Annotated in this window: 151 protein-coding genes, 1 tRNA gene and 2 pseudogenes; 76 read left to right on the top strand and 78 right to left on the bottom strand. The window is 59.6% G+C overall.

The features are described from left to right. Window positions 1-70: 70 nt before the first annotated feature. From betA to betI, 3 genes are all read right to left on the bottom strand, one after another. A complete protein-coding gene (gene betA, locus GNF76_RS18450; protein ID WP_155584554.1) occupies window positions 71-1,774 on the bottom strand; it encodes a choline dehydrogenase in 1,704 nt (567 codons plus the stop codon). Window positions 1,775-1,937: 163 nt separating this feature from the next. Next, window positions 1,938-3,410, bottom strand: coding sequence for a betaine-aldehyde dehydrogenase (betB, locus tag GNF76_RS18445; RefSeq protein ID WP_155584553.1), 1,473 nt, complete (start codon window positions 3,408-3,410; stop codon window positions 1,938-1,940). Between the two features lie 111 nt (window positions 3,411-3,521). Beyond that, on the bottom strand, window positions 3,522-4,115 hold the full coding sequence (gene betI, locus GNF76_RS18440) for a transcriptional regulator BetI (protein ID WP_155584552.1): 594 nt from the start codon (window positions 4,113-4,115) through the stop codon (window positions 3,522-3,524). A gap of 320 nt (window positions 4,116-4,435) precedes the next feature. On the opposite strand from betI, the gene GNF76_RS18435 reads away from it, so the two are divergent. After that, on the top strand, window positions 4,436-6,433 hold the full coding sequence (locus GNF76_RS18435; RefSeq protein ID WP_155584551.1) for a BCCT family transporter: 1,998 nt from the start codon (window positions 4,436-4,438) through the stop codon (window positions 6,431-6,433). Window positions 6,434-6,559: 126 nt separating this feature from the next. On the opposite strand, the gene choV is transcribed toward GNF76_RS18435, so the two are convergent. From choV to GNF76_RS18420, 3 genes are all read right to left on the bottom strand, one after another. Beyond that, window positions 6,560-7,738, bottom strand: coding sequence for a choline ABC transporter ATP-binding protein (choV, locus tag GNF76_RS18430; protein ID WP_155584550.1), 1,179 nt, complete (start codon window positions 7,736-7,738; stop codon window positions 6,560-6,562). Beyond that, window positions 7,735-8,580 (bottom strand): choline ABC transporter permease subunit, encoded by an 846-nt coding sequence (choW, locus tag GNF76_RS18425; RefSeq protein WP_150295675.1) that lies wholly within the window; start codon window positions 8,578-8,580, stop codon window positions 7,735-7,737. Before choW ends, choV begins: the two co-directional genes overlap by 4 nt. Before the next feature lie 67 nt (window positions 8,581-8,647). Further along, entirely contained in the window at window positions 8,648-9,595 is a 948-nt protein-coding gene (locus tag GNF76_RS18420; protein WP_155584549.1) for a choline ABC transporter substrate-binding protein, read from the bottom strand. A gap of 415 nt (window positions 9,596-10,010) precedes the next feature. Between GNF76_RS18420 and GNF76_RS18415 the strand changes: the two genes are divergently transcribed. Then, window positions 10,011-11,387 carry an L-serine ammonia-lyase gene (locus GNF76_RS18415; protein WP_155584548.1) on the top strand — a complete coding sequence of 459 codons (1,377 nt, stop codon included), beginning with the start codon at window positions 10,011-10,013 and terminating at the stop codon, window positions 11,385-11,387. A gap of 500 nt (window positions 11,388-11,887) precedes the next feature. After that, the gene (gbdR, locus tag GNF76_RS18410) at window positions 11,888-12,991 is read left to right on the top strand and encodes a choline metabolism transcriptional regulator GbdR (RefSeq protein ID WP_155584547.1); all 1,104 of its coding nucleotides are present in this window, start codon (window positions 11,888-11,890) and stop codon (window positions 12,989-12,991) included. A gap of 110 nt (window positions 12,992-13,101) precedes the next feature. Here gbdR and GNF76_RS18405 read toward each other — a convergent pair whose 3' ends face one another. The 6 genes from GNF76_RS18405 to GNF76_RS18380 form a co-directional block, all read right to left on the bottom strand. Beyond that, window positions 13,102-13,365, bottom strand: a complete 264-nt coding sequence (locus tag GNF76_RS18405) for a hypothetical protein (protein ID WP_155584546.1) — start codon at window positions 13,363-13,365, stop codon at window positions 13,102-13,104. A gap of 364 nt (window positions 13,366-13,729) precedes the next feature. Beyond that, window positions 13,730-14,890, bottom strand: coding sequence for a gamma-butyrobetaine dioxygenase (locus tag GNF76_RS18400; RefSeq protein ID WP_155584545.1), 1,161 nt, complete (start codon window positions 14,888-14,890; stop codon window positions 13,730-13,732). 9 nt (window positions 14,891-14,899) lie between these two features. Beyond that, window positions 14,900-15,376, bottom strand: a complete 477-nt coding sequence (locus tag GNF76_RS18395; RefSeq protein WP_155584544.1) for a thioesterase family protein — start codon at window positions 15,374-15,376, stop codon at window positions 14,900-14,902. Window positions 15,377-15,452: 76 nt separating this feature from the next. After that, the gene (locus GNF76_RS18390) at window positions 15,453-16,418 is read right to left on the bottom strand and encodes an L-carnitine dehydrogenase (RefSeq protein ID WP_155584543.1); all 966 of its coding nucleotides are present in this window, start codon (window positions 16,416-16,418) and stop codon (window positions 15,453-15,455) included. Window positions 16,419-16,562: 144 nt separating this feature from the next. Next, complete coding sequence (gene cdhC, locus GNF76_RS18385; RefSeq protein ID WP_155584542.1) at window positions 16,563-17,450, bottom strand: 3-dehydrocarnitine:acetyl-CoA trimethylamine transferase CdhC; 888 nt, start codon at window positions 17,448-17,450, stop codon at window positions 16,563-16,565. A 76-nt stretch (window positions 17,451-17,526) separates the two neighbouring features. Continuing rightward, window positions 17,527-18,471, bottom strand: a complete 945-nt coding sequence (locus GNF76_RS18380; RefSeq protein ID WP_155584541.1) for a choline ABC transporter substrate-binding protein — start codon at window positions 18,469-18,471, stop codon at window positions 17,527-17,529. Window positions 18,472-18,664: 193 nt separating this feature from the next. Between GNF76_RS18380 and GNF76_RS18375 the strand changes: the two genes are divergently transcribed. Next, window positions 18,665-19,609 (top strand): GlxA family transcriptional regulator, encoded by a 945-nt coding sequence (locus tag GNF76_RS18375; protein ID WP_155584540.1) that lies wholly within the window; start codon window positions 18,665-18,667, stop codon window positions 19,607-19,609. 68 nt (window positions 19,610-19,677) lie between these two features. Beyond that, window positions 19,678-20,862: an AAA family ATPase gene (locus GNF76_RS18370; protein ID WP_155584539.1), complete on the top strand. Its 1,185-nt coding sequence runs from the start codon at window positions 19,678-19,680 to the stop codon at window positions 20,860-20,862. Between the two features lie 160 nt (window positions 20,863-21,022). Here GNF76_RS18370 and GNF76_RS18365 read toward each other — a convergent pair whose 3' ends face one another. Continuing rightward, window positions 21,023-23,185: a flavin monoamine oxidase family protein gene (locus GNF76_RS18365; protein WP_155584538.1), complete on the bottom strand. Its 2,163-nt coding sequence runs from the start codon at window positions 23,183-23,185 to the stop codon at window positions 21,023-21,025. Between the two features lie 609 nt (window positions 23,186-23,794). Here GNF76_RS18365 and GNF76_RS18355 point away from each other — a divergent pair. After that, window positions 23,795-24,223 (top strand): hypothetical protein, encoded by a 429-nt coding sequence (locus GNF76_RS18355; RefSeq protein WP_155584536.1) that lies wholly within the window; start codon window positions 23,795-23,797, stop codon window positions 24,221-24,223. Window positions 24,224-24,230: 7 nt separating this feature from the next. Here the strand turns inward: GNF76_RS18355 and GNF76_RS18350 are convergent, their stop codons facing one another. Together GNF76_RS18350 and GNF76_RS18345 are read right to left on the bottom strand one after the other, a co-directional pair. Next, window positions 24,231-24,647, bottom strand: a complete 417-nt coding sequence (locus GNF76_RS18350; RefSeq protein WP_155584535.1) for a DUF3010 family protein — start codon at window positions 24,645-24,647, stop codon at window positions 24,231-24,233. 43 nt (window positions 24,648-24,690) lie between these two features. Continuing rightward, window positions 24,691-25,092 (bottom strand): lysozyme inhibitor LprI family protein, encoded by a 402-nt coding sequence (locus GNF76_RS18345; RefSeq protein ID WP_155584534.1) that lies wholly within the window; start codon window positions 25,090-25,092, stop codon window positions 24,691-24,693. A gap of 220 nt (window positions 25,093-25,312) precedes the next feature. On the opposite strand from GNF76_RS18345, the gene GNF76_RS18340 reads away from it, so the two are divergent. From GNF76_RS18340 to etfB, 6 genes are all read left to right on the top strand, one after another. Continuing rightward, complete coding sequence (locus GNF76_RS18340) at window positions 25,313-26,290, top strand: dipeptidase (RefSeq protein ID WP_155584533.1); 978 nt, start codon at window positions 25,313-25,315, stop codon at window positions 26,288-26,290. 138 nt (window positions 26,291-26,428) lie between these two features. Further along, window positions 26,429-26,959, top strand: a complete 531-nt coding sequence (locus GNF76_RS18335) for a DUF5943 domain-containing protein (RefSeq protein WP_155584532.1) — start codon at window positions 26,429-26,431, stop codon at window positions 26,957-26,959. Window positions 26,960-26,974: 15 nt separating this feature from the next. Then, window positions 26,975-29,035 (top strand): dimethylglycine demethylation protein DgcA, encoded by a 2,061-nt coding sequence (dgcA, locus tag GNF76_RS18330; RefSeq protein WP_155584531.1) that lies wholly within the window; start codon window positions 26,975-26,977, stop codon window positions 29,033-29,035. 168 nt (window positions 29,036-29,203) lie between these two features. Next, window positions 29,204-31,147, top strand: coding sequence for a dimethylglycine demethylation protein DgcB (gene dgcB, locus GNF76_RS18325; protein ID WP_155584530.1), 1,944 nt, complete (start codon window positions 29,204-29,206; stop codon window positions 31,145-31,147). Next, window positions 31,147-32,367, top strand: coding sequence for an electron transfer flavoprotein subunit alpha (etfA, locus tag GNF76_RS18320; protein ID WP_155584529.1), 1,221 nt, complete (start codon window positions 31,147-31,149; stop codon window positions 32,365-32,367). Before dgcB ends, etfA begins: the two co-directional genes overlap by 1 nt. Window positions 32,368-32,377: 10 nt before the next feature. Then, on the top strand, window positions 32,378-33,148 hold the full coding sequence (gene etfB / locus GNF76_RS18315) for an electron transfer flavoprotein subunit beta (protein WP_155584528.1): 771 nt from the start codon (window positions 32,378-32,380) through the stop codon (window positions 33,146-33,148). Between the two features lie 779 nt (window positions 33,149-33,927). On the opposite strand, the gene gbcA is transcribed toward etfB, so the two are convergent. Next, the gene (gene gbcA / locus GNF76_RS18310; protein ID WP_155584527.1) at window positions 33,928-35,223 is read right to left on the bottom strand and encodes a glycine-betaine demethylase subunit GbcA; all 1,296 of its coding nucleotides are present in this window, start codon (window positions 35,221-35,223) and stop codon (window positions 33,928-33,930) included. A gap of 284 nt (window positions 35,224-35,507) precedes the next feature. Here gbcA and gbcB point away from each other — a divergent pair, with 284 nt between their 5' ends. After that, complete coding sequence (gene gbcB / locus GNF76_RS18305; protein ID WP_155584526.1) at window positions 35,508-36,608, top strand: glycine-betaine demethylase subunit GbcB; 1,101 nt, start codon at window positions 35,508-35,510, stop codon at window positions 36,606-36,608. Window positions 36,609-36,664: 56 nt separating this feature from the next. On the opposite strand, the gene GNF76_RS18300 is transcribed toward gbcB, so the two are convergent. From GNF76_RS18300 to GNF76_RS18290, 3 genes are all read right to left on the bottom strand, one after another. Next, a complete protein-coding gene (locus tag GNF76_RS18300; RefSeq protein WP_155584525.1) occupies window positions 36,665-36,865 on the bottom strand; it encodes a hypothetical protein in 201 nt (66 codons plus the stop codon). 186 nt (window positions 36,866-37,051) lie between these two features. Continuing rightward, window positions 37,052-37,867: a nitrilase-related carbon-nitrogen hydrolase gene (locus tag GNF76_RS18295; protein WP_155584524.1), complete on the bottom strand. Its 816-nt coding sequence runs from the start codon at window positions 37,865-37,867 to the stop codon at window positions 37,052-37,054. Beyond that, window positions 37,864-39,309, bottom strand: coding sequence for a purine-cytosine permease family protein (locus GNF76_RS18290; protein ID WP_155584523.1), 1,446 nt, complete (start codon window positions 39,307-39,309; stop codon window positions 37,864-37,866). The genes GNF76_RS18295 and GNF76_RS18290 overlap by 4 nt, the downstream gene beginning before the upstream one ends. 253 nt (window positions 39,310-39,562) lie before the next feature. Between GNF76_RS18290 and GNF76_RS18285 the strand changes: the two genes are divergently transcribed. Continuing rightward, complete coding sequence (locus tag GNF76_RS18285) at window positions 39,563-41,380, top strand: flavin monoamine oxidase family protein (RefSeq protein ID WP_155584522.1); 1,818 nt, start codon at window positions 39,563-39,565, stop codon at window positions 41,378-41,380. A 57-nt stretch (window positions 41,381-41,437) separates the two neighbouring features. Here the strand turns inward: GNF76_RS18285 and GNF76_RS18280 are convergent, their stop codons facing one another. After that, complete coding sequence (locus GNF76_RS18280) at window positions 41,438-42,478, bottom strand: threonine aldolase family protein (RefSeq protein ID WP_155584521.1); 1,041 nt, start codon at window positions 42,476-42,478, stop codon at window positions 41,438-41,440. Window positions 42,479-42,568: 90 nt separating this feature from the next. On the opposite strand from GNF76_RS18280, the gene GNF76_RS18275 reads away from it, so the two are divergent. The 8 genes from GNF76_RS18275 to fdhA all read left to right on the top strand — a co-directional run bounded on the left by GNF76_RS18275 (window position 42,569) and on the right by fdhA (window position 52,433). Beyond that, entirely contained in the window at window positions 42,569-43,297 is a 729-nt protein-coding gene (locus GNF76_RS18275) for a TraX family protein (protein WP_155584520.1), read from the top strand. A 244-nt stretch (window positions 43,298-43,541) separates the two neighbouring features. Continuing rightward, window positions 43,542-44,795 carry a serine hydroxymethyltransferase gene (gene glyA / locus GNF76_RS18270; protein ID WP_155584519.1) on the top strand — a complete coding sequence of 418 codons (1,254 nt, stop codon included), beginning with the start codon at window positions 43,542-43,544 and terminating at the stop codon, window positions 44,793-44,795. Window positions 44,796-44,817: 22 nt separating this feature from the next. Next, window positions 44,818-46,068, top strand: coding sequence for a sarcosine oxidase subunit beta family protein (locus tag GNF76_RS18265; protein WP_155584518.1), 1,251 nt, complete (start codon window positions 44,818-44,820; stop codon window positions 46,066-46,068). A gap of 15 nt (window positions 46,069-46,083) precedes the next feature. Beyond that, window positions 46,084-46,386 (top strand): sarcosine oxidase subunit delta, encoded by a 303-nt coding sequence (locus tag GNF76_RS18260; RefSeq protein WP_088423301.1) that lies wholly within the window; start codon window positions 46,084-46,086, stop codon window positions 46,384-46,386. Next, a complete protein-coding gene (locus GNF76_RS18255) occupies window positions 46,383-49,400 on the top strand; it encodes a sarcosine oxidase subunit alpha (RefSeq protein ID WP_155584517.1) in 3,018 nt (1,005 codons plus the stop codon). Before GNF76_RS18260 ends, GNF76_RS18255 begins: the two co-directional genes overlap by 4 nt. Before the next feature lie 133 nt (window positions 49,401-49,533). Next, window positions 49,534-50,166 carry a sarcosine oxidase subunit gamma gene (locus GNF76_RS18250; RefSeq protein ID WP_155584516.1) on the top strand — a complete coding sequence of 211 codons (633 nt, stop codon included), beginning with the start codon at window positions 49,534-49,536 and terminating at the stop codon, window positions 50,164-50,166. Between the two features lie 12 nt (window positions 50,167-50,178). Continuing rightward, entirely contained in the window at window positions 50,179-51,036 is an 858-nt protein-coding gene (gene purU / locus GNF76_RS18245; protein WP_155584515.1) for a formyltetrahydrofolate deformylase, read from the top strand. Between the two features lie 197 nt (window positions 51,037-51,233). Beyond that, entirely contained in the window at window positions 51,234-52,433 is a 1,200-nt protein-coding gene (fdhA, locus tag GNF76_RS18240; protein WP_088423304.1) for a formaldehyde dehydrogenase, glutathione-independent, read from the top strand. 63 nt (window positions 52,434-52,496) lie between these two features. Here fdhA and GNF76_RS18235 read toward each other — a convergent pair whose 3' ends face one another. Then, window positions 52,497-52,955, bottom strand: a complete 459-nt coding sequence (locus tag GNF76_RS18235) for an anti-sigma factor domain-containing protein (RefSeq protein ID WP_155584514.1) — start codon at window positions 52,953-52,955, stop codon at window positions 52,497-52,499. A 313-nt stretch (window positions 52,956-53,268) separates the two neighbouring features. Here GNF76_RS18235 and GNF76_RS18230 point away from each other — a divergent pair, with 313 nt between their 5' ends. Next, complete coding sequence (locus GNF76_RS18230) at window positions 53,269-53,838, top strand: DUF2780 domain-containing protein (protein ID WP_155584513.1); 570 nt, start codon at window positions 53,269-53,271, stop codon at window positions 53,836-53,838. Here the strand turns inward: GNF76_RS18230 and GNF76_RS18225 are convergent. Beyond that, the gene (locus GNF76_RS18225; protein ID WP_155584512.1) at window positions 53,835-54,734 is read right to left on the bottom strand and encodes an acyltransferase; all 900 of its coding nucleotides are present in this window, start codon (window positions 54,732-54,734) and stop codon (window positions 53,835-53,837) included. The two genes, GNF76_RS18230 and GNF76_RS18225, sit on opposite strands and share 4 nt — an antisense overlap. A gap of 173 nt (window positions 54,735-54,907) precedes the next feature. On the opposite strand from GNF76_RS18225, the gene rloA2 reads away from it, so the two are divergent. From rloA2 to creD, 4 genes are read left to right on the top strand one after another with little or no spacing between them, the layout of a single operon-like run. Further along, window positions 54,908-55,408: a retropepsin-like aspartic peptidase RloA2 gene (gene rloA2, locus GNF76_RS18220; protein WP_178123400.1), complete on the top strand. Its 501-nt coding sequence runs from the start codon at window positions 54,908-54,910 to the stop codon at window positions 55,406-55,408. A 59-nt stretch (window positions 55,409-55,467) separates the two neighbouring features. Beyond that, window positions 55,468-56,136, top strand: a complete 669-nt coding sequence (gene creB, locus GNF76_RS18215; protein ID WP_155584511.1) for a two-component system response regulator CreB — start codon at window positions 55,468-55,470, stop codon at window positions 56,134-56,136. Further along, complete coding sequence (gene creC, locus GNF76_RS18210; protein WP_155584510.1) at window positions 56,136-57,575, top strand: two-component system sensor histidine kinase CreC; 1,440 nt, start codon at window positions 56,136-56,138, stop codon at window positions 57,573-57,575. Before creB ends, creC begins: the two co-directional genes overlap by 1 nt. 52 nt (window positions 57,576-57,627) lie before the next feature. After that, a complete protein-coding gene (gene creD / locus GNF76_RS18205) occupies window positions 57,628-59,004 on the top strand; it encodes a cell envelope integrity protein CreD (RefSeq protein WP_155584509.1) in 1,377 nt (458 codons plus the stop codon). A gap of 89 nt (window positions 59,005-59,093) precedes the next feature. Here creD and GNF76_RS18200 read toward each other — a convergent pair whose 3' ends face one another. The 8 genes from GNF76_RS18200 to GNF76_RS18165 all read right to left on the bottom strand — a co-directional run bounded on the left by GNF76_RS18200 (window position 59,094) and on the right by GNF76_RS18165 (window position 68,044). Further along, window positions 59,094-59,723, bottom strand: a complete 630-nt coding sequence (locus GNF76_RS18200; protein WP_155584508.1) for a glutathione S-transferase — start codon at window positions 59,721-59,723, stop codon at window positions 59,094-59,096. A 185-nt stretch (window positions 59,724-59,908) separates the two neighbouring features. Continuing rightward, complete coding sequence (locus GNF76_RS18195) at window positions 59,909-60,091, bottom strand: hypothetical protein (protein WP_155584507.1); 183 nt, start codon at window positions 60,089-60,091, stop codon at window positions 59,909-59,911. Then, window positions 60,088-61,191 (bottom strand): PepSY-associated TM helix domain-containing protein, encoded by a 1,104-nt coding sequence (locus GNF76_RS18190; RefSeq protein WP_155584506.1) that lies wholly within the window; start codon window positions 61,189-61,191, stop codon window positions 60,088-60,090. The genes GNF76_RS18195 and GNF76_RS18190 overlap by 4 nt, the downstream gene beginning before the upstream one ends. A 63-nt stretch (window positions 61,192-61,254) precedes the next feature. Further along, on the bottom strand, window positions 61,255-63,684 hold the full coding sequence (locus tag GNF76_RS18185; protein WP_155584505.1) for a TonB-dependent siderophore receptor: 2,430 nt from the start codon (window positions 63,682-63,684) through the stop codon (window positions 61,255-61,257). Between the two features lie 94 nt (window positions 63,685-63,778). Beyond that, entirely contained in the window at window positions 63,779-64,762 is a 984-nt protein-coding gene (locus tag GNF76_RS18180; protein ID WP_178123399.1) for a FecR domain-containing protein, read from the bottom strand. Beyond that, window positions 64,759-65,277 carry an RNA polymerase sigma factor gene (locus tag GNF76_RS18175; RefSeq protein WP_155584504.1) on the bottom strand — a complete coding sequence of 173 codons (519 nt, stop codon included), beginning with the start codon at window positions 65,275-65,277 and terminating at the stop codon, window positions 64,759-64,761. The genes GNF76_RS18180 and GNF76_RS18175 overlap by 4 nt, the downstream gene beginning before the upstream one ends. A gap of 140 nt (window positions 65,278-65,417) precedes the next feature. Then, window positions 65,418-66,125, bottom strand: a complete 708-nt coding sequence (locus GNF76_RS18170) for an exonuclease domain-containing protein (protein WP_178123398.1) — start codon at window positions 66,123-66,125, stop codon at window positions 65,418-65,420. Continuing rightward, entirely contained in the window at window positions 66,122-68,044 is a 1,923-nt protein-coding gene (locus tag GNF76_RS18165) for a putative nucleotidyltransferase substrate binding domain-containing protein (RefSeq protein WP_321210588.1), read from the bottom strand. The genes GNF76_RS18170 and GNF76_RS18165 overlap by 4 nt, the downstream gene beginning before the upstream one ends. A 247-nt stretch (window positions 68,045-68,291) precedes the next feature. On the opposite strand from GNF76_RS18165, the gene GNF76_RS18160 reads away from it, so the two are divergent. Further along, window positions 68,292-68,738 carry a response regulator gene (locus GNF76_RS18160; protein WP_155584503.1) on the top strand — a complete coding sequence of 149 codons (447 nt, stop codon included), beginning with the start codon at window positions 68,292-68,294 and terminating at the stop codon, window positions 68,736-68,738. 131 nt (window positions 68,739-68,869) lie between these two features. Continuing rightward, entirely contained in the window at window positions 68,870-69,283 is a 414-nt protein-coding gene (locus GNF76_RS18155; RefSeq protein WP_155584502.1) for a hypothetical protein, read from the top strand. Between the two features lie 65 nt (window positions 69,284-69,348). On the opposite strand, the pseudogene GNF76_RS18150 reads toward GNF76_RS18155, so the two are convergent. Beyond that, window positions 69,349-69,578 (bottom strand): annotated as a pseudogene (locus tag GNF76_RS18150) (malate synthase G); the annotation flags it as partial. Window positions 69,579-69,699: 121 nt separating this feature from the next. Here GNF76_RS18150 and GNF76_RS18145 point away from each other — a divergent pair. After that, on the top strand, window positions 69,700-70,101 hold the full coding sequence (locus tag GNF76_RS18145) for a hypothetical protein (RefSeq protein ID WP_155584501.1): 402 nt from the start codon (window positions 69,700-69,702) through the stop codon (window positions 70,099-70,101). Window positions 70,102-70,173: 72 nt separating this feature from the next. Here the strand turns inward: GNF76_RS18145 and GNF76_RS18140 are convergent, their stop codons facing one another. Beyond that, window positions 70,174-72,351, bottom strand: coding sequence for a malate synthase G (locus GNF76_RS18140; protein WP_155584500.1), 2,178 nt, complete (start codon window positions 72,349-72,351; stop codon window positions 70,174-70,176). Window positions 72,352-72,785: 434 nt separating this feature from the next. Here GNF76_RS18140 and GNF76_RS18135 point away from each other — a divergent pair, with 434 nt between their 5' ends. Continuing rightward, on the top strand, window positions 72,786-73,304 hold the full coding sequence (locus GNF76_RS18135; RefSeq protein WP_155584499.1) for a glycine cleavage system transcriptional repressor: 519 nt from the start codon (window positions 72,786-72,788) through the stop codon (window positions 73,302-73,304). Window positions 73,305-73,527: 223 nt separating this feature from the next. Here GNF76_RS18135 and rarD read toward each other — a convergent pair whose 3' ends face one another. From rarD to GNF76_RS18110, 5 genes are all read right to left on the bottom strand, one after another. Next, on the bottom strand, window positions 73,528-74,412 hold the full coding sequence (gene rarD, locus GNF76_RS18130; protein ID WP_155584498.1) for an EamA family transporter RarD: 885 nt from the start codon (window positions 74,410-74,412) through the stop codon (window positions 73,528-73,530). Window positions 74,413-74,529: 117 nt separating this feature from the next. Continuing rightward, on the bottom strand, window positions 74,530-75,504 hold the full coding sequence (locus GNF76_RS18125) for a serine/threonine protein kinase (RefSeq protein ID WP_155584497.1): 975 nt from the start codon (window positions 75,502-75,504) through the stop codon (window positions 74,530-74,532). Window positions 75,505-75,667: 163 nt separating this feature from the next. Beyond that, window positions 75,668-77,572, bottom strand: coding sequence for a PhoX family protein (locus GNF76_RS18120; RefSeq protein ID WP_155584496.1), 1,905 nt, complete (start codon window positions 77,570-77,572; stop codon window positions 75,668-75,670). Window positions 77,573-77,641: 69 nt separating this feature from the next. Further along, window positions 77,642-78,406: a TOBE domain-containing protein gene (locus GNF76_RS18115; RefSeq protein ID WP_155584495.1), complete on the bottom strand. Its 765-nt coding sequence runs from the start codon at window positions 78,404-78,406 to the stop codon at window positions 77,642-77,644. A 65-nt stretch (window positions 78,407-78,471) separates the two neighbouring features. Then, a complete protein-coding gene (locus GNF76_RS18110) occupies window positions 78,472-79,209 on the bottom strand; it encodes a ComFC family protein (protein WP_155584494.1) in 738 nt (245 codons plus the stop codon). A gap of 90 nt (window positions 79,210-79,299) precedes the next feature. On the opposite strand from GNF76_RS18110, the gene bioB reads away from it, so the two are divergent. The 10 genes from bioB to GNF76_RS18060 all read left to right on the top strand — a co-directional run bounded on the left by bioB (window position 79,300) and on the right by GNF76_RS18060 (window position 91,651). Then, window positions 79,300-80,358 (top strand): biotin synthase BioB, encoded by a 1,059-nt coding sequence (gene bioB, locus GNF76_RS18105; RefSeq protein WP_155584493.1) that lies wholly within the window; start codon window positions 79,300-79,302, stop codon window positions 80,356-80,358. A gap of 155 nt (window positions 80,359-80,513) precedes the next feature. Beyond that, entirely contained in the window at window positions 80,514-81,692 is a 1,179-nt protein-coding gene (gene bioF / locus GNF76_RS18100) for an 8-amino-7-oxononanoate synthase (RefSeq protein WP_155584492.1), read from the top strand. Next, on the top strand, window positions 81,685-82,416 hold the full coding sequence (locus GNF76_RS18095; RefSeq protein ID WP_155584491.1) for an alpha/beta fold hydrolase: 732 nt from the start codon (window positions 81,685-81,687) through the stop codon (window positions 82,414-82,416). Before bioF ends, GNF76_RS18095 begins: the two co-directional genes overlap by 8 nt. Beyond that, complete coding sequence (bioC, locus tag GNF76_RS18090; RefSeq protein WP_155584490.1) at window positions 82,409-83,221, top strand: malonyl-ACP O-methyltransferase BioC; 813 nt, start codon at window positions 82,409-82,411, stop codon at window positions 83,219-83,221. Before GNF76_RS18095 ends, bioC begins: the two co-directional genes overlap by 8 nt. Continuing rightward, window positions 83,218-83,898, top strand: coding sequence for a dethiobiotin synthase (gene bioD, locus GNF76_RS18085; protein ID WP_155584489.1), 681 nt, complete (start codon window positions 83,218-83,220; stop codon window positions 83,896-83,898). The genes bioC and bioD overlap by 4 nt, the downstream gene beginning before the upstream one ends. Window positions 83,899-84,004: 106 nt before the next feature. Further along, window positions 84,005-84,286 carry a pyrroloquinoline quinone biosynthesis protein PqqE gene (locus GNF76_RS18080; protein ID WP_155584488.1) on the top strand — a complete coding sequence of 94 codons (282 nt, stop codon included), beginning with the start codon at window positions 84,005-84,007 and terminating at the stop codon, window positions 84,284-84,286. Window positions 84,287-84,574: 288 nt separating this feature from the next. Next, window positions 84,575-86,380 (top strand): phenylacyl-CoA dehydrogenase, encoded by a 1,806-nt coding sequence (locus tag GNF76_RS18075; RefSeq protein WP_155584487.1) that lies wholly within the window; start codon window positions 84,575-84,577, stop codon window positions 86,378-86,380. A 204-nt stretch (window positions 86,381-86,584) separates the two neighbouring features. Beyond that, complete coding sequence (locus GNF76_RS18070; RefSeq protein ID WP_155584486.1) at window positions 86,585-87,877, top strand: GGDEF domain-containing protein; 1,293 nt, start codon at window positions 86,585-86,587, stop codon at window positions 87,875-87,877. 90 nt (window positions 87,878-87,967) lie between these two features. Then, window positions 87,968-89,752 carry an acyl-CoA dehydrogenase C-terminal domain-containing protein gene (locus GNF76_RS18065; RefSeq protein ID WP_155584485.1) on the top strand — a complete coding sequence of 595 codons (1,785 nt, stop codon included), beginning with the start codon at window positions 87,968-87,970 and terminating at the stop codon, window positions 89,750-89,752. 120 nt (window positions 89,753-89,872) lie between these two features. Further along, on the top strand, window positions 89,873-91,651 hold the full coding sequence (locus GNF76_RS18060) for an acyl-CoA dehydrogenase C-terminal domain-containing protein (protein WP_155584484.1): 1,779 nt from the start codon (window positions 89,873-89,875) through the stop codon (window positions 91,649-91,651). A 227-nt stretch (window positions 91,652-91,878) separates the two neighbouring features. Here the strand turns inward: GNF76_RS18060 and GNF76_RS18055 are convergent, their stop codons facing one another. Further along, window positions 91,879-92,778: a LysR family transcriptional regulator gene (locus tag GNF76_RS18055; protein WP_155584483.1), complete on the bottom strand. Its 900-nt coding sequence runs from the start codon at window positions 92,776-92,778 to the stop codon at window positions 91,879-91,881. Between the two features lie 209 nt (window positions 92,779-92,987). On the opposite strand from GNF76_RS18055, the gene GNF76_RS18045 reads away from it, so the two are divergent. From GNF76_RS18045 to GNF76_RS18035, 3 genes and pseudogenes are all read left to right on the top strand, one after another. Then, on the top strand, window positions 92,988-94,268 hold the full coding sequence (locus GNF76_RS18045) for an aspartate aminotransferase family protein (protein ID WP_155584482.1): 1,281 nt from the start codon (window positions 92,988-92,990) through the stop codon (window positions 94,266-94,268). A 255-nt stretch (window positions 94,269-94,523) separates the two neighbouring features. After that, window positions 94,524-94,661, top strand: a pseudogene (locus GNF76_RS18040) (type II toxin-antitoxin system RelE/ParE family toxin); the annotation flags it as partial. Next, a complete protein-coding gene (locus GNF76_RS18035; RefSeq protein ID WP_155584480.1) occupies window positions 94,645-94,965 on the top strand; it encodes a helix-turn-helix domain-containing protein in 321 nt (106 codons plus the stop codon). The pseudogene GNF76_RS18040 and the gene GNF76_RS18035, both read left to right, overlap by 17 nt. Before the next feature lie 139 nt (window positions 94,966-95,104). Here GNF76_RS18035 and pqqE read toward each other — a convergent pair whose 3' ends face one another. The 10 genes from pqqE to GNF76_RS17985 form a co-directional block, all read right to left on the bottom strand. Beyond that, a complete protein-coding gene (gene pqqE, locus GNF76_RS18030) occupies window positions 95,105-96,235 on the bottom strand; it encodes a pyrroloquinoline quinone biosynthesis protein PqqE (RefSeq protein WP_155584479.1) in 1,131 nt (376 codons plus the stop codon). Then, window positions 96,228-96,503 (bottom strand): pyrroloquinoline quinone biosynthesis peptide chaperone PqqD, encoded by a 276-nt coding sequence (pqqD, locus tag GNF76_RS18025; protein ID WP_155584478.1) that lies wholly within the window; start codon window positions 96,501-96,503, stop codon window positions 96,228-96,230. The genes pqqE and pqqD overlap by 8 nt, the downstream gene beginning before the upstream one ends. Further along, window positions 96,500-97,252, bottom strand: coding sequence for a pyrroloquinoline-quinone synthase PqqC (gene pqqC, locus GNF76_RS18020; RefSeq protein WP_155584477.1), 753 nt, complete (start codon window positions 97,250-97,252; stop codon window positions 96,500-96,502). The genes pqqD and pqqC overlap by 4 nt, the downstream gene beginning before the upstream one ends. 11 nt (window positions 97,253-97,263) lie before the next feature. Further along, window positions 97,264-98,175, bottom strand: coding sequence for a pyrroloquinoline quinone biosynthesis protein PqqB (gene pqqB / locus GNF76_RS18015; protein ID WP_155584476.1), 912 nt, complete (start codon window positions 98,173-98,175; stop codon window positions 97,264-97,266). 74 nt (window positions 98,176-98,249) lie between these two features. Then, a complete protein-coding gene (pqqA, locus tag GNF76_RS18010; protein ID WP_003194766.1) occupies window positions 98,250-98,324 on the bottom strand; it encodes a pyrroloquinoline quinone precursor peptide PqqA in 75 nt (24 codons plus the stop codon). Window positions 98,325-98,483: 159 nt separating this feature from the next. Then, window positions 98,484-100,910 (bottom strand): pyrroloquinoline quinone biosynthesis protein PqqF, encoded by a 2,427-nt coding sequence (gene pqqF, locus GNF76_RS18005; RefSeq protein ID WP_155584475.1) that lies wholly within the window; start codon window positions 100,908-100,910, stop codon window positions 98,484-98,486. Window positions 100,911-100,960: 50 nt separating this feature from the next. Continuing rightward, window positions 100,961-101,755, bottom strand: a complete 795-nt coding sequence (locus tag GNF76_RS18000; RefSeq protein WP_155584474.1) for a carbon-nitrogen hydrolase family protein — start codon at window positions 101,753-101,755, stop codon at window positions 100,961-100,963. A gap of 11 nt (window positions 101,756-101,766) precedes the next feature. Beyond that, the gene (locus GNF76_RS17995) at window positions 101,767-103,458 is read right to left on the bottom strand and encodes a flavin monoamine oxidase family protein (RefSeq protein ID WP_155584473.1); all 1,692 of its coding nucleotides are present in this window, start codon (window positions 103,456-103,458) and stop codon (window positions 101,767-101,769) included. 146 nt (window positions 103,459-103,604) lie between these two features. Next, window positions 103,605-104,087: an Lrp/AsnC family transcriptional regulator gene (locus GNF76_RS17990; RefSeq protein WP_155584472.1), complete on the bottom strand. Its 483-nt coding sequence runs from the start codon at window positions 104,085-104,087 to the stop codon at window positions 103,605-103,607. A gap of 49 nt (window positions 104,088-104,136) precedes the next feature. Continuing rightward, a complete protein-coding gene (locus GNF76_RS17985) occupies window positions 104,137-105,048 on the bottom strand; it encodes a sugar ABC transporter substrate-binding protein (RefSeq protein WP_155584471.1) in 912 nt (303 codons plus the stop codon). 196 nt (window positions 105,049-105,244) lie between these two features. On the opposite strand from GNF76_RS17985, the gene GNF76_RS17980 reads away from it, so the two are divergent. The 3 genes from GNF76_RS17980 (at window position 105,245) to GNF76_RS17970 (ending at window position 108,483) form a co-directional block, all read left to right on the top strand. Next, the gene (locus GNF76_RS17980) at window positions 105,245-107,605 is read left to right on the top strand and encodes a glucose/quinate/shikimate family membrane-bound PQQ-dependent dehydrogenase (RefSeq protein ID WP_155584470.1); all 2,361 of its coding nucleotides are present in this window, start codon (window positions 105,245-105,247) and stop codon (window positions 107,603-107,605) included. Window positions 107,606-107,842: 237 nt separating this feature from the next. Then, window positions 107,843-108,025 carry a type II toxin-antitoxin system HicA family toxin gene (locus tag GNF76_RS17975; protein WP_155584469.1) on the top strand — a complete coding sequence of 61 codons (183 nt, stop codon included), beginning with the start codon at window positions 107,843-107,845 and terminating at the stop codon, window positions 108,023-108,025. Between the two features lie 56 nt (window positions 108,026-108,081). After that, the gene (locus GNF76_RS17970) at window positions 108,082-108,483 is read left to right on the top strand and encodes a type II toxin-antitoxin system HicB family antitoxin (protein ID WP_155584468.1); all 402 of its coding nucleotides are present in this window, start codon (window positions 108,082-108,084) and stop codon (window positions 108,481-108,483) included. Window positions 108,484-108,561: 78 nt separating this feature from the next. Here GNF76_RS17970 and GNF76_RS17965 read toward each other — a convergent pair whose 3' ends face one another. Further along, window positions 108,562-109,434, bottom strand: coding sequence for a LysR family transcriptional regulator (locus GNF76_RS17965; RefSeq protein ID WP_155584467.1), 873 nt, complete (start codon window positions 109,432-109,434; stop codon window positions 108,562-108,564). A gap of 113 nt (window positions 109,435-109,547) precedes the next feature. On the opposite strand from GNF76_RS17965, the gene GNF76_RS17960 reads away from it, so the two are divergent. The 3 genes from GNF76_RS17960 to GNF76_RS17950 all read left to right on the top strand — a co-directional run bounded on the left by GNF76_RS17960 (window position 109,548) and on the right by GNF76_RS17950 (window position 113,043). Beyond that, window positions 109,548-109,973 (top strand): VOC family protein, encoded by a 426-nt coding sequence (locus GNF76_RS17960; RefSeq protein WP_155584466.1) that lies wholly within the window; start codon window positions 109,548-109,550, stop codon window positions 109,971-109,973. 10 nt (window positions 109,974-109,983) lie between these two features. Further along, window positions 109,984-111,288 carry an amidase gene (locus tag GNF76_RS17955; protein WP_155584465.1) on the top strand — a complete coding sequence of 435 codons (1,305 nt, stop codon included), beginning with the start codon at window positions 109,984-109,986 and terminating at the stop codon, window positions 111,286-111,288. Window positions 111,289-111,399: 111 nt separating this feature from the next. Beyond that, the gene (locus GNF76_RS17950; protein ID WP_155584464.1) at window positions 111,400-113,043 is read left to right on the top strand and encodes an ABC1 kinase family protein; all 1,644 of its coding nucleotides are present in this window, start codon (window positions 111,400-111,402) and stop codon (window positions 113,041-113,043) included. A gap of 140 nt (window positions 113,044-113,183) precedes the next feature. On the opposite strand, the gene GNF76_RS17945 is transcribed toward GNF76_RS17950, so the two are convergent. Continuing rightward, the gene (locus GNF76_RS17945; protein WP_155584463.1) at window positions 113,184-113,651 is read right to left on the bottom strand and encodes a hypothetical protein; all 468 of its coding nucleotides are present in this window, start codon (window positions 113,649-113,651) and stop codon (window positions 113,184-113,186) included. Window positions 113,652-113,779: 128 nt separating this feature from the next. On the opposite strand from GNF76_RS17945, the gene GNF76_RS17940 reads away from it, so the two are divergent. Both GNF76_RS17940 and GNF76_RS17935 read left to right on the top strand, forming a co-directional pair. After that, window positions 113,780-114,361 carry a LemA family protein gene (locus GNF76_RS17940; RefSeq protein WP_155584462.1) on the top strand — a complete coding sequence of 194 codons (582 nt, stop codon included), beginning with the start codon at window positions 113,780-113,782 and terminating at the stop codon, window positions 114,359-114,361. Further along, entirely contained in the window at window positions 114,358-115,524 is a 1,167-nt protein-coding gene (locus tag GNF76_RS17935) for a hypothetical protein (RefSeq protein WP_155584461.1), read from the top strand. Before GNF76_RS17940 ends, GNF76_RS17935 begins: the two co-directional genes overlap by 4 nt. 53 nt (window positions 115,525-115,577) lie before the next feature. On the opposite strand, the gene GNF76_RS17930 is transcribed toward GNF76_RS17935, so the two are convergent. The 5 genes from GNF76_RS17930 to rpsU all read right to left on the bottom strand — a co-directional run bounded on the left by GNF76_RS17930 (window position 115,578) and on the right by rpsU (window position 123,720). Next, window positions 115,578-115,654: transfer RNA gene (locus GNF76_RS17930), tRNA-Ile, on the bottom strand. A gap of 15 nt (window positions 115,655-115,669) precedes the next feature. Further along, entirely contained in the window at window positions 115,670-119,041 is a 3,372-nt protein-coding gene (locus GNF76_RS17925; RefSeq protein ID WP_155584460.1) for a bifunctional diguanylate cyclase/phosphodiesterase, read from the bottom strand. Window positions 119,042-119,163: 122 nt separating this feature from the next. After that, window positions 119,164-121,014 carry an RNA polymerase sigma factor RpoD gene (gene rpoD / locus GNF76_RS17920; RefSeq protein WP_155584459.1) on the bottom strand — a complete coding sequence of 617 codons (1,851 nt, stop codon included), beginning with the start codon at window positions 121,012-121,014 and terminating at the stop codon, window positions 119,164-119,166. 67 nt (window positions 121,015-121,081) lie between these two features. Further along, window positions 121,082-123,043 carry a DNA primase gene (gene dnaG / locus GNF76_RS17915; RefSeq protein WP_155584458.1) on the bottom strand — a complete coding sequence of 654 codons (1,962 nt, stop codon included), beginning with the start codon at window positions 123,041-123,043 and terminating at the stop codon, window positions 121,082-121,084. 461 nt (window positions 123,044-123,504) lie between these two features. After that, a complete protein-coding gene (gene rpsU / locus GNF76_RS17910; protein WP_002551877.1) occupies window positions 123,505-123,720 on the bottom strand; it encodes a 30S ribosomal protein S21 in 216 nt (71 codons plus the stop codon). 203 nt (window positions 123,721-123,923) lie between these two features. Between rpsU and tsaD the strand changes: the two genes are divergently transcribed. Next, complete coding sequence (tsaD, locus tag GNF76_RS17905) at window positions 123,924-124,949, top strand: tRNA (adenosine(37)-N6)-threonylcarbamoyltransferase complex transferase subunit TsaD (protein ID WP_155584457.1); 1,026 nt, start codon at window positions 123,924-123,926, stop codon at window positions 124,947-124,949. Between the two features lie 33 nt (window positions 124,950-124,982). On the opposite strand, the gene plsY is transcribed toward tsaD, so the two are convergent. Further along, a complete protein-coding gene (gene plsY, locus GNF76_RS17900; protein WP_155584456.1) occupies window positions 124,983-125,552 on the bottom strand; it encodes a glycerol-3-phosphate 1-O-acyltransferase PlsY in 570 nt (189 codons plus the stop codon). 74 nt (window positions 125,553-125,626) lie between these two features. Between plsY and folB the strand changes: the two genes are divergently transcribed. Further along, on the top strand, window positions 125,627-125,980 hold the full coding sequence (gene folB, locus GNF76_RS17895; protein WP_003211007.1) for a dihydroneopterin aldolase: 354 nt from the start codon (window positions 125,627-125,629) through the stop codon (window positions 125,978-125,980). Next, complete coding sequence (folK, locus tag GNF76_RS17890; RefSeq protein WP_155584455.1) at window positions 125,971-126,489, top strand: 2-amino-4-hydroxy-6-hydroxymethyldihydropteridine diphosphokinase; 519 nt, start codon at window positions 125,971-125,973, stop codon at window positions 126,487-126,489. The genes folB and folK overlap by 10 nt, the downstream gene beginning before the upstream one ends. 9 nt (window positions 126,490-126,498) lie before the next feature. Here folK and GNF76_RS17885 read toward each other — a convergent pair whose 3' ends face one another. The 11 genes from GNF76_RS17885 to GNF76_RS17835 form a co-directional block, all read right to left on the bottom strand. After that, window positions 126,499-127,728, bottom strand: coding sequence for a multifunctional CCA addition/repair protein (locus tag GNF76_RS17885; RefSeq protein WP_155584454.1), 1,230 nt, complete (start codon window positions 127,726-127,728; stop codon window positions 126,499-126,501). 63 nt (window positions 127,729-127,791) lie between these two features. Then, on the bottom strand, window positions 127,792-129,354 hold the full coding sequence (locus tag GNF76_RS17880; RefSeq protein WP_155584453.1) for a SpoVR family protein: 1,563 nt from the start codon (window positions 129,352-129,354) through the stop codon (window positions 127,792-127,794). Further along, window positions 129,351-130,622 carry a YeaH/YhbH family protein gene (locus GNF76_RS17875; RefSeq protein WP_155584452.1) on the bottom strand — a complete coding sequence of 424 codons (1,272 nt, stop codon included), beginning with the start codon at window positions 130,620-130,622 and terminating at the stop codon, window positions 129,351-129,353. The genes GNF76_RS17880 and GNF76_RS17875 overlap by 4 nt, the downstream gene beginning before the upstream one ends. Before the next feature lie 137 nt (window positions 130,623-130,759). After that, entirely contained in the window at window positions 130,760-132,682 is a 1,923-nt protein-coding gene (locus GNF76_RS17870; protein ID WP_155584451.1) for a PrkA family serine protein kinase, read from the bottom strand. Window positions 132,683-132,967: 285 nt separating this feature from the next. Then, window positions 132,968-133,297 carry a thiosulfate sulfurtransferase GlpE gene (gene glpE, locus GNF76_RS17865; protein ID WP_155584450.1) on the bottom strand — a complete coding sequence of 110 codons (330 nt, stop codon included), beginning with the start codon at window positions 133,295-133,297 and terminating at the stop codon, window positions 132,968-132,970. Between the two features lie 33 nt (window positions 133,298-133,330). Then, on the bottom strand, window positions 133,331-134,182 hold the full coding sequence (locus GNF76_RS17860; RefSeq protein ID WP_155584449.1) for a symmetrical bis(5'-nucleosyl)-tetraphosphatase: 852 nt from the start codon (window positions 134,180-134,182) through the stop codon (window positions 133,331-133,333). A gap of 1 nt (window position 134,183) precedes the next feature. Further along, window positions 134,184-134,564 (bottom strand): Co2+/Mg2+ efflux protein ApaG, encoded by a 381-nt coding sequence (gene apaG / locus GNF76_RS17855; protein WP_155584448.1) that lies wholly within the window; start codon window positions 134,562-134,564, stop codon window positions 134,184-134,186. Between the two features lie 106 nt (window positions 134,565-134,670). Continuing rightward, a complete protein-coding gene (gene rsmA / locus GNF76_RS17850; RefSeq protein ID WP_155584447.1) occupies window positions 134,671-135,483 on the bottom strand; it encodes a 16S rRNA (adenine(1518)-N(6)/adenine(1519)-N(6))-dimethyltransferase RsmA in 813 nt (270 codons plus the stop codon). After that, the gene (gene pdxA / locus GNF76_RS17845; RefSeq protein WP_178123397.1) at window positions 135,480-136,469 is read right to left on the bottom strand and encodes a 4-hydroxythreonine-4-phosphate dehydrogenase PdxA; all 990 of its coding nucleotides are present in this window, start codon (window positions 136,467-136,469) and stop codon (window positions 135,480-135,482) included. Before pdxA ends, rsmA begins: the two co-directional genes overlap by 4 nt. Continuing rightward, window positions 136,466-137,800 (bottom strand): peptidylprolyl isomerase, encoded by a 1,335-nt coding sequence (locus GNF76_RS17840; protein WP_379652554.1) that lies wholly within the window; start codon window positions 137,798-137,800, stop codon window positions 136,466-136,468. The genes pdxA and GNF76_RS17840 overlap by 4 nt, the downstream gene beginning before the upstream one ends. Then, window positions 137,781-140,588, bottom strand: a complete 2,808-nt coding sequence (locus GNF76_RS17835; protein WP_155584446.1) for an LPS-assembly protein LptD — start codon at window positions 140,586-140,588, stop codon at window positions 137,781-137,783. Before GNF76_RS17835 ends, GNF76_RS17840 begins: the two co-directional genes overlap by 20 nt. Before the next feature lie 130 nt (window positions 140,589-140,718). Between GNF76_RS17835 and GNF76_RS17830 the strand changes: the two genes are divergently transcribed. From GNF76_RS17830 to GNF76_RS17820, 3 genes are read left to right on the top strand one after another with little or no spacing between them, the layout of a single operon-like run. After that, window positions 140,719-141,744 carry an aminoglycoside phosphotransferase family protein gene (locus GNF76_RS17830; RefSeq protein ID WP_155584445.1) on the top strand — a complete coding sequence of 342 codons (1,026 nt, stop codon included), beginning with the start codon at window positions 140,719-140,721 and terminating at the stop codon, window positions 141,742-141,744. Beyond that, complete coding sequence (gene murU, locus GNF76_RS17825; RefSeq protein WP_155584444.1) at window positions 141,741-142,415, top strand: N-acetylmuramate alpha-1-phosphate uridylyltransferase MurU; 675 nt, start codon at window positions 141,741-141,743, stop codon at window positions 142,413-142,415. The genes GNF76_RS17830 and murU overlap by 4 nt, the downstream gene beginning before the upstream one ends. A 1-nt stretch (window position 142,416) precedes the next feature. Continuing rightward, on the top strand, window positions 142,417-143,184 hold the full coding sequence (locus GNF76_RS17820) for a TerB family tellurite resistance protein (protein ID WP_155584443.1): 768 nt from the start codon (window positions 142,417-142,419) through the stop codon (window positions 143,182-143,184). 10 nt (window positions 143,185-143,194) lie between these two features. Here the strand turns inward: GNF76_RS17820 and GNF76_RS17815 are convergent, their stop codons facing one another. Continuing rightward, complete coding sequence (locus GNF76_RS17815; RefSeq protein WP_155584442.1) at window positions 143,195-144,181, bottom strand: alpha/beta hydrolase family protein; 987 nt, start codon at window positions 144,179-144,181, stop codon at window positions 143,195-143,197. Between the two features lie 77 nt (window positions 144,182-144,258). Here GNF76_RS17815 and GNF76_RS17810 point away from each other — a divergent pair, with 77 nt between their 5' ends. From GNF76_RS17810 to trpE, 10 genes are all read left to right on the top strand, one after another. Continuing rightward, a complete protein-coding gene (locus GNF76_RS17810; protein ID WP_155584441.1) occupies window positions 144,259-146,646 on the top strand; it encodes a PAS domain-containing sensor histidine kinase in 2,388 nt (795 codons plus the stop codon). Window positions 146,647-146,670: 24 nt separating this feature from the next. Continuing rightward, entirely contained in the window at window positions 146,671-147,300 is a 630-nt protein-coding gene (locus GNF76_RS17805; protein WP_178123396.1) for a response regulator, read from the top strand. A gap of 155 nt (window positions 147,301-147,455) precedes the next feature. Then, complete coding sequence (locus GNF76_RS17800) at window positions 147,456-148,568, top strand: ABC transporter ATP-binding protein (protein ID WP_155584440.1); 1,113 nt, start codon at window positions 147,456-147,458, stop codon at window positions 148,566-148,568. A gap of 43 nt (window positions 148,569-148,611) precedes the next feature. After that, window positions 148,612-149,652 carry an ABC transporter substrate-binding protein gene (locus GNF76_RS17795; RefSeq protein WP_155584439.1) on the top strand — a complete coding sequence of 347 codons (1,041 nt, stop codon included), beginning with the start codon at window positions 148,612-148,614 and terminating at the stop codon, window positions 149,650-149,652. Between the two features lie 119 nt (window positions 149,653-149,771). Further along, entirely contained in the window at window positions 149,772-151,004 is a 1,233-nt protein-coding gene (locus GNF76_RS17790) for an ABC transporter permease (RefSeq protein ID WP_155584438.1), read from the top strand. Between the two features lie 13 nt (window positions 151,005-151,017). Beyond that, window positions 151,018-151,842, top strand: a complete 825-nt coding sequence (locus GNF76_RS17785; RefSeq protein ID WP_155584437.1) for an ABC transporter permease — start codon at window positions 151,018-151,020, stop codon at window positions 151,840-151,842. A 200-nt stretch (window positions 151,843-152,042) separates the two neighbouring features. Continuing rightward, complete coding sequence (locus tag GNF76_RS17780) at window positions 152,043-153,191, top strand: iron-containing alcohol dehydrogenase (RefSeq protein ID WP_155584436.1); 1,149 nt, start codon at window positions 152,043-152,045, stop codon at window positions 153,189-153,191. Between the two features lie 83 nt (window positions 153,192-153,274). Continuing rightward, window positions 153,275-153,949: a ribulose-phosphate 3-epimerase gene (gene rpe / locus GNF76_RS17775; RefSeq protein ID WP_155584435.1), complete on the top strand. Its 675-nt coding sequence runs from the start codon at window positions 153,275-153,277 to the stop codon at window positions 153,947-153,949. Then, complete coding sequence (locus GNF76_RS17770; RefSeq protein ID WP_155584434.1) at window positions 153,946-154,764, top strand: phosphoglycolate phosphatase; 819 nt, start codon at window positions 153,946-153,948, stop codon at window positions 154,762-154,764. Before rpe ends, GNF76_RS17770 begins: the two co-directional genes overlap by 4 nt. 68 nt (window positions 154,765-154,832) lie before the next feature. After that, on the top strand, window positions 154,833-156,314 hold the full coding sequence (gene trpE, locus GNF76_RS17765) for an anthranilate synthase component I (protein WP_155584433.1): 1,482 nt from the start codon (window positions 154,833-154,835) through the stop codon (window positions 156,312-156,314). Between the two features lie 153 nt (window positions 156,315-156,467). Here trpE and estP read toward each other — a convergent pair whose 3' ends face one another. Further along, complete coding sequence (gene estP / locus GNF76_RS17760) at window positions 156,468-158,408, bottom strand: esterase EstP (protein ID WP_155584432.1); 1,941 nt, start codon at window positions 158,406-158,408, stop codon at window positions 156,468-156,470. A gap of 424 nt (window positions 158,409-158,832) precedes the next feature. Here estP and GNF76_RS17755 point away from each other — a divergent pair, with 424 nt between their 5' ends. Genes GNF76_RS17755 through GNF76_RS17740 form a run of 4 tightly spaced genes read left to right on the top strand, consistent with a single transcriptional unit; the run spans window position 158,833 to window position 162,016 of the window. Then, complete coding sequence (locus tag GNF76_RS17755; protein ID WP_155584431.1) at window positions 158,833-159,426, top strand: aminodeoxychorismate/anthranilate synthase component II; 594 nt, start codon at window positions 158,833-158,835, stop codon at window positions 159,424-159,426. A 9-nt stretch (window positions 159,427-159,435) separates the two neighbouring features. Beyond that, window positions 159,436-160,485: an anthranilate phosphoribosyltransferase gene (trpD, locus tag GNF76_RS17750; protein ID WP_155584430.1), complete on the top strand. Its 1,050-nt coding sequence runs from the start codon at window positions 159,436-159,438 to the stop codon at window positions 160,483-160,485. Next, the gene (gene trpC, locus GNF76_RS17745; RefSeq protein ID WP_155584429.1) at window positions 160,482-161,318 is read left to right on the top strand and encodes an indole-3-glycerol phosphate synthase TrpC; all 837 of its coding nucleotides are present in this window, start codon (window positions 160,482-160,484) and stop codon (window positions 161,316-161,318) included. Before trpD ends, trpC begins: the two co-directional genes overlap by 4 nt. Before the next feature lie 2 nt (window positions 161,319-161,320). Continuing rightward, entirely contained in the window at window positions 161,321-162,016 is a 696-nt protein-coding gene (locus GNF76_RS17740; RefSeq protein ID WP_155584428.1) for a lipoate--protein ligase family protein, read from the top strand. Here the strand turns inward: GNF76_RS17740 and crp are convergent. After that, window positions 162,013-162,657: a cAMP-activated global transcriptional regulator CRP gene (gene crp, locus GNF76_RS17735; RefSeq protein ID WP_155584427.1), complete on the bottom strand. Its 645-nt coding sequence runs from the start codon at window positions 162,655-162,657 to the stop codon at window positions 162,013-162,015. The two genes, GNF76_RS17740 and crp, sit on opposite strands and share 4 nt — an antisense overlap. 250 nt (window positions 162,658-162,907) lie before the next feature. Here crp and GNF76_RS17730 point away from each other — a divergent pair, with 250 nt between their 5' ends. Next, a complete protein-coding gene (locus tag GNF76_RS17730) occupies window positions 162,908-163,330 on the top strand; it encodes an OsmC family protein (protein ID WP_155584426.1) in 423 nt (140 codons plus the stop codon). A gap of 71 nt (window positions 163,331-163,401) precedes the next feature. On the opposite strand, the gene coq7 is transcribed toward GNF76_RS17730, so the two are convergent. From coq7 to hemJ, 6 genes are all read right to left on the bottom strand, one after another. Then, complete coding sequence (gene coq7 / locus GNF76_RS17725) at window positions 163,402-164,049, bottom strand: 2-polyprenyl-3-methyl-6-methoxy-1,4-benzoquinone monooxygenase (protein ID WP_155584425.1); 648 nt, start codon at window positions 164,047-164,049, stop codon at window positions 163,402-163,404. A gap of 116 nt (window positions 164,050-164,165) precedes the next feature. Continuing rightward, window positions 164,166-164,504: a histidine triad nucleotide-binding protein gene (locus tag GNF76_RS17720; protein WP_003194682.1), complete on the bottom strand. Its 339-nt coding sequence runs from the start codon at window positions 164,502-164,504 to the stop codon at window positions 164,166-164,168. Between the two features lie 84 nt (window positions 164,505-164,588). After that, window positions 164,589-165,377, bottom strand: a complete 789-nt coding sequence (locus tag GNF76_RS17715) for an SDR family NAD(P)-dependent oxidoreductase (RefSeq protein ID WP_155584423.1) — start codon at window positions 165,375-165,377, stop codon at window positions 164,589-164,591. A 63-nt stretch (window positions 165,378-165,440) separates the two neighbouring features. After that, complete coding sequence (locus GNF76_RS17710; RefSeq protein WP_155584422.1) at window positions 165,441-166,406, bottom strand: DUF805 domain-containing protein; 966 nt, start codon at window positions 166,404-166,406, stop codon at window positions 165,441-165,443. 84 nt (window positions 166,407-166,490) lie between these two features. Further along, on the bottom strand, window positions 166,491-167,459 hold the full coding sequence (locus GNF76_RS17705) for an NAD(P)H-dependent flavin oxidoreductase (RefSeq protein WP_155584421.1): 969 nt from the start codon (window positions 167,457-167,459) through the stop codon (window positions 166,491-166,493). Window positions 167,460-167,483: 24 nt separating this feature from the next. After that, window positions 167,484-167,912: a protoporphyrinogen oxidase HemJ gene (gene hemJ, locus GNF76_RS17700; protein WP_155584420.1), complete on the bottom strand. Its 429-nt coding sequence runs from the start codon at window positions 167,910-167,912 to the stop codon at window positions 167,484-167,486. Window positions 167,913-168,048: 136 nt separating this feature from the next. Here hemJ and argC point away from each other — a divergent pair, with 136 nt between their 5' ends. Both argC and erpA read left to right on the top strand, forming a co-directional pair. Next, window positions 168,049-169,083, top strand: a complete 1,035-nt coding sequence (argC, locus tag GNF76_RS17695) for an N-acetyl-gamma-glutamyl-phosphate reductase (RefSeq protein ID WP_155584419.1) — start codon at window positions 168,049-168,051, stop codon at window positions 169,081-169,083. A gap of 164 nt (window positions 169,084-169,247) precedes the next feature. After that, window positions 169,248-169,598, top strand: coding sequence for an iron-sulfur cluster insertion protein ErpA (gene erpA, locus GNF76_RS17690; RefSeq protein WP_003176443.1), 351 nt, complete (start codon window positions 169,248-169,250; stop codon window positions 169,596-169,598). 67 nt (window positions 169,599-169,665) lie between these two features. Here erpA and GNF76_RS17685 read toward each other — a convergent pair whose 3' ends face one another. After that, complete coding sequence (locus GNF76_RS17685; protein ID WP_155584418.1) at window positions 169,666-170,757, bottom strand: anhydro-N-acetylmuramic acid kinase; 1,092 nt, start codon at window positions 170,755-170,757, stop codon at window positions 169,666-169,668. 3 nt (window positions 170,758-170,760) lie between these two features. Then, window positions 170,761-172,179 (bottom strand): peptidoglycan DD-metalloendopeptidase family protein, encoded by a 1,419-nt coding sequence (locus tag GNF76_RS17680; RefSeq protein ID WP_155584417.1) that lies wholly within the window; start codon window positions 172,177-172,179, stop codon window positions 170,761-170,763. Between the two features lie 211 nt (window positions 172,180-172,390). On the opposite strand from GNF76_RS17680, the gene tyrS reads away from it, so the two are divergent. Further along, window positions 172,391-173,590, top strand: a complete 1,200-nt coding sequence (tyrS, locus tag GNF76_RS17670; protein WP_155584416.1) for a tyrosine--tRNA ligase — start codon at window positions 172,391-172,393, stop codon at window positions 173,588-173,590. Window positions 173,591-173,624: the final 34 nt, after the last annotated feature.

Below are 173,624 nucleotides of genomic sequence, written 5' to 3'. Positions count from 1 at the left end.
AGTTGTTCTGGCGAACGTGGTCAAAGGTGGGAGCTGGCTTGCCTGCGATACAGGCGATGCGGTCTATCCGTTACTGCGCAGTACGGCTCACTTCACGCAGCGGCTTGCCACGTACCGGCGCTTCACCTGCGACGTAGTAGTCGGCAGTGCTGCGCGGCAATGGCTTGCGGTGACGGATCTTGTCGGCGATTTTCTCGGCGATCATGATCGTCGGTGCGTTCAGGTTACCGGTGGTGATGATCGGCATGATCGAGGCATCGACCACACGCAGACCCTGCATGCCATGCACGCGACCTTCGGCGTCAACCACGGCCATCTCGTCGGTGCCCATCTTGCACGAGCAGGACGGGTGGAACGCGGTTTCGGCGTGCTCGCGGACAAACTTGTCCAGTTGCTCGTCGGTCTGTACGTCGATGCCCGGGCTGATTTCGCGGCCACGGAAAGCGTCCAGTGCCGGCTGCTGCATGATTTCACGGGTCAGGCGGATGCCGTCGCGGAATTCCTGCCAGTCCTGTTCGGTGGCCATGTAGTTGAAGAGGATGCTCGGGTAGTCCCGTGGGTTCTTCGATTTCAACTGGATACGGCCACGGCTAGGCGAGCGCATGGAACCCATGTGCGCCTGGAAACCGTGCTCTTTCACACCATTGCTGCCGTTGTAGTTAATCGCGACCGGCAGGAAGTGGTACTGGATGTTCGGCCACTCGAACTCTGCACGGGTACGGATAAAACCGCCCGCTTCGAACTGGTTGCTGGCGCCGATCCCGGTGCCGTTGAACAGCCACTCGGCCCCGATGGCCGGCTGGTTGTACCAGAGCAGCGATGGGTACAAGGACACGGGCTGGGTGCACGCGTATTGCAGGTACAGTTCCAGGTGGTCCTGCAGGTTTTCACCGACGCCTGGCAGGTCGTGGACCACCGGGATGTCGAGGCTTTCGAGCAGTTTCGCCGGGCCTACACCCGAACGTTGCAGCAGTTGCGGCGAGGCGATAGCGCCGCTGCACACCAGGACTTCCTTGCGGGCACGGGCTTCAACACGCTCTTCGGCAGCACCGATCAGGTAACGCACGCCAACGGCACGCTTGCCTTCGAACAGTACTTTATCGGTCAGGGCGTGAGTGACGATGGTCAGCGTCGAACGCTTCTTGGCCGTGTCCAGGTAACCGCGAGCGGTGCTGGCGCGACGGCCGTTTGGCGTCACGGTACGGTCCATCGGGCCGAAGCCTTCTTGCTGGTAACCGTTCAAGTCTTCGGTACGCGGGTAACCGGCTTGCACGCCTGCTTCAACCATCGCGTGGAACAGCGGGTTGTTGCCGGCTTTTGGCGTGGTCACGCTGACCGGGCCTTCGCCACCGTGGTAGTCGTTCGGGCCGATGTCGCGGGTTTCGGCCTTGCGGAAATACGGCAGGCAATCCAGGTAGGTCCAGTCTTCCAGGCCAGGCAGCTTCGACCAGTTGTCGTAGTCCATGGCGTTGCCGCGGATGTAGCACATGCCGTTGATCAGCGAAGAACCGCCCAGGCCCTTGCCGCGACCGCATTCCATCCGGCGGCCGTCCATGTGTGGCTCTGGATCGGTTTCGTAGGCCCAGTTGTAGCGACGGCCTTGCAGCGGGAAGGCCAGGGCAGCTGGCATCTGGGTACGGAAGTCCAGACGGTAGTCCGGGCCGCCGGCTTCCAGCAGCAGGACGGTGACGCCTTCGTCTTCGGTAAGACGGGTCGCCAGGGTGTTACCGGCGGAGCCGGCACCCACGATGATGTAGTCGTATTCTTGGGACATTAAATGCACCCTCTTTGGTGTTGTGTCAGGTCTGGCCTTGGCGAGTGCTGCGCACTCGATCGCAGGCAAGCCAGCTCCCACATTTGATTGGGTTCACGCATTCAAAAGGTGGGAGCGGGCTTGCCCGCGATGACGGCCATGCGGGCAATACAAGGCTCGGTTCTTAGAACACCGAGGCGTAGTCGCCCAGCTCAACCTGTACCGATTTGATGCGGGTGAAGTTGTTCAGCGAGCTGATGCCGTTCTCACGGCCAACACCCGACTGCTTGTAGCCGCCGACTGGCATCTTGGCGTCGGACTCGCCCCAGGCGTTGATCCAGCAGATACCGGCTTCCAGTTGATGAATCACGCGGTGGGCGCGGTTCAGGTCCTTGGTGACCAGGCCGGCAGCCAGGCCGAAGTCGGTGTCGTTGGCACGGCGGATCACTTCTTCTTCGGTTTCGTAGGTGAGGATGCTCATCACCGGGCCGAAGATTTCTTCACGGACGATGGTCATCTCGTCGGTGCAGTCAGTGAACACGGTCGGTGCCACGAAGGCGCCTTTGGCGAAATCACCATCGGTCAGACGGTCGCCGCCGCACAGCAGGCGAGCACCTTCTTCTTTACCTTTGGCGATGTAGCCGAGCACGCTTTCCATGTGGGCGAAGCTGACCAGCGGGCCGAAGTTGGTGTTCTCGTCTTCCGGGTTGCCGACGCGGATGCGCGCAACACGTTCAACGATCTTGGCTTCGAAGGCGGCTTGCAGGTGCTTTGGAACGAACACGCGAGTGCCGTTGGTGCAGACCTGGCCGGAGCTGTAGAAGTTGGCCATCATTGCAGTGTCGGCGGCGCGATCGAGATCGGCGTCGTCGAAAATGATCAGCGGGGATTTGCCGCCCAGTTCCATGGTTACGTCTTTGAGCGAAGAGCCGGAAGCACTGGCCATGACCTTCTTGCCGGTGTCGGTGCCGCCGGTGAAGGAGATTTTCTCGATGCGCGGGTGCTCGGTCAGCCAGGTGCCGACTTCACGGCCGCTGCCGGTCAGGACGTTGAACACGCCGTCCGGAACGCCGGCTGCGGTGTAGATCTCAGCCAGTTTCAGGGTGGTCAGCGAGGTGACTTCGCTCGGCTTGAAGATCATCGCGTTACCAGCCGCCAGGGCTGGAGCGGATTTCCACAGGGCGATCTGGATCGGGTAGTTCCACGCGCCGATACCGGCCACGACGCCCAGCGGCTCGCGACGGGTGTAGACGAAAGAAGTGGTGCGCAGCGGGATCTGCTCGCCTTCGATGGCGGGCACCAGGCCTGCGTAGTATTCCAGCACGTCAGCACCGGTGACGATGTCGACATACTTGGTTTCGGAGAACGCTTTACCGGTGTCCAGGGTTTCCAGGGCGGCCAGTTCGTCGTTGCGCTCGCGCAGGATCTCCACGGCACGACGCAGGATGCGCGAACGCTCCATGGCGGTCATGGCAGCCCAGACTTTCTGGCCTTTTTCGGCGCTGACGACGGCGCGTTCAACGTCTTCTTTTGTCGCGCGTTGCACTTTGGCGAGAACTTCACCGTTAGCCGGGTTGATGGCTTCGAAGGTGGCATCGCTGCCAGCGTCGCTGTAGCCGCCGTCAATGTAGAGTTTTTGCAGTTCGAAACGGGCCATAAAGTCCTCGCAAGTGCATAAGTGGTTGGCGTTAACCGCCAAAGGGTGGGCCATAAGGTTCTGGCAACACCGATCAGCAGCCGTTCAGGGGGTTGAGCGTTTATGTGTGCTCTAACTCACCTGCTTGGCCAATTGAAAATCCATGTATTCGTAAGCGATCCGTTGCGCCTGCTCCGTGTCGAAAGCGTCTCCCGACAGGGCGCCGCGCAACCACAAACCGTCGATCAGGGCCGCCAGCCCGCGGGCTGCGCTGCGTGCCTCTGGCAGTGGCATCGCACGGCGGAACTGGCAGCACAGGTTGGAATACAGACGGTGATCGTTGATCCGCTGCAACCTGTGCAATGACGGGTGATGCATGCTGGTGGCCCAGAAGGCCAGCCAGGTTTTCATCGCCGGGCCGTTGACTTGGCTGGCGTCGAAGTTGCCTTCGATGATTACCTGGAGGTGCGCCCGTGGGCTGTCATCCTCCAACGCGTGCCGACGTGCATGTACGTTCTCGATCAGGACGTTCATCAGGTACCGCATCGTCGCGGCAATCAGGCCATTCTTGTCCTGAAAGTAGTGACTGATGATGCCGTTCGAAACACCGGCCAAACGGGCGATCAGCGCAATGCTGGCGTCTCCCATTCCGACCTGATCAATGGCCGTCAACGTGGCTTCGATCAACTGCTGGCGGCGTATGGGTTGCATACCGACCTTGGGCATGTAGCACCTCTCCTTTGGCCTGCCGACGAGCGATAAACGTCCGTCGGTTTGATGGCCAGTCTATTTTGTTTTGATTGAACGTTCAATCAACAAAGAATAAGATCTGCGACAAATGGTCGCTGCCTACAGGTATTTCCTACGTGCATGTGGCGACATCTGACCTCTGCAAAAACCCTTGAAACAGCCCAAGCCACGGCTTCGGTGGGGTCCAGGACTTTTCGGGGTGTCTTTATAACACCCGTCCGTCGACTGCCGAAAAATCGATGGCACGGGTCAAGCGCTGCCTTGCGTTTCTCTGCACTGCCCGGAGCATCTGTGCCATGAGTTCTGCCTCTCTTATAAAGACCCCGCCGGAAAAGGTGCGGGTCAACGGTTGGGTGTTCTACACCTCCACCGCGCTGATTCTGTTGTTGACCGCGATTCTGATTATCGCCCCGCAGGAAGCTGGCAGGATGCTCGGCGTGGCCCAGGCCTGGTTGTCGAAAAGCTTTGGCTGGTACTACATGGTGGTCATCGCTGCCTACCTGGTGTTTGTGGTGGGCCTGGCGTTTTCGTCCTACGGTAAACTGAAACTGGGCAGCAAGGACGACACCCCGGACTTCAGCTACGGCGCCTGGGCCGGCATGCTGTTCTCGTCGGGCATCGGCATTTCGCTGCTGTACTTCGGTGCATCCGAGCCGCTGGACCACTACTTCAACCCGCCTGAAGGCGCAGCCGCCAGCAATGGCGCCGCCCGCCAGGCGTTGCAGTTGACCTTCCTGCACTGGGGCCTGCATGGCTGGGCGATCTACGCGCTGGTCGGCCTGGCCGTGGCGTACTTTGCCTACCGCCATAACCAGCCGCTGGCCTTGCGTTCGGCGCTGTACCCGCTGGTGGGCGAGCGTTGGGTCAAGGGCGCGGCCGGTCATGCGGTGGACGGCTTCGGTATGTTCGTGACGCTGTTGGGCCTGGTGACGAACCTGGGGATTGGTTCGATGCAGGTATCGTCCGGGTTGGAAAACCTGTTCGGCATGGAGCACAGCAACACCAACCTGCTGATCGTGATCATCGTGATGAGCACCGTGGCGACCATTGCTGCCGTATCGGGTGTGGAAAACGGCATTCGCCGCCTGTCCAACCTGAACATCGTGCTGTTCAGCGGCTTGCTGATTTTCGTGCTGTTGTTCGGCCCGACCCTGCACTTGCTTAACGGTCTGGTGCAAAACACCGGTGACTACCTGAACGGCATCGTGCTGAAAACCTTCGACCTCTATGTGTACGAAGGCGACGCCGACAAGACCGAACGCTGGATGGGCCTGTGGACCTTGTTCTACTGGGCCTGGTGGATTTCCTGGGCGCCATTCGTAGGCATGTTCATCGCGCGTATTTCCCGTGGTCGCACCGTGCGTGAACTGGTGGCCGGCGTGCTGCTGATCCCGTTGGGCTTCACCCTGGCGTGGCTGTCGATCTTCGGCAACTCGGCGTTGGACCTGGTGCTTAACCATGGTGCGGTGGAACTGGGCAAAACTGCCCTGGAACAACCGTCCATGGCGATCTACCAACTGCTTGAGCATTACCCGGCGTCGAAGATTGTTATTGGCGTGTCGATCTTTGTCGGCTTCGTGTTGTTCCTGACCCCGGCGGACTCCGGCGCGGTGATGATGGCTAACCTGTCCTGCAAGGGCGGCAACGTTGACGAAGATGCGCCGCACTGGTTGCGGATTTTCTGGTCGGTGGTGATCACGCTGGTGACCATCGGTCTGCTGTTCGCCGGTAACTTCGAAGCCATGCAAACCATGGTGGTGTTGGCCGGTCTGCCGTTCTCGGTGGTGCTGATTCTGTTCATGTTCGGTCTGCACAAGGCCATGCGCCAGGATGTGGCGATCGAGCAGGAGCAAGCGCAGCTGGCTGAACGTGGGCGTCGTGGTTTCAGCGAGCGTCTGACCGCGCAGGACCTGCAACCGACTCAGGCGGTTGTGCAACGCTTTATGGACAAGAAGGTGACGCCGGCGCTGGAAGAAGCGGCAGTGGCGTTGCGGGCCCAAGGGCTGGATGTGCAGACCTTGCTCGGTAAATCCAAGCGCTGCATGGGCCTGCGGATCGAGATGGAAGAGGGTAACCCGTTTGTCTACGAGGTGAGCCTGGACGGTTACCTGGCGGCGCCGAGTGAGTCCGCCGAGGCTGAAGAAGAGCGCGCGCGTTACTACCGCGCCGAGGTTTACCTGCATAACGGGAGCCAGGAATACGACCTGATGGGCTTCACCCAGGAGCAGATTACCCGGGACGTGCTCGATCAGTTTGAAAGCCATCGGCAGCTCCTTGGCCGTGTCTATAGCTGAGTGTTGATGTGAGCGGTGCCCTCAAGGGCACCGCTTGCTCACTGTTGGAATAGAGATCAAATGTGGGAGCAGGCAAGCCAGCTCCCACATTGACCGAGTTCCTGCAGTTGATGTTGCGGTTTGGGATTACCCCAGATTCTTACCCAACAACGCGTGATACAACTCGCTATCCCCGAGTATCCCCACCACCTTGTTGTTGTCATGCAACACCAGCTTGTTCCCCGTCTGGTAGCGAATCTGCAGCGCATCACGCATGCCGATATTGGAGTCCACCAGCGTCGGTACCCGGCCCAAGCCTTCCACCGCCTGCCCAGGCATCCAGTTCTGCAAGTTCAGCGATGAGCCGTTCTGCCGTGCGCCTTTGATCGTGTTGCCTTCCGCCAGGTCCAGCCACGAGTCGCCGCCCGGATCCAGGCACACCGAACCGTTAACGCGTGTGCAATTGTCCAGCGTGCGCATCAGGCTGCGCCCGCACAGCACATTCAGCGGATTGGTATGGGCCACGAAGGTGCGCACATAATCATCGGCAGGGTTCAGCACGATCTCTTCCGGCACGCTGTACTGGATGATCCGGCCATCTTTCATGATTGCGATACGGCTGCCGAGTTTCAGTGCTTCATCCAGGTCGTGGCTGACGAACACGATGGTCTTGCTCAGCTTGTTTTGCAGCTCCAGCAACTCGTCCTGCAAACCCTGGCGGATCAGCGGGTCGAGTGCGGAGAAGGGTTCGTCCATCAGCAGAATATCGGCGTCCATCGCCAGGGCGCGGGCCAGGCCCACACGCTGCTGCATGCCGCCGGACAATTCGTCGGGCTTCTTGTTGCGCCACTGGGCCAGGCCCACCAGCTCCAGCTTGTCGTCCACCAGCTTGCGCCGCTCTTTCTCCGGCCGGCCCTGCATTTCCAGGCCAAAGCTGATGTTCTCGCGCACCGTCAGCCAAGGCATCAGGGCAAACTTCTGGAAGACCATGGCGATGCGCTTGGTGCGCATCATTTTCAGCTCGGCTGGGGAGCAAGAAGCGATGTCGATCTGCTTGCCTTCGTGTTCGACGAACAGTTGCCCGCGGCTGACGGTGTTCAAGCCGTTGATGCAGCGCAGCAAGCTCGACTTGCCGGAGCCGGACAGGCCCATCAGCACGCAGATCTCGCCTTTCTCGATATCCAGGCTGGCCTTTTCAACGCCGACAATCTGGCCGGTTTTTTTCAGGATCTGGTCACGGGTCATGCCTTGGTCGAGCAGTTTCAGGGCTTCACGCGGGTCTTTTGAGAACACCACGTCGACCTGATCGAAGCGAATGATGCTCATGCGTCACCCCCTACTTTGGCGTCGGGTTGTTTGCAGATGCGGTCGAGCATGATGGCCAGCAACACGATCGCCAGGCCGGCTTCAAAGCCCAGGGCGATGTCGGCGGTGTTCAGTGCGTTGACCACCGGCTTGCCGAGGCCATCGGCGCCCACCAGGGCGGCGATCACTACCATCGACAACGACAGCATGATGCATTGGGTAATGCCGGCGGCGATGCTCGGCATGGCGTGGGGCAGTTCAATCCTAGAGAGCAACTGACGGCGCGAGCAGCCAAAGGCCTTGCCGGCGTCCATCAACTCTTGCGGCACATCACGGATACCCAGGTAGGTCAGGCGGATCGGCGCGGCAATCGCGAACACCACCGTGGAAATCAGACCGGGCACCACACCCAGCCCGAAGAGGGTCAGGGTAGGGATGAGGTAGACGAAGGTCGGTACGGTCTGCATCAGATCGAGCACCGGCCGCATCAGGGTGTAGAACATCGGTTTGTGCGCGGCAACAATGCCCAGCGGCACGCCGATGACCACGCAGACCAGGGTGGCGAACAGCACCTGTGCCAGGGTCTCCATGGTTTCCTGCCAGTAACCCAGGTTGAGGATCAGCAGGAAGGAGGCAATGACAAAAACAGTCAGTCCCCATTTACGTTGAATAAAGTGAGCCAGCAGCGCAATCAGACCGATCAATGCCAGTGGATTGAACCAGGTCAGCGCGAACGTCACGCCGTGGATCATCGTTTCCAGGGTCGATGCAATTGCGTCGAAGTAGTTGGCACCGTGTTTGGTCAACCATTCGACGAAGGCAGCGATGTACTGGCCTAGTGGGATTTTCTGTTCAGTCAGCATGGTAGTGAATGTCCACATGCGAAGAGGAAAAACATCCCGGGCCAGCGAGCCGGCCCGGGGTCAGCATTTACTTGGCGAGGTAAGCTTTCACGGCCTCCAACCCTGGTTTGCCATCAATGGTGGTGACACCGGCCAGCCAGGTGTCGAGTACTTGCGGGTTCTTCTTCAGCCAGGCCTTGGCTGCAGCGTCAGGCTTCATCTTGTCGTCAAGGACGTTACCCATCAGGGTGCTTTCCATGTTCAAGGTGAACGACAGGTTCTTCAGCAACTGGCCGACGTTGCTGCATTCCTGGACGTAGCCTTTGCGGGTGTTGGTATAGATGGTGGCCTGGCCGTAGTTGGGGCCGAATGAATCGTCACCCCCGGTCAGGTACTTCATCTTGAAGCGGGTGTTCATCGGATGCGGTTCCCAGCCCAGGAACACGATCGCCTGGCCACGTTTGGTGGCGCGTTCCACCTGCGAGAGCATTCCGGCTTCGCTTGATTCGACCACCTTGAAGCCGGCGTCTTTCAAGCCGAACTGGTTCTTGTCGATCACGCTCTGGATGGTGCGGTTGCCGTCGTTGCCCGGCTCGATGCCATAGATCTTGCCGCCCAGCTCTTCCTTGAATTTGACGATATCGGCAAAGTCTTTCAGGCCTTTGTCGTACAGCGCTTCGGGCACCGCCAGGGTGTATTTGGCGTTCTCGAGATTGGCGCGCACGGTTTCCACGGTGCCGGCATCACGGTACTGCTTGATGTCGTTTTCCATGGTCGGCATCCAGTTGCCGAGGAAGATGTCCATGTTCTTGCCGTCGGCCAGTGACTTGTAGGTCACCGGAACGGAAATCATCGTGGTGCGAGGCTTGTAGCCGAGAGCCTTGAGGACTTCACTGGTGGTGGCGGTGGTAACGGTAATGTCTGTCCAGCCGACATCAGAGAAGTTGACGGTACTGCATTGAGCCGGTTCTGCAGCTTGAGCCAGGACTGGCAGACTCAGCATGGCGGCCAACAACAACGTGGGGGAACCTTTCATGTGGGGAGACTCCTGATGTTTTTCTGGCGGCGGTTGACCGCGCTTTATAGGTGTTGCGGTTGGGGCGTGCGATGACAGCTCTGCCATGGTGTTTTGCAAACGAGTCGTGACTGATCATGTACCAGTGAAAATCTGACGCCTACAGGGGGCGTCGTATCCAGTACAGGGATGGTCGTATCCAGTGTCGGTGAAGTCGCTTACAGATTTTTTCCAGGGCAAAACCGTGGGTTTTTCCGATCTGAGCCGTAAAAAACGCCCAGAACGGGTGATCGCACGGGGGCGGCGCTGGTGAGCATGGGTACGTCGGTGTGAGACGCCGTGCGGGGCAACAAAAGCTTGATGATGCCGCCATCCGGGCGACTTGAGCGTAGCAGCTCTTGCGTCTGGCCTGTGCTCATCGAGGAGTTTCACGGTAATGGCTATCAGCGTTTTCGACCTGTTCAAGATCGGCATCGGTCCCTCCAGTTCTCACACCGTCGGGCCCATGCGCGCGGCCGCGTTGTTCGTCCAGGGGTTGCGTGAACGGGGCCTGCTGGAACAGGTGCGACGGGTTGAAGTCCAGCTCTATGGCTCTTTATCCGCCACCGGTATCGGTCATGGCAGCGACAACGCGACGATCATGGGCCTGATGGGTGAATGGCCGGATGCGATAGACCCGTCGCAGATCGGTATCCGCATCGAGACCCTGCGCGAAACCAATACCTTATTGCTGGACGGGCGTTTGCCGGTGCCGTTTCTCTGGTCACGGGACATGCGCCTGATCGATGAAAACCTGCCGTTTCATCCCAACGCCATGACCCTGGTGGTGTTCGGTGACAACGGTGAGTTGCACCGCGATACTTACTATTCAGTCGGTGGCGGTTTTGTAGTGGATCAAGCCCAGGCCAACAGCGGCGTGGCGGATATGGATCGCACCGAGCTGCCTTACGATTTTTCCAGTGCGGTAGAGCTGCTGAACCTGTGCCAGACCCACAACCTGCGGGTGGCCGAACTGATGCTCGCCAATGAGAAAGTCTGGCGTTCTGAAGAGGAAATCCGCAACGGCCTGATGAAGCTCTGGCGTGCCATGCAAGATTGCGTCGAGCAAGGCCTCAAGCACGAAGGCATTCTGCCGGGTGGTCTTAATGTGCGGCGGCGTGCAGCCAAGTTGCACCGCAGCTTGCAGGAGCTGGGCAAACCGAATGTGATCGGCTCGACCTTGAGCGCTATGGAGTGGGTCAACTTGTTCGCCCTGGCGGTGAATGAGGAAAACGCCGCTGGTGGACGCATGGTCACGGCGCCCACCAATGGCGCGGCGGGGATTATCCCGGCGGTGCTGCACTACTTTATGAAGTTCAGTGAAGTGGTGACCGAAGCCAACGTCGTCGACTATTTCCTGAGTGCCGCAGCGGTGGGCATCCTCTGTAAAAAGAACGCCTCGATCTCTGGCGCTGAAGTGGGTTGCCAGGGTGAAGTCGGTTCGGCATGCGCGATGGCGGCGGCCGGGTTGGCGGAAATTCTGGGGGCTACGCCAGAGCAGTTGTGCAACGCGGCGGAAATTGGCCTGGAACACAACCTTGGCCTGACATGCGACCCGGTGGGCGGGCTGGTGCAAGTGCCGTGCATTGAGCGCAATGCGATTGCGGCGGTGAAAGCGATCAACGCGGCGCAGATGGCGCTGCGCGGCGATGGCCAGCACTTTATCTCCCTGGACCGGGTGATCCGCACCATGCGCGATACCGGGGCGGACATGCATGACAAGTACAAGGAGACATCGCGGGGTGGGTTGGCGGTGAGTGCGGTGGAGTGTTGAGTCAGTGATACCGCTATCGCAGGCAAGCCAGCTCCCACAGGGGGACGCGTTTCAAAGGTGGGAGCTGGCTTGCCTGCGATAGCCGTGGTTCAGACGACGCTGCTCATAAAGTGAACACCCTGACCCCATCACGCCACCTTTTAGCGCGTCGCAAATAGATAAGTAGCTTGCGAACGGTTTGTCTCTCTACCACCCATCGCCTGTGCTTTGGGTGACAGTCTTTTCCCACGTCGTTTCTCCTGCTTCCCACAAGTGCTACCGAACTGCTCACACACCTTGGGCCTGCCTGCCCGTGCGTCTTTTTCGACTGATATCCCGTACTCCGTGCGCGGGCTTATATAGACGCGTCATGAGGTCGTTTTCAGGAGTTATTGAATGCGCATTCAACTTTAGGCATGGCATTTGCTCTATCAATCAAAAGCCTCTCTCTTTAGAAGATGAGCGCAATAACAAGAGCCTCGCCTGAGGCCATCACCCGCTTTGTGTGAGGAGATACCGCGATGACGTCGTTCAACTCCGGGGCCCAACCCCAGAACCGTGCGCCTCAATCCATCGGCTTTTTGCTGCTGGACAATTTCACGCTGATTTCCCTGGCCTCCGCAGTCGAACCACTGCGCATGGCCAACCAGTTGTCCGGCCGCGAGCTGTATCGCTGGACGACCTTGAGTGTCGACGGAAACCAGGTGTGGGCCAGCGACGGTCTGCAGATCACTCCCGATTGCTCCATGCACAAAGCCCCGGCCCTGGACACCGTGATTGTCTGCGGCGGCGTGGGCATTCAGCGCACCGTCACCCGTGAACACGTGTCCTGGTTGCAAAGCCAGGCGCGTCAGTCCCGTCGCCTTGGTGCGGTGTGCACTGGCAGTTGGGCCTTGGCCTGTGCCGGCTTGCTCGACGGTTTTGATTGCAGCGTGCATTGGGAATGCCTGGCATCGATGCAGGAAGCCTTCCCGCGCGTGGCCATGAGCACTCGCCTGTTCACCCTCGACCGCAACCGCTTCACCAGTTCGGGCGGCACTGCGCCATTGGACATGATGCTGCACCTGATCAGCCGCGACCACGGCCGTGAATTGTCGGCGGCCATCTCCGAGATGTTTGTCTACGAACGCATCCGCAATGAGCAGGATCACCAGCGCGTACCGCTCAAGCACATGCTCGGCACCAACCAGCCGAAGTTGCAGGAAATCGTCGCGTTGATGGAAGCCAATCTGGAAGAGCCCATCGACCTCGATGAACTGGCAGTGTACGTCGCCGTTTCCCGGCGTCAGCTGGAGCGGCTGTTCCAGAAGTACCTGCACTGCTCGCCGTCGCGCTACTACCTCAAGTTGCGCCTGATCCGCGCGCGGCAATTGCTCAAGCAAACGCCGATGTCGATCATCGAAGTGGCGTCGGTGTGCGGGTTTGTTTCTACGCCGCACTTCTCCAAGTGCTACCGCGAATACTTCGGGATTCCGCCGCGAGATGAGCGCGTAGGTTCCAACACCGCCCAGCAAGTGGCGATGATGCCGATCCCGCAGGCGCTGGTGTTGTCACCGTTGTCCGGGCCGTTGTCGGCGTTGAGCCAGGCGCGTAATGAGTCGACTTTTGCCAGTGTAAGGCTCTAGACCGAGTCGACTTCATCGCAGGCAAGCCAGCTCCCACATTTGAATGTATTCACAAATCAAAATGTGGGAGCTGCGGTGCGACGATTCGACTTGCCTGCGATAGCGATCTATCAGGCGCCAGAGTTTTGCCGAAACTGCACAAGGGCCGGCAGCAACTGCTTATCAATGGCCTGCCTGACCGCCGGCAAAATCGTCGCGCTGCCGGTGTACATCTGCTCGACCATGCCTTTAAGTGCCTTGGCCCGTGACTCACTCAAACCACGCACCGCACACTCACAAGCCTGCTCGGCGGTGGCGCCGCTGGACACTTCGAAACCCAATGACCGCAGTTGGCCAAGCAGGTCGTCCTGGTCAATCAAATCCGCGTGCATCATGACGTTTATCCTTGTTAGGGGAGCGGTGATGGGGTCGATTCTGGTAGGCCGTCACCGTGTCGGCAAGCATTGAATACATGAATGTCCGGGACACCTATGAACAGGTCGTTTTCGGCTAACTCGTTTGGGGAAGGAGTGGGCACACTGAACTCAAGCAAGCAGCTTGAAGGTTTGGTCACCCTCGGGATGCGCAGCTCACACAAAGCACTCTGCCCCGATCCAGTCACGGCTGGATCGGGGCTTTTTTTGTGTGGGATGTGTGGCGCCGGTACGGGCCTCATCGCAGGCAAGCCAGCTCCCACTTTGATGGTATTCACAAATCAAAATGTGGGAGCGGGCTTGCTCGCGAAGGGCGCGACGCGGTCTACCTTTGCAATACCAATATCCTGGACAACAACTCATCCCGATCGATATAGCACCCCTGGAAATGCCGCGCGCCGGATGCCGGGTCAAACGCGTTACGGGCATGCAGGGTGCGGCGGTTATCGAAGCACCACAGTTCGCCAGGATTCAAGCGTTTGACCAGGCGAAAGCGCTCTTCCCGGGTCATCGCAATAAACCGGCGATAGGCGCGATACAACAACGGCATGTGTTCCACACTTGCCTCGAACGGCCCGCGCAGAAAGTTGGCCATGCGAATCTCGGCGACCTCACCCAAGGCATCCAGCGCAATGATCGGCGCCAGCCGGCGATAATCGCTGTGACGGTCCTTGTTGCGGAACTCTACCGGGATTTCACACAACGCACGAAACGCTTCGGGGTCCTCATCGCGCAAGGCTCGGGCAATGGCGAAGCCGTCGACAAAAATACTCTCGCCACCGTCGGCGTCATTCACCAGGCAATGTAAAAACTGCAGCCCCGGTTGCAGCTCTCGCGTCGGTAAATCGCTGTGCAGTGGCAGGTTGAACGCGGTGTAGGCGTTGCTGTCGGCGTCGGCCTTGGATTGCACGTTGAACAGCACGCCGAAGTTGCTCTCGCGGATAAACGAAATACGCTTGGCGATCAGTGCCAGGGAGCCAGGCTCGGTGGGTACGCCGCGTACTTGCGTGAGGCCGCTGTCGCGTAATGCCAACAGCCATTGCAGCAGTGCCTTCGGGTCTTCCATCAAGGCTGTGTATTCAAAAATGGGCAGCTCGAATGAGCGGTCCCAGAGTTTGGATTTCGGTTTGGCAGCCCGACGCTCGGCGCGGGATTCATCGTCATAGGCATGGGCTCGCAGCCAACCGGGATCGTATTGGCTGTGATGACCGCCGCTCCATTGCACGCTCAGAAAACCCTGGTCGATACGGGCACTGATGGCTGTGAGGTTCTCGTCGACATCGACGATTTCCAACACCTGCTCACGGGTCACGCTGTAGACACACGACGGGCAGGGGCAGTTGTCCCGCAGCCATTGGTGATGGAACGGGCTGACCCGGCCATCGGCCCATTGCACTTGGAGGTGATCGCTGTGCACCTGCACGTCGGCCAGGTCGCTGATCAATGGGTAAGTACGGAAGTCGGCAACAGCGGCGGCAGTTTGCATGGCGATTCCTTATTTTTGGGGGGGCAGTCCAATCACTCGGCCGAGGAGGGCCGGTTTCGGCAGGTCGATCTGCTCGGCGCTGATGGCCGTCAACGTGCCCAGCACCGCGTCACTGAATGGCGCCGAATGCGGCCCGGCGAGATCGACGTGCAGCAGCATCTGTTCGTTGCCGGCCAACTCGGGTGCTTCGCCCACCAGGTGCAGGCTGTGATAGAGGTGCAGGCGTTTGCGGTCGTGGGCGATGAGTTGGGTGTGGACCTCGACTTCGGCGCCCAGCTTCACTTCGTGCAGGTAGTTGAGGTGCAGCTCCAGGGTGAACAGCGAGTGGCCGCTGGTTTCGCGGTTTTCGCTGGTAAGGCCCAGGGTGTCCATCAACGCGTCGGTGGCGTAGCTGAAGATCAGCAGGTAGAACGCGTCCCGCAGGTGGCCGTTGTAGTCGACCCAGTCGGGGAGGATTTTGGTGGTGTAGGTGGTTAGAGCGGGCATGGTTACAGTTCCAAATGTGTACTCGGTCAAAAATGTGGGAGCGGGCAAGCCCGCTCCCACATTGGATCTTCAGCGTCTACTCGGCAAATGCCATTCCATGTTTTTCCTTGGTCGTCCTCACCGCCTCCAGCACCGCCAGCAGGCAATCATCACGATAGCGCTCCAGCGCCGAAATGCTGTGCGTCCCCAACTGTTCAGTGGTGCCGTCCACCACGTCATCAATCAACTTATCGGTCAGCTCCGGCGCTGGCAAATAGGTCCACGGTAACTGCAGCGCTGGCCCAAACTGCGCCATGAAATGCCGCATTCCCGCATCGCCACCCGCCAAGGTGTAGGTCAGGAAAGTCCCCATGAACGACCACCGCAAACCGGCACCAAAGCGGATTGCATCATCAATCTCGCCAGTGGTTGCCACGCCATCGTTGACCAGGTGCAGCGCCTCACGCCACAGCGCTTCCAGCAGACGGTCAGCGATAAAACCAGGCACCTCTTTACGCACATGCAGCGGGCGCATGCCGAGGGATTCATACACCTTGATTGCTGCCTGAATCGCTTCCGGTGCGGTGTGCTTGCCACCCACCACTTCTACCAGTGGCAGCAGGTACACCGGGTTGAATGGGTGACCCACTACGCAACGTTCCGGGTGAGTCGAGCCTTCATAAAACTCGCTGGGCAACAGCCCTGAGGTGCTTGAGCCTATCAACGCATTCGGCTTGGCTGCCGCGCTGATCTTGCTGTGCAGTTCCAGCTTCAGCTCCAGGCGTTCCGGGGCGCTTTCCTGGATGAAGTCGGCATCTTTCACGCACTCTTCAATGGTGGCGACAAAACGCAGGCGGTCCTGGGACGCACCTGGCGCCAGGCCTTGTTTTTCCAGGGCGCCCCACGCGTTGGCGACGCGTTTGCGCAAGGCGGCTTCAGCGCCCGGCGCCGGGTCCCAGGCCACTACATCGAGGCCGTGGGCGAGGGCGCGGGACACCCAACCGCTGCCGATAACACCGCTGCCCAGCGCGGCGAAGGTTTTGATTTCGGTGATAAAGCTCATGGCTATGTCCTAAAGAGTTTGGTGATTCCCTGTGGGAGCCGGGCTTGCCCGCGATGAGGCCGGCACATCCGGCACATCGATGGCGGACAGAATGCCGTCATCGCGGGCAAGCCCGGCTCCCACAGGGTGAGGTGTCAGTCAGCTTCAGCCGCGCTTGGTCAAACCCATCTTCACGCGGCCTTCGGCCGGGGTCATGACCCGCGCACCGAGGCGGCTGAGGATCTCGCTGGCGCGTTCCACCAACTGCCCGTTGGTTGCCAGCACACCCTTGTCCAGCCACAAATTGTCTTCCAGGCCGACCCGCACGTTGCCGCCCAGCAGCACCGCTTGCGCCGCCATTGGCATTTGCATGCGGCCGATGCCGAAGCCGGCCCACACGGCGTCCGCCGGCAGGTTGTCGACCATGGCTTTCATGGTGGTGGTGTCAGCCGGTGCGCCCCACGGGATACCCAGGCACAGTTGGAACAGCGGGTTATCGAGCAAGCCTTCCTTGATCATCTGTTTGGCGAACCACAGGTGACCGGTGTCGAAAATCTCCAGCTCGGCCTTCACCCCCAGCTCTTGAATGCGTTTGGCGCCAGCCCGCAGTTGGGCTGGGGTGGAGACGTAAATGGTGTCGCCGTCGCCAAAGTTCAGGGTGCCGCAGTCCAGGGTGCAGATTTCCGGCAGCAAGGCTTCAACGTGGGCCAGGCGGGTCAGCGGGCCGACGAGGTCGGTGTTGGGACCGAACTCCATCGGGTTCTCGCCGCCGCCGATTTCCAGGTCGCCACCCATGCCGGCGGTGAGGTTGACGATGATGTCGACGTCCGCCTCGCGGATGCGCTCCATCACTTCGCGGTACAGCGCGACGTCGCGGCTGAACTTGCCGGTTTTGGGGTCACGTACGTGGCAATGCACGACCGTGGCGCCAGCCTTGGCGGCTTCCACCGCCGCGGCGGCGATTTGTTTCGGGGTGACCGGCACGTGTGGGCTTCTGGCGGTCGTGTCGCCAGCACCGGTGAGTGCGCAGGTGATGATGACGTCGTGGTTCATGGGGCAGGTTCCTTACAGGCGAGCGTAGTGATGCCGTTCGCAGCCAACATCGGCTGCGAAACGGTGATTCGGAAAATTATTTGCTGGTCAATTGCAGGTTGGTCGCGGCCGGCTTGCCGTCAAAGGTGGTCACACCTTCCAGCCAGCGCTGCTGGTCTTGCGGGTGGTCCTTGAGCCATTGCTTGGCGGACTCGAAAGCGTCCTTGTGATCCAGCAACGGCTGCATCATCCGGCTCTCGTCGGCGGCGGTGAAGGTCAGGTTGCTCAACAGGCGGCTGACGTTAGGGCATTGCTGGGCGTAGGTTGGCGCGGTGACGGTCCAGACCGTGGCCATGCCTTCATTCGGGCCCAGGGCGTCATCGCTGCCGGTGAGGTAGGTCATGGCCACGTTGACGTTCATCGGGTGCGGCGCCCAGCCGAAGAACACCACGGCTTCCTTGCGCCGCACGGCGCGGTCCACGGCGGCGAGCATGCCGGCCTCGCTGGATTCCACCAGTTGGAATTTGCCGAGGCCGAACTGGTTCTTGGTGATCATTGCCTTGATCTGGGTGTTGGCGCCCGAGCCGGGTTCGATACCGTAGATCTTGCCGCCCAGCTCTTTTTCGAACTTGGCAATATCGGCGAAGGTTTTCAGGCCTTTGTCTGCCAGGTAGGTCGGGACCGCCAGGGTGGCGCGGGCGTCCTTGAGGCTGGGCGCGTCGAGGACCTTGACCTGCTTGGCGTCGACAAACGGCGTGATGGTCTGGGTCATCAGCGGGTTCCAGTAGCCGAGGAACAGGTCCAGGCGCTGGTCGCGGATCCCGGCGAAGATGATTTGCTGGGACGCGCTGGTTTGTTTGGTCTTGTAGCCGAGGCCATCGAGCAACACTTGGGTCATGGCGCTGGTGGCGATCACGTCGGTCCAGTTCACCACGCCCATGCGCACGTTCTGGCAGGACGCGGCGTCGGCGGCCATTACGTGGGTACTCAAAATGGCGCTGGCGCTGAGTGCAAGCACACAACGGCTGATCAGTCGGTTCATGGTGGATCCCTCGGCAGGTCGTTATTGTGGGTTCCGGCGTCTTTGTGCGCCGTGCAGCCAAGTTACTTAGCTTGGTGCCCGACAAAACGCACGGCGGCGACCCGCTCTTGCACTGCAGCGACCTGTGCTCTTGAATCACCGATTGAACTGGCGTATCACAGTGGCCACGCTACCCGTCCCACGAGTGCGCTCCATGTCCCAGGATTTCTACTTTCTGTTGATGCCGGGGTTCTCCGCCATCGGCTTTATCTCCGCCATCGAACCGTTGCGCGTGGCCAACCGCTTTCGTGGCGAGTTGTACCGTTGGCATGTATTGAGCGCCGATGGTGGAGCGGTACTGGCGAGCAATGGCATGTCGGTCAACGCTGACGCGGCGCTGGAACCGCTGAAAAAGGGTGCGACGCTGTTGGTGGTGGCCGGTTTCGAGCCGTTGAAGTTCGCCACGCCTGCACTTGAGCATTGGCTGCGCCGCCTCGACAGCGAGGGTGTGACCCTCGGCGCTATCGACACCGGCAGCTTTGTCCTTGCCGAGGCGGGCCTGCTGGACGACCACCGCCTGACCCTGCACTGGGAAGCCATCGACGCCTTCAAGGAGTCTTATCCACAGCTGACGGTGACCCAGGAACTGTTCGAGATCGACCGTCGGCGTATCACCTGCGCCGGTGGTACCGCGTCTATCGACCTTATGCTCGACCTGATCAGCCAGGCCCATGGTCCGGAACTGGCGATCCAGGTCTCCGAACAGTTCGTGCTCGGTCGCATTCGTCCACGCAAAGACCACCAGCGCATGCAAATCGCCACGCGCTACGGCATCAACAACAAAAAACTGGTGCACGTGATCGGCGAGATGGAGCAGCACACCGAACCGCCGTTGAGCACGCTGGCGCTGGCAGAGGCGATCAAGGTCACACGGCGGCAGTTGGAGCGGCTGTTTCGGCTGTACCTGAACGATACACCGAGCAATTTCTACCTCGGCCTGCGCCTGGAAAAGGCTCGGCAATTGCTGCGCCAGACCGACATGAGCGTGCTGGAAGTGAGCATTGCCTGCGGGTTTGAGTCGCCGTCGTATTTCACCCGTAGCTACCGGGCGCGGTTTGCCAAGTGCCCGAGGGAAGACCGGCGACGGGAGGTGGTTTGACAGCCGATTATAGTCAATTATACTCGTAACTATAATTTATAGTCGTTTCCATAATTGGGTATAAAACCATGTCGAAGAACAGTGGCTTCGTGTTTCGCCGGCCCGCTCTGGCCGTCAGCATTGCCGATGGCCTGGTGGGTGCCGGGATCCAGGATTTCACCTCCGGCCTGTTCCTGGCGGCGCCGCGTCGCACGGGCAAAAGTACCTTTTTACGCGAAGACTTGATCCCGGAGTGCCAGGCTCGGGGCTGGCTGGCGGTGTATGTCGACCTCTGGGCCAACAAGGAACAAGACCCGGCAGACCTGATCGCCGGAGCCATTGCCGGCGCTTTGGTGCCCTATGAAAACGGCATTCGCAAGCTGGCCAAATCCATCGGCGTCGAAAAACTCAGCTTCCTGCGCACCTTGTCCTGGGATTTCACCAAACCTCAACTACCGGCCGGGGCCACGCTGACCCAAGCCTTGGAATTGCTCCACAGCGCGGCGCAGAAGACCGTGGTGCTGGTGATTGACGAGGCGCAGCACGCACTGACCACCGAAGCCGGCATCAACGCGATGTTCGCCCTCAAGGCTGCGCGGGATCAGCTCAACCAGGGCCGTGAAGGCGAGGGCAGCGGCTTACGCCTGGTATTTACCGGTTCCAACCGCGACAAACTCGCCCATCTGGTCCTTGGTAAAAGCCAGCCGTTTTTCGGCTCCAGCATTACCCCGTTTCCGTTGCTCGGCAAAGAGTTCACCCAAGCCTACACCGTGCACCTCAATGCCCAACTGGCCGAGACCAATCAGTTCAGCGCTGCCGACATCGATGAAGCCTTCGAACTGGTTGGCCGTCGCCCCGAGATGTTGCGCACCATCATCAGCGAAGTCGCACTGGACCTTGGCGATGCGAGCAACCTGAGCCAACTGCTGCATAACCGCGCCGAATTCCTGCGTGCGGGCGTGTGGACTGAGTTCGAAAGCGCCTGGAATGCCCTGACCGTGCCGCAACGAGCGGTGCTGGAAGTGATGGTTGAGCGTTCGCAGAACAACGAGCCCTTTGCGCCATTTACCGATTCAACGTTGCTGGCGGTAGGCAAGGTGCTGGAGGCCATGGGTAGCGACGTCGTACCGGGCACCCAGACGGTTCAATCTTGTATTGATGCTCTGCGCGAAAAGGAGTTGGTCTGGAAATCAAGTCGCGGTGCCTATGCGCTGGAAGACAAGTCTTTTGGCGATTGGCTTCGGCACGACAAGCGAGGAAAAACGCGCGAATGATGTGCAAGTACTGAGACGAGTGGGAGGAGGGCTTAGAAGCGAAACCAGCCTGAAGACCGGTTTCGCTACTCGATACTGCATTGGGAAAGGCTAGCGAGGAGGATGTTGCTACAAACTTCAGCGACGACCTTCATGACGTTAATCCCATTCGATGAGTGGACTACGGCTGTCTAACGTAAGGCTTGAGCGGTATCAGCCGATTCACGGTCGCCAGTGGATTACCCTGCAGCAGCTGTGCAGGCTCGGGTTTGAGTTTGTTCTGATTGATATTGGCCAATACGCCGATGGCGGCATTCATGCCCGACATAAAGGCGCCTTCACACCAGCCTGGGTAGTTGCTGGCACTGTCCGAGGACAGGAATATTTTCTGATAGGTTCGATCCCTGGCGCTGATGTTGAATCCGGGGTCCTGGGTGAACAAGTGCAGATTGCACAAGGCGTTGGAGGTGGCAAAATCTCCAGCGGCATCAAGCTTGAATGCCCCTGTAGCTCCCGGCTGGTCCTGCCAGTCAATGCCGACCGCATTAGGATCGCTCTGCGCATTACCCAGTATCGAGTTGAAGTACTCCGTTGTTCTGACCTGGTGTGGGGTGATCTGAATGTAGGGGAGTACGGCAGCGCTTGCGCGGTAGCTTCTCCACCACTCTCGGGAATATCCCGGTCCGAACCAGGCAGGCTTTTCAGTGAACATCGGAATGTCCGCCGTGCCGTTTTCCCGAGAGGGAGCAACATCAAGCACGCTACGGGCCTTGTTCGAGTCCAGGCCCCAGGTATAGGAAAGCAGAGCGGCCACCGGGCCATTCTGGTTTTCTGCGAGGGCTGGGATGTAGTAGCTGGCGCGTGTCCAGCCCTCACTCAGCACGCAACGTACGGGTCTGTTGTCGATGTGCTGCCAGCTGTCGGCCAGCACGGAGCCAACTGCCCAGGGAGCCTGTGGTGTGACATAAAAGGACTTGCCGGCGTTCATCATATTGAGGCGGGCAATGGCGTTTTTCAGTGGGGCAATACGACTGTCGTAGTTCTCTGACCACGACTTTTCAAAATAACTGTAGAACCCATAGCGTTTGCCATCGAACGAGATTTCTACCCGTGTGCCGTTACGCGGATAGCTCAGTTCGCTTGCCAGCGACATCATAGTCAACATGCTGGTATGGGGAACGGCCACAACGACATAGTCGGCATGAACCGGTACCAGCGTAGCCCCTTCGATGCCCTGCCCGTTGAGATCGCGCACCAGTACTCCCGGTTTTGCCGACAGTTCGTCGGGTGTCAAGAACAGCCCCAATTCCTGGACTTCATGGCGTTCATGCAAGGTGAAGGTATTCTTGCCGTTCGCTCCGAACTCAGTCTTGAGTTTGCTCAGAAGGGCATGGGCAACTGTGCCGACACCTACTCCTGGCGGTAGCGCATATTCATCCAGATAGTCCCAGAGCCATATCCGCAGCATTTCGAGAAAACCCATGGGGAACATGCTGCCCATGCCGCCGGTTCCGAAGCCGAGATTGACGAAGATCGACATCTGTTCAGGCGTCCAGCCCTTGGGATCTGAGACATATTCCTGGATCCAGTCACCGAGACTCAACTTGTCAAAGCGTTGGATCATCGATATCCAGAAGTCCTGTATGTGCTTCTCCTCTTCGGAGGACAATTGCGGCCGTTCCAGCAAGGCCAGGATTTCCAGGATGGTGGAGCCTCCCCCTTCGATAGCGTTGATGGCGTTGCGCACGTCAAGGGAAACGGTCATGAACTGCGCAGGCAAGTCAGGAGCCTGGTTGCTGCCAGCCATCCAGGGATAGGTGACGCCATCCTTGCACAGGATCGTGGGCACAATACCCGGGTTGGGAAACAGATCCAGCAGCGTGTCCTCGCCTAGTACGTCCCCGAACATTTCCCAGGTGACTTTGGCTTTTGCCGGAAAACGCATGGCGCCCAGTTCACATACGGTATCGGGTTGTAGCTTGCGTACGAAACTGCGGGCTCGACCGTAGCTATAGCGGTGCCAGTCGGCATCGGCGTCTTCCAGCTGATTACGCTCATACAGGACCACGTTCAAGCCTGCTCGCAGCAACTCTCTTGCCGTCAACAGCCCCGACATTCCTGCCCCGATGACAATCACCCGGGCGTCCTTCTCCGCACCCGTCAGGGGTTGAGCCAGCCAGCCCGACTCAGGGCTGGAGGCCCGAAGGATGTTGGCGTAGTCATAGGGGTATGCATCTACCAGGCGTGAAGTGCCTGACTTGAGTTGGCCGATCGTTTGCGGCCCGGCCTGGATACGTGCGCCACTGCTGCCTCCCAAGGCGCCTAACGATGGAAACCATGACATGGTGATTCTCCTTGAATTGATCGCATCTCGTGGGTTTTTACTGCTCGGGTGAGCAGCAAAACTCAGTGTAGTTGAGTGCGAAAAACAACAAGGTTTCTGGCTTTTTTGGAGTAAATCTATGCAATTAGCGGATTTTTGTAGAAGTTTTTATTAGTTCAGAACACACCGCCTTGTACGCCTCATGCTGATACTTGTTCAGCGTCGCCGGCAGGGCAAAATCGTGCTTCTTGTTCTGCGCATTGATGGGCTGCGTAGCGGCCCCTAGGGCGGTCCTGCGGACCGCATCGCAGCCTCGTGCCTCGGCAGCGGCTACAAAAATCAGGCTCCTGCGCAATTGTGTAGATACCTATGCCTTGGAAGACAAGTCGTTCGGCGACTGGCTACGGCATAAAAGCCGTACACCACACTAAGAAAAATCAGATGTGGCGTGGCACGCGCTGGTAAGGGGTATCACAGAAGGTGTAGGAAATGTCTTGTTTTCTGTCGGTAACTATGACCTGTGGAAAGGGGCTGCTAACGTCCAATGGTCTCCATATTGTTCTTGGTCATGTGCTCTGGAAATGAAAGCGCATACGCCAGGAGCGCCACTAGAAGCCATAAGAGGTTGGCATGCTGAAAAAACTAGTTGCTGTGATTGCGCTCGTTTCCACCCCGGTTTGGGCTGCGCCGGCGCCTGCACCCTTTACCGGAGCCGATTACAGCGGGCGTTATGAATGTAACGGCCAGGATAAACATATCGGCAACTTCAAGGGCGTTGTCGACATGAAGCTCGATGCCAAGCAAAGCACTGGCAAGTACGCCGCCTACACCTTCACCCTGACCCTGGAAGACAAGTCCCGCTATGACGGCATGGCCGCCGGGACTGCGGATACGCTGGGCATCTACTTTGCCCACACGGACCCCGCCTTGAAAGATTTTGGCGTGGGCGTCGCACAAGTGACGCCAACGCCTGACGGTAAAGTGTCCTTCGTCAAGTATTACTACGGCCCTGAATACGAAGGCGGTGGGCACGGCCTGGAACACTGCGTCAAAAGCTGATGTGTGGTTATTTCTTCATCAGGCATGAACAGGCTGTTTTATAAGCCTCGTGTTGATACTTGTTGAGCGTCGCGGGCAGATCAAAGGTGTGCTTCTTGTTTTGCGCATTGATGGTCTGCGGCGACAGTAGTGTCACTTCAACCCCATCCAGTAATTGAAACACTCCTTCAATCTTGAACGTCGTCGGACCACCGGCGAATTCACCTTTCTTGCTGCGCTTCTTGATGGCGATACGCTCGATGGCGTTGTCCTGCACAAACGCCTTCACCTGGGCGGCGAAGGCCTTGACGTTGGCGGCCTCATCGTCGTCATCGAGGGCGATTTTCTTGATGGCCAGGGCGACGTGGCCCAGCGCCTGGTTGTCCAGGGATGCGACGGCGATGATCGCTTCGCTGCCTTTGATCTCGATGCCGCAGATAGTCATGAGTGGCCTTGTTTCTAGAGGGGAGGATGCAGGGGATTGTCGCTTATTCCTGCCCGATCGACTCCAGAAACTCCGACCGCTCATCACTCATCCGCGCCAGGCAATCATTCTGCGCAATCGCGTACGCCTTGCTCCCTGCCACGGCCGGGAAGGTATCCACGGCGCAATCGGCGTCACGCAGTTTTTCCCACTTTTGCTGGGCATCCTTCAGACGAGCGGTAATGTCTGCCAGCTGCGCCTTGTTGCTGGCATAGGTGCTACCCATGCGTTCCAGCAGGCCCTGGTAGTTATCCTTGAGCAATTGCTCGGCAGTGGTTTTGTTGTAGGTGGCGCATTCCAGGGTTTGCTTGTCGTTTTCGATGCCGTCGCACGGGGTGCTATCGGTGTCTTCTGCCGCGTGTACGCCGGTTGCGATGAGTGCCAAAGCCAGGAGAATCGATTTCATTGCGCCGTCTCATATCAGGTGATGGGCCAAATTCTGGCTCAAGCGTAGGACAAAGAACAGACACCAGTCAGAGATGTCATGTTGGCCTTTGTCGCGGATTGACGCTTTCGGCAATTCCCCTGTCGTTTTTGCACCCGGCTCGGTCAGCCCCTGGGCATATGCTGGCCCCAAAGCGCCGGCAGACGATTCGGCGCATGAATCGCCAATAAGGGGACGCCTGATGAGCCCAGCGCAATTGCACGCCGACAGCATCGTTATCGACGGGCTGATCATTGCCAAGTGGAACCGCGACCTGTTTGAAGACATGCGCAAAGGCGGCCTGACGGCTGCCAACTGCACCGTGTCGGTGTGGGAAGGTTTCCAGGCCACCATTAACAACATCGCCGCCAGCCAGAAACTGATCCGTGAGAACAGCGACCTGGTGATCCCGGTGAAAACCACCGCTGACATCCGTCGCGCCAAGGAGCAAGGCAAGACCGGGATCATCTTCGGCTTCCAGAACGCGCATGCTTTTGAAGACCAGCTCGGCTATGTCGAGATCTTCAAGCAACTGGGCGTTGGCGTGGTGCAGATGTGCTACAACACCCAGAACCTCGTCGGCACCGGTTGCTACGAGCGCGACGGCGGCCTGTCGGGCTTTGGTCGCGAGATCGTCGCCGAGATGAACCGTGTCGGCATCATGTGCGACCTGTCCCACGTCGGTTCCAAGACCAGCGAAGAAGTCATCCTCGAATCGAAAAAACCGGTGTGCTACTCCCACTGCCTGCCGTCGGGCCTTAAAGAGCACCCGCGCAACAAATCCGATGAAGAACTCAAGTTCATTGCCGACCACGGCGGCTTTGTCGGCGTGACCATGTTTGCGCCGTTCCTGGCCAAGGGCATTGATTCGACCATCGACGACTACGCCGAAGCCATCGAATACACCATGAACATCGTCGGCGAAGACGCCATCGGTATCGGCACCGACTTCACCCAGGGCCATGGCCAGGATTTCTTTGAAATGCTGACCCATGACAAGGGCTACGCCCGCCGCCTGACCAGCTTCGGCAAGATCATCAACCCGCTGGGCATCCGCACCGTGGGCGAGTTCCCCAACCTCACCGAGACCCTGCTCAAGCGCGGCCATCCTGAGCGTGTGGTGCGCAAGATCATGGGCGAGAACTGGGTCAACGTCCTGAAAGACGTCTGGGGCGAATAAGCACCGATCTCAACACAATTCCTGTAGCCGCTGCCGAGGTACGAGGCTGCGACAAGGCGGCGGTCCTGCAGACACGCATCGCAGCCTCGTGCCTCGTGCCTCGGCTACATCACATACTGAATTCTGGAGCTTTACCCCATGGCCAAGATCGCCCCTCAATTGCCTATCGAAGTCGACAGCGAAACCGGTGTCTGGACCTCCGACGCCCTGCCAATGCTCTACGTACCGCGCCACTTTTTCGTCAACAACCACATGGGCATCGAAGAAGTCCTGGGCGCTGACGCCTACGCCGAGATCCTTTACAAGGCCGGCTACAAATCCGCCTGGCACTGGTGCGAGAAAGAAGCTGAATGCCATGGCCTGGAAGGCGTCGCGGTGTTCGAACACTACATGAAGCGCCTGTCGCAACGCGGCTGGGGCCTGTTCAAGATCCAGGATATCGACCTCGACAAAGGCACCGCCAGCGTCAAGTTGGAACACTCGGCGTTTGTCTACGTGTACGGCAAGGTCGGGCGCAAGGTCGACTACATGTTCACCGGCTGGTTTGCCGGGGCCATGGACCAGATTCTGCAAGCCCGTGGCAGCCAGGTCCGCACTGTTGCGCAGCAGGTCTACGGCGGCTCCGAAGAGGGCCACGACGACGGCCTGTTCACCGTCAAGCCGTTGTAAGTCGAGGACCCTGCCATGGCTTTCGAAGCAATGTTTGCGCCGATCCAGATCGGCAAACTGACCATCCGCAACCGCGTGCTCAGCACTGCCCACGCCGAGGTGTATGCCACCGACGGCGGCATGACCACCGACCGCTATGTGAAGTACTACGAGGAGAAAGCCAAGGGCGGGATCGGCCTGGCCATCTGCGGCGGTTCTTCCAGTGTGGCCATCGACAGCCCGCAAGGCTGGTGGAAATCGGTGAACCTGGCCGATGACCGGATCATCCCGCACTTCCAGAACCTGGCCGATGCCATGCACAAGCATGGCGCCAAGATCATGATCCAGATTACTCACATGGGCCGTCGCTCGCGCTGGGACGGCGAGCATTGGCCCACGCTGCTGTCGCCGTCGGGCATCCGTGAACCGGTGCACCGTGCGACCTGCAAAACCATCGAGCCGGAAGAAATCTGGCGGGTGATCGGCAACTACGCCAGCGCTGCGGCACGGGCCAAGGCCGGTGGCCTGGACGGCGTGGAACTGTCGGCGGTGCACCAGCACATGATCGACCAGTTCTGGAGCCCGCGGGTCAACAAGCGCACCGATGAATGGGGCGGCAGCTTCGAAAATCGCATGCGTTTTGGGCTTGAAGTGTTGAAGGCCGTGCGTGCCGAAGTGGGCCCGGACTTCTGCGTCGGCATCCGTTTGTGCGGTGATGAATTCCACCCGGACGGCCTGTCCCACGAGGACATGAAACAGATCGCCAAGTACTACGACGACACCGGCATGCTCGACTTTATCGGTGTGGTCGGCTCAGGTTGCGACACCCACAACACCCTGGCCAACGTTATCCCGAACATGAGTTATCCACCGGAGCCATTCCTGCACTTGGCGGCCGGGATCAAGGAAGTGGTCAAGGCCCCGGTGCTGCACGCGCAGAACATCAAGGACCCGAACCAGGCCACGCGCATCCTTGAAGGCGGTTATGTGGACATGGTCGGCATGACCCGCGCCCACATCGCCGACCCGCACCTGATCGCCAAGATCAAGATGGGTCAGATCGACCAGATCAAACAGTGTGTCGGCGCCAACTACTGCATTGACCGTCAGTACCAGGGGCTGGATGTGCTGTGCATCCAGAACGCCGCGACTTCCCGTGAATACATGGGTGTGCCGCACATCATCGAAAAATCCACCGGGCCGAAGCGCAAAGTGGTTGTGGTGGGTGCCGGTCCTGCCGGGATGGAAGCCGCACGTGTGGCCGCCGAGCGTGGGCATGACGTGACCCTGTTCGAGAAGAAAGAATTTATCGGTGGGCAAATCACCACCGCTTCCAAAGCCCCGCAGCGGGACCAGATTGCCGGGATCACCCGCTGGTTCCAGCTGGAGCTGGCGCGGCTGAATGTCGACGTGCGCCTGGGCGTAGCGGCGGATGCGGCGACCATTCTGGACCTGCGTCCCGATGTCGTAGTACTGGCGGTGGGCGGTCATCCGTTCCTGGAACAGAACGAGCATTGGGGCGCGGCTGAAGGCCTGGTGGTCAGCAGTTGGGACGTGCTCGACGGCAAGGTGGCACCGGGCAAGAACGTGCTGGTCTACGACACCATCTGCGAGTTCACCGGCATGTCGGTGGCGGACTTCCTGGCGGACAAGGGCAGCCAGGTGGAGATCGTCACCGACGACATCAAGCCCGGCGTGGCCGTCGGCGGTACGTCGTTCCCGACCTACTACCGGAGCATGTACCCGAAAGAAGTGATCATGACCGGCGACATGATGCTGGAAAAGGTCTATCGCGAGGGCGACAAGCTGGTGGCGGTGCTGGAGAACGAATACACCGGCGCCAAGGAGGAGCGTGTAGTCGATCAAGTGGTGGTCGAGAACGGCGTGCGTCCGGATGAAGAGATCTACTACGGGCTCAAGGAAGGTTCGCGCAACAAGGGCCAGATGGACATCGAAGCCTTGTTCGCGATCAAGCCGCAACCGTGCCTGAGCGAGGCGGGTGAAGGGTACTTGTTGTTCCGCATCGGTGACTGTGTGGCGCAACGTAATACCCACGCCGCGATCTACGACGCCCTGCGCCTGTGCAAGGATTTCTGACCCGATACTGAACCACTGTGGAAACCGGCTCAATGTGGGAGCCGGGCTTGCCCGCGATGCAGGCGACTCGGTCTTGAGTGAAACCGAGTTGATGCCATCGCAGGCAAGCCAGCTCCCACATTGAGCCGGTTCCCATGCAAGACCTGTGTGGTCTTTGGGAGCTTCACCATGTTGAACACCCTTCTTCCCATCCTGCTCTTCGCAGCCGTCGGCCTTGCGGTCCTCGGCGCGTTGCGTCGGGTGAACATGTGGCGCCGTGGCCGCTCGTCCAGGGTCGACTTGATCGGCGGCCTGCTGGCCATGCCCAAGCGCTACATGGTCGACTTGCACCACGTGGTGGCCCGCGATAAATACATCGCCAACACCCACGTCGCCACCGCTCTGGGCTTTGTGCTGTCGGCGCTGCTGGCGATTCTGGTGCATGGTTTCGGCCTGCATAACCGCATCCTCGGCTACGCCTTGCTGCTGGCTTCGGTGCTGATGTTTGTCGGCGCTACCTTCGTCTATTTGCGCCGTCGCAACCCGCCGTCGCGCCTGTCGAAAGGCCCGTGGATGCGCTTGCCAAAAAGCCTGATGGCGTTCTCCGTCAGCTTCTTCCTGGTGACCTTGCCCGTGGCCGGAATTCTGCCGGCGGACTTCGGCGGCTGGTTGCTGGCAGCGTTGCTGGGTGTGGGTGTGCTGTGGGGCGTGTCGGAAATGTTCTTCGGCATGACCTGGGGCGGCCCGATGAAACACGCCTTCGCCGGAGCCTTGCACCTGGCCTGGCACCGCCGCGCCGAACGTTTTGGCGGTGGCCGCTCCACCGGTTTGAAACCGCTGGATCTTGCCGACAAAACCGCGCCCTTGGGTGTGGAAAAGCCCGCGGATTTCACCTGGAACCAACTGCTGGGTTTCGATGCCTGCGTGCAGTGCGGCAAATGCGAAGCGGCCTGCCCGGCGTTCGCCGCCGGCCAACCGCTGAACCCGAAAAAGCTGATTCAAGACATGGTGGTCGGCCTGGCCGGCGGCACCGATGCCAAGTTCGCCGGCAGCCCGTATCCGGGTAAGGCCATCGGCGAACACGGCGGTAACCCTCATCAGCCGATCGTCAACGGCCTAGTGGACGCCGAGACCTTGTGGTCCTGCACCACTTGCCGCGCCTGCGTGGAAGAGTGCCCGATGATGATCGAGCACGTGGACGCCATCGTCGACATGCGCCGCCACCTTACTCTGGAAAAAGGCGCGACCCCGAACAAGGGCGCCGAAGTCCTGGAGAACCTGATCGCCACCGACAACCCGGGCGGCTTTGCACCGGGCGGGCGGATGAACTGGGCGGCGGATTTGAACCTGCCATTGCTCAGCGACAAGAAAAGCGTCGACGTGCTGTTTTGGGTCGGCGACGGTGCCTTCGACATGCGCAACCAGCGTACCTTGCGCGCCTTCGTCAAAGTGCTGAAGGCGGCCCAGGTCGACTTTGCCGTGCTCGGCCTTGAAGAGCGCGACAGCGGTGATGTTGCCCGACGCCTTGGCGATGAAGCGACCTTTCAACTGTTGGCCTCGCGCAATATCCAGACCCTGGCCAAGTACAACTTCAAGCGCATCGTCACCTGTGACCCCCACAGTTTCCACGTGCTGAAAAACGAATACGGCGCCTTCGACGGCAACTACCTCGTGCAGCACCACAGTACCTACATGGCCGAGCTGATCGATGCCGGCGCCCTTAACCTGGGCCAGCACAAAGGCAACAGCGTGACCTATCACGACCCGTGCTACCTGGGGCGCTACAACGGTGAATACGAGGCACCGCGCCAAGTGCTGCGCGCGCTGGGGATCGAGGTCAAGGAAATGCAACGTTCCGGCTTCCGTTCCCGCTGCTGCGGTGGCGGTGGCGGTGCGCCGATCACCGACATTCCCGGCAAGCAGCGGATTCCCGATATGCGCATGGAGGACATCCGCGAAACCGGCGCCGAACTGGTGGCCGTGGGTTGTCCACAGTGCACGGCGATGCTCGAAGGTGTGGTCGAACCGCGCCCCCTGATCAAAGACATTGCCGAATTGGTGGCTGACGCCTTGCTCGAAGACGCTGCTCCGGCCAAAACCCCGATCAAGCGCGAACCTGCGGAGGTGCACTGATGAGCGACATTATTCGCCGCGACCCGCGGGCTGAATGGATCGCCCGTAACCGGCTGCATCCGCTGCACGCAGCGATGCAGCCGGTGCAACAGTCCTGGATGGGGCCAAACGGCATCATCCGCAAGAACGTGCATGGTGTCGGTTTTATCGGCCCCAACGGTATCAAGCGTATCGATCGCAGTGGTGCCCAGCAGGGCGGCGCGGCCAAGCGCTCGGCAGCGGTGGACGTGCAATTGCCGCTGCATCAGGTCGCTGCGCCGGCGTTCTACATTAACGTGGTGCCGGACATGGTCGGCGGCCGCTTGAGCAGCCACGATCGTGATTTGTTGGGCCTGGCCCGGCAGTTGGCCGGCGACGACGGTGCGGTACTGGCCGTGGTGTTCGGTGAACACAAGGAAAGCGCCTTTTCCACGGCCGGTGTGGACCGTCTGCTGGTGTTGGACGGCCATGAGTTCGACGGTTATTCACCGGAGCAACGAGTCCAGGGGCTGCGGGCTGTGGATAACCAGTTCAACCCCCGCCATTGGTTGCTGCCGGATAGCCGCAGCGGCGGTGGTGAACTGGGTCGGCGCTTTGCTGCAAGCCTCAAGGAACGCCCCGCAACGCGTGTCTGGCAGATCAAGGAACACGAGTGCATTGGCCGCGCAGGTGCGGGCCAGGAAGACCTTGTCCGCCCATTGCCACGGATGATTCTGGCGGCGGCGGAATGCGCCGATCCCGTCAGTGATACCCGCCATGAAGTGTTGCCGGTGGAGTTATCCACAAACCTGGCCCGCAGCCTGCCGCGTATCGAAGACCTCGGCGCAGTGGCGGTGGACCCGGCAGCGATTCCCATGGCCGAGGCCGAGTTTATTTTCTCTGGCGGCAACGGGGTCAAGGACTGGGCGCTGTTCCACCAGGCCGCCGCCGCACTGGGCGCCACCGAGGGCGCCTCGCGGGTGGCGGTGGACGATGGTTTTATGGCCCGTGATCGCCAGGTCGGCGCCAGCGGCACCTGGGTCACCGCACGGGTTTACGTGGCGGTGGGGATTTCCGGGGCGATCCAGCACCTGCAAGGCATTGGTGCCTGCGACAAGGTGGTGGCGATCAACCTTGATCCGGGTTGCGACATGATCAAGCGCGCTGATTTGTCGGTGATTGGCGAAAGCGCCGGGATTCTGCAAGCCTTGATCGCTGCGGTTGAGGCCTACCGAAACGGCGCCAAACGCGATGCGGCTTAAGGAAATGACCATGACAACTCATGTAATCAGTTTGGTGTCTATCGGCGCCCATCCGACTTCGGGCCGCCCACGTCGCGCCGAGCAAGATGCCCGCGCCGTGGAACTGGGTTTGCAACTGGCGGGGAATAACCTGCAAGTGCTGCATGCCGGTGATATTGCTGAGCCAACCCTACGTGCCTATCTGGGGATGGGGCTGGAACAGCTGCACGTGCTGGAACAACCGGCTGGCGCCGATGCCTTGCCGGTGCTCGGTGACTATCTGCGGGATGCGGGTGCCCAGGTGGTGCTCACCGGCAGCCAGGCGGAAACCGGTGAAGGTTCGGGCATGTTGCCGTTCCTGTTGGCCGAGCAGTTGGGCTGGCCGCTGATTGTTGGCCTGGCTCAGGTGGAGTCCATCGAGAGCGGCGTGGCCCATGTGCTGCAAGCCTTGCCCCGTGGCCAGCGGCGACGCCTGAAGGTGCGCCTGCCGTTTCTTGCCACTGTGGATAACGCTGCACCCAAGCCTCGTCAAAGCGCTTACGGCCCTGCGCAGCGTGGGGAGCTGGCGGCCCATGAGGTGCAGGTGCTGGAGGACGAGTTATTCACAGGCGCGGTGCTGCAACCCGCCAAGCCCCGACCCAAGCGCCTCAAGGTGATCAAGGCCAAGAGCGGTGCTGACCGGATGAAGGCCGCCACGGCCAAGGCCAGCGGGGGTGGTGGGCAAGTGCTCAAGGGGGTTAGCGCCGAAGAGGGTGCCCAAGCGATCCTCAAGTTGCTGCTGGAAGAAGGCGTGGTGCGCTGATCCAATGTGGGAGCGGGCTTGCTCCCATAGGGTTTACCCACAATCCCTGTTGGCCCGCCTGTGGATAACCTGTTTGCGGCTGTCCACACCCCATGCAAATCAAGCCCTGCAGCTCTCTGTACGAAAAATAACCAGCCTAACTAACGGTTTTCCCTTGGGTTTTTCTGTGGATAAGGAAAATGCCCGGCCCAGACTTGCCCCCAAAGTCTGTTGGCGCTTCTGTGGATAAGATGTTTGCTATCCGCTACAGGCCATATAAACAAAGGCTTTAACTGTCTTGATCAAAATATGATCAATATTGCTGTTTCGGTGTAAAACGCCTCTCAAAGCCTCGATTTTCCTAAGCCTCAGTCGGTTTTCCACAGAACCGCCAAAGTTGCCCCCAAAGTCTGTTGGTGCTTCTGTGAATAAGGTGTTCGCGTTCCTCTGTAGGTCATACAAACCGTGGCTTACAGAGTTTAGGTCAAAAAATGATCAATGATGGGTAAAACCCTGAACTTTGAATAAGTCACGGATTTTCTTGATTTTATTTCGAGAGGAAAGCGCAGTTGCCCACAATTGCTGTGGGTGGCTTTGTGGATAAGTTGTTGGGTAATGGCTGGAGGGCAAGGTGGGAGTGGTCTGCCAAGGTGTTGGACGAATTTTGTACAGCCACAAACCAGTGTGGGAGCCGGGCTTGCCCGCGATGACGGAGTAACAGCCAACACAAGGGTTGAATATTAAATCGCTATCGCGGGCAAGCCCGGCTCCCACATTTTGATCGGCAGCGTGTCAGCCTGTTACTCGTGTGCTGCTACGCCTTTGAGGTACGGCGCTGGCGCCGCCCCTAGGTTGCTCAGCATCCGCTCGCTGTACCAATCCACAAAGTTCACCACACCAAACTCATAGGTCTTGGAATAAGGCCCAGGCTGGTAAGCCGTGGAGTTGATCCCGCGCTGGTTCTCTTCCGCCAGGCGGCGGTCCTGGTTGTTGGTGGCATCCCACACCTGGCGCATGCGATCGACGTCGTAGTCCACACCTTCCACGGCGTCCTTGTGGACGATCCACTTGGTGGTGACCATGGTTTCCTGGGCGCTGATCGGCCACACCGTGAAGACGATGATGTGATCGCCCATGCAGTGGTTCCACGAGTGGGGCAGGTGCAGGATGCGCATCGAGCCCAGGTCCGGGTTCTGGATGCGGCCCATCAGTTTCTTGCAGCCTTGCTTGCCATCCAGCGTCATAGACACCGTGCCCTTGAGCAGCGGCATGCGCACGATGCGGTTACGCAGGCCAAAGCTGGCGTGGGCGTAAGGGATTTTCTCGGCGTCCCAGGCCGCCGCAGACGCGGCGACATGGTCCTTGAAGGCCTGGTCGGCCCGCGGGTCGGTGACGTCGTCCCACTCCAGCAGGGTTTTCAGCAGCTCCGGGTGCGAGGCGTTGCAGTGGTAACACTCGCGGTTGTTTTCCAGTACCAGCTTCCAGTTGGCTTTTTCGAACAAGGTGGTCTGAATCGCCACCTTGGTGTTCTCCATGTCGTAGGGTTCCATGTAGTGGCTCAGGGTCGACAGGAAGTCGTCGATGGCCGGTGGATTCTGCGACAGGCTGATAAAGATGTAGCCACCCGCGGTCTTCACGTTCACCGGCTTGAGGCCGTACTGCTTCATGTCGAAGTCGGCGCCCATCTCGGTGCCGGCGAACAGCAGGCGCCCGTCCAGCTCGTAGGTCCACTGGTGGTAGTGGCAGACCAGCTTGGCCACCTTGCCTTTGTCGCTGGTGCACAAGCGCGAACCGCGGTGGCGGCAGACGTTGTGGAACGCGTGAACTACACCGTCAGCGCCACGAATCACGATGATTGGGTTCTTGCCCACTTGCAGGGTGATGTAGTTGCCCTTGGCGGGGATCTCGCAGGTCATGCCGGCGATCAGCCACTCTTTCTGGAAGATCTCCTGCATGTCGATATCAAACAGCCGTTCATCAGAGTAAAACGGCTGCGGCAGCGAATAGGTACGCTCGCGCTCTTGCAGCATTTGCGCGGTGGCCTTGCGTGCGGGTTCCAGCGGATCGCCCAAGCTTAAGGTTGCGGTGACGTCCATCGTGTGTGTCCTCATGGCCATTCTGTGTGGCCGGCGAATAGTGGCTGATCAGGTTTTGCAGCAAGGCGTAAAGAAAGCGTCTTTGTTGGGAGCGAGTGTGGGCCCGGCAAAGGCCAGAACCTTATCCATGAGCGACATGGCCCACTCTGTTCCCGACGCGCAACCCCCGTGGTATGGGGGCTGGTCGCGATAAGTATGTGAATGTCGCAGATAGGTAAATGGGGGATTCGCGCGTTACGCAGAATCGCCATCATAAGGCCGAGCACACGGCTATGGAGAACAGCATGTCCAACAGCTTCCTGAATCCGGTAACCACCCAGACCTGGGCCAATGGTCGGCACATCGTCCGTTGCGTCAAAGTCATCCAGGAAACCTGGGACGTGCGCACCTTCTGCTTCATGGCCGACCAACCGATTTTGTTCTTTTTCAAGCCGGGGCAGTTCGTCACCCTGGAGCTGGAAATCGACGGCCAGCCGATCATGCGTTCGTACACCATTTCCAGTTCGCCATCGGTGCCGTACAGCTTCTCGGTGACCATCAAACGCGTACCGGGCGGCAAGGTTTCCAACTGGCTGCACGACACGCTGCATGAAGGACAAGAGTTGGCGGTGCACGGGCCGGTCGGGTTATTCAACGCCATCGACTACACCAACCCGAAAGTGCTGTACCTGAGCGGCGGCGTGGGTATCACCCCGGTGATGTCCATGGCGCGCTGGTTTTACGACACTAACGCCAATGTCGATATGGTCTTTGTCCACAGCGCCCGCTCGCCGAAAGACATCATTTATCACCGCGAGCTGGAACACATGGCCTCGCGGATCGACAACTTCAGCCTGCACCTGATCTGTGAGAAGCACGGCCTGGGTGAACCGTGGGCCGGTTATCGCGGTTACCTCAACCAGAAAATGCTCGAGTTGATGGTGCCCGATTTCCTGGAGCGCGAAGTCTTCTGCTGCGGCCCTACGCCGTACATGAACGCGGTCAAGCGCCTGCTGGAGGCCAACGGCTTCGACATGAGCCGCTACCACGAGGAATCCTTCGGTGCGACGCCGCCGGAAGCCCGTGCCGATGCCGTGGAGCAAGCCGAACAAGCGGCGGAAGCCCCGGAAATCGACCTCGCGGATCTGCATCAGGTGGAATTCATCTCGTCGGGCAAAAGCATCCGCGTGGCACCCGGTGAGACCGTCCATGCGGCTGCGGCCAAGCTTGGGCTGTTGATTCCCAAGGCGTGCGGCATGGGGATTTGCGGGACCTGCAAGGTGATGAAACTGGGGGGGGAAGTCGAGATGGACCACAACGGCGGGATCACCGAAGAGGACGAAGCCGAGGGTTACATCCTGTCCTGCTGCAGCGTGCCGAAGGGGGATGTGCGGATTGAGTTTTGAATCCGGTTCCGCGTCGAAGGTCATGAACCCTCGACGCGGGCCTTAGGCACTAACGGTTATTGGGCGTAGATATGGACGACGAAATGTTGGCCTGATGTTGTCAGTTCGTAGACTTTGTCGGTGACCTTCAATGTCCTCGTTGGCTCGCTGATGGTGTCGCCGACTTTCACAGATTTTCTGAACTCATCCCAGTCTATGACCGTGGTGCTGATAGTGCCTTCGCTTTGCAGGTTGTTACCGTAGCGTTGATCTTCCATGGTATTGCCCTCTGCTGGATTTCCGTTTCCGGCCGATCGTTCGGCAGGCGGTTATTCCCGAAAGGTGGCAGATGTATCTGCCATTTCCTTCCGGGTTCCAAGAGGCTAGTCAATGAACGTGGGAGGCGATGCTGTCGGAAATACCAAAAAACAGTCTCGGCACTCCGCCAGTATCCGTTGCAGGGCTCAGTACAACCCTGGCCGACGGTCCTGATGTACGTGGTTGTGCGCGCTGATGGTTTTGTCCCTCGCCTGCATCAGAGACAAGTCGGCCACCAGTACTTGTTTCTGCTGATGAGAAACCGCGCCGGCCTGTGGATAACCATCTGCGTCGACAATCACCGAGCCGCCCACCCAGTCGACGCCCCGTTCTTTGCCGTGGCGGTCGCAGGCCGCGATGAACATCCGGTTCACCGCTGCGTTGGCCTGCACCCGCACAATCTCCCCGGGCCGTTCGCCGGCCGGGCGTGGGGCGTCTGGCCAGTTCACCGGAGCGCATAGCAGGTCGGCGCCGGCCAGCGCGGGCAAACGCACCCATTCGGGCAATTCCAAGTCATAACAGATCATTACGGCGATGCGTCCAACGGCCGTTTCGACTACTGGCGGTGGCTCGGTCCCTGGGGTGAAGATCAGTTTTTCGCGGTCCCACAGGTGCGCCTTGCGGTACACCGTCAAGCGGCCTTCGGGCTCGATCAGTGCGGCGCTGTTGGCCACCTGCCCATCCTCCAGCCGTTCGCAAAAACCCGCCACGACGATGATGTTCAGTTCACTCGCCAGAGTTTTCCACAGGCTGAGCGTGGGACCGTCCAGCGCCTCTGACACGTCAAACGCTTCCTGACGATCATTGAACACGTAGCCGCTTTGCATCAGTTCCGGCAGTACGACTACCTGCGCGCCCAGCGTTGCTGCGCCACGGATGGCCTCGCCGCTGAGGTGGCGGTTATGTTCAGCATTGCCAAGACATGGCGCCAGTTGCTGGCATACAACCCTTACGGTGCTCATCGGTTGCTGCCTTCCAGCATGGCTTCGCTGGCGACGATGGCGCGGCGTTCGGCATCCCGGTCGAGGTTGTGGCTCATCACGCAATAGATGATCGCGGAAACCGCCAGGCCGATGACGAACGCGATATCGGCCCCGCCCAGCGCCGCAGCGACCGGTCCTTCATAGAAGCTCAGCGACATGAACGGGATCATCGACATCACGCCCAGGCAATAGGCTACCAGGCCGGCCTTGCCCCATTGGCCATAGATTCCGGCTGCATTGAAGATGTCGCTGATGGCGTATTGGCCTTTGCGCACCACGTAGAAGTCCGCGAGGTTGACGGCCGTCCACGGCACCAGGAAGTACAGCATCAGCAAGACGAAGGTGTTGAAGCTGGCCAGGTAGCTGTCGGGAATACTCAAGGTGATCAGGAAGATGATCACTGCCACCAGGCCGATGCCGATGACCCGGCTCTTGAGGCGCGGCTGGATCTTCACGAAACCGTCGATGGCACTGATGCCGGTCAGCATCGCGCCGTAGCAATTGACCGCCATGATGCCAATCAGCGCAGGCACTGCGATCAGCACGGTAAAGGTGCCGAAACCAGGAATCACTTGGTTGCCCACGGCGCGCACGCTGCCGATGGCATCGGGCGAGGGCAGGGCGGAGGCGAGGAACGCGCCCAGGGACATCAGCCACAAAGCCGAGCCGGCGGCGCCCAGGTAAGTCCAGAAAATCACGCTGCGCGATGGGGTTTTATGGGGCAGGTAGCGCGAGTAGTCGGATACGTAAACGGCGTAGCTGATTTGATAACCGGCAGCGGCAGAGAGCTGAATCAGAAACGCCGACCAGGAGAAATGAGCATTGGCTACCGCCGCATCGGCCTTGAGGCTCATCAGCGCCGCGACGGTCAGCACCGCGAACACGCTGATCATCACGTAAGTCAGCCAGCGTTGCACGGTGTGCAGCAGGTCGTGGCCGATCACCGCTATCACCACCGCGAGGATGATCATCAAGGCGTACCACGGCGCCCGGCTCCCCGGCAGGACCGTGTTGATGGCATCGGTGGCGAGAATCACGTTGAACACATTGAAGCCGATATACACGAAGATCACCGCGATGAACGGCACAATTGCTCCGCGCAGGCCGAATTGGGCGCGGGACTGAATCATCTGCGGCAAGCCCATGCGCGGGCCCTGGTTGGCATGAAACGCCATGGCGAAGGTGCCCAGGCATACGCCGATGACAATCGCCAGGATCGCATACGCCAGACCCAAGCCCAGGGCCGCGCCGGTGAATCCGGTCACCATGGTGGTCAGTACGAAGTTGCCCGTGAACCAGAAGGGGCCTTGATGCCAGACCTTGCCGTGCCGTTCATTGCGTGGGACATAGTCAATGGAGCGGGTTTCGATTTTCAGGCCGGGGGCGACGGGGGGAGTCGTCTTGTCGGAAAGGGCGTTCATAGGTTCACGGTCTGTTTTTATAGTGATTGAGTGCCGGAGCATCGGGTAACGGGAGGGGCAATTGAATCGTGATCTGTAAATAATTACTTTAGACTTTCCTTAAGTAATGAATTGTAGTCAGTGGCGATGGAACCGCCGCGATCTTATTTCGAAGCGATATAACCGCAAGTGACACGTCTTCTACGCTGACCCTTAGTCCCGTCGTAGTCGCCTTTAGCCTTGTAGTAATTCCCCTGTCTGCAAGGATGCCATCATGTCTGCGATTCCCTCCCGCTCCCAAGGTGCCCAACGGCTTTTGAGCAACAACGTCACGGCGCTGATTCCTGATTTTCCCTTCCATTACGCCAATTACCTGCAGATCGCGCGCGATTCGCTTTCCACCCTGGCCCATATTCCCACCGCCGCCTGTGGCAAAAAAGTCCTGATTGTCGGGGCGGGTGTCGCGGGGATGGTGGCGGCTTACGAGGCGATGCGCATGGGCTTGCACCCGGTGCTGGTCGAGGCTTCGGACCGCATAGGTGGGCGTCTCTATTCGCATGTGGTTGGCGATCCCGACGATCCGGCGAACAGTGTGATTTGTGAGTTGGGGGCCATGCGCTTTCCCAAGTCGGGCAAGGCTCTGATGCACTATTTCGACAAGGTGGGCATGACCGCCAACTCGGCTGACTTTCCCAACCCGGGTTCACCGGCGACGGCCAGCACGGTGGTCGATTACAACGATGAGCAAACCTACTACGAAGGGCGGGACTTACCCCCCGAGTACAAGGAGATCGAGCGGCTGTTTTTCGATGTGTTCCTCACAATCGATCCGATCAAATTCACTGACATGGTACGGGCCATGTCCGAAGGCACGATCGACCAGACGCTGATCAAGTCGATCTGGAACACTATTCTGGAGGCCGGCTGGGACAATTTGAGTTTCTTTTCCGCGATGGTCGAGAAGGCTGGCTGGAGCCGTGCGGACATCGATCTTTTCGGGCAGATAGGGTTCGGGACCGGTGGATGGAATACCGATTATCCCAATTGCTTTCTGGAGGTGTTGCGGGTGCTGTACACCGGCCTGGATGCCAACCATACATTAATGTACGACGGCTCCTCGCAGTTGCCCACACGGTTGTGGAACCAGTCACCGCAAGCGTTGGGTGATGTGATGGCCTACTGGCCCGCCACGACCACGGTGCAGATGCTCACTGAGCAAGTCATCGCCAACCCCTTCAATCAGGAGGTGCGCCAGGTCGAGCGCCAGGCCGATGGCAGTTTTGCAGTGTTTATCCACGATACCCGGCTAGATCAGCCCACTCGTCACTCCTTTGAGAGCGTGGTTTATACGCCCCACGTACGCATTCTCGACAAGTTTCGCTATATGGGTGGCAAGGACCGTCTGGCAGCGATGGACAGCTTGTTGCCCAGGGATACCTGGGAGGCCGTGATGTATACCCACTATATGCAGTCGGCGAAGATATTCGCGGCCACCCGGGAGCCCTTCTGGAAAGAGGCCGGTCCGGATGGGCATTACAAAATGAGTGTCACGTTGTCCGACCGGATTACTCGCGGAACCTACTTGTTGGATTACTCGCAAAGCAAGGGTGCCTACCAAGGCAGCGGTATTTTCCTGTCCTACACCTGGAATGACGACAGCCTGAAGTTCCTCGGTGACCGTTCGGCGCCGTTACCGACGCATGTCGAACTCTGTACGTCTTTACTGGATGAGGTTTATCGAGGTTCGGACCTGAACCTGGCATCGCATTTTGGCGCCAGGGATCCGTTTGTCGAAATCAATTGGGAAGAGCAGCCGTTCTTTCTCTGCGCCTTCAAGATGAATTTGCCGGGGCAATACGAGTATCAGCGCCGGCTGTTTTCCCAGTTCATGAGCGGGGTCGAACAGGGCAGCCCTGATGGCTTCATTCTGGCCGGAGATGATGTGTCGTGGACGGGAGGCTGGGCCGAAGGTGCTGTTACCACCGCGCTCAATGCGGTCAATAAGCTGGCGGTCAAGTTTGGGGGTGGGGCCTACCCCCACAACCAAGGGCCCATTGACCAATGGGCGGAACTCAAGCCGATGCCGCTTTGAGAGGGTAGCGCCAACAGAATGCCTGCCAGGCGCAGGCATTCTGCTCAAGCGGGTGTGTCAGCCCGCCATCACTTCGCGAATATCCGCCGCCAGTTCCCGCACTCGCGCTTCCTCGGTATCCCACGAGCACATGAAGCGTGCGCCGCCGTTGCCGATGAACGTATAGAAGCGCCAGCCCTTGGCGGTCAGTGCGGCAACGGCCGGCTCCGACAGTTGCAGGAACACGCCGTTGGCCTGTACCGGGAACATCAACTCCACGCCAGGAATGTCGGTCACCAGGCTGCTGAGCAGTTGTGCACAGTGGTTGGCGTGGCGGGCGTGCTTGAGCCAGGCATCGTTTTCCAGCAGGCCGACCCACGGGGCGGAGAGGAAGCGCATCTTTGACGCAAGCTGCCCAGCCTGTTTGCAGCGGTAATCGAAGTCTTCGGCCAGCTTGTGGTTGAAGAACAGAATCGCCTCACCCACCGCCATACCGTTCTTGGTACCGCCAAAGCACAGCACGTCGACGCCGGCTTTCCAGGTCAGGTCGGCCGGCGAGCAGCCAAGGAATGCACAGGCGTTGGAGAAACGTGCGCCGTCCATGTGCAGGTTCAGCCCCAGCTCCTTGCAGGTGACGCTGATGGCGCGGATTTCTTCCGGGGTGTAGACGCTGCCGACTTCAGTGGCCTGGGTCAGGGTCACCACGCGTGGCTTGGGATAGTGGATGTCCTGGCGTTTGAGGGCGATCTCGCGGATCGATTCCGGGGTCAGCTTGCCGTTTTCGGTGCGAGCGGTGAGCAGCTTGGAGCCGTTGGAGAAAAACTCCGGTGCGCCGCATTCGTCGGTTTCGACGTGGGCGGTTTCCGAGCAAATCACGCTATGGTAGCTCTGGCACAACGATGACAGGGCCAGGGAGTTGGCCGCCGTGCCGTTGAACGCGAAGAACACTTCGCAGTCGGTTTCAAACAGGTTGCGGAAACCGTCGGCGGCGCGGTGGGTCCATTCATCGTCCCCGTAGGCGCGTTGATGGCCCTGGTTGGCCAGTTCCATGGCGGCCCAGGCTTCCGGGCAGATGCCGGAATAGTTGTCGCTGGCGAATTGTTGGCTCTTGTCGGTCATGGCCCGTTCCTGTGGTCGATGTTGGTGCGCACTTTAACCAAGATTGTCGGGCGCACGCACGCTCTGTTAATGCAAAGTCACTGGGGAATTATGCACGGTACTGAAACGATTCCTGTAAGCCGCGTCCGTGATGGCGCCCTCGACCTGCTCAAATGGTTGGCGCTGTTGAGTATGGTGCTGGATCACCTGCGTTATGTCGGTTTGAACCTGGATGGGCTGTATGTGCCCGGGCGCCTGGCCTTCCCTTGGTTTTGCCTGGCAATTGCGGCGAATCTGTATCGGGTCAAGGATGCGCCTGCGACCTTTCAATGGCGTTACCTGGGTTGGCTGTTGCTGTTCAGTGTGATCAGTGAGGTGCCGTATCGGCTGTTTATCGACGATGCGGACACCCTCAATGTGCTGCCGACCCTCGCACTGGGCATGCTGATTGCCCGAGGATGGCAGCAGAAGACGCTTTTTGATCGAGGATTGGCGCTGATTGCCCTGATATTGGCGGCGGTGTTCTCGTCGCAATTGATGTTTGGGTTGTTTGGCGTATTGCTGCCGTTGGCAATGTTGTGGGTGTTTCGTCGGCCGTGGTACTTCAGCCTGTTGCCGGGGTTGGTGTGCCTGGCCGCCAATCAGTGGCAGGTTTTGCTGGATAACGGCAACGTCGTTGCCCTCTCGGGATTGGCGACATGCCTGATTGCGCCACTGGCGGGATTGGTCTTGTTGCGACATGCCAGACATGTGTCGCCACCAGCCATGCGGCGCTGGGCGTATGCCCTCTATCCGCTGCATTTCTTACTGCTGCTACTCGTTCGCAAGATCATCGCCTAAGCCCTGTGGGAGCTGGCTTGCCTGCGATGCAGACGCCTCGGAGTATCTGTCACCCCGGGTAGATGCCATCGCAGGCAAGCCAGCTCCCACACAAGCCCTCCCAGAATGTTTCGGCAATGTCGTAAACGCACCTTTGCGTGGCGTCCGTAGGCATTTGATCTCCCAGCACCAGCCCTACCATCGCATCAAAGGGCTCTGCCGCCGTGCGCGAGCCTCAACAAGACGAAAGGCTGGGAGAGACGCGATGTTCAGCAAGCAAGACCAGATCCAGGGTTATGACGATGCACTGCTGGCGGCCATGAATGCCGAGGAGCAGCGTCAGGAAGATCATATCGAGCTGATCGCGTCAGAGAACTACACCAGCAAACGCGTCATGCAAGCCCAAGGCAGTGGCCTGACCAACAAATACGCCGAAGGCTATCCGGGCAAGCGCTACTACGGTGGCTGCGAGCACGTCGACAAAGTTGAAGCCCTGGCCATCGAGCGCGCCAAGCAGTTGTTCGGTGCTGATTATGCCAACGTGCAACCGCACTCCGGCAGCCAGGCCAACGCTGCGGTGTTTCTCGCGCTGCTGCAAGCCGGCGACACCGTGCTGGGCATGAGCCTGGCCCACGGCGGTCACCTGACTCACGGCGCCAAGGTCAGCTTCTCCGGCAAGCTCTACAACGCCGTGCAGTACGGCATCGACACCGACACGGGCCTGATCAACTACGACGAAGTCGAGCGCCTGGCCGTTGAACACCAGCCGAAAATGATCATCGCCGGCTTCTCCGCTTACTCGAAGACCCTGGACTTCCCGCGCTTCCGTCAGATCGCTGACAAAGTGGGTGCCTACCTGTTCGTCGACATGGCCCACGTCGCCGGCCTGGTCGCCGCCGGCCTGTACCCGAACCCGCTGCCGTACGCCGACGTGGTCACCACCACCACCCACAAGACCCTGCGCGGTCCGCGTGGCGGCCTGATTTTGGCCCGCGCCAACGAAGCGCTGGAAAAGAAATTCAACGCGGCCGTGTTCCCCGGCGGCCAGGGCGGCCCGTTGATGCATGTCATCGCCGGCAAGGCTGTGTGCTTCAAGGAAGCGCTGGAGCCAGGCTTCAAGACGTATCAACAGCAAGTGATCGACAACGCCCAGGCCATGGCCGGCGTGTTTATCAAACGCGGCTACGATGTAGTGTCCGGCGGCACCGATAACCACTTGTTCCTGGTCAGCCTGATCCGTCAGGGCCTCACCGGCAAAGAGGCGGACGCCGCCCTCGGTCGTGCCCACATCACCGTCAACAAGAACGCTGTGCCTAACGATCCACAATCGCCGTTCGTGACCTCGGGCCTGCGCATCGGCACCCCGGCGGTGACCACGCGTGGTTTCAAAGTACCCCAATGCCTGGAGCTGGCCGGCTGGATCTGCGACATCCTCGACAACCTCGGCGACGCCGATGTCGAGGCTAACGTAGCCAAGCACGTGTCTGCCCTGTGCGCTGATTTCCCGGTTTATCGCTGAGCGCGGTTTTGGAGTAATGACTATGCAACGCTACTCGGGCTTCGGCCTCTTCAAGCACTCACTCAGCCATCACGAAAACTGGCAGAAAATGTGGCGCACGCCGACCCCGAAAAAGGTCTACGACGTGGTCATCGTCGGCGGCGGCGGGCATGGTCTGGCGACCGCCTACTACTTGGCCAAAGAGCACGGCATCACCAACGTGGCCGTGGTCGAGAAAGGCTGGCTGGGCGGCGGTAACACCGCGCGCAACACCACGATCGTGCGTTCCAACTACCTGTGGGACGAGTCGGCGCACCTGTACGAACACGCGATGAAGCTGTGGGAAGGCCTGTCTCAGGACCTCAACTACAACGTGATGTTCTCCCAGCGTGGTGTCTACAACCTGTGCCACACCCTGCAGGACATCCGTGATTCCGAGCGTCGTGTCAGCGCCAACCGTCTCAATGGCGTGGACGGCGAACTGCTCGACGCCAAGCAAGTGGCCGACGAGATTCCGTACCTCGACTGCTCGAAAAACACCCGCTACCCGGTCATGGGCGCCACCGTGCAACGTCGCGGCGGCGTGGCCCGTCACGATGCCGTGGCCTGGGGCTTTGCCCGTGCCGCTGACGCACTGGGCGTGGACTTGATCCAGCAGACTGAAGTGATCGGCTTCCGCAAGGAAAACGGCGTGTGCATCGGCGTCGAAACCAACAAGGGCTTTATCGGCGCCAAACGCGTCGGTGTGGTCACTGCCGGTAACTCCGGGCACATGGCAGGCCTTGCGGGCTTTCGCCTGCCGATCGAATCCCACCCGCTGCAAGCGCTGGTGTCGGAGCCGATCAAGCCGATCATCGACAGCGTGATCATGTCCAACGCCGTGCACGGTTACATCAGCCAGTCCGACAAGGGCGACCTGGTGATCGGCGCCGGTATCGACGGCTACAACGGCTACGGCCAGCGCGGCTCGTACCCGGTGATCGAACACACTATCCAGGCCATCGTCGAAATGTTTCCGGTGTTGTCCCGCGTACGCATGAACCGTCAGTGGGGCGGCATCGTCGACACCACGCCGGACGCTTGCCCGATCATCTCCAAGACGCCAGTACCGAACATGTTCTTCAACTGCGGTTGGGGCACCGGCGGCTTCAAGGCCACGCCAGGCTCAGGCAACGTGTTTGCCGCCAGCCTCGCCAAGGGTGAAATGCACCCATTGGCCGCTCCATTCTCCATCGACCGTTTCCACAACGGTGCGCTGATCGACGAACACGGCGCTGCGGCCGTCGCCCACTAACAGGAGAAATTCCCTATGTTGCATATCTTCTGTCCTCACTGTGGCGAACTGCGCTCCGAAGAGGAATTCCACGCCTCCGGCCAAGCGCACATCCCGCGCCCGCTGGACCCGAACACCTGCACCGACGAGCAGTGGGGCGACTACATGTTCTTCCGCGATAACCCCCGCGGCCTGCACCACGAACTGTGGATTCACGCCGCCGGTTGCCGCCAGTACTTCAACGCGACCCGCGACACTGTGACCTACGAAATTCTTGAAACCTACAAGATAGGCACCAAGCCGCAATTCACCGCCAAGGCTTCTGGAGAGAAGGTATGAGCCAGATCAATCGCCTGTCCAACGGTGGCCGGATCGACCGCAACAAAGTCCTGAGCTTCACCTTCAATGGCCAGAGCTACAAAGGCTTTGAAGGCGACACCTTGGCCGCAGCGCTGCTGGCCAACGGCGTCGACATCATTGGTCGCAGCTTCAAGTATTCGCGCCCGCGCGGCATCTTCGCGGCCGGTGCTGAAGAGCCAAACGCGGTGCTGCAGATTGGCGCTACCGAAGCCACGCAAATCCCCAACGTGCGTGCCACGCAACAGGCGCTGTACCAGGGGTTGGTTGCCACCAGCACCAACGGCTGGCCGAGCGTGAACAACGACATGATGGGCATTCTCGGCAAGGTCGGCGGCAAGCTGATGCCGCCAGGCTTCTACTACAAAACCTTCATGTACCCGCAATCGTTCTGGATGACCTACGAGAAGTACATCCGCAAGGCCGCAGGCCTGGGTCGCTCGCCGACCGAGAACGATCCGGACACCTACGACTACATGAATCGTCATTGCGACGTGCTGATTGTCGGCGCCGGCCCTGCGGGTCTGTCCGCTGCCTTGGCCGCTGCGCGCAGTGGTGCTCGGGTGATCCTCGCCGATGAGCAGGAAGAGTTTGGCGGATCCTTGCTCGATTCGCGCGAAAGCCTCGACGGCAAGCCGGCATCCGAGTGGGTAGCCAGCGTCATCGCCGAACTGAAATCCCTGCCGGACGTGGTGCTGCTGCCCCGCGCTACCGTCAACGGCTACCACGACCATAACTTCCTGACCATTCACGAGCGCCTCACCGATCACCTCGGCGACCGTGCGCCGATTGGCCAGGTGCGTCAGCGCATTCACCGTATTCGCGCCAAGCGCGTGGTGCTGGCGACCGGTGCGTGCGAGCGTCCGCTGGTGTACGGCAACAACGACGTGCCGGGTAACATGCTGGCCGGTGCGGTCTCGACTTACGTGCGCCGTTACGGCGTGGCGCCGGGCAAAAAACTGGTGCTGTCGACTAACAACGATCACGCCTACCGCGTGGCGCTGGACTGGTTCGACGCTGGCCTCACCGTTGTGGCTGTGGCCGATGCTCGCCATAACCCGCGCGGCGCTCTGGTTGAAGAAGCGCGGGCCAAAGGTATTCGCATCCTCACCGGCAGCGCCGTGATCGAAGCCCGTGGCAGCAAGCACGTCACCGGCGCCCGCGTCGCAGCCATCGACGTCAAGGCGCATAAAGTCACCAGCCCAGGTGAGTGGCTGGAGTGCGATCTGGTGGCCAGCTCCGGTGGCTACAGCCCGGTGGTTCACCTGGCCTCGCACCTGGGCGGCAAGCCGACCTGGCGTGAAGACATCCTCGGTTTTGTGCCGGGCGAAGCACCGCAGAAACGTGTGTGTGTCGGCGGTATCAATGGTGTCTATGGCCTCGGTGATTCCCTGGCGGACGGTTTTGAAGGCGGCGTGCGCGCGGCCAGCGAAGCTGGTTTTGCGCCGGTGGAAGGCGTGTTGCCCAAAGCCCTGAGCCGCCTGGAAGAATCGACCCTGGCGCTGTTCCAGGTGCCGCATGAAAAAGCCACTGCACGGGCGCCGAAGCAATTTGTCGACCTGCAAAACGACGTCACCGCCGCTGCCATTGAGCTGGCTACCCGCGAAGGTTTCGAGTCGGTAGAACACGTCAAACGTTATACCGCGCTGGGCTTCGGCACCGACCAGGGCAAGCTCGGCAACGTCAACGGGCTGGCCATCGCCGCCCGTTCGCTGAACGTGACCATCCCGCAGATGGGCACCACCATGTTCCGCCCCAACTACACGCCGGTGACCTTCGGCGCGGTAGCCGGCCGGCACTGTGGGCACATCTTTGAGCCGGTACGCTACACCGCGCTGCAAGCCTGGCACGTGAAAAACGGTGCCGAGTTTGAAGACGTTGGCCAGTGGAAACGCCCATGGTACTTCCCGCGCAACGGCGAAGACCTGCACGCTGCCGTCAAACGCGAATGCCTGGCGGTGCGCGACAGCGTTGGCCTGCTGGATGCGTCGACCCTCGGCAAGATCGACATTCAAGGCCCGGATGCGCGCGAGTTCCTCAACCGCATCTACAGCAACGCCTGGACCAAGCTCGACGTGGGCAAGGCGCGCTATGGCCTGATGTGCAAGGAAGACGGGATGGTCTTCGACGACGGCGTAACTGCCTGCCTCGCCGACAACCACTTCCTGATGACCACCACCACCGGCGGCGCAGCGCGCGTGTTGCAGTGGCTGGAAATCTACCAACAGACCGAATGGCCAGACCTCAAGGTGTACTTCACCTCGGTCACTGACCACTGGGCGACCATGACCTTGTCCGGCCCCAACAGCCGCAAGTTGCTGGCTGAAGTCACCGACATCGACCTGGACAAGGACGGCTTCCCGTTCATGACCTGGAAAGAAGGGTTGGTCGGTGGTGTGCCAGCGCGGGTGTTCCGGATCTCGTTTACCGGTGAGCTGTCGTACGAAGTCAACGTGCAGGCCGACTACGCCATGGGCGTGCTGGAGCAGATCGTCGAGGCGGGCAAGAAGTACAACCTGACCCCTTACGGCACCGAGACCATGCACGTGCTGCGGGCGGAGAAGGGTTTCATCATCGTTGGGCAAGACACCGACGGCTCGATGACCCCCGACGACCTGAACATGGGCTGGTGCGTAGGCCGTACCAAACCGTTCTCGTGGATTGGCTGGCGCGGGATGAATCGCGAAGACTGCGTGCGTGAAGACCGCAAGCAACTGGTGGGCTTGAAGCCGATCGATCCGAACGTGTGGCTGCCGGAAGGTGCTCAGTTGGTGTTCGATCCGAAGCAGACGATCCCGATGAAGATGGTCGGTCACGTCACCTCAAGTTATGCCCATAACTCCCTTGGCTATTCGTTTGCCATGGGTGTGGTCAAGGGTGGCTTGAAGCGTATCGGCGAGCGGGTGTTTGCACCGCTGGCGGATGGCAGCGTGATCGAGGCGGAGATTGTTTCTTCGGTGTTCTTTGACCCTAAAGGCGACCGCCAGAACATCTGACGGACCGAGTCGCCTGCATCGCAGGCAAGCCAGCTCCCACATTTGGAATGCATTCCCCTGTGGGAGCTGGGCTTGCCCGCGATGGGGCCAGGCCAGTCACCGCAAGACCTACAGAATTCAACACAGGTGCTTTATGACAGCAGCCAATGTTTACCAACAACGTCCCACCTCCGGAGCCAAGGCCGAGTCGTCGCTGCATCATGCCGACCTCGCCAGCCTTGCAGGCAAGGGTCGCAAGAATGCCGGCGTGACCGTGCGTGAAAAGAAACTCCTCGGCCACCTGACCCTTCGTGGCGATGGCCATGACGCGGCCTTCGCCGCAGGTGTACACAAGGCCCTGGGCATCGAACTGCCTGGTGCCCTGGCGGTCATCGTCAAAGGTGAAACCAGCCTGCAATGGCTTGGCCCGGATGAGTGGTTGCTGGTGGTGCCGAGCGGTGAAGAATTCGCCGCCGAGAAACGCTTGCGTGAGGCGTTGGGCGACCTGCATATCCAGATCGTCAACGTCAGCGGTGGCCAGCAGATCCTGGAACTCAGCGGCCCGAACGTGCGCGATGTGCTGATGAAGTCCACCAGCTACGACGTGCATCCCGACAACTTCCCTGTGGGCAAGGCAATTGGCACGGTGTTCGCCAAGTCACAGTTGGTGATTCGTCATACTGCTGAAGACACCTGGGAGCTGGTGATTCGTCGCAGCTTCTCGGACTACTGGTGGCTGTGGTTGCAGGATGCGGCGGCTGAGTATGGTTTAAGCGTCCAGGCCTAAGGGAGTCAAATGATGAGCCGCGCACCCGATACATGGATTTTGACTGCCGATTGCCCCAGCGTGCTCGGCACGGTGGACGCGGTGACCCGCTATCTGTTCGAGCAGGGCTGCTACGTCACCGAACATCACTCCTTCGATGACCGGCTCTCGGGCCGGTTCTTCATCCGTGTGGAGTTCCGTCAGCCCGATGGCTTCGACGAACAAGGTTTCCGTGAAGGCTTGGCCGCACGTGGTGAAACCTTCGGCATGATCTTTGAGCTGACTGCGCCGAACTACCGACCCAAAGTGGTGATCATGGTCTCCAAGGCCGATCACTGCCTCAACGATTTGCTCTATCGCCAGCGCATCGGCCAACTGTCCATGGACGTGGTCGCTGTGGTCTCCAACCACCCCGACCTCAAGCCCCTGGCCGACTGGCACCAGATTCCTTACCACCACTTCCCCCTGGACCCTAACGACAAACCGTCGCAGGAGCGTCAGGTGTGGCAGGTGATCGAAGCGTCCGGCGCTGAACTGGTGATCCTTGCCCGCTACATGCAAGTGCTGTCACCGGAACTGTGTCGCAAGCTCGATGGCAAGGCCATCAATATCCATCACTCCCTGTTGCCCGGTTTCAAGGGTGCCAAGCCTTATCACCAGGCGTACAACAAGGGCGTGAAGCTGGTAGGCGCCACGGCGCATTACATCAATAACGACCTGGACGAAGGCCCGATCATCGCCCAGGGCGTGGAGGTGGTGGACCACAGTCACTACCCGGAAGACTTGGTCGCCAAGGGGCGGGATATCGAAGGCCTGACGTTGGCCCGGGCGGTGGGGTATCACATTGAGCGGAGGGTGTTTTTGAACGCCAATCGCACGGTTGTTCTTTAGATCGCCATCGCAGGCAAGTCGAATCGTCGCACCGCAGCTCCCACATGTTGATTTGTGAATGCATTCAAATGTGGGAGCGGGCTTGCCTGCGATGAGGCCCGAACAAGCAACACAAGAAACAGCATCTGTACCCGAGCATTTAACGCGCTGCCTGCCTGGGCGACGCGGTTCCATAAAAACAACAGCGAGGTGAAAGCATGTCTGGTAATCGTGGTGTCGTGTATCTCGGCAACGGCAAGGTCGAAGTACAGAAAATCGACTATCCCAAAATGCAGGACCCCCGTGGCAGGAAGATTGAGCACGGCGTCATCCTGCGCGTGGTGTCCACCAACATCTGCGGCTCCGACCAACACATGGTGCGCGGCCGTACCACGGCTCAGACCGGCCTGGTGCTGGGTCACGAGATCACCGGCGAAGTGATCGAGAAGGGCAGCGACGTCGAGAACCTGAAAATCGGTGACCTGGTCTCCGTACCCTTCAACGTTGCGTGCGGGCGTTGCCGCTCCTGTAAGGAAATGCACACTGGCGTCTGCCTGAGCGTCAACCCGGCGCGTCCGGGCGGTGCTTATGGCTACGTCGACATGGGCGACTGGACCGGTGGCCAAGCTGAATACGCGCTGGTGCCTTACGCGGACTTCAACCTGCTGAAACTGCCGGACCGCGACCGCGCCATGGAGAAAATCCGTGACCTGACGTGCCTGTCCGACATCCTGCCGACCGGCTACCACGGCGCAGTGACCGCTGGGGTTGGGCCAGGCAGCACTGTTTATGTGGCGGGTGCCGGGCCTGTCGGTCTGGCGGCGGCAGCCTCTGCTCGCCTGTTGGGCGCAGCGGTGGTGATCATCGGCGACGTGAACCCGATCCGCCTGGCTCACGCCAAGGCCCAGGGTTTCGAAATTGCCGACCTGTCCAAGGACACACCGCTGCACGAGCAAATCGCGGCGCTGCTGGGCGAGCCGGAAGTCGATTGCGCAGTCGATGCGGTGGGCTTCGAAGCCCGTGGTCACGGGCATGATGGCGTCAAACATGAAGCCCCGGCTACGGTGCTCAACTCGCTGATGGGCGTGGTTCGGGTGGCCGGTAAGATCGGTATTCCCGGTCTGTACGTCACCGAAGACCCAGGTGCTGTCGACGCCGCCGCGAAAATGGGCAGCCTGAGCATTCGCTTCGGCCTGGGCTGGGCCAAGTCTCACAGTTTCCACACCGGGCAAACGCCGGTGATGAAGTACAACCGCCAGTTGATGCAGGCAATCATGTGGGACCGCATCAAGATTGCCGACATCGTGGGCGTGGAGGTCATCAGCCTGGATGACGCACCGCGTGGTTACGGCGAGTTCGATGCAGGCGTGCCGAAGAAGTTTGTGATTGATCCGCACAAGTTGTTCAGCGCGGCGTAAGCGTCAGGCAAACAAAAGGGCGACCCGAAGGTCGCCCTTTTTGCGTCTGCTGGCTGCAAGCGCTTAGCGAACCGCCAATGCACCTTGATACACCGTAGGGCCGGTTGGTTGCTTGCTCACCGATCCACCCTTGGTTTCTGAACTCACCAGCAGTTCAACCGGCTTGCTGATGGTTTCCTGCTGGCGTGGGTTCAGGCCAATGATGCCTTTGCCGTCTTCGGGCAGCAGGCCCAGCGAGACGGGAGCACCGTCGGCGGGAATGGCCCACAGCTCAAGGCTGCGATCAGGCTCCGGCGCTGTTGAAGCAATCGGTTTTACTTCCAGGTAATCCTTGTGAGCCATGATCTGGGCGGCTGGTTGCTGCGTGGTGCTGACCAGGGTGGCGGCAGACTTGACGTTATCTTGGGTGTAGATCGCCCCACCGATACCGGCGGCGACAACGAGGCAGGCACCGACGAATAGGCGAGGGCGGTTCCAGAATGAAGGTTTGTGTTCAATCACATGGGAGTCGGTCGCAGTCATTAGGCTATTCCTGACAGGGGGTGAGTTCGGCGCACTGGCGGCAAAAAGAAGGCAGATGAGGCCGCTGCCGAAGGTCGTTAGTGGCTCTTTGCTCGTAGGCTAGTCGAGTTTTGCAGTACTGCCATTGACCTTGAGATAGGCAATGGGTTCCTGACTCGACCGGTCAGTCCGTCGCCTGCGATACCGTCAGTAGCGAATACAGGTTCCTGAACTAATCTGTCTGCGGGAACAATCCCTGGTAAACCCCAGTCCAACAGCTGCTTTGTCCCACCCGGTGTAGACCGGTGGGTTCATGAATCAAGAGGTTGTCTCGATGAAGATTTCACGCGGTTTTGCCCTGTCCTGCCTGTTGACCGTGGCGGCCAGCCCGGTGTTTGCGGCAGGTTTTAGCCTCGATGACGTATCCAAGGCCGTGTCTGCGGCTCAAGGTGGCGACAAGGCGGCTGCCGCTGCGCCGACGTCACAAACGGCGGGTTTGCTGGGCGCCCTGACTTCGCAATTGAACGTGACGCCAGAGCAGGCCGTTGGCGGCACCGGCGCGATGCTGGGCCTGGCCAAGAATAAGCTGGGCGGCGGTGATTACTCACAACTGACCAAGAGCGTGCCGGGCCTGGACAAACTGTCTGGCAGCAACTCGCTGGGCAGCCTGGGCGCCCTGAGCGGCATGCTCGGCCAGAGCGGTGGCAGCAAGACTTCGGGCCTGGACGGTGTGTTGGGTAACGTGAAGGACACCAGCGACCTGAACACCGCCTTCAGCGCGCTGGGCATGGACGACAGCATGGTCGGCAAGTTTGCCCCGGTGATCCTCCAGTACCTGGGCGGTCAGGGCGCCAGTACTTCAGTGCTGGGCAAGCTGGGCAGCCTGTGGGGCGTCGGCGGTTAACGGCCCTCTGCGCGTAACGCTTCGATACGCGCATCCTTCTCCATCCAGAGCTGGTTGACCCAGTTCTGGACGGTCTGGCGAAACGCCGGATCGTTCTCGTAATCCCCCTGCCACAACGCTGGATCCAGCTCGCGGGTGCGGATATCAATAATGACTTTCGGCACCGCGCCACTGATCAAATCCCAGAATCCTGGAATCTTCTCTTGCTGCGTTTGTGATGGATAGACCACGGTCACGTCGAGGATCGCGTCCAGCTGTTCGCCCATGGCGGCCAGCACAAACGCCACGCCGCCGGCCTTGGGCTTGAGCAGGCGTTTGAAGGGTGAAGCCTGCTGTTGGCGCTTGGCCTCACTGAACCGCGTACCTTCCAGGTAGTTGACCACCGTCACCGGCTGGCGCTTGAACAGCTCGCAGGCTTCCTTGGTGATCTTCAGGTCCTGGCCCGCCAGTTCCGGGTGCTTGGCCAGGAATGCCTTGCTGTAGCGCTTCATGAACGGGTAATCCAGCGCCCACCAGGCCAGGCCCAGGAAGGGCACCCAGATCAGTTCCTTTTTCAGGAAGAACTTGAAGAACGGCGTGCGGCGATTGAGGCTCTGGATCAGCGCCGGGATATCGACCCACGACTGGTGGTTGCTGATCACCAGATAGGAGGTATCGCCCCGCAGGTTGTCACCGCCGCGAATGTCCCATTGAGTGGGGGTGCACAGGGTGAAGATCAGTTTGTCGATCTCGGCCCAGGTTTCAGCGATCCACATCACCGCCTTTGATGCATAGTCGCGAAAGCGACCGGGAGCCACCAGTTTGAGCAGGGCAAACACCATCAGCGGCCCGAACAAGACCAGGGTGTTGAGCAATAACAGCAATGTGACGAAACAGCCGGTGAGCAGGCGGCGCATAAGTAACTCTTGGAATCATTTTGGCGCAACATCATAAGCAGCTTCTGCCATGAGGCCAAATCGCAAATAAGCAGATGAATGTTTCACAATGTGCTGAGTATGCTGGAGGCCTCTAACTAAGGCCTGTTTTTGCGGTCTAGAATTTGCCTACCTATTTCAAGGAAACCACCTACGTGAAATCCATCCTTGCCTTGCTAGCCCTTGTCGCGCTCCCGGTCATGGCCGCCGAGCCAACCCTGTACGGGCGTTACGAATACATCCAACTGCCGGAAATCGGTGAAACCTTCAAGGCCAAGATGGATACCGGCGCGCTGACGGCCTCGCTGTCGGCCCAGAATATCGAGACCTTTACCCGTGACGGTGAGGACTGGGTGCGTTTTCGCGTGAGCGGCAAGGACACCAGCAACAAGGTCTACGAGCATAAAGTCGCGCGGATCAGCAAGATCAAGAGCCGCGCCGACGAAGACGAAGACAAGGACGAAGCCACCGTCGCCAAGCGTCCGGTGATTGACCTGGAAATGTGCCTGGGCAACGTCAAGCGTACCGTCGAGGTCAACCTGACCGACCGCAGCAGCTTCAACTACCCGCTGCTGATCGGCGCCAAGGCCCTGCGCGAGTTTGGCGCAGCGGTGAACCCGGCCCGGCGTTACACCGCCGACAAACCTGACTGCTGATTGACGCCCGTGCAGGCTTGGGGCACCGTCTCAGCTTTGCTCTCCAGTGCTCGGACGCCATGCCTCATATCCTGATTGTCGAAGACGAAGCGGCGATAGCCGATACGCTGATTTTCGCCCTGCAAGGCGAAGGCTTCACCACCACCTGGCTGAGCCTCGGCGCGTCTGCGCTTGAGCATCAGCGCCAGACCCCGGCGGACCTGATCATCCTCGACATTGGCTTGCCGGACATCAGCGGTTTTGAGACCTGCAAGCAACTGCGTCGTTTCAGCGAAGTACCGGTGATCTTCCTCAGCGCCCGGGACGCGGAGATTGATCGGGTGGTGGGCCTGGAGATTGGCGCCGATGACTACGTGGTCAAACCCTTCAGCCCTCGGGAGGTCGCGGCGCGGGTGCGGGCGATCCTCAAGCGGGTTACACCGGGTGCCGCGCCAGCCGTGTTCCAGGTGGACCTGGAACGCGTGCAGATCAGCTATCGGGGGCAACCGTTGAGCCTGACCCGCCATGAATTCCGTCTCTTGAACTGCTTGCTGGAGCAGCCCGAGCGCGTCTTCAGTCGCGAACAACTGCTGGACGCGGTGGGCGTCGCCGCCGATGCCGGCTACGAGCGCAATATCGACAGCCACATCAAAAGCCTGCGCAGCAAGTTACGCAGCGTGGCGCCCGACGCCGAACCGATCCAGACCCATCGCGGCCTGGGCTACAGCTTCAGTCCGGGCCATAGCTGATGCGCCTGGGCATTCGGTTTTTCCTGGTCTATGCGCTGTTTATCGGCCTGACCGGCTACTTCGTGCTCAACACGGTGATGAAGGAAATCCGCCCTGGCGTGCGTCAATCCACCGAAGAAACCCTGGTAGACACCGCTAACCTGCTGGCCGAGGTCCTGCGCAAAGACGTCAAGGACGGCACTCTCGGCCAGAGCCACTGGCCAGAGCTGCTCAAGGCCTACGGCAGTCGTCAGCCCGGCGCCACGATCTGGGGCTTGCCGAAGAATCAGGTTAACCATCGCATCTATGTCACCGACGCCAAGGGCATGGTGCTGCTGGACTCCACGGGCGAAGCGGTGGGGCAGGACTATTCGAAGTGGAACGATGTGTACCTGACGTTGCGCGGCGAATACGGTGCCCGCTCAACCCGCAGCGAGCTCGATGACCCGGCGTCGTCAGTGATGCACGTTGGTGCGCCGATCCGCGATAACGGGCAGATCATCGGCGTGGTCACCGTGGCCAAACCCAATAGCTCGTTGCAACCCTATGTGGATCGTACCGAGAACCGCCTGCTGTGGTACGGCGCCGGGCTGGTGGGCCTGGGCCTGCTGTTTGGCGCGCTGCTGTCGTGGTGGTTGAGTGTTGCGTTGCGCAGGCTTACGGCCTACGCCCAGGCCGTGAGTGAAGGTCGTCGCGCCGAGTTGCCGCATTATCGCGGTGGCGAGTTGGAGCAGTTGTCCACTGCCGTCGAACACATGCGCACCCAGCTGGAGGGCAAGGCCTACGTCGAGCGTTATGTGCACACCCTGACCCACGAGCTGAAAAGCCCGCTGGCGGCGATTCGCGGGGCGGCAGAGCTGTTGCAGGGTGATATGTCCCACGCTCAGCAGCAGCGCTTCGTCAGCAATATCGACAGTGAAAGTGCACGCTTGCAGCAGTTGATCGAGCGGCTGTTGAACCTGGCCCAGGTCGAGCAACGCCAAGGCCTGGAAGACCAGACCCGCGTACCGTTGGCGACGCTGGTGGACGAAGTGCTGCAGGCCCAGTGCGCGCGGATCGAAAGCGCAGGTTTGCAGGTTGAACAGTCGATTACGGAGGAGGTGAGGGTGTTCGGCGAGCCCTTCCTGCTGCGCCAGGCGCTGGGTAATCTGCTGGAGAATGCCCTGGATTTCACTCCACCCGGTGGCGCTCTGCGTTTCAGTGCCCAGGTGTGTGACGGGGGCGTGGTGTTCAGCTTGTTCAACCAGGCCGAACCGATTCCCGAGTACGCCTTGCCGCGCCTCAGTGAACGTTTCTATTCCCTGCCGCGGCCGTCCAGCGGCCGTAAAAGCACGGGCCTGGGCCTCAACTTTGTCGAGGAAGTCATGAAGCTGCACGGCGGCTCATTACAGATAGGCAACGTGCCGGGCGGCGTGCAGGTGGTGCTGCATCTCCACACAGTCTCCACACTCCCTACATAAATCCCCCACACGCTCCTCCCAGACTCTCCCTCATTCAAACAGGGAGAGATCCATGAACCGCAGCCTGCTATTCAAACTTGGCGCCATTGCGCTGCTGATCTTGTTGTTGCTGATTCCGTTGCTGATGATCAACGGCATCATCAGTGACCGTCAGCAGTTGCGCGACGGCGTGTTGATGGACATTGCCCGCAGCTCCAGCTACAGCCAGCGCCTCAGCGGGCCGGTGATGGTGGTGCCTTATCGCAAGACCGTTCGTGAGTGGAAGCTCAATGAAAAGCTCAATAAGCGCTACGAAGAGACCCGGGAAGTGCGCGGTCGTCTGTATTTCCTGCCGGAGCACTTTGAGCTCGACGGCCAGGTGCAAACCGAACTGCGGTCCCGGGGCATCTACCAGGCACGGCTGTTCCATGCCGACAACCGCATCAGCGGGCGCTTTGTGTTGCCGGCGCAGTTGGGCATCAGTGAAAACTTTGCCGATTACCAGTTTGATCAGGCGTTTCTGGCGGTGGGCATCAGCGATATTCGCGGCATCGAAAATGCGTTGAAACTGGAGGTGGGCACCCAACGGCTGGAGTTTTCACCGGGGACCCAAGTGGGTTGGCTGGGAGAGGGCGTGCACGTGATGCTGCCCGAGCAGGACAGCAAGAAACCTGCGCCCCTGGACTTCGCCTTTGACCTTCGCCTGCAAGGCACCGAGCAGTTGCAAGTGGTGCCCGTGGGCAAGACCAGTCAGGTGAAGCTGACATCCAACTGGCCGCATCCGAGCTTTATCGGCAACTTCCTGCCGGCCCAGCGAGAGGTCACCGACAAAGGCTTCACCGCCAACTGGCAGACCTCGTTTTTCTCCACCAACCTGGAAGAAGCCTTGCGCGGTTGCCTGTCGGAACGAGGTTGTGAGGACTTCAACGACCGCAGCTTCGGCGTGAACTTTATCGACCCGGTGGATCAGTACCTCAAGAGCGACCGGGCGATCAAATATGCGCTGCTGTTTATCGCCCTGACCTTTGCCGGCTTCTTCCTGTTCGAGGTGCTCAAGAGCCTGGCGGTGCACCCGATCCAGTACGCGTTGGTGGGGGTGGCCCTGGCGTTTTTCTACCTGCTGCTGTTGTCATTGTCCGAACATATCGGCTTCGCTCTGGCGTACCTGTTATCGGCCAGTGCGTGTGTATTGCTGATCGGCTTTTACGTCTGCCATGTACTGCGCAGCCTGGCCCATGGCCTGGGGTTTTCGGCAGGGTTGGCGGCGTTGTATGGCTTGCTGTATGGGTTGTTGAGTGCCGAGGATTACGCGCTGTTGATGGGGTCACTGCTGCTGTTCGGCCTGCTGGGCACGGTGATGGTGCTGACGCGCAAACTGGATTGGTATGGCGTGGGCAAGCGCAAGAGTGCCGAACCGCTGGTGTTTGACCTGGAGGCGGCCCATGAGTAGGTCATTGGGGTTACGCGAGGATCATCAGGTGAGGGAGCGGCTGGTGGCAAGGATTGCTGCGTTGTTCCCCCCGCCACACAAACCTGTGGTCAAGCCGGCGGCTGGGTTGCCAGCATCGACGGCCGCAGGCATACCTCGGCATACCAGGCCGCGAGCTTCGGATGGCTGGACCGCCATTCCAGATCCGGGTGGCGGTAATCCAGGTAACCCAGGGCACACGCGACACTAATAGCGGCGACGTCAAAATGGCTGGCCAGTTCAGCGATGGCGTCCTGTTCCAGCATGCCGAGGGCACGACGGATCTTGTTGCGTTGTTCCTCCAGCCATTGCTCCCAATGCTTTTCAACCGGGCGCAGGGCGGTTTCATAACGCACCACTACGGACGCATCCATGATCCCGTCGGCCGTCGAGGCCAGGGTCAGGCGCCGCCAGCGGGCGGAGCCGTCACGGGGGATCAGCGGGTTGCCGACGTGCTGGTAGTCGAAGTAGTCGAAGATCACTCGGCTGTCGTGTATCACGCTGCCATCGGCCAGACGCAGGGCCGGAATCTTGCCCAGCGGGTTGCCGTCGTTCAACTGCTCGATCGGGTTGATCGGCGTGACCAGCACGGTCTGCAGGGCTACGCGCTCCTGCTGGCCGGTCTCGTGGAGCAGCACCAGGACTTTACGCACGAAAGGTGAGGCAGGGTTGTGGAACAACGTCATGCTGGGAGCGGACATGGAGATTCCTCGGAGAAGGGCAGCCTTAGCCTAGACAGTTGTAGGGCGGCTGACGAGGTGCTCGCTGGAATATTTTCGGTGCTTCTGAGGACCCCATCGCGGGCAAGCCCGGCTCCCACAGTTGACCTCACTCTACCTGACCCACACGGTCACTGTGGGAGTCGGGCTTGCCCGCGATGGGCCCCTCAGCCGCGCCGCCTCACCAACCCCCAAACGCCAATGACGGCCGGTATCCCCAGCCCGACCCAGCTCAACGAATCCCAAAGCCCATCGCCCAACAGCGCGGCAAACAATCCCGCCGCGCTGAGCAGGCCGATCCCCAGGGGAATACCAAATACTTTCCAGAAATTCGACTGCCTCGGCCTCATGATTTAGCCGCCTTGCGCCGTACCAGCCACAGGTACACACCACTGCCCAACACGATGATGGTCAGTACATCCAGCACCGCCCAAAGGATCTTCATTGGCATGCCGCCGTAGTCACCAAAGTGCAGCGGCTGGGACATGCCCATCGCGTCCATGTACCACGGTCGTTCGGCAGTGGCGGTGACCGACAGGTTGCTGGCGTCGATCAACACGGGTGTGAGCAGGTGCGAGGTCAGGTGGGTGCTGCCCTTCATGAACACTGCGTAATGGTGCTCGCTGGAAAAGCGCGTGCCGGGGAAGGCAATAAAGTCAGGCTGCATGCCGGGGGCGGCCTTTTCGGCGATCTTCAGCAGGTCGGTGGCCGGTGCGCGCAACGTCAGCGGCGGAGCATTTTTATACGGTTCGATCATCGCGCTCAGGCTGTCCGTACGCCACGCGGCGATGATCAGGTCGGCGCACGCACTGATCACGCCGGTCACGCCCACCACCAAGGCCCAGGTCAGGGTGACCACGCCGATCAGGTTATGCAGGTCGAGCCAGCGCAGACGAGTGGATTTGTCCTGGCGCACCGTGGCGAACTTCAAGCGGCGCATGAACGGCAGGTACAGCACCGTGCCCGAGACAATCGCCAGCACAAACAGAATGCCCATGAACGCCAGCAGCAACTTGCCCGGCAGCCCGGCGAACATGTCCACATGCAGGCGCAGCAGGAACATCGTCAGCCCGCCGTTGGCCGACGGCGTTTCCACCGCTTCGCCGGTACGCGCATCGAGCATGAACGTATGGGACGAATTGGGTTCGGTGCCGGCCGTGGCGGCCATGATCGCGATCACACCGTTCTTGTCGTCCTCGTCCCAGGCCAGGTACTGCATGGCCTCGCCCGGACGATGGGCTTGGGCCTTATCCACAAGCTGTTCGAGATTGAGCTGCGGTGTATCGACCGGCATCTGCTTGAGCTCGGGTTCGTTGCCCAGCAGGTGATCGATCTCGTGGTGAAAGATCAGCGGCAGGCCGGTCAGCGCGAGCATCAGCAGGAATACGGTGCAGATGAGGCTGGTCCAGGTGTGGATGAAGGACCAGCGGCGGATGGTTTTGCTTTTCATTTCATTGCCTTCAGACACACCAAAGCCGCCCTCTTGGGGCGGCCGGGTTGTTAAATCAGCCGATTACCACTGATAGGTGGCACTGGCGACCACGCTGCGTTGATCACCGTAGTAGCAGTAGGAACCATCACAGGTGGAGATGTAGTCCTTGTTGAACAGGTTGGTGGCGTTCAACTTCAACGAGGCACCTTTGAGGCTGTTGTCCAGGCGGCCGAGGTCGTAATGCACGGCGGCATCGAACACCGTGTAGGCGTTGGCCTTGCCCAGCCAGGTGTTGCCCTGGTCACCATAGGTGTTGCCGGTGTAACGGGCACCGGCGCCAATGCCAAAACCGTCGAGCACACCGGTGTGCCAGGTGTAGTCAGTCCACAGGGAGGCTTGCTGGTTTGGCATCAGTTGCAGGCGGTTGCCTTTGAAATCGCCTTTTTGCACTTCGGATTTGGCCAGGGTGTAGGCGGCGATGACCTTGAGGTTCTCGGTCAGGTCAGACACCGCTTCCAGTTCCAGGCCTTTGACCTTTACTTCGCCGGTCTGGTTGGTGATCGAGACTCCACCGGCCCCGGTGCTGGTAGCCAGGACGTTTTTCTGGGTCAGGTCGTAGACTGCGGCACTCAGCAGCGTGTTTGAACCAGGTGGCTGGTACTTGATCCCCAGTTCCCATTGCTTGCCTTCGGTGGGTTTATACGACTCGGTAGGCGAGACGCTGGCGTTGCTCGCTGGTTGGAATGATTCGGCGTAGGAGATATACGGCACAAAGCCTGAGTCGAACACATAGCTCAGCGCTGCGTTGCCACTGAAGTTCTTGCTGCGGTCGGTGTTGGTCGCATCGTTTTTGTTGAAGTACGTGGTGCCTTGATGCACCCAGTCTTCACGACCGCCCAGCGTCACACGCCATTTGTCGAGGGCCATCTGGTCTTGCACGTAGAGACCGGTCTGCACGGTTTTCTGGTTGTAGTCGTAGTACGCACCGGAGCGCGCTGGACGAACGATCGGCTGGCCATAGATCGGGTTATAGACATTGGTTTTCAGCCCGTCACCGTAAATCGACAGGTAAGAGGTGTTGGTGCGTTGATGATCCAGGCCGATCAGCAGGGTGTGGGTGATGTCGCCGGTGGCGAAGTCGGCCTGAAAGTTGTTGTCGACCGCAAACTGACCGATGTTCTCGTCAACATTGGTCGAGGTGCGGCTGACGTTGCCCTCAGCGTCAACCGGGGAGTAGGCATATGCACCCACGGTAAGCTGTTGGAAGGCCAGTTCCGATTTGGTGTAGCGCAAATTTTGCTTGAACTGCCAGACATCGTTGAAGCGATGCTCGAAGGCGTAGCCCAGCGCGTAGTAGGTACGGTCGTAGAACTCGTAGTCAGGGTCGCCCAGGTTCTTGTGATGGGAGATATCGCCGAGCGGTGATTTGATCTTGGTGCCCTGGATCGGCAGGAACTGGCTGGTGGCGCCGGTATCGTCGCGGGTGAACTGCGAGAGCAAGGTCAGCTTGGTATCGGTATCGATGTTCCAGGTCAGGCTGGGGGCGATGTTGTAACGCTTGTTGTCGATATGATCGACCTGGGTGCCGGCATCGCGCACTACACCGCTGATGCCGTAGAGGAACTGACCCTCATCATCGATCTTGCCTGTGCTGGCGAAGTTGATCTGGCGGTAGTTGTCACTGCCGTACTGCACCTGGATGGCATTGCTCGATTCAGCGCTGGGACGCCGGCTGACCATGTCCAGCAGGCCTCCCGGTGGGGTCTGGCCGTAGACCGATGAAGCTGGGCCACGTAGCAGCGCAAGACGATCAAGGTTCCAGGTTTCTGCCTTTGGGTTGGCATACACGCCCCGAGGCAGTGGCAGGCCGTCGAGGAACTGCGTGGGTTCGAAGCCGCGCACACGCATCCAGTCGTAGCGGGTGTCGCTGCCGTAGCTGGCGGACACAATGCCAGGCATGTATTTGACGGCATCATCAAGGTTCTGGACGTTGCGGTCCTGCATCTGCTGACGCGTGGCGACGGAAATCGAGCGAGGGGCTTCGACCAGCGCGGTATCGGTTTTGGTGCCCGCAGCGGTGCGGGTCGCCAGATACCCTTCGACAGGTCCCCATGCACTTTCAAGATCACCTTGGCCCGTAATATTGGTCTCCGGCAACGACACCACACCCTCCGGAATTACCACCAGACTGAACGTCCCCGCACTGCTCTGCTCAAGCTGCAACCCAGTACCCCGCAAGGCTTCGCGCAGCGCGCCCGGGGCATCGAACTGGCCCTTGACCGGCGCCGAGGTTTTACCCGAGGCCAGCGCTGGATTCAGCGTCAGCGCCAATCCCGCCTGGCTCGCAATCTGGTTCAAAGTGCTGGCCAACGGTGCCGCCGGCAAGTTGTAGGCGCGTACGCTGGACGCTTGTTCGGCGGCGATCAGCTGGGTGCTGGCCAGCGGAGCGCTAAGGGCAATGGCCACGGCCAACAGGCTGGGGCGCAACAAGGTGTCTAGCGAGCGGGACATGGGGCGGCTCCTGAATGGAAATATTTCTCAATTGCCTATGTGCCGAGCGAGATTCAAAAAGTGATAGGGCCAGATGAAAATAATTTCGATTTGGCTATTTCGAGAGTGTTGGAGCCTTTGCCACCACGCTCACCCACCATGGCGTGCGCTGTTCGATCTGCACCGGCAAGGTCGGTAACAGCGCATTCAACGCCAGGTCGGTGTCGTGCAGCGGGAAGCTGCCGGTGATCCTCAGGTCGGCTACCTGTTTGTCCACGCCCAAGTGGCCTTTGCGATAGCGCCCCAATTCTTCGATCACATCCCCCAGCCGGCCGTTGTCCACCACCAGCATGCCGCGAGTCCAGGCATCGCTACCGGGGGTGACGGCCAGCATCGGGCCAAGGCCGTCGCTGCGCATCAGTACTTGCTGGCCTTCCTTGAAGATTTGTTCCTGGTGCAGGGCCTGCGGCTGGGCGGCGACGGCAGATTGCAACACGCTGAGCCGCGTGCCGTCGTCCTCGCGCTTGACGATGAACCGCGTGCCCAATGCCCGCAGGCTGCCTTCGCGGGTTTCGACGAAAAACGGGCGAGCATCGTTGTGGCCGGTTTCGACGAGGATTTCGCCTTCCTGCAATACGATCAGCCGACGCTTTTCGTCAAAGCGCACGTCGATGGCGCTGTGGGTGTTGAGGTTGATCACCGTGCCGTCTGCCAGTTTCAGTGTGCGTTGCTCGCCGGTTGCGGTGCGTTGGTCGGCCAGCCAATAGTTGATCGGCACGTAGCGTTGGCCGGCGAACAACACCAGGCCGACCACCAACACCATGCTGGCCAGGCCGCTGCCGAGCTTGCGCATGCGCCGGCGAATGCCTTCGCGCGACTGCAACAACGCGGTACGTGCCGGGCCTGAGGCGACACTGAAGCGCTGGTCGAGCATGCCCAACTGACGCCAGGCGCGGGCGTGCTCCTCATCACTGGCCAGCCATTTGGTGAATTCTTCGCGCGCCACGGCGTTGCCGTCACCTGAATCCAGGGACAGTTGCCACGCAATGGCTGCATCCAGAACGCGCGCCGACACCGGTTTGGAACTGACCTGACTCACAGCGGCTCGCCATACAGTGCGATGTAGCACTGGCGAATCCCCTGGGCCAGGTACTGCCGCACCCGAGGCACGGACACACCCAGGCGCTGGGCGATTTCGGCATGGCCCAGGCCATCGAGGCGGTTATAGAGGAAGGCGGCGCGGGCCTTGCTGGAGAGTTTGCCCAGCAGGCGGTCGATGGCCTTGAGGTCTTCGAGGATCAGTTGCTGTTCTTCCGGGGACGGTTGCTCGCTTTCCGGGATCAGCATCAGCTCGGTGAGGTAGGCCTGTTCCAGGGCTGCGCGGCGAAAATAGTCGAACAGCAGGCCCTTGGCGATGGCCACGAGGAACGCCCGCGGTTCGCGAGGTTCGCGCAATTCTTCACGGCCCAGCAGGCGCATGAAGGTGTCCTGGCTCAGGTCTTCGGCCCGGCTGGGGCAGGCCACGTTGCGTCGCAGCCACGCCAACAGCCAGCCACGATGGTCGCGGTACAACGCGCCAACAAGCTCACTGTGGGGACTTTGGGCTGACGACAAGGCATCACCGATCGAGAAGTTTAAACTAACGAGAATTATTCGCGATTGTGTCAGAGGCGGGGAGTGGTGGCAATTGGCGTTGGTCGGGTAAGGATGACATGTAGCCGCTGGCGCAGCCTGCGGCTACAGAGGAGTGGAGGTCAGAATGAGGGGGCTTGCTTGCGACGCTTCCATTGGCTCAACCGCTGCTGCAACGCCAACGGACTGTCCAATTGCTGCTGCCGTGCCCGACTGAACAAAATCAACATCAACTCCGCCGTCGCCAGCGCATCGGCACTGGCGTGATGACGCTCTCCTACTTGCAGCTTGAAATACTCGATCCAGTCATCCAGCCCAGCTTCACGAATAGTGGCCTCGGGGCACAGCAGCGGAGCGATGTCAGCCACATCGAGAAACGGGTGGGACAGGCGATAACCCAGACTGTCCTTGAGTGCCCGCCCCAGCATGTGCTGATCGAATGGCGCATGAAACGCCAGCAGTGGGCTGTCACCGACAAACTCCATGAAATCCATCAGCGCTTGCGCAGGGTCGCAACCGGCGGCGATGGCGCTGGGCCCCAGGCCGTGGATCAACACGCTGGGGTTGAGCTTGGTCTCGGCTCGATGCAGGGTGCGCTCGAACAGTTGAGAGAAGTCGACGGCGCCGTCCTCGATTACCACGGCGCCGATGGACAGCACCTGGTCACGGTTAAGGTTCAGGCCGCTGGTTTCCAGGTCAACCACCACCCAACGCTGGTCCCGCAGCGAGCATTCGCCCAGTTCCCGTGGCGGGGGCAATTGCTCGACACGCTGTTGTTGTGCCAAGTCCAGGCCGGGCTTGGGCTTGCGCAGCCAACTGAACAGACTCACAGCTGATACCGAAAGGTCAGGCTGCTTTGCAGGCGTTGAGCCTGACGCAGGGATTCACGCAGGATGCGCCGGTCCAGGTGATTGAGGCTGTCGGGGTCGACGCGGTTGGAGTAGGGCTGATTCTCGCGGGTTTGCAGTTGGTGCTGCTGCATGCGGGTTTGCTGGATAAAGTGATAGGCCTCTTCATAGGCCGCGCCGTCCAGTCGCTCGATGACCTCCTTGGCCACCAGTTGGCGCAAGCGCTCCAGGGTGTTGTTGGCGCTGATGCCGTTGGCCAGCGCCAACAGACGGGCGCCGTCAACGAAGGGCGTGAGGCCCTGGACCTTGAGGTCGAGGGTGGCTTTTTCCGAGCCTTTGCGTGCCAGCACAAAATCGCGGAAGCGCCCTACCGGCGGGCGCTGGCGCAAAGCGTTCTCGGCCATCATGCGCTGGAACACACGGTTGTCCGCCACCTGGTCGAGAATCCCGTGGCGCAATTGTTCGCATCCTTGCTCATCGCCCCAGACCACGCGCAAATCGAAGTAGATGCTTGAGCCCAGCAAGTTCTGCGGGGTTGCCTCGCGAATAAACCCGGCAAACCGCCGTGCCCATTCAGCGCGGGACAGGCACAGATCCGGGTTGCCAGCCATGATGTTGCCTTTGCACAGGGTAAAGCCGCACAACGCCAGGCTCTGGTTGATGTGCTGCGCCAACGGCAACAGGTGGGCGCGAATCTCGGCGGCTTCGGCAGCATCTTTGGCCTCGAACAGGATGCCGTTGTCCTGGTCGGTGTACAGCGTCTGCTCGCGACGGCCTTCGCTGCCGAAACACAGCCAACTGAACGGCACGCCGGGGTCGCCCTTGTCCGCCAGGGTCAGCTCGATGACGCGGCACACCGTGTGATCGTTGAGCAGGGTGATGATGTGGGTGATCTGGGTCGACGATGCACCGTGGGCCAGCATGCGCTCCACCAGTTGGCCGATTTCGCCACGGATTGCCACCAGGTTTTCCACCCGTGGGGCGTTGCGAATGGTCCGGGCCAGGTGCACCAGGTCCACCCGTTGCAGGGAAAACAGGTCGCGCTCGGAGACCACGCCACACAGGCGCTGGTCCTTGACCAGGCAGACGTGGGCGATATGCCGCTCGGTCATGGCAATCGCCGCATCGAACGCGCTGTGATCCGGCGTCAGGGAGAAGGGCGCCAGGGTCATATGGTGCTCGATGCTCTGGTTGAAATCACGGGTGCCGTCGGCCACTACCTGACGCAGGTCCCGCAGAGTGAAAATCCCCAAGGGTGCCTTGTGTTCGTCCACCACCACGATGCTGCCCACTTGCTGCTCATGCATCAGCGTCACGGCTTCGCGCAGAGGTGTCAGCGGGCTGCAGGTCACTGGGTGCCGCATGGCCAGATCGCCCAGGCGGGAGTTCAGTGAATACTGGGTGCCAAGGGTTTCCACCGCCTTTTGCTGGACTTGCTGGTTGACCTGATCCAACAGGCTGCTGACCCCGCGCAGGGCGAAGTCACGGAACGGGCTGGAGAGCGCAAACAGCTTGATAAAGGCCGGCTTGTTCAATTGCAGACAGAAAGTGTCTTCGGCGGCCTTGTGCTCGGTGCGGGTCGCCCGCTCCCCTAGCAGCGCGGCCAGTGGGAAACATTCACCGGTGGTGATTTCGAAGGTGGTCTCGGCTGAGTCCGCTCGCTCGCCGACCACGCGCCCCTGTTTGACGATGTAGAAGTGTTCCACCGGCCCACCCGACGGTTTGAGAATGCTCTCGCCGGGGCTGTAGAAGCGCAATTGGCACTGTTCAACCAGAAACGCCAGGTGGGCATTTTCCATTTGGTTGAACGGCGGGAAGCGTTGCAGGAATTGCAGGGTGCCGTGGATGTTCTGCAGCACTGCGGTTTTTCCCGCTTGTGCGAAAGCATCAGCTTTACTCATAACCATGACCGCAGTGTTTTTGTCGTTATCGTCCTGCATGGTCGACTCCCGCGCGACGGGTGCCCATTGGACGTAAGTCTAGGTAGCGATTACGCCATTCACGACTAGGGAAAAACCTTACATGAATATCGTCCAAACCCCGTAGAACGCCCACTAGGCAAACTTTCCGACGAAGTGCACATTGAGCGCCCTTCTGGTGATGTCTGACGAGTGTGCTGGGAGATTGACTGGAACTGCCGAGAAACGTATGTCCGACCACGATATTTTGAGTGATGCCGAACGTGAGGCCCTGAGTGCCGTCATGCAGGAGCCTGATTTACCGCCACAACGTGTTTTGATCGTGGACGACGATAAGGACGCACGCGAACTATTGGCGGAGATTCTTGGTTTGGACGGAATTCGTTGCATGACTGCCGACAGTGGCGAGGCGGCGTGGGATTTGTTGAAGTCCACCAGTTCCATCGGTTTGCTGATCACCGACTTGCGCATGGCCCCCAGCAACGGGCTGCAATTGATACGCCAGGTACGCGAATCCACCCGTGCGGCGTTGCCGATCATCATTATGTCCGGGGATGCGGAGGCGCCCGACGTCATCGACGCCATGCACCTGAGCGTGGTGGACTTTCTGCTCAAGCCGATTGATAGCGTGAAGCTGGCGAAGATGGTGAAGCGGGAGTTGGGGATGGCGCCGTAGGCGGACCGTTGGTCGCTTTCTTTTCGGAACTGTCAATTCTGACAGTAGGCGTAAAGGCGTGAAACTTGTGTACTGGTTCGGAGAGTTCTGGCCTATAGGCAGGGCTCTTATAACCCCTACAGGAGTTCATCATGGACACTGAAAAAACGGTTGACCAAGCAGATAGTGGAGTCGCTCATATTCTGTTTCTTAAGAACGGGAAGGCTCACTTTGTAGAATCTACTAATGTTTCAGCTAGTTTGAGACATTTTGCGGTATATACCGCCGACGCCGGGTCGGTGACGGCTGAGTACGGACAAACACTGTTCCCGCGGGCTGAGCCCTATGTTTTCGATCTTCCAGGCGCCCCCTATAACATCGACTATAGAGATGAAGAGGGTGTTTACTTTATAAGGCCGCTGTCCGGGCAGATTATTGTCCATTCCGAAAACGCGGGCCCTCCGAATACTTACATCAATAAGATTGCGTTCATAAATATAAGGTTTGAGAGTGAAGGGCGGGAAATCACGATTAACGGTACCGGCAAGGCTACTTTCATTTTTTAATGAGTTCCTCCTCAGTACGCAAAAAGCTCTGATCTCACGACCAGGGCTTTTTTCTTTTCGTTTACTTACAGACCATTCCTGGCCTTGAACTCCCGACGCCGACGATGTAACACCGGCTCGGTGTACCCATTCGGTTGCTTGGTCCCTTCAATCACCAACTCCACCGTCGCTTGAAACGCGATGTTGCTTCGAAATCCGGAGCCAGCGGACGGTAAAGCGCATCACCGGCATTCTGCCGATCCACCACTGGCGTCATGCGCCTTTGACGCAACCAGTTGGCGATCCTACCGCTGGTCTGGAACTCAAGCGACCTGTTAATTCTGACAGTATCCAGATTTCGATCATTGATTGTTTAATCGTTGCGAGAGTGCTGGTCTGGGACCCGCGCCTCTAAACGAAGCGAACAGGAGTTCATCATGAGTACTGGAAAAACAATCATCGGCAAAGAGCAGGCTGAAAAGTATCATGCCACAGGGACATCCGATATCAGCATTTTTGTAAATGGAAGAACACATTCTTTTGTTGCGACGAGGTTCTCTGCAAGCCGGGCTTTTGTTGAGATGGAGTCGCACGATGAAAGTATCTTCATCGATTATGGTGGCGACCTGGGGCCTGGTGAACACGAGTTGACGGCCAAGGATCTGCATGTGATTTATCGCGATCCTCCTGGTCACACTTTCAATCGTGTAACAGATGGAACGTTAAAAGTAGTTGTTGTAGGGAATACCTTTAAAGCTACGCTTCAGAACCTAAGGTTGTTAGAGCTGGATGGTGAGACGACTGCCCGGCTCAGTGGGACGTATACAATTAATCTTTAATTCTTTAATTCCCTTACGCAATAACAAAGCCCTGATCATTTGATCAGGGCTTTGTTGTTTTTCAGCGTTTACTCACAGACCATTCCTGGCCTTGAACTCCCGACGCCGACGATGCAACACCGGCTCGGTGTACCCATTCGGCTGCTTGGTTCCTTCAATCACTAACTCCACCGCCGCCTGAAACGCGATGTTGCTGTCGAAATCCGGAGCCAGCGGACGGTACAGGGCGTCACCGGCGTTTTGCCGATCCACCACAGGCGCCATGCGCTTGAGGCTTTCCAGCACCTGGGCTTCATTGACGATGCCGTGGCGCAACCAGTTGGCGATCAACTGGCTGGAGATTCGCAGGGTGGCACGGTCTTCCATCAGGCCGACGTCGTTGATGTCCGGTACTTTCGAACAACCCACGCCCTGGTCGATCCAGCGCACCACGTAGCCGAGGATGCCCTGGGCGTTGTTGTCCAGTTCGTTGCGGATTTCTTCGTCGGACCAATCGGTGTTTTTGGCCAGAGGAATGGTCAGGATGTCGTCCACCGAAGCGCGCTCGCGCTTGGCCAACTCGGCCTGGCGGGCGAACACGTCGACCTTGTGGTAATGCAACGCGTGCAGCGCCGCAGCGGTCGGCGATGGGACCCAAGCGGTGTTGGCGCCAGCCAGCGGGTGAGCAATCTTCTGCTCCAGCATCGCGGCCATCAGGTCGGGCATGGCCCACATGCCTTTACCGATCTGTGCGCGACCTTGCAGGCCGGTGCTCAAACCGATATCAACGTTCCAGTTCTCGTAGGCGCCGATCCATTTTTCTGCCTTCATCGCCGCCTTGCGCACCATCGCGCCTGCTTCCATGGAGGTGTGGATTTCATCGCCGGTACGGTCGAGGAAGCCGGTGTTGATGAACACCACGCGCTCGCTGGCCGCCTGGATGCAGGCCTTGAGGTTGACCGTGGTGCGGCGCTCTTCGTCCATGATCCCGACCTTGAGCGTATTGCGCGGCAGGCTCAGTACTTCTTCAATACGGCCGAACAGTTCGTTGGTGAACGCGGCTTCTTCCGGGCCGTGCATCTTCGGTTTAACGATATAGACCGAACCGGTGCGGCTGTTCTTGCGGCTGTTGTTGCCGTTGAGGCTGTGGATCGCTGCGAGGCTGGTCAGCAGGCCGTCGAGGATGCCTTCCGGCACTTCGTTACCATCTTTGTCGAGGATCGCGTCGATGGTCATCAGGTGACCAACGTTGCGCACGAACAACAGCGAACGGCCGTGCAGGGTGACGTCCTTGCCATCGACACCGCTGTAGGTGCGGTCGGCGTTCATGGTCCGGGTGAAGGTCTTGCCACCCTTGGCCACGTCTTCGGCCAGGTTGCCTTTCATCAGGCCGAGCCAGTTGCGGTAGATCACCACTTTGTCATCGGCATCGACGGCGGCGACGGAGTCTTCGCAGTCCATGATGGTGGTCAGTGCGGCTTCCATCAGGATGTCTTTGACGCCGGCGGCGTCGGTCTGGCCGACCGGGGTGCTGGCGTCGATCTGGATTTCGAAATGCAGGCCGTGGTTCTTCAGCAAAATGGCGGTTGGCTTGGCGGCGTCGCCCAGGAAGCCGATCAACTGGGCATCGTTGCGCAGGCCGCTGTTGCTGCCCCCCTTGAGGCTGACAACCAGTTTGCCGTCGACGATTTTATAGGCAGTGGAGTCAACGTGGCTGCCGGCCGTCAGCGGTGCAGCTTCATCGAGGAAAGCGCGGGCGAAGGCGATGACCTTGTCGCCACGGACCTTGTTGTAGCCCTGGCCTTTCTCGGCGCCATTGGCGTCGCTGATGGCATCGGTACCGTACAGCGCGTCATACAGCGAGCCCCAGCGCGCATTGGAGGCGTTGAGGGCGAAACGCGCGTTCATCACCGGCACGACCAGCTGCGGGCCGGCCATGCGGGCAATTTCGTCATCGACGTTTTGAGTCGTGGCCTGGAAATCGGCGGCTTCTGGCAGCAGGTATCCAATGTCTTGCAGGAAGGCCTTATAGGCCACCGGATCATGCGCCTGGCCGGAGTGGGTCTGGTGCCAGGTGTCGATCCGCGCCTGGAAATCGTCGCGTTTGGCGAGTAGGGCTTTGTTCTTCGGCGCCAGGTCGTGGATGACCTTGTCGGCACCGGCCCAGAACTGGTCGGCGGTGAGGCCGGTACCGGGAATGGCTTCGTTGTTCACGAAGTCGAACAGGACTTTGGCGACCTGCAGGCCACCGACTTGAACGTGTTCAGTCATTGCTTGCCTCACTCTGCGGAGCTTAATTCGCTTTTCAGCTTTCCCAATTTACCAATGAAGCCTCTGACCATTTAAACCACAAACCCTGGGCACCAGTACATGCCATAGATGGCGGCTGGGTGGTTCCGATCAACGGCACAGGCCTTGCTGACGGGGTGTTTGAGGTTACTACGGCGTCTTGGCAGACATCGACCTAACGTTATGTAGTGCGCGCTGCGGCATACTACATGATGAGTTGCGGTTGTGAAAATTAGACTAAATACGTCGTTTAGCGACCCACTTTGGCTGTCCGGTCACAGTGGGGTATTGGATGTTCTCAAAAAACTATTGGATTGTTCCAGATAAATATAAAAATGGTACACGATTTGTTTTAAAGGTCAGCCGTTGGCAGGGGCCTATACTCGCTGATCAACCACAAAAAGAGGGCTGACACCATGGACCATCTCGTACTCACCGTCATCGCTGCGGACAAACCGGGCGTGGTCGAACGCATCGCTCAATGCATTGCCTCCTTTGGTGGCAACTGGTTGGAAAGTCGGATGGCCCACATGGCGGGGCAGTTTGCGGGGATCTTGCGCGTGAGCGTGCCCGTTGAAAATCGTAAGGAACTGATCGCGGCGCTGGAGGATTTATCGACCCATGGCATTCGCGTCCTGCTGGGCGAAAGCAGTGCCGCCGCGGGCAGTGAGTGGCAACCCATTGCCATGGAGCTGGTGGGCAATGATCGTCCGGGGATTGTCCGCGATATCACGGCGCTGCTAAGCAAGCAGGGCGTCAACCTGGAACGCTTGATTACCGATGTCCGTCCGGCCCCGATGAGCAGCGACCTGTTGTTCCACGCAGAAGCCTTGCTGGCGGTGCCGCTGACCTTGCCGCTGGAAACCTTGCAGGCGTCCCTGGAAACCCTGGCAGATGACTTGATGGTGGAGTTGGAGCTGCGCAGCGAGGAGTAACGGTCCACAGAGGTTATGCATGGAAATCTTGCATGGGCCTGTGGATAACCTGTAGAGACCTGGCGCCAGGCCACGCCGGCCGTGGCTTTGCTTCGGTTGAGTAAAAAACGAGCAGTTTCAAGGGCTTGTGCACAAACGCCGGGGACCAGCCTGTGGATAACCTTGGGGTGGATGCCTGCAAGCCACGCGGGCTATGGCTTGCAGGTGTTTGTACGTTATTTGATCAGCGTTTGCGTATCGTCAGCCAGGCGTCGATGCTGTAGACCACCAGGCCGGCCCAGATAAACAGGAAGGCGATCAGCGTACTCGGCGCCAGGTGTTCATTGAACAGCAGCACCGCTTCCAACAGCACCAGAGTCGGCGCCACGTATTGCAGGAAGCCCAGGGCGGTGTAGGGCAAATGCCGGGCGGCGGCGTTGAAACACACCAGCGGGATCAGCGTCACCGGGCCTGCGGCGACCAGCCACCAGGCTTCGGACGTGCCCCAGAACTCCATTTGCGCACTGTGGGCTGTCGGGTTGAACAATAACCAGGCGACGGCAATGGGTACCAGCATCCAGGTTTCCACCACCAGCCCTGGCAACGCCTTGACCGGTGCCTGCTTGCGGATCAAGCCGTAGAAGCCAAAGGTCAACGCCAACACCAGTGATACCCACGGCAGGCTGCCCACCTGCCATACCTGTTGCGCGACACCCAAGGCGGCCAGCACAACGGCCAGCCATTGCAGACGGCGCAGGCGCTCGCCCAGGATCACCATGCCCAGCAGCACATTGACCAGCGGGTTGATGTAGTACCCCAGGCTCGCTTCGAGCATGCGCCCGTCGTTCACCGCCCACACATAGGTCAGCCAGTTGGCCGCGATCAAGGTACCGCTCAGCGCCAGAATCGCCAGGCGCTTTGGGTTGTCCCGCAGTTCACGGAACCACCCCGGGTGTTTCCAGACCATCAGCAGCAAACCGCCGAACAGCGCCGACCACAGCACGCGATGGACAATGATTTCTGCGGCGGGGACGCTGGCAATGGCTTTGAAGTAGATGGGGAACAGGCCCCAGATGATGTAGGCGCTCAGGCCCAATATGTACCCGCGGCGGGGGTTGGCGGCTTGCATGCAAAATCCTTGCTTAGGCAGCTAACAAAGCCGCGATTGTAAGGATATTTGTCAGGAAAGAGGCACGCATTTTTGTTGATTGTTCCCACGCGGAGCGTAGGAACGAGCGAGCCACAATCAGAAAAGCTTCAGTGGTTCTTCATTCAGCGCCGACAACTGCTCGCGCAACGCCAGTACCTGATCGCCCCAATACCGCTCGCTGCCGAACCACGGGAAGCTGTGGGGGAACGCCGGGTCATCCCAGCGCCGGGCCAGCCAGGCACTGTAATGCATCAGGCGCAAGGCGCGCAGGGGTTCGATCAGTGCCAGTTCGCGCGGGTCGAAGTCGTGGAATTCCTGATAACCGTCCATCAACTCCGACAACTGCCCCAGGCATTCCTGACGATCGCCGGCGAGCATCATCCACAGGTCCTGCACCGCCGGGCCCATGCGGCAGTCGTCGAGGTCGACGATGTGGAACATCTCATCACGGCACATCATGTTGCCGGGGTGGCAGTCGCCGTGCATGCGGATGTTCTTGTGGGGTGTGGTCTTGTAGACCTCTTCCACGCGCTTGAGCAGGTCGCGGGCCACGGACTCGTAGGCCGGCAGCAGGCTCTTGGGGATGAAGTTACCTTCCAGCAAAGTGTTCAGAGAGTCGTGGCCGAAGTTCTTCACGCCCAGCGCTTCGCGGTGTTCGAAAGGCCGTGTGGAGCCGACCGCGTGCAAGCGGCCCAGCAGTTGCCCAAGGCGATACAGTTGATCGAGATTGCCCGGCTCTGGGGCACGGCCGCCACGGCGGGGGAACAGGGTGAAGCGGAAACCGGCGTGTTCGAACAGGCTTTCACCGTTGTGAATCATCGGTGCTACCACCGGAACGTCGCATTCGGCCAGTTCGAAGGTGAAGCGGTGTTCTTCCAGGATTGCGTCATTGGTCCAGCGCTGGGGCCGGTAGAACTTGGCAATCAACGGCTCGGAGTCTTCGATGCCAACCTGGTAGACACGGTTTTCGTAGCTGTTGAGCGCGAGCACGCGGGCGTCACTGAGAAAACCGATGCTCTCGACAGCGTCGAGCACGAGGTCTGGGGTAAGTGTTTCAAACGGGTGAGCCATGCGAACTCCTGCGCGCAGCAGGGCGCCGCGTCCGGCCCGGTATGGTAACGCACACGGCTGTAGATAGGTGGTGACTGTTCGTCCGCCATCGCGGGCAAGCCCGGCTCCCACCGAGGTACTCGATCAACTGTGGGAGCCGGGCTTGCCCGCGATGAGGGGGGTATCAGGCGCCGACGATCCCGCCATCTTCCCGTCGAATCACCATCACCGACGACCGTGGCTTGCCATTGGGCAAATGCTCAGGCCAGGTCGAACCACCGGTTTCCCCCGGATGCTGAATCCCTACGAACAGGGTTTTCTGGTCAGGCGAGAAACTGATCCCCGTCACCTCGCACGACACCGGCCCCACCATGAACCGGCGAATCTCACCCGTGTTCGGGTCGGCGCAGAGCATCTGGTTATTGCCCATGCCGGCAAAATCACCCTTGTTGCTGTAGTCGCCATCGGTAAGGATCCACAACCGCCCGGCCTTGTCGAAGCCCAGGCCATCGGGGCTGTTGAACATGTTCTGCGGGTTGATGTTGGATGAGCCAGCCTTCGGCGTCCCAGCGTGCACGCCCGGGTTGCCGGCCACCACAAACAGGTCCCAGGAGAAGTCCATGGCGCCATGGTCATCGGCGTTGGCCTTCCAGCGCAGGATCTGGCCGTAGACGTTTTTCTCCCGTGGGTTCGGCCCGCCCACCGGTTGGCCTTCTTCGCCGCGCTTGGCGTTGTTGGTCAGGGTGCAATAGACCTGGCCGTCGGCGGGACTGACCACGATCCATTCCGGACGGTCCATGCGTGTGGCCTTCACCACGCTGGCGGCCAGGCGAGCATGGATCAGTACTTCGGCCTGGCTGGCAAAACCGCTGTTGGCATCAATACCGTTTTTGCCGAAGGTCAGCTCAACCCACTGGCCCTTGCCTTTGGGGTGATCGGCATTGCCGTCGCCCGCATCGAAGATCGCCACGTACAAGGTGCCGTGGTCCAGCAGGTCTTTATTGGCCTTGGGGTGCTTGTGATTGATCTTGTCGCGGCTGATGAACTTGTAGATGAACTCACCGCGTTCATCGTCGCCCATGTACACCACGGCACGGCCGTCGCGGGTTTCGGCGAGGGCGGCGTTTTCGTGTTTGAAGCGGCCCAGAGCGGTGCGTTTTACCGGGGTGGATTGCGGGTCGAACGGATCGATTTCCACCACCCAGCCATGGCGGTTGAGTTCATTCGGGTTCTTGGCCATGTCGAAGCGCGGGTCGTGGGGGTGCCAGTTGATCTCCCGGCTGGCCGCCGCCACGCCGTAACGTTTTTGCCCGGCGTCGAAGGTCTGCTGCGGGTTGCTGCTGCCGAAGCAGTCGGTGAAGTTTTCTTCGCAGGTCAGGTAAGTGCCCCACGGCGTCTTGCCGTTGGCGCAGTTCTGGAAGGTGCCCAGGACTTTTTTGCCGCTCTTGTCGGCACGGGTTTTCAGCCAGGCATGACCGGCCGCCGGACCACTCAGGCGCAGCGGCGAGTTGCCGTGGATGCGCCGGTTGTAGCGCGAGTCCTGGACGAACTGCCAACTGTCGCCCTGGCGTTTGATTTCGATCACCGACACACCTTCACTGGCCAGGGCCTTGCGCACGTCTTCGGCCGATTGCGGCGCGCCGCCGTGGGCGAACAGGTAGCGGTAGTTGGTGTATTCGTTGTTGATCGCCATCAGCGCCCGGTTGTTGTCGCCGGGGAACGGGAACAGGCTCATGCCATCGTTGTTATCGCCGAACTGCTGTTCCTGGGCCTTGGCCGTACCGTTGCCGCTGGGATCGAAAGCCGGCGCGTTCTTGTGCAGGGGCTGGCCCCAACTGATCAGCACCGATGAGGTATAACCCGGCGGCAGGGTGATGGTGTCGCTGGTGGCCGCGGCGATGCTGGTAAAGCCCAGCAACGGACTGCCGGACGCGGCGCTGACACCGGCGGCGAGGGCGCTGCGGGTCAGCAGGTTACCGCCGAGGAACATCGCGGCACCGCACAGGGCACCGGCGCCGATAAAGCGACGGCGGCTGAGGCCGACCATCTGTTCGAGGTCGGTGGCTTGGTTTTCTTCTAATAGGCTCATATCAGGCTCCCTGCGGGTTTTTGCAGACACCTTAAGGAGCGCTCGTGACCAAATTGTTGCAGTTTCAAGCTATACCGGCGTGCCCAGCAGGACGTTGCTGGGGGCGAACTGCACCTGAATAGGTTTTCCTTGCCTGGCGCCGATCGCCTTGAGCTCGGCGGGCTGCGCCAGGGCGCATAAAACCTGGCCGTTGGGCAGCACGATTCTGACCTCGCTGGGGCCATCGTCGGCGTCGAGAATCGCCTCGATGTTACCGCTCAGGCAATTGTGTCCAAGTGTTGCGGCATGTTCGATCGCCAGGACGTCCAACCAACCCGCCTTGATCAACGCCACCACTTCTGTACCGACCTCCAGTTCCAGGTGCAGGGTGCTGTCGTGGGTAATCTGTGCATTAAGGGTCAGCCCGGCGGCCAGTTCCAGACGGACCAGGTCATTGCGGCCATGGCTGTCGATGGCGGTGACCTTGCCATGCAGCTGGTTACGGGCGCTGGTGCGCAACATCAAGCGGCCGAGCAGGTCGAGGTCGCTGGCGTCTTCGGCGGCGTCCAGTACTTGGGCTTGCAGCACTTGCAGGCGTTGATAGAGGCGCAATACCCGTTCGCCTTCAGCCGATAACCGCGCACCACCACCACCTTTGCCGCCGACGCTGCGTTCAACCAGCGGCTTTTGTGCCAGGTTGTTCAACTCATCGATGGCGTCCCAAGCGGCCTTGTAACTCAAGCCGGCGCTTTTTGCTGCGCGAGTGATGGAGCCCTGCTCGGCGATATGTTGCAACAAGGCAATGCGTTGGGGGCGACGGACGATGTGTTGGCTCAACAGGGTCGGTAAAGGCATGGCGAACGGTTACACGCTGGTATGGAGTGGACGGGACGTTGCGGCCAGGGGACGCTGGAGTCAAGTCATGTGCCGGGTTTCGGCGTACGGGCCAGGCAGTACACGTCGACCTGCCGCGCGCCAGCCTTCAGCAGCAGGTGGGCCAGACTATCAGCGGTGGCACCGGTGGTCAGAACGTCATCCACCAGGGCCAGGTGGCGGCCCTCGACCTGATCACCGTGGTTCAAGGCAAAGGCCCGGAGCAGGTTGCGTTTGCGGGCCTTGGCGTCCAGGTCTTGTTGCGCCACGGTCTCATGGGGGCGTAACAACAGGTGCTCCTCAACGGGAATCTCCAGGTTTTTGCCCAGCCAGCGCGCGAGCATCGATGCCTGGTTATAGCCGCGCTCCTGCAGGCGTTTACGAGCCATGGGCACCGGCAGCAGGCTGTCAGGGCGTGTCAGTTCGGCGTTTTCATAGCGGTCTTGCAGGAACTGGCCCAGCAGGTGTGCCAGCAAATGCCCCAGTGGCCATTTGGCCTGATGCTTGAAACGGCTGATCAGGCTGTCGATGGGGAAGCTGTAGGTCCACGGTGCGGCCACCTGTTTAAACGCCGGTGGCTGCTGTTGGCATTGGCCGCAGATCAAACCTTCCATGGGCAAGGGCAGCGCGCACACCTTGCACTGATCCATCAGCCATGGCAGTTCGGTTTCGCAGGCGTTGCAGATCGAATGGGCGGTTTCAGTGTGTTCATCGCAGACTAAACAGGTTTGGTTGCTTTTTAACCAGATGTAAACTTCGTGTTTGTAGCTGGGTTGACAGTGCATGAATCTTCCTTAAATATGCCGAGCATCCGTGTCGTGCCTGTGGGTATTACCTCCCACAGCGCTTGCCAAAGCATAATCAAGGAATCGCCCATGAGCGCCAGCACCACTGCCAACCTGCGTCACGATTGGTCTCTCGCCGAAGTCAAAGCGCTGTTCGTTCAGCCCTTCAATGACCTGTTGTTCCAGGCGCAGACCGTGCACCGCGCGCATTTCGATGCCAATCGGGTCCAGGTTTCCACCTTGCTGTCGATCAAGACGGGTGCCTGCCCGGAAGATTGCAAATATTGTCCGCAGTCGGGCCACTACAACACGGGCCTGGAAAAAGAGAAGCTGATGGAAGTGCAGAAGGTCCTCGACGAGGCTGCACGCGCCAAAGCTATCGGCTCGACGCGTTTCTGCATGGGCGCTGCCTGGAAACACCCGTCGGCCAAAGACATGCCCTACGTGCTGCAGATGGTCAAAGGCGTGAAGGCCATGGGCCTGGAAACCTGCATGACCCTCGGCCGCCTCGATCAGGACCAGACCGAAGCCCTGGCCCAGGCTGGCCTGGATTACTACAACCACAACCTCGACACCTCGCCTGAGTTCTACGGCTCCATCATCACCACCCGCACCTACGGCGAACGCTTGCAAACCCTGGCCTATGTGCGTGATTCGGGGATGAAAATCTGCTCCGGCGGCATTCTAGGCATGGGCGAATCCCTCGACGACCGTGCCAATCTGCTGATCCAACTGGCCAACCTGCCGGAGCATCCGGAGTCGGTGCCGATCAACATGCTGGTGAAAGTCGCCGGTACGCCGCTGGAAAATGCCGAAGATATCGACCCGTTCGACTTCATCCGCATGCTGGCCGTGGCGCGCATCCTGATGCCGCTATCTCACGTTCGCCTGTCCGCCGGCCGTGAAGCCATGAACGAGCAGATGCAGGCCCTGGCGTTCTTCGCTGGCGCCAACTCGATTTTCTATGGCGACAAACTGCTGACCACCGCCAACCCGCAGGCCGACAAGGACATGCAACTGTTCTCGCGTTTGGGGATCTTGCCGGAAGCGCGTGAAGAGCACGCCGATGAAGTGCATCAGGCGGCGATCGAGCAGGCACTGGTGGAGCAATCGATCAGCGAGCAGTTCTATAACGCGGCGGTTCAATAACTCTACTTGGAACGTGATCCAAATGTGGGAGCTGGCTTGCCTGCGATAGCATCACTGCGGTGTGACTGAAACACCCAGGTGCCTGCATCGCAGGCAAGCCAGCTCCCACATTTGATTGCATCCAGTCTCACGTTCTTCGACCTACCGAGGCCTGCATGTCTTTCGATCTCGCCGCGCGTCTCGCTGCCCGTCGTGCTGAACACCTTTATCGCCAACGCCCGTTGCTGGAAAGCCCTCAAGGTCCGGAAGTGGTGGTGGACGGCCAGCCGTTGCTGGCGTTCTGCAACAATGATTACCTGGGCCTGGCCAATCACCCGCAAGTGATCGAAGCCTGGCGCGCTGGCGCGACCCGTTGGGGTGTCGGTGGCGGCGCTTCGCACCTGGTGATCGGCCACAGCACACCCCACCATGAACTGGAAGAAGCCTTGGCCGACCTGACCGGCCGCCCACGTGCGCTGCTGTTCACTACCGGCTACATGGCCAACCTCGGCGCGGTCACGGCGTTAGTGGGGCAGGGCGATACGGTGCTGGAAGACCGTCTTAACCACGCCTCGCTGCTGGACGCGGGCCTGTTGTCGGGTGCCCGCTTCAATCGTTATCTGCACAACGATGCCGCCAGCCTGGCCAAGCGCCTGGAGAAAGCCACCGGTAATACGCTGGTGGTCACCGACGGTGTGTTCAGCATGGACGGCGATCTTGCCGACTTGCCGGCCCTGGCCCGTGAAGCCCGGGCCAAGGGCGCCTGGCTGATGGTCGACGACGCCCACGGCTTTGGCCCTCTGGGTGCCAACGGTGGCGGGATCGTCGAGCATTTTGGCTTGAGCCAGGAGGACGTGCCGGTACTGGTGGGCACCTTGGGCAAGGCGTTCGGAACCGCTGGGGCGTTCGTCGCAGGCAGCGAAGCGCTGATCGAAAGCCTGATCCAGTTCGCCCGTCCTTACATCTACACCACCAGCCAGCCGCCGGCGCTGGCCTGCGCGACGCTCAAAAGCCTGGAATTGCTGCGTACCGAGCACTGGCGCCGCGAACACCTCAATGGCTTGATTCGTCAATTCCGCCAAGGTGCGCAGCAGATCGGCCTGGAATTGATGGACAGCTTCACGCCGATCCAGCCGATCATGATTGGCGACAGCGCCCGGGCGATTCGTTTGTCGCAGATGCTGCGCGAGCGCGGGCTGATGGTGACGGCGATTCGACCGCCCACTGTGCCTGCCGGCAGTGCCCGTCTGCGGGTGACCTTGTCGGCGGCCCACAGTGAAGCCCAGGTCCAGCTATTGTTAAGCGCATTGGAAGCGTGTTTGCGCTTGTTAGGCCAGGAGCCCGACCATGCGTGATCGACTGATACTGCTACCCGGCTGGGGCCTTGGTGTGTCGCCGATGGAACCACTGGCCGCGGCGTTGCAAGGGTTGGACGAGCACCTGCGCGTGCAGATCGAACCGCTACCGGAGCCGGGTTCCAGCGACCTTGATGAATGGCTCGATGAGCTGGACGCCACGCTACCGGACAATGCCTGGCTCGGTGGCTGGTCTCTGGGCGGCATGCTCGCCTCCGAACTGGCGGCACGCCGGGGAGATCGTTGCTGCGGCTTGCTGACCCTGGCCAGTAACCCGTGTTTTGTCGCCTACGACGGCTGGCCGAGTGCAATGCCGGCCGAAACCTTCGATGCGTTCCTCGCCGGCTGCCATGCGGACTCCCAAGTCACCCTCAAACGCTTTGGCCTGCTGTGTGCCAAGGGCGCCGAAGATCCTCGGGGGCTGGCGCGCTTGTTGGTCAGCAGTGCACCGAATACACCGTCTTCGGTACTGATGGCGGGCCTTGAGCTGCTCGCCCAGATGGACACGCGTGATGCGTTGCAGGCGTTTCGTGGCCCGCAGTTGCATCTGTTCGCGGGGATGGACGGCTTGGTGCCGGCCGAGGCTGCCGGCGAGCTGCTGAAGTTACTGCCGGATGTTGAAATCGGTCTGATTGAACAGGCCGGTCACGCTTTTCTTCTGGAAGATCCCCACGGTGTGGCGGGGGCGATCCAGGCTTTTTTGCATGAGTGCGGTGATGACTGATTTGTCCCATCCTCCCCTGCCGGGCGCCTTGCCGGACAAGCGCCAGGTGGCGGCGTCCTTTTCCCGGGCTGCGGCCAGTTATGACAGTGTTGCCGAGTTGCAACGTGTGGTCGGCGGTGAGTTGTTGCAGCGTTTGCCTCAAGGGTTTACACCGCGGCGCTGGCTGGACCTGGGCTGCGGCACCGGGTATTTCAGCCGTGCCATGGGCCAGGCGTTTCCAGCGAGCCAAGGCCTGGCGCTGGATATCGCCGAAGGCATGCTCAACCACGCCCGACCCTTGGGCGGCGCCGAGCACTTTATTGCCGGTGATGCCGAGCGGTTGCCGCTACAGGACGACAGTTGCGGGTTGATCTTCTCCAGCCTGGCGGTGCAGTGGTGTTCCGATTTTGCCGCCGTGCTGAGTGAGGCATACCGGGTGTTGCAGCCCGGTGGTGTGCTGGCGTTTGCCAGCCTGTGCGTCGGGACGCTGGATGAGCTGCGGGAAAGCTGGCGGGCAGCGGATGGCATGGTTCACGTCAATCGCTTCCGGCCGTTCAGCACGTATCAACAGCTGTGTGATAGCAGTGGTTTGCGGGTGCTGAGCCTGGAGCGATCTCCCCATGTGCTGCATTACCCGGACGTGCGCAGCCTGACCCATGAATTGAAAGCGTTGGGTGCACACAATCTGAATCCAGGGCGCCCGGGTGGCTTGACTGGCCGGGCGCGAATTGTTGCACTGGTTGAAGCCTATGAGCAGTTCCGTCAGTCTCAAGGACTGCCGGCGACCTACCAGGTGGTGTATGCCGTATTGGAGAAACCACTATGAATGCTGCTTACTTCATCGCTGGCACTGATACCGATGTCGGCAAAACCACCATCGCCGCAGGCCTGCTGCATGCCGCCCGGCAGATGGGCAAGACCACAGCGGCCGGCAAACCGGTGGCCTCGGGCTGTGAAGTAACGCCCAAGGGCCTGCGCAACGCCGATGCCCTGGCCTTGCTGGCCGAGTGTTCGTTGCCGCTGAGTTATACCGAGGTCAATCCGGTGGCGTTCGAACCCGCCATTGCGCCGCATCTGGCGGCCCGTGAAGCCGGTGTCTCGCTGACGGTTCAATCCTTGCTCAAACCCATGCAACACCTGCTCGCCAAGCAGGCGGATTTCACCTTGATTGAAGGCGCGGGCGGCTGGCGTGTGCCGTTGGCGGATCAGGACAATCTGTCGGACCTGGCCAAGGCGTTGCAACTGCCGGTGATTCTGGTGGTGGGCGTACGCCTGGGCTGCATCAGCCATGCCTTGCTGACCGCTGAAGCCATCGCCCGGGATGGTCTGGTGCTGGCGGGATGGGTGGCCAACATCATCGATCCCAAGACCTCTCGTCTGGAAGAAAACCTCGCCACCCTGGCTGAGCGACTGCCTGCACCCTGTTTGGGAAGGGTGCCGAAACTCAAGCTGCCAGGCGCTGCAACGGTCGCCGAGTACCTGCAACTGGACCTGCTTGACTAGTTTTGTCTATGAGTAAGGCACTATGCCATTAGTGTTTTTGACGGGTTTTTTCCCGGGATGTCTGCTTCAATGACAGTTCACGATTCTCTAACGGCAGGTTCAAGCCATGGAAGTTTCTGGAAGCAGCGCGTTTTATTCGGGGCTGAGCAGTATTCAGTCCGGGCAGAACCGTGTGGACGCTGCCGCCGGCAAAATCGCCAGCGCCGCCACCAGCCAACCCTCGGATGCCCTGAACGATCGCTTGCGGGCGGCAGAGGGTAACCAGCAATCGAATTCGGCCAGCAATATGGTCGAGATGGCCCAAGGCAAGTTTCAGGTGGAGTTGGGGGCAAAAGTCGCCAAGGCCTCCAATGAAATGCTGGGTACATTGATCGATACCTACGCTTGATCTCCCGCTCTCTGTAGGAGCGAGCTTGCTCGCGATGTAAGCCTGGGCGCCGCAAGGCGTCTGATTCCCCGCGTTATCCTTCTCGGCCCTTCTTCAATCTTTGAAATTTCATGCGGCATTTCGCTGCAGGCCTTGCTGTGCCTGGCGTTGATCCACGTCATGACAAACGGCATCTGACGGATGCTTGACAAGGATAGGTCGTAAACGTATGTTTCAAACAACTGTTTGACCGCTACAACAAATCCACGCGGTTGTTCATTCCAGATACATCAGCAGAGGTTTATCGCTATGCCTGACTACAAGGCCCCCTTGCGTGATATTCGCTTCGTTCGTGACGAACTGCTCGGCTACGAAGCGCACTATCAGAGCCTGCCGGCTTGCCAGGACGCTACTCCGGACATGGTTGACGCCATTCTCGAAGAAGGCGCCAAGTTTTGTGAGCAGGTGCTGGCACCGCTGAACCGCGTGGGTGACATCGAAGGGTGCACCTGGAGCGAGTCAGGCGTTAAAACCCCTACTGGTTTCAAAGAAGCCTACAAGCAGTTCGTCGAAGGTGGCTGGCCAAGCCTGGCCCATGACGTGGCGCACGGTGGCCAAGGCCTGCCGGAGTCCCTCGGCCTGGCGGTGAGCGAGATGGTCGGCGAAGCCAACTGGTCGTGGGGCATGTACCCAGGCCTGTCCCATGGCGCGATGAACACCATTTCCGAACACGGCACCCCAGCACAGCAAGAGGCTTACCTGACCAAACTGGTGTCGGGCGAGTGGACCGGCACCATGTGCCTGACCGAGCCACACTGCGGTACCGACCTGGGCATGCTGCGCACCAAGGCTGAGCCTCAGGCTGACGGCTCCTACAAAGTCTCCGGCACCAAGATCTTCATCTCGGCCGGTGAACACGACATGGCCGACAACATCGTCCACATCGTGCTGGCTCGCCTGCCGGACGCACCGGCTGGCACCAAAGGTATTTCGCTGTTCATCGTGCCAAAATTCGTACCGAATGCCGACGGTTCGGTGGGTGAGCGCAACGCCGTTTCCTGTGGCTCCCTGGAACACAAGATGGGCATCCACGGTAACTCCACCTGCGTGATGAACTTCGACGCGGCCACTGGTTTCCTGCTCGGGCCGCCGAACAAAGGTCTGAACTGCATGTTCACCTTTATGAACACCGCTCGCCTGGGCACCGCCCTGCAAGGCTTGTCCCACGCTGAAATCGGCTTCCAGGGCGGCCTGAAATATGCCCGTGACCGTCTGCAAATGCGCTCCCTGACTGGCCCGAAAGCGCCGGACAAGGCCGCTGACCCGATCATCGTGCACCCCGACGTACGCCGCATGCTGTTGACCATGAAGGCCTTCGCCGAAGGCAACCGCGCGATGGTGTACTTCACGGCCAAACAGGTCGATATCGTCAAGTACGGTACCGACGACGAAGCCAAGAAACAGGCTGACGCGCTGCTGGCTTTCATGACCCCGATCGCCAAGGCGTTCATGACCGAAGTCGGTTTTGAAGCGGCTAACCACGGTGTGCAAGTCTACGGCGGCCACGGTTTCATCGCCGAGTGGGGCATGGAGCAGAACGTCCGCGACAGCCGTATCTCGATGCTGTACGAAGGCACCACCGGCATCCAGGCCCTGGACCTGCTGGGCCGTAAAGTGTTGATGACCCAAGGCGAAGCGCTCAAGGGCTTCACCAAGATCGTTCACAAGTTCTGCCAGGCCAACGAAGGCAACGAAGCGGTCAAAGAGTTCGTTACACCGCTGGCCGCACTGAACAAGGAATGGGGCGAGTTGACCATGAAGGTCGGCATGGCTGCCATGAAGGACCGTGAAGAAGTCGGCGCGGCATCGGTGGACTACCTGATGTACTCCGGTTACGCCTGCCTGGCCTACTTCTGGGCCGACATTGCCCGCCTGGCTGCCGAGAAACTGGCTGCCGGCACCAGCGAAGAGGCGTTCTACACCGCCAAGCTGCAGACCGCGCGCTTCTACTTCCAGCGCATCCTGCCACGTACTCGTACTCACGTTGCAACCATGCTGTCGGGCGCCAACAACCTGATGGACATGAAAGAAGAAGACTTCGGCCTGGGCTACTAAGCCTTAACGGATTCTTCTGAAGCCGCCGCTCTTTCGGGAGCGGCGGTTTTTTTATGAGCGATAAAAAACCCTAGTGCAACGCTCAGGGATTGGCGCAGGCTGCCGTTAAAATGATGGCAATGTGATACAGGTCACATTGAGTATGCTTAACTGTGCTGATTGAAGGCACAGTGCCATCTTTTAGGTCGTCCCGGAGCTTTACCTTTGTCACGCGTGTCTGCCGTACGTTTCAGCCATTTTCTCCCTTCACTGCTGTTATTGCTGGCGGGGTTATCGGCTGCGTACGTCAAGGACCTCAGCGTCTTCTTCACCTCATTGTTCAATGTCCTGCCAACGCTGGTGCTGTTGTTGGGCGGTGCGTATTGCGCAGTTTACCGTCGCCAGCGTGAGCTGTTTCTGATGATCACGGTGTACGTCGCTTATTTCCTGCTGGATACCCAGACCGATTACTACCGCGACAACGGCCGTGTCCGAGAAGACGCTGCGGTGATATTCCACCTGTGCTCTTTGCTGTTGCCGCTGCTGTTCAGCATCTATGCGCTGTGGCAGGAGCGTACCCACCTGTTTCGTGACTTCGTTGCCCGGTGTGCGGTGCTGTTGGCAATTGGTGGCGTGGCGCTGGCGCTGGAACAAAGTTATCCCCAGACAGTATTGAACTGGTTGGCGCAGATCCGTTGGCCGGCCTTGCATGGCAACTGGATGAGTTTGATCCAGCTGTCGTACCCGATGTTTTTCCTGGGGTTTATCGCGCTGGCCGTGCAGTACTGGCGCCAGCCACGGCCCTTGCACGCCGCGCAACTGGTGGGGTTGCTGGGGCTTTTCTGGATGCTGCCCCAAACCTTCATCCTGCCGTTTACCCTGAATATCATGTGCAGCCAGGTGATGCTGATGATCGCTGCCGGTGTTGCCCATGAGGCCTATCAAATGGCCTTTCGCGATGAGCTGACGGGTTTGCCGGGGCGTCGCGCCCTCAATGAACGCATGCAACGGCTGGGGCGCAACTATGTGCTGGCCATGAGTGACGTTGACCATTTCAAACGCTTTAACGACACCCACGGTCACGATGTCGGGGACCAGGTGCTGCGCCTGGTGGCCAGCAAACTGTCGAAGATCAGCGGAGGTGGTCGTGCCTATCGTTATGGCGGCGAAGAGTTCGCCGTGGTGTTTGCCGGCAAGACCCTGGACGAGTGCCTGCCGCACCTCGAAGAGATTCGCGAGATCATCGCCAATTACGACATCAAATTGCGCAACCCGGACAACCGTCCCCATGACGACCATCAAGGTCGCCAGCGCCGGATCGGCAGTGGCGCCTCCAGTGTCTCGGTGACGGTGAGTATCGGAGTCGCCGAGCGCCAGGCCGAGCAGCGCAGCCCGGAAGAAGTGCTCAAGTCTGCCGATCAGGCGTTGTACAACGCCAAGGGTGCCGGGCGTAACTGCGTGGTGGCATCGGGGCAGAATCGCCGGGGCGCGGTGCGCATGAACACCGCTGCCGGTTGAGTGATGGCGCAGTATTCAGCGGCTCTACAGTGATTGTCCGAGGCCTCGCGCAGCAGTAGCTTGAAGCCATCTGCTGCCGGAGAAATCATCATGCCTGACTATAAAGCTCCCCTGCGTGACATGCGCTTTCTGATCGATCACGTCTTTGACTTTCATGGTCATTACGCCGCATTGGGGGCTACCGATGCCAGCCCGGACATGGTCAGCGCGATCCTCGAAGAAGGCGCTAAATTCTGCGAAAACGTCCTCGCACCGCTGAATCGTTCGGGTGATGAAGAAGGCTGCCATTTCGACAATGGCGTGGTGACCACGCCCAAGGGTTTCAAGGAAGCCTTTGCGCAGTACGTGGAAGGCGGCTGGCACGGCTTGGCGGCGGACCCGGCGTATGGCGGGCAAGGCTTGCCGTCGTCCCTGGGGTTGGTGCTCAGCGAGATGATCGCCTCCAGCAACACCTCGTGGGGCATGTACCCGGGCTTGACCCACGGCGCCATGTCGGCGATCCACGCTCACGGCACCGAGGAGCAGAAAGACACTTACCTGAACAAACTCACCGCTGGCCAATGGACCGGCACCATGTGCCTGACCGAAGCCCATTGCGGCACTGACCTGGGGATCATCAAGACCCGCGCCGTGCCTGAGGCCGATGGCAGCTATGCAGTCACCGGCAGCAAGATTTTCATCTCGGCCGGTGAGCACGACATGAGTGAAAACATCATCCATCTGGTACTGGCCAAGCTGCCGGACGCGCCCGCCGGTACCAAGGGTATTTCGCTGTTTATCGTGCCCAAGTTCCTGCCCGATTCAGGTGAGCGCAATGGCGTCAGCTGTGGCTCCATTGAACACAAGATGGGGATCAAGGCCTCGGCCACCTGTGTGCTGAACTTCGACGGTGCCAAGGGTTTCCTGATTGGCGAGGCCAACAAGGGCCTCAACTGCATGTTCACCATGATGAACCATGCGCGGCTGGGTACCGGGATGCAGGGCTTGTGTCTGGGGGAAGCGAGTTTCCAGGGCGCGGTCAAATACGCCAACGACCGCTTGCAGATGCGCTCCCTGACCGGTCCCAAGGCCCCGGATAAGGTCGCCGATCCAATCATCGTGCACCCCGATGTACGACGGATGCTGTTGACCATGAAGGCGTTCAACGAAGGCAATCGGGCACTGACCTATTTCACTGCGCAATTGCTCGACACCGCGCACTTGAGCGGCGATGCAGGCCAGCGCCAGGAAGCCGAGGACCTGCTGGCGTTCCTGACGCCAATCTGCAAGGCCTTCATGACCGAAACCGGTCTGGAAGTGACCAACCACGGCATGCAGGTATTTGGCGGCCACGGGTTTATTCGCGAATGGGGCATGGAACAGTTGGTGCGTGATTGCCGGATTGCGCCGATCTATGAAGGCACCAATGGCATTCAGGCTCTGGACTTGTTGGGGCGCAAGGTGCTCGGCAGCCAGGGCAAGCTGCTGCGGGGCTTTACCAAAATCGTCCATAAGTTCTGCGCTGCCAATGCCGATCACCCGCAACTCAAGGCCCATGTGGCGCAGCTCAATGAGTTGAACCAGCAGTGGGGTGAATTGACGGTGAAGGTTGGCATGGCTGCCATGAAGAACCCCGATGAAGTCGGCGCGGCGGCCCTGGATTACTTGATGTACAGCGGTTACATCATCCTGGCCTACCTGTGGTTGCGCATGGCGCTGGTGGCGCAGGCTCAACTGGACTCTGGCAGCGGCGATGGCGACTACGCCCGGGGCAAGCTGGCGACCTGTGAGTTCTACTTCAAGCGCCTGTTGCCGCGTACTGCCGCGCATCGAGCGGCGGTGGAGGCGGGGAGTGAATGTTTGATGAGTCTACCTGCGGAGTTATTTGCGCTTTAGTGACTTAAAAATACCTTGTAGTCACAAGTGGACTCTATGTGTCTCAAAAGTTGTTCGGGTACACTCGGGGTCTGTAAAACCGATCCTACCGAATCACTTTAAAGTCTCACGAGGTTTGCCATGGCTGACTACAAAGCGCCGCTGCGCGATATGCGCTTCGTCCTCAACGAAGTTTTCGAGGTCGCCAAACTTTGGGCCCAACTGCCGGCATTGGCGGACACCGTCGATGCCGAGACTGTTGAGGCGATCCTTGAGGAAGCCGGCAAAGTTACGGCCAAAACCATTGCCCCGCTGAGCCGTGGCGGCGACGAAGAAGGCTGCCGCTGGGAGAATGGCGCGGTCAGCACCCCGGCCGGTTTCCAGGAAGCCTACAAAACCTACGCTGAAGGCGGTTGGGTCGGTGTGGGCGGCGACCCGGCCTATGGCGGCATGGGCATGCCCAAGGCGGTATCGGCCCAGGTTGAAGAGATGATCAACTCCTCGGGCCTGGCCTTCGGTTTGTACCCGATGCTGACCTCCGGTGCGTGCGTGTCGATCAACACCCATGCCAGCGAAGAGCTCAAAGCGACTTACCTGCCGAATATGTACTCCGGCGTATGGGCCGGTTCCATGTGCCTGACTGAACCGCATGCCGGGACCGACCTGGGGATTATTCGCACCAAGGCCGAACCTCAGGCGGATGGGTCGTACAAAGTCAGCGGCACCAAGATCTTTATCACCGGTGGCGAACACGATCTCACCGACAACATCATCCACCTGGTACTGGCCAAGCTGCCGGACGCACCGGCAGGGCCCAAGGGCATCTCGCTGTTCCTGGTGCCCAAGTTCATGGTCAATGCCGACGGCAGCCTGGGCGCGCGCAATCCGGTGACCTGCGGCTCCATCGAACACAAAATGGGCATCCAGGCATCCGCCACCTGCGTGATGAACTTCGACGAAGCCGTGGGTTATCTGGTGGGCGAGCCAAACCGTGGTCTGGCGGCGATGTTCACCATGATGAACTACGAGCGTCTGGGCGTCGGCATCCAAGGCCTGGCGTCCGGCGAGCGCTCCTATCAGAACGCTATTGAATACGCCCGCGACCGTCTGCAAAGCCGTTCGCCGACAGGTCCAAAAGCCAAGGACAAAGTAGCTGACCCGATCATCGTCCACCCGGACGTGCGGCGCATGTTGCTGACCATGAAAGCCTCGAACGAGGGTGGCCGTGCGTTCTCGACCTACGTGGCGATGCAACTGGACACCGCCAAGTTCAGCGAAGACGCGGCGACCCGCAAACGTGCCGATGATTTGGTGGCGTTGCTGACACCGGTGTCCAAGGCGTTCCTGACCGACCTGGGCCTGGAAACCACCGTTCACGGCCAGCAGATCTTCGGCGGCCACGGTTACATTCGCGAGTGGGGCCAGGAGCAACTGGTGCGTGATGTGCGCATCACCCAGATCTACGAAGGCACCAACGGTATCCAGGCCCTGGACTTGGTGGGACGCAAGATCGTTGGCAGCGGCGGGGCGTTCTACACCTTGTTCGCTGACGAGATTCGCCATTTCACCGCCACCGCCGGTACCGAGCTGGCCGAGTTCACCCAGCCGCTGAACGCCGCGGTGGATGACCTTGATGAGCTGACCGCCTGGGTACTGGATCGCGCCAAGTCCAACCCCAATGAAATTGGTGCGGCCTCGGTGGAGTATTTGCATGCATTCGGTTACATGGCCTACGCCTACATGTGGGCGCTGATGGCCAAGGCTGCGTTGGGCAAAGAGCAGCAGGAAGACTTCTACGCCAGCAAACTGGGGACGGCGCGTTTCTATTTTGCCCGTCTATTGCCGCGGATTCAGTCCCTCAGCGCTTCGGTCAAGGCCGGCAGTGAGTCGCTGTATTTGCTGGATGAAGCGCAGTTCTGACCGCAGAGGTGTCTTGTAAGCATTCTCTTACATGACGTGCTGCTAATCGTCCTCTATCGCTGGATTGGATCCATGGATAATCTACTTCACATGGACGTCGCGCAGGAAGCGCAAAGCAACAACAGGGACACGTAGGATTCTGCCAGGACGGCGGAGTGAAATGGATGTCAGGGAAACAGTCTGCAAAGCCCCGCTTCGGCGGGGTTTTCTTTTGCCTGCGAAAAAGTTCAGGCCTGCACACCCGGGGCATTCATCACGTCTTCCAGCAGCGTGCGCAGCAACTCAAGTGTTGCCTGCTGACGCTGTACATCCCGACACACCAAGCCCACTTTCAACGGGACCCGTGGTTCGCTCAAGGGTTTCCACAGCAGCGCCTTGCTGTTGTGCTCGTCTTGGGAGCGCCCGGGCAGCACCGTTGCCAGCTTGGTATGAGGCAGGCTGTCGAGAATCCCTGCCATCGTATTCAGCTCCGCTTGTACCTGAGGTCGTCGACCGAGGTTGGCCAATTGGCCCTGCCAGATCTGTCGTACCTGGAACTCTTCTCCCAGTAGCAACATCGGTAATTCGGCGGCTTGTTTCAAGGAGACTTTCTTGAACTCCCGTAACGGATGGTCAGCGGGAATCACTACCTTCAACTCATCTTCGTACAGCAGCACGCCGTGCAGGCCTGGCTGGCGCGGCGGCAGGTAGCTGATGCCGATGTCCAGCGAGCCGTTGAGCAGGCGGCGCTCGATCTCAATGCCCGTCAATTCGTAGATCTGCACCACGAGGTGCGGATGGGCCTTGCGTACCCGTTCCAGCATCTGCGGCACCAGGCTGGTGTGCACGGTTTGCAGCACACCGATAGCCAAGGTGCGCAAAGCCTGACCCTTGAAGTTGCGCAGGGCCTCGACCGCTTGCTGCATGCCGTCGAGCAAGGGCAGGGCGTGGTTGTACAGCGTATGGGCGGCGAGCGTGGGCAACAGGCGCTTGCTGCTGCGTTCGAACAGGCTGACGTCGAGGTTCTGCTCGAGCTGGCGGATCTGCTGCGACAAGGCCGGCTGTGAGATCGACAGGCGTTCCGCCGCACGCCCCACATGGCCTTCCTCATACACCGCGACGAAATAACGCAGTTGCTTGAAATCCATAAGTAATGCTTATCGAAAAAGCTGGAAAATCGAAATGGCCGTATGCCCCCAAGGCGCCTAGTCTAGCGCCTATTCACAAGGCTTACAGGGCCAGAGCGCACGATGAATACTGTTTATGTTGATGCTGTTTACATAGGCAATGCAAAAAATCTCACGCAGGGGTTGATGAGCGATACCGACAAACGTCGGGTTGCCAAAAGGTCATGCCCATGAACCTGTTCAATCTGCGCCGCCCTGCACCCAGCCTTGATGACCTGATACGGGAGCCTGAAACGCCGATGCTGCGGGACGAACTGTCCCGTGACTGCCTGATGCCCAGCGTGGCCCGACCGCCTCAGGTTTTTGTGCGTGGCCAGGGTTCCTGGCTCTGGGACAGCGACGACCATGCGTACCTGGACTTCACCCAGGGCAGCGGCGCCAACAGCCTCGGCCACAGCCCGCAAGTGTTGGCCAAAGCCCTGGCCGACCAGGCGTACACGCTGATCAACGCCGGCAACGGCCTGCACCATCGCAGTCAACTGAACCTGGCCAACCGCCTGTGTCAGGCTACCGGCAGTGACCAGGCCTACCTGCTCAATAGCGGTGCGCAAGCCTGTGAGGCGGCGATCAAGCTGGCGCGCAAATGGGGCCAGCTGCATCGCGGCGGCGCTTATCACATCATCACCGCCAGCAACGGTTGCCACGGTCACAGCTTTGCCACCATGTCGGCATCAGACGCCGCTGGCGCAAACCGCTTCGAACCGCAGTTGCCCGGTTTCAGCCATGTTCCGTTCAACGACCTGCCTGCGCTGCATGCCGCGGTGGATGCGCAAACGGTTGCCATCATGCTGGAGCCGATCCAGGGTAAGGCCGGGGTTATTCCTGCGACCGAGCATTACCTCAAGGGCGCCGAACGTCTGTGTCGCGAGCTGGGGATCCTGCTGATCCTCGACGAAGTGCAAACCGGCATCGGCCGCTGCGGCACCCTGCTGGCCGAACAACGTTATGGCGTGCGTGCCGACATCATCACCCTCGGCAAAGGCCTGGGCGGCGGCATACCTCTGGCGGCCCTGCTGGCAAGAGGCAAGGCATGTTGTTTTGAACTCGGCGAACTGGAAGGCACCCACCACGGTAACGCGCTGATGGCGACGGCCGGTATGGCAGTACTCGATACCGTGTTGGGTAGCGGTTTTCTCGAGCACATCCACGAGACCGGTCACTACCTGAAGGAAGGTCTCGCCCGCCTGGCGTATCGCTACGACCAAGGCGAGCTGCGTGGCCAGGGACTGCTCTGGGGGTTGACCCTGTCGGATGATTCCGCCGATGCCGTGGTAAAGGCGGCGCTATACGAAGGCCTGATCCTCAATGCCCCTCAGCCGAACTGCCTGCATTTCACCCCAGCCTTGACCGTCAGCAAGAGCAACATCGACGAAATGCTCCTGCGCCTGGCCCGCGCCTTCGCCCGGGTACACACCGTACAACTGCAATGCCGCAAGGGCATCGCCGTTTAATCCCTTATTTCCTGAACCGTCTCGCGGTATACGCGGAGCCCCCAGCCTGATTCTTTTGGCTGGGGGCGTTTTTTTGTCTCGGCGGTTTTCAAATCGCAAAGTGTGCTTGAGCACCAACGAAAACAATGGCTTTTTAGCGGGCGTCGGCAAGGACTGCCGACCGCGGGCAAGGCCATTTTGCACGCGCTATTTTTAATCTGTACCACTCAGTGGTATGTTTATGGGAAGGGATGTCCATGACGTTCAAAGCAAGATCAAAGCAATATCAGCCAGAAGGAGTTGGCTGGTTTTCGGGCGCTGGCAAAGGCCTATGAAGGTTTAAACGATGTGCAGATCCAACAGTTACTGGATCTCAGGGAGTTTGTGGAGATACATCATGACCAAAAAATTTGAAAGCGAAGCACTTGAGTCGATTCACGAGTCGGCCACTGCACTGTACTCAATCGGCGTCATCAGCAAGACCACTCTGCGTCAGTTCGACGAGGCCTGCCTGGCCCCAGTCCCCGTACAAATACCCGCTGAGCAAATCAAGCAGATCCGCGAGCGCAGTCATGTCAGCCAGCCGGTGTTTGCCCGCTACTTGAACACCAGTGCCTCCACCGTGAAGCAGTGGGAGTCGGGTGAAAAACAGCCCAGCGGCATGGCGCTCAAGTTACTGAGCATCGTGCAGAAGCACGGGTTGGAGATTCTGGCCTGACGGAGATGGCCACAAGCCAGATTCCACTGAACCCTGCCGAACGGCCAAGGTCGATTAGCTGTACGGCTCACACGAGCCGATTTCAAGGAGCTGACCCTGTGGACATCATTCGCATCATCATCGCCAAACGCTAAAGCCATCAGCCTTTCGCGATCAGCCGTGAGTTGCGCTCATTGCGAAAGGCCAGTTGTTCGATGGTCTGGGTGGCGTGTTCGGCTTCTTCACGCGCCTTGAGGATCATGCCGTGGTGTTCGGATTTACTGCACACCGGGTCGGCGTTGCTGGCATCCCCGGTGAGCATGAACGCCTGGCAGCGGCAGCCGCCGAAGTCCTTTTCCTTCTCGTCGCAGGAGCGGCACGGCTCGGGCATCCAGTCATAGCCACGAAAGCGGTTGAAGCCGAATGAGTCGTACCAGATGTGTTGCATGCTGTGATCGCGCACGTTGGGAAACTGCACCGGCATCTGGCGGGCGCCGTGGCACGGCAACGCGGTGCCGTCTGGCGTCACCGTCAGGAAGATGCTGCCCCAGCCATTCATGCAGGCTTTCGGGCGTTCTTCGTAGTAGTCCGGAGTGACGAAGATCAGCTTGCAAGGATGACCTTCGGCTTCAAGCTTGGCGCGGTATTCGTTGGTGATGCGCTCGGCGCGGACCAACTGCTCCTGGGTCGGCAGCAGGCCGACACGATTGAGCTGCGCCCAGCCGTAGAACTGGCAGGTAGCGAGTTCGACAAAGTCTGCCTCAAGCGCAATGCACAGCTCGATGATGCGGTCGATCTTGTCGATATTGTGCCGATGGGTGACGAAGTTCAGCACCATCGGATAGCCGTGGGCTTTTACCGCACGGGCCATTTCCAGCTTTTGCGCGAAGGCTTTTTTCGAGCCGGCCAGCAGGTTGTTCACCTGTTCGTCGCTGGCCTGGAAGCTGATCTGGATATGGTCCAGGCCCGCCTTCTTGAAGTCGCTGATCTTCTGCTCGGTCAGGCCGATGCCGGAGGTGATCAGGTTGGTATAGAACCCCAGCTTGCGGGCCTCGCCGATCAGTTCGGCAAGGTCCTGGCGCACCAGCGGTTCGCCGCCGGAAAACCCCAGTTGCGCGGCGCCCATTTCCCGGGCCTCACGAAACACCTTGATCCACTGTTCGGTGCTCAGTTCCTTGCCTTGCTGGGCAAAGTCCAACGGGTTGGAGCAATACGGGCATTGCAGCGGGCAGCGGTAGGTCAGCTCGGCGAGCAGCCAAAGCGGCAGGCCGATCTCGGGTTTTTCAGGCAAGGGTAATCCAGTGCTCTGCACGGGCGACCTCCATGAACTGCTCGATATCTTCTCCGAGCTCGGGAACGCCCGGGAACTGCTTTTCCAGTTCGCCGATGATCGCCGTTACGTCGCGCTCGCCATCGATCAAGCCACCGATCAAGGCAGCGCTGTCATTGAGCTTGATCATGCCTTCCGGATACAGCAGCACGTGACCTTTTTGCGCGGGCTCGTACTGGTAGCGATAGCCCTGGCGCCAGGTCGGTTTTTTGCTGCGATCGAAACTCATAAGGTAATTCCCTTGTGCCAGACCCGCTCGCTGGTCACGCTGTGATACGGCGGGCGGTTCAGTTCATAGGCCATGCTCATGGCATCGAGCATGCTCCAAAGAATGTCCAGTTTGAACTGGAGGATTTCCAGCATGCGTTCCTGACCCTCGCGGGTGGTGTAGTGCTGCAGCGTGATCGCCAATCCATGCTCGACATCCCGTCGCGCCTGGCCCAGGCGTGTGCGGAAGTACTCGTAGCCGGCAGGGTCGATCCACGGGTAATGCTGCGGCCAACTGTCGAGGCGCGACTGGTGGATTTGCGGCGCGAACAGCTCGGTCAGGGAGCTGCTGGCGGCTTCTTGCCAACTGGCGCGACGGGCGAAGTTCACGTAGGCATCGACAGCAAAGCGCACGCCGGGCAATACCAATTCCTGGGAGCGCAGTTGATCCGGGTCGAGCCCGACCGCCTGGCCCAGGCGCAACCAGGCTTCGATGCCGCCGTCTTCGCCGGGCGCGCCGTCATGGTCGAGCAGGCGCTGGATCCACTCGCGGCGGACCTCTCGGTCCGGGCAATTGGCCAGGATCGCGGCGTCCTTCAGGGGAATGTTCACCTGGTAGTAAAAGCGATTGGCGACCCAGCCCTGGATTTGCTCGCGGGTGGCCCGGCCTTCGTACATCGTCACGTGATACGGGTGATGGATATGGTAGAAGGCGCCCTTGGCCCTCAAGGCCTCTTCAAACTCGGCGGTGGTCAGCGGTGTGTCAGTCATTTGGCTCGCTCCTACAACTCAATACTCATGCCGTCGTACGCCACTTCCACATTGCGTCGCACCAACTCAGCTCGCTCGGCAGAGTCCTCGTCGAGAATCGGGTTGGTGTTGTTGATGTGGATAAGCACCTTGCGTTGCTTGGGCAGTTGTTCCAGCACTTCCAGCATGCCGCCAGGGCCGTTTTGCGCCAAATGACCCATTTCCCGGCCGGTGCGTGTGCCCACGCCACGGCGCTGCATTTCGTCGTCATTCCACATCGTGCCGTCTACCAGCAGGCAGTCGCTGCCGGCCATGATCTCCAGTAACGGCGCGTCCACCTTGCCCAGGCCTGGGGCGTAGAACAGCTTGCCGCCGGTGCGCAGGTCTTCAACGATCAGGCCGATGTTGTCGCCTGGATGCGGGTCGAAACGGTGGGGCGAGTAGGGCGGTGCGGCGCTGCGTAGCGGTAGCGGGGTGAAGCGCAGGTTGGGGCAGGCAGGAATGGTGAAACGGGCGTCCAGTTCGATACGGTTCCAGGCCAGACCGCCGTTCCAGTGGGTCAGCATCGTGAACAATGGAAAACCGGTGCTCAGGTCTTCATGGACCATGTCGGTGCACCACACCTGATGCGGGCAGCCTTCACGCAGGCTCAGCAGGCCGGTGGTGTGGTCGATCTGGCTGTCCATCAGGATGATCGCGCTGATGCCGGTATCCCGCAGGGCACGACCGGGTTGCATCGGGGCAAAGCCTTGCAACTGGGCGCGGATGTCCGGCGAGGCGTTGCACAGTACCCAGTTCACGCCGTCATCGGAGATCGCAATGGAAGACTGAGTGCGGGCGTGGGCACGCAACGTGCCTTCGCGAAAGCCGGCGCAGTTCACGCAGTTGCAGTTCCATTGAGGAAAACCACCGCCGGCGGCGGACCCTAGAATCTGGACGAACATGCTCGCTCCATCACACAAAACTCAAAATAAAAACGCCCCGGTGAGCCGAGGCGTTGCGTTGCAATACAAACCAATTAACGGCTGGCGAAGTACATGGTGACTTCAAAGCCGATACGCAGATCAGTGTAAGCAGGTTTGGACCAAGTCATGGGAATTCTCCTGTGGGTGGGTGCAAGGTTTACTACTAGCCATACATATAGTCCACCTCCGATCGGAGATGTTCAGATGCTTAGGTACGAATGTTACTCAATTTTTCATCGAGCTCGCTTCGGCTTGCCGAAGAAAGCTCGTTGCACGGTTGGTAATGATCATTTCACCGGCTGCCAAGGCTCATCCGGGCAAGCTCCGTTGGCCAGGCAGAGCCAGCCGTTGTCGGCCTGACTCAGTTGCTTGGCGGCGTGCAGTAAGTCATCTCGCGTGCGGCTCCGGATGAAACTTTGTAACTGCTCGATGTAATCCGACGGATGGCCGGCCAGTTGAGCCTGCCACAGCAACTCGGCGGCCTGGGTGGTTGGCAACGACTCTGGGGAAAACTGGTTTGCCAGGGTGTGTGCTGCCTGTTCGTCAGATCCCGCAATCAGCGTCGGGAGGCTTTGAAGGAATGCCTGGAGATGACCGAGTATTTCTTCCAGCGAAGCGCTGGGAGATTGCACGCCAAACAGCAGGCCGGTCTGCCCGTTGATTTGTCGGATACTGCTGAATACGGCGTAGCCCAATTGCAATTCGACCCGCAGACGCTGATAGAACGGTGCTTGCCCGAGGTGCGCCAGCAGTCGCCAGGCGGCTTCGTCGGCCAGGGATCGCGTTGGCGTCGGGCAGAACAGCAGCAGGGCCGCTTCGCTGGAACCAGCCTCGACCGAGTGCCAACGGTATTGGTCACTGATTGAAGCCGGTTCATTGAGACTGTGTGTGGGCTGGCCCGGTAAGCGTCCCACCGCGCTTTTGATCGCCATCTCGCAGCTGGCAGGCAGGCCGACTGCAAACCCGTGCCAGCGCGCGGTTGACCAGGCGTCTTGCAGGTCGGCAAGACTTGCGGCGGGCAGTGGGGTGGCGTGACGGTTGTCGGCGTATGAGGCGGGCAGAAATGCGAGCAGTTGGCGGATCGCGATCAGTGGCTTGGCAGTTGGCAGTGTTGCTTGCCAGGCCTGTTGATCAGGATGAGTCAGGTTGCGTGATAGCTGTTCCAACACGGCCGGCATGGGTTCGTGCAGGCCGCTCATTTTCAGTCGCCAATCATTTCCCTGCGTCTCGAAGGACAGGTCGACACCTGCTTGGTGAGCATCGTCGCGCAGTGTCTGCAGGCTACTTTCCAGGCGTGGGAAAAGGTCTGTGTGTGGCGCTGAATCCAGGTACCAGCGCAAGTACAGGGCGCCTTCTCCAGTGTCGTCTGGCAAAGTCGGGCTGAAGGTCAGTGCTGACAGGTCTTTTCGCCCGCGTGAGCGATCCTGAGCAAAGGTACGCAAACCGCGATGGGCGCTGGTCTGGCCGCGAATCAGCCCGGCTCGTTCTTCCTTGGGAGCGGGACGCAGGAATGGGTTATTCGGCGGCAGTTGCCAGGTGTACCGGGCGGGCTCCAGGTGCAGCGAGTCCAGCAGGGCTTTGAGGGCAGCGGCGTTGTCTTCGGACAACTGCGCTTCCAGACCTTCGCTATCGTGTCTGGCCAGCGCAAGTGCACCTTGAATCTGTTGCCGACGAGCGTTCAACAGGGCGAACTCTTCCCGCAGTGAAGTCCAGTCGCCGTGTGCGAAAAAGCTCAGCCAGTCGTGCAAAAGCGCTTCGATTTGCGCCGTCGGTTCGCTTTGTGTGCCGAGGGAAAAGTCGATATCCAGCACCGCCTGCCCGTCAAAGTGGTAGAGCACGCTTGCCTGCAGTGCGGTGGCCAGTTGTCGTGTCTTCAATTCGGCGAGCAACCCTCCCGGTGCCGAAGCATTGAGCCAGCTACAGAGAAAAGCCAGCGCCTCCCGAGGGAGGTCGCAGGTGATGACGTGGTGCAGGTGGCCTTTGTCGGTGTGTTGATAACGCCACTCATGACCGGTCATCAATGCCGGTGGCGCGTCTTGTGGGAGCTGAGTGCCTGAGGTCAGCTCCTCACTGAACCGCTGCGCCAGGGCTTCCAGTTCTTCCAGGGGCTGCGGGCCGGCAAGGCTCAAGGTCATTTGCCCGCTTTGATAGAAGCGTTCGTAGAAACCCCGTAAGGCTTGCTGAAAGTCCTCACACTCCACCGGCAGACTGTCGCGGTTACCCGCATGAAAAGCCCGTAGTGGATGATCGGCTGCCAGACCTTGCAGCAGTGCTATCTGTTGCTGCGCCTTGGCATCCTGGGCCCAGGCGACAAACTCCGCGTGCAACACTTCGCGTTCACGCAGTTGATCTTCCAGTGCCAGGCGCGGATGGGCCAGCATGTCCGCCAGACGCTCCAGTGCGTCACCAACGGTCGCCGCAGGCAGTTCAAAGAAGAAGTCGGTGGTGCGTTCGCGAGTGCTCGCATTGACCTGGCCTCCGTGACGCTGCACGTAGGCCATCAGCCCTTTGTTTGCGGGAAAACACTCGGTACCGAGAAACAGCAGATGCTCAAGAAAATGTGCCAATCCCGGCCATGCCGAAGGCACATCATGGCTGCCGGCCGCCACCCGCAAGGCAGCGGCGCAACGCTTCAAACGCGGCGCATGACGCAAGGAAACCCGCAGGCCATTGGCCAGGGTCAGATGAAGGTGATGAGGGTGGGCCGCAGGCATGAGCACTTCCGAAACGTAGGAAGTGCCTATGCTAGCGCAAACCCGGCCAGTCAGGGTTTGTGCAGCACGCCGTACAGTTCGGGGCGACGGTCTTGTAGGTAGTGATTGGCGGCGCGAGCGTTGATCATCGTTTGCCGATCCAGGGTGCCGACGATCAAGGCTTCATCGAGGCCGGCCTGGGCGATACGCTGACCATCCGGCGCGGCAATGCTGCTTTGCCCGCAGTACTGAATCTCACCCTCGTGCCCGCAGTAATTGGCATAGGCGACGTAGCACTGATTTTCAAACGCCCGGGCCCGCACGGTGACATCGGCGACAAAGTCGAACGGCACCATATTGGCGGTGGGCACCAGGATCAGCTCGGCACCGGCGAGGGCCAGGCGGCGGGTGTTTTCCGGGAACTCCAGGTCATAGCAGATCAGAAAGCCCAGCTTCCAGCCGTTCAGATCCACCAGCGGAAAATCATCCGCCCCGGCACTGAACATCGAATGGTCAAGGTCGCCAAACAGGTGAGTCTTGCGGTAGTTGCACAGGCGCTGGCCGTTGGCGTCGATCAGTTGCACGGCGTTATAGATCTGCCCGTCCTCGGCCCGCTCCGGATAGCCGTACAGAATCGCCAGCTTCGCGCTGTGTGCCAGTTCGGCGATGGCTTGCGCCGATGGCCCATCCTGCGCTTCGGCCAGGGCGCCAACGGCTTCGGCACCGATGTTGTAACCGGTGAGGAACATCTCCGGCAGCACCAGCACATCAGCGCCGGACGCCTCTTGCGCCAGTTGGTGCAGGCGCTTGAGGTTACCGGCTACATCCAGCGGCAGCGGTGGGCATTGGTACAGGGCGACACGCATGGCTTGACTCCTTATTCGGCGAGAGCAATCGGGCCGATTTCATCGAACACATCACCCGGCCCAGGGTTCTCTGGATGAGTGCTGCCGCCGAAGTGGGTCATTATGCCCCACACCGCGTTCAGCGAGGTTTGCACCGCGCCTTCGACCCACGCCGGGGTCCACGAAACGTCGTCACCGGCGATGAAAATCCCGCGTTGCTCGGCGGGCATGTCCTTCTGCATGAAGTGCGCGTACATCCGCTGGTTGTAGCGATAGTGGCCTGGCAACGCACCTTTGAAGGCCCCGAGAAAATGCGGGTCGGCTTCCCAGGAAACGGTGATCGGGTCGCCGATGATCCGCGCGGAAATATCGACTTTCGGGTAGATCTTCTTCAGTGCGTCGAGGGCCAGCTTCACGCGTTTTTCGATGGGTTGCGGTAGCATCTTCAGGGCGTCGCTCATCCAGGAGTAGGACAGGCAAATCACCCCGGGTTTGTCGTCACCGTTGTCGAACAGATAGGTGCCACGGGTCAGGCGGTCGGTGAGGGTCATGCTCATCAGGTCGCGGCCGGTTTGCGGGTCTTTGTCCTTCCAGAATGGCCGGTCAACCATGACGAAGGTTTTCGACGACTGCATGTAGCGGGTGCGGTCCAGGGCCATCCACATCTTTTGCGAGAACAGGGTTTCATCGCACTCGATCTGGGTGGTCAGCAACCAGCTCTGGCAGGTAGTCAGTACGGCCGCATATTCGCGGGTATCGCCCCAGTTATCGGTGACGGCGAATCGGCCGCCTGCGGCGTGGGCGATGCGTTTAACCCCGGTGCGTGGCGCGCCGTTGTGCAGGGAGCTGAGGCTGGTACCTTGCGGCCAGTGCGCGCAACGCTCCGGCACATGGCGCCAGATGCCCAGGGGTACTTGTGCCACGCCACCAACCACCAGGTGTTGGTGGTCATCGCAGTTGGTCATCACCACGCGGAAGATTTCCAGCATCGAGTTGGGGAAGTCCGAGTCCCAGCCGCCGGTGCCGAAACCGACCTGGCCGAACACTTCACGGTGATGGAACGACAGCTTGGCGAAGGCCTTGGAGGTGGCGACGAAGTCATAGAAGGTGCGGTCATCCCACAGCGGTACGAGGGTATTCCACAGCGCTTTCAGGCGAGGCACATCGCGGTCGCGGATGGCTTGTTGGATATCGGCGAACTGCGAGCCGGCTTCCAGGGCATCGGCCCAGGCGTCGGCCACTTCCTGGAACAATGCAGGCAGGTCGGCGAGTTTCTGTGCGTAATGGGTCTGGCCTTCCAGGTCGATGACCGTGCTGCCGGACGCGGGTGTCAGCGGGTTGGGGAAGGGTTTGGTCTCAAGGCCCAGCTTGTCTACATAGTGGTAGAAGGCCGTGGAGGACACCGGGAAGCGCATGCCACCCAGTTCCGCGATGATGCCTTCTGCGCCTTCGAAGGCCTGGGAACGCAGGCGCCCGCCCATTTTCGAGGCTTCGTACACCACCGGTTTCAAGCCCAGCTTCATCAATTCGTAGGCGGCGACCAGCCCGGCAATCCCGGCACCCACGATCGCCACTTCGGCGCCGTGGTTGGCGGCGGGGATGCTGCCCAGGCCGGCGGGGTGCTCGATCCAGTCATCGAAGGCAAACGGAAAGTCCGGGCCAAAGATGGTGATGGGTTTTTTACCGTCTACAGGGTGGCGATCTTTCTTGTGGGTAGTATTCATGGCTGACCTTGCTGGCAACTCGGCGGGGCACGACCCGCTGAGTATAGGAAAAGATGGCAGCCATTCTAGGGAGCGTAGCGTTCGTTAATAAGACGCAAAGTGTCGTCGTATTGAGTTGTTTTTAGTCGAAATGACGAGGTTGGTGGTCAGATTGGTTGTCCGCGGTCCAGTTTGTTACTGAGGATGATCGAGGTGGTGGTTTTCTCCACGCCGTCGACACTGCCGATCTGGTCCAGTAGTTGATCAAGCTGTTCCGGCGAATCGGTGCGCAGCCACGCCACGTAATCAAACTCGCCGCTGACCGCACAGAGTTGCTGCACCTGGGCCATGGCGCTAAGCCTGCGCAGCACTTCCTTGCCGGAACGCGCTTGCACGGTGATCCCGACATAGGCCTGCAAGCCGCCATCCACCACACGCTGGCCCAGGCGCACGCCGTAGCCGGTAATCACCTGGGTCTTTTCCAGGCGCGCCAGCCGCGAGGTGACCGTGGTGCGGGCGATTCCCAGTTGCCGGGCGAGCATGGCCACGCTCTCGCGGGCGTTGATCTGCAAGGCCGCGATGAGCTGGCGATCGATTTCATCGAGGACGGGAGGGCGGTGGACGGGCAAGGTGTTCTCCGGCACGGGCATCAATGGGCGAGCATGTTACAGGCTCATCCTCATCGATGCTCGCGGCGGTCTATTTGCGCAGAAATTGTTGGTAATTGTCCGGCGTGACCAGTTGTGTCGGAACCCAGATATCACCTTGCAGCGCGGCGTGCTTGATCAGCATCAGCGCCGCATCCACCGAGCCGGCACCGATGGCCACCGGGTCGCGGAACACGCTGACCGCCAGTTGGCCCTTTTTCAGTGCTTGCAGACCGTCCGGCGTGCCGTCGATACCGCCTACCAGAATCTCCTGATGCCCGGTCTGGCGCAGGGCCATGGCGGCGCCGATGCCCATTTCGTCATTGTTGGAGGCCACGGCATTGATGGTTTTGCCTTTGGTCAGCCAGTCGTTCATCAGGTCCATGCCTTTCTCCCGCTGCCAGTCGCCGGACTGTTCTTCGACGACTTTGATGTCCGGGTACTTGGCCAGCACGTCCTTGACCCCGCTGGTGCGCTTGCCGGTGTCGCTGTGGGCGAGGCGGCCGAGAATGATTGCCAGGTTGCCCTTGCCGCCCATCTTCTCGGCCAGGTACTCCATCTGCATCTGGCCGATGGCGCGCTCGTCGGTGCCGACGAAGACCACGCCCGGCGGGAATGTATCCACTTCTGGTCGGCTGTTCATGTACACCAGCGGGATGCCGGCGGCACTGGCCTTCTCACTGATTTTGCGGGTAGCGGCGGTGTCCGCCGGGTTGACGATAATCGCGTCGACTTTCTGGCTGATAAAGCTTTCTACCTGATTCAACTGACGGACCACGTCGCTGGCGGAATCCTCCACTTGCAACTTCACACCGTCAGGCGAAGCCTTGGCCCGGTCCTGCATGGCCTGCACCAGGTAGGAAACGTAGTTATCGAACTGTCCGACGCTGACTCCGATGCGTAACTCGGCATGGGCGGCAGTGGACAGCAGCAGGGCACAGAGGCAGCCGAACAGACGCTTCATCAGCGAGGTTCCTTTTTATTGTTGTAAATGCGAGGGGATTTCTGAAATGAACACTATTGGAAATAAAATTCCAATTCAAGCAAGTGCTGGAATTTATTTCCGCCGCTGATCGCACAGATTTATCTGTGTCAGATTGTTAAAAGTAACTGTTTGGTACATTGTTCCCCGATGTGACTACGGGAAGGACGTTTGCTCGATGAATAACTCTGGGGCTGCCGCCGGCAGTAGATGGTTGCTGGTTGGCTTGGGCCTGTTGATTGCCCTGATCGGTTTGGGCCTGGCAGGCGGTGGCGGGTATCTGGTCACGTTGGGCGGCAGTGGGTACTTCTTGTTGATGGGCCTGGCCATGTTTGTTTCGGGTCTGCTGATCGCCAAACGTAAACCAGCAGGGGCGTGGTTGTACGGCGTCGCGCTGGTCCTGACAGCTATTTGGGCGGTTTGGGACGCTGGGTTGGAATATTGGCCGCTGGTGTCGAGGGTGCTGACCTTTGCGGTCATTGGCCTGGTGGTTGCGCTGATTTATCCACAGCTGGCCCGTGCGTCGGGTGTAACACCAGGGCGGGGTGCCTATGGCCTGGCCGGTTTGCTGGGTATCGGCGTGGTCGCGACGCTGGCGTATATGTTTGTGCCGACCCATGTGGTCAAGTCCAGCAGCGAACCTGCCGTCACCCCTGTTGCGCCGGGGGATGAGCAAAAGGACTGGGCCCACTGGGGCAATACTACCGCCGGCAATCGTTTTGCCGCGCTGGACCAGATCAACAAAGGCAATATCGACAAGCTCCAGGTGGCCTGGACCTTTCACACCGGCGACATTCCCGAGAGCAACGGTTCCGGTGCTGAAGACCAGAACACCCCGTTGCAGATTGGCGACACTGTTTACGTCTGCACTGCCTACGGCAAGGTCTTTTCCCTGGACGCCGACACCGGCGCCCAGCGCTGGAAGTTCGACCCTCAAGGCAGTGGGCCGAACTGGCAGCGTTGCCGCGGGTTGGGTTATTTCGACAGCCACACCAGCGCACAACCTGCTGCCCCTGCGACGTGTGCGAAACGTCTGTTTCTTCCCACCGGTGATGCCCGCCTGATTGCACTCGACGCCGAAACCGGCGCGCCGTGTGACGGCTTCGGCGACCACGGTACGGTGGACCTGAAAACCGACATGGGTGAAGTCAAGTCCGGCTATTACCAACAGACCTCGACGCCGCTGGTGGCGGGCAATGTGGTGATTGTTGGCGGCCGTGTGGCGGACAATTTCTCCACCGGCGAACCGCCAGGTGTGGTGCGGGCCTTTGATGTACACAGCGGTGAGTTGGTGTGGGCCTGGGATCCGGGCAACCCGAATACGACCAAGCGTCCGCCACCGGGTGAAACCTACACCCGTGGCACCCCCAATGTCTGGTCGGCCATGTCCTATGACGCCAAGCTGGGTCTGGTCTACATGCCGACCGGCAACGCCACGCCGGATTTCTTCGCCGGCGAGCGCACGGCCCTTGATGACAAATGGAGTTCGTCCATCGTCGCCATCGATGTGAAGACCGGCCAGGTACGTTGGCATTTCCAGACCACTCACCATGACCTCTGGGACTTCGACCTGCCGGCACAACCGCTGCTCTATGACATTCCGGACGGTAAGGGTGGGCTACAACCGGCGCTGGCCCAGGTCACCAAGCAAGGTGAAATCTTCCTGCTCAACCGCGAAACCGGTGTACCCATCGCGCGAGTCGAAGAGCGCCCTGTGCCTCAAGGCAATGTGCCTGGTGAACGCTACTCACCGACCCAACCGTTCTCGGTGGACATGCCATCAATCGGCAATCAACAGCTGACCGAGTCCGACATGTGGGGCGCCACGCCGTTTGACCAGTTGATGTGCCGTATCCAGTTCAAAGGCATGCGTCACCAAGGTGTCTACACCCCGCCGGGCCTGGACCGCGCGCTGCAATTTCCCGGCTCCCTGGGGGGAATGAACTGGGGCAGTGTGTCGGTTGACCCGAACACCCACTACATGTTCGTCAACGACATGCGCCTGGGCCTGGCCAACTACATGATCCCGCGGGACAAAATCGCAGCGGGCGCCAGTGGCATCGAGATGGGCGTGGTGCCGCAAGCCGGCACCCCGTTCGGAGCCATGCGCGAGCGCTTCCTCTCGGCCGCCGGCATTCCGTGCCAGAAGCCGCCGTTCGGCACGATGTCGGCCATCGACCTGAAAACCCACAAGCTGGTGTGGCAAGTGCCGGTGGGTACGGTTGAAGACACCGGGCCTCTGGGCATCCGCATGCACATGCCGATTCCCATCGGTATGCCGACCCTCGGCGCGTCGCTGGCTACACAGTCAGGGTTGCTGTTTTTTGCCGGCACCCAGGACTTCTATCTGCGTGCGTTCGACACCGGCAACGGCAACGAAATCTGGAAGTCCCGTTTACCGGTGGGTAGCCAGTCTGGCCCGATGACGTACGTTTCGCCGAAAACCGGCACGCAATACATTGTGCTCACGGCAGGTGGCGCGCGGCAGTCGCCGGATCGTGGGGATTATGTGATTGCTTATGCGTTGCCCAAAAAATAGAGATTGATAGGCATGAGAAAGCCGCACAGATGTGCGGCTTTTTTGTTATTGGCGACGGAGTCCGAACCTCGCTACACAAAAGCTCACATGACGCTATTGGCGGAAATGACCGGTGTGTTGCCATGATGTTTTCTTGCGAGCCTGTTCAGAAACTGAGCAGGCTCTTGTGTGTGTGATGTGTATAAAAATTGCGAGCAGAACTATGGTGTGTAATATACACACTGAGTGAGGATGGGGATGCGAAGTAGAGAGGTGATTGACTTATTACTGGTGGATGGATGGTTTGAAGTGGCAGTCAAGGGGAGCCACCATCAATTCAAGCATTCAACCAAGCCGGGCCGGGTAACCGTTCCCCACCCGAAGTCAGAAATAGCAAAAGGCACGTTGCACAGTATTTTGAAATCCGCTGGCCTGAAATGATGGCTAGAGCAGATGTTTTCGAAGGCGCCTCAGGGGGGGCTTTCGTTGGAGGAAAAATGAAATTTCCCGTGGTTGTACATAAAGATGCTGACTCAGATTACAGCGTGACGGTACCTGACGTGCCGGGTTGCTTCTCTGCCGGCACCTCGTTTTCCCAAGCGCTCGATAACGTTCGCGAGGCGCTGGCATTGCATCTGGAGGGCTTGGTGGCCGACGAGGAGGCGCTGCCTCAGGCGCAAGAAGTTGATGCCCACTTGGATAATCCTGACTTCACCGGCGGTGTGTGGGCTGTGATCGATTTTGACCTGACCCCGTATCTGGGAAAGTCGGTTAGATTCAACGCGTCGTTGCCTGAGCACCTGCTGAGCCGCATTGACGAGCGAGTACAAAAGGATCACCGCTACGCTTCACGTTCAGGGTTTCTGGCGACAGCTGCATTGCGTGAGTTGGCGGTATGAAGCCTCTCGTTTAGAAGAAGGATCTGTTACTCCAGGCGATCAGCAAAAAAGCCGCACAGATGTGCGGCTTTTTGTGGCTCAGGCGTCGTCGGCACCGGCCATCAAGCATCGGGTAAATAATTGCGGTACCGGCAGATTGCGCTGGCTATAGCGACTCAGCAGGATAATTTCCCGGTGAAAAGTCATCTCGCCCAGCGGGATAACCCGGATCTTTGCTGCGCGCTCCGGCCACAGGCCTGCATGGGGAATCAGCGAGATGCCCAGGCCGCACTCGACCATCTTCACAATAGCTTCCAGTTCATCCAGCTCAAGCGCTACCTGCACTTCCAGCTTTTGTTCGCGCAGGAAGCGGCTGACCAGCCGTCCGCCAAATGAAGCACGGTCGTAGCGTACGTGGGGATGGGCATTGAGCAGTTGCAGCGGATTATCACCCTCGACGGCATGGGGCACGATCAGTACAAACGGTTCCTTGCGCAATACCTGAACGTGCAGTTCCTTGGGCAGATCAAAGGGCGGGCGAATGATGATCGCCTGGTCCAGCTCGCCAGCGTCTACTTGGCTGAGCAACTCCAGGGACACGCCCGGCACCAGTTTGCATTCCACCGCTGGAGCCATTTGGCGCAGACGTATCAGGGCCTGAGGCAACAGGCCAGTCTGGACGGTCGTGATGGCGCCGACTTTCAATTCACCTCGATACTCGTTGGCGTCCACCGGCACCGCCATGCGATTGAAGGTCTCCAGGATCTCCCGTGCCAGTGGCAACGCCCGTATACCTGCTGCATTGAGAATGGCCTGGCGCCCGGTGCGGTCGAACAGTTGCACGCCGAGTGCTTGTTCCAACTGACGAATCTGGGCACTGACCGCCGATTGCGTCAGCCCGATATGCATCCCGGCCGCCGCAAAGGTGCCATGGCGGGTGACGGCGATGAAGGTTTTCAGTTCTCGCAGCATCGGTGTCTCGATTGATCAAAATAATTTGAGCTCGGCACAAAAACTATCGTCTTTTCATCGAGAAAGGCAAGGCTAGACTCGGGCAGACCTAATGTCCATAGAGGTTTGACCTGATGACCCTTGCACCTTTCCACCTGGCAATACCGGTATTCGACCTGGCCGCAGCACGGCTGTTCTACGGTGATCTCTTCGGCCTGGAGGAGGGGCGCTCCAGCGATCATTGGGTCGACTTCAACTTCTTCGGCCACCAACTGGTGATTCATGAACACCCGAAAACTGCTTCTCAGGAAGCTGCCCACACCAATGCGGTAGATGGTCATGACGTGCCGGTCCCGCACTTTGGCGTGGTGCTGGGCTGGGAAGACTGGCATGCCCTGGCGGAGCGCCTGCAAGCGCGTGGCACGCAGTTTGTGCTGGAACCGCATATCCGTTTCAAGGGTCAGGTGGGTGAGCAGGCGACCCTGTTTCTGTTTGACCCCTGCGGTAATGCCCTGGAGTTCAAGGCATTCAAGGATATCGGGCAGTTGTTTGCCAAGTGAGGAGGCGATCATGAACCACCTCGACGCAACAGCCATTGCCGAGGCGGTGCGCTCTGGAACCACGACAGCGGCGGCAGTCGCGGAGCATTTTCTTGGGCGGATTGAACGCCATGAGCCGGCTATTCAGGCGTTTGCATCCTTTGATCCTCAAGTCGTGCGCCAGCAAACCCAGGACGCTGAGGGGCCGTTGGCGGGGATCCCTGTGGGCATCAAGGACATCTTCGATACAGTCGACCATCCCACCGAGTTCTATTCGCCGATTTACCAGGGCAATTGCCCGTCCCGTGATGCTCACGTGGTAGCGCTGCTGCGCCAGGCCGGGGCGGTGATCATGGGTAAGACCCACACCACGGAATTTGCCTACATGCACACCGGGCCGACCCGCAACCCGCACGATCTGTCCCGCACCCCGGGTAGTTCCAGCGCGGGCTCTGCAGCAGGCATGGCGGCCGGGTTCTTCCCGTTGGCGCTGGGCACGCAGACGGCGGGCTCACTCTTGAAGCCTGCCGCCTACTGTGGGCTGTATGCCTTCAAACCGTCGCTAGGACTCGTCTCCCTGGAAGGCGTGAAACCGTTGGCGCCGAGTTTCGACACCGTGGGTTGGTACGGCCGCTCCGTGCGTGACCTTGAGCGACTGGCCCAGGTATTGATCCCCGGTTTCCCCACCGTAGAACCTGTGGAACGCCCGTTAAACCTTGGGTTCTACCGGACCACTCGCTGGCAGGATGTCGACCCTGTGGTGGCAAAAGCCATTGAACAGGCGATCACCCGGTTAGCGTCCAGAGGGCATCAAATCAGCGAGGTGACACTCCCGGAAGCTTTCGCCGGCGTGTTCGACGACCACCAATTGATCAACGATTGCGAGGGCGCCCGGTCGTTGGCCAAGGAGTTCCAGGCTCACCCCGAACTGCTCAGTGATTCGACTTTGGCACTGTTCGAGCGTGCCAAGGGGACGACGTGGGAGCAGGAGTCTGCGGCTAAGGCCCGTCTGATGAAGCGGGCGTCGTTGCTGACGAAAATCTGCCGACCGTTTGATGGGGTGTTGAGTGTCAGTTGCGGCATGCTCGCGCCGATAGGCCTGGCATCGACCGGCCCCTCGGACTTCATCAAATTCTGGGGCGCGTTTGGCTGGCCGCAGATGAATATCCCGCTGCGGTGCGGGGAAGGGGAGCTGCCGGTGGGGTTGCAGTTGGTCGGGGTTTTCAGGAGCGACGCGCGTCTATTGAGGGTTGCACAAACATTGGCTCAACTTCTTGCTGTTGAGCTATCGGCACCTGGCATCGAGCCAGGACGTAGCAAAAAACTCGAGGCGTAGAACAACCAGCGTATGCCACGGGTCATAAGCAACGTGCCCGGTCGGATTGATCCCGTGCAGATTATTCTTGAAGCACCGCAAGTAACAGGAAAAAACCTGGGAGCCATTCTTATGCTCGAATCGACCTGGACCGCGCTCAAGCACCATCAACGGGTCCGGCAGATTGTTACCATATTGGCCAGTTTCGGCGCTCAGGATGTGCTGTTCCGCCTGGGCTTGGGACGGTTGATGGGGGACGCTGAGCCAGTCGCCGGCCAGCCAACTGACGAGGGTACCCCGCAGCGTGTGCGGCGGGCACTGGAAGCGTTGGGCCCGACCTTCGTCAAGCTCGGGCAGATCCTTGCCAGCCGTAGCGACATCTTGCCGGCCGTGTGGATCGACGAACTGGAAACCCTGCACAGCAGCGCGGCGACCTTGCCCTGGGAGCAACTGCAGGGTCAGGTCCTTGAAGACCTTGGCACCGAGTTGGATCAGGTGTTCGCCGAGTTCGATACTACTCCTCTGGCGGCGGCGTCCATGGCCCAGGTCTATCGGGCGCGCCTGCTCAGTGGTGAGGACGTGATTGTCAAAGTCCAGCGCCCCGGCCTGCGGCGCAAAATGACCGCCGACCTGCAACTGCTGGAAAGCGTCGCCCAACTGATTGAGGAAACCGGCGCCCTGGCGCAGTACCAGCCTCGCAAGATGGTCCGGCAACTGGCCCGGGCCATGTTGGAAGAGCTGGACTTCACTCAGGAAGGCCTCAACTGTGACGCCGTGGCGGCTAACTTTTCGCAGCAACCGCACATTGTCATCCCGCGTATTTACTGGGCCCATAGCAGCGAGCGGCTGTTGGTCCAGGAGTACCTGCCCAGCCACACTCCCCTGGAGCGCCAGGCCTTGATTGAGCAAGGCCTGGACCCGAGTCTGCTGGCCAGTCGTGGCGCCCAAGCGTTTATCAAAATGCTCTTGGAAGATGGGCTGTTCCATGGTGATCCGCACCCAGGCAACCTCAAGGCCATGAGCGATAATCGCGTTGGTTTTATCGACTTCGGCATGGTCGGTCGCCTCGATGAGCGCCGGCGTCTGGAGGTGATGAGCTTTATGCGCGCCATGACCGAGAGTAACAGTGATGCACTGGTGACAGTGCTTATCGACTGGAGTGGCGACGGCGTGCAGAACATGCCCGCCATCGAGCAGGCCGCCCGCGAATACATGGCGCGTCACGGTGGCAAGGCGCTGAACATGAGCGCGCTTATTGAAGACTTCCTCGGGTTGATGCGCGAGTACCAGTTGCTGCTACCGCCGGATCTGCTGGTGCTGTTCAAGGCGCTGGTGACTGCCGATGGTGTGCTGACACGCCTGGACCCGCAACTGGACCTTATCGCCACCGCCAAACCGGCCATCGTCAAAATGCTCAAGGAGCAATTTAGCTGGAAGATTGCCAAGCGCCTGGGGCTCGATGGCCTTGAGTTGGGGCGCGGTTTGCTGGGTGAGCTGCCACAACTGACGCGGCTGCTGGTCAACCGGCTCAAACACGGCGTGCTGGAAGTGCGCATGGACCTGCCGGGGCTGGAGCGTCTGGAGCGTTCCCTGCGCCTGGCCTCGACAAGACTGTCCCTGGCATTACTGATCAGCGCACTGGTGATTGCCTTCGGCCCGCAGATCGCTGCGGCGGGGCCGGTCTGGATGGGTTTGCCGATGTTCAGTTGGCTGGCGGCGATTGCCACGTTGGGCGGTCTGCTGGCGTTCTTGTGGAGCTTGTTTAAAAGCTCTTGAACCCAATTGCATAACAGACGGCGTTACTTTGAAAAATAAGTAATAACGTCCCTGCTGTGTAAAATGACAGGCACCCAACAACAACTACCTTGGTGGGTGCCTTTAGATCATCGATAGACTTTATGAGGGCGGCCAGTCGCTCAAGGCGTAGGGTCGAGCTTCTGTGTTTTTGAAAAGTAAGTTATCGCTGTAACACACCCCAGCACAGACAGCAGCGTACTGATGGTCAGTATAACGGCATCGTGGCCTTCAACCTGAGGCCAGCCAATCACAGAAACCGCCACCAGGCCAACCGAGAAAAGTAATGCCAGCCCAATGGCCACGCCTTTGCGACCCGCTATTGGGGCTGCCGCAGCCCCTGTGTAGGTCAGTGCGAAGTAAATAAAAAAGGGTATAAAAGCAATCAGGTAAGAACTTATTAGATTAGGCAAGACTTTTTGGAGAAGCATTGCAAGTGTGCCGAATGCGAGGCGAAACACAAAAAAAGCCACCAGGACAGCGGGCACAATACTTGCCCATCGAGCGACGGGTGGCCAGCCAGCCATAAAACTAAAGCCATTACTTTCGTCAAACATTGGTTTTTTGATTTTATCTTGTGATTTTATCATGTCAAAAACCTCAATATATTGAGCGTGTAGAGTGCGGAATAATTAGAGCAAAGTAAATGTAGACGTTGGGCCGTACGAGCGTTTTATTATAGATAATATTGTTCAGACTATTAGGGATGCCGTCACACATGAACATAGAACTCCTGATCGCCGGCATCGTCGTGCTGATTATCGTAGTTGGCCTGGTGGGTTGGCTGGTCGGTGTCTACAACGGCCTGGTCATGCGGCGCAACGATGTGGACAAGGCCTTTGCCAATATTGATGTGTTGCTCAAACAACGGGCCGATCAGATTCCGGACCTGATGCGCGTGGTGCAAACCGCCATGAACCACGAAGATGCGCTGTTCAGCCGCCTCAGCGATGCCCGCACGCGTTACCTCAATGCCAGCAGTCTCAATGACAAGGTTGATACGTCCAACCAGCTCAGCGCGGCGCTCAAGTCAGTGATTGCGGTGGCGGAGAATTATCCAGCGCTGATCTCCGGCCCCACGATGGTCGAGTTGCAGCAAGCGATCTCGGCAGTGGAAGAGCGCATCGCTGACCGCCGCGAGTTCTTCAACGAGTCGGTAAACCTCTACAACATTGCCATCGCGATTTTCCCCGACGTGTTCTTCGCGCGGATGCTCGGCTACCCACGTATACCTCTACTGGCCATCAGCGCCGAAGAAACCCGTTACGAGGGCGTGAAGCTCGAGGTTCCGGGGGCATGAAAACTACCCAGGCCGGCGTTGTAGCGGAAAAACCGCGATGGAAAACTGTCTTGGCGCTGGTGTTTCTCGCAGGTTTTATCTGCTTGATGATTTACGCCCCGGAGATCCTGGTGGCGCTGTTTTTCCCCGTGTGCATCCTGATTGGTTTGTTAGCCAGTTTTGGCCAAAATTTTTATCGAACCGAGCAACGACTTGCCACCAGCCAAATACGCTCCCTGGCCATGGGTTTGGTAGAGGTGCGCGGCAAGGTAATTGTCGACAAGCCGCTGCTGTCTCCGGTCAACGGCAAGCCTTGCGCCGGTTACGTATGGATCGTCGAGGACGGCACGCGAGACGATGACGGAGATTGGAGGTGGAGCCAAGTCTCTAGCGAAGCTCGCTGCAATGACTTCCGCCTGCAGGACGCCACCGGTGAAGTCACCGTGATCGCCAAAGGCGTTGATCTGTTTGGCAAAAAGTCGCCTTCCGATCATCGATGGATCAGCAACTCCCGTCGGCAAGGCGAAATCCTCCTCGGCCAGGACCTGGAAGTCATGCTGATTGGTGATGCCTGCGAGCGCGACGGCAAAGCAGTGATAGCCCAAGGCAAACAACGTAACGCGGTATTCGCTCTGGTAGAGACCCAGTATGTGGAAAATCGCCGTGTGCTGGCGCCGCTATGGCGAGTCGGTGGTTTCTACGCCATTGTAGTGGGCTTGCTCGGTGTCGGTATCATGGCCATGACACCTGAGCACTTTGCCCAACTGCATCTACCGGGCCTTCACACCTATCAGCAAATGGCGGAACAGGGTCCTGCCTATCGATTTTTGGCTTGGCTGTACAGTGAAGGCAGCGTTCCTATTCCGTTCATGGCGGCGTTTGGTTTCTTCCTGGCGATGATTGTCGTCGCGATCGTCATTCGGCTGCTCTTGCCCAAGCGCGCTCACCTGGCGGTGGGTCGCATCCTGGGGGCCTGGACGGGGGGCGGCATGTTCATTGGTGGCGCGGTGACCATGATGCTGGTGATCGCTCAGGTAGACACCATGAAGGTATTTTTGGTGTGGATGCTGATTTTGTTGGGCACCCTGGTGTTCTCTGTCTTTGAGCAACGAAAACTGGGCGTGGCCTTCAACCATTTTTCAAAAAGCGCAAACAAAGCCAATTTCGGTGACGAAGACGCTTGATCAGTGATGGCTGACCAGAAACAAAAAAGCCGCGCAGTGCGCGGCTTTCAATGTGGTGGGCCCAGTAGGACTCGAACCTACGACCAAGGGATTATGAGTCCCCTGCTCTAACCAACTGAGCTATAGGCCCTCAGTAGGTCGCGGATTATAGCGATGGTTTCTCCGCGGTGCTATCCGAAAAATCCGAAAGCGTCATGTGAAGGAAGGTGGCCGCGAAGATGTCGGGGGGCAGGGGCAGGCTGACGATGTAGCCTTGCATCTGTTCACAGCCTTCGGCCGCGAGGAACGCTTGCTGGGCGGGAGTTTCCACGCCTTCGGCGATGATGGTGAATTGCATACTGTGACCGAGGGCGATGATCGCCCGCACGATTGCCACGTCGTGAGGGTCGTCGGGCAAGCCACGGACGAAGGACTGGTCGATTTTCAGGAAGTCCAGCGGCAGGCGTTTCAGATAGCTGAGTGATGAGTAGCCTGTGCCGAAGTCATCGATGGCCAGTTGCACGCCGAGTTGCTTGAGTTGATGCAGCACCTCCAGAGTCTCTTCGGCCTGGCTCATGATAAAGTTTTCAGTAATCTCCAACTGCAGGCAGCCCGGTTCCAAATAGTTGTCGTCGAGCAATTGCTCAATGCGCCCCAGCAGGTTGGGATGGCGCAGTTGTGCGCCGGCGAGGTTGACCGAGAGCGGTCCGAAATCATCATAGGACTTTCTCCAGGCACGCATTTGTTGGCAGGCCTGTTCCAGTACCCAATCGCCAATTTGCAGGATCATGCCGTTCTCTTCGGCCAGGGCAATGAAGTGCTCAGGCGGTACGTCGCCGAAAGTGGGGTGGCGCCAGCGGATCAGCGCTTCGGCGCCGATCAGTTGCTGGGTGTCCAGGCTGAGTTTCGGTTGATAGTAGAGAAGCAACTCTTCGCGCTCGATTGCCCGGCGCAGTTCGTGTTCCAGCGCGAGCCGTTCGTTGGCCTGGGCGGTGAGGTCCCGGGTGTAGCTTTCGACCCGATTGCGGCCCTTGGCTTTTGAACGGTACATGGCCGCATCGGCGTTTTTTACCAGCGTGGCAACATCGTTACCATCCTGTGGATAGAGACTGGTGCCGATGCTGGCGCTGATAAAGAACTCGTGTTCGCCGGCCTGGAACGGCGAGATAAAACAGGCCAGCAGCTTATTGGCCAGGTACTCTGCGTCGCTGGCGTGTTGCAGGCCGGGGAGCAGAATGATGAATTCGTCACCTCCCAGGCGAGCCACTGTGTCGATGTCCCGCAGTTGGCCTTTGAGGCGAACGGCAATGTTCTTGAGCAGCAAGTCGCCGGTCGGGTGGCCGAGGCTGTCATTGATGTGTTTGAAACGGTCAAGGTCGAGAAACAACACGGCGCCCTGGTTGCCGGTGTCATGTTGGCTGTTGAGGGCGGTCTGTAGCCGGCTTTCAAACAGGGTTCGGTTGGGCAGGCCGGTCAGCGGGTCGTGGTGCGCTTGATAGTCGAGGCGCGCCTGGGCGTGTTTCAGGCTGGAGATGTCGGCAAATACGGCCACAAAGTGGGTGATCATTTGCTCGCGATTGCGCACGGCGCTGATGGTCAGCCAACCGGGATACACCTCGCCGTTCTTGCGGCGATTGGAGATCTCGCCCTGCCAATGGCCATTGGCGGTCAACTGGTGCCACATGGCCGCGTAGAAGGCACTGTCATGCAGGCCTGAGGCGAGCAGACGAGGCGTATGACCGAGGGCTTCGCTTTCGCTGTAGCCGGTGATCTCGCTGAAGGCGCGGTTGACGGCGCTGATATTTTGCCGGGTATCGGTGATCAGCACGCCTTCGGCGGTGCTCTCGAATACCGTGGCGGCCTGTTGCAGTTTTTCCTGCATTAACTGGCGCTCGGTGATGTCGCGGGCGATGGTCAGCATGCAGTCTTCACCGCCGATGGGCAGCGAACGACTGGACACTTCGCATAGGCGGATCTGGCCATCGTTGCGACGGATGTGGCAAACGAAGTCGCGGACAAAACCATCGCGCTGCAACAGCTCGAGCATATGCTTGCGCTCGTTCAGGTCTACCCAGATGCCGAGGTCGAGGGTCGATTGGTCCAGCGACATGACATTGTTGAAACCCGTGATGCGGCTGAAACCTTCGTTGGCTTCAATCAGCAGGCCATCCCGTTGCCGGGTCAGCAGCAGGCCGTCGGGGCATTGCTGGAAGACTGAGGCGAACTTCTGTTCCGAAAGCCGCAAGGCCTCCTCGGTGCGCTTGGCCTCGCTGATGTCGATCATCAGGCCGCGCATGACGGGCTGATGGCCGTGTTCGATCAGGCTGACGATGTCGCGCACCCACAGGCAGCGGCCATCGGCGGTGATTACTCGGTAGTCGAGGCTGTGGTCACGATTGGCAAGGGTTTCGCTGTAGCAGAAGGTTTCGGCGCGAGTCAGGTCGGCGGGGTGAACAATATTGCGCCAGAACCCCGGTATCAGCCAGTGAGCGCGGGGGTAACCGAGCAGTTCCTCCGCGTGGGGCGACACGTAGCGGTAGGTGAAATCGTTGACGCTGGCTTCCCAAGCGATGGCGGAGAGAGACTCTACCAGGCCGCGGTAATGGTATTCGCTACTGCGCAGTTCTTGTTCCAGCGCAACTCGGCGGGAAATCTCCGAACTGAGGCGGCGATTGATCCGAAGGACAATGACCAGCACCGTGCTCAGCAGCAGTACTGCAGGCAGTCCATACGTCAGCACATCGGTCCAGAAGGCGCGGTGATCAATGACGTTGCCGACCCAATGTTGTTGGATAGTCTCGGTTTCGGCTGGGGTAACGTCAGCCAAGACTTTGTCCAGGATACCCACCAGCATCTTGTCGTCCCGAGGCACGCCCATCGCCAACTGATAGCGATAGGGTGTTTCGCCGCTGACGTACAGGCCGTCGAGTTTCAGTTGCCGTAGGCTCCAGACGCTGGAGGCCAGGTCGCCGACCACTGCGTCGACCTGATCGGTGGCCAAGGCCTGCAACGTTGAGCTGACATTGGGCATGGCCACCAGATTGAGGTCGGGGTGATAGGTGAGCAGCAGTTCGTGGGGGGCGTAGTTCTCCACTACGGCAATCTTCAGACCGTACAGATCCTTGAGGGTGCGGGGCTGTGGGCCGCCTGTATGAGCGAGGATAACGATGGGGAAGTCGAGGTAGGGCCGGGTAAACGACAGGAAACTTTGACGCTCCGGTGTCGACATGATGCCGGGTAGCACGTCGATCTGGTTGTGCTTGGCCTGTTCCAGCACGGCACTCCAGTTGGCCGGTTCGATCAGCTTGAGCCTGACGCCCAGGCGATCCTGGATCAGTTGCACGTAGTCGGCGGCCAGGCCTTGGTAGCGGCCATTTTCGTCACGGTATTCAAAGGGTGGCCATGAAGCGTCCACGCCTAGGCGCAACTCCTGATGGTCCGACAACCAGCCACGCTCTTCATCAGTGAGAGTCAACGCGCCAGCCGTTGCGGTCCAGGTCAGCAGCGACAGCAGAAACACGGTCGGCAATCTGGGCATAACGGTCTCGTTATGGCACGGGGAATGTTTCGAGTGTAGACGGGCATTGCGGGGGCGGTGGGGCAGGGAGGGGGTTTAATCTGCACAAAGCAAAACCCCCGGCAGGGCCGGGGGTTTTGTGATCACTCGTCGAGGAAGGAGCGCAAATGCTCGCTTCTCGTCGGGTGGCGCAGCTTGCGCAGCGCCTTGGCTTCAATCTGGCGGATCCGCTCACGGGTCACGTCGAACTGCTTACCGACTTCCTCAAGGGTGTGGTCGGTATTCATGTCGATGCCGAAACGCATGCGCAGTACCTTGGCTTCACGGGCAGTGAGGCCGGACAGTACATCGCGAGTCGCTTCTTTAAGGCTCTCAACGGTAGCAACATCGATTGGCGACTGCATGGTCGAGTCTTCGATGAAGTCACCCAAGTGGGAGTCTTCGTCATCACCGATCGGGGTTTCCATGGAGATCGGCTCTTTAGCGATCTTCAATACCTTGCGGATTTTATCCTCAGGCATTTCCATGCGCTCGCCCAACTCTTCCGGGGTCGGTTCGCGACCCATTTCCTGCAACATCTGCCGGGAAATACGGTTGAGCTTGTTGATGGTCTCGATCATGTGCACCGGAATACGGATGGTGCGGGCCTGGTCGGCGATCGAGCGAGTGATCGCCTGACGGATCCACCAGGTGGCATAAGTCGAGAACTTGTAGCCGCGACGGTATTCGAACTTGTCCACTGCTTTCATCAAGCCGATGTTGCCTTCCTGGATCAGATCGAGGAATTGCAGGCCACGGTTGGTGTACTTCTTGGCGATGGAGATCACCAGACGCAAGTTCGCTTCAACCATCTCTTTCTTCGCACGGCGGGCCTTGGCCTCACCGATCGACATGCGACGGTTGATGTCCTTGATCTCGGCAATCGTCAGACCGGTTTCGGTCTGCAACGCAGTCAGCTTCTGTTGGCAACGAACGATGTCGGCCTGGAAGCGACCAATGGCTTCAGCGTATTTGCTTTTGCCTTTGGCCAGTGCGTCGGTCCAGCTTTCGTCAACTTCGTTGCCCGGGAACTGGCGCAGGAAGTCGGCACGCGGCATGCGCGCATCACGGACACAAAGCTGCATGATGGCACGCTCTTGTGCACGCAGACGCTCAAGGGCGCTACGAACCCGCTCAACCAGGCCTTCGAATTGCTTCGGTACCAGTTTGATCGGCATGAAGAGCTCAGCCAGTGCCAGCAACTCGGCGATTGCCTGCTTGCTGCCGCGGCCATGTTTCTTCAGGGCTTTGCGAGTCAGTTCCATCTGATCGGAGACAGCGCCAAAACGCTGGGCTGCGATGATCGGATCCGGACCGCTTTCGACTTCGTCTTCGTCATCGCCACTGGCTTCAGCGTCGTCATCGTCGGTTTCGTCATCCGCTTTCGCGGCTTTCGGATCGACAGGTGGCGGAACTTCAGCAGCAGGCGGCGCAATGCCGTCGTCCGGGTCGATATAACCGCTCAGGACGTCGGACAGGCGACCACCTTCGGTGGTGACGCGAGTGTACTCGGACAGAATATGGTCAACCGTGCCTGGGAAGTGCGCGATTGCGCCCATCACTTCACGGATGCCTTCTTCGATACGTTTGGCGATTTCGATTTCGCCTTCCCGTGTCAGCAGCTCCACTGTACCCATTTCGCGCATATACATGCGCACAGGGTCAGTCGTGCGACCGATGTCGGTTTCTACCGCTGCCAACGCGGCGGCTGCTTCTTCAGCGGCTGCCTCGTCGGTATCGGCGTCGGCCAACATAAGGGCGTCCGCATCCGGAGCACTCTCGTGTACGGGGATCCCCATGTCGTTAATCATGCGGATGATGTCTTCCACCTGCTCAGGATCTGAAATATCCTCAGGCAGGTGGTCGTTGACCTCTGCGTAAGTCAGATACTTCTGCTCACGACCAAGGGTGATCAACTCTTTGATACGAGACTGCTGTTGCGCTTTTCCGGACATAACACCCTATCCACTGAAGGTCTTGGCGGGCAAAAAACAAGCCGAGGATTATACCCGAGCTATGACCTCACACGCCAGCTGAGGTCGGGTTTGATGCGGAAACATTGCGACTTAAAAGGTCGCGCAGTTGATTTTTCTCTTCGGCAGTCAATTCGCTCTGACGTGCTTTGCGAAGAAGTTGTTCCAAATTTCGCTCGCGTTGACGAGCTGACAAGCTAGTAATGGTGTCGAAAAACTGTTGTTCAAGGTTGTCGCCATCAATCAGCCACTCCTTTTCCGCCAATGCCTTGAGCAAACGGCCCTGTTCGGTGCCATGCCAGCGAGCAATCAACTGGAATGAGTTTAGCTTAGGATTCTTCTGCACGGCTTCGAGCAGGGCCACCAACAGTTGAGTGTTGGTGTGGTCTTCGGCCGCAAAGTGCCCGGCGTCTTCAACTTTCTGTGCCAGCTGTGGGTGATGCAAAAGAGTGCGCAGCGCCGCCATCGTGGGTGGTTCTACCGCTGCTGGGACGCGTGGACCGCGAGGTTCGTCACGGTCACCGCCGCGCTTGCCGTTTTTATCCCAGGGTTTCTTGTCCCATTTCTTGCCACCAGCACCAGGTTTTTTCGGCGTCCACTCCTGCTGAGGCGTGTAAGCCTCCTGCGGTTGGTGAAAGTCGCCGTAGTCCGGCATGGCGTCGTAATCGATGCCCGGGTCGTAGGCGGGCGGGGCCTCTTGAGGTGCGCTGTGCACCATCTGGCTGACCGCCTCGCCACTCAAACCGGTGATTTCCAGCAGGCGCTGACGCATCAGTGTCCGCAGGTTCGCACCCGGAACCTTGTCGATCAGCGGTGCTGCGAGGGTGACCATATGGGCCTTGCCTTCGAGGGAGCGCGGATCGGACTCTTCGGTCAGTTGCTGGAAAAAGTAATCGGCCAACGGTTGTGCGTGCTGATTGATGCGGGCGCGGAACGCGTCGGTGCCTTCAGAGCGGACCAGGGTATCCGGGTCTTCACCTTCGGGTAGAAACAGGAAGCGCGCGCGTCGCCCGTCCTGCAAGCTCGAAAGTGTCGATTCCAGAGCGCGCCAGGCAGCGTTACGGCCAGCCTGGTCGCCGTCGAAGCAGAACAAAACGTTGGGCACGACGCGAAACAGTCGCTTCAAGTGCTCTTCGCTGGTGGCAGTGCCGAGGGTGGCCACCGCATTGCGCAAGCCTTGCTGGGCAAGGGCAATAACGTCCATATAGCCTTCAACCACGATAATTTCATCGAGGTTGCGGTTGTTCTTGCGTGCTTCGAACAGGCCATAGAGTTCCTGGCCCTTGTGAAACACCGGGGTTTCCGGTGAGTTCAGGTATTTGGGTTTGTCGTCACCCAGCACGCGTCCGCCAAAGGCGATGATCCGGCCGCGGCTGTCACGGATTGGGAACATCACCCGGTCACGGAAGCGGTCATAGCGCTTGCCGGTCTCGGCGTTCTCCACCAGCAGGCCGGCGTCGATCATGGCTTTTTGCTGCAGGGTGTCACTGCTCAGGTGCTTGTAGAGGTTGTCCCAGCCGGGCGGAGCGAAACCGAGGCCGAAGTCACGGGCAATTTCCCCGGTCAGGCCGCGGCCCTTGAGGTAGTCGACGGCTGCTTTGCGCTGTGGGTGGCTCTTCAACGCCTGGCGGTAAAAGTCTGCGGCGGCGGTCAGCAGTGGATACAGCGGCGAATCGGTGGGTTGCCGGGGTTTGTGCGGCCGGCCACTTTCTTCGCGAGGGATTTCCATGCCGGCGGCTTTCGCCAGTTCCTCGACGGCCTGGGGGAAGTCCAGGTTGTCGTGGTCCATGATGAAGCCGAGGGCATTACCACCCGCGCCACAGCCGAAGCAGTAGTAGAACTGCTTGTCGGGACTGACGCTGAATGATGGCGTCTTTTCTTTGTGGAACGGGCAGCAGGCGGTGTAATTCTTGCCGGCCTTCTTCATTTGCAGGCGCGAGCTGACTACATCGACGATGTCGGTGCGGTTCAGAAGGTCGTCAATAAAGCTCTGGGGAATTAGCCCGGCCATGGCGTTCTCGTCATCACTGCGCGTAAATTGGGCCCCGCGCGGCGGTCGAGGTGCTCGAGGCGCGCGTATCGTGCGGCTCGATCATCAATCGTCGGCTTGGTCTGTCAGGAAGTGTATCTGTCGAACATTCACTGACGTTAGTTCCAATCAGTCTTCGACGTAGTTGAAAGTATTGCCCTGGCGTCCGGTCTCGGCCAATGAAGGGCCTCGGAAGCTCATTTGGTGGGCACAGCCGACCCTGTTGATCGTCTGCTTGAGAAATAAGTGTGCTCGTCAGTAGCCTTGTTAGGCTCGTCAGAAGAGACGTGCACCGCTGGCAAAAGAGCCAGTCCTGACGTGTGAAGCAGTTTGTCTCGGTCGCGTGTGCGGCTTTGACAGTGAAGCATCAAGCGATATCCGCAAATGCCAGCAGCCCGGCTGAGGGCCGGGCTTGGCAGAAGCTTGCTACGAACGTCTGTGTATTAGTACAGACGAACGGCGCGGCGCTGCTCGCGCTGAACTTTCTTGGCGTGACGCTTAACAGCGGCTGCTGCTTTACGCTTACGCTCAGAAGTTGGCTTCTCGTAAAATTCGCGGCTACGAACTTCAGCCAGAACACCGGCTTTTTCGCAGGAGCGCTTGAAACGACGCAGAGCTACGTCGAAGGGTTCGTTCTCTTTTACTTTGACGGCTGGCATCCAGAGCTACCTTCTTTCATTACCGGGAATCAACGTTCTCGTCGCAAAAAATTCGCGGCTGAGGTCGTCGGTTTTTAAGGGTTGCGGATGTTAACCCCTCATTGCTCGGAATGCAAAGCCTCTGATCGAAAACCGCTGGTCGGGGGCAGGACTGGCGACTATTATGCGCGCCTTCGAATTCAGCCTCTACAAGGCGCAAACCCATGCTAGTACTGGGATTAGAAACCTCTTGCGATGAAACCGGTGTCGCACTTTACGACAGTGAACGCGGGCTCTTGGCCGATGCACTGTTCAGTCAGATCGACCTGCACCGCGCCTATGGCGGCGTGGTGCCGGAGCTGGCCAGCCGTGACCATGTCAAACGCATGCTGCCATTGATTCGCCAAGTGTTGGACGAGGCCGGCTGCGTGCCGACCGAGATCGACGCGATTGCCTACACCGCCGGCCCAGGATTGGTCGGAGCCCTGCTGGTTGGGGCCTCTTGCGCCCAGGCGCTGGCGTTTGCCTGGGGTATTCCGGCCCTGGGTGTGCACCATATGGAAGGCCACTTACTGGCACCGATGCTGGAAAAAAAGCCGCCAGAGTTCCCGTTCGTCGCTTTGTTGGTTTCGGGGGGGCATACGCAGCTGGTTCAGGTCGACGGAATCGGTCAATACACCCTGCTGGGCGAAACCCTGGACGATGCTGCTGGTGAAGCATTCGACAAGACCGCAAAGATGATGGGTCTCAACTATCCGGGTGGTCCGGAGATCGCTCGGCTGGCTGAGCAGGGCGTCGCAGGGCGCTACCTCTTCCCGCGCCCGATGTGTGATCGGCCTGGTCTGATGTTCAGTTTCAGCGGCTTGAAAACCTTCGCCCTCAATACCTGGCAGCAGAGCGTCAGCGCCGGAGACGACAGCGAGCAAGCCCGTTGCGACATCTCGCTGGCGTTCCAGCAGGCCGTGGTGGAGACTTTGACTATCAAGTGCAAGCGAGCCCTGAAGCAGGCGGGCATGAAGCGTCTGGTGATCGCTGGCGGCGTCAGCGCCAACAAGGCGTTGCGCACGTCACTGGAGAAAATGCTCGGCGATATGAACGGCGACGTGTTTTATGCGCGTCCAGAGTTCTGCACCGATAATGGCGCAATGATTGCCTTTGCCGGCTGCCAGCGTCTGCAAGCCGGGCAGCATGAAAGCCTGGCAATCAGCGTGCAGGCGCGCTGGCCCATGGAACAGCTGTCGCCGTTGTAATCAGCGAACGTGAGCCGGGCTCATCGGGCGTATTTAAAAATGCCGTTCGCGCCCTGCAAACAGGTCGCGTAAATTGCCGCGGTGGCGCCAGACGATCAGCAGGGTAAGTACGCTCATCGGTACCAGCGCTGCCGGTTCCTGCCAGGCCAGCAATGGCAGGGTAAGTGGCGTGGCGATCAAGGCGGCCAGGGAGCTGGTGCGAGTCAGGTAGAACGTCAGCAGCCAGGCGAGGATGGCCAGGAGAGCTGCAGGAGGGTAGATCCCCAGCAGCATGCCAGCGGCTGTGGCGACACCCTTGCCACCGCGAAAGCGAAAGTACAGGGGAAACAGATGGCCCAGGACTGCGCAGACGCCGATCCAGGCTTGCTGTTGCAGGGAGAGGCCTGCGAAATCGGCGATCATTACCGGTAGCAAGCCTTTGCAGACGTCGCCGAACAGCGTGAGTACGGCGAGTTTTTTGCCGGCCAGGCGCAACATATTGGTGGCGCCGGCATTGCCTGAACCACTCATTCGCGGATCGGGATTTCCCGTCAGGCGGCTGAGCAAAATGGCGAAGGACAGAGAGCCAAGCAGGTAGGCGAGGGTCGCCAGTAACCAAAACATGCTAACTATTCCGGGCGAGGACGCCCTGATTCTAACGGGGCATTGCGCCCTTGTCGTGCTGCGGAGAAGAGTGCTTGGACAGAGTGTTTATCGAAGGCCTGGAAGTCGACACCGTGATCGGGGCCTACGACTGGGAGCGTGGCATCCGGCAATGCCTGCGTCTGGACCTGAGCTTCGCCTGGGATAACCGCCCGGCCGCGGCCGGTGACGACCTGACCCTGGCGCTGGATTACGCCAGTGTTTCGGCGCGCATCCAGGCCTTTGCCGAGCAGGCACAGTTCCAACTGGTGGAAACCTTTGCCGAGCGCCTGGCAGAAGTGCTGATGAGTGAATTCCAGATTCCCTGGTTGCACCTCAAACTGACCAAGCCTGGTGCCGTCCCGGCTGCCAAGGGTGTGGGCGTGGAGATCGAGCGCGGATGTCGCTAACTCAGGTTTACCTCGGTCTTGGCAGCAACATCGAGCGCGAGCCCCATTTACGCGCCGGCCTTGACGCGTTGGCGGGCTTTTTGACGGATATGCGCTGCTCGGCGGTATTCGAAAGCCAGCCGGTGGGCATCAAGAGTGGTCCGTTTTTCAATCTGGTGGTGTCGGCGTATACCGATTTGCCGCTGATGGAACTGGATCGCCGGCTGAAATTCATCGAGGCTGACAATGGTCGTTATGCGCCGGACCGCAAGGGTTTGCCGCTGGATATCGACGTGCTGCTGTACGGCGAGCTGGTGGGTAACTTTGACGGCCTGATCCTGCCTCGGGCGGAGATCTTGAAAAATGCGTTTGTACTGTGGCCGTTGTCGCTGATGGCGCCGGATCGCTTGCATCCTGAAGTGGGCAAGACGTTCGCTTCGCTGTGGCGAGATGCGCAAATCGATCAGGTATTGGCGCCAGTTGCATTCGAATGGCGAACGCAGCAACTGACGCCTGATAGCCTGTTGTAGAGACGTTGCCTACAAAGGTTTTTGCTCTTTGTAGGCTTTCAACGCCTTGAGTCGTTCGCGCTTGAGCGCCTCACCCAGCTCTGGGCCCTTGAAGCCCTGATCCAGCAATGGCGCAACGGCAACGCTCCGTGCTGCCAGTGCCGCGCCGCGCAAATAATCCGCCTGTGGATAACTTCTCTGCTCAAAGCCTTTGCGACCGCGAGCATCCATTTCGCACGCCACCACAAATTCCTCGAAGCGCTGCGGGCGACGATAGGCGTCAAAGCTTTGCAGCAACTCCAGCAACGTCGAGGGCTTCAGCTCCAGGGCCCGATGACCATGGGTATGGTATTCGCCTACCAATAGCGCCAGTTCCTGGCAATCCCTCGGCACCTTGAAGCGCTCGTTAACCGCCTTGATCAGCCGCAAGCCCCTGTGCTCGTGGGCAATATGCTGCGGCAACTTATCCACAGGCGTCAGGCCTTTGCCCAGATCGTGAAGCAGGCAAGCCCAGCGCACGGTCAAAGGTTGAGCGTGGCGTGCGGCCTGCTCGAGTACGCTCAGGGTATGGACGCCTGTATCGATCTCGGGATGATGAGTTTCGGGTTGCGGTACACCAAACAGAGCGTCCACTTCCGGCATCAGGGTTTTCAGTGCGTCGCAGTCCCGCAGTACCTGAATAAACACCTGAGGTTGATCCTCCATCAGTGCCCGGGAAATTTCCTTCCAACTGCGTTCCGGCGTCAAGGCTTCCAGTTCGCCGGAATCGCTGAGTTGGCGCATCAATTCAAGTGTCGCGGGTGCCACGGTGAAACCCAGGCTGGCGTAGCGGGCGGCGAAGCGGGCGACACGCAAGACCCGGAGGGGATCTTCGGCAAACGCCGGGGAAACATGGCGCAGAATGCGAGCTTGAAGGTCGTGCTGGCCGTGATACGGATCGGTCAAGTTGCCGTCGTCATCTTCGGCCATGGCGTTGATGGTCAGGTCGCGACGGATCAGGTCTTCTTCCAGAGTCACTTCGGGGCTGGCGTGAAAGACAAAGCCACCGTAACCCCGGCCACTCTTGCGCTCGGTGCGGGCGAGGGCGTACTCGTCGCCGTTCTTCGGGTCCAGGAATACGGGAAAGTCAGAGCCCACCGGTTTGAAGCCCTGGGCGAGCATTTCTTCAGCAGTGGCGCCGACGACGACACGGTCGATATCGGTAACGGGAATGCCCAGCAGGCGGTCACGCACCGCACCACCGACTTTGTAGATTCGCATGAAAAAGCCTCCATTAGCGGCACAGGATAACGCCTGCGCCTCGCCAATGGAGGCTTTGCCGTTTCAGAGATGCACGACGGCCAGGTCCAGGCGGCCGTAATCGTTATCGCTGTGCTCGTTACGGGGCGGCACATGATGGGTTTTCATGATCTGGTCGCCTTGCAGCGTCTCCAGGTGGATATCGAACCCCCACAGCCGATGCAGGTGCTTGAGGACCTCGTCCGTGGACTCGCCCAGCGGTTTGCGGTCGTGTTGCTGGTGGCGCAAGGTCAGCGAGCGATCGCCGCGTACGTCGATGCTGTAGATCTGCACGTTAGGCTCGCGGTTACCCAGGTTGTACTGCGCTGCCAGGGTTTCGCGGATGGTGCGGTAGCCCGGTTCGTCATGAATGGCCGGCACCAGCAAGTCGTCCTTGAGGTCGTCATCCATGATGCTGAACAGCTTGAGATCACGAATTACCTGGGGTGACAGGTACTGCAGGATGAAGCTTTCGTCCTTGAAGCTGCTCATGGCGAACTTGATGGTCGACAGCCAGTCGCTGCCGGCGATGTCCGGGAACCAGTGGCGATCCTCGTCGGTGGGGTGTTCGCATATGCGGCGAATGTCCCGGTACATGGCAAAACCCAGGGCGTAGGGGTTGATGCCGCTGTAATAGGGGCTGTCGAAGCCGGGTTGGAAGACCACGCTGGTGTGGGACGTCAGGAACTCCATCATGAAACCGTCGGTTACCAGCCCTTCGTCGTACAGGTCGTTCATCAGCGTGTAGTGCCAGAACGTTGCCCAACCTTCGTTCATCACTTGGGTCTGGCGCTGAGGGTAAAAATACTGGGCTATCTTGCGCACGATTCGCACGATTTCGCGCTGCCACGGCTCCAGCAGTGGCGCGTGTTTTTCGAGGAAATACAGGATGTTTTCCTGAGGTTCGGCGGGAAAGCGAGCATTGTCCTTGTCGCTGTTCTTGCCGGCACGCTTGGGAATGGTGCGCCACAGGTCGTTGATCTGCTTTTGCAGATGTTCTTCGCGATCTTTCTGGCGCAGCCGTTCTTCCTCGGCAGATATCGGGTAAGGCCGCTTGTAGCGATCGACCCCGTAGTTCATCAGGGCGTGGCAGGAGTCCAGCAAGTCTTCCACGGCATCGATCCCGTGGCGCTCCTCGCATTGCATGATGTACTGCTTGGCGAACACCAGGTAATCAATGATCGAGCTGGCATCTGTCCAAGTGCGGAACAGGTAGTTGCCCTTGAAAAAGCTGTTATGCCCATAGCACGCATGGGCTACCACCAGCGCCTGCATGCAGATGGTGTTTTCTTCCATCAGGTAGGCGATGCAGGGGTCTGAGTTGATGACGATTTCGTAGGCCAGGCCCATCTGCCCACGGGTATAGGACTTTTCGGTACTGAGGAAGTGTTTGCCGTAGGACCAGTGGTGATAGCCCAAGGGCATTCCCACGGATGCGTAGGCGTCCATCATTTGTTCGGCGGTGATCACTTCGATCTGGTTGGGGTAGGTGTCCAGGGCATAACCTGCCGCGATGCGGCTGATTTCGCGGTCATAGGCCTGGATCAGTTCGAAGGTCCATTCGGACCCCGTGGAAATGGGTTGGCGCTTATGCTCTTTGGCGGTCATGTCACTAACCTGCGCTGGAAGAGTTCACGGAAGACCGGATAGATATCGCCGGCCGAGACCAGTTGTTGCTGGGCGAAGGTGTCAGCGAACGCGTCACTGATCCGCTCGTATTCGAACCACAGGGCCTGGTGCTCGCGGGGGGTAATCTCCACGTAAGTGTAGTACTGCACGAAGGGCATGATCTGGTTGATCAGGATGTCGCGGCAGATCGGCGAGTCGTCGTTCCAGTTGTCGCCGTCGGAGGCCTGGGCGGCGTAGATGTTCCACTCGTTGGCCGGATAGCGTTCGGCCATGATCTCCTGCATCAGTTTCAAGGCGCTGGAAACAATGGTGCCGCCGGTTTCCCGTGAGTAGAAAAACTCCTCTTCGTCGACTTCCCGGGCGCTGGTGTGGTGGCGGATGAACACCACGTCAATCTTGTCGTAGTTACGCTTGAGAAACAGGTACAGCAGGATGAAGAAGCGCTTGGCGATGTCCTTGGTGGCCTGGGTCATGGAGCCGGAAACGTCCATCAGGCAGAACATCACGGCCTTGGAGCTCGGGTTGGGCTGCTTGACCAGCAGGTTGTATTTCAAGTCGAAGGTGTCGAGAAACGGAACGCGGTGAATCCGCGCGCTGAGCTTGGCTATTTCCGCCTCGGTTTCCTGGATATCACCGAAGTTATCTGGTTCTTCGCGCTTTAACCGCTCCAACTCCTCTTTCGCTTCCCGGAGCTTGGCGCGGCTGCTACCGGACAGGGCGATGCGCCGGGCGTGAGCCGAGCGCAAGGTGCGGATGATGTTGATCCGAGACGGGTTGCCTTCGTTGCTGATCCCGGCACGCACGGTCTTGAAGGTGTCGGTGCCGGTGAGATTGCGTTTGACCAGGTTGGGCAGCTCCAGGTCCTCGAACATGAATTCGAGGAATTCTTCCTGGGTGATCTGGAAGACGAACTCGTCCATGCCTTCGCCGGAGTTACCGGCCTTGCCTGGCCCTTTGCCGCCGGCACCGCCTTGGGGGCGCTGGATGTGTTCGCCGGTGGTGAACTCCTTGTTTCCTGGATGAACGACCGTCTGTTTACCGCCCCGACCGTGGTGCAGCACCGGCTCATCGATGTCCCGTCCGGGAATGCTGATCTGTTCGCCATGCTCCATGTCAGTGATGGAGCGGCGGCTGACGGCCTCTTCGACGGCCTTTTTGATGTGGTCACGGTAACGCCGCAGGAAACGCTGGCGGTTTACCGTGCTCTTGTTCTTACCATTGAGACGTCGGTCGATCACATAGCTCATAGGGAGCCCTCCGGGCAGCTTCAAGTTACAAGCTTCAAGCCGCAAGCTGGAAGCTTAAAGACAAGCGGTCAGTTTGCCGGCCCTCCGGTGCGCCCTTGGGCGCACCGCAAGCGGGTAGCCTTGCGCTCGTCGCTGCCTTACTGCGATTTCCGGACCCGCAGGTACCACTCGGAGAGCAGCCGTACCTGTTTGTCTGTGTAGCCACGCTCGACCATTCGGGTGACGAAGTCGTTGTGTTTTTGCTGATCCTCCTTGCTGGCCTTGGCGTTGAAGCTGATGACCGGCAGCAGATCCTCGGTGTTGGAGAACATTTTCTTCTCAATAACCACCCGCAGCTTCTCGTAGCTGAGCCAGGTAGGGTTCTTGCCATTGTTGTTGGCCCGGGCGCGCAGCACGAAGTTGACGATTTCGTTGCGGAAATCCTTCGGATTACTGATGCCGGCGGGTTTCTCGATTTTTTCCAGCTCCTCGTTAAGGGCCACGCGGTTGAGGATTTCGCCGGTTTCCGGGTCGCGGTATTCCTGGTCCTGAATCCAGAAGTCGGCGTACAGCACGTAGCGGTCGAAGATGTTCTGGCCGTATTCGCTGTAGGACTCGAGGTAGGCGGTCTGGATTTCCTTGCCGATGAACTCGATGTAGCGCGGTGCCAGGTATTCCTTGAGGAAGCGCAGGTAGCGCTCACGGGTTTCGGCCTGGAACTGCTCCTGTTCGATCTGCTGTTCCAGCACGTACAGCAGGTGCACCGGGTTGGCAGCGATTTCGTGGGGGTCGAAGTTGAAGACTTTGGAGAGAATCTTGAAGGCAAAGCGCGTTGACAGCCCGTTCATGCCCTCGTCAACGCCTGCGGTGTCGCGGTATTCCTGGATCGACTTGGCCTTGGGATCGGTGTCCTTGAGGTTTTCCCCGTCATACACGCGCATTTTCGAGTAGATGTTGGAGTTTTCCGGCTCCTTGAGGCGCGACAGCACGGTGAACTGGGCGAGCATTTTCAGGGTGTCGGGCGCGCAATGAGCCTTGGCCAGGGAGCTGTTGAACAGCAACTTGTCGTAGATCTTGATTTCATCGCTGACTCGCAGGCAGTACGGCACCTTGACGATGTAGATCCGGTCGATGAACGCTTCGTTGTTCTTGTTGTTGCGGAAGGTGTGCCATTCCGATTCGTTGGAGTGAGCCAGCAGGATCCCGGTAAACGGAATCGCCCCCAGGCCCTCGGTGCTGTTGTAGTTACCTTCCTGGGTCGCGGTCAGCAGTGGGTGCAGCACCTTGATCGGTGCCTTGAACATCTCCACGAACTCCATCAGGCCCTGGTTGGCCCGGCACAGTGCGCCTGAGTAGCTATAGGCGTCGGCGTCGTTCTGTGGGAATTCTTCGAGTTTACGGATATCGACCTTGCCCACCAGCGCCGAGATGTCCTGGTTGTTCTCGTCACCGGGTTCGGTCTTGGCCACGGCAATCTGGTTGAGGATCGATGGGTAGAGCTTCACCACCCGGAACTGGCTGATATCACCGCCGAACTCGGCCAGGCGCTTGGTGGCCCACGGCGACATGATGGTGTTGAGGTAGCGTCTTGGGATGCCGAAGTCTTCTTCGAGGATCGCGCCATCTTCCGTGGCGTTGAACAGCCCCAAAGGCGATTCGAAGACCGGTGAGCCCTTGATGGCGTAGAAGGGCACCTTCTCGATCAGTTGTTTGAGTTTTTCGGCCAGGGACGATTTACCGCCACCTACGGGGCCGAGCAGGTAGAGGATCTGTTTCTTCTCTTCCAGGCCTTGGGCGGCGTGGCGGAAGTAGGAAACGATCTGGTCAATGCATTCTTCCATTCCGTGGAAGTCTTCAAAGGCCGGGTAGCGGCGGATCACCTTGTTAGAGAAAATTCGCGACAAGCGCGAATTGACGGCGGTGTCCACCAGCTCCGGCTCGCCAATCGCCAGTAGCAGGCGTTCGGCGGCAGACGCGTAGGCGCTGCGGTCCTTTTTGCACAGATCGAGGTACTCAGCAAGCGTGAGTTCTTCCTGGCGGGTGGACTCGAAGCGTTGTTGGAAGTGGCTAAAGATACTCATGACGTCGTCACCTCGCTCGATACGTGGAGTCGACGCAGGATCAATCAGTCGATGCTGGCAGCCATTGGTGGACACCAATGGCTGTTTTCCCCCCAGAACACCCTGAAACATTACCGATGACCCGCACGCCGGTGTACCGGCTCTCCCCTGTTTTGGATGGCCTGGGCTTAAGGATAGTTCGGAATCAGGGAGTTCAAGGTGCGATACGTAATTTGTTTGGGCGCACCGTTCGTCAGAAACGGCGCGAGCCCAAGCATCACGTGGGGTGGCGGGGTATGAAAAAAATTATTGTGCGTCGCCCGAGGCAATTTCTGTTGGATAAGTCGTACGCCACAGCTCGAAGCCGCCATCCAGGCTATAGACGTCGCAGAAGCCCTGGCTGACCAGATAGGCTGCGGCGCTTTGGCTGGAGTTGCCGTGGTAGCAGGCCACGATCACTGGCGCGTCGAGGTCGGCGGCGCGGATGAAATCGGCGATGTTGTGGTTGTCCAGGTGCTGGGCGCCGCTGATGTGGCCGGCGATATAGGTCGGCTGGTCGCGGATGTCGACAACCACAGCGCCTTGTTCGCGCAGGGCCTGGGCTTGTTCGGGAGGGATACGTTTGAATTCGCTCATGGCGGGCTCCTTGGGCCGTAAGGGGGGCGCGGTCTAGCGCTTTGCCGTGGCCAGCAGTGGTTCGGAAATGGGGGTGTCACACTGGCAGCTCAGGCGCTCGCCGGTGTCGATGTTCATCAGGGTCATGGTGCCGCCCCAGACGCAGCCGGTGTCGAGGGCGAATACGCCGGGCTCCTCGCACTTGCCTTCAAGGGCTGCCCAGTGGCCGAAGATGATCTTCGTGTCACGGGTCTTGCGCTCTTTGTGGGCGAACCAGGGTTTGTAGCCGGGCAGGGCGGTGTCAGCGCCTTCCTTGCTCTTGAGGTCCAGCTTACCCTCAGCGGTGCAAAAGCGCATGCGGGTGAAGTAGTTGGTGATCACCCGCAGGCGCGCAATGCCAGTGAGCTCGTTGTCCCACTTCACCGGTTCGTTGCCGTACATGCCGTCAAGGTAGGTCGTGAACAGGTTGTCATCGGCCAGGACGGCTTCGACTTCATTGGCACACTTGAGGGCTTTTTTCAGTGTCCACTGGGGTGGAATGCCGGCATGCACCAGGGCGGCGTTACGGCTCTCGTCGTAATGCATGATTTTTTGCCGGCGCAACCAGTCAAGCAACTCGACGCGATCCGGCGCCTCGAGGATTTCCCGCAGGGTATCGCCCTTTTTCAGACGCTCGATGTTATTGCCGGCGGCCAGCAGGTGCAGGTCATGGTTACCCAGCACGCAGACCAGAGAATCACGCATGGCATAAAGGAAGCGCAGGGTCTCAAGGGATTGTGGGCCGCGGTTGACCAAGTCTCCCACCAGCCACAGGCGATCCTTCGTCGGGTCAAAGGCCACGCGCTCCAGCAGGCACTTGAGTGGCGCCAGGCAGCCTTGCAGGTCGCCGACGGCGTAGGTTGCCATATCAGTGCAGGGCTCCGGGTACCGCAAGGCGGAAGGGCGCGATGACGGCATCGAAGAGTTGGCCATCGGTGGCTTTCATCTGATAAGAGCCTTGCATGGTGCCGACTTTGGAAGTCATCACCGTCCCGCTGCTGTAGGTATGGCTTGCACCGGTATCAATCAGCGGCTGCTGGCCAACGACGCCGGCGCCGCGCACTTCTTCCACATGGCCATCACCGTCGGTGATGACCCAGTGACGTGACAGCAACTTGGCCGGCACCGAACCGTTGTTTTTTACCGTGACCGTATAGGCAAAGGCAAAGCGGTTCTGGTCGGGCTGCGATTGTTCCGCCAGGAAGCGGGTGACGACGCTGACGTCGATCTGATAGCGAGGATCGGACATGCAAGAGGCCTTAAAAGCAAAAGCGGGGAACAGCGGATGCCGGTCAGTCTAGGCCAAGTGGCGGGCACTAGGCCAGACATGGTGTCTGGCTGTGCCCGGCTCCGGTTTATTCGACGACAGGCGCAGGCTGAATGGCAAGCTGATCGGCCAGGCGCACGAACGCCGCCAGGTCCAGTTGCTCGGGGCGCAAGCCGCCATCGACGCCGGCGGCTTCGATTTCAGCGTTGCTGAGCAAGGCCTTGAGAGTGTTGCGCAGGGTCTTGCGACGCTGGTTGAACGCTTCACGTACCACGCGCTCCAGCAGCTTGTGATCCTTGGCCGGGTGCGGCAAGACGGCGTGAGGCACCAGGCGCACGATGGCCGAGTCGACCTTCGGCGGCGGATTGAACGCGCCAGGACCGACGTTGAACAGATGCTCAACCCGGCAATGGTACTGAACCATGATCGACAGGCGACCCCAGTCACCACCGCCAGGACCGGCTGCCAGACGCTCAACCACTTCCTTTTGCAGCATGAAGTGCATGTCGCGGATGATGCTGGCGTTATTCAGCAGGTGGAAAATCAGCGGTGTGGAGATGTTGTACGGCAGGTTGCCGACCACGCGCAGGCTGTTGGGGGCGGCGTTCAGGCTGGTGAAGTCGAACTTCAACGCATCGCCTTGATGCAGATTGAAGTTGGGCATGCCGGCGAACTGCTGGTTGAGGATCGGGATTAGGTCTTTGTCCAGTTCAACCACGTCCAGTTGCCCACCGCTGTTGAGCAGGCCTTGGGTCAATGCGCCCTGGCCCGGGCCGATTTCCAGCAGACGGTCTTCGGGCTTGGCATGGATGGAGCGCAGGATGCGGTCGATCACGCCAGCGTCGTGCAGGAAGTTTTGCCCGAAACGCTTGCGCGCCCGGTGTTGGTAATGCTCAGTCATATACGGGTCTCGGCCATCTGATAGGCGGTTTCCAGGGCCACGTGCAGGCTGCCGGTATCGATCTTGCCGCTGCCAGCCAGGTCCAGGGCGGTGCCATGGTCGACGGAGGTACGGATGATCGGCAGGCCCAGTGTCACGTTGACTGCGGCGCCGAAGCCTTTGTATTTCAGCACGGGCAGCCCCTGGTCATGGTACATCGCCAGCACTGCGTCGCAGTGCTCCAGATATTTGGGGGTAAACAGAGTGTCGGCAGGCAGTGGGCCACGCAGGTCCATGCCTTCTTGGCGCAGACGCTCTAATGTCGGTTCGATGATGTCGATTTCTTCATGGCCCAAGTGGCCGCCTTCACCGGCGTGTGGGTTGAGGCCACAGACCAGGATGCGCGGTTGGGCAATGCCGAATTTCTGTTGCAGGTCGGCGTGCAGGATGCGTGTTACACGCTCCAGGCGCTCGGGGGTGATTGCGTCGGCAATCTCGCGCAGGGGCAGGTGAGTGGTCACCAGGGCCACGCGCAAGCCGCGGGTAGCCAGCATCATCACGACTTGTTCGGTGTGGGTCAGCTCGGCGAGGAACTCAGTATGGCCGGAAAAGGCGATACCCGATTCGTTGATCACACCCTTGTGCACGGGGGCGGTGATCATCCCGGCGAAATCGCCGTTGATACAGCCAAGGCCTGCGCGGGTCAGGGTTTCCAGGACAAAGGCCGCATTGGCCTTGTTCAGTTGCCCGGCCACGACCTTGGCCTGTAGCGGGGTGTCCCACACATACAGGCTGTTGGCCGGGGCGGGAAGGTCTGGCCAGTTGCCGGGTGTCACTGGCAGCAGGTTGACGGCCACGCCCAGCTGCGCGGCCCGCTCAAGGAGCAGGTCGCGGCTGGTAATGGCAATCAGGGGGTGTGGCTGAGGTTGCGAGGCGAGCAGCAGGCACAGGTCAGGACCAATGCCGGCCGGCTCGCCGGGTGTCAACGCGAAACGCTGGGGTTTCACTGAGCTGCCTGGTCGGTGCCTGTTTGCTCGGCGCCTGGCAGCTTGTTTTCAACGTAGGCTTCGTCACGGATCTGACGCAACCAGGTTTGCAGCTCTTCGTCGTATTTGCGGTTACGCAGTACGGTCAGCGCTTGCTGTTCGCGGGCCTGGCTGGTGTTGTCGGTGGCGCGGCGGCCAAGGACTTCCAGGACATGCCAGCCGTATTGAGTCTTGAACGGCTTGGACAGTACGCCTTGCGGAGTATCGGCCATCACTTGCTGGAACTCGGGCACCAGGGCTTTCGGGTCGATCCAGTTCAGGTCGCCGCCGTTGAGGGCGGAACCCGGATCTTCCGAGAAGCTTTTGGCCAGGATGGCGAAGTCTTCACCGCTCTCGATGCGGTCATAGATCTTCTGAGCCAGTTCCTTGGTTTGCGCTTCGGTACGGATTTCGCTTGGTTTGACCAGGATGTGACGAACATGGACTTCGTCCTTCATCGACGTCTCGCCACCGCGCTTGCCCAGCAACTTGAGGATGATGAAACCACCTGGAGTGCGAGCTGGCTGGGTGATGCCGCCGACTTCCATGGCGCTCAACTCACGGTCGAACGGTGGTGGCAATTGAGCGGCTTTACGCCAGCCCATGTCACCGCCTTCGAGGGCGTTGTCACTGCCGGATTGGGCAATCGCCATCTGGGCAAAGTCAGCGCCGGACTTGAGGCGATCATAGATAGCCTGGGTTTTCGCGGCAGCTGCGTTGAGCTGGTCGGCGTTGGCGCTGTCCGGCGTCGGGATCAGGATGTTGGCCAGGTGCAGTTCTTCGGAGAGCTGCATCTTGCCCAGGTCCGAGGCCAGGAAGTTCTTCACTTCCTGTTCGGACACTTGAACCCGCTCGGCCACACGGCGCTGACGCACACGGCTGATGATCATTTCGCGGCGGATCTGGTCACGGGCGTCTTCAAACGACAGGCCGTCATGAGCCAGGGCGGCACGGAATTGATCAATGCTCATGTTATTGCGTTGAGCGATGGTGCCGACGGCCTGGTTCAGCTCTTCATCAGAGATACGGATACCGGAACGATCGCCGATCTGCAGTTGCAGGTTTTCGACGATCAGTCGCTCCAGAACCTGCTGATCCAGGACGCTGGTAGGCGGTACACCACCGCCACGCTTGGCGATGGTTTGCTGAACTTCCTTGACCCGTTGGTCCAGTTGGCTCTGCATGATCACGTCGTTATCGACGATGGCCACTACCTTATCCAGCTGTTGAACCGCAGCGTGTGCCGATACGGTACCCAGGAACAGCGCGCCCAGCACTAGCGGGCGCAGACAATCAGAAAGCTTGGTCTTCACGTTCACGATAACCTTGGATGCCTTTGTCGAGGAAGCTCTCTACCTTGGCGCCAGTCAGGCCGCCGAGTCCCTTCAGGACAACTTGGAAGAAGAGCCCGTGGTCGCCTTTTTCGTTCAGCGGGGCGATCTGGGTGTATTCGTCGTTGGAAACCCAATAACGGTTGATTACGCGCAGTTTCCAGCAGCAGTTGTCGTACTCGAAGCCACCGAAGGCTTCCAGGGTACGGTTGCGGGCATAGTCATACTGCCAGCGGGTGATCAGGTTCCACTGCGGAACGATCGGCCACATCATCGAGAAGTCGTGTTGCTGGATTTTGTAGTAATCCTTCACGAAATTCGGCTGGCCTTCGGTGCCGTAGTCACCACCGAACTGCCATTTTCCGGTCAGTTGGTTGTAGACCACCTGGTCGTTGCGATAGCGATAACCAACGTTGATGACCTTGTTCTTGTCGTCTTCCGGCTGGTAATGGAACATCGCGCTGCCGGAACGTACGCTGTGGCTGTCTGGGTCCCAGTTATAGTCGGCCGTGGCACGCCAGTCGCGGTTGAAACGGAACTCGTAGTCCAGGGCGATTGGCGAGACGTTCGACTGTGCATCCGCGCGGTCGGCGGCTAGGATACCTGGCAGCTGCACTTCGCGGTCCTTGAAATACAAGGCTTGGCCGACACTGACGCGTTGACGTTCGAAACCATTGTCCTGAATCCAGCGGCTGGTTACACCCAAGGACAGTTTGTTTTCGTCGCCAATGCGGTCGGAGCCGCTGAAGCGGTTATCGCGGAAGAGCGATGCGTAGTTGAAGGTGGTTTCGCTAGTGTCGAATACTGGAATATCGGACTGATCTTTCTCTGGTACATAGAGATAGAACAGACGAGGCTCCAGTGTCTGGCGGTAGTTGTCGCCGAACCATTGTGTACTACGGTCGAAATACAGGCCGCTGTCTATGCTGGCAATTGGGATTGCGCGGTCTTGAGAACTTTTGAACGCGCCGCCAGCATATGGGTTGGCTGCTGTTGCCGCGTTTTGAGCTGCAACAATCTGATCTTTGCCCGTGCTATCAAGGTCGAGATCATACTTGGTGTAGACATACTTTAGCTTTGGAGTAATGAAACCATAGGTCCAGTTAAGCGGCAGTTCGACGCTAGGTGCAGCATTCAAGCGGGTACCGTTGGCGCGGGTAAGTCCGGTGACATACGTATCAAGGCGGGGACTTGTGAGCCCGTCTTTATCCGTGAAGTTTCCGGTTTCCAGGTCGCGGTCAAATCGTACGGCCTCTGTCTCGTAGGCGAAGTTCAAGCCGCCAGGATGATACGGCAGCGCACCATTGAAAGTAATTTGCGGCAGTCGGTTGTACGGTGTGATCTGGGAAACCGTTGCCAGTTGGGTCGCCTGCAGATTTAGTCGAGCCTGGTAGCTGTCACCCCGATAGGTCACGGAACCCTGTTGGTTGACGTAATCCTGAGTCTGAATACCGATCTGGTTGCTCTTCAGATCCTGGAAATAGTACGGGTCGCTGATCTTGGTGTAGTCAACCTGCGTCAGTACACGCGAATCCAGCCCGCCCTTATGCTGCCAGTTGAGCATGTACCGGGTTTTTTCGTAGTCGGTCTGCCGCTTGCGCTCATCGCTGTCATCGTTGAGATACGCCCCACCGAACTGACCTTCGCTGGACTTGGTGAGGTAGCGGAATTCGCCCTCCATCAACATACCGCGCTTGGTCATGTACTGCGGATACAACGTGGCATCGTAGTTCGGCGCCAGGTTGAAGTAGTACGGGGTGGTCAGCGTAAAGCCCGACTCGCCACCCGAGGCAAAGCTCGGCGGCAAGAAACCGGACTGACGACGACTGTCGATCGGGAAGTAGATATACGGCGTGTAAAGAACCGGAATGTCCTTGACCCGCAACGTCACGTTGGTCGCCGTACCGAAACCGGTGGCCGGGTTCAACGTGATGTTGTTGCCCTTGAGCTGCCAGGCGTTGCTGTTCGGCTCACAGGTGGTGTACGTACCGTCCTTGAGACGGATGATCGCGTTCTCGGCCCGCTTGGCGTACAGCGCGGTACCGCGGATGCGCGATTTGTGGATGATGTATTCGGCGTTGTCGACCTTGGCCGCACCGGTATCCAGCTGGACTTCGGCGTGATCACCCACCAACAGGGCGCCGTTGTCGCGCAGACGGACGTTGCCGTTCAGCTCGCCACGGTTCTCGGCCTGGTACAGGCTGGCCTCGTCGGCCTCGACTTGCATGCTGCCCTGGCGCATGACGACGTCACCAGCCAGGGTTGCGACCTGTTGTTCCTGCTCGTAACGAGAGGCTTTGGCACCGATGAAGGTCGGCGCGTCGCTCTTGTTCGTCTTGTCGTTCATGCCAGGACGCATCGGCTCGACATACGAACCGGAGCAGTAAGGCCCGGTTTCGGCCAGTTGCGCGGGAGTGAGCTTGTCGCGAGGGACCCAGTCCAGGTGGCTGTAGTCGGCGCTGCGCGAGCTCAGGCCACGGCCCTTGGCTTCGGTGACGAGCTTGTTCTGCGGACCGGCGTCGGTACCACCAGCCTCGCCTTGCGGCGTGCCGTTGGCCGAGCTGACGGCACTGCCGTCATGCACCGGGCGCGGTGGCAGTTGGGCGACGCTGGTTTTCGGCGCGCAATCCCAGGCACCCGAAGCAGAGACTGAGCAGTCATACTGTTCCGCGGCGACCACGAATGAAGTGGCGAAGGGTTGCATGGCCAGCAGACTGCCGGTTACCAGCAACGGAAATTTTCTACGAAACGCGGGGGATTTCAATGCCATCTTATTAGTCCGGGCTTCCTGCGTGCCATCTGCCCGCGGTGTGGGCCGCACGCCTCTCGATGGTCTGAAAAAGATGCGTGATAATAAAGCATGACCCGCTTGACGGCTAGCGCCGTCGGAGACCCTTGTAATGCCCCACCAAGATCTACGCTTGCAACACCTGAAAGTCTGGCTTGATGAGCAGTTACCGATCCTTTTTAACGCCCAGGGCTGGGGTGCCGTACCCCCGGCTACATTGACCGCGGCCAGCAGCGACGCGAGTTTCAGGCGTTACTTCCGTTGGGAGGGCGAGGGTCGCAGTTTTGTCGTTATGGACGCTCCTCCCCCCCAGGAAAACTGCAAACCTTTCGTCGATATCGCTCATTTGTTGGTGAAATCAGGAATAAATGTTCCACAAATTTATGCAGAAGATTTGCCGCGCGGCTTTCTTTTGCTCAATGACCTGGGCAAAAAAACCTATCTGGACGTGATTGACGGTGAAAATGCCGATCAATTGTTTGCCGATGCCATCGATGCGTTGCTGGCATTCCAGCAATTGCCGATGGATGCCGGATTGCCCAGCTATGACGTGGCGTTATTGCGCCGCGAGCTGGAATTATTTCCCGAGTGGTACGTGCGCCGGCACCTGGGCATTGAGTTTGATGCCCAGCAAGTGGCGCTTTGGCAGCATATCAGCGAGCTGTTGATCGACAGCGCCCTGGCTCAGCCGAAGGTGTTGGTGCATCGCGACTACATGCCGCGCAACCTGATGATCAGCACGCCGAACCCTGGTGTACTGGATTTCCAGGATGCGGTCTACGGACCGGTGACCTACGACATCACCTGCCTGTTCAAGGATGCCTTCCTCAGTTGGCCCCAGGCCCGTGTACGGGAGTGGCAGCGCGGTTATTGGGAGCGTGCTGGCCAACTGGGCATCCCGGTGCAGACGGATTTTGACGATTTCCTGCGGGCCAGCGACCTGATGGGCGTGCAGCGCCACCTCAAGGTGATCGGCATTTTCTCCCGCATCTGCCACCGTGATGGCAAGCCACGTTACCTCGCCGATGTGCCGCGCTTCTTTGCCTATATAGAAGCGGTGTTGGCCGATCGTCCGGAGTTGGCCGAATTGGGTGAGTTGCTGGCAAGCCTGCGTCAACCAGCGGAGGTGGTTGTATGAAGGCCATGATCCTGGCCGCAGGCAAAGGTGAGCGGATGCGTCCGCTCACTTTGCACACGCCCAAGCCGCTGATCCAGGCGGGCGGCAAGCGCTTGATCGAGTATCACCTAGAGGCGCTGGCCAAGGCTGGCTTCACCGACATCGTCATCAACCATGCCTGGCTCGGTCAGCAGATTGAGGGCTATCTGGGGGACGGATCGCAGTACGGCGTACGTATCCAGTACTCGGCCGAAGGAGAGCCGCTGGAAACCGGCGGCGGGATTTTCCAGGCGCTGCCGTTGCTGGGGGACGAACCGTTCCTGGTGGTCAATGGTGATATCTGGACTGACTACGACTTCGCCCGTCTCAAACAACCACTGAATGGCTTGGCTCATCTGGTGATGGTCGACAACCCGGCGCATCACCCCTCAGGTGGCGACTTCTATATTAAGGACGGTGCACTTCATGATGCCGCTCCCGGTGCCGATAACCTGACCTTCAGTGGCATTTCAGTGCTGGACCCGAAGCTGTTCGCGGGTTGCAGTGCCGGTGCCTTCAAGCTGGCGCCGCTGTTACGCACGGCAATGGCCAAAGGGTTGGTGACGGGGGAACACATGGACGGACGCTGGATTGATGTCGGTACGCTGGAGCGCCTGGCGCAAGTCGAAAACCTGCTGACCGCGGGGCAGTAAGATGTTGTGGCCAGGGACTCTGATTGGAGCCGGGGCGGGCTTTGCCATCGCCAGCATTCCGGGGGCCATGTTGGGCGCGCTGTTGGGGCAGGCGCTGGATCGGCGCCTGCAATTGCAGAGTTGGGCGCAGCTGCGCGAGCGCCTGGGTGGGCGTCCGGCGCTGCGTAATGACGAATTGTTGTTTGTCTTGCTCGGCCGTCTGGCCAAAAGCAACGGCCAGGTGGTGGATGGACATATCCAGCAGGCACGCCAGGAGATGCGTTCGCTGGACATGACCGGGCCGGCTCAGCGGCGGGCAATTGCGGCCTTCAACCGAGGAAAGTCAGGCTCGGACCGGGTGCGCAGTTATTTGCGCGTGCTCAAGGCGCAGCCTTATGCAGCGGAAGGTGTCTTGCGCGCCTGCTGGCGGATGGTCTGGGCCGACGGCAAGGCCAGCACGGCCGAGCGGGAGTTGATTGAACAATGGGGCAAATGGCTGGGGTGGACGACACAGCAGATCCAGGCGCTGGCGGCCGATTACGAGCCGGAGCGCAAACCCTTGGCCAATCGCGGCGGTGCCTATCAGGAGGCGTTGCGGATCCTGGGAGTAACAGGCACCAGCGAGCCGTCGGTGATCAAACGGGCCTACCGACGGCTGCTCAGCCGCCATCACCCGGACAAGATTGCCGGCAGTGGTGCCAGCCCCGCGCAAGTGCGCGAGGCCACCGAAATGACGCGAGAGCTGCATAACGCCTATGCATTGATTCGTGAGCGCCGGGACTTTCGCTGACGCTCAGCGATCAACTCCCGACGTTCTGCGGGCTCAACCAGCCGCGAACCCGTCGATACAACTGTTCTTGCCCGGCGGCACTGTTGCCGGGCAAGGCTTTCAATGAAATCTGTTTGTACTTGTCATTCTTCAGGCGTTTGGCTGCCTGGGCACGTTCCAGGGCAGTTTTGCGCGCCTGGGTGGTGTCCTGATAGAAAACGTCTGCCGTCGCCAGTTTCAACGCCGGCGCCAGTTGTTGCAGGCCCGGGTGACGACCCGCGGGAGTCTGCGCCGCGACCATGACGAGCTTTTGTACTTGAGCCGGTTGTTTTTCACTCAGGTATCTCGCCGCCCACCAAGCGCCGGTGCCGTGACCGAGCAGCACGACACTGCGGGCGTTTTGGGTCTGGGCGAATGCCAGGGCGGCATCGATGCGCGCAAAGATTCGTGTGGCGTCAGTCTTGTCTCGCTCATCGTCACCGGGTACCACCGACGGGTCGGTGCCCTCTGCTTCGGCACTGGCGGCTTGCTCTACGGGTTTGGCGACGGTGCTGGCCTCTTTACTGCTGGTGTCCACCGCGGCTTTCGGCGCTTCGATAACGCGGGGCGGCAAGGTGTCCAGGCTCAGGTCCGGCAGTGACACACTGAGCGTGCCCCAGTCGGCGTCCGGCAATTTCTGCCGCAAAGGTCCGATTGCTTGAGGCCAGTCAGCACTTTCCCCGGCGCCGGGGACAATAATCACCACACCTTCGGACTCGGCGCTGTTGGCCGGCTTCCACAGGGCGAGGAACGTGTCACTGCCCGCCTGCAATTGTTGCTGTTCCTGTTGTGGGATTTGTCGCTCCAGGGCACTGGCTTCTTCCTGGCTGCGCTCAAGCAAAGGTTGGCGCTCGGCGGGTTTTGTTTCGGCGGGTGGCTGGGCGGCAGGCGCGGTATCGGCGGCCTGCACGGAAAAGGCGCTGGTAAACAGCAGCGACAGGCACAATGCTGGCAGTGCCGAACGGTGGGGAAAGGGCATTGTAGATTTCCGGCCAGAAGTGATTCCGGCAGCCTAATGGGTTGGTCAGTATTTGTCAGTGACGTGAGACGTGGATCATGGGTTTTCGCTATCTGCTGGTTATCGGCTGTTTGTGTATTCCCTTGATGGCGGGCGCCGCGCCTGCGCCCGTTGTGCCTCAGGCGCAGCTCAATGGCGAGCAGCGTGAATGGCTGGCCGGGCACCCGGGTTTGCGGGTCGGCCTGGTGTTGCAGGCGCCTTATGCGCAATACGACCGGCGCTTGCAGCGCTTGTCCGGGTCTAACGTCGAGTTGATGCAATGGCTGGCCAAGGCGCTGAACATTGAGCTGACCTGGCGTAACTTTCCGAATCAGGATCAGTTGGACGCCGCCGTGCGTGACGGCGAGATCGACCTTGCGCCTGGCTTGGTGCAAACCCCGGCAGGATTGCGTCTGTGGTTGTACTCCGACCCTTATATGCGTGTGCCGCAGCACATCGTCGGCATTCCCGGTGGCGGCGGGACGGTAGACCTGGAGAAACTCGACGAGCAATCTCGAGTGGCCGTGCGCATGCCCGGTGCCGTGGCCGATTACCTGCGCAGCACCTACCCCAATCTCAACCTGCAAGGCGTGCCGCTGGAGCGTCAGGCCCTGCAATTGCTGGTGAGCCAACAGGCCCGTTATGCGGTGATTGATGAGGCACAGCTCGGTCGTTTGTCGGGCGAGCCAGAGTTCTCCGAGTTGGCGGTGGTCGGTGATGTCGGCCTGCCGCAGTTGCTGCGAGTGGCAACTCGGCGTGACTGGCCGCCATTGGCCGACATCGTGGAAAGTGCCTTGCGGGCGATTCCGGCCCGGGACCTGGACCAATTGCATGCGCGCTGGCTGCAACCCAAATACCCTGCGCGCTCGGCGTCGCCTGGTTTCTGGCAGAACCTGAGCCTGCTGTTGGGTTTGCTGCTGGTGGCCAGCCTTGCGGTGGTGTTTTGGCAACGACGCCAGCAGCGTGGATTAGAGCAGGGCTTGCTGGCGGCCCGCGAAGAAAGTGCCGCACGCGCCGCCGGTGCGCAAGCGTTGCGGCTAACGCAGTTCTCCATCGATCAAAGCACGGTCGGCATCCTCTGGGTCAATTGGGATAGCCACGTGCGTTACGCCAATCATGCGGCGGAAGCCATGCTCGGTTATGCCGCCGGAGCGCTGATCGAGCGCCCGCTGATCACCTTCGACCCCACCTTGACCATGGACCGCTGGCTGAACCTGTGGAAACGCGCCCGGGCCAGCGAGGACGGCCCACAGAGTTTTGCCACTCGCTGCGTGCGTGCGGACGGCAGCGTGTTGCCCGCAGACGTGTCCCTGAGTTTCCTGCGCTTTGCCGACGGCGAATACCTGGTGGTCTATCTCAATGACGTCACCGAACGACGTCGAGCCCTGGCCGCTTTGCAGGAAAGTGAAGCACGCTTGCAGGGGATTGCCGCCAACGTGCCGGGGTTGGTGTTCCGCCTGGAGCGCCTGCCGCTGAGTGACGAACTCGACTTTGCCTATATCAGCGAGGGCAGTCAGCGCCTGGTGGGGTATGCCCCGGCGGTGCTCAGCCACCGGGACGTGGGGATTCGCAGCCTGGTGCATCCGGACGACCGGGCCAGCTATCACCGCACCCAGGACCAGGCCATCGACACCGAAAGCAATTGGTCGTGGCAAGGCCGGATCCTTACGCGTCAGGGCGAGCAACGCTGGGCCGAAATCAAGGCGGTCACCCGGCGTCTGGAAGCGGGCGTGGTGGTGTGGGACGGGATTGTCTGGGACATCACCGAGAGCAAGCGCATCGAGCTGGAGCTGGATGCCTCCCGCGCACAATTGCGCGAGTTGTCGGCCCACCTGGAAACCGTGCGTGAGGAAGAGAAAGCGCGCATCGCCCGGGAAGTACACGACGAACTGGGGCAGATGCTCACGGTGCTCAAGTTGGAAACCTCCATGTGCGAGCTGGCCTACGCACAACTGGACCCAGGCTTGCATGAACGGTTGAACAGCATGAAGCGCCTGATCGCCCAACTGTTCCAACTGGTGCGCGACGTGGCCACTGCCTTGCGCCCGCCGATTCTCGATGCCGGGATCGCCTCGGCCATTGAGTGGCAGGCCCGGCGATTTGAGGCCCGTACGCAGATTCCCTGCCTGGTGCAGGTGCCGGACAACCTGCCGGCCCTCAGCGATGCCAAGGCTATCGGCCTGTTCCGGATCCTGCAGGAGGCGCTGACCAATGTGATGCGCCATGCCCGGGCGCATACTGTGGAATTGACCCTGGCGGTAGAGGGCCCACACCTGCGACTGACCATCAGTGATGACGGCACCGGATTTGTGCAGGCACAAGAGCGTCCCGTGTCGTTTGGCCTGGTGGGCATGCGCGAACGGGTGCTGATCATGGGTGGGCAGTTGAGCCTGGACAGCGAGTTGGGGGAGGGCACCACCCTGAGTGTGACGGTGCCGCTGGATTGATAACCACAAGAAGAGGAAACCCCCGTGATCCGCGTACTGGTAGCTGAAGACCACACCATCGTTCGTGAAGGCATCAAGCAATTGATCGGCTTGGCCAAGGACCTGTTGGTGGTCGGCGAGGCGAGCAATGGCGAGCAGTTGCTGGAAACCCTGCGCCAGGTGCCGTGCGAAGTGGTGCTGCTGGATATCTCCATGCCCGGCGTCAACGGCCTTGAGGCCATCCCGCGCATCCGCGCGCTGAACAACCCGCCGGCGATCCTGGTGTTGTCGATGCACGACGAAGCACAAATGGCTGCGCGTGCCTTGAAGGTTGGCGCAGCGGGTTATGCCACCAAGGACAGCGACCCGGCGCTGCTGTTGACGGCGATTCGCAAAGTGGCGGCGGGCGGGCGTTATATCGACCCGGACCTGGCAGACCGGATGGTCTTCGAAGTCGGCCTTACCGATGCCCGGCCGTTGCACTCACTGTTGTCTGAACGGGAGTTCTCAGTGTTCGAGCGCCTGGCCCAGGGCGCCAACGTCAACGACATCGCCCAGCAACTGGCCCTGAGCAACAAGACCATCAGCACCCACAAGGCGCGGTTAATGCAGAAGCTCAATATCACCTGCCTGGCCGATCTGGTGAAGTACGCGATTGAACATAAGCTTCTGTAGCCGCTGCCGAGGTACGCCCCGCCATCCGTGTAGGGCAATCCCTACCCTGAACCTTCCAATCTACTGATGCCAATCTCTCCCGGCCCCCGATTTTCGCGGGCTGTCGGCAGGGCTACGCTTGTGCCACGGCAGTCCAAAAACAAAAAGGTGCAGGTATGAGCGAGGTGGATTCAAATGATGTGCTGGTCAGCTTTCGTGGCGTGCAGAAGAGCTACGACGGCGAGAACCTGATCGTCAAGGACCTCAACCTGGAGATTCGCAAGGGCGAGTTTCTCACCCTGCTCGGGCCTTCCGGCTCGGGCAAGACCACCAGCCTGATGATGCTCGCCGGCTTCGAAACCCCGACGGCCGGCGAGATCCTGTTAGCCGGCCGCTCCATCAACAACGTGCCGCCCCACAAGCGTGATATCGGCATGGTGTTCCAGAACTACGCCTTGTTCCCTCACATGACTGTTTCGGAAAACCTGGCCTTTCCGCTGTCGGTACGCGGCTTGAGCAAGACCGACATCAGCGAGCGGGTCACGCGTGTGCTGAGCATGGTCCAGCTCGACGCGTTCGCCCAGCGCTACCCGGCGCAACTCTCCGGCGGTCAGCAACAGCGGGTAGCGCTGGCGCGGGCGCTGGTGTTCGAGCCGCAGTTGGTACTGATGGACGAGCCCCTCGGCGCCCTCGATAAACAACTGCGTGAACACATGCAGATGGAGATCAAGCACCTGCACCAGCGCCTCGGCGTGACCGTGGTCTACGTGACCCACGACCAGGGTGAAGCGCTGACCATGTCTGACCGGGTGGCGGTGTTTCATCAGGGCGAAATCCAGCAGATTGCGTCCCCACGCACCTTGTACGAAGAACCCAAAAACACCTTCGTCGCCAACTTCATCGGTGAGAACAACCGCCTTAACGGCCGCCTGCACAGCCACACCGGCGAGCGCTGCGTGGTGGAGTTGGCGCGGGGTGAGAAGGTTGAGGCACTGGCAGTGAACGTTGGCCAGGTGGGGGGGCCGGTGACCCTGTCGGTGCGCCCCGAGCGAGTCAGCCTCAACGGCTCCAGCGAAAGCTGTGTCAACCGCTTCTCCGGGCGGGTGGCGGAGTTTATCTACCTGGGCGACCACGTGCGTGTGCGCCTGGACGTTTGCGGCAAGTCCGATTTTTTCGTGAAACAACCGATCGCCGAGCTGGACCCGGCATTGACGGTCGGCGACGTAGTACCGATCGGCTGGCAAGTCGAGCACGTTCGCGCACTCGACCCACTTCTAGAGGCGAATTGATCGCCCCCTTGCTTCACCAACCCTGCACGTGGAGAGAACAATAATGTTGAGATCCCTTAAATATTCCGCCCTGGCTCTGGGCTTGATGGGCGCAACACAGGCCATGGCAGGTCCGGACCTGACGGTGGTGTCTTTTGGTGGCGCGAACAAGGCGGCGCAAGTGAAGGCCTTCTACGCCCCGTGGGAAAGTGCCGGTAACGGCAAGATCATCGCCGGTGAGTACAACGGTGAAATGGCCAAGGTCAAAGCCATGGTCGACACCAAAAGTGTGTCCTGGGACCTGGTGGAAGTGGAGTCGCCGGAGCTGTCCCGTGGCTGTGACGAGGACATGTTCGAGCCGTTGGACCCCACATTGTTTGGCAAGGCCGAAGACTACGTGAAAGGCGCGATTCAGCCGTGCGGGGTGGGCTTCTTTGTCTGGTCCACCGTACTGGCTTACAACGCCGACAAACTGAAAGCGCCACCAGGAGGCTGGGCAGATTTCTGGGACACGAAGAAATTCCCCGGCAAACGTGGCCTGCGCAAAGGCGCCAAATACACCCTGGAATTCGCCCTGATGGCCGATGGTGTGGCGCCCAAGGATGTCTACAAAGTGCTGGCCAGCAAGGAGGGCCAGGACCGTGCCTTCAAGAAACTCGATGAGCTCAAGCCCTACATTCAATGGTGGGAGGCGGGTGCCCAACCGCCGCAATACCTGGCCTCTGGCGATGTGGTCATGAGCTCGGCCTATAACGGCCGGATCGCCGCTGTGCAGAAAGAGAGCAACCTGAAAGTGGTGTGGAACGGCGGCATCTATGACTTTGACGCTTGGGCCATTCCAAAAGGCCTGGCCAAGGACCGTGCTGAAGCGGCGAAGAAATTCATCGCCTTCTCGGTCGCACCGCAGCAGCAGAAGGTCTATTCGGAAAACATCGCCTACGGCCCGGCCAATATCCAGGCAGTGCCGTTGCTGACCAAGGATGTGCTCAAGGACATGCCGACCACTCCGGAAAACATCGCCAACCAGGTGCAGATCGACGTCAGCTTCTGGGCGGATAACGGTGAGCAATTGGAGCAACGCTTTAACTCCTGGGCTGCCAAGTAACCCGCTACACCGCTAAACCCTAGTGGAAGCAGGCTTGTGTGGGAGCAGGCAAGCCAGCTCCCACATGAGATTTGCTGTGTTTGGCCGATTGCATTCATTTTCAAGTTCCGGAGTTCGCCATGGCCATCGCCATTCCCAGCCCCACCCTGAAACAGCGCCTGGCCCGTGCCGAGCGGCTCAACCGCTGGAAGGCCCAGGCTTTGATTGCGCCGCTGGTGCTGTTTTTGCTGCTGGTGTTCCTAGTGCCGATTGTCGCGCTGCTCTACAAAAGCGTCGAAAACCCGGAAGTGCTGGATGGCCTGCCGCGCACGGTGGTTGCAGTCACCGCCTGGGACGGGCGTGGCTTACCCGGTGAGCCGGTTTATCAGGCCCTTAGTGAAGACTTGGGCGAAGCCCGGAAAAACCAGACCCTGGGGGACCTGTCCAAACGCTTGAACATGGAGTTGGCGGGCTATCGCAGTCTGCTGACCAAAACCGCGCGGGCGCTGCCGTTCAGCGAAACGCCCGGCTCCTATAAAGAAGCGCTGGAAAACCTCGACGAACGTTGGGGAGACCCGGCGTATTGGCAAGTGATCCGGCGCAATACCAGCAGTCTGACGCCCTATTACCTGCTGGCGGCCGTCGATCACCGCATCGACGACCTCGGCGAACTGGCAGCCGCCACCCCGGATCAGGCGATCTACCTGGATATCTTCGCCCGCACCTTCTGGATGGGCTTGGTCATCACCGTGTGTTGCCTGTTGCTGGCTTATCCGCTGGCCTACTTGCTGGCGAACTTGCCGGCCCGGCAAAGCAACCTGCTGATGATTTTGGTGTTGCTGCCGTTCTGGACCTCGGTGCTGGTGCGCGTGGCGGCGTGGATCGTGTTGTTGCAGTCCGGTGGGTTGATCAACAGTGCGCTGATGGGCATGGGCTTGATCGATAAGCCCGTGGAGTTGGTATTCAACCGGCTCGGGGTCTACATCTCCATGGTGCATATCCTGCTGCCCTTCATGATCCTGCCGATCTACAGCGTCATGAAGGGCATCTCGCCCACCTATATGCGCGCTGCGATTTCCCTGGGGTGTCATCCGTTCGCGAGTTTCTGGCGGGTGTACTTCCCGCAAACCTACGCGGGCGTGGGCGCCGGCTGCCTGCTGGTGTTCATCCTGGCGATTGGTTACTACATCACCCCGGCGCTGCTGGGCAGCCCGAACGACCAGATGGTCAGCTACTTCGTCGCCTTCTATACCAACACCAGCATCAACTGGGGCATGGCTACCGCCCTGGGCGGCTTGTTGCTGCTGGCGACCGTGGTGCTGTACCTGATCTACAACTGGCTGGTGGGCGCCAGTCGCCTGCGCCTGAGCTGAGGAGCACCTTGCGATGCTGAGTCCTTACATGTCTCCCGTTGAGCGGGTGTGGTTCTACAGCCTGCGGATTTTCTGCGGCCTGATCCTGTTGTTCCTGATTCTGCCGGTGCTGGTCATCATCCCACTGTCGTTCAATTCCGGCAGTTTCCTGGTGTATCCGCTGCAAGGCTTCTCGCTGCACTGGTATCAGGACTTCTTCGCCTCGGCGGAATGGATGCGTGCGCTGAAGAACAGCATCATCGTCGCCCCGGCGGCGACCGTGCTGGCCATGGTCTTCGGCACGCTGGCGGCGATTGGGCTGACCCGTGGGCACTTTCCCGGCAAGGCGCTGGTGATGGCGTTGGTGATTTCGCCGATGGTGGTGCCGGTGGTGATTATCGGCGTGGCCAGTTACCTGTTTTTCGCGCCGCTGGGCCTGGGTAACAGTTTCTTCTCGTTGATTGTGGTGCATGCGGTGTTGGGCGTGCCGTTTGTGATCATCACCGTGTCGGCTACGTTGCAGGGTTTTAACCACAATCTGGTGCGGGCGGCGGCGAGCCTTGGGGCGTCACCCTTGACCGCATTTCGGCGGGTGACTTTGCCATTGATCGCGCCGGGCGTGATCAGCGGGGCGCTGTTTGCTTTCGCCACCTCGTTCGATGAGGTGGTGGTGACGTTGTTCCTTGCAGGGCCAGAGCAGGCGACCTTGCCCCGGCAGATGTTCAGCGGTATCCGCGAAAACCTCAGCCCGACGATTGCGGCGGCCGCGACCTTGTTGATCGCGTTCTCGGTGGTGCTGTTGCTGACCCTGGAGTGGCTGCGCGGGCGTAGCGAAAAACTGCGTACAGCTCAGGTTTGATGGTTGGAACCAGATTAAATGTGGGAGCTGGCTTGCCCGCGATGGCATCACCTCGGTGCATCAGGTACATCGAGGTGATGCCATCGCGGGCAAGCCCGACTCCCACATTGACCGTGCTATTCAGCCCATGAATGGGAGACAACCTTTAAACCCCAGCTATTCTTTTGCCAGCCCCCACACATTTATAAGAGGCCGCGCACATGAGTACTTCCTCATTCAAGATCGCCCACAAATTGCTCACCGGCCCCGGCGCCATCGAACAACTGGCCGCCGAGCTGACGCGACTGGATGTCGACAACCCGTTGATCGTCACCGACGCCGCGTTGATCAAGTCCGGCACTGTGGCGCTGGCCCTTGAGCACTTGGGCGAGCGTCCCTACGAAATCTTCGACCGCGTATTGCCCGACCCGGAAATTTCCATTGTTGAAGACTGTATGCGGGTCTACCGCGAGGGCGGGCATGACGGGCTGATCGGAGTGGGCGGCGGCAGTGCCATCGACATCGCCAAAAGCGTCGCCGCCTACGCCGGTTACCACGGCGCCCTGGCGGATCTGTTCGGTGTCGACCAGGTGCCCCGCAAAGGTCCGCCGCTGATCGCCATCCCCACCACCGCCGGCACCGGTTCGGAGGTGACCAATGTGGCGATCCTTTCGGACAAGGCCGCGCAACTGAAGAAAGGCATCGTCAGCGATTACTTGCTGCCGGACGTGGCGCTGATCAGCCCGCAGATGACCCTGACCTGCCCCCGCAGTGTCACCGCCGCCAGTGGCGTCGATGCGCTGGTGCATGCCATCGAGTCCTACCTGTCCCTCAATGCTTCGCCGATCACTGACGCACTGGCCATTGGCGCCATCAAGTTGATTGCCAAGGCGTTGCCCAAGGCCTACACCAACCCGGCCAACCTGCAAGCCCGTGACGACATGGCCACCGCCAGCCTGATGGCCGGGATGGCGTTCGGTAATGCGGGGGTGGGCGCGGTGCATGCCTTGGCGTATCCGTTGGGTGGGCGCTTCGGCATTGCCCACGGGGTCAGCAATGCCTTGCTGCTGCCCTATGTGATGCACTGGAACAAGCTGGCCTGTGTCGAGCGCATGCAGGACATTGCCCAGGCCATGGGCGTTAATGTCACGGGCCTGAGTGTGAATGACGCTGCCGACCAGGCGGTCGATGCGATGACGCGACTGTGTGCCGCAGTGGAGATCCCGCCAGGCCTGCGCAGCTTCGGTGTTCCCGAAGACGCCATCCCGGCCATGGCAGTAGAGGCGGCGGGCATTGAGCGGTTGATGCGCAACAACCCGCGCAAGCTCAGCGCCGCGGATATCGAGAAAATCTACCGCGCGGCGTACTAACCATTGAGCGAGGTCACGGTGCGCGCGGCAAAGCATGAGGTATACAATGCGCGCCATCGTGATTTAGCTCAAAAAGGTGCGTCATGCAGCCCTTCGTTATTGCTCCATCGATCCTCTCCGCCGACTTCGCCCGCCTGGGCGAGGAAGTCGACAACGTGCTGGCCGCTGGTGCCGACTTTGTTCACTTCGATGTCATGGACAATCACTATGTGCCGAACCTGACCATTGGTCCGATGGTTTGCGCCGCCCTGCGCAAGTACGGCGTGACCGCGCCTATCGACGCACACCTGATGGTCAGCCCGGTGGACCGTATCGTCGGTGACTTCATTGAGGCCGGTGCGACCTACATCACCTTCCACCCGGAAGCCACGCTGCACGTCGATCGTTCCCTGCAACTGATCCGCGAAGGTGGCTGCAAGGCCGGCCTGGTGTTCAACCCGGCGACGCCGCTGGACGTGCTCAAGTATGTGATGGACAAGGTCGACATGGTCTTGCTGATGAGCGTCAACCCGGGCTTTGGCGGGCAGAAGTTCATCCCGGGCACCCTCGACAAGCTGCGTGAAGCGCGGGCGCTGATCGATGCGTCCGGTCGTGATATTCGCCTGGAGATCGATGGTGGGGTCAACGTCAACAACATCCGCGAAATCGCCGCCGCCGGTGCTGACACCTTTGTTGCAGGTTCGGCGATCTTCAACGCACCGGACTATCAGGAAGTGATCGCCAAAATGCGTGCAGAACTGGCGTTGGCGCGTCCATGAGTGGCTTTGAGCAGTTGTTCCCCGGCAAATTGCCACGGCTGGTGATGTTCGATCTGGACGGTACTTTGATCGATTCGGTCCCGGACCTGGCTGTCGCGGTGGATGCGATGCTGCTCAAGCTCGGGCGTAAGCGGGCGGGTGTCGAGGCGGTGCGCGAATGGGTGGGTAACGGTGTGCACATGCTGGTGCGCCGGGCGCTGGCCAACAACATTAATGCCGAGGGCGTCGATGATGTCGAGGCTGAGCATGCGCTGGAGCTGTTCAACGCAGCCTACGAGAACGGCCACGAACTGACCGTGGTCTATCCCGGCGTGCGTGACACCCTGAAGTGGCTGCACAAGCAGGGCGTGGAAATGGCCCTCATCACCAACAAGCCGGAACGTTTCGTCGCGCCGCTGTTGGACCAGATGAAGATCGGCCGTTATTTTCGCTGGATCATCGGTGGCGATACCCTTCCACAGAAGAAACCCGATCCGGCCGCGCTGTTTTTCGTGATGAAAATGGCCAATATCCCGGCGTCCCAGTCGCTGTTTGTCGGCGATTCGCGCAGTGATGTGCTGGCGGCGAAAGCGGCGGGGGTCAAGTGCGTGGCCTTGAGCTACGGCTACAACCACGGTCGACCGATTGCCGAGGAATCCCCGGCACTGGTGATTGATGACCTGCGTCTGCTAATCCCCGGTTGCTTGGGAGCGGGCGCTGAGATAACGTTGCCCGACGCTGTTCCATCCCCTTCTGGAAATCCCATCGTGGTGGTCACTCGCAAACTCTGGATGAAAGTCATCAAGGCCCTGGCCCGCTGGCGTTGGCGCGCCTGACTGATCCTGGCCGCGCTGCGGCACGTTTGCACACCTGACCGTTAGACCCTCAAGCCACGAGGCACCTCATGATCCGCGAAGAATTCCTGCGTTTGGCCGCTGCCGGCTACAACCGTATCCCCATGGCCCGCGAAACCCTGGCCGACTTCGACACACCACTGTCGATCTACCTGAAACTGGCCGACGAGCCCAACTCCTATCTGCTGGAGTCGGTGCAGGGCGGTGAAAAATGGGGCCGTTATTCGATCATCGGCCTGCCGTGCCGCACGGTCATGCGGGTGCATGACCATCATGTCAGCATCACTTATGACGGCGTAGAGATCGAAAGCCACGATGTCGAAGACCCGTTGGCCTTCGTGGAGACATTCAAGGCGCGCTACAACGTACCGACCATCGCCGGTCTGCCGCGTTTCAACGGTGGCCTGGTGGGCTACTTCGGCTACGACTGCGTACGTTATGTGGAGAAACGCCTGGGTAAATCCCCGAACCCGGATCCGCTGGGTGTGCCGGACATTCTGTTGATGGTTTCCGACGCGGTGGTGGTGTTCGACAACCTCGCCGGCAAGATGCACGCGATTGTCCTGGCCGACCCGTCCCAGGAAGACGCGTTCGAGCAAGGCCAGGCCAATTTGGAAGCATTGCTGGAAAAACTGCGTCAGCCGATCACTCCGCGTCGTGGCCTGGACCTCAGCCGCCCGCCGGCCGCCGACCCGGTGTTTCGCTCCAGCTTTACCCAGGATGACTACGAGCGCGCCGTCGACACCATCAAGGAATACATCCTCGCCGGTGACTGCATGCAGGTGGTGCCGTCGCAACGCATGTCCATCGACTTCAAGGCTGCACCCATCGACTTGTACCGTGCGCTGCGTTGCTTCAACCCGACGCCGTACATGTACTTCTTCAACTTTGGCGATTTCCACGTAGTAGGCAGTTCGCCGGAAGTGCTGGTGCGGGTCGAAGACAACCTGATCACCGTACGCCCGATTGCCGGCACCCGTCCGCGTGGTGCGACCGAAGAGGCGGACCTGGCGCTGGAACTGGACCTGCTGTCTGACGACAAGGAAATCGCCGAGCACTTGATGCTGATCGACCTGGGACGTAATGACACCGGGCGTGTATCGGAAATCGGCTCTGTGAAGCTCACCGAGAAGATGGTCATCGAGCGTTATTCCAACGTGATGCACATCGTCTCCAACGTCACTGGCGAGTTGAAGGCTGGGCTGACGGCCATGGATGCACTGCGGGCGATTTTGCCGGCGGGCACCTTGTCGGGCGCGCCGAAGATTCGCGCGATGGAAATCATCGACGAGCTGGAGCCGGTCAAGCGTGGTGTGTATGGCGGCGCGGTGGGCTATTTTGCCTGGAACGGCAATATGGACACGGCCATTGCGATCCGCACCGCAGTGATCAAGGACGGCGAGTTGCATGTGCAGGCGGGTGGCGGGATTGTGGCTGACTCGGTGCCGGCTCTGGAATGGGAAGAAACCCTGAACAAGCGTCGGGCGATGTTCCGTGCGGTGGCGTTGGCTGAGCAGACGCCGCAGGACTGAAAGTAAATGTAGGTCAACATGTGGGAGCTGGGCTTTTTTGTGGGAGCCGGGCTTGCCCGCGATACAGGCACCTCGGTGTTTCAGAAACACCGGGGCGATGCAATCGCAGGCAAGCCAGCTCCCACATTTGATTTGTGTCGCTTCGGCGCCAGTTTAGAAATCCAGGCTCAACCCCACACTGACCCCTTGCTGGGTCACGCTGTCATCCTTCCTCACGTTGTAAGCAGCATTCAATGCCAACTCCTTCGTCAACTTGTGGCTGACTCCCAGGTTCAGGCGATCCGAATTGCTGCGCGGTGTGTACCCATCCAGTTTGAAGTCGATTCCCGGCACGCTGTTGAGAGCAATCTTTACCCGCTGGGTGTCGTTTTCGAACTCATGCTCATGGGCGACTTCGCCAAACAGCAGGGTTTGCGGCGTGATGCGGTAGTTGGCTTGCAGGCCCAGGCCCAGGCGCTTGGAGTCACGCTGTTGATCATCAAAGGTCAGCGCGGTGGAGCGGGCGTCTTTCTCCGAGTAACCCTCCACTTCGATCCGCGAGTAGTCGGCGCTGATGAAGGGCGACAGGTGCCATTCGCTGCCCGGCTGTGCGATGTCGTAACCCACGCGCGCGCTCAAGGCCCACAACCAACCGTCGGTGTCGCCTTTCTCCGAACCTTGGCTGACGCCCAGGGCGAACTTGCGCTTGAGGCTGTCGAAGTCCAGCTTGCCACCGGTCAGCGCTGCGTCAGCCCACCAGTGATCTTCTTGATACTGAGCGAAGGCGGTGCCCATGTAGCTATTGAGCTTGTAGTCCGAATCGCTGGCGCCAGCCTCAAGGGTCTGACGATACAAGCCCGCAGCTACACCGACACGCCAGTCTTCGTTAAGGCGGTAACTGCCACCGATGTTCAGGTTGTAGCCGCTGCCGTCACCGCTGGCGGAGCTGTTTTGAGTGTCGAAGTCCAGATGCTGGCCACCGGCTGCAACGATCGCCCGCCATTGGCCCACGGCTTGCCAGTTGCCTGAATCGGCTTGCCATTGGTTGCGCAGTTCATCCTGATGCGCACGCAGCGTGCCTTGGGCCATTTCGGGCAGCAAGGTGACTTCCCAAGGTGCGGCCAGCAGCGAATAGGCGTAGTCGGCGATCAGCCGTTGCCCGGCTTCAGTGGGGTGGACCGAGTCGTTGTAGATCAGCTTGGTCGGGTCCGGGTGGGTACCACCGATGCCGTAGGTGGGGTTGGCGGTGCAGCCATTGCCGCTGAAGCAGGTGCCTGTGAGGTTCTGCCCGGTGGCCAGGCCAAAGCGGCCAGGGTCGGCGAAGGTTTCCTTGAGCAACAGTGGGATGTTCAGCGGGATAATTTGAGCATCGATTTGCGATAAGCGTTGTACCAGCGCCTGGTTGAAGATGTTGCTCAGGGCGCTGCTGCCTGCCTGGCTCGGGGTGCCATTGATGGCGGGCGTCAGCCCCAGGTCGGGCAGCATCCAGACCATGATGTAGCGCGCGCCGGCTTGTTGCAGGACCTGGGCACTGTCGGCCAGGCGTCCGCCAGCGGCCACTGCTTGACCGGGGCTTTGTACAAAACCCTGGAGGAAGTCATTGCCGCCGCCGGAAAGGAAGTACAGCGCGTTGGGATCGGCCCGTCCGCCGTTGGCGGGCAGATAACCCTGGCGACTGCGCAGCACAGTGCCGCCACCGGGGTTGCCCGGAGGGATAGCCGCGTTGGACACCGAGGTGATGGAGTCGAGGATGTTATCGGTACGATAGCCGCCTACCGCCCAGTTGTTGCCATCCGGCAAGCCTTGTGCGGCACGAACCGGAGACGTGGAGGCGTTCAAGTCGTTTGGGGCTACCCCCAGCTTGGCCCCCAGTAGCGTCGATGAAACCAGAGAGAAATTTTCTGTTCCGTTGCTCAAGTAGGTCGGGCCGGTGCGGTTGGTAAAGCGCAACGTGGCGCCGGCGGGCCCGCCAGCATCGGGGAACTGGCCGGCGTCGGCCAGGCTGTCACCGAACACCACCATGGTTGAATAAGGCGACGGCGCCGCAAAGGCCTGGGCGCAGGCCAGTGACAAGAGACAGCCGGCAAGCGGCGCAAAGAACGGTGGTCTGAGCATACAATCGTCCATGTGATTATTGTTTTGTATTAGCGGGAAAACATTAGCAAAATATTTTCGGCTTATTCAGGGTTTAGCGTTTTTGACGCTAAATAACCCGCGACGTGTTTTCCCCGTATTTGCTGCTCCATATTGCACCGCTGGCGAGGCTACGTTACTGTGCCTGAACGTATGAATGAGACCCTCCCTGTGTTGATCATCAGCAAACTCTTGATGCGAGTAGTCAAGGCACACGCCCGTTGGCGTTGGCGCGCCTAACTTTTCTCTGCCGGCCCGGCCGGACCTGTACCGATTTGCCTTCTTCACCTGTTGTTTGACGCCCCTTGCCGGCTCACCCTGGCAACCGGAACGTGCGTCTGGCAGCGGGTCACCCTTTTGGAAGGCCGTCATTAGAAGTCAGTGAATTCAAGAGGTTTTAACCCGCATGTTACTGATGATTGATAACTACGATTCCTTTACCTACAACGTTGTGCAGTACCTGGGCGAGCTCGGTGCCGAGGTCAAGGTGGTGCGCAACGACGAAATGACCGTGGCGCAAATCGCCGCGCTGAACCCGGAGCGCATCGTCGTTTCCCCGGGCCCCTGCACCCCGACCGAAGCGGGCGTGTCGCTGGAAGCCATCCAGTATTTTGCCGGCAAGCTACCGATTCTTGGCGTGTGCCTGGGCCACCAGTCCATCGGGCAGGCGTTTGGTGGAGACGTGGTTCGCGCCCGCCAGGTGATGCACGGCAAGACCAGCCCGGTATTCCACAATGATCAGGGCGTGTTCCGCGGCTTGAACCTGCCGGTGACGGTCACCCGTTACCACTCGCTGGTGGTCAAGCGCGAAACCTTGCCCGAGTGCCTGGAACTGACGGCCTGGACCCAGCTGGAAGACGGCTCCGTCGACGAGATCATGGGCCTGCGCCACAAGACACTGAACATCGAAGGGGTGCAATTTCACCCGGAATCGATTCTGACCGAGCAGGGCTTTGAGCTGTTCGCCAACTTTCTCAAGCAGAGCGGCGGCACGCGCTAAGGACTTTTCATGGATATCAAGACTGCCCTGAGCCGTATCGTCGGCCATCTGGACCTGAGCACCGCTGAAATGAGCGATGTGATGCGTCAAATCATGACCGGTCAATGCACCGATGCGCAGATTGGCGCGTTCATGATGGCCATGCGCATGAAGAGCGAGAGCATCGACGAAATCGTCGGCGCCGTCTCGGTGATGCGTGAGCTGGCGGACAAGGTCGAGCTCAAGACCCTCGACGGCGTCGTCGACGTGGTCGGCACCGGCGGTGACGGTGCGAATATCTTCAACGTGTCGACGGCTTCATCGTTTGTCGTGGCGGCCGCTGGTTGCACCGTGGCCAAGCATGGCAACCGTGCCGTGTCCGGTAATAGCGGCAGCGCCGACTTGCTGGAAGCAGCAGGTATCTACCTGAACCTGACGCCGGTGCAGGTAGCCCGCTGCATCGAGCATGTCGGCATCGGCTTCATGTTTGCCCAATCCCATCATGGCGCGATGAAATACGCCGCAGGTCCGCGTAAGGACCTCGGCCTGCGCACCCTGTTCAACATGCTCGGCCCGCTTACGAATCCGGCCGGTGTGAAACATCAGGTGGTGGGTGTATTCAGTCAGGCACTGTGCCGTCCATTGGCTGAAGTCCTGCAGCGTATGGGCAGCAAGCATGTGTTGGTGGTGCACTCGAAAGACGGCCTGGACGAATTCAGCCTGGCGGCACCGACCTTCGTGGCGGAGCTGAAGAATGACCAGGTCACCGAATATTGGGTCGAGCCGGAAGACTTGGGCATGAAGAGCCAGAGCCTGCACGGCCTGGCGGTGGAAAGCCCGGCGGCGTCCCTTGAGTTGATTCGCGATGCCTTGGGTCGGCGTAAAACCGAAAACGGCCAGAAAGCCGCAGAGATGATTGTTCTTAATGCTGGCGCGGCACTTTACGCTGCCGATCACGCCTATAGTCTTAAGGAAGGTGTCGCCTTGGCCCACGATGCGTTGCACACGGGTCTGGCTCGCGAGAAGCTCGAAGAACTGGGAGCATTCACCGCCGTATTCAAGATGGAGAATGAAGAATGAGTGTTCCAACCGTTCTGGAAAAGATCCTGGCCCGTAAGGCTGAAGAAGTTGCCGAGCGCCGCGCTCGCGTCAGTCTGGCCGAGCTGGAAGGTCTGGCGAAAACCGCTGATGCGCCACGCGGCTTTGCCAATGCGCTGATCAAGCAGGCCAAGGAAAAACAGCCGGCCGTCATTGCAGAAATCAAAAAGGCTTCGCCGAGCAAAGGTGTCATCCGTGAGATCTTCATTCCTGAAGATATTGCCAAGAGCTATGAAAAGGGCGGCGCAACCTGCCTTTCCGTGTTGACCGATATCGACTTCTTCCAGGGCTCTGATCTCTACCTCCAGCAAGCGCGCGCTGCATGCTCGTTGCCGGTGATCCGCAAGGACTTCATGGTCGATCCGTATCAGATCGTCGAAGCCCGGGTCTTGGGCGCCGACTGCGTGCTGCTGATCGTCTCCGCGCTGGACGATGTGAAGATGGCTGAGTTGGCCGCCGTGGCTAAAAGCGTCGGCCTCGATGTGCTGGTTGAAGTTCACGACGGTGATGAACTGGAACGTGCGCTGAAGACCCTCGACACTCCGCTGGTGGGGGTTAACAACCGTAACCTGCACACCTTCGAAGTCAGCCTCGAAAATACGCTCGATCTGTTGCCACGCATTCCTCGCGACCGCTTGGTGATTACCGAAAGTGGCATCGTTAACCGGGCCGATGTGGAGTTGATGGAAATCAGCGGTGTGTATTCGTTCCTGGTGGGCGAAACGTTCATGCGTGCCGAAAACCCAGGGGCTGAACTGCAGCGCCTGTTTTTCCCGGAGCGTGGCGTGGCGGTGAGTGGGTCGACGCTGGATTGATCATGACCCAGCCTGTCTCCCTGACTGTTGAAGCTGGCCTTAAAGCCGAACAGGATTTGCTCGCCGCTGTCTGCGCCGGCGAGCAACCGTTTGGCCTGTTGTTCTGGCAGCCGAGTGACCGGGCTCTGGTCATGCCGCGTCGCTTGAGTCGCCTTCCGGCTTTCGAGGCAGCTAGCCAGGTGTCGGCTGATCATGGTTGGCCGGTGCTGTTGCGGGAGACCGGCGGTGAGCCGGTGCCGCAATCGGCTGCTACCGTCAATATCGCGCTGGTCTATGCACCGCCGCGTAGCGAGGGTGATCAGGGGCGGATTGAAACCGGCTATCAGCGCTTGTGCCAACCTATCTGTGATCTGCTCACGGAGCTGGGCGGCGCGCCATCCCTTGGTGAAATCGACGGTGCTTTCTGCGACGGTCGCTATAACGTCAATCTTGATGGCCGCAAAATGGTCGGTACCGCCCAGCGTTGGCGCCAGAGTGGTGGACGCCCGGTGGGGCTGGTGCACGGCGCGTTGTTGCTGGATGACGATCGCGTCGAGTTGATTGCGGCGGTCAACCGCTTCAATGAGGCGTGTGGCCTTGAGCAGCGAGTTTGCGCCGACAGCCATATCGCCTTGCATGAAGCCTTTCCTGCGCCGGACGCGATTGGCCGGCTCGATACGTTGTACCGTCAGATGCTTGCGAGCTTCCTGGCGGTTTAACGGGTGCCGAAGACGACCATGGTCTTGCCTTTGACGTGAACCAGATTGCGTTCCTCCAGGTCCTTGAGCACCCGGCCGACCATCTCCCGTGAACAGCCAACGATTCGTCCGATCTCCTGGCGAGTGACCTTGATTTGCATGCCGTCCGGATGGGTCATGGCGTCTGGTTGCTTGCACAGCTCCAGCAGGCAGCGGGCCACCCGGCCGGTGACATCGAAGAAGGCCAGGTCACCGACCTTACGCGTGGTATCTCTCAGGCGTTGGGCGATCTGACCGCTCAGGGCGTACAGAATGTCTGGATCTTGTTGGGCCAGTTCGCGAAATTTCGTATAGCTGATCTCGGCGACGTCGCACTCGATCTTGGCGCGCACCCAGGCGCTACGCTCCTGTTCTTTCCCGGCCTGCTCAAACAGCCCCAGCTCACCGAAGAAATCACCGGTATTGAGGTAGGCAATGATCATTTCGCGGCCATCTTCATCCTCGATCACAATGGTGACGGAGCCTTTGATAATGAAGAACAGGGTTTCAGAGCGCTCGCCAGCGCAAATGATGTTGTGCTTGGCCGGGTAGCGCCGGCGCTGACAATGCATCAACAGTTTGTCGAGGTTCTTGATCTTGGGTGTGGGAGTAATAGCAACCATGGTTGTATCCCGAAAAGACTGCACGGTGTGGTTGAACTTGTTTTTTTAGCCAGCGCTATCAGAGGTTATGCGACGTCATCCAATGGATGGCAAAGCGCCAGTGATTTGGCGCCAGCTTAACAGACACATTCTGCGTCGATCAGGGAATTTATCTATCAATCCATGCAGTTGATCGTTTTCACCGGGACCCATGCGGCTTCAAGACCCTGTGCTAAGCTGGCGACCCTTTTTTAGCAGTGGAGTCTGGGCGATGAAGGCACGCATCCAATGGGCGGGCGAAGCCATGTTCCTCGGTGAGTCGGGCAGTGGCCATGTTGTGGTCATGGACGGACCGCCCGAAGCCGGCGGTCGTAACCTGGGTGTACGTCCGATGGAAATGCTCCTGCTCGGTGTAGGCGGTTGCAGCAATTTCGATGTGGTCAGCATCCTGAAGAAGTCGCGCCAGGCGGTGGAGAGTTGCGAGGCTTTCCTGGAAGCAGAGCGTGCCACTGAGGATCCCAAGGTATTTACCAGGATCCACATGCATTTTGTGGTCAAGGGGCGCGGGCTGAAAGAGGCCCAGGTGAAACGTGCCATTGAGTTATCGGCGCAGAAGTATTGCTCGGCCTCAATCATGCTCGGCGCCGCAGGCGTGGCCATCACTCATGATTACGAGATCATTGAGTTGGGCTGATTGGCATTCGTGAGCGGCAGGCAAAAAGAAAGGGCGCTTTTAAGCGCCCTTTCTGCTTTTTGCGTGACCAATCAGATGCGGTAGGTACTCTTGGTCATGACCTTGGCCAACAGGCTCATGCCGAACCTCACCGGTGCAGGGAAGCGGAAACCGCCCGCATCCAAGGCGCTTTGCGCGTGATGTTCTTCATCAAGACGCATCTGCTCAAGAATCGCCCGGGACTTTTCGTCGTCGGCTGGCAGTTGTTCCAAATGCTCGTTCAGGTGCTTGCAGACCTGATGTTCGGTCGCAGCCACAAATCCGAGGCTGACCTTGTCGCTGATCAGCCCGGCAGCCGCCCCAATACCAAACGACAGCCCATAAAACAGTGGATTCAGTACGCTGGGGTGGCTGCCCAGCTGGCGGATACGTTGTTCGCACCAGGCCAGGTGGTCGATTTCTTCCTCGGCGGCATGTTCCATGGCGGCGCGCACTTGCGGCAGCTTGGCGGTCAGGGCCTGGCCTTGGTACAGCGCCTGGGCACAGACTTCGCCGGTATGGTTGATGCGCATCAGACCGGCGACGTGGCGGGTGTCGGTCTCGCTCATCTGCGCTTCGGGTTGCACGATGGCAGGCGAGGGGCGGTACGGCTGGCCGCTGAAAGGCAGCAGTGTGCGCATCGCCGTGTCGGCTTGCAGCAACAGACGGTCAATCGGCGAGTAGTGACGTTGGGTAGTCATGCTGACCTCCGGGAAGAATCTCGGCGGCCAGTTTACCGCAATCGGTGGCGGAAGGTTTGCGTTGGGTCATGCACATAAGGTCGCAGCCTTGGACCACGACCCCGCAGCGTACTCACTCAGCCCGGAGGCCAGTTCATCTGGCGTTGACCCAATACGTGCATATGAATGTGGTAAACGGTCTGTCCGCCGTCTTCATTGCAGTTCATCACCACGCGAAAACCCTTTTCACACCCTTGCTCCACAGCCAGGCGCTGGGCGGTGAACAGAATATGTCCGGCCAGGGCTTTGTCATCCTCGGTCAGGTCGTTGAGGGTGCGGATGGGTTTCTTCGGAATAACCAGAAAATGTACCGGTGCCTGTGGGGCGATGTCGTGGAAGGCCAGGACCTGGTCATCCTCGTAGATGATCTTCGCGGGTATTTCTCTGTTGATGATCTTGGTGAACAGAGTATCCACAGCTGTTTCTCCATAGTGAAAGTGCAGGCTGAGTGTACTCAGGCGACCTGTGCGCGCCCAGCCCCTTGCGTGTATCGGTGATGATCAGCGTGCGCAGTAGGCCTTGTTGATGGCGCCGGCGATTTTTCGGGTTAGCCACCGCGGGCTTAAACGGGGGCTGAACGCCAGCCAGCGGTTGCGGCGACCGGGGATGATGATGGCTTTGTTCTTTTCCAGGGCGCGCACGGTGTAGAGCGCGACTTCTTCCGGGCTCATCAGCTGTTGGCTGCGGTCCAGTTTGGCCGTGTTCATCTGTGCGGTGCCGAAGAAGGCGGTGCGCGTCGGCCCGGGGCAGAGTACCGAGACCTTTATCCCGCAGGTCTTCAACTCTTCCCGCAAACCTTCGGAGAGGTGCAGCACATAGGCCTTGCTGGCGTAGTAGGTGCTCATCCACGGGCCGGGCTGGAACGCCGCGACCGAGGCGACATTGAGAATCTGCCCACCGCCCTGCAGTGCCATTGAGTTGCCAAGGGCATGGCACAGGCGGGTCAGGGCCAGGATATTCACTTCCATCAAGTCCTGTTCGGTCATCCAGTCTTGCGCCAGGAAGGGGCCACTGGTGCCGATGCCGGCGCAGTTGACCAGCAGGTCGATCTGCCGCTCGCCTTCTTCAAGTTCCAGCAGAAACCCGGAAAGTCGCAACGGCTCGCCAAGGTCGCAGGCACGGAACAGCACTTCGACGCCGAAGCGCTGAGTCAATTCGATTGCAATGCTTTCCAACTGATCACGCTGGCGGGCCACCAGAATCAAACTGCGGCCACGACGGGCCAATGCTTCAGCCAGGGCCAAGCCGATACCGCTGGAGGCACCGGTGATCAGAGCGTAACGGGTCATGCGTTTCTCCATCGCAACGCCACCGAGCCTGTGACAGAGGCATCACAGGCGTCGGGCGTTTCTTCATTCTTCTGGAGAGTCTACAGGTTCGGCTGTGTCATCAGCACTTTGCGGGGGTTCTTCATCGATGATGACGCCCTGGTCGCCGGCTTCATCAGAGGTGATGGAGCTGCTGTCGTAGGTGCTGTCCACGCCGGTTTCGAGTTGATCCAGATAGCCGCTCATCCCCAGGCTTATCCCGAGGACAAACACCAGCGGAATGAACGCCAACCACAGGACGGAGAGAATCTTGACTGCCGTGCTGTTACGCGGAGGCGGGGCACCGTACTGGTTGGCACCAGCATTGCCAGGTAGCACCACCAGCAGGATCGGGAAGATGCTACCTACGAAAGGCACCAGGTGCAGGAACCACAGCCAGCCGGACCAACCAAGGTCGTGCAGGCGTTGTACGGTGATCTGTACGTTGACCCAGATAGAGGCCACAAGCGCAACGATACCCACCAGAAATCCGATGGTGATTGCGGCCGTCGAAGATGCAGCGGCGATGCTCAGGCCGACAACCAGAGAAATGCCGGTGACCGCCAGAATCACGACGGTCAGCACCAGCGTCCAGGCTAGGAAGCGCAGACGCCCTATACGGCCATCGACGGTAAAGACCTTCAGGCTGGAAAACTCCGGCAGGTTGTCACCAACGGCAGCTCGAGGCGGGGCGTAAGGCGATTCTGCGGGGCGATTGTAGTCGCTGGAGCTACCGGTGTTGGTTTCGTGAGTCTCAGCGAGGCTGAAGGCTACCGGCTGCTCGGCTTCGATGCGCGCATCGATACCGGTATTTTTAAGCGCTTGCAGGTAGGTTTCGGCGTCGGCGTGGGAGAGGTCACGCTTGAGGGCAACAGGGCGGCCGGTGAAGAGTTTGTCGACGGCTTCCACGTCGCTCTTGAACAGCTCGGCGAGATTCAGTTTGGCTGTAGTGAGTTCGACACCCGGCAGCAGGGCGCCATCAAACACAATCTTGAAGCGGTTGTCGCTCATGCGGGCATCCTTGTCACTTGAAATAGGTCGGTGTTACAGAGTGTAAGGCCTGACTCGGTCAGCAGGCCATACATCTGCACTTATTCAGCGGGGCCAGCGTTTTGGTAGTTGTGCTGCATGCTCGAGCGCCTTGCGGTATTCGGCATCCAGGCGGGCAACGAGTTCATCGACGCTGGGCAAATCATCAATCTCACCGACGCCCTGGCCGGCCGACCAGACGGTCTTCCAGGCTTTGGCTTCGTCGTTCAGGGGCTTGAGCTTGGAACCGAAATTGACTTCGCCTTTGCCTTGCAGGGCAGCGAGGTCGAAGCCGGCGTTTTCCAGGCTCTGGCGCATGAAGCTGGCCGGTACGCCAGAGACGGCAGGCGTATGCACGATGTCGGCGGCGCGGGAGGTGAGTAGCATCTCTTTATAGGCCTCCGGTGCGTGGCTTTCGGTGGTGCCGATAAACCGGGTACCGAAATACGCCAGGTCCGCCCCGAGGAGTTGTGCGGCGAGGATTTCGTGGCCGTGGTTCAGGCAGCCGGCCAGTAACAGGGTTTTGTCGAAGAACTGACGAATTTCGGCAATCAACGAGAAGGGGCTCCAGGTGCCCGCATGGCCGCCAGCGCCGGCGGCGACTGCGATCAGGCCGTCGACGCCAGCTTCAGCGGCTTTCTCGGCATGACGCCGGGTGGTGACATCGTGGAATACCAGGCCGCCGTAGCTATGCACGGCATCCACCAGTTCTTTCACCGCGCCCAGGCTGGTGATGACGATTGGCACCTTATGCTCGACGCAGATCGCCAGGTCGGCCTCCACGCGTGGGTTGCTGTTATGCACGATTAGGTTGACGGCATAGGGCGCCGGGTTGTTCAGCAGCGCCAGTCCCGCTTCGATCTCTTCCAGCCACGCCTTGAAGCCACTGCTTTCCCGTTGGTTGAGGGCAGGGAAGCTGCCGACTATCCCATTACGGCAGCAGGCCAGGACCAGTTGCGGGTTGGAGATCAGAAACATCGGCGCAGCCACCACGGGCAGGCGCAGACTTTGTTCGAGCGAAGCGGGCAGCGACATTGGAAGTACCCCGAGTAATAGAAATTAGAACGGTTTGACCACGACCAAAATTACGATAGCCAGCAATATCAGAACTGGCACTTCATTGAACCAGCGATAAAAGACATGGCTGCGGGTGTTTTCGCCACGAGCGAAACGTTTTACCTGGGCGCCACACATATGGTGGTAGCCGATCAGCAGCACGACCAGGGTCAGCTTGGCATGCATCCAGGCACCTTGGGCGAAGACGCTGGGGTTGAGGGCAATCAGCCAGATACCGAACACGAGGGTGGCGATCATCGCCGGGCCCATGATGCCGCGGTACAGCTTGCGCTCCATGATGCAGAAGCGTTCCTTGCTGACGGTGTCCTCGCTTTGAGCGTGGTAGACGAACAGGCGCGGCAGGTAGAACAGTGCGGCAAACCAGCAAACGATGCTGACGATATGAAAGGCTTTGACCCATAGATAAAGCATTTTTAGTTATTCCCAGGTTCACGGTAGCTGAAGATAGTAGTGGCTCAAGCGCCCGCACGTCACGTTGACGGTTGTCGCAGGACGATGCGGACCCTATTATCGACGGCTTTCCAGTGGGTTCGTTGAGGGCAGGTTTATGGTCAAGGTCGGTATCGTCGGCGGCACGGGTTACACCGGTGTCGAATTGCTGCGTCTGTTGGCTCAGCATCCGCAAGCTGAGGTGGTGGTCATCACTTCCCGATCCGAGGCCGGCCTGGCCGTTGCCGATATGTACCCGAACCTGCGCGGTCACTACGACGGCCTGGCCTTCTCGGTGCCGGACATCAAGACCCTGGGTGCTTGCGATGTGGTGTTCTTCGCCACCCCTCACGGTGTGGCCCATGCCCTGGCAGGTGAATTGCTGGCTGCCGGTACCAAGGTGATCGACTTGTCGGCGGACTTCCGTTTGCAGGATGCCGATGAGTGGGCCAAGTGGTACGGCCAGCCTCACGGTGCGCCTGAGCTGCTTGAAGAAGCGGTGTATGGCCTGCCGGAAGTCAACCGTGAACACATCAAGCAAGCGCGTCTGATTGCGGTGCCGGGTTGCTATCCGACGGCTACGCAACTGGGTTTCCTGCCGTTGCTGGAAGCGGGGTTGGCCGATACTTCGCGGTTGATCGCAGACTGCAAGTCGGGGGTCAGTGGTGCGGGTCGTGGTGCCGCGGTTGGGTCTTTGTACTCCGAGACGTCGGAAAGCATGAAGGCCTATGCGGTGAAAGGGCATCGTCATCTGCCGGAAATTCGCCAAGGACTGCGTCGCGCCGCTGGCAAGGACGTCGGTCTGACCTTCGTGCCGCACCTGACGCCGATGATTCGCGGGATCCATTCCACGTTGTACGCGACTGTCGTAGACCGCTCGGTGGATCTGCAGGCGCTGTTTGAAAAGCGCTATGCCAACGAGCCGTTTGTCGATGTGATGCCTGCGGGCAGCCATCCGGAAACCCGCAGCGTGCGCGGTGCTAACGTGTGCCGTATTGCCGTGCATCGCCCGCAAGATGGGGATCTGGTGGTGGTGCTATCGGTCATCGATAACTTGGTCAAAGGTGCATCGGGCCAGGCGGTGCAGAACCTGAATATCCTGTTTGGTCTGGATGAAAAGCTGGGCCTGTCCCACGCGGGCATGCTGCCTTAAGGTTTTCTGTAGATGCGCAAAAGGCCCGTTGATCGGGCCTTTTGTATTTTTAATGGCTGCTGTGCAGATTGATATACCGTAACAATAGTTGACCGCTTTTCTAGGAGAAGCGGATAATGCCGACCATTACGCATATGGCGGCGCTACGCCGGGAGATAATCAGCATGAGCGTTGAATCCTTCACCCCCACGGCTTTGCAATTCACCCACGGTGCTGCGCACAAGGTGAAGAGCCTGGTCGATGAAGAGGGTAATGATCGCTTGAAGCTGCGCGTATTTGTGACGGGCGGCGGTTGTTCAGGGTTTCAGTACGGTTTCACCTTCGATGAAGATGTGGCCGATGACGACACCATCGTTGAGCGCGAAGGCGTAAGCCTGGTTGTTGATCCGATGAGCTTCCAGTACTTGGCAGGAGCCGAAGTGGATTACCAGGAAGGTCTGGAAGGGTCGCGTTTCGTGATCAAGAACCCGAATGCGACTACAACCTGTGGTTGCGGGTCTTCGTTCTCGATCTGATCGTCAGCGAGTTTGCAAAACGCCGCTTGGCCTTGATAGGGCCAAGCGGCGTTTTGCTGTCTGGGGTTCAGGCAGGATAGATCGCGCCGAGTATTCGAAGCCCGCGGGCGCCAGTGACGCTGGGGCGATTGGCGGCAATACCTTCAAGGCAGCAATGGGCCAGCCAGGCAAAGGCCATGGCCTCGACCCAGTCGGGATCTACGCCATAGAGGGCGGTGCTACTGACATGGGTGGTGGGTAACAGGGTGGCCAGGCGGCTCATCAAGGTGGCGTTATGAGCTCCGCCACCGCAGACCAGTAAGGTTTCAGTCCGAGACTGGGCCGTTTGCAGCGACTCGACGATCGTCTGCGCGGTCAGTTCCAGCAGTGTGGCTTGCACGTCCTGGGCGGCGAATGCCGGCAATCGGCCGAGGTGATGCTCCAGCCATCCCAGGTTGAAGACCTCACGGCCCGTGCTTTTCGGGCCTTGAGCCAGGAAAAACGGGTCACTGAGCAAGGCCTTGAGCAAGACCGGCTCAACCTGTCCGCTGGCAGCCCATTGGCCGCTACGGTCAAAGTTTTCACCGCGTTGCTGGTGAATCCAGGCATCCAGCAGGACGTTGCCCGGGCCGCAGTCAAACCCGGCCACAGGCTTGTCGGCCTCAATCAGGCTGAGGTTGCTGAAGCCACCGACATTCAATACGGCGCGGTTGCCGGTGTGTTCGCCAAACAGTGCTTCATGAAAAGCTGGGACTAGAGGCGCGCCTTGACCGCCTGCAGCGACGTCGCGGCTGCGGAAGTCACTGACGACAGTTATCCCGGTCAATTCCGTAAGTAGTGCCGGGTTGCCGATCTGTACCGTGAATCCGCGCGCAGGCTCGTGGCGAATGGTTTGCCCATGGCTGCCAATCGCCCGGATGTCCTGGGGCTTCAGTTTCTGCTGCTCGAGTAGTGCGTGAATGCCTTGGGCGGCGAGCTTCACCCAGTGCTGCTGGGTAATCGCCGCGCGGGCAATCTCGTCCGGGCCGCTGGCGCAAAGGCCGAGCAGCTCGGTACGAAGGGATTCAGGCATGGGGATGTAGTGGGTGGCGATCAGTTTGATCGCCGTATTCTGTTCGATCAGCGCAATGTCCAGGCCGTCAAGGCTGGTCCCGGACATCACACCTATATAGAGCGCCATGGGTCAGCGCTTCGCCGAAGCCAGCAGGGTGGACCGTTCCTGGTCCATACGTGCCATGAGCGGTTGGCTCTGCTGCAGGAAGCGCGCTCGTTCAGCCTTGGCGATTGGATCGGCCATTGGCAATTTCTGACCCAGTGGGTCGACGTGTACACCGTTGACCTGGAATTCGTAGTGCAAATGCGGGCCGGTGGACAGGCCGGTAGTGCCGATATAGCCGATTACCTGGCCTTGTTTGACGTTGCCGCCCGTCTTGACGCCTTTGGCGAAGCCTTGCATGTGGCCATAGAGCGTGCGGTAGGTATTGCCGTGCTGGATGATCACGGTATTACCGTAACCGCCGCGGCGACCGGCCAGCAACACCTTGCCGTCACCGGCGGCCTTGATCGGCGTGCCACGGGGGGCAGCATAGTCCACGCCTTTGTGGGCGCGAATTTTGTTCAGAATTGGATGCTTGCGACCCATCGAGAAACGCGAGCTAATACGGGCGAAGTCCACCGGAGTGCGGATGAACGCCTTGCGCATGCTGTTGCCATCGGCGGTGTAGTAGCTGCTGTTGCCTTGCTTGTTGGTGTAGCGAACGGCGGTGTAGGTCTTGCCGCGGTTGGTGAAGCGCGCCGAAAGAATGTTGCCGGTACCGACGACTTTACCGTTGGCGACCTTTTGCTCGTAGATCACGTCGAACTCGTCACCTTGGCGAATATCCTGGGCGAAGTCGATGTCGTAGCCAAATACGCTGGCCATGTCCATGGTCATGTTGTGGGACAAGCCGGCGCGAGCAGCGGATTGCGACAACGAACTGTTGATGACGCCGTGGATATAGGCCGAGCGCATGACGGGTTTGGAGGTCACTCGATTAAAGGCATACCCCTTGGCGCCTTTAGTCAGTGCGATGCTCTCCAGGTCGCTGACATTGCTGTGCAGCTTATTCAACTGGCCGTCGGGCGTCAGCTCGAACTCGAGCTTTTGGCCGCGCTTGAGCTGGGTGAATTGCTTGGCTTGTTTATCGCTGGCCAGCACCTCATTAACAGTGGATGACGGCAGGCCAACTTTCTCGAACAGGGTCGAAAGGGTGTCACCTTTGGCAACAAGCACTTCCCGATGCTGAGGACCTTTGGCGGTTGCTACCGCAGGTGCGGGCTGTGCCTGGACGGTTTCCTTGGTGTCTTCGGTGCTGTTTTCTATCTGCGCGAACGGCGACTCGGCGACACCATTTGTGGCTTGGAGCGCGTCGGATGCGTCTTGATCTTGTGTCAGTTGCTCAACCGGGCTATCCAGGTCAAGGCTCAGGGTGGTTCGTTTGGCTTCTACGTCACTGGAAGGGAATACCAGGAGTGCCAGGCTGAGAAGGGCGGCGATACCGCTTGCGGCAAGCAAGTGGGTCTTCGGGTAAAGCGGCGGCGCTTTAGACGGTTCAGTGGTCATAAGTAATTTTGACTTTGAAAAGATGAAATGGAAAAGATGAATGACATGATGAAGATGAAATAACTGTATAAAATATAACCAAATCATCTGTGGTGCAAGCCTGCGAACGCTGGGCTTGCTGAACGGTGTCCGTATGCAGGGCAAAACTTGTAATTAGTCCCCGATCTTGTATGGTTGGTTCCCTTTTGAATCTGAGCCTTGCGGGTCTGTTATGAAGTCGGTTGAAGAGCAGCTAGCGCTGATCAAACGTGGTGCGGAAGAACTGTTGGTCGAGGCCGAGCTGATCGAGAAGCTCAAGCGCGGCCAGCCCCTGCGTATTAAGGCCGGCTTCGATCCGACGGCGCCGGATCTGCACCTGGGTCATACGGTGCTTATTAATAAGCTGCGTCAGTTCCAGGAACTGGGGCATCAGGTGATCTTCCTTATAGGCGACTTCACCGGGATGATCGGCGACCCGAGCGGCAAGAGTGCTACGCGCCCGCCGCTGACGCGTGAGCAGGTTCTCGATAATGCCGAGACCTATAAAACTCAGGTGTTCAAGATTCTGGATCCAGCCAAGACCGAAGTGGCGTTCAACTCCACCTGGATGGATCAGATGGGGCCGGCGGACTTCATTCGTCTGACGTCCCAGTACACCGTTGCCCGCATGCTCGAGCGCGATGACTTCGATAAGCGCTACTCCACCAATCAGCCAATCGCGATCCACGAGTTTCTCTACCCATTGGTTCAGGGGTATGACTCGGTGGCCTTGCGTGCGGATGTCGAGCTGGGCGGCACCGATCAGAAATTCAATCTGCTGATGGGGCGTGAGTTGCAGCGTGCGTATGGGCAGGAGGCTCAGTGCATTCTGACCATGCCGCTGTTGGAGGGGTTGGACGGTGTCAAGAAGATGTCCAAGTCTTTGGGTAACTATGTGGGTATCCAGGAAGCGCCGGGCGTGATGTACGGCAAGCTGGTTTCCATTCCTGATGCGCTGATGTGGCGTTACTTCGAGCTGTTGAGTTTTCGCTCGATGGATGAGATCAATGCGTTGCGTGCTGATGTCGAGGCGGGTGCCAATCCGCGGGACGTCAAGATCAAGCTGGCTGAAGAGATCGTTGCGCGCTTCCATGGTGATGAGGCAGCGGCCAGTGCGCACCGTGCTGCGGGCAACCGTATGAAGGATGGTGAGCTGCCAGATGATCTGCCTGAGATTGAATTGACTGCTGCCGAAGCTATGCCGATTGCTGCTGTCCTTAATAAGGCAGGCCTGGTGAAGAACTCCGCAGTGGCGCGCGACCTTCTGGGTTCCGGTGGTGTGCGTATAGATGGTGAGGTGGTGGATCGCACCTTTATATACGAGCTGGGTGCTACCCATGTCTGCCAGGCTGGGAAGAAGGCATTTGCGCGCATTACGCTTAAATCTGAATAAACTTGAAATTAACTGTTGACGGCGATTTATATCT

This window comes from Pseudomonas spelaei, assembly GCF_009724245.1.
In the GTDB taxonomy this organism is placed as follows: domain Bacteria; phylum Pseudomonadota; class Gammaproteobacteria; order Pseudomonadales; family Pseudomonadaceae; genus Aquipseudomonas; species Aquipseudomonas spelaei.
The sequence above is the reverse complement of the archived record's forward strand: the minus strand, read 5'-3'. Positions and strand labels throughout refer to the sequence as shown.

What these genes read in the sequence shown, in the direction of transcription:
- GNF76_RS17870 (WP_155584451.1), bottom strand. Translation starts at nt 132,682, where the DNA reads ATGAGTATCTTTAGCCACTTCCAACAACGCTTCGAGTCCACCCGCCAG.
- GNF76_RS18200 (WP_155584508.1), bottom strand. Translation starts at nt 59,723, where the DNA reads ATGTCCGCTCCCAGCATGACGTTGTTCCACAACCCTGCCTCACCTTTC.
- GNF76_RS17925 (WP_155584460.1), bottom strand. Translation starts at nt 119,041, where the DNA reads ATGCCCAGATTGCCGACCGTGTTTCTGCTGTCGCTGCTGACCTGGACC.
- GNF76_RS18185 (WP_155584505.1), bottom strand. Translation starts at nt 63,684, where the DNA reads ATGTCCCGCTCGCTAGACACCTTGTTGCGCCCCAGCCTGTTGGCCGTG.
- GNF76_RS17980 (WP_155584470.1), top strand. Translation starts at nt 105,245, where the DNA reads ATGAATAACTCTGGGGCTGCCGCCGGCAGTAGATGGTTGCTGGTTGGC.
- GNF76_RS17830 (WP_155584445.1), top strand. Translation starts at nt 140,719, where the DNA reads ATGCCCCACCAAGATCTACGCTTGCAACACCTGAAAGTCTGGCTTGAT.
- GNF76_RS17705 (WP_155584421.1), bottom strand. Translation starts at nt 167,459, where the DNA reads ATGTCGCTGCCCGCTTCGCTCGAACAAAGTCTGCGCCTGCCCGTGGTG.
- GNF76_RS18195 (WP_155584507.1), bottom strand. Translation starts at nt 60,091, where the DNA reads ATGAGGCCGAGGCAGTCGAATTTCTGGAAAGTATTTGGTATTCCCCTG.
- GNF76_RS17860 (WP_155584449.1), bottom strand. Translation starts at nt 134,182, where the DNA reads ATGGCAACCTACGCCGTCGGCGACCTGCAAGGCTGCCTGGCGCCACTC.
- trpD (WP_155584430.1), top strand. Translation starts at nt 159,436, where the DNA reads ATGGATATCAAGACTGCCCTGAGCCGTATCGTCGGCCATCTGGACCTG.
- GNF76_RS18135 (WP_155584499.1), top strand. Translation starts at nt 72,786, where the DNA reads ATGGACCATCTCGTACTCACCGTCATCGCTGCGGACAAACCGGGCGTG.
- creC (WP_155584510.1), top strand. Translation starts at nt 56,136, where the DNA reads ATGCGCCTGGGCATTCGGTTTTTCCTGGTCTATGCGCTGTTTATCGGC.
- GNF76_RS17755 (WP_155584431.1), top strand. Translation starts at nt 158,833, where the DNA reads ATGTTACTGATGATTGATAACTACGATTCCTTTACCTACAACGTTGTG.
- GNF76_RS17680 (WP_155584417.1), bottom strand. Translation starts at nt 172,179, where the DNA reads ATGACCACTGAACCGTCTAAAGCGCCGCCGCTTTACCCGAAGACCCAC.
- GNF76_RS18120 (WP_155584496.1), bottom strand. Translation starts at nt 77,572, where the DNA reads ATGAGCCTATTAGAAGAAAACCAAGCCACCGACCTCGAACAGATGGTC.
- GNF76_RS17885 (WP_155584454.1), bottom strand. Translation starts at nt 127,728, where the DNA reads ATGCGAATCTACAAAGTCGGTGGTGCGGTGCGTGACCGCCTGCTGGGC.
- GNF76_RS18340 (WP_155584533.1), top strand. Translation starts at nt 25,313, where the DNA reads ATGAGCCCAGCGCAATTGCACGCCGACAGCATCGTTATCGACGGGCTG.
- GNF76_RS18335 (WP_155584532.1), top strand. Translation starts at nt 26,429, where the DNA reads ATGGCCAAGATCGCCCCTCAATTGCCTATCGAAGTCGACAGCGAAACC.
- GNF76_RS17780 (WP_155584436.1), top strand. Translation starts at nt 152,043, where the DNA reads ATGAGTACTTCCTCATTCAAGATCGCCCACAAATTGCTCACCGGCCCC.
- GNF76_RS18415 (WP_155584548.1), top strand. Translation starts at nt 10,011, where the DNA reads ATGGCTATCAGCGTTTTCGACCTGTTCAAGATCGGCATCGGTCCCTCC.
- rsmA (WP_155584447.1), bottom strand. Translation starts at nt 135,483, where the DNA reads ATGACTGAGCATTACCAACACCGGGCGCGCAAGCGTTTCGGGCAAAAC.
- GNF76_RS18165 (WP_321210588.1), bottom strand. Translation starts at nt 68,044, where the DNA reads ATGAGTAAAGCTGATGCTTTCGCACAAGCGGGAAAAACCGCAGTGCTG.
- GNF76_RS18255 (WP_155584517.1), top strand. Translation starts at nt 46,383, where the DNA reads ATGAGCCAGATCAATCGCCTGTCCAACGGTGGCCGGATCGACCGCAAC.
- GNF76_RS17875 (WP_155584452.1), bottom strand. Translation starts at nt 130,622, where the DNA reads ATGAGCTATGTGATCGACCGACGTCTCAATGGTAAGAACAAGAGCACG.
- apaG (WP_155584448.1), bottom strand. Translation starts at nt 134,564, where the DNA reads ATGTCCGATCCTCGCTATCAGATCGACGTCAGCGTCGTCACCCGCTTC.
- GNF76_RS17940 (WP_155584462.1), top strand. Translation starts at nt 113,780, where the DNA reads ATGAACATAGAACTCCTGATCGCCGGCATCGTCGTGCTGATTATCGTA.
- bioB (WP_155584493.1), top strand. Translation starts at nt 79,300, where the DNA reads ATGAGCGCCAGCACCACTGCCAACCTGCGTCACGATTGGTCTCTCGCC.
- GNF76_RS17880 (WP_155584453.1), bottom strand. Translation starts at nt 129,354, where the DNA reads ATGACCGCCAAAGAGCATAAGCGCCAACCCATTTCCACGGGGTCCGAA.
- GNF76_RS17740 (WP_155584428.1), top strand. Translation starts at nt 161,321, where the DNA reads ATGACCCAGCCTGTCTCCCTGACTGTTGAAGCTGGCCTTAAAGCCGAA.
- GNF76_RS18295 (WP_155584524.1), bottom strand. Translation starts at nt 37,867, where the DNA reads ATGAGCACCGTAAGGGTTGTATGCCAGCAACTGGCGCCATGTCTTGGC.
- rarD (WP_155584498.1), bottom strand. Translation starts at nt 74,412, where the DNA reads ATGCAAGCCGCCAACCCCCGCCGCGGGTACATATTGGGCCTGAGCGCC.
- GNF76_RS18375 (WP_155584540.1), top strand. Translation starts at nt 18,665, where the DNA reads ATGTCCCAGGATTTCTACTTTCTGTTGATGCCGGGGTTCTCCGCCATC.
- creD (WP_155584509.1), top strand. Translation starts at nt 57,628, where the DNA reads ATGAACCGCAGCCTGCTATTCAAACTTGGCGCCATTGCGCTGCTGATC.
- GNF76_RS18275 (WP_155584520.1), top strand. Translation starts at nt 42,569, where the DNA reads ATGCACGGTACTGAAACGATTCCTGTAAGCCGCGTCCGTGATGGCGCC.
- GNF76_RS17710 (WP_155584422.1), bottom strand. Translation starts at nt 166,406, where the DNA reads ATGAGCGACAACCGCTTCAAGATTGTGTTTGATGGCGCCCTGCTGCCG.
- betB (WP_155584553.1), bottom strand. Translation starts at nt 3,410, where the DNA reads ATGGCCCGTTTCGAACTGCAAAAACTCTACATTGACGGCGGCTACAGC.
- GNF76_RS18055 (WP_155584483.1), bottom strand. Translation starts at nt 92,778, where the DNA reads ATGGATTTCAAGCAACTGCGTTATTTCGTCGCGGTGTATGAGGAAGGC.
- plsY (WP_155584456.1), bottom strand. Translation starts at nt 125,552, where the DNA reads ATGTTTTGGTTACTGGCGACCCTCGCCTACCTGCTTGGCTCTCTGTCC.
- GNF76_RS17770 (WP_155584434.1), top strand. Translation starts at nt 153,946, where the DNA reads ATGAGTGGCTTTGAGCAGTTGTTCCCCGGCAAATTGCCACGGCTGGTG.
- GNF76_RS18060 (WP_155584484.1), top strand. Translation starts at nt 89,873, where the DNA reads ATGGCTGACTACAAAGCGCCGCTGCGCGATATGCGCTTCGTCCTCAAC.
- estP (WP_155584432.1), bottom strand. Translation starts at nt 158,408, where the DNA reads ATGCTCAGACCACCGTTCTTTGCGCCGCTTGCCGGCTGTCTCTTGTCA.
- GNF76_RS18155 (WP_155584502.1), top strand. Translation starts at nt 68,870, where the DNA reads ATGGACACTGAAAAAACGGTTGACCAAGCAGATAGTGGAGTCGCTCAT.
- rpoD (WP_155584459.1), bottom strand. Translation starts at nt 121,014, where the DNA reads ATGTCCGGAAAAGCGCAACAGCAGTCTCGTATCAAAGAGTTGATCACC.
- GNF76_RS18230 (WP_155584513.1), top strand. Translation starts at nt 53,269, where the DNA reads ATGAAGATTTCACGCGGTTTTGCCCTGTCCTGCCTGTTGACCGTGGCG.
- GNF76_RS17990 (WP_155584472.1), bottom strand. Translation starts at nt 104,087, where the DNA reads ATGCCCGTGCCGGAGAACACCTTGCCCGTCCACCGCCCTCCCGTCCTC.
- GNF76_RS18290 (WP_155584523.1), bottom strand. Translation starts at nt 39,309, where the DNA reads ATGAACGCCCTTTCCGACAAGACGACTCCCCCCGTCGCCCCCGGCCTG.
- fdhA (WP_088423304.1), top strand. Translation starts at nt 51,234, where the DNA reads ATGTCTGGTAATCGTGGTGTCGTGTATCTCGGCAACGGCAAGGTCGAA.
- GNF76_RS17785 (WP_155584437.1), top strand. Translation starts at nt 151,018, where the DNA reads ATGCTGAGTCCTTACATGTCTCCCGTTGAGCGGGTGTGGTTCTACAGC.
- GNF76_RS18075 (WP_155584487.1), top strand. Translation starts at nt 84,575, where the DNA reads ATGCCTGACTACAAGGCCCCCTTGCGTGATATTCGCTTCGTTCGTGAC.
- gbcA (WP_155584527.1), bottom strand. Translation starts at nt 35,223, where the DNA reads ATGGACGTCACCGCAACCTTAAGCTTGGGCGATCCGCTGGAACCCGCA.
- GNF76_RS18250 (WP_155584516.1), top strand. Translation starts at nt 49,534, where the DNA reads ATGACAGCAGCCAATGTTTACCAACAACGTCCCACCTCCGGAGCCAAG.
- GNF76_RS17815 (WP_155584442.1), bottom strand. Translation starts at nt 144,181, where the DNA reads ATGCCCTTTCCCCACCGTTCGGCACTGCCAGCATTGTGCCTGTCGCTG.
- GNF76_RS17995 (WP_155584473.1), bottom strand. Translation starts at nt 103,458, where the DNA reads ATGAATACTACCCACAAGAAAGATCGCCACCCTGTAGACGGTAAAAAA.
- etfA (WP_155584529.1), top strand. Translation starts at nt 31,147, where the DNA reads ATGAGCGACATTATTCGCCGCGACCCGCGGGCTGAATGGATCGCCCGT.
- GNF76_RS18400 (WP_155584545.1), bottom strand. Translation starts at nt 14,890, where the DNA reads ATGCAAACTGCCGCCGCTGTTGCCGACTTCCGTACTTACCCATTGATC.
- pqqF (WP_155584475.1), bottom strand. Translation starts at nt 100,910, where the DNA reads ATGCCTGCGGCCCACCCTCATCACCTTCATCTGACCCTGGCCAATGGC.
- GNF76_RS18115 (WP_155584495.1), bottom strand. Translation starts at nt 78,406, where the DNA reads ATGCCTTTACCGACCCTGTTGAGCCAACACATCGTCCGTCGCCCCCAA.
- murU (WP_155584444.1), top strand. Translation starts at nt 141,741, where the DNA reads ATGAAGGCCATGATCCTGGCCGCAGGCAAAGGTGAGCGGATGCGTCCG.
- GNF76_RS17835 (WP_155584446.1), bottom strand. Translation starts at nt 140,588, where the DNA reads ATGGCATTGAAATCCCCCGCGTTTCGTAGAAAATTTCCGTTGCTGGTA.
- GNF76_RS18380 (WP_155584541.1), bottom strand. Translation starts at nt 18,471, where the DNA reads ATGAACCGACTGATCAGCCGTTGTGTGCTTGCACTCAGCGCCAGCGCC.
- tyrS (WP_155584416.1), top strand. Translation starts at nt 172,391, where the DNA reads ATGAAGTCGGTTGAAGAGCAGCTAGCGCTGATCAAACGTGGTGCGGAA.
- dnaG (WP_155584458.1), bottom strand. Translation starts at nt 123,043, where the DNA reads ATGGCCGGGCTAATTCCCCAGAGCTTTATTGACGACCTTCTGAACCGC.
- GNF76_RS18390 (WP_155584543.1), bottom strand. Translation starts at nt 16,418, where the DNA reads ATGAGCTTTATCACCGAAATCAAAACCTTCGCCGCGCTGGGCAGCGGT.
- trpC (WP_155584429.1), top strand. Translation starts at nt 160,482, where the DNA reads ATGAGTGTTCCAACCGTTCTGGAAAAGATCCTGGCCCGTAAGGCTGAA.
- GNF76_RS18435 (WP_155584551.1), top strand. Translation starts at nt 4,436, where the DNA reads ATGAGTTCTGCCTCTCTTATAAAGACCCCGCCGGAAAAGGTGCGGGTC.
- GNF76_RS18160 (WP_155584503.1), top strand. Translation starts at nt 68,292, where the DNA reads ATGTCCGACCACGATATTTTGAGTGATGCCGAACGTGAGGCCCTGAGT.
- choW (WP_150295675.1), bottom strand. Translation starts at nt 8,580, where the DNA reads ATGCTGACTGAACAGAAAATCCCACTAGGCCAGTACATCGCTGCCTTC.
- GNF76_RS17950 (WP_155584464.1), top strand. Translation starts at nt 111,400, where the DNA reads ATGCTCGAATCGACCTGGACCGCGCTCAAGCACCATCAACGGGTCCGG.
- pqqC (WP_155584477.1), bottom strand. Translation starts at nt 97,252, where the DNA reads ATGACTGACACACCGCTGACCACCGCCGAGTTTGAAGAGGCCTTGAGG.
- dgcB (WP_155584530.1), top strand. Translation starts at nt 29,204, where the DNA reads ATGTTGAACACCCTTCTTCCCATCCTGCTCTTCGCAGCCGTCGGCCTT.
- GNF76_RS17795 (WP_155584439.1), top strand. Translation starts at nt 148,612, where the DNA reads ATGTTGAGATCCCTTAAATATTCCGCCCTGGCTCTGGGCTTGATGGGC.
- GNF76_RS18420 (WP_155584549.1), bottom strand. Translation starts at nt 9,595, where the DNA reads ATGAAAGGTTCCCCCACGTTGTTGTTGGCCGCCATGCTGAGTCTGCCA.
- GNF76_RS18235 (WP_155584514.1), bottom strand. Translation starts at nt 52,955, where the DNA reads ATGACTGCGACCGACTCCCATGTGATTGAACACAAACCTTCATTCTGG.
- gbcB (WP_155584526.1), top strand. Translation starts at nt 35,508, where the DNA reads ATGTCCAACAGCTTCCTGAATCCGGTAACCACCCAGACCTGGGCCAAT.
- choV (WP_155584550.1), bottom strand. Translation starts at nt 7,738, where the DNA reads ATGAGCATCATTCGCTTCGATCAGGTCGACGTGGTGTTCTCAAAAGAC.
- GNF76_RS18065 (WP_155584485.1), top strand. Translation starts at nt 87,968, where the DNA reads ATGCCTGACTATAAAGCTCCCCTGCGTGACATGCGCTTTCTGATCGAT.
- GNF76_RS18300 (WP_155584525.1), bottom strand. Translation starts at nt 36,865, where the DNA reads ATGGAAGATCAACGCTACGGTAACAACCTGCAAAGCGAAGGCACTATC.
- GNF76_RS17985 (WP_155584471.1), bottom strand. Translation starts at nt 105,048, where the DNA reads ATGAAGCGTCTGTTCGGCTGCCTCTGTGCCCTGCTGCTGTCCACTGCC.
- GNF76_RS18045 (WP_155584482.1), top strand. Translation starts at nt 92,988, where the DNA reads ATGAACCTGTTCAATCTGCGCCGCCCTGCACCCAGCCTTGATGACCTG.
- GNF76_RS18125 (WP_155584497.1), bottom strand. Translation starts at nt 75,504, where the DNA reads ATGGCTCACCCGTTTGAAACACTTACCCCAGACCTCGTGCTCGACGCT.
- GNF76_RS17970 (WP_155584468.1), top strand. Translation starts at nt 108,082, where the DNA reads ATGAAATTTCCCGTGGTTGTACATAAAGATGCTGACTCAGATTACAGC.
- GNF76_RS18145 (WP_155584501.1), top strand. Translation starts at nt 69,700, where the DNA reads ATGAGTACTGGAAAAACAATCATCGGCAAAGAGCAGGCTGAAAAGTAT.
- pqqD (WP_155584478.1), bottom strand. Translation starts at nt 96,503, where the DNA reads ATGAGTTTCGATCGCAGCAAAAAACCGACCTGGCGCCAGGGCTATCGC.
- GNF76_RS18190 (WP_155584506.1), bottom strand. Translation starts at nt 61,191, where the DNA reads ATGAAAAGCAAAACCATCCGCCGCTGGTCCTTCATCCACACCTGGACC.
- GNF76_RS17955 (WP_155584465.1), top strand. Translation starts at nt 109,984, where the DNA reads ATGAACCACCTCGACGCAACAGCCATTGCCGAGGCGGTGCGCTCTGGA.
- GNF76_RS18140 (WP_155584500.1), bottom strand. Translation starts at nt 72,351, where the DNA reads ATGACTGAACACGTTCAAGTCGGTGGCCTGCAGGTCGCCAAAGTCCTG.
- GNF76_RS18080 (WP_155584488.1), top strand. Translation starts at nt 84,005, where the DNA reads ATGGAAGTTTCTGGAAGCAGCGCGTTTTATTCGGGGCTGAGCAGTATT.
- tsaD (WP_155584457.1), top strand. Translation starts at nt 123,924, where the DNA reads ATGCTAGTACTGGGATTAGAAACCTCTTGCGATGAAACCGGTGTCGCA.
- pqqB (WP_155584476.1), bottom strand. Translation starts at nt 98,175, where the DNA reads ATGTTCGTCCAGATTCTAGGGTCCGCCGCCGGCGGTGGTTTTCCTCAA.
- GNF76_RS18370 (WP_155584539.1), top strand. Translation starts at nt 19,678, where the DNA reads ATGTCGAAGAACAGTGGCTTCGTGTTTCGCCGGCCCGCTCTGGCCGTC.
- hemJ (WP_155584420.1), bottom strand. Translation starts at nt 167,912, where the DNA reads ATGCTTTATCTATGGGTCAAAGCCTTTCATATCGTCAGCATCGTTTGC.
- GNF76_RS17800 (WP_155584440.1), top strand. Translation starts at nt 147,456, where the DNA reads ATGAGCGAGGTGGATTCAAATGATGTGCTGGTCAGCTTTCGTGGCGTG.
- GNF76_RS18405 (WP_155584546.1), bottom strand. Translation starts at nt 13,365, where the DNA reads ATGATGCACGCGGATTTGATTGACCAGGACGACCTGCTTGGCCAACTG.
- GNF76_RS18000 (WP_155584474.1), bottom strand. Translation starts at nt 101,755, where the DNA reads ATGCGTGTCGCCCTGTACCAATGCCCACCGCTGCCGCTGGATGTAGCC.
- glyA (WP_155584519.1), top strand. Translation starts at nt 43,542, where the DNA reads ATGTTCAGCAAGCAAGACCAGATCCAGGGTTATGACGATGCACTGCTG.
- GNF76_RS18225 (WP_155584512.1), bottom strand. Translation starts at nt 54,734, where the DNA reads ATGCGCCGCCTGCTCACCGGCTGTTTCGTCACATTGCTGTTATTGCTC.
- GNF76_RS17715 (WP_155584423.1), bottom strand. Translation starts at nt 165,377, where the DNA reads ATGACCCGTTACGCTCTGATCACCGGTGCCTCCAGCGGTATCGGCTTG.
- betA (WP_155584554.1), bottom strand. Translation starts at nt 1,774, where the DNA reads ATGTCCCAAGAATACGACTACATCATCGTGGGTGCCGGCTCCGCCGGT.
- cdhC (WP_155584542.1), bottom strand. Translation starts at nt 17,450, where the DNA reads ATGAACCACGACGTCATCATCACCTGCGCACTCACCGGTGCTGGCGAC.
- bioD (WP_155584489.1), top strand. Translation starts at nt 83,218, where the DNA reads ATGAATGCTGCTTACTTCATCGCTGGCACTGATACCGATGTCGGCAAA.
- GNF76_RS18350 (WP_155584535.1), bottom strand. Translation starts at nt 24,647, where the DNA reads ATGACTATCTGCGGCATCGAGATCAAAGGCAGCGAAGCGATCATCGCC.
- dgcA (WP_155584531.1), top strand. Translation starts at nt 26,975, where the DNA reads ATGGCTTTCGAAGCAATGTTTGCGCCGATCCAGATCGGCAAACTGACC.
- rpsU (WP_002551877.1), bottom strand. Translation starts at nt 123,720, where the DNA reads ATGCCAGCCGTCAAAGTAAAAGAGAACGAACCCTTCGACGTAGCTCTG.
- GNF76_RS17960 (WP_155584466.1), top strand. Translation starts at nt 109,548, where the DNA reads ATGACCCTTGCACCTTTCCACCTGGCAATACCGGTATTCGACCTGGCC.
- GNF76_RS17965 (WP_155584467.1), bottom strand. Translation starts at nt 109,434, where the DNA reads ATGCTGCGAGAACTGAAAACCTTCATCGCCGTCACCCGCCATGGCACC.
- folK (WP_155584455.1), top strand. Translation starts at nt 125,971, where the DNA reads ATGTCGCTAACTCAGGTTTACCTCGGTCTTGGCAGCAACATCGAGCGC.
- GNF76_RS18285 (WP_155584522.1), top strand. Translation starts at nt 39,563, where the DNA reads ATGTCTGCGATTCCCTCCCGCTCCCAAGGTGCCCAACGGCTTTTGAGC.
- gbdR (WP_155584547.1), top strand. Translation starts at nt 11,888, where the DNA reads ATGACGTCGTTCAACTCCGGGGCCCAACCCCAGAACCGTGCGCCTCAA.
- GNF76_RS17685 (WP_155584418.1), bottom strand. Translation starts at nt 170,757, where the DNA reads ATGGCGCTCTATATAGGTGTGATGTCCGGGACCAGCCTTGACGGCCTG.
- GNF76_RS18365 (WP_155584538.1), bottom strand. Translation starts at nt 23,185, where the DNA reads ATGTCATGGTTTCCATCGTTAGGCGCCTTGGGAGGCAGCAGTGGCGCA.
- purU (WP_155584515.1), top strand. Translation starts at nt 50,179, where the DNA reads ATGAGCCGCGCACCCGATACATGGATTTTGACTGCCGATTGCCCCAGC.
- GNF76_RS18345 (WP_155584534.1), bottom strand. Translation starts at nt 25,092, where the DNA reads ATGAAATCGATTCTCCTGGCTTTGGCACTCATCGCAACCGGCGTACAC.
- betI (WP_155584552.1), bottom strand. Translation starts at nt 4,115, where the DNA reads ATGCCCAAGGTCGGTATGCAACCCATACGCCGCCAGCAGTTGATCGAA.
- argC (WP_155584419.1), top strand. Translation starts at nt 168,049, where the DNA reads ATGGTCAAGGTCGGTATCGTCGGCGGCACGGGTTACACCGGTGTCGAA.
- crp (WP_155584427.1), bottom strand. Translation starts at nt 162,657, where the DNA reads ATGGTTGCTATTACTCCCACACCCAAGATCAAGAACCTCGACAAACTG.
- GNF76_RS17975 (WP_155584469.1), top strand. Translation starts at nt 107,843, where the DNA reads ATGCGAAGTAGAGAGGTGATTGACTTATTACTGGTGGATGGATGGTTT.
- GNF76_RS18035 (WP_155584480.1), top strand. Translation starts at nt 94,645, where the DNA reads ATGACCAAAAAATTTGAAAGCGAAGCACTTGAGTCGATTCACGAGTCG.
- trpE (WP_155584433.1), top strand. Translation starts at nt 154,833, where the DNA reads ATGATCCGCGAAGAATTCCTGCGTTTGGCCGCTGCCGGCTACAACCGT.
- etfB (WP_155584528.1), top strand. Translation starts at nt 32,378, where the DNA reads ATGACAACTCATGTAATCAGTTTGGTGTCTATCGGCGCCCATCCGACT.
- coq7 (WP_155584425.1), bottom strand. Translation starts at nt 164,049, where the DNA reads ATGACTACCCAACGTCACTACTCGCCGATTGACCGTCTGTTGCTGCAA.
- creB (WP_155584511.1), top strand. Translation starts at nt 55,468, where the DNA reads ATGCCTCATATCCTGATTGTCGAAGACGAAGCGGCGATAGCCGATACG.
- GNF76_RS17810 (WP_155584441.1), top strand. Translation starts at nt 144,259, where the DNA reads ATGGGTTTTCGCTATCTGCTGGTTATCGGCTGTTTGTGTATTCCCTTG.
- GNF76_RS17790 (WP_155584438.1), top strand. Translation starts at nt 149,772, where the DNA reads ATGGCCATCGCCATTCCCAGCCCCACCCTGAAACAGCGCCTGGCCCGT.
- GNF76_RS18395 (WP_155584544.1), bottom strand. Translation starts at nt 15,376, where the DNA reads ATGCCCGCTCTAACCACCTACACCACCAAAATCCTCCCCGACTGGGTC.
- GNF76_RS17730 (WP_155584426.1), top strand. Translation starts at nt 162,908, where the DNA reads ATGAAGGCACGCATCCAATGGGCGGGCGAAGCCATGTTCCTCGGTGAG.
- GNF76_RS18095 (WP_155584491.1), top strand. Translation starts at nt 81,685, where the DNA reads ATGCGTGATCGACTGATACTGCTACCCGGCTGGGGCCTTGGTGTGTCG.
- GNF76_RS18265 (WP_155584518.1), top strand. Translation starts at nt 44,818, where the DNA reads ATGCAACGCTACTCGGGCTTCGGCCTCTTCAAGCACTCACTCAGCCAT.
- GNF76_RS17935 (WP_155584461.1), top strand. Translation starts at nt 114,358, where the DNA reads ATGAAAACTACCCAGGCCGGCGTTGTAGCGGAAAAACCGCGATGGAAA.
- GNF76_RS18260 (WP_088423301.1), top strand. Translation starts at nt 46,084, where the DNA reads ATGTTGCATATCTTCTGTCCTCACTGTGGCGAACTGCGCTCCGAAGAG.
- GNF76_RS17945 (WP_155584463.1), bottom strand. Translation starts at nt 113,651, where the DNA reads ATGATAAAATCACAAGATAAAATCAAAAAACCAATGTTTGACGAAAGT.
- bioC (WP_155584490.1), top strand. Translation starts at nt 82,409, where the DNA reads ATGACTGATTTGTCCCATCCTCCCCTGCCGGGCGCCTTGCCGGACAAG.
- GNF76_RS17820 (WP_155584443.1), top strand. Translation starts at nt 142,417, where the DNA reads ATGTTGTGGCCAGGGACTCTGATTGGAGCCGGGGCGGGCTTTGCCATC.
- glpE (WP_155584450.1), bottom strand. Translation starts at nt 133,297, where the DNA reads ATGAGCGAATTCAAACGTATCCCTCCCGAACAAGCCCAGGCCCTGCGC.
- GNF76_RS18110 (WP_155584494.1), bottom strand. Translation starts at nt 79,209, where the DNA reads ATGCACTGTCAACCCAGCTACAAACACGAAGTTTACATCTGGTTAAAA.
- erpA (WP_003176443.1), top strand. Translation starts at nt 169,248, where the DNA reads ATGAGCGTTGAATCCTTCACCCCCACGGCTTTGCAATTCACCCACGGT.
- GNF76_RS18280 (WP_155584521.1), bottom strand. Translation starts at nt 42,478, where the DNA reads ATGACCGACAAGAGCCAACAATTCGCCAGCGACAACTATTCCGGCATC.
- GNF76_RS18355 (WP_155584536.1), top strand. Translation starts at nt 23,795, where the DNA reads ATGCTGAAAAAACTAGTTGCTGTGATTGCGCTCGTTTCCACCCCGGTT.
- bioF (WP_155584492.1), top strand. Translation starts at nt 80,514, where the DNA reads ATGTCTTTCGATCTCGCCGCGCGTCTCGCTGCCCGTCGTGCTGAACAC.
- rpe (WP_155584435.1), top strand. Translation starts at nt 153,275, where the DNA reads ATGCAGCCCTTCGTTATTGCTCCATCGATCCTCTCCGCCGACTTCGCC.